A 177,977-nucleotide genomic window follows, 5' to 3' on the forward strand; every position below is an offset into this window, starting at 1 on the left:
TCGCAGCGGGCCCAGACGCGGCCCGACCGCAGGATCGTCATGCCGGCGTCCCGCAGGTGCGCGGGACGGCGACCGGGCCGGACACCCGAAGCACGGGGTGTCCGGGAGGCCAGCGAAGCCAGCAGCGGCGTGCGGACGTCGTCACCCGGCACCCGCGGCCACCACTCGAGACGGCCGAACAGCACCTCGCCGGTCGCCAGCAGCGACGCCCAGCGGTCGGTCTCGGTGCCGTCGACGATCAGGCCGAAGCCGTCGTCGGCGTCGCCCTGCCGCGGCGGGCGCAGCCGGTTGTCCACAATGGACGCGAGAGCGTCGGTCATCCGGAGCAGGACGTCCCACGTCGAGTCCGGCACCGGCGTGCCCGCCGCGTCGGCCTCCACCGCCGCCGCGAGGCCGAGTTCCAGCACCAGGCCGTGGTACTCGGACGCCAGTTCGGCGTTCAGTCCCGAGGGGAAGGTGTTGCGGGCGAGCTGGACGTCGAGCGAGCGCATCGCCTCGGTCCGCCAGCCCGCCGACTCCGGGTACCAGCCGAACGCGCAGGCCGCGGCGAGCAGCCCGGCGTCCTCGGCGATGACGTGGTTGTTGGCCGACGAGCCGTGGCTGCGCAGGGTGGCCAGCCAGTTCTGGTGGTGCCAGAGCTGGAGGTGGAAGTCCGGGTTGTCCTCGAACAGCTCGCCGACGCCGTCCCAGCCGTCGAGCAGGCGGCGCGTCCAGACCCAGGAGAGGAGCCGGATGCCCAGCTCGATGCCGCTGATCCAGTGCGGGCCGCGCAACGGCGGGTTCGCGGCCCACCACGAGCGCAGGTGGGCGGCCACGCGCTCGGCGTAGGCGGCGGAGCCGGTCAGGGCGTACGCCGCGGCCAGCACGGTCAGGTGCTGGTGACGCGACGGTTCCCAGATCTGCTTGATGTCACCGACGGTGTCTTCCGAGCGGTACGGCACGTCGAAGGCGTAGGGCGCCGAGGGTGCGCTGCGGCCGGTTTTCGGATCGACGAACCAGTCCGGGGCGACCAGGTCGTCCCGGACGACGCCGAAGTACTCGGCGCGGCCGGCCAGCAGCTCGTCGGCGGTGGCGAGCAGCCGCTTGACGGCCTCGCCGGAGACCTTGCCGAGCGCCCCGGCGGGCAGCACGGCGGTGAAGCGCGGGTGCGACGGCCAGTCGGGCGGGGTCGGCAGCGCAGTCCGCCACTGCCGCTGAACGACGGCGTGCCGAGCGCGACCGACGACCTCCGCCGGCCCCATCCGAGACAGCCGGCGCAGGTACCAGCCGGGACCCATCACGGCCGGGCACCTGCCTTCGGCAGCAGCACCGGCCGGCTCGCGGCGACGTGCCCCAGGCCGGGGCCTGTCCGCCGCAGCAGCCCGGGCTCGCTCGGCCATGCCGAGCGCGGCGGCCTCAGCCGGCTCGAGGCGAGGCTCGTCATGCCGGAGCGCCCGTCGTGGCCGGCAGCTCGATCCGGACCGGGGCCGCGTTCGCGGCGCTCGTCTGCGCCGCCAACGTCGCCAACGTCGTCGCCGCCAGCGACGACACCGAGATCGGCATCGGTCCGCCCGTCCGCACCGCCTCCAGGAACGCGTTCACCTCCGCGGCCTGGCCCTTGTCACGTCCCTTGGGAATCCGCGAGCTCGCCCACTTCTTGCGCGAGTACACCGATGCGCGCACGAAGTCGTCGAACTTCAGGACCTTGCCGTCCGCCGTCAGGTCGAGGGTTTCCTTCGGGAAGCCCGAGGAGCCCGTCTCCGCGTACGTGATAACCGCCGTCGAGCCGTCCCGGTAGCCCAGCGTCACCTGGAGGTCTCCCGTCGCGTACACCGAGATCGGGTCGGCGTCGAGGAGCCAGCTCACCGTGTCGATGAAGTGGCCGCCTTCGCCGGCGAAGCGGGAGCCTTCCGAAGCCGTCTGGTTGTACCAGCTGCCGTGGTCGAGGCGGCCCGCGTTGACCAGGTACCGCACGGTCGCCGGGCCGACGCGCGGGCCGAACTGGGCGCGGGCCTCGTGCAGCAGCGGGGCGAACCGGCGGTTGAAGCCGACCTGCAGCCGGTCGTTGCCCGACTCCTCGATCGCGTCCAGCACCTTCTGCAGTTCCGAAGCCGACAGCGCCAAGGGCTTCTCGACGAACACCGTCTTGCCCGCCAGCAGCGCCTGCCGGGTCAGCTCCGCGTGCGAGCTGTGCCGCGTCACGACGAACACCGCGTCGATCGACGAGTCGCCGAGGACGTCGTCGATGTCGGTCGACGCCGCGGCGAAGCCGAACTTGCGGCGCGCGTTCGCTCCCGACAACGCCGACGTCGTCGCGACGTGCTTCAGCTGCACGTCCGACCGCTCGACCAGGTGCGGCAGCAGCATCGACGACGCGTAGTTGCCCGCCCCGATGAAGCCCAACCGCACCGGCTGCCCCGCCGGCAAAGCAGCCACCGAAGACGACGCCACCTCGACCCGCGCCGACGTGACCACCGGCTCCGTCCGGGCGACCCCCTCCGGGTAGCGGAACAGCACCGCCACGGCCTTCAAAGCGCCCTCGTTCAACGACTTGTACGTCTCGACCGCGGAAGAGAAGTCCGACACGTGCGTGATCAGCGGCTCGACGTCCAGCCGGTCGCGCGCGATCAGGTCCAGCACGCACTCGAGGTTGCGGCGCTCGGTCCAGCGGACCTGGCCGATCGGGTAGTCCCGCCCCTCCAGCTCGTACGACGGGTCGTAGCGGCCCGGCCCGTACGACCGCGAGAACCGGACGTCCAGTTCCTTCTCGTAGTAGGCGTTCCACGGCAGGTCGAGCTTGCACTTGCCGATGTCGATGACCCGGCCGCGGTCGCGCGACAGCTTCGCGGCCAGCTCCACCGGGTCGTTCGTGTTGCCGCCCGCCGCGAGGTACGTCTGGTCGACGCCCGCGCCGTGGGTCAGCTCGTCCACGGCCGTGTCGACGATGCCGGACGCCGGGTGCGCGCAGGTCAGCGCGCCGAGGCTCTCGGCGAGCTTGCAGCGTTCCGGGTCGGGGTCGACGCCGACCACGCGCACGCCGGACGACGTCAGCAGCTGCACGACCAGCTGGCCGATCAGGCCGAGGCCGATGACCAGGGCGACGTCGCCGATCTGCGGCTCGCCGCGGCGGACGCCCTGCATGGCGATCGACCCGACGGTGCCGAACGCCGCGTGCCGCGGGTCGACGCCGGCGGGCACCGGCGAGTAGAGGTTCTTGGGCACCCAGTTCAGCTCGGCGTGCAGCGCGTGCTCGTTGCCCGCGCAGGCCACCAGGTCACCCACCGCGACGTCGGTGATGCCGTCGCCGACCTGCTCGACGATGCCGCACAGCGAGTAGCCGAGCGGGGTGTAGGAGTCCAGTTTGGACGTCACCTTGCGGTAGGTCGCCGAAAGGCCGTTCGTGGCGACGCTCTGCATCACCTTCGCCACCTGGTCCGGGCGGGCCTTCGCCTTGCCCACCAGGGACATGCTGGCCTCGGACACCTTCATCATCTCGGTGCCGGTCGAGATCAGCGAGTACACCGTCCGCACCAGCACGCCACCCGGCTTGCAGGCGGGCTCGGGGACCTCGAGGAGCGCCAGCTCGCCGCTCTTGTAGTTCTGGACTACCTGCTTCACTTCGCTCCCGCTCCAGACATCGCGTTCCGGTACCAATACTCGAGGGTCAAGACGTGCCAGAGGTGCTTGCCGCGGTCTTCCTGACCGGCGGCGTCCTCGGCGACCATGCGCTGCAACGCCTCGCGCTGCAGGAAACCCGATGAGACGAGCACGCCGTCGTTGACGACTTCGCGCACCAGCGGCGCCAGGTCGCGGCTCATCCAGGCCCGCAGCGGCGCGCTGAACAGGCCCTTCGGCCGGTGCACGATCTCGCCGGGCAGGATGTTCTCAGCGGCCTTCTTCAGTGCGACCTTGCCCGCGCGGCCGACGATCTTCTTGTTCCCGGGGATCTTGAACGCCGCCCGCACGACCTCGACGTCGACGAACGGCGTCCGCACCTCGGTGGACGCGGCCATCGTCGAGCGGTCGGTGTAGGTCAGGTTCAGCCCCGGCAGGAACAGCCGCGAATCGGCCAGGCACATCCGGTTGACGAAGTCGTCCAGCGCCTGGTCGTGGTAGGTGTCGGCGTGCTCGGTCAAAACCGAATCGACGTCAGCGGCCAAGTCCGGGTTCACCAGCGCGAGCAGCTCCGCGCGGTCGTACATCGTGTAGCTGCGCCGGAACGCCGTCTCCTCGGGCAGGCCCGCGAACGACAGGAACCGCTTGGCGAACCGCACCGACCGGTAGCCGCGCTTGGCCGACGCGACCGGCAAACGGTCCACAATGGACTCCACGGGACGCCGGACCGCGCCCGGCACCTTGTGGTAGCGCAACGCGATCAGGTTCGCGAGGTGCTTGCGGTAGCCGGCGAACAGCTCGTCGGCGCCCATCCCGGACAGCATCACCTTGACGCCTGCCTCGCGCGCGGCCGAGCAGATCAGGAACGAGTTGATCGCCGCCGGGTCGCCGATCGGCTCGTCGAGGTGGTAGGTCATCTTCGGCAGCAGGTCGAGCACCTGCGGCGCGATCTCGATCTCGTGCAGGTCGACGCCGAACTGCTCCGCCACGATCCGCGCATAGCGAAGGTCGTCCGGCATCGCCTCGAACTTCGCGTCCTCGGCGCGGAAACCGATGGTGTACGCCGAAATCCCGGGCCGCGACCGTGCGGCCAGCGCGGTCAGGTAGCTGGAGTCCAGGCCGCCCGAGAGGAACGTCGCCACCGGGACGTCCGAGATCAGGTGCTTGGCGGTCGACTCGGCGATCACGGCGTGCAGGTCGACCTCGCCGTCGAAGGCCGCACCCTCCTCGGCGACCTCCCGCAGCGACCAGAACCGGCCGCGGTCGACCCGGCCGTCCGGGCGGCAGCGCAGCCACGTCCCGGGCGGCAGCTTCTCCGCGCCCTGGTAGGCGCACCGGCTGTCGGGCACCCAGTAGTAGAGCAGCGACGCGATCAGCGCCGCGTTGTCGACCTGCAGCGACCCGCCGAGCTCGCCGGCGAGCGCCTTCAGCTCGGACGCGAACGCCACTCCGCCGCCCCGCTGGACGAAGAACAGCGGCTTGATGCCCAGCTGGTCGCGGACCAGGAACAGCTCGCCGGTGCCCTCCTCGAACAGGGCGAACGCGAACATCCCGCGCAGCTTGGGCAGGCAGTCGGTGCCCCAGCGCCGCCACGCCTGCAGCAGCACCTCGGTGTCGGACGTCCCACGGAACCGGATGCCCGCGGCGGAAAGCTCGGCCCGCAGCTCGGGGGCGTTGTACAGCTCGCCGTTGTAGCTCAGCGCGAGGCCGTCGAGGACCATCGGCTGCGCACCCGTCTCGGTCAGGTCGACGATCGAGAGCCGCCGGTGTCCCAAGTGGACGGAGCCGCCGCCGACCGGGTGGTCGTACCGGCCGGAGCCGTCCGGCCCGCGGTGGGCCAGCGTCTTGGTCAGCCGGTCGGTGAGCGGCCCGCCGTCCGGCCAGAGGTAGGTGCCTGCGATGCCGCACATCTCGAGTGGGTCCCCTTCATTAGCGGCGCGGGGTCAGGAGACCTCCGCGCTCTTTTCTGACTCGAGCTCGGCGTTCAACTCGCCTTTGTGCGTGGGTTCGCCGTGGTCGCGCTTGAACGGCGTCGGCCGCTTCGGCGGCTTGACCGGGGCGAACTTCTTCGTCGGCGCGTCCAGGTGGTCGACGCTGACCTTCCCCGGCTCCGGCAGCGGCGGGGCCGGCGGCTTGGCCGGCGCCGGCGGGACGACCGGCCGGACCGGCGCGATCCGCCGCGTCGGCGGCTCGACGACCGCGACGCGCTCGGCGATCCGGGCGGCCAGCTCGTCGATGCGGTCCTCGTGCTCGACGACCGAGACGCGGTGCACGGCCGGTGCCGACTTCGCGCGGCCGCGCAGGGCCGTGTGCAGGCCGTCCCACAGCGTGCCGTCGGACTTGTCGCGCGGGTCCGGGTCGACCAGCACCACGCCGACGATCGGGATCTGCTGGTCGGCGAGCTGCCGCGCCACCGTGTGCAGCCACAGCGTGTTCGCGTGCCCGGCCTTGACGACCAGCACGGTCTCCTTGCCGAGGTGCTCCAGGTCGGTCCACGCCGTGCCCGGCGACACCGTGCCGACGCCGACCCGGCGCTCGTCCGGCTCGGCGGCCGGGTCACCGGCGCCGACGACGGCGACCTCGCTCTTCGTCTCGGTGACGAGCTTGCGGACGTCTTCGTTCGGCAGGTCGTCGAGGATGCTCGCCTTGCCGTCGGTGCCCAGTTCCTCGGCGATGTCGAGGGCGAGCGCGGCGGCGACCTTCGGGGCGCCGAGCTCCAGCAGGGACACCTGGGGCTTGTCCTTCTTGATCGCGCGCACCAGCGTCGTGGCGACGCGCTTGCGTTCGGACACCGCGCGGGAGCGCCGCCACAGCCGCGCCGGGCCGCGTGGCTTCGACGGCAGCTGGGCGAGCACGGACGCGCCGAGGTGCGTGGAGATCTCGCGGCGCAGCACCGGCCGGTCGCGCGAGACCGCGCCGATGGCGGCGAACGCCAGCCCCATGGCCAGGCCGAGCGCGAAGCCGATGCCGGCGTTGGTCGCGGTGGTCTTGAGGAACGCCTTGGGCAGCGCGCGCGGCGCGTCGACGATCTGGGTGCCCGCGGCGACCTGCGGGCTGCCGATGCCGGCCTGCTGGGCGCGGGAGTCGAAGTCGGAGATCTGCGACGCGAGCGCCGCGCGGCGGCCGTAGAGGCCTTCGAGGGTGCTGGCGTTGGCGTTGCGGCCCTTGCCGGTCTCGTCGGCGATCTGCTGGTCGACCTTGGCCAGCTCGTCCTGCGCGTTCTTCCGCTGGTCGAGGATGGCCTTGGACTGCGCGGCCGCGGCGGCCTGGCTGCGCTGGACGTGGTCGGCGATGAACACCTCCGCCAGCGCCTGTGCCTGCGCCACGGCCTCTTCGGTGGTCTTGGCCTTGACGGTGATCTGCATGACGTTGTTCGTCAGGCCCAGCCCGGCGTAGTTCTTCATGAACTCTTCGGCGGGCTCGGTGCTGCCCAGCTTCTTCAGCGCGCCTTCGGCGATCTTCGTCGTGGAGAGCACGGCGACGTCGGTGCGCATCAGCGTGCCGCTGTCGGTCGGCGAGTCGTCCTGGTGGACGACGATCACCTTGGTGACCGCGGTCGGCGGCGCCGGCAGCACGACCGCCACCGCGGCGCCGGCGATCAGCCCGAGCAGGGCCGTGGCCAGCCACAGGCGCTTGCGACGGCGGATGGCGACGAACAGGCGCTGGAGATCGACCAGCGGGGCCGTTTCCGTGGAAGTGCTCACGCCGAACCTGCCAGGGCTTTCTCGGGGGCTTCCGCCGCGGGTTCGGGTGTGGCCGGGCCAGCCGGCCGGACAGGATGGGTGAGGACGGCGCCGACGACCTCCTGGCCGGCGTCGGCGCAGGCCTCGGCGAGCCGGACCAGCTCCCACGCGGTGCGGGAGCCGGCGCTGAGCACCACCAGGACACCGGAGCCGGGACCGGCGTCCGGGACCGTCGGCCGCCCCGCGGTGAACTCGAAGATCCGCAGCGGCACCGACAGCCGGTCGGCCAGCTCGGCGAGCTGGCCGGCGGCGAGCTTGCCGGTTTCGTCGTCGTCGGCCACCAGCAGCAGGACGTCGGCGGGGCCGGTGGCCAGCCGGGCCAGCACGCGGCGGTAGCGGATGTCGCGGTTGACCTCGTCGGCCGACGTCGCGATCGGCGGCAGCAGCCAGGGCCGGTCGCTGCCGAGCAGCCGCCGCACCTTGCCGAGGAGGCCGGTCGCCGGGAGGCGGTCGCCCTGCGGCGTGGTGACGTCGACGCCGGCGAGGATCGGCGAGCCGAGCGCCGAGGCGATCTCCGGCTCCCCGCGCAGCCGCCGGTCGGACCGGGCGGCGAACAGGTGGCCGATCACGCCGGCCAGGAAGAACAGCACCGCGCCGCCGGCGACCAGCTGCACCAGCGTCGGGGCGGCCGGCCCGGTCGGGCGCTCGGACGGCCCGAGCACGACGGTGTTGCCGATGCCGGTCGCGAGGTCGGCCTGGTTGAGGTCGTTGATGGCCTGCTCCAGCGACGTCCGCAGGCCTTCCAGCTGCGTGCGGACCTGGACGCTCTCGACGGTCAGGTCGCCGCCGACGCCCTTGGCGATGTCGCTGATCTTCTCGGTGGTCAGCTTGACCTGGTTGCGCAGCGACTCGCGCTGCTCCTGGGCCAGCTGCACCGAGGCGTCCGCGGAGTTGCTGGCCAGCTGCGTGGAGTACTTGACGAACTGCTGCGCGACCTGGTCGGCGAGCTGCTGGGCGTGCTCGGCGGTGTCGGCCGAGACGGTGATGGTCACGACGTTGCCGTTCGCGACGGACGTGGTGACCTGCTTCTTCAGGTCGGCACCGTCCGGGTGCCAGGCCAGCTGCGCGGCGGCGCGGTCGAGGACGACCGAGCTGGTCGCGACCTCGGCCTGCGTCAGCAGCTCGTCCGCCTGCCGCGGTCCCTGCAGCAGCACGCTCGACGACGTCTTGTAGCCGGGCGAGAGCAGCAGCGAAGCGCCCGCGCCCACCAGGGCTCCCAGGACGGCGAGGACGGCCAGCAGCCGCCATCGCCGTTTCAGAACCTGCCCGACCAGGGCCAGGCGCACCGTGTCGTCAGTCAACGGCGGTATCTCCATTCCTGAGCCGGGTACGCCGAACGGATCTGTAGTTGATCGGCCGGTTACCCGAACCGTCGTCGGACCGGGAACTTTGGTTACACGTCCGGTGACTTCTTGACCTAACGGCGATCAGGACTTCACAGCATGCTCATACGCGGCGAGGAGGTTCTTCGCCGAGTTCTCCCACGAGAGCGCCCCGGCGACCCTGGCCTGGCCGAGCTTGCCCATCCGGGCCCGCTCCTCCGGGTCGTCGAGCAGCTGGGCGACGAGCTTCGCGAACGCCGACTCGTCGTTCGCCGGGGCGTAGACCGCCGCGTCGCCGGCCGAGACGCGCGCCTCGCGCAGCTCGAACGAGACGATCGGCTTGCTCATCGCCATGTACTCCATGACCTTGTTCATCGTGGAGACGTCGTTGAGCGGGTTCAGCGGGTCCGGCGACAGGCAGACGTCGGCGGTGGACAGGTAGCGGACCAGGTCCTCGTCGGGGATCCGGCCGGTGAACTCGACCTGGTTGGCCAGCCCGAGCTTCGCCGAGAGGGCGACCATGTCGTCGAAGGCGTCGCCGGAGCCGACGAACACCGCGTGCCAGTCGGTGCGCCCGACCTCGTCCCGCAGCTTCGCGAGCGCGCGCAACGCGTAGTCGACGCCGTCCTGCGGGCCCATCACGCCGAGGTAGGCCAGCAGGTGCGGCTTGCCCTTCTTCAGCTCCGGCTCGGCCGGCACCTCGTGGAACCGCTCGACGACCGGGGCGCTGCGCACCACGAAGACGTCTTCGGGCTTCTTGCCGCCGCGGATCCGCGCGACCTCCTTGTAGCTCTCGTTCGTCGAGATGACGACGTCGGCGGCGCGGTAGGTGGCGCGTTCCAGCGCGCACACCCCGCGGTAGAGCAGGTCCTGCCCGCGGTCGAAGCGCGACAGGTACAGCTCCGGGCAGAGGTCGTGCTGATCGAAGACGAACCGCGCGCCCCGGCGCTTGAGCACCTTCGCGACCAGGTACAGCAGGTCCGGCGGGTTGCAGGCGTGCACGATGTCGACCGGGCCGACCTTGCGGGCCAGCCGCAGCGTGTGCCACAGCGCGCTGCCGTACTCCTGCAGGTAGCCGGCCGGCCCGCCGGTCGCCGCCTTCAGCGGGTAGCGGTGGATGTGGACGCCGTCGACGACGGCTTCGGCCTCGGTGTCGCGTTTCGTGCCCTGCGGGCAGATCACGTGGACTTCCCACCCGGCGTCGCGCAGGGTCGTGGACTCCTGCCAGACCCGCCGGTCGAAGGGGACGGACAGGTTTTCGACGAGGATGAGCGCTTTACCAGGCAAGGCCGGCGTATCCCTCTTCAAGGCGACGCTCGGCGGCGTCGGGCAGGCGGACGAGGTCGACGAGCACCCGGTCGCCGCCGTGCGGCAGCGCCGCCAGCACGTCCGGGTCCTTGGTGCCGACGAGCAGGACGTCGGCGTGGTCCATCACTTCTTCGACGGACGCGGCGAGCAGCTGGCCGAGGTGCGGCAGGCGCCCCTCGATGTACTCGCGGTTGGCGCCCATCAGCCGCGAGAGGCTGACGTTCGCGTCGTAGATCTTCAGGTCGTAACCCTTGCCGAGCAGCTTTTCGGCCAGCTCGACCAGCGGCGACTCGCGCAGGTCGTCGGTGCCCGGCTTGAAGGAGAGGCCGAACAGCCCGACCTTGCGCTTGCCGGTGCGCGCGACCAGGTCGAACGCGCGCTGCAGGTGGTCGGCGTTGGACGCGAGCACGTGCGACAGGATCGGCACGCTCACGTCGTTGCGGTGCGCGGCGTAGACCAGCCCGCGCAGGTCCTTCGGCAGGCACGAGCCGCCGAACGCGAACCCGGGCTTGAGGTAGGCCGGGCTGATGTTGAGCTTGGTGTCGGCGAGGAAGACGTCGATCACCTGGTGCGAGTCGAGCCCGAGCGCCCGGCAGATCGCGCCGAGCTCGTTCGCGAACCCGATCTTGAGGCCGTGGAAGGAGTTGTCGGCGTACTTCGTCATCTCCGCGACCGGGATCGGCACGCGGAACACCGGGCCGGGCAGCCCCTCGTACAGCCCGGCGACGGCGTCGCCGCTCGCGGTGTCGATCTCGCCGATCACGGTCTTCGGCGGGTCGAAGAAGTCGCGGACGCTGGTGCCCTCGCGCAGGAACTCGGGGTTCACCGCGACGCCGAAGTCGACGCCGGCCGTGCGGCCCGAGGACTTCTCCAGGATCGGGATCAGCAGGTCCAGGCAGGTGCCCGGCAGCATCGTGCTGCGGAAGACGACGGTGTGCCGCTCGGTCTTGTTCGCGATCGCTTCGCCGATCTCCTCGGCGACGCGCTCGAGGTAGACGGTCGAGAGGCTGCCGTTCGGCGCCGACGGCGTGCCGACGCAGACCAGCGAGATCTCGCTGTCGGCGACGGCTTCCGCGACGTCGGTCGTGGCTCTCAGCGCGCCGCTCGCGACGACTTCGGCGGTCAGCTCGCCGATCCGCTCCTCGACCACTGGCGCCTTGCCGGCGGTGATGAGGTCGATCTTGACCGGGTTGACGTCCACGCCGACCACCCGGTGTCCCTGCCCCGCCAGGCACGCGGCGGAGACACAGCCGACGTAACCGAGCCCGAAGACACTGATCTTCACGCCAAAACCTCCGCTATTCCGCGCGACCCTCAAGTTGGTCGGCGGCGCCCCCTGGATCGTTACCGGGAGGGCGGCGAACGGGGTAAAGAGTGAGGAGGCCGTTAGGCGTAACGGTTTTCGCGTAAAAATCGGGTCTCGAATTGCATCTTGCCGTGGGCGGGCAACGTGGTGCGAGCGGTTCGGGTCAGCGGGTCCCGAAAAGGCGTTTCCGTTCGGGTGTGTAGGTCCACCACGGTCGCGGTGGTGCGCCGTCGGCTTGGTCGACGGCCGACATGAACGTGTCGAGGACGCAGGGGTCGTGCCGGTGGCCGTCGATCTCGCAGAGCCGTTCGTACAGCTCGACGGCGTCTCGGCCGGCCAGCTGGGCGGGCTCGGTGATGCCGAGCCGGGCGAAGTCGCGGACCATCGCGGGTCCGATGTTGGCGAGTTCCATCAGTTCTTCGCTCATGGTTCCCAGCACAGCAGCCGGGGCCGATCCACGTCTTGAACGGATCGGCCCCGGCTCGCGCGCGGGTCAGTTGTTGTTGACGAACGTGGTGGCGAGGCTCTGGCCCTTGCTCACCGCGTTGGCGTGGTTCTCGATCGGGGAGACGGTCGAGTTCTTGAAGCAGATGTAGGTGACGCCGGAGTCGGTGCCGCCGTTGGACGGGTCGGGGTTGATGCCGAGGTCCTTCGCCGTCGCGTAGGAGGCTTCGCCGATGATCTGCGTCGGGCCGGTGTCGCCGATGACCGCGTACTCGACCTTGCCGTTGTAGATCACGGCGCAGGAGCCGCCGCCCTTCAGCTGGGACGAGCTGTACTTCCAGATGCTGCTCGAGCTCGGCACGACGATGTAGGGCAGCTTCGCGGCGTTGAGCGGCTTGCCGTCGGACTGGTGGAACGCCGTGTCGTCCTGGTAGCAGCAGTCGGTGTTCTCGTTGCACTGCGTGCTGCGCTGGCCGTCGCAGTCGATGTCCATGTCGGCCTTCCAGAAGACCGCGCCGTTCGCGTCGCAGACGGCGACCGTCTTGGCCGAGACGTCCTCGTCGGTCTTGTACTTGCCGTTGGAGATCTGCTTGCAGCTGTTCGTCTTCGCGAGCAGCTGCGCCGCGGTCGGGGCGGCCGCCGTGGTGGCGGGCGCGGCCGGGGCCGGTGCCTGCGCCGCGGACGCGAGGGCCGAGGGCAGGACGGCCGCGGCGAGCGCCATGGTCGCGAGCAGGATCAGTTTCCGCATTCGTGGTGCTCCCTTTAGTTAGGAAACTTTCCTTACGGCGGCGAGGCGACCAGGATGCACCCGAGCGGTGGTCTGGACAAGAGGGTCCAGTGCGGGAATTTCCCATCATGCGGCCGGTCTTGACGAAAACGCTGCTCACCGGCGCACCGCGGGGCTCACGCGATGTCCCGCTGTGCGACACACCTCGGAGTGGTTGGGGCGGTTCTAACCGCGCCAACCACTCACGACCGGCGGCGGAACAGGCGGGCCAGCCCGCGGCCGGCTTTGCGCTGCCCCGCGACGAGCACCTCGTCCAGCCACTCGCCGTCGACGTCGTGGCGCAGCTCGGTGCGCGCCCGCAGCCAGCCGTCGCGGCTCGCCGCGCCGCCGCCGCTCGTGTAGACGCGCGTCGCGCCCGCCTGCCGCAACCGCGTCAGCACGCGGCGGTCGTACGCGCCGAACGGCAGCGAGTAGCGCCGGACCGGGCGGCCGCACAGGTCGCCGAGGAGCTTCGGGGCCTCGGTCAGCTCGCGGCTCGCCTGGCGGTCGTCGAGGCGGCGCCAGTCGCGCGGCTCCCAGCCGTGCGAGCCGATCTCCATGCCGGCGCGGGCGAGCGCGCGCAGCCCGTCGCGGTCGAGGTAGCCGCGCTGGCCGAGCCGACCGGCGAGCGGGAAGAACTCCGCCGTCAGCCCGCGGTCGACGAGCCGCGGCAGGGCGATCTCGACGTCGGACTCGTTGCCGTCGTCGAAGGTGAGGTGGACGTCCGGGCTGTGCTGCACCGCTTCGAGCACCTGCTCGAACTGCTCGACCGTCACCCAGCGCTCGTCCTCGCCGGGGTCGAGCTGCCGGGCCGGCCTGCCGATCCCGTGCAGGGCGAGGTTCACCGCCACCACTTCCACCGCCTGCCACCGCGAGTAGTCGATTTGTTACTTCGATTAATCGCGGTGGCAAACGGGTGAGTTACAGGTTTTCGCCGGGTTCACCCTTTGCGGATTTCCAGCGTGCAGCACTTCGGGCCGCCGCCGGCTTTCCGCAGCTCAGAGATGTCGACGTAGACCGGCTCGTAGCCACGATCGGCGAGAAGTTCACCCAGTCGGGTGGCCTCGACGGGCAGGACGACGTTGCGGCCGTCGGAGACTCCGTTGAGGCCGAAGCACTCCGCGTCTTCACGCGTCGCGAGCACGGCGTCCGGGAACAGCCGCTCGAGCACGCGTCGCGAGCCGGCCGAGAACGCCTCGGGGTAGTAGACGATCTGCGCGCGGGTCGTGTCCGTCGCTTCGGCGAGCACGAACAGCGCCGTGTCGAGGTGGTAGTAGCGCGGGTCGACCAGGTGCAGCGAGACGACCGGGACGCCGAGGACCTCCTGGGCCTCGGCGTGCGCGGCCGGGTCGGTGCGGAAGCCGGCGCCGGCCAGCAGCAGGGCGCCGGTCCAGGCGAAGTCGCCCTCGGCCTCGTTGATCTTCTCGGGCATGGTGATGTCGCGGTAGCCGTGCTCGACGAACCAGCGGCGGAAGTGCTCGGCCTCGGCGGCCCGCTGCGGCGCGCGGAACCGCGAGCCGAGGACGCGGCCGTCGACGACCGTGCCGGAGTTCGCGGCGAAGACCATGTCGGGCAGGCCGGGCTGGGCGTCGATCTCCTCGACGGTGTGGCCGAGGCGGCGGTAGGTGTCGCGCAGCTCGGTCCACTGCGCCATGGCTTTGTCGACGCTGACCGGCTGGGTCGGGTCCATCCAGGGGTTGATCACGTAGTCCACCGCGAAGTGACGCGGGGGACACATGAGGTATCGACGGGTGGTCGGTACGCGCATCGCCTGCATGAGTGCAGGGTAAGTGGCGCCTAATATCGCAATCAATCGCTGTTCGCTGCGCGTATCTGTGCTATCTGTTGCGTGTGAACACCATCGACCAGCGAATCGTTTCGTGTCTCGTGGCGAACGCGCGATCAAGCTACGCGGAGATCGGCAAGGTGGTCGGCCTGTCCGCGCCGGCGGTGAAGCGGCGGGTCGACCGGCTGCTGGAGACGGGGATCCTGCGGGGCTTCACGGCGGTGGTCGACCCGGAGGCGCTGGGCTGGGGCACGGAGGCGTTCGTCGAGGTCACGTGCCAGGGCAACATCACGCCGGCCCGGATCCGGGCGCGGCTGGAGCCGCTGCCGGAGGTGGTGGCGGCGTACACGGTGTCGGGCGCGGCGGACGCGATCGTCCACCTCCGGGCGGCGGACATCCACCACCTGGAGACGGCGCTGGAGCGGCTGCGGGGGCTGGAGATCGTGGACCGGACGGTGTCGACGGTCGTGTTGTCGCGGCTGCTGGAACGCCCGCCTACGCCGGAGGGGTGACGCCTCCGGCCCCCGGGTTCCAGCTTATCGGCGGGGTGGGACAGTTCCGGCCCGCTGCGGGGTCGGTGCCGCCGGTTGTGCACACCCGCGGCTGGTTGTGGATCAACCGCGGGCCCGGGCCGCCGAAGTCGCGAAACCGTCGGCCCCCGCCGATACGCTGGCGACCGGGGGCCGGAGGCCGCCCTCAGCCCGCGAGAGCCCGCAGGACCAGCGGTGCCTCGTCGGGGTGCAGCCGCAGCTCGGTCCGGCCGCCCGCCGCGTGGAACGTCACCGACTGGCGGTCCACCGCCTGCATCGTCAGCTCCCCCGGCTCGAACGCCACCGGCTCGCCGCCGGGGGTCCGCCACGTCGCCGTTCCCTCGCCCACCGCGATCCAGCCGCGGCGCTCACGGCCCTCGGTCACCTCGTCGGAGCGCAGGACGCACGGGAACTCGACCCGCGCACCGCGGGCGAAGGCCGCCGCCCGCGCCCGGCGACGGCGGCTGCCGAACAGCTCCGACATGTCGATCATCGTCAGCAGGTTGCCGACCAGCACCACCAGCAGTTCCCCCATACCCCACTAATACCCTGCCCCGATGACCGACAGCATCGTCAGCGAGCACGCCGGCGGCATCGCGCTGCTGACCGTCGACGCCCCCGGCAGCCGCAACGCGCTCACCCTCGACCTCTCCGCCCAGCTCGCCGCCGCCGTCGAAGCCGCGGAACGGGACGAAACCGTCCACGCCGTCGTCGTCACCGGCACCCCGCCCGCCTTCTGCGCCGGCGCCGACCTCGCCGCGCTCGGCCGGGCCGACGAGACCGGCCTGCGCGCCATCTACGAGGGCTTCCTCGCCGTCGCCCGCTGCGGCCTCCCCACGATCGCCGCCGTCAACGGCGCCGCCGTCGGGGCCGGGCTCAACCTCGCGCTGGCCGCCGACGTCCGGCTGGCCGGGCCGCGCGCGAAGTTCGTCGCCCGGTTCCTCGAGCTCGGGCTGCACCCCGGCGGCGGGATGACGTGGATGACGCAGCGGCTGGCCGGTCCGCAGGTGGCCGCCGCCATGACCTTGTTCGGGCAGCCGCTCGACGCCGAGGCGGCCGTACGCGCCGGGCTCGCCCTGACGGTGGCCGAGGACGTCGTCGCCGCCGCGAAGGAGCTCGCCGCCCCCGCTGTCGCCGCGCCGCGCGAGGCGCTGCTCGCCACCAAGCGCAGCCTCCGGACGACCGCCTCGCTGGCCGCGCACGCCGACGCCGTCGACGTCGAGATCCAGCCGCAGCTCGCGTCGCTGGCCTCGCCGGAGTTCGCCGAACGGCTGGCCGCCATCCAGGCGCGGATCCGCTCCCACCCCTGATCCCAGCAGGTGGACCCCTGAGTCCGAGACCCGCGTCACAACGAAGACAGGGGTCTACCCGTTACCATCGGTTACACGTATTTGTCGGACCAGCACAGAAGAACCGTCAGCGCAGTATTGAGGTCGTTCGGGACCCCGGGACTCTAGGAACATCGTTGTCGAGCGCGAGCTAACCTCGTGGTAGGGCCTGGTGATCCGCGTGTCACGACACCGGGCAGGTGTCCGATGGCCGCAACGTCGGGAGAGAGGGAATCCCTGACCCATGAGCACGAGTGCGAACGGCAACGGCGCTGGTCACGGCTCGCTCGCCGCGACCAGGCCGACCGAGGTCAGCAAGCTGGACCGGGTCGTCATCCGGTTCGCCGGCGACTCGGGTGACGGCATGCAGCTGACCGGCGACCGCTTCACGTCCGAGGCCGCGGCGTTCGGCAACGACCTCTCGACGATGCCGAACTTCCCCGCCGAGATCCGCGCGCCACAGGGCACCATCCCCGGCGTCTCGAGCTTCCAGGTGCACTTCGCCGACTACGACATCCTCACCCCCGGCGACCGCCCGGACGTGCTGGTGGCGATGAACCCGGCCGCGCTCAAGGCGAATCTGGGCGACGTCCCGCAGGGTGGGACGATCATCCTGAACACCGACGACTTCATCAAGCGGAACCTGACCAAGGTCGGCTACGCGACCGACCCGCTCGACGACGACACGCTCGCGGCCTACCAGGTCCACCGGGTCGCCATGTCGACGCTGACCCAGGGCGCGCTCGCCGACACCGGCCTCGGCAAGAAGGACGCCGAGCGCTGCAAGAACATGTTCGCGCTCGGCCTGCTGTCCTGGATGTACCACCGGCCCACCGAGGGCACCGAGCAGTTCCTGCGCGAGAAGTTCGCGAAGAAGCCGGACATCGCCGAGGCGAACATCCTGGCCTTCCGGGCGGGCTGGAACTACGGCGAGACCACCGAGTCGTTCGCGACGACGTTCGAGGTCGCCCCGGCCAAGCTGGCCCAGGGCACCTACCGGCAGATCACCGGCAACACCGCGCTCGCCTACGGGATCGTGGCCGCCGGGCAGCGCTCCGGCCTGCAGATCCTGCTCGGCACGTACCCGATCACCCCGGCGTCGGACATCCTCCACGAGCTGTCCAAGCACAAGAACTTCGGCATCATCACCTTCCAGGCCGAGGACGAGATCGCCGGCATCGGCGCCGCGCTCGGCGCGTCCTACGGCGGCGCGCTCGGCGTCACCTCGACGTCCGGCCCGGGTGTCGCGCTGAAGTCCGAAGCCGTCGGCCTCGGCGTGATGGTCGAGCTGCCGCTGGTCGTCATCGACGTCCAGCGCGGCGGCCCGTCGACCGGCCTGCCGACCAAGACCGAGCAGGCCGACCTGCTGCAGGCGATGTTCGGCCGCAACGGCGAATCGCCGGTCCCGATCGTCGCGCCGCTGTCCCCCGCGGACTGCTTCGACGCGGCCGTCGAGGCCACCCGGATCGCGCTGAAGTACCGCACGCCGGTGCTGCTGCTGTCGGACGGCGCGATCGCCAACGGCTCCGAGCCGTGGCTGATCCCGGACGTCGAGACGCTGCCCGACCTGCGCGTCGACTTCGCGTCCGAGCCGAACGCCGAGAACGGCTCGGGCGAGTTCTGGCCGTACGTGCGCGACCCGGAGACGCTCGCCCGCGCGTGGGCGGTCCCGGGCACGGCCGGCCTGCAGCACCGCATCGGCGGCCTGGAGAAGGCCGACAAGACCGGGCACATCTCCTACGACCCGGACAACCACGACAAGATGGTCCGGCTGCGCCAGGCCAAGATCGACGGCATCGACGTCCCCGACCTGGTCGTCGACGATCCCTCCGGCGGCAAGGCCCGCGTGCTCGCGCTGGGCTGGGGCAGCTCCTTCGGCCCGATCGGCGCGGCCTGCCGGCGCGTGCGCAAGCTCGGGATGCCGATCGCGCAGGCGCACCTGCGGCACCTCAACCCGCTGCCCGCCAACCTCGGCGACATCCTCCGCAGCTACGACAAGGTCGTGGTGCCGGAGATGAACCTCGGCCAGCTCGCGCTGCTGCTGCGGGCGAAGTACCTGGTGGACGTCCACTCGCACACCAAGGTCGCGGGGCTGCCGTTCAAGGCCGAAGAGCTGCAGAACCTGTTCGCGGAGATCATCACCAGCGTTACTACGGAGGCGGCGAAGTGACCGCAATCGACATCGGGCTCCCCACCATCGGCGGCCTGGACCTTGTGCCCACCACCGACGAGCCGCAGAAGGCCAAGGACTACAAGTCCGACCAGGAAGTCCGCTGGTGCCCGGGCTGCGGCGACTACGTCGTGCTGAACGCGGTCCAGTCGTTCCTGCCGACGCTCGGCCTCAAGCGCGAGAACATCGTCTTCATCTCGGGCATCGGCTGCTCGTCGCGGTTCCCGTACTATCTCAACACCTACGGCATGCACTCGATCCACGGCCGCGCGCCGTCGATCGCGACCGGCCTGGCCACCACGCGCCCGGACCTGTCGGTGTGGGTCGTCACCGGTGACGGCGATGCGCTGTCCATCGGCGGCAACCACCTGATCCACGCGCTGCGCCGCAACGTGAACATCAAGATCCTGCTGTTCAACAACCGGATCTACGGCCTCACCAAGGGCCAGTACTCCCCGACGTCCGGCCAGGGCATGGTCACCAAGTCGACGCCGATGGGGTCGGTGGACACGCCGTTCAACCCGCTCTCGCTGGCGATCGGCGCCGAGGCGTCGTTCGTGGGCCGGGCGCTGGACTCCGACCGCAAGGGCCTGACCGAGGTCCTCGAAGCCGCGGCGAAGCACCGCGGGTCGGCGCTGGTGGAGATCTACCAGAACTGCCCGATCTTCAACGACGGCGCGTTCGACGTCCTCAAGGACGCCGACGAGGCCGCCACCCGGCTGATCCCGCTGCGCGCCGGCGAGCCGATCCGCTTCGGCCCGAACCAGGAGTTCGGCGTCAAGCGCGGCGACTGGGGCGGCCTGGACGTCGCGAAGGTCGCCGACATCGGCGAGGACAACGTGGTGGTGCACGACCCGTCGATCGCCGACACGTCGTACGCGTTCGCGTTGTCGCGCCTGGGCGACCAGAACCTCAACCACGTCCCGACGGGCATCCTCCGCCAGGTCGAGCGCCCGACGTACGACGACGGCGCCCGCGCCCAGGTCGAGCAGGCCCGCGCGGCCCGCACGCCGGACCTGCAGGCCCTGCTCCGCGGCAAGGACACCTGGACCGTCGCTTAGTTTTCGCCGTCCGAAGGCCGCCACGCTCCCCGCGTGGCGGCCTTCGCCGGTTCGGGGGCTTGCTTGATTGGGACACGTGTCCTAAGTTTTGGGTCATGCGACCTTTCGTGTTCTTCGACGTCCGGACGTCCGATGTGGACGGCACCAAGCGGTTCTTCGGCGACCTGCTGGGCTGGGAGTCCTCCGGCGCGCTGCTCACCGACGGCGGCGCGCCGTGGGGCGGCTTGACCGAGCTGGCGCCGGACGACGACCGCGCGCCGCAGTGGCTGCCCTACGCGCCGGTGTCCGATGTGGACGCCGCGGCCGCGAAAGCCGTGGCGCTGGGCGGAAAGGTCGTGCGGGAGCGCACCGACCTGCCGGTCGGCTCCCTGGTCGTCGTCACCGACCCCGGCGGCGCGGCGCTGGTGCTGTTCCAGGCCGCCTGAAGTCAGCTGAGCGGGCGGAACCCGACCCGCTCGGCGTCCTCGGCGGTCCGGAACCACACCTCGGCCACCATCTTCGGGAACTGCGCCGAGTCCTCGGTGCAGTACCGCAGCGCCGTCACGCTGGCCTTGACCTCGAACGCGTCGCTCGGGCGCCCGCCACCGGGCCGCGGCATCGCCGAGCCGGGGCCGAACGGGCCGGGCGGGACCGCGTCGCCGGCCACCTGGCGCGCGGGCGGCGGCTCGGGCGCCGCGACGGCCGCCTGGTTCGGCTGCACCGACGGCTCGAACAGCGAACCGCTGTGGGCGCCGGCCAGGTCGGTCTCGCGCCGCTCGACCGTGCGCATCGACGGCTGGATCGGCTGCGGCGCGTCGAACCCGCCGCGCAGCGCCTCGCGCGGCTGCCGCTTGGGCAGCACCTGCGTCGCTTCGGCGGGGGTCTCCGGCGGCACGTCCAGCTCACCGTTCGCCGCGTCGTCGCCGCCGAACGCGTACTGCGGCGTCTCCTCGGCTTCTTCGGGCGCTTCCACCGAGCCGAGGTAGCGCGTGCGCTCCACCGGCTCCTCGAACGCCGACCGCTCGGCGGGCGTGTCGTCGTCGAACCAGTCCGGCGCGGCCTGCTGCGGCTCTTCGGCCGGGGTCTGGAACAGCGACCCGGCGGCGGGCTCCGGGTCGAGCTGGTGCTCGAGCCGCGAGAGCGCCGGCGTTTCGAGCTCTTCCTCGGGCGTCAGGTACTCGGTCGCGGCGGCGCGGTACGGGTCTTCGGACTCCGGCTGCGCGACCGGGGACAGGATCTGCGTCTCCGGCGCCCGGTCTTCGCGTTCCGACGCCGGCCGGAAGGCCTCGTCGGGGTCGTGCGTCCCCAGCGGCACCTGGGAGTCGAGCTCGGCGAAGTCCGCGTCGATGTCGTCATGGACGTCGTCGCGGTTGAACGGCGCCGCGGCGACCAGCGTGCCGGGGTAGGAGGTCTCCTCCCGCGCCGGCACCGGCTCGGGCCGCGGCTCCGGCCGGCTGAACACCTCGGTGCCCGGCGTGGCCAGCCCGGCGGCGTTCGCGGGCGTGCGCGCGGCGTCGGCGTGCGCCTGCGCCAGCGAACTCTCCAGCTTGCGGACGCTCTTGCGGAGCGGCAGCACCAGCACCAGCCAGGTGAGCAGCACCCCGACGAAGAACGCCGCGAGACTCCACAGCCAAACCTGTCCGAAAATGGACATCTTTCTTCCTGCCCCTGTTTAGTGCGTGCGCGCGACCAGGTAGTCGGCGACCGACTCGCACGCGTCCCGGGCGGGTGACGCGGGCAACGCGGCTAGCTCGGCTCGCGCGCGCTGAGCGTAGTCGGAAAGGGTGACGCGTGCGCGTTCGAGTCCGCTACTGGCCCGCAGCAGCTCCAGCGCCTCCCGCACGAGCGCGTCGTCGGCGATCGGGCCGGACAGCAGCTCGATCAGCCGGGGGTCGGTCTCCGGGTCGGCCAGCGCGTACAGCATCGGCAGCGTCCGGACGCCTTCCCGCAGGTCGGTGCCCTGCGCCTTGCCGAGCTCGGCGGACGGCGAGGCGATGTCGATGATGTCGTCGGAGATCTGGAACGCGGTCCCGATGATGTCGCCGAAGCGGCGCAGCGCCTCGATGTGCTCCTCGGCGGCGCCGGACATCATGCCGCCGAAGCGGCCGGAGGTGGCGATCAGCGAGCCGGTCTTCTGGGCGATCACGGTGAGGTAGTGCGCGACGGCGTCGTCACCCGGCCCGGGGCCCACGGTCTCGCGCATCTGACCGGTGACCAGCTCGCCGAAGGTCTCGGCGATGATCCGCGCGGCGTCCGTGCCGAGGTCGGCGACCAGGCGCGAGGCGTGCGCGAAGAGGAAGTCGCCGGTGAGGATGGCGATGGTGTTGTCCCAGCGCGCGTTGACGCTCTCGGCGCCGCGGCGCATGTCGGCCTCGTCCATGACGTCGTCGTGGTAGAGCGTGGCGAGGTGCACCAGCTCGACCGCGGCGGCGGCGATCACGACGTGGTCGTCCTGCTTCGGGCCGAACTGCGCGGACAGCAGCGTGAAGAGCGGGCGAAAACGTTTGCCACCCGCCTCGACCAGGTGCAACGCGGCGTCGTTGACGGCCTGGACGTCGCTGCGGACGACCTCGCGCAGCAGCTTCTCGACGTCGGCCAGGCCGCCGGCGATGGCGCGCAGCAGGGACTCGTCGGCGATCTGCAGGCCAACCGACGCGCGCAGGTCCTCGAGGGCGCCACCCGGCGCAGCGGGGAGGGATCCCGCCCCGGGGGCTGGGGAAGGCACAGACACGTCGGCTCCGCTCTACTCGTGCACCGGTCGGGTTATGCCTTGAGCGTAGTGGCTACCCCGCGCGGTCGTTTACCCGCTGTCCAGCGGAAACGGTGATGAACACGACATTCACCGACGGGTGATTCCCGATGTCCGAAGGAGTGATCAGCGTTTTCGCGCGCAACGGACGTCTCCGGCGGGCGGATATTGCCCTCAGGGAGATCACTCAAGGAGGACCCGCAATGCGCAACACGATCGCTCGGCGAGCCGGGCTAGCCGGAACACTGCTGGTGGCGGGGCTGTGCGCCGGCGTGGCACCGGCGCAGGCCACCCCGCAACCGGGCGTGGCGAACATCGGCTCGGCATCGTTCACGAAGGCGGGCTCGACGATCACGGTGCCAACGCAGGGCCACTGTTCGGTGGACGGCCCGACGAGCGCAACGGCCCAGGTGGTGACGAAGACGGGCATCACGTTCGGCGGCGGGACGTCGTCCTGCACGACGACGGTGACGGACCCGAACACGGACGCCACGACGACGACGTCGACGGCAACGGGCAAGAACTTCGAGCTGTCGGCCCTGGTGAGCGCGGGCGGCCCGCGCGTCAAGCTGTCGACGTTCACGGTGAAGTGCGTGGCGACCCAGACGCAGACGAACGCGAACTGGAGTTATGGAGGGATGTCGGGCATCCCGAACCCGCCGAGCCCGGTGCCGGTGGGGTACGTGTCGCCGATCAAGAAGTCGAACGGGACGGTGCTGGCGAACGCGGTGTTCAACATCCAGAACCTCCCGGGCGACGGGAGCATCGGGCTGACGATGCTGCGGATCGACTTCCTGCCGGCGTCGGGGATCAGTGGGCAGGTGGTGTTGGGCCACACGTCCTGTTCACCGACGCCGTAGCGGGTTTCGGGGGCCGCGGCCGGGGAGTTCTTCCGAGAGGACGGCCGCGGCCCTCGTTCGGGTTTTCGGGGGTGGGAACCCTGGTAGTGTGCTGGCCGTCGGATACGCAGGGTGTTGGGGTTGAAGCACACTGCGAGCTAGGGGAGAGCTGATGACGACGACGGGGTTCAGTGGTGTCTGAGGTGTACGACCCACGGGGAACACGGCGGGCGCCGTTGCGACCGGTTACGCGTCCTGCGGGGTCTTATGGGGGTTCGGCGGGGGCCGCGGGTGCCGGTGGGGCGGGGTTCGAGTACGACGAGGCCACGCTCCGCGCCTTGATGCACGAATGGAACGACCTGGCAAACGAGTTCCGTAACGACCAGCGGCGGGCTCAAATACTCGCGCAAACGCAGGGCCCAGGACTCGAGTACGCGAGCGAAGGCAACGCCGACCGGATCCGGAACTCCGGCCGCGCCTTGCTGGATACACTGGAAAGCCGCGAGGACTACTGCCGGGCGATGGCCAGGAAGTTCGAGTCCGCCTTGGGCAAATACGCCACGGTAGAGGACGTCAACAGCACACAGATCAAGCAAACCGGGGGGACGCTTTGAGGCGCCGCACAATTACTTTGATCTGCGTGTCTCTGCTTGCCCTCGCTACGAGTTGCACAGGCAAGACGAACGGCTCGGCGTCACCGTCTCCCAATTCTTCGAGCCCGTCTGATTCGCAGCCTCCGTCCTCGGAACGCCTTCCCGGGCCGGGCGTGCCGGCGGTGGAGACCCCGCTGGACGTCAGTCGGTTCCAACAGTCCCCGTGCGACTCCTTGACCAGCGCGGAAAGCCAGGAACTGCTCGGCGCGGGCGTCATCGCCAAACCGGTCGTCGACGATCCGGCCGGACCTACCTGCAACTGGGACGTTCCGGCCGTTTCCCAAGCCGGAGTCGGCGTGACCTACTTCAAGAAGACGCAACTGGGCCTGACCGGGATTTACCAGTCCAAGGGCACCGTGTACCCCTTCTTCGAGCCGCTGGACTCGATTGACGGCTACCCCACGGTCGCGTTCGGCACGGTCGATGAACGGAACACCAAAGGCCGGTGCCTGCTGGCGCTGGGCACGAGCGATACGCAGCAGGTCGACATCGCGGTTTCCCTGTCCGAGGCCAACATCGGGAAAAAGGACCCCTGCTCAGCTGCACACGAAGTCGCGGCGAAAGTCTTGGCAAATCTCCGGAAGGTGAACTGATGGTCGCCGAAGGGCCGCTGACCGCAGCGCAGATCTACGAACAGATCACCGGCGGGAAGGGCATCCAGTCTCTTAGTGATGCCCAAGAGAGCGCCGACCAGCTGACCAGTCGGATGGTTGAACGGGCTCAGCGGATCAGTGCCCTCCGTGCCAAAACCCTGTCCGGGTGGCAAGGTGCTGCCGGGGAAGCCGCTGCTGATGCCACCCTTCCCCTTGTTCAAGCCGCCGCTGATGATGCTGTTCATCTCAAGACTGCTCAAACTGCTGTTGGCTCTCAAATGGATGCCTTTGGGACTGCCAAGAACTCCGTCAAGCCCGTTGCTCCTCGGCCTCCCGAGATCACCGCTGTCGACATTCTTCACGTCTTCAACGGGGAAGGCACTGGCTCCTACGCCACCAAGGTTGCCACCTGGCAGGCCGATAGCCAGGCCAATATCGAAGCCTTCAGCGCCTATCACTCCGCCAGCAGCACCAACGGCATTCAAATGCCCGCCCAATACGCGCAGCTCAGTGACTCCGGTGCGCCCGTCTCCATGACCACTCCCCGCGATGGGACGCAGAGCAAGACCACTGCGAACAAGACCGTCGGGCCTACCGATACTGGCGAGTGGGCCAGGAACCCGAAGCAACCGCAAGTTCCCTCGCAGCAAACCCGGCAGACTGTGCAACCCGGGCAGCAGACGGACCAAAACCAGACACAGAACCAATTTCACAACCAGAACCAGGTTCAGAACCATCTCCAGCAGCCTGGTACCGGCACCACTCACGCCAACAGCTACGTCCCCAAGCCCGTCATGCCTCCCGCCGCTCAGAGTGGGTACCAGTTCGGGCCCACCGGGCAGCCCTTTGGCGACAACTACTCCTTCGGGCCCGGCGCTGGTGGCTACACCGGTGGGTTCGGGCCCGGGACCGGCGGCTACGGGAGCAACACCGGGAGCGGGTACCGGCCAGGCATCGGAACAGGACCAGGGACAGGGACAGGACCAGGGACAGGGACGGGGACAGGCACACGCGGCCCAGGAGCCAACACCGGCGCCCGCCTCCCCGAGGAACGGTTCCCCACGAACAACCCGGCGCGCGGCGCCACCGGCCCCCGGGGCGCCAACGGCATGCCCATGGGCGCCCCCATGAACGGGCGCGGTGGCAAAGAAGAAGACCGCGAAAAGAAAAAGGCCCCCTACCTGCAAAACCCCGATCCCGACGAAACCTTCGGCGGTTTCATCGAAAAGCCGATGCCGCCGGTGATCGGTGAGAACCGGCCCAAGAAGTAACCGATGGCCGACCTCTCGCTCACCACCCTGCTCACCGCCATGCGCAACGCCGGCTGCGGTGATCCGCACCCCGTCCTCGCCGGCGGGCTCAGGTACGTCCCTCCCTCAGCCGAACAGCGCGTCAACCGCGAAGTCTTCGAAGAACTCAGCGAATACGGCTTCACCCAAGGCGACGGCCTCTCCCCCGAATTCGAAGACCTCCTGCACCTCATCGACCGTCCCGCACGACAGTTCTACGCCTACGCACGCGACCAAGCCGAGCAGATCGGCATTCTCACCGGCAGCACCGGGCGGACCACCGTGACCCTCGTCTGCCGGGGTGACCGCGTCACGCTCGAAACCCTCGACGCCCACCCCGCCGACGCCCTGGTCGCGAACCTGCCGCCGTACAAGGCAGCGAACATCAAGCCCTTCACCCTGGCGCAAAAGGACTTCCAGCAGCCCCAGGACGTGAGTGACATCTTCGACGACGCCCCCGCCCGGAGCCGGGAAGCCCAGGAACTCGACTCCTTCTTCCAGCAAGACCACAAAGGACTCGGGCAGCTCTACGCCGGCCACCACGCCGTCAGCTACCTCGACCTCGACGAAGGACGCGTCGGGATCGCCCTCGCGGACGGCTACATCAGCGTCGTGCCCGGGGAAAGCACCCAACTCAGCCACAAACTAAAGGCCGCCACCCCCTGATCGACAGAGAGTGGCGGCCAAAGCCCAAGGCCCCAAAGGGCCGGAAATCAAGAAGCGAAACCGCCCGCACCGGCCCAGCCCAACGCGAACGCCGGGACCAGGCCCAGCACCAACGTCACCGCTGTGCCGAGGAAGATCGCCGTTCCCGTGCCGAAGCCCGGGACCGACACCGACGGCCCGTCCGCCGCCGGCTCGGAGAAGTACATCAAGACGATCACCCGCAGGTAGAAGAACGCCGCCACCGCGCTGAACACCAACGCGACCACGACCAACGGCGCCATTCCGTCCGACAGCGCCGCCGAGAACACCACGAACTTCCCCACGAAACCGGACGTCAACGGAATCCCGGCCAAGGCCAACAGCAGGAACGTGAACACGCCGGCCACCAACGGCGACCGCTTGGCCAGCCCCGCCCACGCCGACAGGTGCGTTGCCTCACCAGAGGAATCGCGCACCAGGCTGATCACGCCGAACGCCGCCAGCGTCGTGAAGCCGTACGCCAGCAAGTAGAACAGCGTGCTGGACAGCCCATCGCGAGTCATCGCGATCGCCCCGACGAGCAGGAAGCCCGCGTGGGCGATCGACGAGTACGCCACCATGCGCTTGACGTCCGTCTGCGTGAGGCCCAGCACCGCGCCGATCACCATCGAAATGATCGCCACGCCCCAGAGCACTCCGCGCCACTCCCACGACGTCGACGAGAACGCCACCGACAGCACCCGCAGGATCCCGCCGAACGCCGCGACCTTCGTGCACGCCGCCATGAACGCCGTCACCGGGGTCGGGGCACCCTGGTAGACGTCCGGGGTCCACGTGTGGAACGGGCCGACCGAACCCTTGAACAGCAGGCCGACGACCAACAGGCCGAGGCCCGCGAACAGGAGCGTGTCCGAACGGTCCGAGCCCGCCGCCGCGGCCGCGATGTCCGCCAGCTTCACCGAGTTCGCGTAGCCGTACAGGAGCGCGAGTCCATAGAGGAAGAACGCCGAGGAGAACGCGCCCAGCAGGAAGTACTTGACCGCCGCTTCCTGGGACAACAACCGCCGCCGCCGCGCGAGGCCGCACATCAGGTACAGCGGCAGCGACAGCACTTCCAGCGCGATGAACATCGTCAGCAGGTCGTTCGCCGCGCAGAACGCCATCATGCCGCCGAGCGCGAACAGCGTCAGCGGGAACACCTCGGTCTGCATGACCGTCGCCGTCTGGGCGCGGTCCTGGACCGTGCCCGGGCGGATGCCGGCCTGCGCGACCAGCGCGCCGCCCGGCTCGACCACGCGGTCGGAGATCAGCAGCACCGCGCCGACCGCCAGCGCCAGCAGCGTGCCCCAGAGGAACAGCGCCGGCTTGTCGATCGAGATCGCGCCGCTGAACGTCTTGACGCCGCCCGCGGGTGCGCTGCCCGTCGCGTAGACGATCAGGCTGACGCCGGCCGCGACGATCGCCGCCAGGCTCAGCCCGACCTGGATGCCGAACCGCGAGCGCTTCGAAGCGAACGCCTCGACCAGCACGCTCACGCACGCCGCGCCGAAGACGATCAGCACCGGCAGCACGGCCGGGTAGTCGACCGACGGCACCGTGATCGGCGAAGGCGCCTGGGTCAGGAGGATGTCGAGCACTTTTACTTGCCTCCCTGGACCGCGGTCAGCGTCTGCTGCACCGTCGGGCTGACTGTGTCGAGCACCGGCTTCGGGTAGAAGCCGAGGACGAGGACCAGCACGACCAGCGGGGCGAGGATCGCGATCTCCTTGCCACCGAGGTCGCGGATGGCCTTCTTCGCGCCCAGCTCCGGCGCGAGCGCCGTACCCGGGCCCCCGCCGACGCCGATCAGGGCGTCACCGCGGACCGGGCCCTGCATGACGCGCTGGTAGAGCCACAGGACGTACGCCGCGGCCAGGACCATGCCCACCGTGGCGAGGATCGTGTACACCGGCTGGTCCACGAACGCCCCGATCAGCACCAGGAACTCGGAGACGAACGAGTTGGTGCCCGGCAGGGACAATGTGGACAGACCGGCGAGCAGGAACAGCCCGGCCAGCAACGGGGTCACCTTGGCCATGCCGCCGTAGTCGGAAATGCGGGACGACCCGCCGCGCGCGATCACCAGGCCGATCACCACGATCAGCATGCCGGTCGCGATGCTGTGGTTCAGCATGTACGTCGCCGAGCCGACCATCGCCTGCTCGTTGAACGCGAAGATGCCGAGCGAGATGAACCCGAAGTGCGCGATGGACACGTAGGCGATGAACCGCTTCATGTCCCGCTGCCCCGCGGCGAGGATCGATCCATAGAGGACACCGATCACCGAGAGCACCAGCACCAGCGGCGCCAGGGTCTTGCTCGCGTCCGGGAACATCGGCAGGCAGTAGCGCAGGAACCCGAACGTGCCGACCTTGTCCAGCACGCCGACCAGCAGGACGGCGACGCCGATCGGCGCCTCCCCCGCCGCGTCCGGCAGCCAGGTGTGGAACGGCACCAGCGGCGCCTTGATCGCGAACGCCAGGAAGAACCCGAGGAACAGCCAGATCTGCGTGTGCAGCGGCGCGTCGCGCACCACCGTCACCAGCGTGGCCCAGTCGAACGTGCCCTTGCCGAGCTTGTCCGACGCCAGCGAGTACGCCCCGATCGCCGACGCCAGCATGATCAGGCCGCCGAGGAACGAGTACAGGAAGAACTTCACCGCCGCGTACTGCCGGTTCGCGCCGCCATAGCCGCCGATCAGGAAGTACATCGGGATCAGCATGATCTCGAACAGCACGTAGAACAGGAAGACGTCGGTCGCGGCGAACACGCCGATCGTGAGCGCTTCCTGCAGCAGGATCAGCGAGAGGAACCCGCCCGCGCTGCGGCCCGGCGGCAGCTTGTCCAGCGTGCCGAGGCCGCCGACGACGATCGGCACCAGCAGCGCGATCACCGCGATCATGATCAGCGAGATGCCGTCGGTGCCGAACGCGATGTGCACGCCGAACGTCGGGATCCAGTCGAAGCTCGACGTCTGCTGCAGCCGCGCGCCGGACGGCGAGTAGCTCGCCCAGAACGGGATCACCAGCAGGAACTCGAGGATCGAGAACCCGAGCGCGGTCAGCACCGCGGCGCGGTCGTTCCCCTTGAGGAACGCCAGCACCAAGGAGCCGACGAGCGGCAGCAGGATGAGGATGAGCAACCAGGTCATCAGGAGAACCTCACCAGCAGGAGAGCCGCCAGAAGCAGGAACGTGCCGCCCAGCATCGACAGCGCGTACGACCGGACGAACCCGGTCTGCAGCCGCCGCAGCCGGCCGGAACCGCCGCCGAGCCCGGCGGCGAGGCCGTTGACCGCGCCGTCGACGCCGCGGTTGTCGACGTACACCAGCGCCCGCGAGAGCCAGGTGCCCGGGCGGGCGACCAGCGTCTCGTTGAGGGCGTTGCCGTAGAGGTCCTTGCGCGCGGCGCGGGTGACGAACGAGACCCGCTGCGGCTGCTCGACCGGGACGTCACGCCGGAAGATCAGGTACGCGATGACGACGCCGAGCAGCGACACCACCACGGTGATCACCGAGACCACCCAGGCGTCGAGCGCCAGGTGGTGCGACTCCTCGATCGCGCCGACCGACGGGGCCAGCCAGGTGCTGAACCGGTCGCCGATGGCGAAGAACGCACCGGCGCCGACCGAGCCGACCGCCAGGATCGCCATCGGGATCCACATGACCGGCTTGGCCTCGTGCGGGTGGAAGTCGTGGCCGTCGGCGCTCTTGAGGTCCTTCCAGCGTTCCTTGCCGAAGAACGTCATCATCATCAGGCGCGTCATGTAGAACGCGGTGAGCCCGGCGCCGAGCATGGCCGCCCCGCCCATCACCCAGCCGCGCCAGCCGCCCTGGCCGAGCGCCGCCTCGATGATCGCGTCCTTGGTGAAGAAGCCCGACAGCGGCGGGATGCCGATCAGGGCCAGGTAGCCGAGGGCGAACGTCCAGAAGGTGATCGGCAGCTGCTTGCGCAGCCCGCCGAACTTCCGCATGTCGACCTCGTCGTTCATGGCGTGCATGACCGACCCGGCGCCGAGGAACAGCCCGGCCTTGAAGAAGCCGTGCGCGACCAGGTGCATGATTCCCAGCGCGTACGCGACCGGCCCGAGGCCGACGGCGAGCATCATGTAGCCGATCTGGCTGACCGTGGAGTACGCGAGGACCTTCTTGATGTCGTCGTAGGCACAGCCGATGACGCACCCGAGCAGCAGGGTCACCGTGCCGACGAGCGTGACGATCAGCCTGCCGTCCTCGGTGGCGTTGAAGATGTCCTTCGAGCGGGCCACCAGGTAGACACCGGCGGTCACCATCGTTGCCGCGTGGATGAGGGCCGACACCGGGGTCGGGCCTTCCATCGCGTCCGGGAGCCACGCCTGCAGCGGGAACTGGCCGGACTTACCGCAGGCGCCCAGCAGGAGCAGGATCGCCATCGCGGTGATCGCCGCCGGCGAGAACTTGCCGTCGGCGACCGCCTGGAAGACCTGCGCGTAGCCGGTCGAGCCCGCGTACTTGAACATGATGAAGATCGCCAGCGCCAGCCCGACGTCACCGACGCGGTTCATCAGGAACGCCTTCTTCGCCGCGGTGGCGGCGGACGGGCGGCCCTGGTACCAGCCGATGAGCAGGTAGGACGCGAGACCGACGCCCTCCCAACCGAGGTAGAGCGTCACGAAGCTGTTGCCCAGCACCAGGACCAGCATCGAGGCGACGAAGAGGTTGAGGTACGCGAAGAAGCGGTACCGGCCCTCGTCGTCGGCCATGTAGCCGATCGAGTAGTAGTGGATCAGCATGCCGACGCCGGTGATGAGCAGCACGAACGTCAGCGACAGCGCGTCGATCCGCAGCCCGAAGTCCACCTGCAGCGCCCCGACCGGGATCCACGAGTAGACCTTGACGTCGGTCGCCGTGCTCGTGTTCGCGCTGAAGAACAGGATCAGCCCGTAGATGAAAGCCAGGGTGACGGTGGCACAGCCGAGCAGATGCCCCCACGCCTTGGCGCGCTTCCCCGCCAGCAAGAGGATCAGGGCGCCGAGGGCGGGGAGGGCCACCAGCAGCCACGATGATGCGGTCACTCGGTGTCTCCTAGTACTTCAGCAGGTTGGTGTCGTCGACCGAAGCCGAGCGCCGGGTGCGGAAGATGGCCATGATGATCGCCAGGCCGACCACGACCTCGGCGGCCGCGACGACCATGACGAAGAACGCCATGATCTGGCCGTCGAGCCCGCCGTTGATCCGGGCGAAGGTGACCAGCGACAGGTTCACGGCGTTGAGCATCAGCTCGATGCACATGAACACGACAATCGCGTTGCGCCGCACCAGCACGCCGACCGCGCCGAGCGCGAACAGCAGCGCCGACAGCAGCAGGTAGTACGTGGGGGTCATTCCTTCTCCCCTTCCGAAGCACCCTCCGAGCCGACCAGCGCGTGCGCGTCCGGGTGCGGGCCCTCGTCCGAGACGAGCTTGCGTTCCTTCGCCAGCTCGATCGCCGAGGTGGACTCGATGATCGCCGAGAGCGACTCCGGGGCGACCGAGCCGTCCGGCAGCAGCGCCGGCGTCGCCACCGAGTTGGCGGTGGCGAAGACACCCGGGCCGGGCAGCGGCGAGGGCCGGTCGTGCTCGCCGCGGAAGCGCTCGACGACCAGTTCCTTCTGCGTCTTCTTGCCGCCCTTGCCGTGCCGGTCAGTGAAGGCCAGCACCATCGCGCCGATGGCGGCGGTGATGAGCAGCGCCGACGTCAGCTCGAACGGGAAGAGGTAGTCGGTGAAGATCAGCTTGCCGAGCCCCTTGGGACCGCCGCCCGCCGACGTCGTCGAGTCGAGCGGCGTCGCCGGGGTGACGTTCTCCAGCGCCCGGTAGATGCCGGTGGCCAGCAGCGCGGCGAGCCCGATGCCGAGCACCGTCGCCGCGAGCCGCTGGCCGCGGAGGACTTCGACGACCGAGTCGGAGCTCTCCCGGCCGACCAGCATCAGCACGAACAGGAACAGCATCATGATCGCGCCGGTGTAGACGATGATCTGCGTGAAGCCCAGGAACGGCGCCGACTGGATCATGTACAGCGCGCCCAGGCTGAGCATCGTCAGGACCAGCCACAGCGCCGAGTGGACGGCGTTGCGGGAGAAGATCATGCCGAGCGCGCCGAGCAGCGAAAGCGGGCCGAGGATCCAGAACGCGACGGCCTCGCCGGTCGTCACGCCCGCGGCCGCCCCGGTCGGGGCCTGGGCCAGGAGTGCGGCGATCACTTGACGCCCTCCCCGCGAGCCAGCTCGGGGCCGTTCACGTAGTAGTCCTGCTCGTTGTCGCCGAGCCGCATCGGGTGCGGCGGCTGCTCCATGCCGGGCAGCAGCGGGGCGAGCAGGTCCTCCTTCGTGTAGATCAGCCGCTGGCGGTCGTCGTCGGCCAGCTCGTAGAAGTTGATCATCGTCAGCGACCGGGTCGGGCACGCCTCGATGCAGAGACCGCAGCCGATGCAGCGCAGGTAGTTGATCTGGTAGTCCGCGCCGTACCGCTCGCCTGGCGAGTACCGGGCCTCCTCGGTGTTGTCACCGCCCTCGACGAAGATCGCGTCCGCCGGGCACGCCCACGCGCACAGCTCGCAGCCGACGCACTTCTCGAGGCCGTCCGGGTGGCGGTTCAGCTGGTGGCGCCCGTGGTACCGCGGGGCGGCGGGCGCGCCGGCCTCGGGGTACTCCTCGGTGGCGACCTTCTTGAACATCATCCCGAAGGTGACGCCGAAGCCCTTGACGGGATCAAGAAACCCCATCTTGCGCTCCTTCCTTTGCGGTACCGACGGCCGTCGGCTTGCGGCGGGCCGCCTTCGCCTCGGCCTTGGCCAAAGCCTTCTGACGCGGGGTGGTCTGCGGGACCTTGAGGTCCAGCGGCGGCACCGGGAAGCCGCCGCCGGTCACCGGTACGGTTTCGCTCTCTTCTTCACGGCTCGCCGCGCGGACGTAGAAGAACAAGCCGACGACGATGAAGATGGCGACCGCGGCGATGACGATGGTCACGGGCTTCCAGACGATGACCTTCGCGAAGGTCACCATGATGATCCAGACGAGGTTCAGCGGGACCAGGACCTTCCAGCCCAGGCGCATGAACTGGTCGTAGCGCAGGCGGGGCAGCGTGCCGCGCAGCCAGATGAACCCGAAGAGCAGGATGAACATCTTCGCGAAGAACCACAGCACCGGCCACCAGCCGGTGTTGAGGACGTTGTTCCCGATCAGCGACAGCGGCCACGGGGCCATCCAGCCGCCGAGGAACAGCGTCGTCGCGAACGCCGAGACGATCACCATGTTGACGTACTCGGCGAGGAAGAACATCGCGAACTTCATCGAGCTGTACTCGGTGTGGAAGCCGCCGACCAGCTCCGACTCGGCCTCGGGGAGGTCGAACGGGGCGCGGTTGGTCTCGCCGACCATCGAGATCAGGTAGATCACGAAGCTCGGGACCAGGTAGAGGAACCACACCTTGTGCTGCGCGCCGACGATGTCGGCCAGGTTCAGCGACCCGGCCTGCAGGATCACCGCGACGATCGAGAGGCCCATCGCGATCTCGTAGGAGATCACCTGCGCCGCGCTGCGCATGCCGCCGAGCAGCGGGTACGGCGAGCCGGACGACCAGCCGGCGAGCACGATGCCGTAGACGCCGATCGAGGAGCAGGCCAGGATCACCAGCGCGCTGACCGGCAGGTCGAGCAGCTGCAGCACGGTCCGCTCGCCGAAGATCGACACGACCGGGCCGAACGGGATGGCCGACAGCGCGATCAGCGACGGCACCACGCACATGACCGGCGCGAGGAAGTACACCTTGCGGTCGGCCGTGTCCGGGATGATCTGTTCCTTGAACGGCAGCTTGATCGCGTCCGCCAGGGACTGCAGGTAGCCGCCCGGGCCGACCCGGTTGGGGCCGGGCCGGTTCTGCATCCGGCCGACCGCCTTGCGCTCCCAGACGATCAGGAAGATCGTCATGATCGGCCCGATCAGCAGGATGACCACGCACTTGAGCAGGATCAGCCACAGCGGGTCGTCCGCCAGCAGCGCCGCCCGGGTGGCCGCGTCGGGAACGCTCCCGACGGCGGCTTCGGTCAGCAGCGGGGTCATTGCCCACCTCCAGCGAGGTTCACGACGGCGCCGTGCCCGGCGCCGAGCGTCTTGAACACGGCGGAACCGTCGGAGTTGCCCGGCAGCCACACGACGCCGTCGGGCAGGTCCGCGATCTCCACCGGCAGCGTGATCGCGCCGCGTTCGGTGCTCACCTTGACGGTCGTGCCCAGGCCTTCCGCGGTCTTCGCGGACAGCCGCGCGACCGGCGTGCGCTGGGTGCCCTTGAGGTGCGGCTCGCCGTCCTGCAGGGACCCGTTGTCGATGAGCTGGCGCCAGGTCGACAGGACCGCCTGGCCCGCGCCCGGGGCCTTCGTGGCGCCGCCGGCTTCCGCCTCGACGGGACCCCAGCGCAGCGCCGAGGCCGGGCCGAGCTTCTCGAAGTCGCCGCGCGAAGCCGCGGGCGTCTGCGTGAAGAGGTCGGCGTCCATCTCGACGGCGAGGGTGTCGAGCACCCGGCAGTCCGGCAGGGCGCCGGTGCCTTCGAGCGTGACGTCGAACGGGCGGGTGCGGCCCTCCCAGTTGAGGTAGCTGCCCGCCTTCTCGTCGGACGCGGCCACCGGCAGCACGACGTCCGCGCGCTCGGTCACCGCGCTGTGGCGGAGTTCGAGGCTGACGACGAAGCCGGCGTTGTCCAGCGCGCGCAGCGCGAGGTCCGGGTCCGGCAGGTCGAACGGGTCGACGCCGCCGACGACCAGGCCGCCGAGCTCGCGGGCCGAAGCCGCCCGCAGGATGCCGGCGGTGTCGCGGCCCGGCGTGGCCGGGATCGGGACGCCCCAGGCGTTTTCGACGGCGACGCGGGCCGAGTCGTCGCCCACGCGGTGCCCGCCCGGCAGCAGCGTCGGCACGCAGCCGGCTTCCAGCGCGCCGCGGTCGCCCGCACGGCGCGGGATCCACGCGAGCCGGACGCCGGTGCGCTCCACCAGGTCGTGCAGCGCCGAGAACAGGCCGGGCACTCCGGCAGCGCGCTCGCCGACCAGGACGACCGCGCCTTCGCCGCGCAGGGCCTCGTCGAGGTCCGGTGCGTGCTTGGCGATGCCTTCGACGGCCGCGGCCTCCTGGCCGGGGACGCAGGCGAGCAGCTCGCCGAACGTCTTGCGCACCGACGACGTCGTCCACTGTCCCAAGTGGACGACCCGGGTGCGGTTCTTGCGGGCCGCCTTGCGCAGCCGCAGGAACACGATCGGGGCTTCGTCCTCGGGCTCGAACGCGACGCACAGGACCGTGCGGGCCCGCTCGATCTCGCGGAAGGTGACACCGGACTCCGGCGTCACGCCCACGACGTGCGAGGTGAGGAACGCGAGCTCCTCGGCCGAGTGCGGGCGGGCGCGGAAGTCGACGTCGTTGGTCTGCAGGGCGACGCGGGCGAACTTCGAGTACGCGTAGGCGTCCTCGACGGTCAGCCGGCCACCGGGCAGGACGCCGACGCCGCCGTTCGACCGGGCCGCGGTGAGGCCCTCGGCGGCGACGCGCAGCGCGTCGGTCCAGGACGCCTCTTCCAGCTCACCGGTCTCGGCGTTGCGGACCAGCGGACGGCGGATGCGGTCCTCGGCCGTCGTGTAGCGGAAGGCGAACCGGCCCTTGTCGCAGATCCACTCCTCGTTGACTTCCGGGTCGTCGCCGGCCAGCTTGCGCTGGACCTTGCCGCGCCGGAAGTCGGTGCGCTCGGCGCAGCCGGACGAGCAGTGCTCGCAGACGCTCGGCGAGGACACCAGGTCGAACGGCCGCGACCGGAAGCGGTACGCCGCGCTCGTCAGGGCCCCGACCGGGCAGATCTGGATGACGTTGCCGGAGAAGTAGCTCTGGAACGGCTGGCCGGACGTCGTCCGGGAAGCCAGGTCCAGGACGTCCGCCGTCTCCGCGGTGCCGATCTGCTGGTGCGCGCCGCGTTCGAGGAGCTCGATGAACGGGTCGCCGGCGATCTCGCGGGAGAACCGGGTGCAGCGCTGGCAGAGCACGCAGCGTTCGCGGTCGAGCAGCACCTGCGTGGAGATCGGCAGCGGCTTCGGGAACGTCCGCTTGGTGTCGACGAACCGCGACTCGGGACGGCCGTGCGCCATCGCCTGGTTCTGCAGCGGGCACTCGCCGCCCTTGTCGCAGATCGGGCAGTCCAGCGGGTGGTTGATGAGCAGCAGCTCCATCACGCCCTGCTGGGCCTTGTCCGCGACCGGCGACGTCAGCTGCGTCTTGACGACCATGCCGTCGGCGACGGTCATCGTGCAGGACGCCTGCGGCTTCGGCATCGGGCGGCCGCCCATTTCGACCTCGACCAGGCACTGGCGGCAGGCGCCGGCCGGGTCGAGGAGCGGGTGGTCGCAGAACCTCGGGATGACCGTGCCGAGGCGTTCGGCCGTGCGGATGAGCAGCTCGCCCTTGGGGGCGATGACCTCTTCGCCGTCGATGACCAGCTTGACGTGGCCCTCCGGGACCGGCGTCTCGGTGGTCTCTGGCTTGTCGGGCGCGATCGTCATGCCTGCGCTCCCACGAGTTCGGGCTTGGTCTGTTCGTGCCGGTTCGCTTCGCACAGCGCGAGGAACTCCTCGCGGAAGTACTTGATGCCGCTCTGGATCGGCGACACCGCGCCGTCACCGAGGGCGCAGAACGACCGGCCGAGGATGTTGTCGCAGACGTCGAGGAGGGTGTCGATGTCCTCCTCGGTACCGTGGCCCTCGACCATCCGCTCGAGGATCTGCGCCAGCCAGTACGTGCCTTCGCGGCACGGCGTGCACTTGCCGCAGGACTCGTGCTCGTAGAACTGGGTCCACTTCATCACGGCCCACGGCACCGACACGGTCTCGTTGAAGACCTGGACGGCGGTGGTGCCCAGCATCGACCCGGCTTCCGCCGCGCCTTCGAAGTCCAGCGGAACGTCGAGGTGCTCGGCGGTGAACATCGGGGTCGACGAGCCGCCCGGGGTCCAGAACTTGAGCGGGATGCCGTCCTTCATGCCGCCCGCCATGTCCAGCAGCTCGCGCAGGGTCGTCCCCAGCGGGCACTCGTACTGGCCGGGCTTCTCGACGTGGCCGGAGATCGAGTAGATCTTCGGGCCGGGCGACTTCTCGCGGCCCATCTCGCGGAACCAGCTCGACCCGCCGTTGACGATGAACGGCGCGCTCGCGATGGTCTCGACGTTGTTGACCGTGGTCGGCGCCGCGTAGAGACCGGCGGCCGCGGGGAACGGCGGCTTGAGCCGCGGCTGGCCACGACGTCCCTCGAGGGAGTCGAGCAGCGCCGTCTCCTCGCCGCAGATGTACGCACCCGCGCCCGCGTGGACGGTGATCTTGAGGTCGAAGCCCGAGCCCAGAATGTTCTCGCCCAGGTAGCCCGCCGCTTCGGCTTCGCGCACGGCCGCGTTGAGGCGGCGGATGCAGTGCAGGGCCTCGCCGCGGACGTAGATGAAGCAGTGGTTGGACCGCATCGCGTACGAGGCGATGATGCAGCCCTCGATGAGCGAGTGCGGGTCCGCCATCATCAGCGGGATGTCCTTGCACGTACCGGGTTCGCCCTCGTCGGCGTTGATCACCAGGTAATGCGGCTTGTCGAAGTTCGGCGGCATGAACGACCACTTGATGCCGGCCGGGAAGCCCGCGCCGCCGCGGCCGCGCAGGCCGGAGTCCTTGACCAGCTGGACGAGCTGCTCCGGCGTCCCGGCGAGTGCCTTGCGGACGGCGGTGTAGCCCTCGAGTGCCTCGTACGTCCCGATCTGCCAGGAGTTCGGGGACAGCCAGCGCTTCGTGAGGACGGGGGTAATGGGATCGGCCATTACTTCTTCTCCACTTCTGGCAACGGAACGTCCTGAGCCGCCGGGGCGACCCAGCCGCGCTCCTGCGCGAGCTTCGCGCCCCGCAGCGTCTCGACGGCCTGCGACGGGCCGTCGACGTCCCGGCGGTAGGCCGCCTCGTCCTCCGGGAAGAACCCGGCGAGCTGCAGTTCGGCGCCCTTGAAGTTCGTCAGCGGCGCACCGCGCGTCGGGGCCGGCTTCTTGCCCGCCTGCAGCGCGTCGACCAGCGCGACGGCCTTGTCCTCGGTCTGGTTGTCGAAGTACTCGTAGTTGACCTGGATGACCGGCGCGAGGTCGCAGGCCGCGAGGCACTCGGCGTGCTCGAGGGTGATCGAGCCCGGCTCGTTCGGCGTGCCCGCGGTTTCGTTGTGCCCCAGCGGTTCCGCTTCGGACCCGAGGTGCGTCTGGAGCCGCTTGTAGATCGCGTCGCCGCCCATGGCCGCGCACAGCGTGTTGGTGCAGACGCTCACGAGGTGCTCGCCGCACGGCTTGCGCTTGTACATCGTGTAGAACGTCGCGACCGCGCTGACCTCGGCGTCGGACAGGTCGAGCTGCTTCGCGCAGAACGCGATGCCCTCCTGGCTGACGTACCCCTGCACCGACTGCACGAGGTGCAGCATCGGCAGCAGCGCCGAGCGGGACATCGGGTAGCGCGCGATCAGCTCCTGCGCCTTGGCGTGGATGTCCGCGTCGAAGATGTCCTCGAGGGGCGTCTCGGTGATGATGCCGGCGGCCACTTCCGGGTCCGGCGCGATGGCGACGACGTCGGTGTCGGGCCCGGCCGCGGCGTGCGTCGTCGCGGAGTAGTTCGGGCCCGGCTCGGGAACTGCTGTGGTCATCGGTCCACTCCCCCCATGACGGGGTCGATCGAGGCGATCGCGGCGATCACGTCCGCGACCAGGCCGCCTTCGGCCATTGCGGGCATCGACTGCAGGTTCACGAAGCTCGGTTCGCGCACGTGGACCCGCAGCGGCCGGGTGCCGCCGTCGGAGACCAGGTGCGCGCCCAGCTCGCCGCGCGGTGACTCGACCGAGGTGTAGACCTGCCCGGCCGGCACCTTGAAGCCCTCGGTGACCAGCTTGAAGTGGTGGATCAGGGACTCCATCGACTGGCCCATGATCTTCTTGACGTGCTCGAGCGAGTTGCCCATGCCGTCGCTGCCGATGGACAGCTGCGCCGGCCACGCGATCTTCTTGTCCTCGACCATGACCGGGCCCGGCTCGAGCTTCTCGAGGCACTGCTCGATGATCTTGAGGCTCTCGTGCATCTCGTGGACGCGGATCAGGTAGCGCGACCAGCAGTCGGCGCCGTTGTCCACGGGCACGTCGAAGTCGAACTCGTCGTAGCAGGAGTACGGCTCGGTCTTGCGCAGGTCCCACGGGAGACCGGCCGACCGCAGCACCGGGCCGGTGACGCCGAGCGCGAGGCACGCGTCGACCGGCAGGTACCCGACGCCCTTGAGCCGGTTGCGCCAGATCGGCTGGCCGGTGAAGAGCTTGTCGTACAGCGGAAGGCGCTTCTTCATCGTCTTGATGAACTCGCTGACCTTCTCGTGGTAGTCGGCCGGCATGTCCTGCGCGAGGCCGCCGGGCCGGATGAACGCGTGGTTCATCCGCAGGCCGGTCAGGTGCTCCAGCAGGTGCAGGACCTCTTCGCGCTCGCGGAAGCCGAGCGTCATCGCGGTGGTGGCGCCCAGCTCCATACCGCCGGTGGCGATGTAGACCAGGTGCGAGCCGATGCGGTTGATCTCCAGCAGCATCACGCGCAGCAGCTGCGCGCGGCGCGGGGCCTCGATCTGCAGCAGCTTCTCGACGCCGAGGCAGTACGCCATCTCCGTCGACAGCGGGGCCAGGTAGTCCATGCGCGTCACGAACGTGACGCCCTGGGTCCAGGTCCGGTACTCGCAGTTCTTCTCGATGCCGGTGTGCAGGTAGCCGATGACCGACCGCAGCTGCGTGACGGTCTCGCCCTCCATCTCCAGCACGAGCCGGAGCACGCCGTGCGTCGACGGGTGCTGCGGGCCCATGTTGATGACCATGCGCTCGTCGTGCTGGGCGTCGGCGATGACGTCGTCCCAGTCGCCGCCGGAGACCGTGTAGACGCGGCCTTCGGTGGTGTCGCGGGAATCCGCGTAGCTGACGTCGTCGGTGCTGTCGCTGCCTTCGGCCGTGGTCGAGGTGCCCGTCGTGACGTCGGACAGGTTCTCGGTGCTCACGAGTACGACCTCCGCTGGTCCGGCGGCGGGATCTCCGCGCCCTTGTATTCGACCGGGATCCCGCCGAGCGGGTAGTCCTTGCGCTGGGGGTGGCCGTCCCAGTCGTCCGGCATGAGGATCCGGGTCAGCGCCGGGTGGCCGTCGAAGACGATGCCGAACATGTCCCAGGTCTCGCGCTCCTGCCAGTCGGCGGTCGGGTAGACCCCGACCAGCGACGGCACGTGCGCGTCCTCGACGTCGAGGGTGACCTCGAGGCGGATCCGGCGCCGGTAGGTCAGCGACGTGAAGTGGTAGACCGCGTGCAGCCGTTGCGGGACGTCGACGCCGTAGTCCACCCCGGACACCGAGGACAGCAGCTCGAAGCGGAGCCCGCCGTCGTCGCGCAGCGTCTTGGCGATCTCGACCAGCTTCTCGCGGTCGACGTAGAAGGTGATCTCGCCGCGGTCGACCGTGGTCTGCAGGATCGACTCGGCGGGGATCTTGCGCTCGGCCAGCGCCGCGTAGAACTCGTCGGCGAACTGGTCGAACCAGCCGCCGTACGGGCGCTCGGCCGGCGCGGGGCTGTAGGCCGGGAGCCGGACGCCGCCGTAGCCGGAGGTGTCGCCGGTGCCGGAGACACCGAACATGCCGCGGCGTTCGCGGCCGGTGACGACGGGTTCGGCCGCGCCCGGGCCCTTCGCCGTCAGGCCGGTTTCGGCGCGCTCGGCGCTCGACTGCTCTTCGCCGGGTTGGGGGTTCTCAGTCATCGCTCTACTTCTTCGCGTACTTGATCGACGACGCGACGAGCTCGGTGCGGGCCCCGCTGGCGGCGCGGATGGCGGCGCGGCGGGCGTTGATCGGCTCGTCCTGGATCTTGGCGTGCAGCTTGAGGATCGCGTCCAGCAGCATCTCCGGCCGCGGCGGGCAGCCGGGCAGGTACATGTCGACCGGCACGATGTGGTCGACGCCCTGGACCACGGCGTAGTTGTTGAACATGCCGCCGGAGGAGGCGCAGACGCCCATCGCGAGCACCCAGCGCGGCTCGGCCATCTGGTCGTAGATCTGGCGCAGGACCGGGGCCATCTTCTGCGTGACGCGCCCGGCGACGATCATCAGGTCGGCCTGCCGCGGCGTCGCGCTGAAGCGCTCCATGCCGAAGCGGGCGATGTCGTAGCGGGAACCGCCGACCGTCATCATCTCGATCGCGCAGCAGGCGAGGCCGAAGGTCGCGGGCCAGAGCGAGTTCTTGCGCGCCCAGTTGACGAGGCCTTCGAGGCTGGCCAGCAGGATGCCGTTGGGGAGTTTCTCTTCGAGGCCCATGGGTCTAGTTCCAATCCAGGCCGCCGCGCCGCCACACGTAGGCGTACGCGAAGCCGACCGTCGCGATGAACAGCAGGATCTCCACCAGGCCGAACGTGCCCAGCGCGTCCGCCTGCACGGCGAACGGGTAGAGGAAGACCATCTCGATGTCGAACAGGATGAACAGCATCGCGGTGATGTAGTACGCGACCGGCATCCGCCCGGCGCCGACGAGCGGCTGCGGCGACGGCTCGATGCCGCACTCGTAGGCGGAGAGCTTGGCCTTGTTGTACCGGCTGGGGCCGACGAGCGGCCCCAGCAGGACCGACAGCACGGCGAACGCCAGCGCCAGGACGAACAGGATCACGATGGGCAGGTAGGGCTTCAGGCTGGGGGCCTCTTGCGCCAGCTGCACCGTGTCGGTTCGGGTCAGCAACGTCAGCACGGGGTCTTCGCCATCCTTTCCGCGCCGATGCGGTTGTGCTTGTGGTGGGGAACCGCTTGGCCTCGTCGGCACCCTAAGGGACCTGGGTCACACCGCCGAGGGTCAGGGTCTCCTTACGGCCCGTGGCTGGACCGAACTCTGCTTGTGAAATAGTTCACAAGCCACTCGTCGCGGATGTGAAGGGATTCACAAAGCATGGGGGGAGTCTAGGACGCGACTCACACTCTTGTCCCTAGGGCCCCGTGTTATAAGGGTCGCCTAACTTTTCCCGCCATCGTTGTCACAGCCCGATGACGGCCCGCGCGCGACCTGCGCGAAGGCCGTTCAAGATCGCTTGACGGCCGGACATTTGGGACGTCGGCGTGTGAGCTATCCCACTGACCGCACGGCCAACTTGCTGGGCCACTCGTGTGTCCGCGCGCGTCAGCGCGGGCTCGGCGTCGCCTTGGCGAGGGCCGCGATCAGCCGGTCGACGCCGTCGCCGCCCTTGGCGTCGTAGCAGCCCGACAGGCCCTTGTAGACCAGCGGCAGCAGCTTGTTGATGCGCAGGCCGTACTTGGTGCACGCGTGCATGATCTTCGGCTTGCCGATGATCTTCGCGAAGACGTTGCCCAGCGCGTAGTAGCCGCCCATCAGCTCACCGACCGCGCGCGGGTACGCCTCCAGCGCCCGCTCCCGAGAAGGCCCTTCGCGGCGCGCGAGCGCTTGCACGACGACCTCCGCGGCGATCTGCGCGGACTCCATCGCCGCCGAGATGCCTTCGCCGTTGAACGGGCTGACCATGCCGCCCGCGTCGCCGAGCAGCAGCAGGCCGTCGCGGTAGTGCGGGGTGCGGTTGAAGCCCATCGGGAGGCCGGCGCCGCCGACCTTGCCGATCGCGTTCTCCTCGCGGTAGCCCCACTCCTCCGGCGTCCCGTCCAGCCACTGGCGCAGCAGCGCGCGGTAGTCGGTGTTCCGGAACGACGCCGACGTCGACAGCATGCCGAGGCCGACGTTCACCGTGCCGTCGCCGAGCGGGAACGCCCAGCCGTAGCCCGGCAGCAGCTTCGGGTTCCGCGGGTCGGAGCGGTCCCACAGCTCGAGGTGGCCCTCGATGAACGGGTCGTCGTGGCGCGGGCTCTTGTAGTACTGGCGCACCGCCACGCCCATCGGGCGCTTCTCGTTCTTCTGGATGCCGACGCTCAGCGCGAGCCGCGCGGAGACGCCGTCGCAGGCCAGGACCAGCGGCGCGCGGTAGTGCACCGGCGTCTTCTCCGGGCCGACCTTGGCCTCGACGCCGACCACGCGCCCGCTCGCGTTCGTGATCGCGCTGGTGACGGTGGTGCGCTCGTAGAGGCGCGCGCCCGCCTTCACCGCGAGCTTCGCGAGGAGGTCGTCGAAGTCGTGGCGGGTGCGGGAAACCCCGTACGGCGGGTAGCTGGTCAGGTCCGGCCAGTCGAGTTCGAGCGTCAGGTCGCCGGTGAGGATCCGCAGGCCGCGGCTGTGCACCCAGCCGGCTTCCTCGCTGGTGTCGATGCCCAGGTCGATCAGCTGCTTGACGCCACGTGGGGTCAGGCCGTCGCCGCAGACCTTCTCGCGGGGAAACTCGGTCTTCTCCAGCAGCAGGACGTCGACGCCCGCGCGGGCCAGGTAGGTGGCCACGGTGGACCCGGCGGGTCCGGCGCCGACGACGATGACTTCGGCGTCCTGGTCTGCGGTACGACGGCTCATGGCCGCGAGTTTATGCGGGCTTTCGCGCGCGGTGGATCGCCACGACGCCGAATGTGAGGTTCAACCACTCGACGTCGGTCCAGCCCGCACTCGCGATGATCTCGCCGAGCGTGCGCTGGTCGGGCCAGGTCAGCATGGATTCGGCCAGGTAGGAGTAGGCCTCGGGGTTCGACGACGTCCGCTTGCCGACCCACGTGAGCAGCCGCAGCATGAACCGCCGGTGGATGAACCGGATGGGCGCGAACGGCGGGGTCGAGACCTCGCAGATCACCAGCCGGCCGCCCGGCTTGACCACCCGGGCGATCTCGGTGAGCGCCGCCTTCGGGTCGACGAAGTTGCGCAGCGCGAGGGAGATCGTCACGGCGTCGAAGCTCTCGTCCGCGAACGGCAGGTTGAGCGCGTCGGCCGCAACCATCGGCACGTTCCGGTGCTTGCCGGCGCGGAGCATGCCGAACGAGAAGTCCGCGGCCAGGCACCAGGCGCCGCCGCGGGCGTACTCGACGGTGGAGACGCCGGTGCCGGCGGCGAGGTCCAGGACCTTCTCGCCGCGGCGGGCGTCGAGCACGCGGGCGGTGGTGGTGCGCCAGCGCCGGTCGAAGCCGAAGGTCATGAACGAGTTCGCCCGGTCGTACCCGGACGCGACGCCGTCGAACATCGCGGCGACTTCGTGCGGGTCCTTGTCCAGGCTTGCGCGTGACATGTCCTGAGGTTAGTCGCTGCCTCAGCGGAAGGTCGCCAGCATCCCGGCCACCGCCGCGGGCCAGGTGAACTCCTCGGCCCGCGCCCGGGCCGCTGCCCGCCGCGCGTCCTCCGGGCTCTCCAGGAGGTCGGTCACGGCCGTGGCGAACGCGGGCGCGTGGTCGTCCACCGCCGCACCACACCCGGGTTGCACGATCTCCCGCAGCGCCGATGAGGCCGACACCACCACCGGCGTCCCCGAAGCCAGGGCCTCCAGGGCGGCCAGCCCGAACGTCTCGTGCGGCCCCGGTGCCAGGGAGACGTCCGCGCTGGCCAGCAGCCTTGCGACGTCGCCGCGGCCCGACAGGAACCCCAGGAACGTCACCGGCAGCCCGCGCGCCCGGCGTTCCAGCGCCCGCCGCCGGGGTCCGTCACCCGCCACCACCAGCCGGACCTTCGCGCCGGCCTCCGTTAGCGAAGCGACGGTGTCCACGCTGCGCTCCACGTGCTTCTCCGGCGACAGCCGTCCACAGTGGACGAGCAGGGCGTCCGCGCCGGAGGCCAGGCCGGCGCGCCAGCCGGCGTCGCGCATGGCGGGCCGGAACGTCGCCAAGTCGACACCGAGCGGCACGCGGCGGACGTTCGGCGCGGCGATCCGGTCGAACTCCGCGCGCGCGAACGCCGTCGTGCAGACGACCGTGTCGTAGCTGGCCGCCATCCGCCGGTTGGCGACGTCGGCGACGCGGCGCGCCACCGGCTCGGGCAGCAGGAACTGCTCCAGCAGCCGGTCGAGGCGCTCGTGGGAGATGACCGTGCTCGGGACGCCGTGCCGCCGCGCCCAGCCGCCCATCCCCCGCAGCGTCAACCGGTCCGACACCTCCAGCCGGTCGGGTTCGAGCCGGCGCAGCACGGCGCGGACGCGGTGCGGGTCGACGGCCCGGTAGCCGCCGGTCCCCGGGATCTTCGGGGCGGGCAGCGAGAACCGGCGCACGCCGGTCGGCAGGACCTCGTCGGCGTAGCGGGTGCCGGGCACGACGAGCGTCACGGCGTGACCGCTCGCGACGTAGCCGGCGCCGAGGTGGTGCAGTGCCGTGCGCAGCCCGCCCGAGCGCGGCCCGTAGAAGTTCGCGAGCTGGACGATGTGCATGTCAGGCCGCGCGGGCGGCCCGGCCCCGCACGGCTTCGTAGTGCCCGAGCAGCTCGTGGCAGACGGCGGGCCAGGTGCGGCCCAGCACGACCTTGCGCGCCTTCTCGCCGAGCCTCGCGCGCAACGCGGCGTCGCGGAGGGCGTCGACCTTCTCGACGAGCGCCGGGCCGAAGCCCTCGCGGTCGGCGGGCAGCAGGTAGCCGGTCCGGCCGGGCAGGACGAGGTCCTTCGGGCCGCCGGCGGCCGGCGCGAGCACCGGCAGGCCGGACGCCATCGCCTCCTGCACCGCCTGGCAGAACGTCTCGTGCGGGCCGGTGTGGACGAAGACGTCGAAGCTCGCGTACGCCTTGGAGAGGTCTTCGCCGTACTTCGCGCCGAGGAAGGCGGCGCCGGGCAGCTGTTCTTTCAGGCTTTCGAGTTCCGGCCCGTCGCCGACGACGACCACGCGGATCCCCGGCACCCCGGCGAGCGCGGCCAGCCGGTCGACCTCCTTTTCCGGCGCCAGCCTGCCGACGAACCCGACGAGCAGTTCACCGTTCGGGGCCAGCTCGGCCCGCAGTGCCGCGTCGGCGTGGTCCGGGGAGAAGCGCTCGATGTCGACACCTCGCGCCCAGCGGTGCACGCGCGGGACGCCGTGCAGCTCGAGCTGTTCGACGGAGTCGCTGGACGGGGCGAGGGTCCGGTCGGCCCGCGAGTGCAGCCGCCGCACCCACCGCCAGGCGGCGCGCGCGGCGATACCGAAGCCGTACGCGGCGGCGAAGCCGGCGATGTCGGTCTGGTAGACGGCGATGGACGGGACGCGCAGCCGTCGCGCGGCGGCGAGCCCGCGTGCCCCGACCACGAAGGGCGAGGCCAGGTGCACGACGTCCGGGCCGAACGCGGCGAGCGCGGTGAGCACGGTGCGCGTGGGCAGGCCGATCGGCAGGGAGTTGACGCCGGGGACGTCGAGCGCGGGGATCCGCACGACGGGGGCGCCGCGGTAGGAGTCCGGGCCCGGTCCCGGGGCGATGATCAGCACGTCGTGGGCGCGTTCGCGCAGGTGCTCGACGACCCGCAGGACGGAGTTGGTCACGCCGTTCACCTGGGGCAGGAAACTTTCGGTGACTATGGCGACTCGCACGTCTTGGACGATCGCACCCGTTCCTGGCGCCCGTGTGACACGGCGGCCAACGCTGCCGGAACAGATCGGCTACGACATGTCATCTCAAGGTCGTGTCCCGGAAACCAGCGGGGCCCAGACTAAGCAGGCATGACCCTCTTGTCCTCCCGGCCGCCGCGGCCCGTCGAGCCCGGCTTGCTGTCGAGGGCGCTCGAAGTGGCCGGACGGCTGGCCAACGACGCCACCGACGTGATCACCGCGACCGCCGGCCGCGGCGCCCACCCGTCCACGCTGGATTCGCCGTTCGACTGGGTCACCGACACCGACCGCATCCTGGAGCGCCACACCAGGCGCGTCCTGACGGCGGAGTTCCCGGGCATCCCGGTGGTCGGCCACGAGTTCGGCGCGGACCACGGGGCGGACGTAGCGGAGTACCGCTGGGTGGTCGACTCGGTCGACGGAACGGCGAACTACGTTGCGGGCGTCCCGTGGTGCGCGTACAGCCTGGCGCTGGTGGACGCGGCGGGCCCGGTGGTGGGGGTGGTGGCGGACCCGTACCGAGCCCAGATCTACGCGGCCGCGCGCGGACGAGGGGCCCGCGCGAACGGCAAGCCGGTCCAGCTGCAGGACCGCTGCGTGACGGCGGGGGCGCTGGTGTGCACGGAGTTCGCGCGGCAGGGTCCGTGGCCGGGAATGGGCGGCTTCATCGAGCGAGCGGCGGCGGCGCACGCAGGAGTCCGGGTCCTGGGATCGGCGGCGTTGTCGATCGCGCAGGTGGCGCTGGGCCACGCGGCGGCGGCGGTGCTGCACAGCTACCACGAGTGGGACGTGGCGGGGTCGGTGGCGATGGCGATCGAGGCGGGCGCGGTGGTCCTGGACAAGCACGGCGAGGACACGGCGTTGCCGACGGACGGCCTGCTGGTGGCGGCCCCGGGAGTGGCGGACGAGGTACTGGGCTGGTGGCAGGAGACGGCCCACGCGGCCTAATCCGGTTGCGCGCCCGGTGACGATCGATTCATGCCCACCCTGCACACCGCACGCCTCACCCTCGTGCCCCTCGCGGACGAGCACCTCGAGCTGGAGTACGAGCTGGACTCCGACCCCGAGGTAATGCGCTACCTCACCGGCCGGGCGTCGACCCGAGCCGAGGTCGAGGAGGCCCACAAACGCCGGATGGACACCGCGCCCGGGTTCGGCTTCTGGATGGGGTTCGCCGGAGAGGACTTCATCGGCTGGTGGATCCTCCGCCCACCGCACGGCCCCGACCAGCCGAAGGTCGAGGGCGAAGCCGAGCTGGGCTACCGCCTGCTGCGCCGGCACTGGCGAAAGGGTTACGCGAAGGAAGGCTCACAGGAGCTGATCCGCTACGGCTTCGAAGAGCTGAAGCTGAACCGCATCTTCGCCCAGACAATGGCGGTCAACACCCCATCCCGAGCGACAATGACCTCGGCAGGCCTGACATTCGCGAGGGCATTCACATCGGCCGCGGAGTACGACGACCCGATCGAGGGCGCCGAGCAGGGCGAGGTCGAGTACGAGATAACCAGAAGCCACTGGCTGAAAGCGACGGGCTGAGCGAGAGCACGCGGGCTGCGCCTAGCCCTCCCCCGAACCTAGGTCAAACGACGGCCGGCTCGTCAACACGAGCCCGCTTGTCCACCCGCCGAATCCACCAGAGCAACGGCCCAGCCACCAGCCAGGTGAAGAACACAAAGCTCCCCAAGGGCAGCAAGGTCAACGTGGCGGACCGCCCGGCAACCCGAGCCAACTCGGGATCAGAAGCGTCGTACTCGATCCGAACAAGCTGCCCAGCAGCCAGCCCATCGGGATACAGCACCCCGTTCGCCGGACTGTGCACGATCCCATCCGGCGTCTCGAAGTGGATGATCGTCCGATCGAAAGCCACCGAATCAACGGTCGCATTGGCGGTACCGAGCTGAGCCTCGATAGCCCCATCGTTGCGAATCGCGGCGAACAGGAGACAAACACACATGACGGTGAGGAGCGAGGCGACGCCGAGGGCAGCCCACCACCCGACGCGCCTCACCCGCTCACCTCTAGTGCTCACGCCGCGAGCGTAGCGGTCGGACTCAGTGCGTGTGTTCCGCGGCGAGATTCCGGTGGTTCTCCTGGATCTGGTCGAACGACTTCGGCTTCACGGACGCTGCCCGCGCGGTGAAGGCCGCAGCACCGTTCGGCCCCACGGACGGCTTACCCGCCGTGTACAGCCACGTCTGGAACAGGTCGTGCAGCGGCTTCCCCGAGATCTTCTCCGCCAGCGCGATGAACTCCAGGATCCGCCCGTCCTTACCGCCCTTCTGCACCTGCCACGTCTGCAGGATCTTGAAGAACGCCTCGTCACCCACAGCGGTCCGCAGCGCCTGCAGGGCCAGCGCACCCCGGTCGTACACGGCGTTGTCGAACTGGTTGTCCGCGCCCGGGTCGGCCGGGACGAGCTTCCACAGGTCACCGTCGGCCGGGTTCGAGTCGTAGGTGTACTGGGCCAGCTCCGCGACCGTGCCCTCGCCCTCGTGCTCCGACCAGAGCCACTCGGCGTAGGACGCGAAGCCCTCGTTCAGCCAGATGTCGCTCCAGCGGCCGAGGGAGACGTTGTCGCCGAACCACTGGTGGGCGTTCTCGTGCGCGATCAGCGTCGTGTTCGAGCCCGCGCGGAAGTTCCGGGCACCGTAGGTCGGCCGGGTCTGGTTCTCCAGGGAGAACGTGATGCCGCTGGTCACGACCCCGCCCTCGGCCTCGAACGGGTACGGGCCGAACTGCGTCGCCAGGAACTCGTCGATCTCCGGCGTCCGCTCGACGCTGGCCTTCGCCGCGTACAGCGAGTCGCCGAGGTCGGCGCCGTACGCCGTGATGAACGGCTTGCCGTCCGGCGTCGTCGACTGGTTCAGCTCGTACTTGCCGACGATGAACGACGTCAGGTACGTGGCCTGCGGCTTCGTGCTCCGCCACTGCCAGCGGGTCCACCCCGCGCGGCTCTTCGTCGTGCGCACGAGCGAGCCGTTGGAGATGGCAACGTTGTCGTCCGGGGCTTCGATCGAGACGTCGTAGGTCGCCTTGTCGGTGGGGTGGTCGTTGGCCGGGAACCACCACGCCGAGCTCTGCGGCTCGTCGATGCCGAGCGCGCCGAAGGCACCCTTCTTCCAGGCGTTGATGCCGTCCACCGTCTCGGTCGACGGCGTGTCCGAGTACGCCACGACGACCGTCGCGGTCTGGCCCTTGAGCAGCGGCTGCGCCGGGGTGACGACGAGCTCGCCGTTGCCGGTCTGGTTCGCGAACTGCGCGGGGCGGTTGTTCACGCGCACGGTCGACGCCTTCAGCGCGAAGTCGAGGTCGAACCGCGAGAGGTCCTGCGTGGCGGTGAGCAGCAGCGTCGTCGTGCCCGCGAGGACGTCGGTCGCCGGCTGGTAGGTCAGGCGGATGTCGTAGTGGAGCACGTCCGTGCCGCCGTTGCCGGCGTTCGGGTAGTACGGGTCGCCGGCACCGGGTGCGCCGGGCGCGGGGGCCGCGGCGGCGGTGCCGGCGAGCAGCACCGAGACGACGCCGGCCGCGAGCGCACCGAAGCCGGTGCGCGTTCTTGCACGCATTCGAATCCCTCCAACGGGTGAGGTTCAGCGCGCTCGAACGTAGCCAGCCGGGCAGCACCCAGGTACCGGCGAAGGAAGGTTCTTACCTCCTGGGACCGGTCCCGGAAACCGCTTGACTCAGGCTGCGGACACGGCCGCCGAGACCGCCGCCCGCAACCGGCCGTGCAGGTCGCGGTGCCGCGACCGGTCGACCCGCACCTCCACGACCCGCAGCCCCGGCGCCGGCCGCAGGGCCGCGCGGAACTCGGTCAGCGTCTCCGCGACGACGTGCGGGACGCGGTAGCCGGCGCACAACGCGCCCAGGTCGGCGCCGTGCGGCGTGCCGAACACCCGCTCGAAGCTCGCCGCGTGCTCGGGTGCGCCCTGCTCCAGCAGGGAGAAGATGCCGCCGCCGTCGTCGTTGCACACGACGATCGTCAGGTCGGGGCGCTGCTCGGCCGGCCCGGTGAGCAGGCCCGACGCGTCGTGCAGGAACGTCAGGTCACCCAGCAGCGCGTACGACGGCCCGCGGTGGACGTACGCGGCGCCGATCGCCGTCGAGACCGTGCCGTCGATGCCCGCGACGCCGCGGTTGCGGTGCACCAGGACGTCCGGGCGCAACCGGCCGGCCAGCGCGACGTCGCGCGTCGGGTTGGACGAGCCGACGACCAGCAGTGAGTCCGCCGGCAGCGCGTCGACCAGCTCGGCCGCCAGCCGCAGCCCGGACGGCCACGGCTCGGCGGCCAGCACCGACGAAACGGCGTCGGACGCGGCGGCGTCGGCCCGGCGCCAGCTCGCCAGCCACTCCGGGTCGGCCGGCTTGGTCGGCTCGTCGAACCACTGCCCGACCTGCCGGACGTTGTGCGCCGGCGCCGGCCAGTCCGAGTCCGGGCGGACCAGCAGGACCTCGACCGACGGGTCCGAGATCACCTTCTGGATCTGCCGGAACACCGTCGGCCGGCCGAGGCAGAGCACCTGCTCCGGCTTGTGCTTCGCGATGAACTCCTCGACGCCCAGCAGCCACGCGCCGGACGAGATCGCCGTGCCGCCGGACAGGCCCAGCCCGCCGGTCTCCGACACCACCGGCCAGCCGTGCTGCTCGGCCCATTCGCTGGCCGCCTGGACGCCGGTGTCGCACGCGATGACCAGGCCGTGCCGCGCCGAGGGCACCACGAACGACGGCAGCGCGCCGAAGTCGGGCAGCTCGGTCCAGCGGGAGCCGTCGGGACGGCCGTCCAGGGACTCGTACCACTCGCCGTCGTCGTCGAGGTCCGGGACGAGCGGCTCGCGGAACGGGATGTTCAGGTGCACCGGGCCGCAGCGCCACTCGCCGTAGGCGGCGTTCCACGCGCGGCAGATCTGGCTGCGCCAGTACGAGTTCTGGCCGGCCCGCCGCTCGGCGACGGCCAGCTCGTCGAAGTAGCGGGCGGCGTCGCCGTAGAGCTGGTGCTGGTCGATGACCTGCGACGCCCCGGCCGCGCGAAGCTCGGGCGGCCGGTCGGCGGTCAGCACGATCAGCGGGACGCCCGCCCGGTCGGCCTCGAGGACGGCGGGGTGGAAGTTCGCGGCCGCGGTGCCGGACGTGCAGAGCACGGCCACCGGACGGCCGGTGCGGGCGGCGATGCCGAGCGCGAGGAACGCGGCCCCGCGCTCGTCGATGCGGACGTGCAGCTGGAGCTTCCCGGCCGCCGCCGCGTCATACAGCGCGATCGACAGCGGCGCGTTGCGGGAGCCCGGGCAGAGGACGACGTGCGAAACGGTGTTGCGGACGAGTTCGTCGACGATGACCCTGGCCTGCGCGGTGGAAGGGTTCACCGGCAGGCTCCAGGTGCGTCGAGATCGGATAAGTCCACGGGTCCTATTCTCCCAAACGTGGATGACGCCCGAGTTTCCGAGCTGTTCGACCCCGCCGCGTGGACCGAGGTCGAAGGTTTCGCCTTCACCGACATCACCTACCACCGCTCCGCTGAGAGCCGCGGCGGCAAACGCGTGGTGCGCATCGCGTTCGACCGCCCGGAGGTTCGCAACGCCTTCCGGCCGCACACCGTCGACGAGCTCTACCGGGCGCTGGACCACGCCCGGATGAGCGCCGACGTCGGCTGTGTCCTGCTCACCGGCAACGGCCCCTCGCCCAAGGACGGCGGGTGGGCGTTCTGCTCCGGTGGTGACCAGCGTATTCGCGGACGCTCCGGCTATCAGTACGCGAGCGGCGAGACCTCCGACACGGTGGACCCCGCGCGGGCCGGTCGCCTGCACATCCTCGAGGTCCAGCGGCTCATCCGGTTCCTGCCGAAACCGGTGATCGCGGTCGTGCCGGGCTGGGCCGCGGGCGGCGGGCACTCCCTGCACGTCGTGTGCGATCTCACCCTCGCCTCGGCCGAGCACGCGAAGTTCAAGCAGACCGACGCCGACGTCGGCTCGTTCGACGGCGGCTACGGCTCGGCGTACCTGGCGAAGATGGCCGGGCAGAAGTTCGCCCGCGAGATCTTCTTCCTCGGCCGCGAGTACTCCGCCGAGCAGATGCACCGGATGGGCGCGGTCAACGCGGTCGTCCCGCACGCCGACCTCGAAAAAGAGGCGCTGACCTGGGCGTGGGAGATCACCCGCAAGTCGCCGACGGCGCAGCGGATGCTCAAGTACGCGTTCAACCTCACCGACGACGGCCTGGTCGGCCAGCAGCTGTTCGCCGGCGAGACCACCCGCCTGGCGTACATGCAGGACGAAGCCGTCGAAGGCCGCGACGCGTTCCTGCAGAAGCGCGACCCCGACTTCAAGGACGTCCCCTATTACTACTGAGCTGCTCCCGGTCCACCTCGACGGTTCGCCTTCCGCGCTGACCGGGCTGAAGAACGCTCTCGCGGACGCGCTGGGCGGCGGCCCGGCGGTGCTGCCGTTCACCGACCCCGCGCTGCGGGACGCGATGGCCCCGGACGAGCCCGCCGAGCCGGACACGGCCGTGGTCATCGCCACTTCGGGCTCGACCGGCGCACCCAAGGGCGTGCTGCTCTCGGCCCGCGCGCTGATCGCGTCCGCCGAGGCCACGCACACCCGCCTCGGCGGTCCCGGCCACTGGCTCCTCGCGACGCCGGCGCACTACATCGGCGGCCTGCAGGTGCTGGTCCGGTCGCTGCTGGCCGAGATGCCTCCGGCGTTCCTGACCGGCACCGGCTTCCGGCCGGACGACTTCGCGGCCGCCGCGGCGACCTTGGAAGGCGGCCCGCGGTACACGGCGCTGGTGCCGACGCAGCTGGTCCGGCTGCTCGACGACGGCGGCGCGGGGCTGGCCGCGGCGAAGACGTTCGACGCGATCGTGGTCGGCGCGGCGGCGACGTCGGCGGCCCTGCGGGAGCGGGCGGCCGACGCGGGCGTGGCGATCGTGCCCGCGTACGGGATGAGCGAGACGGCGAGCGGCTGCGTCTACGACGGCGTCCCCCTCGACGGCGTCCGCGTCGACGTCGGCGGCGACCGGATCCGCATCGCCGGCGACGTCCTCGCCCACGGTTACCGGCGGCGGCCCGACCTGACGGCGGAGTCCTTCTCCGGCGGCTGGTTCACGACGTCCGACCGTGGGGTTCGGCACGACGACGGCCGCATCGAGGTCCTCGGCCGCGCCGACGACATGATCAACACCGGCGGCGTGAAGGTGTCCGCGAACGCGATCGAGCGGGTGCTGGGCGCCCGGCCGGGCGTGCGCGACGCGTGCGTCGTGGGCCTGCCGGACCCGGAGTGGGGTGAGGCCGTCGTGGCGCTGGTCGTCCCGGACGGTGAACCGCCCGAAGCGGACGAACTGCGTGCCGCGGTCCGGGCCGAACTGGGCGCGGCGGCGACGCCGAAACGCGTCGAATACGCCGCTGAGCTGCCCCTTCGCGGGCCGGGCAAGATCGACCGGGCGGCGGTGCGGACCCGACTTGGGTCGGGTTTGGGCGACTGAATGTCGCCACTTCGTTGACATGCACGGCGTGCACCCGCTTGGCTACGCACCATGACGCGCTGGATTCGCACCGCCTTGATCGGCACCGCCGTCGCCCTGGGGGTCCTCCTGCCCGCCGGTGCGGCCTTGGCCGACGGCCCCGGAGCCGACCCGAACAGCGGCCAGCTCACCTGGCAGCTGCCGACCTCGGACTGATCGCCGGTCGCTGATCGACATGGCGTTGAATGGCGCCATGGCGACAGTGAACGAGTGGATCGAGGGGGCCCGGCCGCGGACGCTGCCGAACGCGGTGGCGCCGGTGGTGGCGGGGGTCGGCGCGGCGATCGCCCTGGACGCGTTCTCGTGGTGGCGCTCGGTCTTGGCGCTGCTCGTCTCCCTCTCGCTGATCGTCGGCGTCAACTACGCCAACGACTACTCCGACGGCATCCGCGGCACCGACGAAAACCGCGTCGGCCCCCTGCGGCTGGTCGGTTCGGGCGTCGCCGCGCCGAAGGCCGTGCTGACCGCCGCGCTGGTCGCGCTCGGCCTGGCCGGGGTGCTCGGGCTCGTGCTGGTCGTCAGCAGCGGGCACTGGTGGCTGCTGGTCATGGGCGCGCTGTGCATCCTCGGCGCGTGGTTCTACACCGGCGGCAAGAAGCCGTACGGCTACTACGGTTTCGGCGAAATCGCGGTGTTCGTGTTCTTCGGGCTGGCCGGCGTGCTGGGCACGGTGTACGTCCAGGCGGGCCGGGTCAGCTGGGCCGGGCTGGCGTGCGCGGTCGCCGTCGGCAGCTTCTCGACGGCGGTGCTGACGGCCAACAACCTCCGCGACATCCCGACCGACATCGAGTCCGGCAAGCGCACCCTGGCGACCCGTCTCGGCGACGGCGGGACGCGTCGGCTGTACCTGGTGCTGGTGGCCGTGCCGTACGTGCTGAGCATCGTGCTCGGCATCTTCCAGCCACTGGTCTTGATCACGCTCGTGACCGCGCCGATGCTGCTGAAGTCGGTCCGGGCGGTCGGCGGCGGCCAGCAGGGCCGGGCGCTGATCCCGGCGTTGCGGGACACCGGCCTGGCGATGCTCGCCTGGGCCGTGCTCGCCGCCGTGGCGCTGAGCTTCTAGTCCTCCGGGACGAAGAACTTCCCGGTCGTCAGGAACTCCTCGAACAACGCCGTGTGCGGCGCCAGGTCCAGGCCCTGGGCCTCGATCCACTCGTCGTTGTAGTAGGTGTGCGCGTACCGCTCGCCGCCGTCGCACAGCAGCGTCACGACGCTGCCCGCCTGGCCGTCCTCGACCATCCGCGAAATCAGCCGGAACGCGCCGTAGAGGTTCGTGCCGGTCGAGCCGCCCGCCCAGTGCCCGGTGCGCTCGCGCAGCAGCCTGATCGCCGCCAAGGAGCCGGCGTCGGGGATCTGGAACATCTCGTCGATGACGCCCGGGACGAACGACGGCTCGCAGCGCGGGCGCCCGATGCCTTCGATGCGCGACGGCATCCCGGTCGCGTAGTCGAGCGCGCCGGTTTCCCAGGCCCCGTAGAACGACGAGTTCTCCGGATCGGCGACGCAGATCTTCGTCGTGTGGCGCTTGTAGCGGACGTACCGGCCGAACGTCGCGCTCGTGCCGCCCGTGCCCGCGCCGACCACGATCCACGTCGGGATCGGGTGGCGCTCCGAGCGCATCTGCGCGAACACCGACTCGGCGATGTTGTTGTTGCCGCGCCAGTCCGTCGCGCGCTCGGCGTAGGTGAACTGGTCGAGGTAGTGCCCGCCGCTCTCGGCCGCGAGCCGCTCGGCTTCGGGGTACATCGCCGGGGCTTCGTCGACGTAGTGGCACTCACCGCCGTAGAACTCGATGAGCGCGATCTTCTCCTTCGACGTCTTCCGCGGCACGACCGTGATGAAGCGCAGGCCGAGCATGCGCGCGAAGTAGGCCTCGGACACCGCCGTCGACCCGCTGGACGCCTCGACGAGCACGGTGTCCGGGCCGATCTGGCCGTTGACGAGCCCGTAGAGGAACAGCGAGCGGGCCAGCCGGTGCTTCAGCGAGCCGGTCGGGTGGACGGACTCGTCCTTGAGGTACAGGTCGATGCCCCACTCCGGGGGCAGCGGGAAGACGTGCAGGTGGGTGTCGGCGCTGCGGTTCGCGTCGGCCTCGATGATCCGGACGGCCTCGCGGACCCAGCTGCGGGCGTGCGGGCGGCTCATTCCGCTTGCCCCGGCGCGTCCCCACGCAGCTGCGCGCGGAGCTCGGCACGGGCCCGGGCGCGCTTCTCGTTGCGCTTCGCCAGGCCGGCCGTGACGCGGGTGTTCAGCGGGCGGAACAGCAGGAGGCCCAGCGGCAGCCCGACGACCAGGCCGACGACCAGCGCGACCAGCAGGGGCACGCCGACCAGGGTCAGCACCCAGGCGATCACCCCGACCAGCACGAACCGCGCCAGGAGGTACAGCGTCAGGTCACGGGGCAGGTTGGTCTCCACACTGACGCAGGCTACGCCCCGCCCGACCGGTCCTTCTGCAGGCCCGCGTTGTTCGGGCGGCCCTCGAAGCGCGTCGAGAGCACGACGGTCGTGTTCGTCCGCCCGACGCCGGGGATGCGCCGGAGCCGGCCGAGGGTCCGCTCCAGCTCGTCGACGGTCGGCACGCGCACCTTGACGACGAAGGCCTCGTCGCCCGCCACCGCGTAGCAGCTCTCGACCTCGTCGAGCTCGGCGAGCGCGTCGGCGACGTCGTCCTCCGTCGCGGTGTCGGTCGGGTGGATGCTGACGAGGGCGGTGACGCCGAGGCCGACCGAGTTCGGGTCGACGACCGCGTGGTAGCCGGTGATCACGCCGGCGGCTTCCAGCTTGCCCACCCGCTCGTGCACCGACGACGCGGAGAGCCCGACGGCCCGCCCGAGGTCGGCGTAAGTGGCCCGTCCGTTGATGCGCAACGCCGCGATGATCTTCCGGTCCAACTGATCCACGGGATCACTCTATGCGGTTGGACAATCCCCCATTGAGACCACGCCTCGCGGCCGATGACCCAGGCGAAGGACATCTCCGCACGTCATGTCACCACAGCAGTAGTTGCAGAACGTAAGCAAGCTGTCCGTTTTGACCTTTAAGGGCTCTTTACTCTTGGACAACCGTTCGAGTACCCGACGGGTGAAGTGCAACGATTGCCGTGTTGGCTACCCCGGCGCGACGGGCCAGAAGGGCCCGGATCGCCTCCGGTATAGCAGTGAGGTCGTTAAGGAGGCGGAAAATGACCGCGACGATGGGCGGACGCCTGCTCACCCCTGGCGAGGTGGCAGCACTGTTCCGGGTGGACCCCAAGACGGTCACCCGCTGGGCGACGGCGGGCCGCATCGGCTCGATCCGGACCCCGGGCGGGCACCGGCGGTTCCGGGAGTCCGAGGTGAACGAGCTCCTCGCGGAGCTGACCACGGACGCCAGCGAACCGGCCCGCAAGGTCTGAAGGAATTCCGGCGCGGGGCCGCGCCGGGCACGGGGACTTCCCCCGCCCGGCGCGGCCCTTCGTCGTTTCTTGGGACCACCCGGCCGGGCCGCCTGGATAAGGAACTCGCGCCCAACCGCCTCCGGGCGAAGCCCGGGAGCGCGCCAGTGGAGGGAGGCGGCGCCGCCCGGCAGGCGGGCCCTGGGTAAAGAACTCCCGCCGGCCTCCGGCCCCGCGCCCTGCGGCGGAAAGAACCCGCCCGACATTCGCCCAGCCGCCTCCGGGCCAGAGCGGCCCGCGGGCTTTCCGCGAACCATCCGCGCGCCGGAGCCGTATCCAGGTAAAGGGAAACCATCCCGTCCCCCGCGGGGCCGTTCGTGTTCCGGTCGTCACCCCGCTCGCCGCGGTTCGGGCCGAAACCCGGCCCGACGGGTTAACCTCGGGGGACCCACACGGAAGGATCCGGCATGCTCGCTCTGCTCGCGGCGGTCGGCGCGCTGGTCGTCGCCCTGCTCCTGTGGCGGTCGTTCGCCGGTCAGCGGATGGTCACTTCGCCGCCGCGCCGCGCTCCGATCGCTCCGGACGACGATCCCGACTTCCTGCGCCAGCTGGCCGAACAGCAGCGCAAGCGCCGGGACGAGGAGGGCTAGCGGTAACCCTGCGAAAGCGGGGTCGCGAAGCCGTCGGCCACCGTCGCCGCCAGGTCCAGCAGCGCCAGCCGCGTGTCGCCGGTCAGCCGGTCCAGCTCGATCTCCGCGCCCTCTTCCAGGTGCGGGTCGAACGGGATCTTGCAGACCGCGCGGACCTTCGCCCCGAAGTGGGCCGACAGCTTGTCCAGGTCGACCGAGCCACCCTTCGGGCGGACCGAGTTGATCACCGCCACCGAGCGCTTGACCAGCTCGCCGTAGCCGTGGGCCTCGAGCCAGTCGAGCGTCGCCGAGGCGCTGCGGGCGCCGTCGACCGAGCCGGACGACACCACGACCAGCGCGTCCGCGACGTCCAGCACGCCCTTCATCGCCGAGTGCATCAGGCCGGTGCCGCAGTCGGTGAGCACGATGTTGTAGAAGTGCTCGAGCAGGTTGACCGTGCGCCGGTAGTCCTCCTCGGAGAAGGCCTCGGAAACGGCCGGGTCCTGCTCGCTCGCGAGGATTTCCAGCCGGCTGGCGCCCTGGGACGTGTACGACCGGACGTCGCTGTAGCGCGTGATGCGGGCCGCGTCGCGCAGGAGGTGGCGGACCGTCGCCGTCGTCTCCAGCGGGAGCTTCTGCGACAGCGTGCCGCGGTCCGGGTTCGCGTCCACCGCCACCACGCGGTCGCCGCGCAGGGAGGCGAACGTCGCCCCGAGCGTCGTCGTCACCGTCGTCTTGCCGACGCCGCCCTTCAGCGACAGCATCGCGATCTTGTAGCAGCCGCGCAGGGGCTGGTTGACGCGCGCGATGAGGTCGCGGCGCTGGATGTCCGCCGGGCTCTCGCCGGGGTTGATCAGCTTGCCGGAGCCGACGTAGACGGCCTTGCGCCAGCCGGACTGCGGGGGCCGCTTGACCTGCTTGACCAGGTGCGCGGTCGCGAGGTCGTGGCCGTGGCCCTGCGGCGCCGCCGCGTGCCGGCCGCCCTGGGGCTGCGGGAGCCCGGTCGCCTGCTGCTGCGGTTGCTGCGGGTACTGGCCCGGCGCGTACTGCGGCTGCAGCGGCGGCAGGTTCTGGTCGTAGCCGTACTGGGCCGGCGGCACCTGGTGCGGCCCCGAGACGCCGGGGTTGACCTGGTGGGGCCCGGACACGGCCGGGTTGACCTGGTGCGGCCCCGAGACCGCGGGGTTCACCTGGTGGGGCCCGGACACGGCCGGGTTGACCTGGTGCGGCCCGGACACCGCCGGGTTGGGCGGCGGCGCGACGGCCTGCGTCGGCTGCGCGTCGAGCGCGGCCGGCGGCTCCGGATGCGGCTGCGAGTCCGTCCGGTCGTCGGCGAACAAGCTCGCCTCAGGCTGCTTTTCGGCCTGTTCGGGGTGGCCAGGAGCCGATTCTTCACTGGGTCCGGTCACCGGTGTAAACCTCCGCGCACTCCGCCCGACATCACGCCCCCTGATGAGGACGGTAGTCGGCGGACCCGCGGTCTGCTCAGCCCACCCCGGCGTACGAGTGCAAGCCCGCGGTGACGAGGTTCACGAAGAACAGGTTGAAGATCATCGCGGCGAACCCGACGATGTTGATCGCCGCGGCGCGCGCCCCGCGCCAGCCCGCGGTCGCCCGCGAGTGCAGGTAGGCCGCGTAGATGACCCACGCGATGAACGCGACGGTCTCCTTGGGGTCCCAGCCCCAGAACCGGCCCCACGCCGACTCGGCCCAGACCGCGCCGCACAGCACGCCGAAGGTGAAGACCGGGAAGGCGAAGATCGTCGTCCGGTAGGCGATCCGGTCGAGGACGTCGGCCGCGGGCAGCTTCGAGGCGAACCGGGCGAACTTCGTCCCGTCCTTCTCGTACGCGGAGCGGAACAGGTAGAGCACGCTCGCGACACCCGGCACGAGGAACACGCCGGAGCCGATGATCGCCGCCGAGACGTGGATGACGAGCCAGTACGACTGCAGCGCGGGCTGCACCGGCGCCGCGGTCGTGTAGAGCAGCGTCCCGTTGATGAACATCAGGATCACGACGGGCAGCAGCAGGAAGCCGGTGAGGTGCCGGACCGGGAACTTCCACATCACGACGATCCAGGTGACCACCGTGATGAAGGTGACCGCCATGCCGTACTCGTACATGTTGCCCCACGGCGCGCGGTGCACGGCGAGCCCGCGCAGCACGATCGCCGAGAGCTGCAGCAGCGCGCCGAGCACGAGCAGCGAGGCGCCCATCTTGCCGATCCGCTCGGGCCGCCCGGCCGTGCGCTGCGCGACCTGAACCTCCTCGATCGGCGGCCCGCCGGCGCCGACGAGCTCGCGCGCCCGGAGCTTCGCCCGCTCGGTGGCGAGCCTGCCCTTGGCGCCGAAACCCTGCTCGATCAGCGTCATCATCAGCGCGACGACGTAGATCGCCGCGGCGGTGGTGTACAGCCAGTCGCTGTAGGTCGACAGCGTCTCGTTGATCGGCATGCCTCAGCCCTTCTGACCACTGATCAGGCGTTCACTGATCTTGTGGAACTCTTCGCCGTACCCCGCCTGGTCGGTGCGGGCGAGTCCGGCGACCTCGATCACGGTACCCGGGTCGTCCTCGGTCCCCGGCTTCACCCGCACCCACAGCCGGCGGCGCTTGACCAGCAGGGACGCGCCGAGGCCGAGGAACATCGCGATGGCGAAGCCGAGCACGAACCCCTGCGTCGGGTCGTGGGAGACCTGCAGGGAGACCCAGTGGTTGACGCCGTCGAAGCGGATCTTCGTGCCGTCGTCGAGCTTGATCTCCTGGCCGACCTTGAGGTTCTCGCGGGCGATCTTCTTCAGCCTGCCGTCGTCCACCAGGGACTGGTCGATCTCGAACACCGACTGGCCGCGCCCGGCGTCCAGGCCGAGGTCGCCGCGCATGATGTCGACGGCGACGGCCGGGTCCTTGAGCTCCGGCGCCGACGACGTCAGGACGTTGCCGTGCAGGAACGACGTCGGGGCGAACAGGCCGGTGATGGCCAGCTGGCGGGTCCGCCGCTGGACCTCGTCGGTGATGCCCGGCTGGTCGAACTTCGTCGCGCCCTCGGCGAGCATCGTGGTCGGGTCGACCGTCCGCCACTGGGTGTTCTGGGTGCGCTTGGACCCGTCCGGGAAGGTCACCGTGAACTGCGGCGAGTAGCCCTGGCCCAGCAGGTAGACGCGGTCGCCCGCGGTCCGCAGCGGCGAGTTGACCTCGAGGCCGTACGGGCGCCAGGTGCCCGTGTCGAGGTCCTGGCCGGACTGGTACTGGATGTTCGCGTGGTAGTACTCCGGCTCGCCGGCCAGGGTGTACCGCACGGTGAAGTCGTTCACCTTCACACAGAACGGGTCGAGGTCGGTGCCGTCGACGCGCAGGCCCGCGTTGAAGGAGTCGTAGTTGTAGATGCCGGAGTTGCAGAACGAGCTGCCGTCGGCCTGGACGATGACCTGGCCCTCGTAGCCGTAGAGCTTGCCGAGCGCGAAGAACACGATCAGGCCCAGCATGCTGAAGTGGAAGAGCAGGTTGCCGGTCTCGCGCAGGAACCCGCGTTCGGCGGAGATCGTGCGGACGCCGTCGGCCTCTTCGCGCTCGACGCGGCGCCAGCCCGACAGTTGCTTGTGGACGGCCGCGATCTCGGCTCCGACGTCGGCCTTGCCGCGGCCGAGCCGGTAGTGCGGCATCCGGGCCAGGTTGCGCGGGGTCAGCACGGGCTTCGCGCGCATCGCCTTGACGTAGTCGAAGCTGCGCGGGGTCAGGCAGCCGACCAGCGAGACCATCAGCAGCAGGTAGATGGCCGAGAACCAGATGCTGGAGTAGACGTCGTAGAACTCGAGCTTGTCGAGCAGGGTGCCCCACCAGCCGTGGGCGGCGATGTACTCGTCGACCTTGGGGGCGTTGAGCTTCCGCTGCGGCAGGAGCGCGCCGGGCAGGGCGGCCAGTGCGAGCAGGAACAGCAGGACGAGCGCGGTGCGCATCGACGTCAGGCCGCGCCAGGTGTTGCGGAGGAAGGCGAAGGTCCGCTTCGCGGGCGTCGGGCCTTGCGGGGCCTTCGGGGGCGCTTCCGTGGTGGTCACAGCGGCAGCTCCAGGTTGCCGGCGAGTTCGTTGCGGAGCCAGCCCATCAGGTCTCCCCAGACGCCGGTGACCAGCAGGATGCCGACGATCATCAGCAGCACGCCGCCGAAGATCTGCACCTGCCGGCCGTGCCGGCGCACCCAGTCGGTGGCGCGCACGGCCCAGCGGGCGCCGAGCGCGATGAGCAGGAACGGCAGCCCGAGGCCGAGGCAGTAGACGGCGATCAGCAGGTACCCGCGTGCCTCGGCGCCGCCGGTGGCGCTGGCCAGCGTGGTGACGGCCGAGAGCGTCGGGCCGATGCAGGGCGTCCAGCCGAGGCCGAAGATGGCGCCGAGCACCGGGGCGCCCCAGATGCCGCCGCCGGGGACGCGGTGCGAGCGGACCTCGCGCTGCAGGCCGGGGATCCAGCCGAGGAAGACCAGCGCCATGGCGATGGTGAGGACGCCGCCGATGCGCTGGAGGAGGTCCTGGTTGAGGGTGAGCGTGTCGGCCAGCCAGACGAGGGTGCCGAGGGTGGCGACGAAGACGACGGTGAACCCGAGCACGAACAGCAGGGCGGCCCCGAGAACGGCCCACCGGCCCTTCTTGCGTTCCTCATCGGCGCTGACGGCGGGAGCATCGGCTCCGACGAGCGCGGCGAGGTACGCGAGGTACCCCGGCACGAGCGGCACGACGCAGGGCGAGGCGAAGGAGATGGCCCCGGCCAGCAGCGCGACACCCGCGGCGAGCAGCAGCGGTCCGGAGATCGCCAGCTCGGTCACGGAGTTCACCCCGTCGAGGGTAGGCAGTGAGGTCCTGGTGAGAACGCCGGGGCCGGTTCACAGGACCTCGGTCACAGCTGGTCGGGACCTTGGTCCCGGTGGTTCGGGCGACTTCGGCCGGCGCCTGCGGGGTGGCGCCCACCCCGACGCCCGATTGTGACTACGGACGGCAGCACCGCGTCAAGGCGGGAAAGCGTGCCTTGACCCGGCGCTGCCGTCCGTGTTCTGGCTTCGGATCGGGGTGCGGCGGGGTCTGGATGGGTGCCGGTCGGGCAGTCGGCTGCCGGTGAGACCGGCCGGCTCCCGCTTGCCGCGCCGGAGTTGTCCACAGCTCGCCGCGAATGTGGACAGCTCCGGCTCGGCGGCGGCTGTCGGCGGGGTTTGTCGCCCTCCGCCGATAGACTGGACAAGGGCACGCCCCCCAGGGAAGGGTGGGGTTCCGGCAAGGTATGTGTGCTGGTCAGGTGGGTATTCCGCGCAGGGCGAGGGCTCGAATGGGGTTGCGGGCGGTGTGGCGGAGTGCTTGGGCGGTGTTGGTGGCGCCGGTGTGGCGGTGTGCGCTGGTGGCGAGGTTGCGCAGGCTGGCCATGACACGGGGTGCGGTGCCGGTGCAGGCCCCGGGATTGGTCTTCGTTGTAAGTGACGTCACGGACCCGGTGAAGTTGTTCTCGATGCGCCAGTGGCCGCGGACGTACTGCCCGATCTGTGCAGGGTGGGCCCAGGGGCCGGTGAGGCTGGCCAGGCCGAGCACGGCGTAAGCGGAACGTTTCTGACTGGCGTGGTGGGTGCGGTAGCGCTCGATGAGGAACGCGTGCCCGGCGTGGGAAAAGCCGATGGCCGGATAGCCGAGAAAATCGCCCAGTTGCGCGAGCTGGATGGTGCGGCGCAGCGAGCGCCGGAATCGATCCGATCGAGTGCCGCACACCCCGCCGATCTCGTGGATCAGGGGCAGCAGCGTCGATGACCGGGGCCAGACGATCAAGCACGACAGGGATCAGGCACGACTGCGCAGCGGGCACGGCTCTCTCACACGATCATGGGACCTAGACAATCACATGAGCAACGAGCACCGTGCCCGCCCTACAACCAGACCAAACGACTTTGCCGGAACCCTGCCAGGGAAGGGCGGGGACCGCCGGCGTCAGGCTTCGGCCGCCAGCCGCTGCGTTACCGGCAACACGTCCTGGGCCAGCACCGGCCGCAGGAACACCGCCGCCACGCGGTGCTGTTTGTCCAGCACGATCGTCGACGGGATGATGTTGCGCGGGTAGCCGCTCAGCTTGAGCAGCACCCTCCCGTCCGGGTCGTAGATCGACGGGTACGTCAGCTTGCGGTCGCGGACGAAGTCCTGGGCCACCTCGCGCGCCGGGTCGCGGACGTCGATGCCCACCACCTGGACGCCCTGCTTGGCCACCGCCTCCATCTCCGGCACCTCCGTCCGGCACGGCCCGCACCACTGGCCCCACAGGTTGAGCACCACGACCTTGCCCGGGAAGTCCGCCAGCGACAGCTGCTTGCCCTCGTTCATCAGGTCCTCGCCCGCCAGCACCGGCGCGGTCTGGCGCTGGGCGAGGTCGTACGTGATGTCGACCTTGCCGCCCGGGGAGACGAAGCTGAAGCTGCTCCCCTGCACCACCGCGTCCTTGCCGCTGCTGCACCCGGCCAGAAACGACAGCGCGAGCAGGCCCACGAGCAGCCGTTTCATGCCCCGGTCACCTTCGGGTCCGTCGTTCCCGCCGGCTCGCTGTAGACGATCTCGCGAAGCTCGTCGCCGTCGAACACCAATGACGTCAGCGACGCCAGCGAGCACTGGCGGCGCCGCGGGTCGTGCCACAGGCGCTTGCCCTCGAGGAACCGCCGCAGCGTCCAGATCGGCAGCTGGTGCGAGACGCACAGAGCTTCGTGGCCGAGAGCCGCGGAGCGGGCCCGGTGCACCGCACCCAGCATCCGGTGCGCGATCTCGATGTAGGGCTCGCCCCACGACGGCTTGAACGGGTTCACCAGCTTCGGCCAGTGCTTGGGCTCGCGCAGGGCGCCGTCGCCGACCGCCACGTGCAGGCCCTCGAACTGGTTGCCCGCCTCGATCAGGCCCTCGTCGGTCGCGATGTCGAGGCGGTGCGCCGCGGCGATCGGGCCCGCCGTCTCCTGCGCCCGCTGCAGCGGCGACGCGACGACGTGCACGAGGTCGTGGCCGGCGACGGCCTCGGCGACCGTCAGCGCCTGCCGCTGCCCGCGCTCCGAAAGCCGGTAGCCCGGCAGGCGGCCGTAGAGGATCTTTTCGGGATTGTGGACTTCGCCGTGCCGGAGCAGGTGGACGACGGTGGTCACTTGACCGCCTCCGCCGCCGCGCGCGCTGCCGCCGGCAGGGCCGCTTCGATCACCGAGAACGCTTCGTCGTCCATCGCCGCGTTGACGAACCAAGCCTCGTACGCGCTGGGCGGCCCGTACACGCCCGCGTCGAGCAACGCGTGGAAGAACGCCGGGTACCGCCACGTCTCGGACGCCTGAGCGCCCGCGTAGTCGCGTACGGGCGCTTCGCCGAAGAACACGCTTACCAAGTTGCCCGCGTACTGGACGTTGTTCGCGACCCCCGCTTCGCTCAGCGAGCGGCGGAAGAGGTCGCCGAGCCGCTTCGCGTTGGCGTCGAGCGCCGCGTACACGGCGTGGTCGGCCGCGCGCAGCGTCGCGAGGCCCGTGGCCACCGCGACGGGGTTCCCGGACAGCGTCCCGGCCTGGTAGACCGGCCCGCCCGGGGCGAGCTTCGCCATCACGTCGGCGCGGCCGCCGAAGGCCGCGGCCGGCAGCCCGCCGGACATCACCTTGCCGAACGTGTAGAGGTCGCCGGCCACGCCTTCGAGGCCGAACCAGCCCGCGCTCGAGACGCGGAACCCGGTCATCACCTCGTCCATGATGAGCAGCGCGCCGTGCTCGTGGGCCAGGTCCCGCAGGCCGGCGTTGAAACCGTCCTCCGGCGCGATCGCCCCCATGTTCCCGGCCGCGGCTTCGGTGATCACCGCGGCGATCTCCCCCGGGTTGTCCACAAAGGACTTCCGGACGGCGTCGAGGTCGTTGTAGGGCAGCACCAGCGTGTCGGCGGCCTGGGCGCCGGTCACGCCCGGCGACGTCGGGAGCCCGAGGGTCGCGACGCCGGAGCCGGCCTGGGCGAGCAGCGCGTCGACGTGACCGTGGTAACACCCGGCGAACTTCACGATCTTCGACCGGCCGGTGAAGCCCCTGGCCAGCCGGATCGCGCTCATCGTCGCCTCGGTGCCCGAGTTGACCAGGCGCACCCGCTCGACGGGCTCGACGCGGTTGACGATCTCCTCGGCCAGCTCGACCTCGCCGATCGTCGGCGTGCCGAACGACAGCCCGGACGTCGCCGCCGCGCGCGCCGCCTCGACGACCGCCGGGTGCGCGTGGCCCAGGATCATCGGGCCCCAGGAGGACACCAGGTCGACGTAGCGGTTGCCGTCGGCGTCCCACAGGTGCGGGCCCTCGCCGCGGACCATGAACCGCGGGGTGCCGCCGACGGAGTTGAACGCCCGGACCGGCGAGTTCACCCCGCCCGGGATGGCCGCCTTCGCGCGGTCGAACCATGCCTTGGACTGCTCGGTTCCAGTGCTCACCGGTTCAGTCTCGCAAACCCGCCTAGGATGGCGGGCAGCCGCCCGGGAGGGAACAGCCGGTGACCGAACGCGCCCCGCAGCGCAACCCGTGGCTCATGCTGGGCGCCTTCCTGGGCGTCGTCGCCGTCGTGGCGGTGGTCGCCGCACTGGCCGCGACCTCGGCGAAGGACGTCTACGCGCGGCTCGAGCAGCCGTCGTGGGCCGCGCCGGCGTCCTGGTTCGGTCCGGTGTGGACGGTGCTGTACGTCACCATCGCGGTGGCCGGCTGGCTGTACTGGCGGACCGACGGCGAGACCCGCGGGTTCGCCGCCTACGGCATCGGCCTGCTGGCCAACCTCCTCTGGACGCCGCTGTTCTTCGAGGGCGGGGCGGCGAAGGCGGCGCTCGTCGACATCGTCGTGCTGGACGTCGTCGTGGTCGTCACGATCGTCCTGTTCGCCCGCCGGTCGAAGGCCGCCGCCGCGCTGCTGGTGCCCTACCTCGCCTGGATCCTCTACGCGACGGCGCTCACCGCCGCGATCGTCGCGCTCAACTAGCGCGCCGCCTGCTGGGTGATGGCCTGCGCGGTCACCGTGCCGTCCTCGCCCGCCTGGCCCTGCACGACGACCGTCGCGCCCGGTTTGAGGTCGGCCAGCTTGCCCTGCTGGGTGACGCCGACCGTGGTCGAGTCCGATGTGGACACCTTGACGTCGGTGCCCTGAGCGGTCTTGACGTAGACCGTGGTGCCGTCGACGCGGTCGACCGTGCCGGTGGTGCCGCGGCCGCCCGCGCCGCGGAAGCCGCCGCCCTGCTGGCCGGTGCCGCCCTGCTGACCGCCTTGAGCCGCACCGGTGGGGCGGGCCGGCGTCGAGGAGGACGACGAGCCGAACGCCGCGTGCGTCCAGGCGCCGCCGCCGAACGCGATCGCGAGGACGACGAGCCCGGCGAGCACCAGCGTCGTGCGGGAGAACGGCTTCGCGGCCCGCCGCATCTCGGCGTTGAGATCCCCTTCGACCGCCGGGCTGGCGACGATCTCCTCCGCGCTCGGCGGCGGGCTCGTGGTGGAAGACATGCGAAGACTCCTTATTCGTGACGCAGGGCGTCGATGGGCCTGAGCTTGGCGGCCCGGTTCGCCGGGAAGCTGCCGAAGAACAGCCCGATCAGGGCGGATACCGCGAACGCGAGCAGGATCGACGAGGGCACCACGACCGGTTTGATGCCGGAGATGGTGAACCGGCTGCCGATCAGCCCGATCGCGACGCCGAGCAGCCCGCCGAACAGGCTGAGCATGGTCGCTTCGGCGAGGAACTGGCCGAGGATGGCCGCCCGCGGGGCGCCGATGGCCTTGCGGATGCCGATTTCGCGGATCCGCTCGGTGACCGTGACGAGCATGATGTTCGTGACGCCGATCCCGCCGACCAGCAGCGAGATCGCCGCGACCGCCGCCAGCAGCACGGTGAACGTCTCGGTCGCCGACGTCCGGGTCGCGAGCAGCTGCTCGGAGTTCTGGATCTGGTAGTCGGCGGTGCCGCCGAGCCGGATGCCGTGGCGGGCGTTGAGAATGGCGGTGATCTCGGACTGGGCCAGCGACACGGAATCGGCGCTGGTGGCCTGGACGGCGATCTGGCTGAGGCTGCCGTAGCCGGCCAGGGAGTTCTGCACGGCCGAGATGGGCGCGATGGCGACGTCGTCGGCGTTCTGCAGGCCGGTGCTGCCCTTGGCCTGCAGCACCCCGATCACGGTGAACTGGATGCTGTTGAGCAGCACGTTCTTGCCGACCGGGTCGACGGTCCCGAAGATCGACTCCGCCGTCGTCGGGCCGAGCACGACGACCTTCCGCGCGGCCGTGACGTCTTCGGCGGTGAACAGCTGGCCCTGGGCCAGCTCGCGGTTGGTCGTCGTGAAGTACGCGGGCTCGGTGCCGGCGACGCTGGAGATGTCGTACGACGTCTGCCCGTAGGTCGCGGTCGCCGTCGTGTTGACCACCGGCGACGCGGCCTTGACGTCCGGCGCGCCGACGGGGTCGACGAGCGCGTGCGCGTCCTGGACGGTCAGCGGCCGCGCGGACGCGCCCTGTCCGCCGCCGCGCGCCGGGGAGACGTTGACGACGTTGGTGCCGAGGCCCTGGATGCTGGCCGCGATGGCCGCCGACGCGCCGTTGCCGACCGCGACGAGCAGGATCACCGCGGCGACGCCGATGGTGATGCCGAGCGTGGTGAGCGCCGAGCGCAGCTTGTTCGCGGTGAGCCCGCGGACGGCGAAGCGCAGGATTTCGAGGAAGTTCACGTGAGCGCTCCGGCCGCGCGGGTGATCTCGTCGGACACGATGAGGCCGTCGTCGACCCGCACCACGCGGCGCGCGTGCTCGGCGACCTCGTCTTCGTGCGTGATGACCACGATGGTGCGCCCGAGCCGGTTGAGCCGGTCGAACACGCCGAGGACGTCTTCGGTGCTGCGGCGGTCGAGGTTGCCGGTCGGCTCGTCGGCCAGCAGCATCGCCGGGCCGGTGACCAGGGCGCGGGCCACGGCGACGCGCTGGATCTGGCCGCCGGACAGCTCGCTCGGCAGGTGCTTGGCGCGGTCGGACAGGCCGACCATCTCCAGTGCCGCCAGCGCGCGCCGCCGCCGTTCCGACCGCTTCAGTCCACTGTAGACAAGCGGGAGTTCCACATTGGACAAGGCCGACGTCCGCGGCACCAGGTTGAACGACTGGAAGATGAACCCGATCTTCCGGTTGCGCAGCAACGCCAGTTGCCGTTCGTTCAGCTTGCCGACGCCGAAGCCGTCGAGCAGGTACTGGCCGGAGGTCGGGACGTCGAGGCAGCCGAGCATGTTCAGCAGCGTCGACTTGCCCGAGCCCGAGGCACCCATGATGGCGACGTACTCACCGGGCCACACGGCGAGGTCGACGCCGCGCAGCGCGTGCACCGCCGTCTCGCCGGCGCCGTAGGTCTTGCGCAGCCCGGAGACCGCGATCACCGGCTTCGCGCGCGCCGGGTTCACCCGCGGCCGCCGAAGCCGCCGCCGGCGCCCGTGCCGGTGCCGCGCTGGCCGCCGCCGGGGAAACCGCCGGTGCCGCCGCCCGGGAACCCGCCGGTGCCGCCGGTCCCGGTCCGGCCGGTGCCGGTGGTGCCGGTCGAGGCCCCGGTGAGCACGACGTTCTCGCCCTCGGTCAGCCCGGAGGTGATCTGCACGGTCGACTCGCCGCGGATGCCGACCTGCACCTGCCGCGGCACGTTCTGGCCGTTCTCCTGCACGGTGACGATGTTCGTGTTGCCGGCGGTGGTCACGGCCGCGGCCGGCACGCTCAGCGCGTTCTGCGCCTCCGCCACGGTGATCACGACGCTCGCCGACTGGCCGGGCCGCAACCCGTCCGGCGGGTCGGTCAGCGCCAGCTGCGCGCCGTAGGAGACCACACTGCCGCTGGTCGTCGGGGTCAGGTTGATGCTCGAAACGGTGGCCTGGATCGGCTTGTCCGGCAGCGCGTTGAGCGTGACGGTGGCCTTCTGGCCGGTCTTGACCTTGCTGACGTCGATCTCGGCGACGGAGGTGTTGACGACCAGGCCGGTCATGTTCGTGATGGTGATGAACCCGCTGCTGGAGCTGCTGCCGGACGAGGCCGCGGCGCTGTTCGACGAACCCTGCCCGCCCTGGCCGCTGCCGCTGCTGCTCGACGTCGACTGCGAGCTGCTCGCCGAGCCGCTGGAGGACTGCTGCCCGACGGTGCCGTTGATGGCGGTGACCGTGCCGGCGCCGGGCGCGTAGAGCGTGGTGTTGTCGAGCGCGGTCTGCGCGGTCTGGACGTCGAGCTGGGCCTGGTCGAGCTTCGCCTGCGCCGAGGTGACGTTGTTGGCCGCCGACTGCGTGCTGTTCTGGGAGTTCTGCCCGGTCGCCGGGGTGTCTTCGGCGTCCTCGGCGGAGTCCAGGCTGTCCTGCGCGACCGCCAGGTTCGCCTTCGCGACCTGAAGCTGCTTCGCCGCCTGCGTGCTGTCGATGGTGGCGAGCTTCTGGCCGGCGCTGACGACGTCGCCGACCTTCACGTCGATCGAGGTGACCTTGCCCGCCGTCGAGAAGTTCGCCGCGCCGGTGTAGCTGCTGGCGATGGTGCCGGCAGCGGAGATGGTCTCGGTGACCGTCGCGCGGCGCACCGGCGTGCTGCGCGTCTGCGCCTGCGCCGTGTTCGGTTCGGGGCTGAATGCCTGGTATATCCCGAAACCCGCCCCGGCCAGCAGTACGACCAGAGCACCGTTGATCACCCATGCCTTCGAGGCACGCACGCGCGTCATGCGGCAACCCTGCTGCCGCTGCTTAGCAATTGACTGTTCGTTCCCTGTGCGGGAGCTGTGTATCAGGCCTTCGGGGCGCGGTGCCGCGCACGCACGGCGAGCAGCAGCTGACGCACCGCGTCGACCAGCAGGATCGCCGCCACGGTACCGAGCCCGATGGCGGCGGCGAGCATCCCGCCGAAGTACCGGTGCGACTCGAGGACGGCGCCGTCGTCGGTCCGCGTGACAACGCTCGCGCGGCCGCCGTGCCAGAGGGCGTAGGCGGCCCAGCAGGCGGTCACGGCGAGCACGACTTCCACGACGGCGACGAGCGTCCGCCACGGCTTGTGCAGCCGCGCTTGCGGGCCGGGGTCTTCCGGCGGCCAGAGCTCGGCCCCGGTGGGCTGCGGAAGGTCGATCACGGGAGCGATTTTCTCATGCTTCCTTCGGCGTCGCCCGGACGAGCCGGTCCAGCGCGTCCTTCAACGCCTCGACGTCCTTCGCCCACGCCAGGACCACCGTGCCGTCCGCCAGCTCGACCGGGAGCGAGTCGTACTTGCGCGGCACCGCCCAGCCGCCGCCGAGCACCCGCGCCCCCACCGGCGCCCCGACGTCCGTCACCGAGGCCAGCTGGTCCGCCGGGACCTTCTCCCGGCCCTGGCGCAGCTGCTTCGTCGTCACTTCCAGCGAAAGGAACCGGCGGCGCGCGTACACCCACGGCACCGTGATCACGCACAGCCCGAACCCGACCATCAGCCAGCCCACCACGTGCACCGGACCGCCGGTGACCAGCTCCGCCAGCGCGCCGAGCAGCGCGAACACCGGGCCCCACCCGATGGCGGCCCAGCTCACGCCCGATTCGGCGTAGAGCCGGTCGCTCACGGCTTGCGGCCGGCCTTCGGGAAGTAGTCGCGCACCGACGGCAGGTACATCAGGACGAGCGCGATGACGAACAGCAGCGTCGCGATGACCGACGGCAGGTTGCTGAACAGGGCGAACTGGAACAGCACGCACGCGATCGCCAGCCACGTGAGCACCGTGCGCGCCGAGCGGGTGCCTTCGCGGGCCTTGTACGCGAACAACGCCATCAGCAGCGCGAACACCACCGCGCCGACGAACAGGACCCAGACCAGCGTGGTCGTGCCGCTCGCGATCGCCGCCGCGTCGAACTGGCGGCCCGCCTCGCGGTTCTGCTTGACCAGCTGGTCGATCAGCTGCTGCTTGAGAACCAGGGTGAGCACCTGGCCGCCGATCAGCACGAGACCGCCGGCGAGCCAGAACCAGAAGGACACCCGCACGGGCCCGGGCGGCGTCACCTGCGTCGCGACCTGGCCCGGCAGCACCGGGTCCGGCGAGCGGCCCAGTTTGCGCCGTTCGTCGTCGGTCAGACCCGTCAGGTCCTCTTTGTCGTCCACGGGGGGACTCTAATACGTCAGTCCAGCCAGGCAGCGGCCTCGGCGGCCCAGTACGTGAGGATCAGGTCGGCGCCCGCGCGGCGGATCGACGTCAGCACCTCGAGGACGGTCCGCTCCCGGTCCAGCCAGCCGTTCGCCGCGGCCGCCTCGACCATCGCGTACTCGCCCGAGATGTTGTACGCCGCCACCGGCACCGGGGAGATGTCCGCGGCCGCCTTGATGACGTCCAAATAGGACAGCGCCGGCTTGACCATCACCATGTCCGCGCCCTCGGCGAGGTCCAGCTCGATCTCGCGCAGCGCCTCGCGGCCGTTGCCCGGGTCCTGCTGGTAGGTCTTGCGGTCGCCCTTGAGCTGCGAGTCGACGGCCTCGCGGAAGGGGCCGTAGAACGCGCTGGCGTACTTCGCGGAGTAGGCGAGGATCGCCTTGTCGCGGTGGCCCGCCTCGTCGAGCGCGCGGCGGATGACACCGACCTGGCCGTCCATCATCCCGGACGGCCCGAGCACGTGCGCCCCGGCTTCGGCCTGCGCGACCGCCATCTCGGCGTAGACGCGCAGGGTGGCGTCGTTGTCGACCGCGCCGTCGGCGTCCAGGACGCCGCAGTGGCCGTGGTCGGTGAACTCGTCGAGGCAGGTGTCGGCCATCAGCACGGTGGCGTCGCCCAGCTCGTGGCTCAGGTCGCGCAGTGCGACGTTGAGGATGCCGTTCTCGTCGACGGCTCCGGAGCCCTCGGCGTCCCGCGTGGCCGGGACGCCGAACAGCATGAGCCCGCCGACACCGGCGTTGACCGCGTCGACGGCGGCCTTCCGCAGCGTGTCCCGGGTGTGCTGGACGACGCCCGGCATGCTCGCGATCGGCCGCGGCGCGTCGAGGCCCTCGGCGACGAACATCGGGAGGATCAGCTGGCGTGGCCGCAGCGTCGTCTCACCCACCAGCCTGCGCATGGCCGGGGTGGTGCGGAGCCTGCGGGGACGATGCTCGGGGAACACCCTTACCAAGTTACTCCCGCGCGCCCCGGCGGGGTTCCGCAAGGGTGCTTGACGCCGGTTCGCGCGGACGATTCGGTACGGGGGTGACCGAGTACGTCGAACGCCTGCCCGTGCCGCGGCTGGCGCCCTTCGTGCGGACGGTCTGGTTCCAGCGCACCGGCGACGAGCCGTACGTCCAGCGGCACCTGCCGACCGGTGGGGTCGAGCTGCACGTCCCCCTCGGCGGCCGCCCCCGGTTGCTGGGCCCGCTGACCGCGGCCCGGCTCGAGGTCATCCCAGCCCGCACGACCCTCGTCGGCGTCCGGTTCCACCCGGGTGCCGCGCCCCCGCTGCCGGTGCCCCTCGACGAGCTGGTCGACCAGCACGTCGACCTGGCCGACGACCGGTTGGCCGAAGCCGTCGCCGCGGCCGCGTCCCCGGAGCACGCCCTCGAGGTCCTTCAGGCCCGGTTGCCGGGGAAAGCCGTGGACCCGCTGGTGGCCGAAGCCGTGCGCCTGCTGATGCCGTGGCACCCGGTCGACATCGACACCCTGGCCGGGCACCTCGCGCTCTCCCCCAGCCAGCTGCGCCGCCGCTGCCTGCGCGCGGTGGGCGTCGCGCCGAAGGTCCTCCAGCGGACGCTGCGGTTCCAGGGCTTCCTCGCGCTGGCCCAGGCGGGCGCCGGTGGCCCGGCCGGGCTCGCCGCCGACGCCGGGTACGCCGACCAGGCCCACCTCGGCCGGGAGTGCCTCCGGCTGACCGGGCTCACCCCGCGGGAGCTGCTCGGCGGCAGTGTCGAGGAGTGCGCCTGCGGCCACGACCACTCGGCGTCCTACCTGCCGTTCCTGCGCGATTCGTTCAAGAACCGCCGGCTCGGCGTCCCTAGCCTGGCGCGATGATCCTCGTCACCGGCGGGCTCGGCATGATCGGCGCCCACACCGCCCGCGCCCTGCTGCACCTCGGCCACGAGGTGGTCGTCACCGCCCACCGGCGGGTCGAAGTCCCATCGTTCCTCGCCGGCCGGGTCACGGTCGAACAGCTCGACGTCACCGACCGCGACGCGTTCCTCGCGCTCGGCTCGCGCCACGACATCAGCGACATCGTCCACCTGGCCGGCAGCATCCCCGGCGACGACCCGGTGGACTTCTTCCGCACGGACCTGACGGGTCTGCTGAACGCCCTCGACGCGGCCCGGACGTGGGGCGTCCGCCGGTTCGCCGTCGCGAGCAGCCTCGGGGTGTACATCGGCCGTCCCGAGGTTCCGTGGACCGAAGACCTCGCGTTGCCGACAGCGTCTCTGCCGCACCTGATCATCGCCTACAAGAAGGCGGTCGAGCCGCTGGCGACGCACGCGCTCGCGGGCAGCGGCGTCCAGCCGGTCCTGCTGCGGATCGGCACGATCTGGGGTCCGCTGGTCGACCCGCGGTCACCGTTCTGCCCGATCCCATCGCTGGTCAACACGGGCACCTCGCACATGCAGGCCGACGACGGTGGCGACGTCTGCTACGCCCCCGACGCGGGCCGCGCGATCGCCCTGCTGACCACGGCTGCGACGTTGAACCACGAGGTCTACAACGTGTCGAGCGGCCGCCCGTTCACGTACGGCGAGTTCGCGTCGGCCCTGGGCGTAACCCTTCAGCCGGGCGGCGCGAACGGCCCGTACCTCGACATCTCGCGGCTCACGGAGGACACCGGCTTCAAGCCGGAGTTCGACGTCCCGGCTTCGGTGGCCGACTACCTGAAGTGGCGCGAGACCAACCCCCGCTGAAACGACCGAAGGCCGCCCCGACCGGGGCGGCCTTCGTCGTGAAGAACCTCAGGAGCGGCGGGCCCGCTTGGCCTTCCGCGGCGGCGGCAGCGCGCCCTCCGCCCGCAGCCGGGCAGCGTGCTCGGCCAGCGCGTCCACCAGGTGCGGCACGTCCGCCTTCTCCGGCTGGACGTCGACCCGCAGCCCGAACTCCACGGCGGTCTCCGCGGTCTTCGGGCCGATGCACGCGACCAGCGTGCGGGTGTGCGGCTTGCCGGCGATGCCGACCAGGTTCCGCACGGTCGAGGACGAGGTGAAGCAGACCGCGTCGAAGCCGCCGGTCTTGATCATCTCGCGGGTCTCGGCGGGCGGCGGCGCGGCCCGGACGGTCCGGTAGGCCGTCACGTCGTCGATCTCCCAGCCGCGGTCGCGCAGCCCGGCCGACAGCGTCTCGGTGGCGATGTCGGCCCGCGGCAGCAGCACGCGGTCGACCGGGTCGAGGACGTCGTCGTACGGCGGGAACTCGGCCAGCAGGCCTTCGGAGGACTGCTCGCCCGACGGGACCAGCTCCGGGATGATGCCGAACGAGCGCACCTTCGCCGCGGTCGATTCGCCGACGCAGGCGATCTTCACGCCGGAGAACGCGCGGGCGTCGAGCCCGAACTCCTCGAACTTCTCCCACACCGCGCGGACCGCGTTGGTGGAGGTGAAGACGATCCACTGGTAGCGGCCGTCGACCAGGCCCTTGACCGAGCGCTCCATCTGCGCCGGGCTGCGGGGCGGCTCGACCGAGATGGTCGGCACCTCGTGCGACGTGGCGCCGTGGCCGCGCAGGCGCTCGGCCATCTCGCCGGCCTGCTCCTTGGTGCGCGGCACCAGGACCTTCCAGCCGTACAGCGCGCGCGACTCCCACCACGACAGCTTCGAGCGCTGCCCGGCGGCCTGGCCGATCGTGACGATCAGCGGCCCGACGAGCTCGCCCGCGTCGTTGGCGACCTTCTCGAGCGTGGTGTCGAGGGTGCGCTGGGTGTTGATGGTGCCGTTCGCGGTGACCGCGACCGGGGTCGACGCCGGGACGCCGTTGCCGGTCAGCGCCGACGCGGCCTCGGCCAGGTGCGCCGACGACGCGTGCAGCACCAGCGGGCCCGGCGAGGCGGCCAGGGCGGCCCAGTCGACGTCGCCGCGGACGTCGACCTCGGTGTGCGTGCCGCCCAGCGCGACGCCCGCGTACGCCGGGACGGCCGCGCCCGGCGAGACGCCCGGGATGACGTCGAACACGGCGCTCGTGCGCGCGACCGCCTGCACCTCGGCCACCACGGCCGGGGTGGTCAGCGGGTCGCCCGCCACCAGGCGCAGCACCAGCCGGCCGGCCTTGGCCTCGGCGGTGAGGTCCTTGGCGACCTCGGCGGCCTCGCCGACGGCGGGCCGGACCTCGGCGCCCTCGGCGGCCATGGCCAGCACCGCCTGCGGGACGTCGGGGTCGGTCACCACGACCTCGGCCTTGGTCAGCAGCTCCTGGGCACGGACCGTGAGCAGGCCGGCGTCGCCGGGGCCGGAGCCCACGAACGCTACGCGCCCGGTGGTCTTTCGCGCGGGGGTCATCTGTGCGTTTCTCCTCTTGCGGCGGCCGTGCGGGATCGCACGGACGCAGGTCTCCTACACGTCTTTTCCGAAGCGCTCGCGAGAGCGCTACTGAGCGGGGCCGGAGAGGGCTCCGGCTCCGAGGTCCAGCAGCTCGGCGGCCAGGTCCTTGCCCAGCTGGGCGGCCTGGTCCTTGTCGGCGAGCGCGGAGGCCCGGACCATGTCCACCGCGCCGTTCTCGCCGTCGACCGCGGCGGTGCCGCGCAGCGAGATCCGTTCCACGACCTTGCCCTCGGCGTCGAGATCTTCGACGATCTCGGCGAGCGCGCCCACCGGCGCGCTGCACCCCGCCTCGAGCGCGGCCAGCAGGGCCCGCTCGGCCGTCACCGCGACCCGCGTGCCCTCGTCGTCCACTGTGGACGCGAGCAGCTGCTCGATGTCCACGTCCGCGGACCGGCACTCCACCGCCAGCGCGCCCTGGGCGGGCGCGGGCAGCATCTGGATCGGGTCGAGGGTCTCGGTGATCGCCTCGGCCAGTCCGACCCTGGCCAGTCCGGCACGCGCGAGCACCACGGCATCCAGCTCGCCGTCGGTCACCTTGCGCATGCGGGTGTCGATATTGCCGCGAATCGGCACGATTTCCAAACCGAGACCCAGCGCACGCAGCTGCGCGGTGCGCCGGGCGGCGCCGGTGCCGACCGTCGAACCCGGCGGCAGCTCGCCCAGGGTCAGCCCGTCGCGCGCGATCAACGCGTCCCGCGGGTCTTCGCGCGGCGGCACGGCGGCGAGCGTGATGCCCGGCTCCGGCGCGGTCGGCAGGTCCTTGTAGGAGTGGACGATGACGTCGACTTCGCCGCGCAGCAAGGCTTCCCGCAGCGCGGAGGTGAACACGCCGACGCCGATCGTCGCGATCGGCGCCATCGACTTGTCGCCGGGGGTGGTCACCGTGACGATCTCGACCTCGACGCCGGTGGCGCGCAGGGCGTCGGCGACGGTCCCGGTCTGGGTCAGCGCGAGCTTCGAACCGCGCGTACCCATGCGAATGACTCTGGTCACTGCTACTTCTTCTCTGGTGGGGGCTTCGGGCTCGCCACCGCGGCGGGTGCCTGCGGGTCGAGGCAGAACAGTTCTCGCAACGCGTTCGCGTAGTCGGTGTCGGCCGTCTCGGCGGCCAGCTGCTTGACGCGCACCGTCGGCGCGTGCAGCAGCTTGTCGACCACCCGGCGGACCGTGCGGCCGACCTCTTCGCGCACCGCGCCGTCCAGTTCGGGCAGGCGGTTGTCCAGCCGGAGCAGTTCGGCGTCGACGACCTCGGCCGCGCGGCGGCGCAAGGCCGTCACCGTCGGGGTCACTTCGGCGCTGCGCTGCCCGGCGAGGTAGTCGCGGACCTCGTCGAGGACGATCCCGGTCGCCTTGGCCGTCTGGCGCTCGGTGGTCGGGGTGCCGGCTTCGCGCATCCGGCGCTGGATCGTGGCCAGGTCGACGACCCGGACGTCGGCCAGCTCGCCGACCGCGGGGTCGACGTCGCGGGGCAGGCCCAGGTCGCAGACGACCAGAGCGCGGCCACCGCGCGGCAGCACGTGCTCCGGGCCGAAGACGGCGTCCTGCGCGCCGGTGCAGCAGATCACGACGTCGGCGTCGCGCACCGCGTCGGCGACCCCGGACAGCGGGACCGCGCGGGCCGGCACGCCCTGCTCGGTGACGTTCGCGGCGAGCCGGCGGGCCCGGGCGTCGGTGCGGTTGGCCACGGTGATCTCGCCGATCCCGGCCTTGCGCAGCTGCGACGCGCTCAGCGCGCCCATCGAGCCGGCGCCGACGATGACGGCGTGCTTGCCGGTGACGTCGCCGGCCGCGGCGAGCGCTTCGGACACGACCGACGCGCCGAGCTGGTCGAGCCCGGTCTCGGTGTGCACGCGCTTGCCGACGCGCAGCGTGGTCTGGATCAGCTCGTGCAGCGTGCGGCCGACGGTGCCGGCCTCGCGCGCGGTGGCGTAGGCGGACCGGATCTGGCCGAGGATCTGCGTCTCGCCGACGACCATCGAGTCGAGGCCCGAGGTGACCGAGAAGAGGTGCTCGACCGCGGCGCCGGCGTAGTGGACGTACAGGCTGTCGTAGAGCTCGGCGGTTTCCATCCCGGCCTGGCGGGACAGTACGCGGGTGACGTCGTCGAGGCCGCCGTGGAAGGTCTCGACGACCGCGTAGACCTCGATCCGGTTGCACGTCGAGACGAGCATGACCTCACTGACGTGGTCGGCCTGCTGCAGCTCGTCGAGCACCTTGCCGATCTCGGGCGCGGGGATCGCGACGCGCTCGAGCGTGCTCAGCTCCGCACTGCGATGCGAGAGACCGACCGCCAACACGCTCATGAGCGCACCACCATTTCCCGTCCGCCGTCCGGACCCGAACCGTTCCGGCCGCCCTTCCCATTGTCGGACGGCAGGCCCGCACCCGGTAATCCGGAATTGCCCTGATTGCCGGCGGCGTCGTCCGCGCGGCGGGCCACATGGAACGAGAGTATCTGCAGCTCCACGGCCAAATCCACTTTGCGGACCTCGATGTGAGCAGGAACCTGCAACACGACCGGGGCGAAGTTGAGGATGCACTGGACACCGCCCGCGACCAGGCGGTCACACACCGACTGCGCGGCGGTCGGCGGGGTGGCGATCACGCCGATGGAGATGCCGCGTTCGGCGCAGATCCGCGGGATGTCGTCCATGTGCGACACCGGGAGGCCGCCGACGGGCACGCCGATCAGGTCCGGGTCCAGGTCGAACAGGGCCTCGACCGGGAAGCCGCGCCCCGGGAAGCCGCCGTAGTTGGCCAGGGCGTGCCCCAGGTTGCCGATCCCGACCACGGCGACCTTGTGCTGGCGGGTCAGGCCCAGGATCCGCTCGATCTGGCTGACCAGGACGCTGACCTCGTAGCCGACGCCGCGGGTGCCGTACGAACCGAGGTAGGAGAGGTCCTTGCGCAGTTTCGCGGAATTGACGCCGGCCGCCTGCGAAAGCTCTTCGCTCGAAACGGTCGTCGCGCCCTGTTCCGACATTCCGGACAGCACGCGGAGGTAGACGGCGAGGCGGGCGACGGCGGCTTCCGGGATCGACTTCGCCCGGACGGCCTCGGGGGCATCCCCGTTGCGCTCGGCCGGGACCGCCGGCATTTCCGCGGTGGGGGCGTTGTCGGCGTCCGGCGTGGCCGGGCGGCGGGACCGTCGTGGCGGCCGGCCGGCGGAGTCCGCTCCGTCGCGCCTCCCCCGCTGTGTCACCACGCCGTCGTCTCCTGCCCGCTGTGCACCCGGCGGCCATCGCCACGGCCGTTCCGAACTGTGTCTTGACCCAAGGCGCGAGGTCCGGTTCGATGCGGACCGCCCGGGGGCGATGGCCCTACGGTAGACCACTTGTGAACGCGCGCACAAAGTCACTGGTCGGAGGCGGTTCCCGGCGGCCGGCGCGACCCACGCGATCATGACACCGCGTCAGAATCCTTGCCGGGCAAGGCACTTCGGGCGGTCAGCTCGCGTCGAGGCTCACCGAGTGCCAGCCGGTTGCGCCGTCCGGGACCGGGTCCGCGCGGTTCTCCGTCTGCGTGTAGCCGTCCTGGTCGGTCGCCCGGACGAACGCCTGGTGCGTCCCCCTCGGCACGTCCAGCTCGATCCACCACATGCGCCAGGTGTCCTTGCTCACCTCGGCCGACAGCACCGCCGGCTGCCACGCGCCCTGGTCCAGCCGGACCTCGACCTTCGCGATGCCGGTGTGCTGGGCCCACGCCGTGCCGGCCAGCCGGACCTTGCCCGCGCTCACCTTCGCGAAGCCGGTCGGGGTGTCGATCCGGGACTCCGTCTTGATCGGGGCCTGCTCGGCCCAGCCGCGGCTGAGCCAGTACGCCTGCCGGTCGTCCCACTTCGCGAACTCCAGCGACTGCACCCACTTCGTCGCGGACACGTACCCGTACAGGCCCGGGATCACGATCCGCGCCGGGAAGCCGTGCTCGATCGGCAGCGGCTCGCCGTTCATGCCGATCGCCAGCATCGCGCCGCGCCGCGGGTCGAGCGCGACGTTCGCCGGGGTGCCGCACGTCCAGCCGTCGACGCTGGTGGCGAACATCTGCTCGGCGCTCGCGTGCACGCCCGCCTCGTCGAGCAGGTCCACGAGGTCGACGCCGAGCCAGGTGGCGTTCGAGATCAGCGGGCCGCCGACCTCGTTGGACACGCACGTCAGCGTGACCCGCCGCTCGACCAGCGGCCGGTTGCGGATGTCGGCGTAGGAGAAGGTCACCTCGCGGTCGACCATCCCGTGGATCTTCAGGCTCCAGTCCTCGGTGCGGATCTGCGGGACGACCAGCGCGGTGTCGATGCGGTAGAAGTCGCCGTTCGGCGTGATGAACGGCGGGGAGCCGAGCTTCGCGAAGTCGGCGTCGGCCGGCAGCGGCGGCGCGGTCCGCGCGGGGACGAGCGGCCCGACGGCGGCCCGTGAGTCCTCGGCGTTCTTGCTGGTCCCGGCGACCTGCCCGACGATGGCGGCGACGCCCGAACCGGCCACGACGCCGACGCCGGCCCGGAGGAACTTCCGGCGGTCGAAGCCCCGGTCGTGGCCGACGTCCGGCGGCAGCGCGAGCCGGTGCAGCCAGGTGAACACCGCGAGCCCGGCGGCGAGCGCGGCGACCGGCGCGAGCAGCGAGACCTGCCCGAGGTCGCTGCGCGCGTAGACGGCCGCGACGCCGGCGACCCCGAGCACGAAGACGAGGACCTGCCCGGCGCGGGGCGTCCGGCGCGAGAGCTGCCCGGCCAGCAGCGCGAACAGCACGAGCACCACGGCCAGCCCGATCTTGAGGACCGGCTTGTCCCAGGTGCCCAGCGTGCGCTCGGCCCACTTCACGATCGGAGTCGGGCTGTGGTCGATGACGTAGTTGGCGACCGCGATGAACGGCGAAGCGGTGTAGCCGACGAAGCCGGCGACGAGGTGCCCGACGCCGAGGGCGGCCGCCAGCGCGAGCAGCCCGATGAGGGTGGCGACGGGCAGCGAAAGCCGCCGGGGCGCTTCGGGCGGCGCTTCCTGCAGAGTGCTCACGCCTCCATCTTCGGAGCGCGGGCCCGGAAAGGCTGCCCGTAACGGCTTACGAGCGTGTTACGGCTCAGGCGAGGGCCTTCCGCAGCCGGTCCTCCTCCACGCGCCAGTAGCCGTGCTCGGCGCCGTCCACCAGGATCACCGGGACGCGGTCGCCGTACTCCGCGCGCCACTCCGGATCGGTGTCGACGTCCTCCGCGCGCCAGGACACCCCCAGCTCACCGCAGATCCGCGCGACCTCGGCCTCCGCGACCTCGCAGAGGTGGCAGCCGTCCCGGCCCATGACCGTCACTTCGTGCGCCATGCCGTCCTTCCTACCGCAGCCGGATCCGGCGCAGCTTGCCGGTCGCCGAGTGCGGCAGCGACTCGGCGAACTCGACCGCGTGCGGCACCTTGTACCCCGCGAGGTGGGCCGCGCAGTGGTCGACGACCTGCTGTTCCGACAGCGACGCCCCGGCCACCGGCACCACGAACGCCTTCACCGCTTCGCCGCTGCGCTCGTCGACGACCCCGACGACCGCCGCCTCGGCCACCTCCGGCAGCTGCCCGATGACCTCCTCGACCTCGCGCGGGAAGACGTTGAAGCCGTTGACGATGATCAGGTCGTTGGCCCGGTCGACCAGGTGCAGGTCGCCGTCGGTGTCGAGGTAGCCGACGTCGCCGGTGCGGAACCAGCCGTCGGCGTCGGGCCCGTGGTCACCGTCCGGCCAGTAGCCGGAGAACAGGTTGGCGCCGCGGATCGACACCAGGCCGGTCTCGCCCTCGGCCTCGAAGACGTCGTCGACGTCGTCCGGGTCGAGGGGCACGGCCTGGTCGGTGCCGTCGCTGTCGACCAGCCGCAGCTCGACCCCGGGCAGCGGCCGCCCGACCGAACCGGGCTTCGGGTAGCCGGTGACCAGCGTGGACGTCACCACCGGCGCGCACTCGGTGAGCCCGTAGCCCTCGAAGACGTCCAGGCCGGTGGCCTCGCGGATCGCGCCGAGCACCTTCGGGTGCAGCGGCGCGGCACCCGAGGTCATCCGCCGGACGGTGGTCAGCTTCGCGCGCAGCTCGTCCGTGCCGAGCGCGGCGAACTCCGTGTACATCGTCGGGACGCCGGTGATCGTCGTGACGCCGTGCTCGGCGCAGTCGTCCAGCGTGCGCTGCGCCTCGAACCGCTCGGACAGGATCGCGGTCGCGCCGGCTTCGACCGCGTGCAGCAGGCCGGGGCCGAGGCCGTAGACGTGGAAGAGCGGGATGGTGATCAGCACGCGGTCGTCGTGCGCCAGCGCGCCCTCGACGCCGCCGATCTGCGCCAGGTTCGCCAGCAGCGCGCGGTGCGACAGCATCACGCCGCGCGGCGGGCCGGTGGTGCCCGAGGTGTAGGAGACGACGGCGATGTCCTCGCCGGCCCGGCCGGCATCGACGGATTCGACTGCTCCATCCGGGTCGGATTCCGGCGTGAGACCGGTCACGCCGTCCGGCAGCGCCTCTTCGGCGTCGCGCGTGATGACAACCTTGGCACCGCTGTGCTCGAGGAGCTTCTCGAGCTCGGGTCCCGGCGCCTGCGGCGACAGCGGCACGACGATCGCGCCGGCGCGCAGCGCGCCGAAGAAGGCGACCACGAAGTCCACCGACGTCGGCAGCCGCAGCGCGACCCGGTCGCCGGGCTCCACGCCGGCGTCCGCGAGCCGCCCGGCCTGCGCCCGCACGGCGGCCTCGACCTGGCGATAGGTCAGGCCGCGTCCGGTGCCGGTCTCCTGGACGGCCGGGTGGTCCGGCCACGTCGCCGCGGCCCGTGTGAGCAGCCCGCCGACCCCCTGCTGCGTCCCCTCTGGAGCACTCACGCGCGATCCACCTCTCCTCGCCCGGCCCAAACCGTTGCAAGTCTGTCATTCGGAGCGACGTCATGGGTGCTGACCGCGAGCGTCGCGTCTGCACAACCCCGGAGCCACTACCTACTTCGCGGTAACTACACGTATGCTGCACTGCGTCGTGGGGGTGGTGGTGATCACCACCACGACCGGAGAGAGGGAGTCGCCGTGACGAACTTGCTTGCCCACGAGGTCGTGGGGCACGCGAGCCGGCAGGCCCCTGCTCGCCGGTGTTCCGGGGGTACCGTGGCCCGCTGGGCCAGCTTCGCCGCCGGAGGTGCCGCCCGATGACCGTGCCGACCGCCGTGAGCCGCGGGCCCGTCTTCATGTTCGCCGAGCGCGTCTTCGGGCGCTCGGCGTCCGTGCCGGTGAGCAGGCAGGCGGCCGACGACGAGCGCGCCGAGGCGGCCAAGGCCGAGGCCTGGGACCTGGTGCGTGCCGCGCAGGACGGCGACACGTCCGCGTTCGGCCGGCTCTACGACCGCTACGTCGACGTCGTCTACCGGTACGTGCTGTTCCGCCTCGGCGACCGCGACCTGGCCGAGGACGTCACCAGCGAGACGTTTCTGCGCGCGCTGCGCCGGATCACGTCGGTGAGCTACCAGGGCCGTGACGTCGGCGCCTGGTTCGTCACCATCGCCCGCAACCTCGTGCTCGACCACGTGAAGTCGAGCCGGTTCCGCCTCGAGGTCGTCACCGACGAGGTGACCGAGCCGGGCTCGGCGCCGTTCAGCGTCGGCGCGAGCGTCCAGGCGGGTCCCGAGCAGGAGGCGATCAGCCGCGCGACCCGCACCGAGCTGCTGCGCTGCGTCGCCGAACTGGGCGACGACCAGCGGGAATGCATCATCCTGCGGTTCCTGCAGGGGCTTTCGGTGGCGGAGACGGCCGAGATCATGAACCGCAACGAGGGCGCGATCAAGGCGCTCCAGCACCGCGCGGTACGCCGTTTGGCACAACTTCTGCCCACGGGATTGCGCTGATCCCGCGAACTTTTCTGCCCGTCGACCGAAACCGGTAACCCTGACGGCTTCTTAATCGTTACTCCTGCCAGACCGGTGTCAGGACCGGTTGTGGCCCGAGATGGAGCAGCGCAGTGAGGTTTGCGCGTGAGCGAGCCGAGATCGACCGGTTCGCGCGTGCCCTGGAGCCGTCCCCGGTACGCCGGGACGGCGAGTTCGCCGACGAGCTGGCTCTCGTCGGCGCCCTGCGCGAGCTCGGCGCGGCCGGGGCGCCGGACCTGGAGACCCGGCAGCGGATCCGCGCGGAGATCGCGGGCCGCCTGGAGTCGGCGGCGGTCACCCCGCGTCGGAGGTGGCGGCCGCGGACCGCCGACCTGGTGGCCGCCGCGCTCTTCCTCTTCCTCGTCCTCTCCGGGTTGACGCTGATCCTGTCCCGCAACGCGCTTCCGGGCGACCCGCTCTACGGCGTCAAGCGCGCCGGGGAGTCGACGGCGCTGGGCCTGACCTTCGGCGACGAGGCCAAGGCCCGCAAGCACCTGGAGTTCGCGACCAACCGCGTCACCGAGATGGGCGAGCTGGCTTCGGAAGGCGCGAGCGAAGCCGACTACCGGACGGCCTACGACGACTTCGCGGCCGACCTCAAGGCCGGCGTCGCCCAGATGGCGACCGTGGCGACCAGCGACGGCGGCGGCGCGCAGGCGCTGTCCGACGTCCGGCTGTGGGCCCGCAACCAGGCGGCGCGGCTCGCGGCGCTCCCGGCCGCCTCGGCCCCGGTGTTCGACGACGTCCGCAACCTGCTCGGCAAGGTCCAGGAGCGCACGAGCGGGCTGGCGGCGCGGATGAACTGCTACCAGATCACCACCGGGACGTCCGACGACCTCGGCCTGATCCCGGCGACCGGCGAGTGCACGCAGCGGCCGGTGCCGTCGTCCGGCGGCGAGCCGACGTCCGCGGCGCCGCAGTCGTCGACCGAGAGCACCGCCCCGGTCCCGACGGGCACGCAGCTGCCGCCGTCGAACGCGGCGTCGACGCCGGGCCTGCCCGCGCCGACCGGCGGGGTCACCCCGCCGCCGGTGTACGGCCAGGTGCCGACGACCACGCCGCGACTGCCGGTGACCTCGACCACGCAGCCGCCGCCGCTGGTTTCGATCCCGCCGCTGCTGCCGGGTCTGCCGCCGATCGTGATCGGCTGAGGTCCGGGCCACACCTGCGACGGCGCGGTGGGCGGCTCGCTACGCTGTGCGAAGGGACCCGGGACGTGGCCGGACGTGGGCAGACGTGGAGGCGGTGTGCGTGTCAGCTTGGCGTGGCAGGGATAAGAGTCAGGAGCTGGAACGGCTCGCCACGCTCGCGGGCGAGGCGTCGGCCGAGGCCGCCCACGCCCTTTCCGAGCCCCCCGCGCCGCCCGCCCCACCGGACCTGACGGCGGCCGCGTTCTTCGACGTCGACAACACGATGATGATGGGCGCGTCGATCTTCTACTTCGCCCGCGGGCTCGCGGCGCGCAAGTTCTTCACGTCGTCGGACCTGGCCGGATTCGTCTGGGGCCAGATCAAGTTCCGCCTCGGCGGCCGCGAGAACAAGGAAGACATCAAGACCCACCGCGAGCGCGCACTGTCCTTTGTGGCCGGACGCACGGTGGCCGAGCTGACGTCGATCAGCGAAGAGATCTACGACGAGCTGATGGCGGACAAGATCTGGTCCGGCACGCGGGCGCTGGCCCAGATGCACCTGGACGCGGGCCAGCGCGTGTGGCTGGTGACGGCGACCCCGATCGAGCTGGCGGCGATCATCTCGCGCCGGCTGGGCCTGACGGGCGCGCTGGGCACGGTGGCCGAAACCCGCGACGGTGTGTACACGGGCCGCCTGGTGGGCGACCTGCTGCACGGCCGGGCGAAGGCCCACGCGGTCCGGGCGCTGGCGTCCCGCGAGGGGCTGAACCTCAAGCGCTGCACGGCGTATTCGGACTCGGCCAACGACATCCCCATGCTGTCGGCGGTGGGCACGGCGGTGGCGGTCAACCCGGACGGCGGCCTGCGCGACGTCGCGAGGGCGCGCGGCTGGGAGATCCGCGACTTCCGCACGGGCCGGAAGGCGGCGAAGATCGGCGTGCCGTCGGTCCTGGGCGCCGGGGCACTGGCGGGTGCGGTGGCGGCGGGCATGGCGTACCGCCGCCGCTGAGGCGTCCGCCGTCAGCCGCGGAAGACCGACTTCCGCTGCGAAAGCCGCTGGTACAGCGTCTGCTGGATCGACTCCCGCACCTGGTCGGTCAGCTGGAACACCAGCATCGGGTCCTCGACCGCCTCCGGGCCGTAGGAATCCGTCGCGATCGGCGCCCCGAACTCGATGCTCCACTTCGTCGGCAGCGGGATCGCGCCCAGCAGGCCGAGCATCGGGAAGAACGGCGTCACCGGGAAGTACGGCAGCCCGAGCATCCGCGCCAGGACCTTGATGTCGCCCAGTTTCGGGTAGATCTCCTCCGCGCCGATCACCGACACCGGGATGATCGGGACGCCCGCGCGCAGGGCCGCCTGCACGAACCCGCCGCGGCCGAAGCGCTGCAGCTTGTACCGGGACGAGAACGGCTTCCCGATCCCCTTGAACCCCTCGGGCCACACGCCGACCAGCTCGCCGCCGCGCAGCAGGCGTTCGGCGTCGGCGTTGCAGGCCAGCGTCTGGCCGGACTTGCGGGCGAACGACCCCACCAGCGGCACCTGGAACACCAGGTCCGCGCCGAGGCCGCGCAGGTGCCGGCCGCCCGTTTCGTCGTGGACGGCGACCGCCGTCATCAGCGAGTCGAGCGGGATCGTGCCGGAGTGGTTGGACACCAGGAGCGCGCCGCCTTCGAGGGGCAGGTTCTCGACGCCGAACGTGTCGACGCGGAACCACTTCTTGTACAGCGCGCGCAGCGGCGGCAGGAACACCGCGTCGGTCAGCTCGGCGTCGAAGCCGAACTCGTCGACCGTGTAGTCGCCGGTCAGCCGGTCGCGGAGGAAGCCGAGCGCCGACCGCGCGGCGGCCGAAAGCGGCTCCTCCGGAGTCTCCTTCCCGGCACCGGGGAAGGCGACGACCGGCGCGTCCACCCGCGCGGTTTCGTCCCGGCGGCCGCCCGGCTGGGTTTCCGGCTTCTCCCGGCCCGGCCCGTGCAGCGGGATGACCTGCGCCTCGGCACCGCCCACCGTCTCCGCCTCGCTTTCGAAGTCGTCCAAGTCGTGCGGTTTGGTCATCGGCTCTGGCCCGTCGCCGCGGCGACGAGCACCTTGCCGGCCAGACCCGCCAGCTTGGAGCCGTCGAGCACCGGCCTCAAGCCGCGTCCGGCGATGTAGTCGTCGAACGTCTCACGCGTCGTCCACCGCGGGGTGTAGCCGAACTCGTCCTTCAGCTTGGTGATGTCGACGACCCGGCCGAAGTTCAGCAGCCGGACCTGGTCGGCGGAAAAGTCCACGACGCGGGCGCCGCGCAGGACCTTGCCGACCGACGGCACCACGCTCCGCGGCATCGGCAGCTCGACCCGGCCCGCTCGCCGGATCGCCTGCGAGAGGGTGAGTACCCCCTCCGAACCGACGTTAAAGACGCCGGGTTTGTCTTCGAGGGTCGCGCGTTCCAGCACGGCCAGCGCGTCCGAAGAGTGCAGCAGCTGGATCCGGGCGTCGAAACCGAAAACGGTCGGCACCACCGGCAGTGCGAAGTATCGCGAAAGGACGGTGTCGGTCTCGGGACCGATGATGTTGGCGAAGCGGAACAGCGTCGTGGTGATGTCGGGTCGGCGCCGCACCAGGCCGCGCACGTATCCCTCCATCTCGACGGCGTCCTTCGCGTACCCGCTGGACGACGTCGGGATCAGCTCGGAGTCCTCGGTGAACACCGCCTGCGACCGGGCGCTGGCCCCGTAGACCGCCGCCGTCGACTTGACCACCAGCTTCTTGACCAGCGGCGAGCGCTGGCACGCGGCCAGCAGCCGCATGGTGCCGATGACGTTGACTTCCTTGATCGCGGTGCGGCGCCCCGGCCCGGCGGGGTGCGCGGTGCAGGACGCGTGCACCACGGTGTCCACTTCGGCCGTGCTGATCACCTTGGCGATCAGCGGGTTCCGGATGTCCGCGCGGACGAACTCGGCGTGGCCCATGCGCTGCAGCACCGTCTTGTCCGGCGCCACCGTGTCGACACCGATGACCCGCTCGAAGTCGGGGTTGTTGCCCAGCCGGGCGAGCAGTTTCCCGCCCAGCTCCCCGGCGACCCCGGTGACGAGCACGATGTTCGACGGCATGCGACTCCCTGCGGCGTAGGGCGTGGTGGGGGTGGACGATCACCCGAAGTGCGCGGGCCTGCACTCACTGGAAGCATCGCGCGGACGCCCTTGAGATGTTACCGCTCTTCAGTGGTAGCTCCGGGGTGTCTTACGTGCTATTAACCGCCATTCCCCCGGAAAGCGACGAAGGCCTCACTCGAACGGGGGGAACCGGCCCACCACATGGACGTGGCCCGCCCAGAGACTGGACGGGCCACGGCTATGCACGGCAGGGACTTACTTGCCGGCCTTACGACGCTGCACTCGCGTGCGGCGCAGCAGCTTGCGGTGCTTCTTCTTCGACATGCGCTTGCGGCGCTTCTTGATCACAGAGCCCATGGGCGCTCCTTAGGTCGTCGTCGGTCACGCTGCCCGGCGCAGCGTCCAACGGGTGGAGCGCACAGGCACGAGCGGTTTTCCAGGTTACCCGTCACCCGGGGCGGGCCGGTCAGCGGGCACGTCGTAACACGGCGTGCCGCTGGCCGGGGCGTGGATCAGCCCACGTCGTAGTACGCGCCCTGGAGGTACTCGTGCACTGCTTTTTCCGGCACCCGGAAGGACTTCCCGACCCTGACGGCGGGCAGCTCACCCGAGTGCACGAGACGGTAGACGGTCATCTTGGAGACCCGCATCAGCGTGGCCACCTCGGCGACCGTCAGGAACTGGACCTGCCCGACAGCCGGCAGATCCTCCTTCTTGTTCGGCGACATGTTTACCGCGTCCTTCGACACGTGTCGCGCCACGAGGCTTCCCCACCTGTGGTATCGACACGCACGTGCTCTATCGAGAGTAGCGGGACTGGTGGGACTAATGCGACGCCTGTCACCGAGATGGGCTCCTACCTGCGCTAACGCACGGCCACCCGCGCGTGCAAGACCGCCGGAATCGCCCATTACGGCGAATCCGGGCGCGCGGTACCCGGTTCGAGAGGCAGCCGCAGGGCCCGGACGGTGAACGAGACGGCGTGGTACCACCCGCAGACGAGCAGCAGGTCGAGGACGCCGTCCTGACCGACGGCGTGCTCGAGGTCCGCCCAGGTGCCGTCCGCGAGGTCGTAGGTGGCGTGGAGTTCGTCGACGGCTTTCAGCACCGCGCGGTCGGCCGCGTCCCAGCACTCGTCGGCCGGATCGCCGCCGGCGAGCGAGCGAACCTGCGCGGCGTCGAGACCGGCCTTCTCGGCGAAGGTCGCGATGTGCACGCCCCACTCGTAGCCGGCGCCGCACAGCGCGGTCGTGCGGTCGATGACCAGTTCACGCTGCCGGACGGTCAGTGCCGACTGCCGCGAGAAGTAGTACCGCCCCCAGCTCGCGACACCGCTGGCCAGCTCCGGCCGCCGGGCCCAGACGCGGAAGAGCGCGATCGGCGGCCCGAGCCGGTCGAGCGCTTCGGCCGTCCCGGCGTCGAACGGCGGCTCGAGGGGCGCGATCCGCGGTTGCTTCGATTTCAGAGGCATACCCGGCACGCTAACATCGACGCTTCGGAAAGGAAAGCAATGACGACGCCTCTACCCGGTCACCCGGTCCGCGGTTCGACGACGGGCCGCCCGGTCATGGCGCTGCTCGACCTGCTCGGCAGGCGGTGGACGCTGCGGATCCTCTGGGAACTGCGCGACGACGAGTCGTTGACGTTCCGCGCGCTCCAGCAGCGCTGCGACGGGGTGTCGTCCAGCGTCCTGGCCACGCGGCTACGCGAACTCGGCGAGGCGGACCTGGTCGGCCACGCCGAGGGCTACACCCTCACCGACCAGGGCCGGTCGTTGTTCGAGACCCTCGTCCAGCTCGACGCGTGGGCGGCGGACTGGCGGCCGCGTCAGCCTTCGTGAGCCTTGCCCAGCTCGACCGACCGGTCCTTCGCGGCCTCGATGGCGGCCAGCATGGCCGCGCGGACGCCGTGCTTCTCCAGCTCGCGGATGGCGTTGATGGTCGTCCCGGCGGGTGACGTCACGGCCTCGCGCAGCAGCACGGGGTGCTCTTCGGACTCGGCGAGCATCTTCGCCGCCCCGACGGCCGACTGGATGATCAGCTGCCCGGCGAGCGCGCGCGGCAGTCCGAGCAGGATGCCGGCGTCGATCATGGCCTCGACCAGGTAGAAGAAGTACGCCGGCCCGGAGCCGGAGAGGGCCGTGACGGCGTCCTGCTGCGCCTCGGGCACCTCGACGACCTTGCCGACGTGCGACAGCAGATCGCGCACGACGGCGAGGTGCTCGGCGGTGGCGTGCCGCCCGGCGGAGATGGCGCTCATGGCCTCGTTGACGAGCATCGGGGTGTTCGGCATGACCCGCACGACGGGGACGCCCTCGGCCAGCCGCCGCTCGTAGAGCGAGGTGGGCAGGCCGGCGCACAGCGAGACGACGAGCGAGTTCGGCCCGAGCAGCGGCGCGAGTTCGTCGAGCACGGGCTCGATGTCCTGCGGCTTCACGGCGACGACGAGGACATCGGCCCGCTTGGCGGCGTCCTGGACCTCGACGCCGCGGATGCCGTAGCGCGCGGTGAGCTCTTCGACGCGCGCCGGGTACCGCTCGGTGAACAGGAGGTCGCCAGGCTCGTGACCGCCGTGCAGCAGCCCCGAGAGCAACGCCTCGCCGATCTTTCCCGCACCCAGCACCGCGATGACCGTCATGGCGTAAAGCGTGCCAAACGCGCCTCAGGCGCCCGGTGCCGGGGCGAGCCCCAACTGCCGGGCCTGGCACACCAGCCGTCCCTGGGAGTCCACCACCGTCGCGTCCGAGTCGAACCACGACTCGTGCACCGACCTCGACTCCACCACCACCCGCAACCACCCCGGGGCCGGCCGGGTGCGCAGCAGCGCCGTCAGCTGGACCGTCGGGGCCCAGCCGATGCGGCCCAGGTTCATCACCACCGGCGGGTTCACGTCGGACGCCAGCAGCGTGAAGTACGGATCCACCAGCCCGTGCCGGGGCCGCACCCACAACCTCATCCGCGGTGGCTCGCCCGTGCGCCCGGCCAGGTACCCCGCCGTCGCCGGGTCCAGGCGGACCTCGCACCCCTTGGCCAGGTTGAACGGCCCCTCGGTGCTCTCGGCCATGGCCAAAGCTCCCGGAGAAGGCTCGGCGGGCATCGACGGCACGTCCGTCCACTCCGGGCGGCGCATCGGCAGCCGGCCGGTCGTCACGCGCGCCTCGACGCAGCTGCGGCCGCGCTGCTCCAACCGCACCTCGACGACCGTCGCGCGGCGGCCGACCTTGCGGACGTCCGTGCGCAACAGCACCGGGCCGAGCGCGGGCGCGTGCAGGAACTCCGCGCTGACCACCAGCGGCTCCGCGTGCGGCTCACCCCGCTCGTGCAACGCGGAGATCGCCGCGCGGGCCAGCAGGGCCAGCAGGAAACCCCCGTGCGGGTGCGAGCCGATGGCCCATTCCGCACGCAGCACCGCGGTGAAGGTGCCGTCCCCCAGCGACCGCGCCGCACTCGCCGTGTCGAAGGACCCGGCGGTGCCGTCCGTTCCGCTCACGAACGCGCCGTGCCAATGGGTAAATCCGGGCAGGTGACGAGCAGCGAGCGCGACGGGTTCACAGTCCGAACTTTACGTGTTCGACCCGGGTAAATGGACCCGGGAGTAGTCGTGTCCGCGCAATTACTGCCCGAGGTGGAATCGCGCGAACAGCAATGCCTCCGCCAGATCACGGACCCGCTGGGCGCCGGTGACGGCGTGCCGGGTGTTGATCTCCAGCACGATCTGGCCGCCGAAACCGCTGCTGACCAGCTTTTCCAGCAGTTCGGCGCAGGGCTGGCCACCGCGGCCGGGCACCAGGTGTTCGTCCTTCGGGACGCCGGTGCCGTCCGCCAGATGGACGTGCGAGAGGCCTTCTCCCATCCGCTGCGCCAGCGCGAGGGCGTCCATCCGGGCTGCCGCTGTGTGGGACAGGTCCAGCGTGTAGTGCCGGAAACCGACGTCCGTCGGGTCGATCGACGGCCGGAACGCGGAGACGCGCGAATTCTTCGAACCGCCCGGCGGGCGCACCTTGAACATGTTCTCGACGGCGATTTCGATCCCGCTGGACTCTTCCAGCTCGTCGACGAGATCACCGAAGGCGTCGCCGTAGCGCCGCTGCCACCGGAACGGCGGGTGCACGACGACGGTCCGCGCGCCGAGCTCCTGCGCCGCCTCGACCGACATCCGCAGCCGCACGACCGGGTCGGGCGACCAGATCCGCTGCGTGATCAGCAGCGACGGCGAGTGGATCGACAGCACGGGCACCCCGGTCCGGCGCGACCACCGGCGCAGGGCGCTGACGTCCTGGCTGACCGCGTCGGCCCACACCATGACCTCGACGCCGTCGTACCCGAGTTCGGCGGCGAGCTCGAAGGCCGTCCCGGCCTTGAGGGGCCACACGGACGCCGTGCTGAGCCCGACGGGGACCGGCTGCTCGTCTGTCACGCGCGCCATCCTGCCTCGTCACCGAGGGTGGGGAGCAGGAAGGGGACGCGGATCTCACCGCGTTCCCCGCGCGTCAGCGGCCGACGAGCAGCAACGCCGCCGGCGACACCGTCACGACCAGGCCGACCAGCACCGCCAGCACCGTCGTCTGCAGGTCCTCGGCGCGGCGGATCTTCCGCACGATCCAGACCAGCGCGACGACCACCAGCAACGCCGCCACCAGAGCGGCCGCGGGGATGTTCACCCACAGCCAGTTGAAGCCCAGCCACACGGCCGCGCCGCCGACGACACCCAGCGCCAGCTGGCCGGCCAGCGCCAGCCACGCCTTGCCCGGCGAGGCCACGGGCTCCGGCTCCGCGACCGGCTCGGGCACGTCGTCGTACTCGTCGTCCTCGTAGCCGTCGGCCTGCTCGTAGCCGTAGTCGTCCTGCTCGAAGTCCGGGCCGCCGTCCGGGTAGCCGTCGGCGAACTCGCGTTCGTACGGCGCCAGGTCGTCCGGGATCGGGGCCCGCGACGCGCGGTCGCCGGGCGCGAACGGCATCGGCGGCGGGTACGCGCCGGTGGGCGGCCCCGCGTCGTAGGCGGCCTGGTAGCCGCTGCTCTCCGGCGCGAAGCCGTCGGGCTCGAAGTCGTCCTCGGGGTAGCCGTCGTCCGGGGTCTCGCTGGGCACCACCGGCATGACGCCGATCTCGGTGTCCTCCAGCTGCTCCTTCTGCCGGCGCTTGCGCCAGTTCGCGAGGCCACCGGGCGTCGCCGGCTCGTCCGGCTTCGCCGGCGGGGCCGGGGGCGGCGGCTGCTCGTGCGCGACCGCGTCGAACTGCTCGGTGTAGGCCTCCTGCTGCGGCTGCGGGCGGCGGGCCGGACCGCGGCGCGGGCGCCCGGGCGCGGCCGGCGGCGTCGCGAACTTCCCGCTGGCCATCGGGGGCGGCGGCGGGACGTCGATGTCGGCGTCCGGCGTGCCGTTGAGGCCGTCGAGCCGGGCCGACAGCGGCCCGCTGGGCGGCGGGGTCGGGAGCTGCTGCGACGGCTGCGGCGGCGGGACCGGCAGCTGCTGCGAGGGCGGCGCGGGACGGCGCCGGACCGGCGGGACGGCGCGGGTCTCCTCGGCCGCCGGTGGCGTCGGCAGCTGCTGGGACGGCTGCGGGGGCGGGACGGGCAGCTGCTGCGACGGCTGCGGGGGCGGCGGCTGCCGCCGCGGCGCGCGCGGCGGCACGGGCAGCTGCGCCGACTCCTGCGGGCGCGAGAACTGCCCGGACTCCTGCGGCGGCCGGGTGAACTGGGTCGGCTCCTGCTGCGGCGGGCGCGCGTACTGGCCGGACTCGGCGCCGCCGGGGGCGGGCCGGGCCGGCGGGGGCGGGACCGGCCGCGGCAGCGGCTGCGAGTCCTGCGGGACCGCGCGGGGCGCGGGCGGCGGCGGGGAGGGCGGTTCGGCGCGCCGGCGCCCGGTGGGCCGGTTCGGCGGGGGCGGCGTGCCCTCCGAGGCGACGCGGTCGATGATCGCCTGCGGGCCGGTGTCGCTCACGCCGGGACGGCGGTGCGAGCCGGTCGCGCCCGGGGTCTCCGGGGTGGCGGGCTCGTCGTCGTCATCGGCCGCACGCCGTCGGCGACGGCGACCGCCGTCGACCTGGGCACCGTGCTGGGCGAGCAGCTCGGCCACGGTCTTCTGCGGCTGGTCGCCTCCGGTCTGGTCCGTCATACCTGGTCGTCCCCTGCGCGCTCTGGGTTCTCGGCACTCGGCGAAGCGGTACCTGACGGCACGCCGGCGGCGTCGCGCGCGCTGTACGCCGACCTCTGCATGTCCGTCACCTCTCCACCGTGCCCGTTTTCCGTCCGGGAAGTCCAGCCGCGTGCTTTCACCGGTCCTCCTGTGCGCCGAAGCGCCCCACGAGGGCGGCTCCAGTCTCATCCGCGCCGTTCGAATGGTCCAGCCGCCGCAGGATGACACCCTCTCGCAGAGCCCACGGGCAGATCTCGAGTTCGGCCAAACCGAGCGCCCGCATCGTGGCCTGCGCGACGAGCGCGCCCGCGACCAGCTGGTGCGACCGGCTCGGGCTGACGCCCTCGAGCTGGGCCAGATCGGCCGACGTCATCCGCGAGATGAAGGCCAGGAGCTGGCGCAACGCGGTGTCCGTGAGCGTACGTCGCACGCGCGGGCCCGCGGCCGAGGGGGCGGCGCCGGTCAGCCGGGCGAGCGACCGGAACGTCTTCGACGTGGCGACGACGCGGTCGGGTTCACCCCATTTGGTGACCTTGCGGGTGAGGTCCGTGAGCTGGTCGTCCAGCCACGCCGAAGTCGCGACGAGCTCGGAGCGCGTCGGCGGGTCGTGCTTGAAGCGGGTGCGCGTGGTGCGGCCGGCGCCCAGCGGCAGCGATTCGGCCAGGACGGGTTCTTCGTCGCGGCCCATCGCGATCTCCAGCGAGCCGCCGCCGATGTCGAGCACCAGCAGCTGGCCGGCGGACCAGCCGTACCACCGCCGGACGGCGAGGAACGTGAGCCGGGCTTCGTCGGTGCCGGAGAGGACCTGCAGGTCGACGCCGGTCTTGTCGGCGACGCGGGCCAGCACCTTGGCGGAGTTCTTCGCTTCGCGGACGGCGGAGGTGGCGAACGCCATCACCTCTTCGCAGCCGAGCCGCGCGGCGGCGTCCTTCGCGGATTCGACCGCGGTGACGAGGTCGTCGGCGCCGGCCTTGCTGAGTTCGCCTGCCGGGGTGAGCTGCTCGGCCAGCCGCAGCACGGACTTCTCGGAATGCATCGGCGTCGGGTGGGCGCCACGGTGGGCGTCGACCACGAGCAGGTGGACGGTGTTGGAACCGACGTCGAGTACCCCTAGGCGCACGGGAGTCCAGGGTACCGGCCCCAGCGCCAGGTCTCGAACTTGTAACCGAAAACACTCGGTGCGGTACCGCCCCGGCGCGCCTCCACGCCGGGAGCGGTATCGCCCAAAGAGGACTTACGTCTCGAACTTGTAGCCCAGGCCGCGGACCGTCACCAGGTGCCGCGGCGAGCCCGGGTCCGGTTCGATCTTCGAGCGGAGCCGCTTCACGTGGACGTCGAGCGTCTTCGTGTCGCCGACGTAGTCCGCGCCCCACACCCGGTCGATCAGCTGACCGCGGGTCAGCACCCGGCCGACGTTGCGCAGCAGGTACTCCAGCAGGTCGAACTCCTTGAGCGGCAGCGACACCTCGGCGCCGTCCACCGTCACGACGTGCCGCTCGACGTCCATCCGGACCGGGCCCGCCGACAGCACCAGCGGGGCCAGCTCGCCGTCCGTGCCCGGCTCGCCGCCCCGGCGCAGCACCGCCCGGACCCGCGCGATCAGCTCACGCGCGGAGTACGGCTTCGTCACGTAGTCGTCCGCGCCCAGCTCGAGGCCGACGACTTTGTCGATCTCGCTGTCGCGCGCCGTCACCATGATCACCGGCACGGCCGAGCGCTGGCGCAGCTGCTTGCAGACGTCGGTGCCGCTCATCCCGGGCAGCATCAGGTCGAGCAGCACGATGTCGGCGCCGTTGCGGTCGAACTCCTCCAGCGCGGCCTGGCCCGTCCCGGCGACGGCCGCGGTGAACCCTTCCTTGCGCAGCAGGAAGGCGAGGGGGTCGGCGAACGACTCCTCGTCCTCGACGATGAGAACCCTGGTCACAGGTTTCCTCCATGATCTGGGCTGTCCTGCCCGGTAACCACGAGCCTCGGGGTGCGCTCGGGGGTCTTCTCCTGCCGCGGTGCCGGCGAGGTCTTGGCCGCCCGCGCCGGCTCGGGGGCCGGTTCGGGGCGGACGTGCGCGGGGATGCGCAGGGTGAACGTCGAGCCGGTGCCCGGCCGGCTCCACAGCCCGACCGAGCCGCCGTGGTTGGCCGCGACGTGCTTGACGATCGCCAGGCCGAGCCCGGTGCCGCCGGTGGCGCGCGAGCGGGCCTTGTCGGCGCGGTAGAAGCGCTCGAACACGCGCTGCTGCTCCTCCTCGGCGATGCCGATCCCGCGGTCGGTGACGGCGATCTCGACCATCCCGTCGGCGAGCCGCCGGGAGATCGACACCGGGCTGCCGGCCGGCGAGTACGCGACGGCGTTCTCCAGCAGGTTCGACAGCGCGGTGACCAGCAGCGTCCGGTCGCCCTCGATGAGCAGGCCGCTGGGAGTGTCGGTGGTGATCCGGATGTCGGCCGACTCGGCCGAGAGCGTGGTCCGGCCGAGCGCCTCGCGGACGACGGCGTCGACCTCGACGACGTTGAGGTCCGGCAGCCGCTCGGCGCCCTGCAGGCGGGACAGCGCGATCAGCTCGGTGACGAGCTGGCCCAGGCGCGTGGACTCGCGGAGGATCTTGCCGCCGAAGCGGCGGACCTCTTCGACGTCCTCGGCGGCGTCGAGCACGGCCTCGGTGAGCAGCGCGATCGCGCCGACCGGGGTCTTCAGTTCGTGGCTGACGTTGGCGACGAAGTCGCGGCGCACGGCCTCCAGCCGGATGGCCTCGGAGTGGTCGACGGCCTCGACGACGGTGAAGCCGTCGCCGAGCGGCCGGACCTGGCCGAGCACCGCCTCCGGCTGGCGGCCGCGCGCTTCGAGCGGCGAGAGATCGATTTCCACGGGTTCGTCGGTTTCGACGACCTGTTCGGCGGCCTTGCGGGCGCGCGGGTCGGCCTGGTTGACCTTCACCAGGCCCAGCTCGTACGCGCGCGGGTTGTGCAGCAGCATGTCGCCGAACTTGTTGAGGACGACGACGCCGTTGTTCGAGGAGCGGACCAGCCGTTCGAGGAGCTCCGCGACGGTCGGGCCCGGCGGCCGGGCCTCTTCGCGGCGGGTTCGAGCCCGCGCGAGGAGGTAGCCGACCACCGCACCGGCCACCAGTGCCCCGATGGCCAGTGCGAGGGAAACAGGCGTGGTCACAGGCCGATCGTAAGCTGAGAAGTGGCCCTTCGGCCTAGCGTTGTCCGCCTTGTCGTGAGCACCGCGACACCTGGCGAGGACATGTTCGCCGGTGCTTCAGCCGGCGTTCACCCGATCGATTCCGCGGCGAGACATTCCGGGTGAATCACCCGGCGGTGTCGAGGGTCTTCAGGTCGTCGTCGGTCAGCCGCAGGGCGGCCGCGGCGACGTTCTGCTCGAGGTGCGCGACGTCGCCGGTGCCCGGGATGGCGAGCACGTGCGGTCCTTGGTGGAGGGTCCACGCGAGCCGCACCTGCGCCGGGGTGGCGTCGTGCCGGCGCGCGACTTCGGCGACGCGCGCGTCCTCGCCCTGCCCGCTGGCGACGGCGAAGAACGGCACGAAGGCGATGCCGCGTTCGGCGCACATCCGGACGATCTCGTCGTCCTCGCGGCGCGCGGTGAGGCCGTACTGGTTCTGCACGCAGACGACCGGCGCGATCGCGAGGGCCTCGGTGAGGTGCTCCGGCCCGATGTTGGAGATGCCCAGCTCGCGGATCAGGCCCTCCTCCCGCAGCTCGGCGAGGGCGCCGAAGCCGTCGGCGAGCGAGCCCTCGCCGCGGTCGAGGGCCTGGCCGATCCGGTAGTTGACGACGTCGAGGTGGTCGAGGCCCAGCTCGCGCAGGTTCTGCTCGACCTGGGCGCGCAGCTGCTCCGGCCGGGCGGTGTAGAAGTTGCCCTCGTAGTCGCGGCCGGGGCCGACCTTGGTGGTGATCGTCAGGTCGTCGTAGGGGGCCAGCGCGGTGTTGATCAGCTCGTTCGCCGAGCGCGGGCCGGCGAAGTAGAACGCGGCGGTGTCGATGTGGTTGACGCCGAGTTCGACGGCCCGGCGCAGTACGGCGATCGACGTCTCGCGGGCGCGGATGCCACCGTCCGAAGTGGACATCAGGCGCATCGCGCCGAAGCCGAGCCGGTTCACTTCGAAGGAGCCGAGCTGCCAGGTGCCCGCCGCGGCGGCGGGGAGGGTGGTGTTCGTGGTCATGGCTCCAGCCTTCCGACCTGGCCCGGAAGCCGCCGGGTTTGGCATTTAGCTGCCAAACTGGAATACGTGGAGAGAGTCAGTGACGTCGTCGTGGTGCGCGGCGAAGCCGAGCTGTTCGAGCGCACGGCCCACCTGTTCGCGACCGCGACCGAGATTTCGTGCGCGGCCCGCGACCTGCACACCTGGTCGGTGGCGCACCCGAGCGCGCCGGACCGCGAGCAGGCCGTGCGCACGACGTCCGTGCGCAAGATGTACCTGCCCGGCGTCCTGTTCGATCCGGCGCTGGCCGAGCACCTGCGGTTCATGGCCACGCACGGCGCGCGCATCCGGATCACCGAGCGCGAGGTCAACGAGACGATCCTGCTGGACCGGCGGATCGCGATCGTGGCGGGCGACCACGTCGGCGGGGTCCGCAGCTACACCGTCGTCAGCAGCCCGGAGCTGGTCCAGGGCATCCAGTCGCTGTTCGAGGCGGCCTGGGCGGGCGGCACCGACCTCGAGTCCTACCAGGCCCGGTTCACCGAGCTGGGCGCGCGGGAGATCCTCGAGCAGCTGGCGTCCGGCTGCAAGGACGAGACGGCGGCCCGCGCGCTCGGCGTCGGCCTGCGCACCTACCGGCGGCGGGTGGCGGAGCTGATGGAGGTCCTCGGCGCGTCGTCCCGGTTCCAGGCCGGGGCGCGGGCGCGCGAGGCCGGGCTCCTGTGAGGCGAGCGCTGCTGGCGCTGGTCCTGACGACCTCGGCGTGCACGTCGGCGGTCTCCGGCACAGCCACGCCGCTCACCGGCAACCTCGCGCTCGTCAACGGCCCCGGCACGGCCACCGCGCTCGACGCGGTGAAGACGGCCGTGGAGGCGGTGTTCAGCTACGACTCGGCGAACCCGGCGGCGTTCGACCAGGCCGTCGCGGCGAACGTCACCGGGACGGCGAAGGACCAGCTCACGAAGCTGTTCGACACGATCCGGAAGACCCCGCAGCCGGTCCGCCTGGTCACGCGGGTGCGGCAGGCGGCGGCGCTGGAGTTCACCGGCGACCGGGTCCGCGAACTGGCCGTGCTCGAGCAGGACAGCGGCGCCACGAAGGGGCTGGCGACGGTCGCGCTCGCCGCGGTCCGGGAAAGCGGGCGGTGGCGGCTCTCCGACATCGCGGTGAACCCGGCGCAGCCGTTGCCGGCGCCGCGGCCGGACGACGGCAGCCTCGCGGGCGGCCGCGATGCGGCGGTGGCGGGGGCCCGCACGATCGCGGGCGGCCTCTTCACGACCGACAGCGCGGACCCGGACGGCTCGTACGCGCGGGCGGAAGCGGTCATCGCCGACCCGCTGCTGAGCGACTACCGCGCGAAGAAGGCGAGCTACGTCGAGGCGATCCGCAAGAGCGGCACCAAGGTGGCGCTGGGCCCGGACCCGATGGCCGGCGTCGTCGCGCTGACCGGCGGCCGGGCGGTGGTGCTGTTCTTCACGACGCTGCAGGTGACCGACGGGACGGGCAAGACCACCGGCAAGCCCTTCACGGTCGAGTTCGACGTCGTCCGCGAAGGGGCGAGCTGGAAGGCCACCGCCGTCCGGCCGGTCACCGCGTCGTGAGTCAGCGGCCCTGGTTGGCGACCGCGGCGGCGGCTTCCTTGGCGGCCTCGGGGTCGAGGTACTCGCCACCGGCCTTGACCGGCTTCAGGTCGGCCGTCAGGTCGTAGCGCAGCGGGATGCCGGTCGGGATGTTGAGGCCGGCGATGTCGGCGTCGGAGATCCCGTCGAGGTGCTTGACGAGCGCGCGCAGCGAGTTCCCGTGCGCGGCGACGAGCACGGTCTTGCCCGCCCGCAGGTCCGGCACGATCTCGGACTCCCAGTACGGCAGCAGCCGCGCGACGACGTCCTTGAGGCACTCGGTCAACGGCGCGTTGTCGCCGAGGTTCGCGTAGCGGGCGTCGCCGGCCTGGCTCCACTCGTCCTTCGGGTCGATCTCCGGCGGCGGGGTGTCGTACGAGCGGCGCCAGAGCATGAACTGCTCCTCGCCGAACTCGTCGAGGGTCTGCTTCTTGTTCTTGCCCTGCAGCGCGCCGTAGTGGCGCTCGTTGAGGCGCCAGTCGCGCTTCACCGGGATCCAGTGCCGGTCGGCGGCGTCCAGCGCGATGTTCGCGGTGGAGATCGCGCGGCGCAGCAGCGAGGTGTGCACGACGTCCGGCAGCAGCCCGGCGTCGGCCAGCAGCTGCCCGCCCTGGCGGGCTTCGCCTTCGCCCTGCTCCGACAGCGGCACGTCCACCCAGCCGGTGAACAGGTTTTCCGCGTTCCACGTGCTCTGCCCGTGCCGCAGCAGCACCAACGTCCCGAGTTCAGCCATGGGTCCCAGCCTGCCATGACGGACCACGGCGCTCACTGGTGACCTCGTGTCCTACACAGAGTGTGTTACCACGGAGTAACACCTCACCCTTCGACAAGTCCGAGCGCCAACAACGCGCAAAATCCGCGCGTCAAACTGCACACCGTTATCGCGGCAACTGAAGTTCACTCGAACGGACTAGTGGGTAGTCTTGTGATTACAGGTCGAGATCTGACAGGTTTGCTTACGTCCCGAGCGGCCGGATTCCACGCACTCCCCGGCCGGTTTCGGGCTTCGACCGCGGCTCGTCTCCCCCCTGCCGAGCCGCGGCCCGCCGGCCCCGTTGGCATCCCCCTCGTCACCGGGTCCTGATCGGCGGGAACTTCAGCGGGGCGGCTCGAGATCGCGACTCCCCCCTCCCTCGAGCCGTCCCGCCTGTTCCGCTCAGCCCTCGCTCGGCTCCGGCCGCGCCACCCGGCGGCGCCGGTTCAGCCGCCAGCCGACCCACGCCAGCGGTCCCACGATCAGCAGGAACGGCGCGATCGCCCCCAGCACCGTCAACAACCCACCCCCAAAGGTCAAGAACGCATCCCAGCCCCCAGCCAGCCCGCCAAGAAACCCACTCCGGTCCTCTGACGGCGGAGCCGGAGCGGCAACACTCCGGATGCTCATCGAAACGGTCGCCATCGCGACACTCCCGGCGAGCGAGTTCCGCTGCTGCTCCAACGACTCCAAAGCGGACTCACGGCTGGTCAGCTCGCTCTCGATCGACGTGATGTCCGACACCGAAGTCGCCTGCGAAAGCAACGCTCGAATCCGCTCGACGGACTTGCGCTGCGTGGTCAACCGCGCCTCGACGTCGACGACCTGCTCGGTCACGTCCTGCGTGTTCAGCTCCCGCTTGACCAACGAAGAACCCAAATGCGACAGCTGGTCCAACACCGGATCCAGCCGCTCCGCCGGAACCGCCAGCGACAGCGTCGCCGAGTCGTCACCGGTGCTCTCCTGCCCGGTGTACCCACCCGCCCCCTGCGCGATCCCCCGAGCCTGCGCGACGACGTCGACGACCTTGACGGCGGTCAGTTCCAACCGGGCGCTGCGCGAAAGCTTCCGGTCGGTCGCCCCGGGCTGCGGCGCCGCGACCTTCGACTCGGCCTTGCCCCCGGTCCCCTGCTGCGGCGCCGCGGGGACCTTCGCCACCCCACCGGCACTGTCCGCCGTGGACGATGCCCCGTTGCCCGCCGCCGAGCACCCGGCCACCGCGAACACCACCGCCGCGCCCGCGAGCGCCGCTCTCCATCGAGTCCGCATCCTGCGTCTCCCTCCAGTTCGACTGGCGGTGAGACGGATGTCCGGTTCAGGGCCGTTGCACGGCCCGGGTCACGACTCGGTCAAGCCCGGCTCGTGCGGCTTCTCGGGCGCCACCAGGTGCTTGAACGCCTGCAGGTTCGCCAGTGACTCGCCGCGGGAGACGCGCCAGTCCCATTCGCGCTTGATCGATGTCGCGAAGCCGATCTCCAGCAGCGTGTTGAAGTCGCCGTCGGCGGCTTCGAGGACCTGGCCGAGCACCTTGTCCAGCTCGTCGGCGGACATCGTCTCCTTGCCGAACCGGCCGACCAGGTAGATGTCGCCGAGACTGTCCACTGTGTAGTGGACGCCGTAGAGCTTCGCGTTGCGCTGCAACAGGAACCGGTAAACGTCCTCATGGGACTCATCGGGACGGCGGCAGACGAACGCCTCCACCGAAAACGCGTGGTCGCCGTCGACGAGCCACGCGTTGGTCTGCAGCTTCTTCGTGCCGGGCAGCGTGACGAAGTACTTGCCGGGACCGCGTTTGTCGTACTTGAGCTCCGCGGAGTCCAAAGTAGACTGGATCAGCTGGTCCAAGCTCACACCGCCACCTCCGCGCGCAGTTCCAGCGCCTGCCGGAACGCGCTGGTGGCCTGAGCATAGATGTCCAGCAGCGCGTCCGTCGTGCGGCGCCAGGAGAACCGCCGCGCGTGCACGACGGCGTTCGCGCCCAGCTCGGCGCGCCGGTCCGGGCGCAGGGCGACGGCGGCGAGCGCGTCCGCCCACTCCTCGGCGCCGTGGCCGGGCACCAGCAGGCCGGACACGCCGTGCGGCACCGCCACCGGCAGCCCGCCGACCTCGGCGGCGACCACCGGTGTCCCGCAGGCCTGCGCCTCCAGCGCGACCAGGCCGAACGACTCGTTGTAGCTCGGCACGGCGACGACGTCGGCGGCGCGGAAGACGCGGGCGAGCGCTTCCCCCGGCTGCGGCGGCAGGAACCGCACCTGCCGCTCGATGCCGAGCGAACCGGCCAGCTCGCGCAGCGCCTGCGGCTGCTCCAGCCCGGTGCCCGACGGCCCGCCGACGACCAGCACGACCAGCCGCGGGGCCAGCTCGGGGCGCCGGCGCAGCAGGGCCGCGGCGGCGTGCAGCAGGACGTCCGGCGCCTTCAGCGGCTGGATCCGGCCGGCGAACGCCAGCACGACGTCGTCGCCGGCCAGGCCGAGGGAAGCACGCGCGGCCGCCTTCGAGCCCGGCGTGAAGCGGTCGAGGTCGACGCCCGGCGGCACGGCGTGCACCGCGTCCGGCTCGGCGTCGTAGAGGTCGATGAGCTGCCGCGCCTCGACGGCGGTGTTGGCGACCAGCCGGTCGGCCTCGGCGACGACCTGCTCCTCGCCGATCACGCGCAGCCGCGGCTCCGGCTTGTCGCCTTCGGCGAGCGCGGCGTTCTTGACCTTCGCCAGCGTGTGCGCGGTGTGCACGAGCGGCACCGACCAGCGGTCGCGGGCGAGCCAGCCGACCTGGCCCGACAGCCAGTAGTGCGAGTGGATGAGGTCGTAGTACCCGGGCTCGTGGAACGCCTCGGTGCGCAGGACGCCGGAGGTGAACGCGCACAGCTGGGCGGGCAGCTCGTCGCGGCCCAGCGGCTCGAACGGCCCGGCCTGGACGTGCCGGACGGTCACGCCCGGCGCCAGCTCGGCCACCGGTGGCTGGTCCGACGCCGTCGCGCGGGTGAAGACCTCGACCTCGACGCCGCGGCGGGCCATCTCGGTCGCCGTCTGGCTGATGTACACGTTCATGCCGCCGGCGTCGCCGGTGCCCGGCTGCTCCAGCGGCGAAGTGTGCACGGACAGCACGGCGATCCGGCGTGGGGCGGCATCGAACCCCCGGATGGAGCTGGTCACCTGGTCACGTCTCCTGCGTCAGCATTCCTCGGCGAACTGCCGCAGTACCGCGTCGAACTCGTCCGCGGACTCGGCGAAGGGCGCATGCCCCCCGTCAAGGAACCAACGCCCGACGGCGCCCGGAATCTTCCCGAGGGCGTGCTCGGCCGTCGAGGGCTCGATCACGCGGTCGGCCGTCCCGTGCGCGACCAGGGTGGGCTTGTCCAGCCTGACCAGCACGTCTTCGCTGCCGATGTCCCGGCGGAACAACGCCGAACGGACCGCTGGCGGCACGCTCAAGGAGGCGCCGAGGAGGGCTTGCGCCTGCGCGCCGGGCACCGGCCGGGTCACCATCCCGCGGCTGAACTCGGTCAGGGCGGGGACCGCGATGTCCGGATCGTCCGAAAGCATCGCGCGCATGTGCTCGCGCATCAGCGGGCCGACACGCCCGCCCGGCCGGTCGCGGCCGATCTCGGTGATGGCGCCGACGAGCACGGCGCCCCGCAGCCGTGCGGTTCCGTGCACCCGGATGTGGTCGGTGAGCACGAGCCCGCCGTACGACCAGGCGACGACGATCGCGCCCGGGCCGGCGAAGTCGAGCACCGCGGCGAGGTCGTCGGCCCAGGCCACCGGGTCGTCGTAGCCCGACGCCGGGACGTCGGAGGCGCCGTGGCCGCGCAGGTCCATCGCGACCAGCCGGAACCGCTCGGTCAGCGCGGGGTCGGCGAGCTGGGCGGCCCAGCAGCCCGCGGACTGCGCCCAGCCGTGCACGAACACGATCGGCCTGCTGTTCCCGTCCCCTTCGACCCGCAGGCCGAGCCGGACCCCGCCGTGCCCGACGACTTCGGTGCGCACGGCTTACTTCGCTCCCAGCGACTTCCAGGCCGACCAGCTGTAGTTCCAGTCCTTGACGTCCGAGGCCATCGGCGGGCCGAGCTTCGAGCCGGTGATCTCGACCGGGTCGCCGACCAGCGCGGAGTCGAAGTAGTCCTTGGCGTCGGCCTCGAGGAGGTTGACGCAGCCGTGGGAGTTGTTGTTCTTCCCGATGTTGGCCGCGTTGTCCTGGTTCTCGTGGATGTACTCGCCGTGGTTGGAGAACCGGCAGGCCCACTTCTTGTTGACGTTCGTGTAGCCGTAGCGGGCGTTGTCGAAGACCGCCGTCGGCTCCTTGCTCATGATCATGTAGGTGCCGTTGGGGGTGTTGCGGTCGACCTCGGCGTCCAGGCCGTTCGCGCACGGGTAGCTCTTGTACTGCGCGCCGCCCCGGTAGACGACCATCTGGTGGTCCGGGGTGTTGACCTTGACCACCTGGTTGCGGCCGATCTTGAACTTCGTCGTGACGTCGGCCTTGCCGTACGCGCCGCCGCCGAGCTCGACGCCGTAGAGCTTCGCCTCGACGCTCACGGTGATGTTCTGCGGCCAGTACTCCTTCGGCCGGTAGTCGACCTGGCTGTCGGACAGCCAGCCCCAGGCGCCTTCGATCTCCTTGTCCGTCTTCACGGTCAGTGCCTTCTCGACGGCCGCGCGGTCCTTGACCGGCGACGCGAACTTGACGCTGATCGGCATCGCGACCCCGACCGTCTGGTTGTCGGACGGGTTGAGCGTGGCGCGGATCTGCTTGGCCGGGCTGACCGTGGTGAACGTGCCGGTGAGCTCGACCGGCTTGCCGTCGCTGCCGGTGGCCTTGGCCGCGTAGGTGTAGGTCTTGCCGTAGCCGAGCGGCTCGGAGCTGGTCCAGGTGAGCCCGTCGGGCGAGGTGTCGCCCTTGACGGCCTTGCCGCCGTCGGCGGTGACCTTGCACTCGGTGAGCTTGCCGTCGGCGACCTTGACGGTGACCGGCTTGAGGACCGAGGCGTCCTTGGCGTTGACGGCGGGCTCGGCCGTGATCTTCGCCACGGGCTGCGCGCCACCGCCGTCGGCACCGGCCGCGCCGGTGGGCAGCGCGGTGCCGTCGTTCGTGCTCGAACACGCCGCGGCGACCAGGGCGGCCCCCGCCGCCAGAGCGGCCTTGAAGACCGTGCGCCGTTCGATCACCGAAACCTCCTGGATTTTCCCCCGCCGACCCGCGGGGCACACGCCCATAGCGCTGGTGACCCGCTTGACGTTACCGCCCGAAAGGTGAAGACCATCCGATCAGGTGGCACGTCTTTGTCGACAAAGACGTCTCATACACGTCCAGGTTGCCCGAATCGGCTCAAATGACGCAGTTGATCAAGAGCGGTTCCGGGTGCAGCCGGACGCCGAACCGGGCGAAAACGCCGTCGCGGACCTCGCGGGCCAGCGCCAGCAGGTCGTCGGTCGTGGCGTCGCCGCGGTTGGTGAGGGCGAGGGTGTGCTTCGTCGACAGCGAGACGCGGTTCCCCGGCCCGGGGTAACCCTTGGCGAAGCCCGCGCGCTCGATGAGCCAGGCCGCCGACAGCTTGACGCCGCCCTCGGCGGGGTACTGCGGCGCGTCGGCCCCGACGGCCTCCGCGATCCGCTGGAGCACGGCCTCCGCCTCGGCCGACGGGACGATCGGGTTGGTGAAGAACGAGCCCGCGCTCCACGTGTCGTGGTCGTCCGGGTCGAGCACCATGCCCTTGCCGCGACGCAGCTTCAGCACGGCTTCGCGCGCTTCGGCCGCCGGGACGCGGGCGCCGATCTCGACGCCGAGCGTGCGCGCCAGCTCCGCGTAGCGGATGGGTGCGGAGAGGCCGTCTTCGCGGATCTCGAAGCGGACCGAGAGGACGACGCCGGTGTCGGTGCCCTTCAGGACGCTGGTGCGGTAGGCGAAGCCGAGGTCGTCGGCCTTGAGCGTGCGCACTTCGCGCGTCCGCCGGTCGTACAGCTCCAGCGAGACGATCGACTCGGCGACTTCGCAGCCGTACGCGCCGACGTTCTGGATCGGCGTCGCGCCGACGCTGCCCGGAATGCCGGAGAGGCATTCGAGCCCGCCCAGGCCCGCTTCGACCAGGCCGGCGACGAACGCGTCCCAGTTCTGGCCGGCTTCGACGTCCACGACGTTCCCGTCGCGCCGCCAGCCGGTGTTCGCGACCTCGACGAGCGTGCCGTCGAACCCCGCGTCCGCGACCACCAGGTTGGAGCCGCCGCCGAGCAGCAGCACCGGTTCGCCCGCGGCGTCGGCCTCGCGGACCGCCGCGACGAGGTCTTCGCTGGTCACGGCGCTGACGAACCGGCGGGCGGGCCCGCCGAGGCGCAGCGTCGTGTACGCGGAGAGCTTCGGGAGGGCGGGAGTACGGGCGGTGTTCACGCGTCTGACGGTACTGTCCGGCTCATGGGATCCCGGATCGAGCACCGCGCTGAGTTCGCCGCCGACGTCCCCGCGACGTACGCGGCGGTCGCCGGCGAAGCCGCCTTGCGCGCGCGGCTCGAGCAGCTCGGCGGGCATGGCGCGGCACTGCTGTCGTACGAGGAGTCCGGCACGAACCTGCGGTACGAGCTGCGGCAGGGGATCAGCGCGGACAAGCTGCCCTCGGCGGTGCGGACCCTGCACAAGGGCGACCTGGTGGTGACCCGCACGCAGACCTGGCGGGTGAGCAACGACGGCACCGGACGGCAGGGCAACGCGACGGTCGAGGTCGGCGGCGTCCCGGGCGAGATCGCCGCGCGGACGGCGCTGCTGGCCAACGACGGCAGGACGGTGCTGCGGATCAGCGGCGAGGTGACGGTCCGGATCCCGCTGTTCGGCGGGAAGCTGGAGAGCGTGATCGCCGAGCAGGTCACGAAGCTGCTGGAGCGCGAAGCCGAATTCACCGCGAAGTGGCTGGCCGAGGTCGCCTGAGTCCGGTCGGCGCGCCGACCCGCGGCACGACCAACCCGAACCGCCTCCGCCGGGTCGACCGGTGGATCACGTACTTCCCCGCGACGACCCGGCTGCTGCGCGCGGCGGAGTCGCCGCTGGTCGTCGACCTCGGGTACGGCGCTTCCCCGGTGACGACGGTCGAGCTGGCGCGGTGGCTGCGCCGGGTCCGGCCGGACGTCCGGGTCCTCGGTCTGGAGCTGGATCCCGCACGGGTGGCTTCTGCTCGACCGGCCGCGTCGCCGCCGTCCTTGGACTTTCGCCGTGGCGGCTTCGAGCTGGCCGGGACGCGGCCGGTGCTGGTGCGGGCGTTCAACGTGCTGCGCCAGTACGCGGAGGACGAGGTCCCGGGCGCGTGGGCGCTGGTGCTGGACTCGATGGCCCCGGGCGGCCTGCTGGTCGAGGGCACGTGCGACGAGATCGGCCGGCTGTCGACGTGGGTGCTGGTGTCGTCCGCCGGCCCGGTGTCCCTGACGTTGTCGATGCGGCTGGCGGGGCTGGAGAAGCCGTCGACGGTGGCCGAGCGGCTGCCGAAGGCGCTGATCCACCGGAACGTCCCGGGCGAGCGGATCCACGCTTTCCTGTCCGCGCTCGACACGTGCTGGGCGACGGCGGCGCCGCACCAGGCGTTCGGCGTCCGGTCGAGGTGGCTGGAGACGGTCCGGCTGCTGGCCGCCCGCGGCTGGCCGGTGCCGGACCCCCGGATCCGGCCGGGCGAGCTGTCGGTCCCGTGGTCCGCGGTCGCTCCCGCCTGAACGTTCACCGGGCCACCCCCGCTGCGTCACCCCGAAGTGACCTGCGGTGATCACCATTGAGCCGTGGAACTCCTGGGGCACGTCACCGAGCTGCTGCGCGGCGCGCTCGGCTCGCCGTGGCTGTGGGTGCTCGTCTTCGCCGTCTCCGGGTTGGACGCGCTGCTGCCGTTCATGCCCAGCGAGACGACCGTCGTCACCGTCGCCGTGCTGCTCGGGCCGAACCCGGCGGACCTCGCCCTGCTCGCCGCCGTCGCGGCCGGGGGCGCGTGGGCGGGCGACTGCCTCGGGTACGCCGTCGGCCGGCTCGCCGGGCCGCGGGCGATCGCGCGGCTGCAGCGCGGGGCCGACGGGCACCGGCGCTACGAATGGGCCCGCGACCAGGTGCGGCGCAACGGCGGCCTGCTGATCGTCGCCGCGCGGTACCTGCCCGGCGGGCGCGTGGCCAGTGCCCTGGCCAACGGCAGCCTCGGCTACCCGCTGCGCCGGTTCGTCCCGCTCGACCTGGCCGGCGCGGCGATCTGGGCGGTGTACAGCGTGCTGATCGGCCTGGCCGGCGGCGCCGCCTTCGCGGACGAGCCGGGGAAGGGCCTGCTGCTGTCGTTCAGCCTCGGCCTCGGCCTGGTCTTCGCCATCGAAGCGGGAAGACGGCTACGGTCGGCGCATGCTCGAAGCGATCGACGTCCACGCGGACGCGCTGAAGCGGGCGGCGCTGACGGCGGGCCCGGCGGCCCCGGTGCCGAACTGTCCGAAGTGGACTGTCCATGACCTGGTGACGCACATCGCTTCCGTGCACTGCGCCGCGGTCGGCCTGGTCCTGGACCGGCCGTTGACACCGGCGCCGCCACCGGAGTGGGAAGACGTGCTCGGGTGGTGGGACGGGCAGCGCCTCGCCCTGCGCGAAGCCCTGGTGCGAAACCCGGGATCGCCATGGACCGGCCGGCTGGCCCACGCCACGGCGATCCACCGCCTCGACGCCGAATCCGCCCTCGCCCGGCCCGTGCCGGCGCGCCTGTCCCCCGAGTTCGCCCCGGGGACCGGCGAAATGGTTTGCGCCGTCGCACTGCCGGGTTCGGCCGGGTGCGGCAGCGGGGACCGGCTCCCGGCCGGCTGACCAGCGCGGGGGAGAATGCCGTCGTGACCGCTCCCGAACGCCGCTACGTCATCACCTTCGGCTGCCCCGACCGCACCGGCATCATCGCCCGGATCTCCGGGTTCCTCGCCGAGCACGGCGGCTGGATCGTCGAAGCGGCCTACCACACCGACCCCGACACCGGCTGGTTCTTCACCCGCCAGGTCGTCCGGGCCGACTCGCTGCCGTTCGACGCCGACGGGCTGCGCACCCGGTTCGCCGAGGTGGCCGCGGACCTCTCCGCGGAGTCGAACTGGCAGGTCAGCGACACCGGCGAGCGGCGCCGCGCGGTCGTGCTGGTGTCGAAGGCCGGACACTGCCTGTACGACCTGCTCGGCCGCGTCGCGTCCGGCGAGCTGGACGTCGACATCGCGGCGGTGATCGGCAACCACGAGTCCCTCGCGGACATCACCCGCGCGCACGGCATCCCGTTCCACCACGTGCCGTTCCCGGCCGGTGGGAAAGAGGAAGCGTTCGAGCAGGTCCGCAAGCTGGTCGACGAGCACGACCCGCACGCGGTGGTGCTGGCCCGGTTCATGCAGATCCTCCCGGCCGACCTGTGCCGCGAGTGGGCCGGCCGGGCGATCAACATCCACCACAGCTTCCTGCCGTCGTTCATCGGCGCGAAGCCGTACCACCAGGCCCACACACGCGGGGTGAAGCTGGTCGGCGCGACCTGCCACTACGTGACGGCGGACCTCGACGCGGGCCCGATCATCGAGCAGGACGTCATCCGCGTCGACCACGGCGACTCGGTCGAGGACATGGTCCGCAAGGGCCGCGACATCGAGAAGGTGACGCTGGCGCGCGGCCTGCGCTGGCACCTGGAGAACCGGGTGCTGGTGCACGGCAACCGCACCGTGGTGTTCTGACGCGGTTGCCGTGCTCCTCGTCAGGCCCCGATGGTCGACGCGTCGATGACGAACCGGTAGCGGACGTCGGAGTTCTCGACGCGCTCGTAGGCCTCGTTGACCTTGTCGGCGGAGATCGTCTCGATCTCCGCGCCGATGCCGTGCTTCGCGCAGAAGTCCAGCATCTCCTGGGTTTCGGCGATGCCGCCGATCATCGAGCCGGCGAGCACCTTGTTGCCGCCCAGCAGCGAGAACGCGTTGTAGGACAGCGGCTCGCCCGGCGCGCCGACGTTCACCATCGCGCCGCCGACCCGCAGCAGGCCGAGGTAGGCGTCCACCGGCAGCTTGGCCGACACGGTGTTGAGGATGATGTCGAACTTGCCCTTCAGGACGTCGAACGTCGACTCGTCGCTGGTCGCGTAGTACTCGGAAGCGCCCAGCTTGAGCCCGTCCTCCTGCTTCTTGAGGCTCTGGCTCAGCACGGTCACCTCGGCGCCCATCGCGGCGGCGATCTTGACGGCCATGTGGCCGAGCCCGCCGAGGCCGATCACGGCGACCTTCTTGCCGGGGCCGGCGCCCCAGTGGTGCAGCGGCGAGTAGGTGGTGATGCCCGCGCACAGCAGCGGCGCGGCGACGTCGAGGTCGATGCCCTCCGGGATGCGGCAGACGAAGGCGTCCTTCACGACGATCTGGTTGCTGTAGCCGCCGTAGGTGTTCTCGCCGTCGAAGCCGACGCCGTTGTACGTCTGGACGTTGCCCTTGACGCAGAACTGCTCGGTGCCGGCCAGGCAGTACTCGCACTCGCCGCAGGAGTCGACCATGCAGCCGACGCCGACGCGGTCGCCGACCCGGTACTTCGTGACGTCCGACCCGACCGCGGCGACGACGCCGGCGATCTCGTGGCCCGGCACCATCGGGAAGATCGCCTGGCCCCAGTCCTCCTTGGCTTGGTGGATGTCGCTGTGGCAGATACCGGCGTAGGCGATGTCGATCAGCACGTCGTCCGGACGCAGGTCACGGCGCTCGATCGTGGTCCGCGCCAACGGCGCGCCGGGCGCCGGAGCGGCGATGGCGTGCGTGGTGGTGCTCATGGAACCCTCCAACTTCAAGTACCGTTGCCTCGTAAGAGGCCTCTTACATGGTCTACGTAAGAGGGCTCTTACATATTTCGGACGAGAGATGTGATCCAGGTCATGGGCGGCAAGTACCACCACGGCGACCTCCGCGGCGAGCTCGTGCGCGTGTCACTGGACCTGATCGCGGAGCACGGCCTCGCCGGCTTCTCGGTCGCCGAGGTCGCGCGGCGCGCGAAGGTCAGCCCCGGCGCGCCCTACCGGCACTTCCCCACCCGGGAGAGCCTGCTGGCCGAGGTCGCGGCGAACATCGCCTGCCAGCTCGCCGAGCGCGTCGCCGAGGCGGCGGGCGAGCACGAAGACCCGGTGGACGCGCTGGCCGCGGCGGCGGGCGCGTACACGCGGTACCTGATCGAGCGCCGGGCCGGGATGAACGTCATCTACGCCGAAGGCCTGCACGGCCCGGAGCACCTCGTGCTGCACGAGCAGACCCGGCGGCTGACCGACGAGTTCCTGCTGCGCTGCCTGGCGGTCGCACCGGACCCGGCGACGGCGCTGGAGCTGATGGAGCAGCTGTTCACCCAGGCTCACGGCTACGGCACGTTCCAGCTCGACGGCGTCTTCGTGAAGCACGGCTACTCGGTCGACCTGGTGGTGAAGAAGTCGTCGGAGGCCGCGCGGATCGCGATCGCGGGCCGGACTGTCGGTGGTGCGCGCTAGCTTGGGCGCATGGGGATCATCGACTCACGAACGGACGAAGAAGGTCATCGACCGGATCGACGAGCACGCGCGTGTTGATCGAGCATTCGCCGTTCGTGCCGCCGGCGACGGCACCGCCGGACGGCCACTGCGAGACCGGCCGGGCAACAAGCTGATCGACAGCTTCCGCAACATCGTCGACAACCCGCACGCGGGCCTGTTGTTCCTTGTGCCGGGGATGAACGAGACGCTGCGGGTCAACGGCCGCGCGACGCTGGTGTCGGACGCGTCGTTCTTCGACTCGCTGGTGGTCAAGGGGAAGCGGCCGAAGCTGGCGGTGGTCGTCGAGGTCGAAGAGCTGTACATGCACTGCGCGAAGGCGTTCCTGCGGTCATCGCTGTGGGACCCGGCGACCTGGCCGGACCGCTCGACCCTGCCAAGCCTGGGCACGATCCCGCGCGACCAGATGGCACTGCCGATCTCGGCGGACGAGCTGGACGCGGACCTCACCGAGCGGGCGCTGACCCAGCAGTACTGATCCCGGCGACGACGTCGAGCAGGCCGGGGAACTTCGCGTCGAACTCGTCCCGGCGCAGGCGGACGAACGTGCCGTTCCCCGCGTCGCGCTGGCGGACCAGGCCGGCCTCGCGCAGGACCCGCCAGTGGTGCGTGCGGGTCGACTTCGCGATCGGCAGGGGGAACGACGAGCACGCCCGCTCGGCGCCGTCGCCCGCCATGAGGTCGACCACCACCGCGCGGCGGTGCGGGTCGGCGAGGGCGGACAGCACCGTGCCGAGGTCGACGTCGGCCATCTCCGGGATGGGCAGTTCACCGGGCATGCTGGACATGGTACGGCAGCTGTCGTACCTTCGACGAGGTACGAGCACCTTCGAACCTCCGGAGTCCCGCATGCTGTGCGTCTTCGACGTCAACGAGACCCTGCTCGACCTCGCTCCGATGGACGCCCTGGTCGGCGGGCCCGAGCTGCGGCGCGAGTGGTTCGGGCTGGCCATCCACACGGTCCTGACCGTGACCGCCACCGGCGGCTACCAGGACTTCGCGGGCATCGCGGGGGCGGCCGCCGTCGAGGTCGCGGCGAGACACGGCCGCGAAGTCGACCTCGCCGAGATCGGTGAAGGGCTGCGGAACCTGCCCGCCCACCCGGACGTCGAGCCGGGCTTGGCGAAGCTGCGCGAGAAGGGCCACACCCTGGTCGCCCTGACGAACTCGCCGCTCGCCACCGCCGAGGCGCAGCTGCGGAACTCCGGCCTGGCCACGCTGCTCGACCGGATCTTCTCGGCCGAGCAGGTCGGCAGGCTCAAGCCGGCGCCGGAGCCGTACCACCAGGTCCTGGCCGCCTACCCCGGCGAGCGGGCCGTGATGGTCGCGGCGCACGACTGGGACATCGCGGGCGCCCAGGCGGCGGGCCTGGAGACGGCGCTGGTCACCCGTCCCGGCGTCCACCCGCTGCCCGGATCGCCCGCACCCACGTACACCGCGTCGACCCTCCCGGAGCTGGCCGGACTGCTCTAGTCGGCGATGCGGACCAGCATCTTGCCGGTGTTGGCCCCGGAAAGCAGGCCGAGGAAGGCGTCCGGCGCGTTGCGGATGCCGTCGACGAACGTCTCCGAGTACTTGATCTGCCCGGACGTGACCAGCGGCGCGACCTCGCTGACGAACTGCTGCTGCAGGCCCCAGTGGTCGAGCACCAGCAGGCCCCGCATGGTGAACCGCTTGGCGATGATCTGCGACAGGTTGCGCGGCGCCGGCGTCGCTTCGGTGGCGTTGTACTGCGAGATCATGCCGCAGACGGCGATCCGGCCGTGCAGGTTGATCGCGTCGATCGCGGCTTCGAGGTGCTCGCCGCCGACGTTGTCGAAGTAGACGTCGATGCCCTCCGGCGCCGCTTCGTGCAGCTGCGCGGCGACCGGGCCGTCCTTGTAGTTGAAGGCGGCGTCGAAGCCGAGGTCGTCGATCAGGTGCCGGACCTTCTCCGCCGAACCCGCCGAGCCGATGACGCGCTTGGCGCCCTTCAGCTTCGCGAGCTGCCCGACGAGCGAGCCGACCGCGCCGGCCGCGCCCGAGACGAACACCGTGTCGCCCGGCTTGAACTCGGCCGACTCCAGCAGGCCCGCGTACGCGGTCAGGCCCGGCATGCCGAGCACGCCCAGGTACGTCGACAGCGGCGCGGCGGACGCGTCGACCTTGACGAACCGCTTGTCGTCGAGGACGGCGTGGGTGCGCCAGCCGGCCTGGTGCAGCACGTGGTCACCCGGCTTTACACCGTCCACATGGGACTCGACGACCTCGCCGACCGCCCCGCCGGACATGACCTCGCCGACCTCGAACGGCGGCGCGTAGGACTTCACGTCCCGCATGCGGCCGCGCATGGCCGGGTCGACGCTCATGATCAGGTTGCGCACCAGGATCTGGCCCTCGCCCGCGGCGGGGATCTCGGTGTCCACGATCTCGAAGTTGTCGTGGGTCGGGACGCCGTGCGGGCGGGAAGCGAGCCGGATCTCGGTCGCCTGGGTGGGTGCGTTCACCGTCGAACTCCTCAAGTCGGTCGAAGCGGGGCAGGCGCCCCGGATTCCTTCCGAGTCAACCAGCTAACCGGGGCGCACATTCCGATTGTGACTGGTCACACGATCTCGGCGAGCTTCCCGAGCACGCCGTCGTAGATCTTCTTCAGGCCGCCGGGCGCGAACGTCTTCTCGAAGAAGCCGCCGATACCTCCGGCACCGTCCCACGAAGTCTCGATCCGCACGACACTGCGCTCACCCGCTTCGGTGACCGTCCAGGTGGTGACCATGCTGGAGTTCGCGTCGGTCTCGACGAGCGTGCCCGGCCTCGGCTCGGTGACGGTCGCGGCCACGTCACGCACCCGCTTGGACGTCGCCTGCAGCTTCCAGCTCGCCTTGGTCCCGGCGCCGACACCGCCCTCGGTCACCTGGTAGTCGCGGTAGTGCTCGGTGAGCAGCTTCGGGCGCGTTTCGGCGTAGTCGGCGACGAGCGCGCGCACCTTGTCGGCCGGGGCGTCGATGGTGCGCTCCGCGGTGGCCGTGACCTTTCCCATTTCACTCCTTTGCCCAGGGTACCGATCGTGACCACAGTAGGCTGACCCCATGAGTGCCACCCCGGACGCCGCCCGCCGGCGGCGCGCCACCGTGGCGCTCAAGGAGTCGCTGCGCGAGCTGCGCAACCAGCTCTCCCTGCTCAACCACCAGGTCAGCGCCCACCTGGCGCTCAAGGACGTCGACCTGGACTGCCTCGAGCTGATCGCCCGCCACGGCCCGCTGAGCCCGAGCGCGCTGGCCCGCCGGGCGGGCCTGCACCCGGCGACCGTGACCGGCATCCTCGACCGCCTGCAGAAGGGCGGCTGGATCGTCCGCGAACGCGACCCGGAGGCGGCCGACCGGCGCGCGGTGGCGGTCCGCGCGGTCCGCGGCCGCAACGGCGAGCTGTTCCGGCTCTATGCGGGGATGAACACCGCGATGGACGAGCTGTGCGCCGACTACAGCGAAGAGGAACTGGCGTTGATCGCCGGGTTCCTGCGGCGCGCGACGTCGGCCGGTCACACGGCGACGGGTGATCTGGCCAACGGCTGACCAGCGGTTTTTGTGCTGTACTTCACCGCATGTGGCAGTCAGGCGACGCGTACGAGGCCTACATCGGACGGTGGAGCCGCCGGATCGCGGAGACGTTCGTCCGGCAGCTCGACGTCCCGGCGAGCCGGCGCTGGCTCGACGTCGGCTGCGGCACGGGCGCGCTGACCTCGGCGGTCCTGACGGCGGCCGACCCGGCGGAGGTGGCGGGCGTCGACCCGTCGGAGGGCTTCCTGAAGACCGCCCGCGCTTCGGTGCCGGACCCGCGGGTGTCGTTCGAGGTCGCCGACGCGCGGTCCCTGCCGTTCCCCGACGACCGGTTCGACGTGACGGTGTCCGGGCTGGTGCTGAACTTCGTCCCGGATCCGGCCGCCGCGGCGGCGGAGATCGCCCGCGTGACCGTCCCAGGTGGACTCGCCGCGGCGTACCTGTGGGACCTCGCGGAGGGGATGGAGCTGATCCGGCACTTCTGGGACGCCGCGGCGGAGCTGGACCCGGCGGCCGCGGACCGGCACGAAGGCCGCCAGTTCCCGCTGTGCCGCCCGGAGCCGTTCGGTCGCTTGTGGACGGAGGCGGGTTTCGCGGCGGTGTCGGTGGGCGAGATCAAGATCCCGACGGTGTTCCGGGATTTCGACGACTACTGGCAGCCGTTCCTCGGCGCGCAAGGTCCCGGTCCGGCGTACCTCGCCACCCTTCCCGAGGCACGCCGGGACCAAATCCGTGAACTCCTGCGCAGCCGCCTGCCGACGAACCCGGACGGCTCGATCCCGCTTTCGGCGCGCGCCTGGGTCGTCCGCGGTACTGCTTAGAGACCGGCCTGCGCCAGCCAGTCCTTGGCGACGTCGGCCGCCTTCTCGCCCTCGGAGTCGACGCGCTTGTTCAGGTCGCGCATCACGTCCGTCGTCAGCTTCGCGCTCACGGCGTTCACCGCGTTCGCGAAGTCGGCGCCGCGCTCGTCGAGCACCTTCTTGTTCACCGCGGGCACGACGTTCTCCGTCGGCACGATGTTCAGGTCGTCCTTGAGCACCGTGTAGTTCGAGTCGCCGGTCAGCGGGCTGACCGAGTCGACCGGGATCACCGTGACGGCGCCGGACTTCAGCTGCTCGACCCGCGGACCGGCCTCCTGGATCGTCTGGAAGGTCGCGTTCGTGAGCTTGTAGACGTCCTTGAAGCCCAGGAAGCACGGCAGCCGCTTCTCGCACTCCGGCGGGCCCGCCATGACGACCTTGTCCAGCTTCTTCAGGTCGCTGATCGACGCGATGCCCTTTTCCTTGGCCAGGTCGGACTTGATGATGTAGGTGTTCTTGTCCTCGGCCGCGGCGAAGTTCAGCAGCGCGACGCCGCTCGGCTCGAACAGCTTGGCCAGCTGCTCGTGCTCCTCCTGCGCGGTCTTGCCCGCCTCCTTGCCGAAGCCGGTGGTGATCGCCGCGCCCTGGTACTCGGGGATGAACTGCAGCTCACCGGACTTCAGCGACGGGTAGATCAGCTCCCGCGACCCGAGGTTCAGCTTCCGCGTCACCGGGTAGCCCTTGGCCTCCAGGGCCTGGGCGTAGATCTCGGCGAGGATCTGGCTGTCGGTGAAGTTGAAGGACGCGACGACGATCGGCGCCCCGCCCTTGCTCTGCGCGGCGGGCTTGTCACCGCTGTCGCTGCCACCACCACAGGCGGCCAAGCCGAGCGTCGCCGCGACGGCCACCGCCACCACGGACGCGTTCCGGAACCAGCGCACGAATCCCCACTCCTTCGTCACTCGAACAGACGAAAGGACCCTAGCCCCGCCGACCGACAAGCGCCCACATAATGGGAGAAATGCACTCGAATTCCCAGAATTCGGAATGAGCCGCCGCCAATCGAGGTAGGGTCGCCAGGTGCACGTGACCCCGCTGGCCGCCGACAGTGGCAATGCCGGGCCCCCGATCTTCCAGTGGAAGTGGGTGGACCGCAACGCGGACGACATCGTCCAGCGCCTCGGCGAACACATCTCGCTGACCGCCGCCGCGCTCGGTGTCGGGCTGGTCGTCTCGATCGCGCTCGCGGTGGTTTCGCTGCGGTACCGCTGGTCGTACGGCTTCGTCCTGAGCGCGGCCGGCGCGTTGTACGTGATCCCGAGCCTGGGCGCGTTCGCCGTGCTGGTGCCGTTCTTCGGGCTGACGTTCCTCACCGCGATGATCCCGCTCGCGACGTACACGCTGCTGATCCTGGTCCGCAACATCGTCACGGGCGTCGACCAGGTGCCGAACGAAGTACGCGAAGCCGCCGTCGGCATGGGGTACACGCGCGGCAGGCTGCTCTGGCAGATCGAGCTGCCGCTCGCGCTGCCGGTGGTGATCGCCGGCCTGCGCGTCGCCGCGGTGACGACGATCGGCCTGGTCACGGTGACGTCGATGCTCGGCCTCGGCGGCCTGGGCTACTTCATCCGCGCGGGCATCCAGACGGCGACGCCCAACCCGACGGAGATCATCGTCGGCGTGGTGCTGTCGGTGGCGCTGGCGGTGGTCGTGGATCTGGTGCTGTGGCTCAGCGAGCGGCTGCTGGCGCCGTGGGCGCGGAAGGTGCGGACGCGATGAGCTTCCTCGACCAGCTGAACGCGTGGCTCGCGGACCCGAACCGCTGGAGCTGGACGGACAAGGCGGGCATCCCGTACCGGACGCTGGAGCACCTCCGGTTTTCGCTGCTGGCGCTGGTGATCGCGGCGGTGCTGACGATCCCGGCGGCGCTGTGGCTCGCCCATTACCGCCGGGGCGCGTTCCTCGCGAGCAGCGCGGTGAACATCGGCCGCGCGATCCCGAGCTTCGGGCTGATCATCCTGTTCTGGTTCCTGGCCAGCCGCTGGGAGTTCGACACGACGTTCTGGCCGTTGCTGCTGGCCCTGGTGGCCTTGGCGATGCCGCCGCTGTTCACGAACACGTACGCGGGCGTGGTGTCCCTGGAGCAGGAGACGGTCGACGCCGCCCGCGGGACGGGCTACCGCGAGTGGCAGATCATGCTCCGGCTCGAGCTGCCGCTGGCGTCCCCGGTGATCCTGGCCGGCGCGCGGGTGTCGTTCCTCCAGCTGATCGCGACGGTGGCGATCGGCGCGATCGTCAACGACGGCGGTGGTCTCGGCCGCTACATCGTCGACGGCTTCGCGCTCGGCGCGTCGGGCTACGGCGAGATCTTCGCGGGCGGTCTGGCCGCGGTGATCCTGGCGCTGCTTTGCGACGGCGCCTTCGCGCTCATCACCCGTTTGGCCACACCCCGAGGTCTGGCCCTGCAGAACGCCCGGCGCGAGTCGTAGGAATCTCACCCTGCGCAGTCGCGCCTTACGATCCGTGCATGGATCGGCCGAAGCCCAACGCCCGCAAGCGCCTGCTCGCGAACAAGCTCAGACGGCTGCGTGAGGACGCCGGCCTGACTCAGGTCGAGGCCGGCGAGCCCATGCGGTTCAACAAGAACAAGATGAGCCGCATCGAGCTGGGGCATTTGCCGGACTACAACGGCTTTTTGGCGCTGCTCGACCGTTACGGCGTGATCGTGTCGGACTACGACGACTGGGTCCGGCAGTACGACCGTGCCTGGGAGAAGGGCTGGTGGCACGCCTACGGCCTCGACGATCGCGGCTACGTCGCTTTGGAGGCTGACGCCGACGAAGTTCGCACGTACCAGCTCGGCTTCGTGCCCGGACTGCTGCAGACCGAAGCGGGGATGCGCGCCACGTTCGCTGGCGCGCGGGACCCGTTGTCCGGCCGCCGGCTGGAAAACGAGATCGCGGTGCGCCTGCGCCGCCAGACCCGGCTCACCGACGACGAGCCGCTCACGCTCCACGCCATCATCGACGAGTCCGTGCTCCGGCGCCCCGACCTGCTCCCGGACGAGCAGTCCGCGCAGCTGGAGCACATCATCGAATGCGCGCAGCTGCCCAACGTCACGGTGCAGGTCGTGCCGCTCAACCACGGCAGCCACTCCGGCCGGAATGGCAGCTTCACGATCCTCAGCTACCCGCGCCTGCGGGAGCCGGACATCGCCTACATCGAGCACGGTTTCGGGTCGCTCCAGTTCGAGAAAGCCAAGGAAGTCAACGCTGCTAGGCTGGCTTTCCGCCACCTCGCCGATCTCGCGTACGACGAGCCGGACTCCCTTCGGCTGATCCGGCAGGTGATCGCCGAGATCTGACTGGAGCCGACCGTGTCCGAACTGCGCTGGCGAAAGAGCAGCTACAGCAGCGGCGATGGGCAGCAGGGCGATTGTGTCGAGGTTGCCTTCACGCCCGGCGAGGTTGTGGTGCGGGACTCGAAGGCGCCGACGTCCGGCACGCTGACCGTGTCCGCCGAAACTTGGCGCCACATCGGTGAAGTCGCCCGCTAGAACGCCCCGAGCAGGATCAGCACGCCGAGCGCGATCAGCACGACGGGCAGCACGACGTGCCCCCACTGCGCGAGCACCCGCGCGACCGAGGGCCGCGTCGCGAGGAACCGCCCGGCGAGGCACCACCCGGCCACGCCCACCACGAAGACCGCGGTGTAGCCGACCAGCCCGCCGGGTCCGGTCGCGGCGAAGGCGGGCACGTAGACACCGATGTTGTCCCCGCCGTTGGCGAAGCACACGGCGGGGATCCCGAGCACTCCGGTGGCCGGCGCGGGCTCGCCGTCGTCGCGGCGCCAGGCCTGCCAGGCCGCGCGGATCCCGAGCAGGATGGGCAGCACGCCGAGCCACCGGACGGCACCATCGGGCAGCAACCCGGCCCCGAGCGCCCCGGCAACCGAGACGGCCAGGATCGCCCCGAACCCGAGAAACTGCCCGGCGACGACCGTCAGTGCGCCGGCCTGCCCGAAGAAGACGGCGAGCAGCACCAGGTCATCGACGTTCGTCACGGCGAACATCGCCGCGGCCTGCCCGATCAACCCGAGGCTCATGCGCGGGCGAGGCTGTCGAGGTCCGTCACCGCGAGCACCGCCACGGCCCTGCCCCAAGGCTCACGCGCCGGCAAGTCTGCCCTCGCGGCAAGCGGCGATCAACCGCTCGACCTCGGGCCCCAGGGGCCGGTCCTCCTCGACCGGCGGCACCACCGACCGCACCCACTCGTAAGCCGCGCTCAACCCCGGTACCCCGTCGGACGCCAGGTACCGCGCCTGCGACCCCGTGACCAGCTCGCACGCCGTGATCGCGAACAGGTGCGTCGCGGCCGCCCGCAGCTGCTCCCCCGCGGCCCACGCGAACGCCTGCACGTCCTCCTGCCCCGCCGAGGTGTCGATCGAACCGAGCGTCGCCGGCGCCGCGAGCCGCCGCAGCGAGCCGCCGCAGCGCGTGCAGCTCGCCGACCGCCCGCTTGTGCAGCGGCACCAGCCCCGCCCGCGGGCCGGGATCCGCCGTGAGCTGCGGCGGGAGCCCGCTGAAGCGCTCGTCGAGCAGGCGGTGCGTCCGCTGGACCGAGATCTCGCCGAGGTGGACCAGCGCCGCCGTCACCGCGTCCATGCGCAGCCCGAGGTCGACCGCGTGGTACGCCGTCCCCGGGAGGAACTCCCCCTCGACGAACGACGGCGAGTCCCCCGGCATCGTCTGCCAGCGCTCGACCGTCTCGTGCAGTTCGGTGTTCGCGCGGGAAGCGTGCGCGAGCGCCCGCGGCGCGACCCGGACGGACAGCGGCGCCTGCACGACTCCGGCTCGCACCGGACCCGCGCCCACCATCCCGGTCAGGGCCTCCAGCAGCCGCCGCAGGTGGTCGTCGCCGCCCGCCATGACCGGGGAGAACACCTCGCGCGGCGCCCCGAGGACGTCGATCGCCATCGCTTCGGTGAGCGTCTGCAGCTGGATGAGCTGCCGCGCCTCGGCCCACCCGCGTCGCGCGTGCACCACGGCCAGCGGAGAACCCTGAAGCAGCGAAGCACCTTCCTTGGGCCCCAGCACATACGGCTCGGCACCTCGGCGAGCGAGTGCGTCGGCCGCGGGGGTCTCGACGCCGTCTTCGAGGACCGTGCCGATGCCGAGGAACGTCTGGAAGGCGTGGGACAGCGGGATGATCTCGCCCGAGCTGCCGAGCCCGCCGCGCGGCACGGCGGGCGTGAACCCGTCGTTGAGGCGGTCCACCAGGAACTGCACCAGTTCGGCGCTGACTCCCGACCACGGCTGCAGGAAGTCGCGCAGCCGCACCAGGAGCAGCGCGCGGACGTCCTCGGGCGGGAGCCACGGCGGGCCGCCGACCGCGCGGCCGATCAGCAGGTTGCGCTGGTGTTCCGCCTGCTGCCGGGCGTCGAGGGCGACACCCGCGAGGCGGCCCATGCCGGTGTTGACGCCGTAGACGGGCTTTTCGCGGTTTTCGAGCGCCGCCAAGAGTGCGTTCCGGCGCTGCCGCAGGGCTTCTACCAGCGGTTTGGCCAGAACCAACCGTTCACCGTCGGCGAACTCGCTTCCGTCGGTGATCATCGGTACGGCAGCATGGTGCCGACGCCGGAAGCCTCGGCACGGGCCAGGATCATGTTCGCCACCGCGACGTCCGTTGTGGACAGTCCGCGGTGCCAGAACAGGATCCGCTCGGCGTCGTGCTCGCGGCCCGGCTTCTTCCCGGCCACGACGTCGCCGATCTCGGCGTGGACCCCGTCCGCGGTGAGCAGGCCGGCGTTGAGCTGCGGGCGCAGGGCGCCGAACCGCGGGTTGCCGGACCGCGATTCGCGCCAGTCGTCGACGACGACCTTGTCGATGTCGTCGAGCAGGGTGAGCTCCAGTGCGCTGATCGTGCCGTAGGGCACCAGGAAGGTGCCCGGCCGGAGGAACTCGCGGCGCACCAGCGCCTCGGGTTCGACCAGCCGGGAGGCCTCGACCTGGATGTCCGCGCCGTCCAGGGTCTCCTCGGCCGTGGCGCAGACGCGGACGTCCTTGCCGAGCCGTTCCGAGAGCCGGCGGCCGAAGTCCTCGCGGGATTCCGGGCGCTTGCTGGTCACGCGGATTTCGGCGAAGTCGAACAGCGAGTCGAGGAGGACGACGTTCCACCACGCGGTGCCGCGAGCGCCGATGTGGCCGAGCACCCGGGAGTCCGGGCGGGCGAGGTACTTCGCGCCGACGGCGGTCATCGCGCCGGTGCGGGCCTCGGTGATCATCGTGCCGTCGACGATCGCCCGCGGCATGCCCGTGTCCGGGTCCAGCAGCAGGATCAACGCCATTTCCGAAGGGAGGCCCCGTTCGAAGTTGCCCACGAAGTCACCGACGACCTTCACGCCGCTGACCTGCTTCGCGGACAGGTGGCCGCGGAGGATGTTGAAGTGGCCCTTGCCGCCGTTGTCCGGCACGAGGTGCGTACGCGGCTCGAAGACGACCTGACCGCGGCCGTGGTCGCCGAGGACGTCCTCGACCGCGCCGACGATGTCGGCTTCGGTGACGCCGAGCGAGTCGATGTCGGCACCGGTGAGGTACCGGAGCCAGACGGACGTCACTTGGCGAGGTCCTCGATGACCTCGGCGCCGGGGAGCGCGGCCAGCGCGGTGCCGGAGATCAGCAGCTTGCTGCCGCGGATCCCGCTGCCGATGACGAGCTCGGGCGCGTCGGCGACCGCCTTGTCGATCAGGATCGGCCAGTCGGCGGGCAGGCCGACGGGCGTGATGCCGCCGTACTCCATGCCGGTCAGGGAGACGGCTTCGTCCATCGGCGCGAAGGACGCCTTGCGGACGTCGAGGCGGCGCTTGATCACGCCGTTGACGTCGGCGCGGGTGGTCGCGAGCACGAGCGCGGCCGCGAAGCGCACTTCGCCCGCGCGCTTGCCGGCGACGACGACGCAGTTGGCGGACGCCTCCAGCGGCGAGCCGTAGGCCTCGCAGAAGGCGGCGGTGTCGGCCAGCGACGGGTCGATCTCCGCGACGCCGACGGCATCCGGATCGCCGAGCGCGGCCAGCGCCTTGGCGACGGGCTCGGCGAGCAGGTCAGTACGCGTGGGGGCGGGAACGACGGTGAGGCTCCCGGCGATGGTCCAGGTCACCCGGCCAGCCTAGCTACCAGCTGGAGCCGCCGCGCTGGACCTCGATCAGCTTCGGCCGGACGTCCACTATGTAGACCAGAGCCGCGGCCATCGCGGGCACGTAGAAGATCATCCCCGGGCCCATCACGGGGAACAGGACCATGGCGAGCGTCGCGCCACCGGTGATGAGCATCCACACGGGCTTGGTCTTGCGGTCGGCGGCGGAATAGGCGTCGGCACGCTGAAGCAGCGCGTGCACGAAGGCGAAGAGCCCGACCAGCGCGCTGCCCCAGTGGATGACTTCGAGGATCCAGTAGGCAACCAGCACAGCGACAGCTTACGGCAAACCGCCCGAACGACCCCGGCCCCGCCACCGGGGTCCGGTGGCGGGGCCGAAGGGTTCACGGCGTCTTTACTTGTCGGTCTTCGGCGCGGCCGGCTTCTTCGCGGCGGCGCTGGTGGTCGTGCGCCGGGCCGGGGCGGCCGTCTTCGGGGCCGTCTTGTTGGCGACCTTGCGGCTGGCGGAGCGGGTCTCGTGGGCGACGTCGTCACCCAGCTCCTCGATGGCGTCGGCGGCCTCGCCGGCGACCTCGGTCACCTTGCGGGCGGTCTTCTCGCCGGCCGAACGGGTGCGCTTGGTCACCTTGCCCAGCACGCCGTCGACGCGCTCACGGACCTCGGCGGTGACGCCCTCGACCTGGCCCTGCGCGGTGGTCAGGGCCTCCTCGAGCTGCTCGATGGCCTTCTTGACCTGCGGCTGCGCGGCGATCTTGTCCCACGCCTGCTCGCCCGACTCGGCCAGCTTGTTGTACAGCTTGAGCGCGGCCTCGGTGTACTCGTCGATGACCTTGCGCAGCTCGGCCGGGTCCAGCTTCTCGCGCAGGCTCTCGACGTCGGTCGGCAGCTCCTGCAGGTTCTTGCGGGCGACCTCGCCGCTCTTCGTCACGTTCTCCTTGGCCTTCGCCACGGCGTCGGTCACGGCGTGGGTGGCCAGGTTGCCGGCGCCGAGCGCGGCGAGCAGCGGGGTGCGGACCTGGTCGAAGGCGGTGGTGACGGCCTTCTTGACGTCTTCGGTGGTCTTGGGGGTGGTCATGCTGACTCCTTGGTGTCTGCGGCTGGAGCGGTGTCTGTGGTGTCGGCGGTGGGAACGGACCCGGCGGCCGGCCGTGCCGCGGCGTTCTCCCGGCGGAAGGACTCGTAGACGTCGAGCAGGACCTGCTTCTGCCGTTCGGTCAGCTCGGCGTCGGCGCGGATCGCGTCGCCCACCGGGCCGCCCGTCGGCAGGTCGAGGATCCCGGCCTGCACGTACAGCGCTTCCGCCGAAATGCGCAGGCCCTTGGCGATCTGCTGCAGGATCTCCGCGCTGGGCTTGCGCACCCCGCGCTCGATCTGGCTCAGGTACGGGTTGGACACGCCGGCGAGCTTCGACAGCTGGCGCAACGAGATCTTCGCGGTGTTGCGCTGCTGGCGGATGTACTCGCCGATGTCGGAAGCGATGTCCGCGACCTTCTCCATGGGACTGCCGGATCCGGGCTGGGTCCCACCGGTTTCTGCCATCCGGTCACCTCCTCGCGACACCTTCGACGGTACGCGCGAGTGCTAGCTATTGCAAGCACTCTGCTTGCAACCATCGGGTGTGACGCTCACCGCTACCGTGAGAGGCATGACGCGCTCGGCCCGGCTGCGGCGGCGGCTCGTCGAGCACCTGCTCGACGAGGACGTCCTGCACGCTCCCGAATGGATCGCCGCCTTCCGCGCGGTGCCGCGCCACGTCTTCCTGCCGCGTTTCTTCGCGCCGGCGGGCGGGCTGTGGGCGGCGGTCGACCGGGACGACCCGGGCTGGCTGGAGACCGTCTACTCGCGCGAGGTGCTGGTCACGCAGCTGGACGACGACCCGGGCCGCTGGGAGCTCGCCCGGCGCACCGGCCCGGTCGCGGGCACGCCGACGAGCTCGTCGAGCATGCCGTCGATCATGGCGATCATGCTGGAGGAGCTGCGGGTCCGCAACGGGCAGCGGGTACTCGAGATCGGCACCGGCACCGGCTACAACGCGGCCCTGCTGAGCCACCGCTGCGGCGCCGGCCAGGTGTCCACAGTGGACATCGACCCGGTGATCGTCGGCGAGGCGCGCGAGCGGCTGGCGCAAGCGGGCTACCGGCCGGCGTGCGCGGTGGGCGACGGCGCGCTCGGTTTCCCGGCGGGCACCGTGTTCGACCGGGTGCTGTGCACCGCGTCGGTGTCGTCGGTCCCGCTCGCGTGGCTGCAGCAGACGGTGCCGGGCGGGCTGATCGTGACGACGCTGAACCGGCCGATCGGCGCCGGGCTGATCCGGCTCGTCGCGGGTGAGGACGGCACCGCGCAGGGGCACGTCCTCGCACGCGACGGCCGTTTCATGCCGCTTCGCGCGCATCGGCTGCCGGAAGCGGACCGGCTGCCGATGCCGTCGCGGGACGACTGGGAGCAGACGCGGCTGCCGATGTCGACGGTGCTCCAGCCGCGCAAGCAGTTCGAGTTCTTCGCCGGGCTGGCACTGCCGGGGGTCCGGGCGGTGCGCGACGCGGACGACAGCGTCTCGCTGGTGCACCCGGACGGCTCGTGGGTCCGCCACCGCAAGCGCGGCGGCGCGGACGAGGTCGCGCAGGGCGGCCCGCGAGCGCTGTGGGAGATCGCGGAGTCGGCGTTCGTCGACTGGTGCGAGCTGGGCAAGCCGGAACGCGACCGCTTCGGCGTGACGGTCACCGCGGAGCGCCAGGAGTTCTGGCTCGACGCACCGGACGGCCGCACCTGGCCGCTCGGCTAGGGCAACCGGTCGCGGATCCACTTCTCGACGTGGTCGGCCGTCGCCTCCGTCGAGGCGTCCGTGGTGTCGAAGAGCTCGACGCCCAGCTCCGGCGCCGACTCCCGGAGCCAGTCGGTGAACTCGAGCATCTCCTCGATCCGCGGCTCGTCCCACTCGCGCCACGCCGGGCGGGCCCGCAAGCGCGCCCGCAGCGACTCCGCCGACCCGACCAGCGCCAGGTAGTGGATCTCGCTGAAGAACGCCCGCTCCGGCAGCGGCTCGAACTCCGGGGGCGCGACCGTGCCGCACAGCACGACCGGGCGGCCGTTCTGGTGCAGCATCGCCGCCATCCGCAGCCACACCGAGCGGAACGCGCCGACCTCGTCGCGCAGCGCGCCGATCCAGAGGACGTCCTGGTCCAGCACGACGACGTCACCGCCGAGCCGCTCCGCCAGCAGCGGCCCCATCGTCGACTTGCCGGCTCCGCTCGGGCCGGTCAGCGCGAACAGCGGGAGCTTCCGGAACGGCCACTCGTGGCCGCACCGGCGGCACGTGAGCACCGCGCCCGCGACGATCGGGCGGTCGCCCAGATCGCCGCAGGCGGGGCAGATCCGCAGGTCGAGACCCATCTCAGTCGAAGAGGTTCTCGAGGAAGCCGCGCTTGCGGTGGCCACCGTGCCCGTACGGCCTCGGAGAGTCCGAGTACCCGCGATGCGGCCGCGGCGAGTCCGCGTACCCGCCGCGGTACGCCTTGGGCGAATCCGGGTAGCCGCCGCGGTAGGGGCGCGGCGAGTCGGCGTGGCCGCGGTAGGGCGGCGGCTGGTGGCCGTAGAAGGAGCTTTCCGCACCGGCGATCGCTTCGAGCTCACCGCGGTCCAGGAAGATCCCGCGACAGCCTTCGCACTGCTCGATGTGGACGCCGTTCTTGTCCACGGTCCGCATCTGGTTCTGACACTTCGGACAAATCACACATGCGAGCCTACGCACAAATCGGTCAGCAGGCGCACAGGCAGAAGGGGTGGCCCACCGGATCGGCGTAGACGCGGAAGGTCTTCGGAGCGTCGTCCAGCAGTTTCGCGCCCAGGCCGAGCACGCGCTCGTGCGCCGCTTCCAGGTCCGTGACGTTCAGGTCCAGGTGCAGCTGCTGCGGGTTCTCCGCGGACGGCCACGACGGCGGCCGGTAGTCGGGCACCCGCTGGAACGCGATCCCCGCGCCGCCGGCCGGGTTGGCCAGCGTGACCCAGTGGCCGTCCTCGGCGACTTCGGGCGCGTCCCACTCCAGCACGGCCCGGTAGAACTCGGCCAGCGCCAGCGGGTCCGGGCAGTCGAGGGCCACCACACCCAGCGTCGGTACCGCACTCATCGTCGCTCCCTTCGATCGTGAGTAACCAGCTAGTGGAGTATGTCGGTTAGCGCACGCGGGGGCAACCACCGGTCGCCGTACACTGGTTCGGTGCACACCGACGCATCCCTCGTCGTGGAGTTCCTCAACACGGTCAACGTCGAAGAGGGCACTGACCTGCTCGAGGATCCCGGGCAGTGGCGGGAGTGGGCGGCCGGGCGGGCACTGACGGCCAACCCGGCCGCCGAAGCGCGAGCGGCACGGGACGCGCTGCGCGCCGCGATCGGCGACCCCCGGCTGCCCGGCGGCAGCCTGGACGTGGGCACGCGGATTTCTCTCACGGACGCCGGCCCGGCCCTGGTGGCGGACGACGTGGTGGGCGCGGTGTTCGCGGCCTGCGCCCGGCTGGTCGTGCGCGGCGACTGGATCCGGCTGAAGATCTGCCCGGCCGACACGTGCCTGTGGGCGTTCTACGACGAGTCCCGCAACCGGTCGCGGACATGGTGCTCGATGCGGGTGTGCGGCAACCGCGAGAAGGCGCGCGGCTGGCGAGCGCGGGCGGCGGAGACCGCGGCGGGCTGACGGCTCATCCGAGCGGCGGACCCTCGATCGGCTGTGGACAACTCGGCCACAACCCCCCACATATCCACGCCCCGGACCGCCCAACCCCCACACGTTGTGGACAGCGATTAGGCCATCACCGTGAAAACCTGTGGATAACCCCGGGGATAACTCAGCTTCCTGTGGACAACTGGTTTGAAGCTCCCCCAGCTGTGGTATACGCCTCGGCTCGTCAGAACAGCAGCTCCGCCACGGCGTAGATGACCAACCCGGCGAGCGCACCGACGACCGTGCCGTTGATGCGGATGAACTGCAGGTCGCGCCCAACCTGGAGCTCGATCTTCCGCGACGTCTCCTCGGCGTCCCAGCGCTCGACCGTGTCCGTGATGATCGTCGTGATCTCGCGCGAGTAGTTCTTCACCAGGTACGCCGCCGCGCCCTCGACCCAGCCGTCGGCCTTCGACCGCAGCTGGTCGTCCGAAACCAGCCGCGAACCCAGCGACACCAAGCCCAGGCGCACCCGGCGGCGCAGCTCGCTCGACGGGTCCTCGGCCGCCGTCAGGAGCATCTCCTTCGCCGTGCTCCACGCCGAGCCGATCAGGCGCTGGACCTCCTCGTGGTGCACGATCTGGCCCTTCACCTGCTCGGCGCGGGCCATCACGTCCGGGTCGGTCTGCAGGTCCTGGGCGAACTCGCCGAGGAACTTGTCCAGCGCCAGCCGCATCGGGTGGTTGACGTCCGTCTTCACCGCCCACGCGAACGACAGCACCTCGCCGTAGACCTTGTCCGCCAGCATCTCGTCGACGAACTTCGGCGACCAGCTCGGCGCCCGGTCGGACACCACGCGCAGCATCGTCGTGTGGTTGTCGCGGACCCACTCGTACGCGCGGTCGCACATCAGGTCGACGAGCTTGTGGTGCGCGCCGTCGGCGAAGACGCCCTGGAGGATCTTGCCCAGCGGGGGGCCCCACGGCTTGTCGATGATCCGCCGCGCGACCGCCTGTTCCATGATCGCCTGGATGTCGTCGTCGCGGAGCACCTTCACGGCGGCGCGGACCATCGTGGCCAGCTCGGACGTCACGCGCTCGGCGTTCTCCTCCTGGGCCAGCCAGCCGCCGAGCCGCCGCGCGATCTCGACGCGCTTGAGCTTGTCGCGGACGACCTCCTCGGACAGGAAGTTCGACCCGACGAAGTCGCCGAGGCTGGTGCCCAGCGCGTCCTTCTTGTTCGGGATGATCGCCGTGTGCGGGATCTTCAGCCCGAGCGGGTGCCGGAACAGCGCCGTGACGGCGAACCAGTCGGCCAGCGCGCCGACCATGCCCGCTTCGGCCGCGGCGCGCACGTAGCCGACCCAGCCCGGCCAGCCGGCCGACTGCGCCCAGCTGGTCAGCAGGAACACCAGCGTCGCGCCGAGCAGGAACGACAGCGCGACCAGCTTCATCTTGCGCAGCGCGCGCCGCTTTTCCGCTTCGCCGGCGGCGCCGCCCGGCGGGTCGGCGGGCGTCACCTTCGCGGGGGTCAGTTGCTCCACATCACCATTGTCCGTGAGGATGCTTGATCGTGCGCGAACCTGCTCTCGTCCCCCGCCTCCGGCCGTTCACCTCGACCATCTTCGCCGAGATGACCGCGCTGGCCGTCAAGCACGACGCCGTCAACCTCGGCCAGGGCTTCCCGGACACCGACGGCCCGGCCGGCATGCTCGAAGCGGCCAAGAACGCGCTGTTCGGCGGGGCGAACCAGTACCCGCCGGGGCCGGGGCGGCCGGAGCTGCGGGCCGCGATCGCGCGGCACCGGCTGCGCTACGGCACGGAGTACGACCCGGACACGGAGATCCTCGTCACCGCGGGCGCGACCGAGGCCATCACCGCGACGCTGATCGCGCTGACCGAGCCCGGCGACGAGGTCATCGTCATCGAGCCGTACTACGACTCCTACGCCGCCGCGGTCGCGATGGCGGGCGCCGAGCGGCGGGTCGTCGGGCTCGTCGAAGGCCCGGACGGCCGGTTCGGGCTCGACGTCGAGGGCCTGCGCGCCGCCGTCACGCCGCGGACCAGGGCGATCCTGGTCAACTCCCCGCACAACCCGACCGGGACCGTGTTCACCCGCGCCGAGCTGGAGGCGCTCGCCACGCTGTGCGTCGAGCACGACCTGATCGCGATCTGCGACGAGGTCTACGAGCACCTGGTGTTCGACGACTCGGAGCACATCCCGCTGGTCACGCTGCCCGGGATGCGGCCGCGAACGGTGAGCATCTCCAGCGCCGGGAAGACGTTCAACTGCACCGGCTGGAAGATCGGCTGGGTCTGCTCGACGCCGGAGCTGGTCGCGGCGGTGAAGGCGGCGAAGCAGTTCATCACCTTCGTGTCGGGCGGGCCGCTGCAGCCGGCCGTCGCGCACGCGCTCGACCACGAGCTGGCCTGGGTCGACGGCCTGCGCGCGTCGCTGCAGGAGAAGCGCGACCGGCTTTCGGCCGGGCTCGCCGACGCCGGGTTCACGGTGCGGCCGACGGCGGGCACGTACTTCGTCTGCGTCGACGTGCGGCCGCTCGGCTTCACCGACGCCGCCGACCTGGCGTGGGAGCTGCCCGGCCGGGTCGGGGTCGCCGCGGTGCCCGTCAAGGTGTTCACCGATCACCCGGACGAGTGGAAACACCTGCTGCGTTTCGCGTTCTGCAAGCGCAACGACGTCATCGACGAGGGCATCACCCGATTGCGCAAACTGGTCTGACGACCGCGGTCCGGCTCGGTGGCGGCCTTTCGCGACGCCGAGCCGGTCTCGCCGGGGAGTCGTCGCGACCGGCCGTCACGCTCCGGAGCGGCGGTCGTACAGCTCCACGGTCGGTTGGTCACCGACCGCACGCGGAACGGGTGGCCCCCGTCCCACTCCGCGGACCGATTTCCGGCACCCGGCCAAAAACTCCTTCACGAACACTGAAAGCCACCGAACCGGCACACCTCGCGACGGGCACCGGCGAAACATCAGGTCAGCGCGCGAATGTGCAACTTGCAGGAATCGTCCGAATGGCCGCAGAGAAACCCCCGAACGGCACTGAGAGTGATCAACTCGTCGGCCGCAGTTGCCTTGCCGGGCCAGGCCGTTCCGCCCGGTGGGCTGGATCGAACGCGGGAGAGATGAAAGACTCCCGAGCGGTGCTAGAAAGAGTGCAGCCCCGGGGGACCTGCGACCTGGCCGGAGAAAGACCCCAGCAACAACGGACTCGAGCGCACAGCGCTGGAGCCACAGGCGCGGACGGTGGTGGTGGCGGTGAGCAGCACGGCGAACGCACGCCGCAGCGCTCCCGCGCAGCCTGCGCTCACAGCGGGTGAGGTGGGGTCGAGGGCCGGCTGGCTCGCCCAAGCTGGCACCCGCCGGGCGGAAGGCCCGCTTTCCGCAGGTCAGGGCCACCGCGCCGCCGAGTCGGTTCCCACCCTTCGCGCGCGCGGGCGCGCGCCGCGCCCTTGGGCCGCCGCGCTCCAGCGGCCCGCCGCCAAGATCCTCGTCGCCGGAGGCCTGACGCTCGCCGGCTGGCTGCTCACCGGAGCGCTTTCCGGCAGCACCGCGGCCGCCGCCGAAACCGCCGGCTGCCCGCACGCCGCCGTCGCGTCCACTGTGGAGCACGGCGGCCTGCTGCACGGCCACCACCGCAAGAGCCACCGCGAAACCTCCGACTGCGCGCAGCAGCCCGCCGGCACGGCGAAAACCGACCCGGCCGAAGCCGACGCGACGAAGTCCGACGCAACCAAGACCGACGCAACAAAGTCCGACGCGACCGAGACCGACCCGAGCGACGCGACCAAGACCGGCGCGACCGACGAGCCGACGGCCGGCACCACGAAGACCGAGGCGGAGTCCACCCCGGAGCAGTCCACGAAGGACACCCAGCCGACCGAAGAGCCCGCGACCAAGGCGACCTCGTCGGGCGGCCTGCTCACCAACCTCGTCGGCACCGTCACCACGGCGACCGAACCGGCCACGAGGACCACCACCACCGCCGACAGCGGCCTGCTCGGCGGGCTCGTCGGCGGCGTCGTCAACGTGGTCGGCGGCACCCTGAACACGGTCACCACCACCCTCACCGGAACGCTGAACACCGTCGGCACCCTCACGAACACGCTGTCCCACACCGTTCTCGCGCCGCTCACCCAGCCGCCCGCGAACAACCCGGACGCCCCCGTCCTGCTCCCCCTCGACGACGTCCTGAACCCGATCCTCGGCGGCAGCTCGAACTCCGGCGGTGTCACGGTCACCGTGCCCGTCGGCTCCACCGGCACCGCCACCCAGCCGGCCACCACCGCCGCCGTCGAGACCGTGCCCGCCGAAACCACGGCGACGACCCAGCAGCAGACCTCCCGGGTCGCCGTCGTGCACCTCGTCGAGCGGCAGAACACGCTGTCCGCCCAGGCGGAGCAGCCGCGCGATTCCGGTGTCCACGCCCGCAACGGGGGCGGCGACAGCACCCCGGGCCTGCCCGGTGGCACCAGCGCCCCGAGCGCACCGGCCCCGACCGCGGCGCCCGGCCACGACGGCCCCGGCGGCGCGCGCCACGCGTTCGCCGTCCACACCGACGACGTCACCACCACCCAGCTGAAGCTCATCGGCGCCAGCCGCGACCACGACGTCGACGGCGCGGGCAGGGAAGCCGCCCTGCCCACCACGTCCCCCGACTGACGCCGAACCGGGCAGCCGGGGACACCTGCGTCCAAAACAAGATCATCAGGACGCATCCGCACGCCGTTGCGGCGTGACGTTTCCCCTGCTCCAGTACGAAATTCGTGACTCTTTCACGTCTCGTGACGCTCAACCGCGTCCGACGTACCCCAGGGGCTGAAAGCCATGCGAAACCACCGTCTTTCCGACCGGCCGACCGCGCCCGGCCGGGTCGGATCCCGGTCCCGGCGCCGCGCTGCCCCCGCGGCGCCGGGACCCACACCGGGCGTGCTCCGGGAGTCCTCGCTCACCGCGCCGAGCGAAGACTCGTCAAGCGGAGAGCACGTCTGAGCCGCCGGCTTCCCGGCACGTCGCGGGGCTGTGCCGGGAAGCCGCGGCACCTACGAGCGGGGTCACGTCCGCGAGTGGGGGTGTGAAACACGAACCGGTGCGCTGGATGCACATGAACGCCGCCCATCCCTGGGAGCAGGCTCGCATCCAGCGCACCGGTTCGTTTTATGCGATGGGCGCGTCCAGCGACGCCGGCGTGCCGCGGACCGACGCCTCCGCCGCGCTCAGCCGGCGGACCGCTTCCTCGATCCGGTCCGGCGGCAGCGAGAACGGCAGCCGGATCCAGCGCTCCAACCCGCCGTGGACGCCGAAGCGGGAGCCCGGCGCGACCTGGACGCCGTGGCTCGCCGCCGCCACCGCCAGGCGGGAGCTCACCGGCTCCGGCATCCGGCACCACAGCGACAGCCCGCCCTTCGGCAGCGTGAACGTCCAGTCCGGCAGGTACCGGTGCACCGCGCCGGCCAGCGCGTCGCGATAGCCGCGCAGCTCCGCGCGCCGGCGGCCCAGCGCGGCGTCGTCGTCCAGCAGCTCGCCGAGCACGATCTGCTCGAACACCGGTGAGCCCAGGTCGACGGCGTAGCGCGCCGAAACCAGACGGCCGAGCAGGTCCTCCGACGCCCGGATCCAGCCGAGCCGCAGCCCGCCCCAGTGCGTTTTCGACGCCGAGCCGACGCAGATCGCCAGGTCGCCGGCGAACGCGGCAAGCGGCGGCGGCCCGGCCAGTGGGTCGCCTTCGAGATCCAGCTCGACGAGCGTCTCGTCCACCACGACCGGGGTCCGGGCGCGGGCCAGCACGGTGCCGAGCCGGGCGCGGCCTTCGGCGTCCAGGCGCAGGCCGGTCGGGTTCTGGAAGTCGACGACGAGGTAGGCGAACCGCGGCGCCGCCTGGCGCAGGGCCGCGTCGACGCCCGCGATGTCCCAGCCGCGGCCCCCGCCCGGGTCGAGCGCGACCGGCACGGGGATGGCGTGCGCGGCCCGGATCGCCTCCAGGGCGTTCGGGTACGTCGGCTGCTCGACCAGCACGCGGTCGCCGGGGCCGGCGAGCATGCGCAGGACCAGCACGAACGCGTGGTGCGCGCCGTTGGTGACCATGACCTGCGCGGGCGTCGTCGGCAGCCCGCGTTCGGTGTAGCGCCGCGCGATCTTCTCGCGCAGGCTCAGCAGGCCGCGTTCCTGGTAGCCGTGGTCGCCCAGGTGGTCGGCGAGCCGGACGCGGGCCGCGTCGACGGCCGCGGCCGTGCCCGGGATGGCGGGCGAGGACGCGTGGGTGAAGTCGATCGAACCGTCGCCCACCGGGGCGAGCGGCCCGCGGCGGCGACGCCCGGGCGCGGCGATCCACGAACCCGCGCCGCGGCGGCTCGCGACGAACCCGCTCTCCCGCAACCGGTCCAGCGCCGCGCCGATCAGCGTCCGGCTGACGCCGAGCGCGTCGGCCAGCTCGCGCTCGGCGGGCAGCCGGGTGCCGAGCGGGAGCTGGCCGTCCAGCACCTGCAGCTCGATGGCCGCGGCCAGGTCGGCCGCCCCCTGCCGGGAGCCCTGCCGCCACGATCCCAGCATGACGGCCAATCGCGGGCCGGAGATGCGTCCACCCAGTGGGACTGCGGCTTCCATAAGGCCAATATCCTGGAATTGGCTATGGTTTACAAGGCCACCTGCGACGGATAGTGCCGGTGTGGCTCAGATCGACCTCCGGCCCGTCCGGATCTCCCGCGACCCCGTCCGCCGCAGCGTCCAGCTGTTCGGCGGCCTCGCCCTCTACGGCACCAGCGTCGCCCTCGTCACCCGCGCCGGCCTCGGCCTCGAGCCGTGGAGCGTGCTGGCCGAGGGCGTCATGAAGCACACCGGCCTTACTTTCGGCACGGTCACCGGCCTGATCTCGGTGGTCGTGCTGCTGCTGTGGATCCCGCTGCGCCAGCGGCCCGGGATCGGCACCATCGCGAACGTCGTGGTCATCTCGGTGGTGGTCGACGTCGTGCGGGCGTTCCTCCCCGACCAGCACGACCTGGGGTGGCAGATCGCGCTCCTGGCCGGCGGGGTCGCGCTCAACGGCGTCGCGACGGCCACCTACGTCGGCGCCCGGCTGGGCCCGGGTCCCCGCGACGGCCTGATGACCGGGCTCGCCGGGCGCACCGGCTGGTCGGTCCGGCTGGTGCGCACCGGCATCGAGGTCACCGTGGTCGCCGCCGGCTTCCTGCTCGGCGGGACCGTCGGCGTCGGCACCGTGCTCTACGCCCTCGCCATCGGCCCGCTCACCCAGGCACTGCTGCCGCTGACGACCTGGCGCGACCGCTAGCCGGCCTTGCGCTGCTGGACGGCCCGGCGCAGCGTCGGGTAATCGGCGCCGCGCCGGGCGAGGACGTCGTCGGTGCCGCGCTGCTGGGCCAGCGCGAGCAGGATGTGCTCCTGCCCGAGGTGCTTGTCCCCCAGCCGGACGGCCTCCTTGAGGCTCAGCTCCAGGGTCTTCTTCGACTCGGTGGTGAACGGGACGTGCCCGCGCTTGGCCGGGCCCAGCCGGCCGGCGAGCGCACCTTCGCCGTGGGTCCGCTCGACGCTCTGCACGATCTGCTCGACGTCGATGCCGAACTCGGTGAGCGCTTCGGCGTCGGCGTCGCTGACCCCGCCCCGCCGTCTCGTCCGCTCGAGTTCGGCGGCCAGGTCGTCGGTGGCGACGCCCAACTCGGTGAGCAGCGGCAGCCCGGTCTTGAGCAACCCGGCCAGCAGATCCACCGTCCCGACCTCCACCGAGCCGGACCGCCGCGCCGTCATCTGCGCTTCGACGACCGTGAGCCGCGCGTCCGCCGTGAACCTCTCGAACATCAGTGCCTCCCGTACTTCTTGTGCACGGCCTGCCGGCTGACCCCCAGCTCGGCGGCGATCTCCTGCCACGACCAGCCGTCGACCCGCGCACTGCGGACCTGCACGGCCTCCAGTTGTTCCACCAGCCGCCGGAGCGCGGCGACCGCACGCAGTCCCACCCGGGGATCGCGGTCGCCGGCCCGGGCGGCCAGGTCCGTCGCTTCCGTCATGCCTGTCAACCTACGTTGACACCGACGACTTGTCAACCTGAGTTGACAGTCGCGTCAGCGCGAAGGTCCCGGAGGCTCGACGTACAGTCGGGTGATGCCCGAGATCGTGATCGCCGAACGGGCCGGGGTGGGCGCCGACGGCCACCCGCGCCCCACCGAAGACCACGTCGTCGTCCTGGACAACGCCGTGCTCGTCCTCGACGGCGCCACCTCCTCGGACCCCTCGCAGCCCCCGGGCGGCTGGTACGCCGAACGCCTGGCCCGGCGCCTGGCCGACGACCTCCGCGCCGCCCCCGAAGCCGACCTCACCGACACCCTCACCAGTGCGATCGCCGCCGTGACCACGGAAAACGCCCTGCGCCCGCAGCAATCGCCGTCGAGCACGGTCGCCGCCGTGCGGTGGCTCGACGACCGCGTCGACGCGCTCGTGCTCGCCGACAGCCCCGTCGTCGGCTTCGGTGGCTTCGGCGTCGACGTCGTCTCCGACGACCGGCTCGCGCGGCTGCGGCGGCGCGGCATGCTGCAGACCGGCGCCGACGTCCGGCGAAGACGCAATGCCCACGACGGCTTCTGGGTCGCCGAAGCCGACCCGGGCGCCGCCGCCCACGCCGTGCGCCGCAGCTGGCCACGAAACGACGTCGAGGCCGTCCTGCTCGCCAGCGACGGTGTCTCCATCGGCGTCGACCAGTACGAACTCTTCGACTGGCGCGAAGTTCTCGCGATCACCCGCGCCGACGGGCCGGACGCCGTGCTCGACGCGGTCCGCACCGCGGAAAAGCAGGATCCGGACGGTGCGCGCTGGCCGCGCCCGAAGCGCCACGACGACCAGGCCCTGGTGCTGGTCGACTTCGTCTCCGGGGGAATTCAGGGTCTTCCCTGATCACGGCCGTCCCGGTTCTCCGAGAACCTGGAGAGCATGGGGACCGAACAGGGGAAGCGCACGAGACCGTGGCGGCTGGTGGCGCTGGGCGCGATCGGCTGGGGGCTGTTCACGGCGGTGGTGCTGCACGTCATCAGCTCGCGCAACCCGGTGTACGACACGCTGTCGAGCTACACCGTGACCGACCGGGGCGACGGCATGCTCGCCGCGAGCGTGTTGTCGCTGGCCGTCGGCTCGCTGGCGGTGCTCGGCGCGCTGCACGCGGCGGGGGTGCCGCTGTCGCGGACGACCCGGCTGCTGCTCGCGCTGTGGTCGCTCGGGCTGGCCGCGGCCGCGGTGTTCCCGGCGAGCTACCCGGAGGCACCCGACCCGGTGAGCGGCGAAATCCACCTCTACGCGTGCCTGGTCGCGTTCCTCAGCCTGCCCGGCGCCGCGATCTCGCTGCTGGAATCGCTGCGGGGCCGCCCCGAACGCGCCGCCGTCGTGACGGCGATCCGGTTGAGCGCGGCCGCGTTCGGGCTGTTCGCGGTGAGCTTCGTGTTCGTGCGGCTGAGCGAGGCCGGGGTCGAGCCGTTCCGGGAGATCTCCGACGCGTTCCCGATCGGCGTCATGCAGCGGCTGCTGCTGCTCGCCGACGTCGTGCTGCTCTGCACGCTGCTGCGGGTCGCGACCCGGCTGGAGTCAGCCTTCGACGGCCACCGCGAATTCGGGCGCGTAGCCGTACAGGCCGGGCATGCCGCCGGTGTGCAGGAACACCACGTGGTCGTCCGGGGCGAAGTGGCCGGCCCATTCGACCAGCGCGGCGGCCACCTTCCCGGTGTAAACGGGATCGAGCACGACCCCCTCGGTGCGGCCGAACAGCCGTAGCGCGTCCCAGACGGCGTCGGTCGGGATGCCGTAGCCGGGGCCGAGCGTGGAATCGCCCATGCGCGTGTGCGTGAACGGCGGCGGTTCGACCCCGAGGAGCTTGGCCGCGCCCGCGACGAGGTCGTGCAGGTTCTCGGTGGCCTCGTCGAGCGGGTGGCTGACGCAGGCGATGCCGACACCGAGGCCGCCGAGGAGCCCGGCCGCCAGTGTCACCCCGGCCGCGGTCCCGCCGCTGGCGTGCGGGACGACGAGGTGGGCGCGCTCGATGCCGCGTTCCTCGAGCTGTTTGGCGAGTTCGTAGGTGGCGCGGACGTACCCGAGCGCGCCGAGGTCGTTGGAGCCGCCGACCGGAACGGTGAAGGCCGTCCGGCCTTCGGCGGCGGCTTCGGCGATCAGGCGGTCGTACGTGCGGCCGGTTTCGTCGCCGTCCGCGCAGATGTGGACGGTCGCGCCGAAGAGCTTGTCGAGCGGCAGGTTGCCGCCGCGTTCGTAGGCTTCGCCGTCGCGCGGCACCTTCGCGGTGAGGACCAGTTCGCAGCGCAGGCCGAGCTTCGCGCATGCGGCTGCGGTCTGGCGGCCGTGGTTGGTCTGGAGCGCGCCGAAGGTGATGACGGTGTCGGCGCCGGCCGCCTTGGCCGCGCCGAGGTGGTATTCGAGCTTGCGGAGCTTGTTGCCGCCGGCACCGAGCGGGTGTACGTCGTCACGCTTGAGCCAGAGGTTGCGCAGGCCGAGCGCTTCGCCGAGCCGGGGCGCCTCGTGCAGCGGCGTCGGCCAGCCGCCCAGGTCGACACGGGGGATCGCGGCGAGTGCGGCGTCGGGGAAGCCGGCGAAGTCGAACGTCATGGGCCCAGTCTGCCGCAAGGGTGGCCGAAGACCGGCGGTATCCGGTAACGTTCGTTCGAACGAACGAGAGCGCCCGGGAGGTGCCATGACCGCCACGAGCCTGGACTTCACCGGCCTCGCCGCGCAGGCCGAGCAACTCGCCGCCGGCGAAGTCACCTCCGCCGAGCTGACCGCGACCGCGCTCGGGCGCGCGCACGCGAGCCAGCCCACGCTCAACGCCTTCAAGCACCTGCGTGACGACGCCGCGCTCGCCGAAGCGGCCGACGCGGACGAGCGGCTGCGGGCCGGCGAGCGGAAACCCCTGCTCGGCGTGCCCGTCGCGATCAAGGACGACGTCGACCTCACCGGCCTGCCCACGTCGTTCGGCTGCGCCGGCGAGTTCCCGTGCGCCACCGCCGACGCGCCCGCCGTCGCGCTGCTGCGGGCGGCCGGAGCGATCATCATCGGCAAGACGAACACCCCCGAGCTGGGCCAGTGGCCGTTCACCGAGGGCCCGGCCTTCGGCGTGACGCGCAACCCGTGGCGCCCCGGCCACACCCCCGGGGGTTCTTCGGGCGGGAGCGCGGCCGCGGTGGCGTCGGGGGCCATCGCGGCCGCGCTCGGTTCCGACGGCGCCGGCTCGATCCGCATCCCGGCCGCGTGGACCGGGCTCGTCGGCATCAAGACCCAGCGCGGCCGGATCCCGACCGAAAGCGAGCTGTTCCACGGCCTGACCGTGCTCGGCCCGCTCGCCCGGACCGTCGAGGACGCGGCCCTGCTGCTGGACGTCGTCGCGGACACCGGGAGCACGTTCCGGACCGCCGCGGCGCGCGAACCGGGCCGGTTGCGGATCGGGCTGTCGACGCGGATCCCGTTCACCGCCACCAAGACCCGGCTCGACCCGGTCGTCGAAGCTTCCGTGCGCCGGCTCGCCGAGTCGTTCGCCGGGCTGGGCCACGAGATCGTCGAGGTCGAGCCGGACTACGGGCTGATCGGCCTGACGTTCCTGCCGCGCTCGCTCACCGGCGTCCGCGACTGGGCGCTGCGGGTGCCCGACCGCGCCGGCCTCGACCCGCGCACGCGCAGCAACGCCGGTCACGGCCGGCTCCTCGCCGGGCCCGCGCTGCGGCTCGCCCGCGCGCTGGAGCCGGGACTGCACCGGCGGATCGGCTCGGTGTTCGGCCGCGTCGACGTCCTGCTGACCCCGACCACCGCGACCCCGCCACCGCCGATCGGCACGTTCGACGGGCTGTCCGGCTGGGAGACCGACCAGGCCATGATCGCCGCCTGCCCGTACGCTTGGCCGTGGAACGTGCTGGGCTGGCCGGGGGTCAACGTCCCGGCCGGGCTCACGGCCGACGGGCTGCCGCTCGGGGCCCAGCTGCTCGGCCCGTCGCACGCCGAGGAGCGGCTGGTTTCGCTCGCCGCGCAACTGGAAGAGGTCGAACGGTGGCCGGAGCGGCATCCCGAGACAAGCTGGTAAGCACCCGGGACGCCATCCTGCGCGCGGCACTGGCGGTCGTCGGCGAGCACGGTGTCGGCGGTCTGACGAACCGCCGGATCGTCGCCGCCGCGGGCGTTTCGCTCGGCACGTTGACCTACCACTTCCCCAGCCAGACGGCGTTGCTGCGCGAAGCGATGCTGCTGTTCGTCGAGGAGGAGACGGCGAAGCTCGGCGCGATCGTCGACGGCTACCGCTCGGAGGGGCTCAGCGTCGAGCAGGCGGCGTCGGTGGTCGAGCACGTGATCGCGCAGCTGCCCTTCGGCGCCGACGAGCTGGGCGCGCACGAGCTGTACCTGCAGTCCGCCCGCGATCCTGAACTGCACGAAGCTTCTTCGCGATGCTTCGCGGCTTATGACGAACTGGCCGTGACGATCCTGTCGGCCCTCGGCGTCCCGGACCCGGGCCGGCTCGCGGGCCCGGTGGTCGCGCTGATCGCGGGGCTGCAGCTGCGGCGCCTGGCGACGGGCGAGACGGACACGCCGGTGGCCGAGCCGCTGATGATGCTGATCCGCGGGGCTTGATGGCCCCGCCGATCGTCCGCGGCACGGCGGCGTGGAAGTACTTCGGCGACTTCCGCGACGCGCTGCTGGCGGGGCAGGTGCTGGTGCTGCAGGTGGCGCACCCGGTGGTCGCGGCGGGGGTGCGGGACCATTCGGACTACACGTCGGACCCGTGGACGCGGTTGATGCGGACGGGAGCGTCGTTGTCGATCTACGTGTACGGCGGCGCTTCGGGTGCGCGGGTGGAGGCTTCGCGCTTGCGTTCGCTGCACCGGTCCTTCACGGGCGTCTCGGACGGACGCCGGTACAGCGCGTTGGATCCGCTGGCTTACGCGTGGGTGCATGCGACACTGGTGATGGTTCCCGTTGACGCGCAACGGTTCTTCGGACGACCACTGTCCACTTCGGATCTTGAGGAGTACTACGCGCAGATGTGCGACGTCGGGCGGATGCTCGGCGTGCGGGAGCGGGACCTGCCGCCGGACTGGGCGGCTTTCGAGCGGTACTACGACTCGATGGTGGCCGGGTTTTCGCGGAATCCGACGATCGAGCAGCTCTTCGAGACGATCCGGACGGTCGAGAAGCCGATGCGGTGGCTGCCGGACTCGTGGTGGCAGTGGCACGGCCGGATCCAGATGTTCCTGATTCGGGCGACTTTGCCGCCTTCGCTCCGCACCGACCTTGGTCTACAGTGGACTTCCAGGGACGAGCGGCGGTTCAGGCGGTTCGCTTCTGCCGTGCGGCTCGTTGCCACGCCGATCCCGGCGGGCTTGCGGACGGCGCACATGCGGTGGATCGGCAAGCTGAACGTGTGGTTGCGCGCGCACCCGAAGGTGTACGAGCGCTTGGTCGGCGGCAACGGCCCCGGCTCATTGCCGCTCAGGCCTCGCGGCCGCTGAGGCGCGCGTAGTGGGCTCGGGCCTTGGCCCGGTTGCCGCAGCGGGACATCGAGCACCACTGGCGGTTCCGGCGCGGGGACGCGTCGCAGAACCGGATCCCGCAGTCGTCCGCCGCGCAGACCCGGACCTCGGCGTCGCTCGTCGCCAGGTCGATCGCGTCCGCCGCCAGGGCCGCGAACGCCGCCGCCACCGGGTCCTTCGGGGCCGGGACCTCGCGGCGGAGCCGGCCGTCCAGCAGGATCAGCCGCGGTGGTGGTGCCGGGGCCGACGCCGCCGCGTTGTTCACCAGCTCGACGTCCATCTTGTCCGGCACCTCGGGCGGCAGCAGGACCCGGTCGATCGCCTCGCGCAGGGCCTTCGCCGCCAGCACGTTCCCGGCCGTCACCGGGACCGGTCCCGTCGTGAAGCCCGCCAGCGAAAGCCACTCCGCCAGCGCGTCCGGTCCCGTCAGCAGCTCCACGCCGTCCGTGTACCGCGCGCGCAGCGTGTTGACCAGGTCGAGGCACGGCCGTCCGCCGTCGAAAGCCCACTCCATGCGCTCATTCTAACCGTTGCCGACAGTTAGAACGTCGGCTACCGTCTAACCCTATGAACCGGTTAGAAAGCACGGCCACGGTCAACGGACTCCGGATGCACTACCAGCGGGCCGGCGAGGGCCCGCCGCTGTTCCTCCTCCACGGCTGGCCGCAGACGTCGCACTGCTGGCGCGAGGTCTTCGCGCCGCTCGCCGAAACGCACACCGTCATCGCTCCCGACCTGCGTGGGTACGGCCGCACCGACAAGCCCCGGACCGGCTACGACAAGCGCACGATGGCCGCCGACGTCGCCGCGCTCGCCGAACACCTGGGCTTCGACCGAGTCGCCGTCGTCGGGCACGACCGCGGCGGCCGCGTCGCCCACCGCTGGGCGCTGGACCGCCCCGACCAGGTCGACCGCGTCGCCGTCCTGGACATCGCCCCGACCCGCGCGATGTGGCAGCGCCTCGACACCGGCACCGCGAAGGCCTACTGGCACTGGCTCTTCCACCTCCAGCCCGACCTGCCGGAGCTGCTCGCCGGCCGGGACATCGCCGCCTACCTCGGCTACTTCTTCGAACGCTGGACCTACCAGCGCCACGCCCTCGACGCCGAAGCCCAAGCCGAGTACGTCCGCGCCTTCTCCCAGCCCGGCGCCCTGCGGGCCGGCTTCGACGACTACCGCGCCTCCTTCCCGGACGACGCCGAGCTCGACGACGCCGACTTCGAAGCCGGAAAGCGCGTCACCCAGCCACTTCTCGCCCTGTGGGGCGCGAACGGCCTGCTCGGCACCCTGCCGACGCTCGAGATCTGGCGGGAGTACGCCGACGACGTCACCGGCGAAGCCCTCGCCGAGTGCGGTCACTTCCTGCCCGAGGAACAGCCCGCAGAAGTGGTCGCCCACCTGCGGAAATTCCTCGGTCCCTGAGACCCCCGGGGGCGCCGGTCCCCCGCGCTGGGGACCGGAGTTCCCTCCCCGCCGTGACGCCCGCCACCCGCCGCCGTCGCTAGGTTCGGACCCACGATGGGGACCAAACCGAAATTCGCGTTGCTGGTGCTGCTGGCCGTGCTGGGGATCGCGGCCGGCGGCGGGACCGCGCACGCCGACGGCGCACCGTCCGGCAGCGACGTCCAGGTCGCGCAGACGCTCGGCGCGCGCGAGCTGACCGTGATCATCCGCCGGGTCGACGTCACGCCGTCGCCGCTGCGGGTCGACGTCGTGACGCACCAGGGTTCGCCGCCCGGAACGCTGCACCTCGCGATCGCGGCCGACGGCGTGACGAGCGCCCGCACCGACGTCGTGCTCGGTGCGCAACCGGGTGTCTACGCGGGAAATCTCCAAGTCGACAAGCCGGGGCCGTGGGAACTGCGGCTGAGCGACGGCACCGGCCCGGCCGCGACGATCCCGTTCATCGTGCCCGCCCGGGTCGTCCCGCCGTGGGAGAAGGCGACCTACGGCGGGTTCGTCGCCGCGGGCGTGTTCCTGCTGCTGGCGCTGATCGTCGGGGTCCGGGCGAAGCGGACGGCGTACGCACTCGTGCCGGCGGGTGGCGCGGTCGCCGCGATCGCCGTCGCGGTCACCGGCGCGCTGCTGTCGGCGAGCACTCCCCCGCCGCCCGCGCCCGGCAGCCAGCTCGACCCGACGTACGACAACGTCACCGATCCCTACGCCAACGCACAGTTGTCCACAGTGGACTACTCGCGGCCGCCGGTGAACCTCGCGGCACACGCCGAACCCGGCGGCCTGAAGCTGACCCTCACCGACGGCGCCACCGGCCGTCCGGTCGACGACCTGCTGATCCACGACAACGCGCTCGTGCACCTCGTGCTGATCTCGCCGTCCGGCCGGATGAGCCACCTGCACCCGGTGCGCGTCGGCCCCGGCGACTACCGCGTCCGCGTGGCCGATCCGGAAGCCGGCACGTACGCGGTCGCGGCCGAGCTGGTGCGGCGCGGCGGCGGGGTCCAGCTCGTCCGGTCCACTGTGGACTTCGCCGGTACCGCCGCGCCCGCGCCCGAACCACCCGGCGCCGGACCGCGGACCGTCGACGGCACCGCGGTCGACCTCACCGTCACGCCCGGCACGCCGACCACCATCACCGCGCGCTTCAAGACCCAGGACCTCCAACCGTGGCTCGGGATGCTCGGCCACCTCATCGTCGCCGGGCCGATCACCGGGCCGGTCGGGGAAAGCGCCGCGAAGGCACCGACGTGGGCGCACGTCCACGCCATGATCCCGCCGGTCGCGGGACAGCTGGACCGCCCGGACGAGACCGTCGCCGCGTACGGCCCGGACGTCAGCTTCACCTACACCTTCGCCGCGCCCGGCCGGTACCGGATCTGGCTGCAGGCCGAACGCGGCTACCGCGTGCTCACGATCCCCGCCGTGGTGGACGTCCCGACGACAGGAGCCGGCCGATGAGACGCCCGACGTTGCTGATCGCCGTGGTCGCGCTGGTCGTCGTGGCCGGTGCCACCTGGTTGCTCTGGCCGGGCGGCAGCGCGAAAGCCTCGACGCAGCAAGCGGTTTCCGGGCCGTACACCGTGCAGTTCTCCGCCGACGAGCCGCGCATCGGCGGCAATACGTTCGGGGTGGCCGTCACCGGGCCCACGCCGGAAGCAGTCACGGTCGCACCGGTCATGGCGCAGATGGGGCACGCGTTCCCGGCGGTGCCCGCCGCCGCGGAGGGACCCGGCCGGTTCCGGGCCACCGGCGTCGGGCTGCCGATGTCCGGGCAGTGGGAGATCACCGTGTCGCTGCGCGGCCCCGGCGGGCCCGCCCAAGTCGTTTTTCCGTTGCTCGTCAAGTAGAAAGGTTCGGGGGAATGGATCTCACCGCATCCGGCGTGCGCACCACGCCGGTGGCGAAACAGGCGCGAACGGGGTTGCTGCCGGCGAACGTCGTCCTCGGCGGGTCACTGCTGTCGCTGGTCGGGCTGACCTGGGACATCCAGTGGCACAGCGACGTCGGCCCGGACACGTTCTTCACGCTGCCGCACCTGTTCCTGTACGCGGGCAGCGCGGTCGTCGGCCTGGCCAGCCTCGCCGTCGTGCTGCTGACGACGGCGGCGCGGCGCGCGGGCCGTCCGGTCGACCCGAGGGTCGGCGGCCGCGTGGTCAACGTGTTCGGCCGGACGTTCGCGGCGCCGCTGGGCTACCTGGTTTCGGGCGTCGGCGCGGCGACGTTCCTGCTGTACGGCCTGTGGGACCAGTGGTGGCACGGGCTCTACGGCTTCGACGCGGTCATCGACTCGCCGCCGCACATCGGCCTGCTGCTGTCGATCACGGTGTCGCTGATCGGCACGACCGCGGTGTTCGCGGCAGCGCGCGAGCACCGCTGGGGACGGCTCGGCACGCTGGCGTCGCTGACCGTGCTGCTCACCTTCGGGCCGGTGCTGGCGCTGGGCCTGCAGCAGGTGCCGGACGACTACGCCGACGCCGTCTCGATCGGCTGCTCGATGATGGCGGTGCTGCTGGTCGCGGTCGGCGCGGGGTTCCTGCGGCGGCCCGGGGGCGCGGCCGGCACCGCGGCGCTGGTGCTGGCCGTCCAGGGGATCTTCTGGTGGTTCTCGCCGTGGGCGGCGAAGGCGTACGCGGACCTGGTCGACCTGCCGTTGCGGGACGCGATTTCCGGCGTGCCGGAGATGCCGTCGCTGACGCCGCTCGCGCTCCTGCCGGTGGCCGCGCTGATGGAGCTGGGGTACCTGGCCGGGCGGCGCCGGGGGTGGCGCGTGGGCCGCGTGTCCGTGGTCGTCGGCGGGGTCGCCGGGCTGCTGATCGGGCTGAGCCTGCCGGTCCAGCGCACCCTGCTCTACACCGGCGCGCACCTGCCGCCGGCCTGGTACCTGACGACCACGGCCGTGCTGTCCGGCCTGTTCGGGCTGCTCGGCGGGTTCGCCGGGTGGCGGTTCGGCGGGATGCTGTGCCTGCTGGCGCCCGCCGAGAAGGGGGAAACCGCTGATGCGTAAGACACTTATGGCCCTGGCCGCCGTCGCCGGACTGCTGTTCGCGACCGCGGCGCCGGCGAACGCCTACGAGCCGGTCAACATCGTGCACACCGAGCACGTGCAGGCCGGGCCGTACGGGCTGACGGTCGGGTTCAGCACCTGGCCGCTGAAGGCCATGCAGTCACTGGACTTCACGTTCATCCCCGACGGCGGGATCGAGGACAAGTCCGGCACGCTCATGATGCTCGGCCCGGAAGGCGCGCAGCGGCGGGCGCAGCCGCTCGTGCGGCACCCGCGCAAGCGGGACGTCTGGGGGCTGGACGTCCGCTCGTTGCCGCGGCCGGGCGAGTGGACGTTCCGCTTCACCCTCAACGGCCCGGCGGGGTCCGGCACCGGCGAGCTGCGCGCGCTTCCGGTGCTCGAACAGCCGGGGCCGCCGATGGGCTTGAGCTGGGCGATCAGCACGCTGCCGTTGATCGGGCTCGTGGTGCTCGTCGTCGTGGCCTGGCGCCGGACGCGAAGCCGGCTGCGCGGGGGCGAACTCCCGGCAACCGGGTGAGATTCCGCTCACATCGAGCACTCGGGCGTATCCGCGCCGTCGCGACGGCCTCCTTCACCGTGAGAACGGGAAAGGGGGCCGTCGCCATCTTCGGGCACAGGCGGGTGACCATGATCACCCGCGCAGGGGAGGGTTCAGGCGGGCAGGTCGAACTGCCCGGCCTTCACGGCGACCAGGAACGCTTCCCACTCGGCGGTGTCGAACACGAACACGGGGCTGGTGGCGAGCTTGGTGTCGCGGACGCCGATGAGGCCTTCGCGACCGAGGTTGACCTCGACGCAGCTGCCGCCGTTGGGCTCGCTGGCGAAGGACTTTTCCCAGGCCGCCTCTTCGAACAGGGACACGGCCGTGTTCGGATCGTAATCCGCGAACGACGGATAATCCGCCATGGGTCGTACCTCCGAGGATCGATGGGGGGCGCGGCCGCGACCTGGTCGAACGTACCCGCGTCCGGCTACTCAGTGTCTCAATGGAGTACGCCGCACGGCCAAGCGGGTGATCAACTAGGTCCGGTCTCGACATGAAGATTATTCCAGGAGTAGGATTAATCGCATCGGCCGGGGCGCTGGTGTCGGTGAATGACTGCCTGCATGCGGCGGGCGGTCTCCGAACGCGGACCACTGGCCGACGACCGACAACCCACCACCGCAGGACCTCATGGGGGAGGATCAGCGTGATCGTCGAGGACAGCGCGCCACCGGGCGCGGGCCACGCCCGCCGACCGGTTGCCGCCCGTGGCACGAACGAGCTGGTCCGAAGCCGATGCCGGGAAGCGCTTTCCCCGGCGCTGCCACCGCGACGAGAGCAGGGGGTGTGACCGATGGCCGTCCGAATGAACTCGCTGTTCCGCCGCGAAGAAGAGCACCGTGGCCGCCGGGGGATCGGGAACGAACTGCGTAACCGCTTCGGGTTCAGCCTGATCCAGGCACCGCTGCGCAAGACGACGACCTGGGCGACGGACCAGGACCTCCCGGTGCAGCGCTACTCCGACGGGGTCCGGACCACCCGCCCGCTGGAGACCGCGATCGACCTGACGCCGCTGCTGCGCGGCCGGATCGGGTCGCGGGCCTGAACGCCCGGACTGCCGTACCACCACAGCAGAGCCCCGGTTCCCTGCTGGGACCGGGGCTCTTGCCGTTGCGGGGCTACGGTTTCCGCAGGAACAACCGGCCCTGGCGGTAGGGCCGCTCCCCCTCGACGTGCTCGCGGTACAGCCGGCCCACCTCCGCGAGCCCCGCCTCGGCGGCGATCGAAGCCAGTGCGTCCAGCGGCCACACGTACGCCGTCGTGACCTTGTGGTCGAACTCCGCCACCGGGCCGTCGCCGGACTCGAAGAACCCCAACAGAACGTGACCGCCGGGCGCCAACGTCCGGGTGAATTCGGCGAAATACCTCGGCACCTCCGCCGGCGGCGTGTGGATCACCGAGTACCACGACAGGATCCCCGCGAGCGACGCGTCCGGCACGTCCAGTGCCGCCATCGACCCCACCTCGAAGCGCAGGTCCGGAGAAGCCGCGCGCGCCAGCGAAATCATCGCCGTCGACACGTCGACGCCGAACGCGTCGACGCCCAGGGACCGCAGGTGCGCCGTCAGGTGACCCGGCCCGCAACCGAGGTCCGCGACCGGGCCGCGGCCGCGCACGTAGTCGGCGAACGCCGTCCACGCGGCGCGGTCGAGCGGGTCGCCGTCCCAGATGTCGCGGACGAACTCGGCGTACTGGTCGGCGACCGCGTCGTAGGCTGCCGTCACGGCTTGCGGCCGAGGCCGCAGATGTGGCCGACGAACGCCGGGTCGTTCGCGAGCTTCTTCGTCGCCTTGGACTCCATCTCCTCCGGGTGCCACTCCGGCAGGTACACGATGCCCGGCTCGACGAGCTCCAGGCCGTCGAAGAACGTCGTGAACTCCTCGCGCGACCGCAGGTGCAGCGGCGTGCTCGACTTGTTGTACTGCGCCATGATCGACTCGCGGCTCTCGGAGTCGGCCATGTTCTCGAGGCCGTCGCTCGTCAGGTGCGAGGACAGGAAGTACGAGCCGGACGGCAGCAGCGACAGGTACTTCTGGATGGTCTGGGCCACCGGCTCGTCTTCGCCGAGGAAGTACAGGACGCCGACCATGATCAGGCCGATCGGGCGGTTCGGGTCGAGGACGCCGGTGTCGAGCGCGCGCTTCCAGATGTCGGCCGGGTCGCGCAGGTCGCCCTGCAGCACCGCGTGCCGGTCGGCGACGCCCTCCTTCTCCAGCAGGATCTGCGAGTGCGCCACCGCGACCGGCTCGTTGTCGACGTACACGCACCGCGCGTTCGGGTTGACCGCCGCGGCGACTTCGTGGACGTTGCCGACCGTCGGCACGCCGGATCCGAGGTCGAGGAACTGGTCGATGCCGTTGCGGGCCAGGTACCGGACGCCGCGGCCGAGGAAGTCGCGGCCGACGCGGGCCACGGTCTTGATCATCGGGAACGTCTTGACCGCCTGCTCGCCGAACTGCCGGTCGATGGCCCAGTTGGCGTCGCCGCCGAGGAACCAGTCGTAGATGCGGGCCGCGTTCGGCCGCTCGAGGTCGACGCCTTCGGGGGCCTCGGGATCCTGCGTGGTCATGTCCATCCTCCAGGCTTGCGGCCGACACCGCCGACCACGCTCGCGAGGGGGACCGTGGCGGCGCCGGGCTCGGGACGCCACTCTCCCACAGGCACGATTCCCGGCTCGACCACCTCGAAGTTACCGAAGAACGCGGCGATCTCGTCGAGCGTCCGGGAAACCGCGGGCGAGCTCGACCGCTCGGACAGCTTCACGAGCTTCCGGATCTGCTCCAGCTCCTCGCCTTCGACGCCGGACTCGGTCGCGTGCGAAAGGACGTACGCCGACCCGGGCGCCAGCAGCGTCCGGTAGTCGCGGATGGCTTCGCGGACGCCGGTGACGTCCGGCAGGAAGTGCAGCACGGCGACGCTGAGCAGGCAGATCGGCCGGTCCGGGTCGAGGACGCCGGTGGCCAGCGCGGCGTCCCACACCTCTTCGGCGTCGCGCAGGTCGGCGTACAGGACGGCGTGGCGCTCCGGGTCGCCTTCCTCGTCGAGCAGGATCCGGCCGTGCGCGACGGCCACCGGCTCGTTGTCGACGTAGACGCAGCGGCTGTCGTCGGCGTACTCGTCGGCCACCTCGTGGACGTTGCCGGCGGTCGGGATGCCGGAGCCGAGGTCGAGGAACTGCGTGATGCCCTCGGAAAGGCAGTAGCGCACGGCCCGGCCGAGGAAGTCGCGGTTGGCGCGCGCCAGGGTCTTCGCCAGCGGGAACGCTTCCACGGCCAGCTCGCCGTACTGCCGGTCGATCGCCCAGTTCGCGGTGCCGCCGAGTGCCCAGTCGTAGATCCTCGCCACGTTCGGCCGCTCGAGGTCGACGGCGTCGGGGAGGAAGTCGGGGTCCACGATGTCCCCTTCGGGCGAAACTTCCGGTGGATTCCAGCGCAACAGACAGACTCTACCGAAAGTTGTTCACCGGCCGGGATACCTCAGACGACCGTTCGCCCTATTGGAGCTGCTGCATCTGGGCGCGGTAACCCTCCGCGAGCTCCTTGAGGAACTGCCGGGTTTCCTGCCGCTCCAGCGCCGCTCCACGCAGCCGGTCCCACGAGTCGACGAAGATGTTGAAGTCCTTGACGTCGTCGAGGTACAGCCCGCCCGCGGAGTGCTCGATGTAGACGAAGTCCCGGGTGCGGTCCGGGAACCGCATGATCGTGAAGTCGTTGGGCACCGCCGCCAGCCGCGCCCCGAACGGCAGCACGTGCACGTAGACCCGCGGGTGCTTCTCGAGCGAGAGCAGGTGCTCGACCTGGTCGAGCATCACCGCGGGCGCGTACCCGCCCGGTGCCCGGCGCAGCGCGCCTTCGCTGATGATGAAGCGGTAGTAGGGCGGCTGCTGCTGCTCGAACACGGCCTTGCGGTCGAGGCGGTTGCGCACCAGCGACGTCACGTCCGTCGCGCCGGCCTCGGTGAACTGCTTGAGCATGTAGTGCTCGGACTGCAACGGGCCCGGGATGCGCTCGCCGTGCCAGGTGAGGATCTCCGCGGCCGCGGGTTCCAGGTCGGTGAAGGTGCGGAACCAGTGCGGCACCACCGAGCGGTAGCCGGACCAGTGGCCGCGCTGCCCGGCGGCGGCCCGCGCCAGGTTCATCAGCGTGTCGGCCTCTTCGCCGTTGATCCCGAACGCGTTCAGCATCGATCGCACATCCCCGAGCTTCACCCCGACGGCACCGGACTCGATCTTGTTGACCTTGCCCTGGGTGCAGCCGAGGACCTCGGCGACCTGCTGCTGTGTCATCCGCGCCGCGGTGCGGGCATGCCGGAGCTCGTTGCCGAGCTGCTTCCGGCGCGAGGTGACGGTGCTGGCCATCGCCCTGCTCTCCCGGACCACTACCAAGCGACGACGGCCACCGGCCGCCGTCGCACGCGAACTATCGAACCCACCCAGGTTAGTGCTTCACCTTGCGGATCTCGATGATGACACCGCGCAGCGTTCCAGGAAACGGCGCAGAATGCCAGTCACCTGCGCAATCACTCGCCTGGACCAGCGAAATTCCGAATTATTCGGCCAACCGGCGGAGCCCCTTCTCGGGCATAGTGACCCCGTGACCGATCGTTCACCCTCCGCCGCCGCCGTCACCCGGCTGGCCGACCAGGTCCACGGCTACGTCCAGCCGGACGGCTCCTGGTACATCAACAACTGCGGTGTCGTCGACGCCGGCGACCACACCGTCCTCATCGACACGTGCTCGACCGAGCGCCGCACGCGCGCGCTGCTCGCCGCGGTCGAGGCCGCCACCGGCAGCCCGGTGACGACGCTGGTGAACACCCACCACCACGGCGACCACACCAACGGCAACTACCTGGTCGAGGGTGCGACGGTGATCGGCCACCGCAAGACGCGGGAGCTGATGGCCGCCGAGGGCATCCAGACGTACGAGGGCGTCTTCGTCGGCAACGACTGGGGCGAGCTGCGGTCGCGGCCGCCGGAGGTCGTGTTCGACGACCGGCTGACCGTGCACGCCGGCGACGTCACGCTCGAGCTGATCCACCCCGGCCACGCGGCCCACACGACCAACGACGTCCTGGTCTGGCTGCCGGAGCAGCGCGTGCTCTACGCCGGTGACCTGGTGTTCCACGGCGGCAGCCCGTTCGCGCTGATGGGCTCGGTGGCCGGCTGGCGCAAGGGTCTCGACGTCATCCGGGAGCTGTCGCCGGAGGTGATCCTGCCCGGTCACGGTGGCCCCTGCGGGCTGGACGTGGTGGACACCGTGGACGCGTACCTGGCGTTCGTCCAGCGGACGGCCGAGCGCGGGAAGGCCGCCGGGCTGTCGCCGCTGGAGGTGGCGAAGGAGACCGACCTCGGGGAGTTCTCGACGCTGTCCGAGCAGGAGCGGCTGCCGGGCAACCTGCACCGGGCGTACGCCGAGCTGGACGGCGCCGAATGGGGCGCCCGGATCGACCTGGTCGCGGCGATCACCGACATGCTCGCGTTCAACAAGGGCCCGATCCGCTGCTTCTCCTGAACTAGGTGAGCTGCTCCGCCGTGGCCTCCCATGAGGCGTCGATCGGACTACTGTCTGAATCGAGAGAGACTTCGAGAGGATTCGGATGAGCAAGAAGGCGAGCATCGGGGTCACCGGCCTGGCGGTCATGGGCCGCAACCTGGCCCGCAACCTGGCCCGGCACGGGCACACGGTGGCCCTGCACAACCGGTCCGAGGAGCGGACCCGCGCGCTGGTGGAGCAGTTCGGCGACGAGGGCGACTTCATCCCGGCGTACTCCGCGCAGGCGTTCGTCGACGCGCTGGAGCGACCGCGGCAGGTCGTGATCATGGTCAAGGCGGGCGCCCCGACGGACGCCGTCATCGAGGAGTTCGCGCCGCTGCTCGAAGAGGGCGACGTCATCATCGACGCCGGCAACGCGCACTTCGCCGACACGCGCCGCCGCGAGAAGGCGCTGCGCGAGCGTGGGCTGCACTTCGTCGGCAGCGGCGTCTCGGGCGGCGAGGAAGGCGCGCTGCACGGGCCGAGCATCATGCCCGGCGGTTCGAAGGAGTCGTACGAGTCGCTCGGTCCGCTGTTCGAGGACATCTCGGCGAAGGTCGACGGCGAGCCGTGCTGCACGCACATCGGCGCGGACGGCGCCGGCCACTTCGTCAAGATGGTGCACAACGGCATCGAGTACGCCGACATGCAGCTGATCGCGGAGTCGTTCGACCTGCTGCGGCACGCGGGCGGCTACTCCCCCGCCGAGATCGCCGACGTGTTCCGCACGTGGAACACCGGGCGGCTCGACTCCTACCTGATCGAGATCACGGCCGAGGTGCTGGCGCACGTCGACCAGGCGTCCGGCAAGCCGTTCGTCGACATCGTCGAGGACGCCGCCGAGCAGAAGGGCACCGGCCGCTGGACCGTGCAGATCGGGCTCGACCTCGGGGTCCCGATCTCGGGCATCGCCGAAGCCGTCTTCGCACGTTCGCTGTCCGGCTCGAAGCCGCTGCGCGCGGCGGCCCGAGGGCTGGGCGGTCCGTCGGCGTCGCCGCTGTCGGGCTCGGCGCTGGACCGCTTCGCCGACGACGTCGAGCAGGCGCTGTACGCGTCGAAGGTCGTCGCGTACGCGCAGGGCTTCAACCAGATCCAGGCCGGCGCGACCGAGTACGGCTGGGACATCGACCTGGGCAAGGTCGCCTCGATCTGGCGCGGCGGCTGCATCATCCGCGCGAAGTTCCTGAACGACATCACCTCGGCCTACGCCGAGGAGCCCGCGCTGCCGACGCTGCTGACGTCGGGCGGCTTCCGCAAGGCGGTCGAGGACGCGCAGGACTCGTGGCGCTCGGTGATCTCGACAGCGGTCAAGCTCGGCATCCCGACGCCGGGCTTCTCGACGGCGCTGGCGTACTACGACGGCCTGCGCGCGGACCGCCTGCCGGCCGCGCTGGTCCAGGGCCAGCGCGACTTCTTCGGCGCGCACACGTACCGCCGCGTCGACCGCGAAGGCTCGTTCCACACGGCCTGGGCCGCCGACGGCCGCCCGGAGTCCGACGCCTGACGAAGCGCCGCTCTGACCGGGTAGACCCCCTGGTCCTGCCCGGTCAGAGCAGCGTCACCAGCAGCAGCGCGAGCAGCGCGGCCGCCACCAGGAGTCTCACTGCCCCCGGGCGGCGAGGATTTCCGCCAGCACCTCCAGGATCTTCGCCTCGGCCTTGTCCTTCTCGACGCCGAGGCCGTCGAGCACCTCGAAGCCGGTGCCCTCGCGCTGTTCCAGCAGCGCCAGGAGCATGTGCTCGGTGCCGATGTAGTTGTGCCCGAGCCGCAGGCCCTCGCGCATGGTGAGTTCGAGGGTCTTCTTGGCGGCCCCGGAGAACGGCACCACGTTCGGCACCGGGTCGACCGGCTCCGGCAACCGCGCTTCGGCGGCTTCGCGGACGGCTTCCAGCGAAACGCCCTGGGCCAGGATCGCCCCGGCCGCCAGCGCGGCGGGCTCGGTCAGCAGGCCCAGCACGATGTGCACGGTGTCGATCTCCGGGCTGGCGTGGTCTACGGCCGCCTTCTGGGCCTCCACGACGACGTGCCGCGCCCGGTCGGTGTAGCGGCCGTAGACGCGCTCGATGGCGCCGCTCGGGTCGCCGCCCGGATCGACCTTGGGCACGAACCGCTTCTGCGCGGCCTGCTTGGTCACGCCCATGCTGGCGCCGATGTCGGTCCAGGACGCCCCGGACCGCCGGGCCTGGTCCACGAAGTGACCGATCAGGTGGTCGGCCACTTCGCCGAGGTGCTGGCCCACGTAGACGGCGTCGGTCAGCTGGGCGAGGGCGTCCTTTTCGTTGTTGCTCTTGATCGCGCTGATGAGGTCGTCGAGCTTGATGTTGGTCGGAAGGGTCATGCCGTCAACTGTAGGTTGACGCTCAGCACGCGTCAACCGCCGGTTGACGATCTCAGGCGAACGGCAGCCCGACGTAGTTCTCGGCCAGGCTGGCCGCCGCCGCGCGCGACGACGTCGTGTAGCGCAATTGCGACAGCTGCAGCTGCCGGGCGAAGCCGTCGGCGTGCGGGTCGGTGTGCAGCATCGTCGTCATGAACCAGGAGAAGTGCTCGGCCCGCCACACCCGGCGCAAGCACGTGTCCGAATAGGCCGCGGCCAGGGATTCGTCCCCGCGCAGCAACGCTTCGAGGGCCCGCGACAGCACCCGGACGTCGGCGATCGCCAGGTTCATGCCCTTCGCGCCGGTCGGCGGGACGATGTGCGCCGCGTCGCCCGCGAGGAACAGGCGGCCGTGGCGCAGCGGTTCCGCGACGAAGCTGCGCATCGGCGTGATGCCCTTGTCGAGGATCGGGCCTTCCCGGAGCGTGAAGCCGCCTTCGACCTCCAGGCGGGCCGTCAGCTCGGCCCAGATCCGGTCGTCGGACCAGGCGTCGAGGGATTCGGCGGGGTCGACCTGCAGGTACAGCCGCGTGATCTCCGGGGTCCGCATGCTGTGCAGGGCGAACCCGCGCTCGTGGTGGACGTAGATCAGTTCGTGGTGCGACGGCGGCGTCCGCGCCAGGATTCCCAGCCAGGCGAACGGGTATTCGCGCTCGTACACCGTCAGGTGGTCCGAAATGGACGGACGACAGACGCCGTGGAAGCCGTCGCAGCCCGCCACGGCGTCGCATTCGATGGTCTGCGGCACGCCTTCGGAGTCCCGGTAGCGCACGACCGGCCGCTCGGTGTCCACATCGGACAGAGCGACGTCGGAAACCTCGTAGGAGATCGGCCGGCCGCGTGCCTCGTGGGCGTCGATCAGGTCCTTGACGATCTCCTGCTGCCCGTACACGGTGATGCGCCGGCCGGTCAGCTCGGTCAGCGCGATCCGGTGGTCGGCGCGGTCGAACCGCAGCGACAGGCCCTCGTGCGGCATGCCCTCCGCGGCCAGCCGGTCGCCGAGCCCCAGCGACGTCAGCAGTTCGACGGTCGGCTGTTCGCACACGCCGGCGCGCACGCGCTGCCGGACGTACTCGCGGTCGCGGGCTTCCAGGACCACGCAGTCGATCCCGGCTTCGTGCAGGAGGAAGGACAGCAGCAGCCCGGCCGGGCCGGCGCCGATGACCGCGACCTGGGTGCGCATCACGCCACTCGCGTCTTCAGGTGCGCCTTCAGGTCGAACGCGCTCGCTTCGAGGTCCGCGTACGCGGGCTTCGGCTCGGCGGTGAACAGCCGCCGCGCGGCGATGTGGTCGGCCGGCCGGTTCACCGACTCGACGGCGATGAGGACGTCGTCGCGGAAGGACAGCACCGAGAACTTGCCCGCGGCCCGGTCGCCCGCGACGACCGTCTTGTCGGCGCCGGAGAGGATGCCGGCGATCTGCAGCTTCGCGCCCGACTGGTCGGTCCAGAACCACGGCAGGCTCGCGTACGGCTCGGGCGCGCCGGTGATCGCCGCGGCCACGCAGCGGGCCTGGTCGACGGCGTTCTGCACGGACTCCAGCCGGGTCGCCGCGCCCGCGTGCACGCACGGGAAGTTGGCGCAGTCGCCGATCGCGAAGATCTTCGGGTCCTCGGTGCGCAGGTGGGCGTCGACGACGACGCCGTTGGCCACGGGAAGGCCGGCTTCCCCGGCGAGCGTCGTCTCCGGCACGACGCCGACGGCGACCACGACCAGGTCGGCGGGCAGCCGGCTGCCGTCGGAGAGCTCGACCTCGCGCACTCGCGAGTCGCCGTGCAGCGCCGAGACGCCCTGGCCGAGCAGCACCGTGTGGCCGGCTTCGCGGTGCAGCGCGGCGAAGTAGGCGGAGATCTCCGGCGTCGCGACGCGGTTGAGCAGCCGGTCCTGCGCCTCGACGATAGTCACCGGGCGGCCGGCGTGCGAGGCGAACTCCAGCCCGATGAATCCGCCGCCGACCACGACGACGTTTTCGGCCGCGAGCAGGGACTCCCGGAGCCGGTCGGCGTCGTCGCGGGTGCGCAGGGTCAGCACGCCCGGCAGGTCCGCGCCGGGCACGGGCAGCGTCCGGTTGCGCGCGCCGGTGGCGAGGACGAGGTGGTCGTAGGCCAGTTCGGTGCCGTCTTCGAGACGGACTCGCGAGGCCGCGCGATCGATCGCGGCGACCCGGCCGGCGACCAGCTCGATGTCCTTCTCGGCGAAGAAGTCCTCGCCGCGCAGGTGCAGCTGCTCCAGCCCGGCGGTTCCGGCCAGGTAGGCCTTCGACAGCGGCGGCCGCTGGTACGGCACGCCCGGCTCGTCCCCGATCAGCACGACCCGGCCGGCGAAGCCGCGGTCCCGCAGCGACGCGACGGCCTGGAACCCGCTCTGCCCCGCCCCGACGACGAGGACCGTGTTCTCTGCACCCATGCCTGCCATCCGATCACACGAGCCTCAAGCCGTCGAGGAGTTGCCCGAGGACCGCAGGGCCCGCGGCGCCCCGAGCACCCGCGAGATGCCGCGCGCCGCGGCGCGGACGGCCGGGACCAGCGTCCGCGGGTCCGTCCCCTCGGCCGGGACGACCACGGAGATCGCCGCGACGACCTCGTCCGTGGCGTCGTGGACCGGGGCCGCCACGGACAGGGAGACCAGTTCGATCTGGCCGTCGCTGATCGCGTAGCCGTCGCGGCGGACGTCGGCCAGGACGCGCCGCAGCTGCCCGGCCGAGGTGACCGTCTTCGGCGTGAACGCCTTCAACGCCCCGGCCAGGACCTCTTCCTGTGCCTCGGCCGGGGCGTGTGCGAGCAGCACCTGGCCGACGCCGGTGGCGTGCGCGGGCAGCCGGCCGCCGACGCGGGTCAGGACGTTGACCGCGCCGCGGCCGGAGATGCGCTCGACGTAGACGACCTCCGGCCCGTCGAGGACCGCGAGCTGCACGTTCTGGTGTGTGGCCTCGTAGAGGTCCTCGAGGAACGGCATCGCGCTCTCCCGCAGCTCGGCGCCGTGCGGGGCGAGCGACGCGACTTCCCACAGCCAGAGCCCGACGCGGTAGCCGCCCGCCTCGTCGCGGACGAGCGCGCCGCGCCGGGTCAGTTCGCCGGCGATCCGGTGGGTCGTCGACAGGGGCAGCCCGGCGCGGCGGCCGAGTTCGGACAGCGTGAGCCGCGGCCGGTCGGCCGTGAACGCGCCCAGCAGGTCGAGGACGCGGTCCACGACCGACGGCGGCCGCTTCGCGCTGTGTCTCACAGGTCTTCGTCGTCGCCCGGCAGCAGCGGCCGCATGAACGTCCGGCGGTACCGGACCACGCAGCCGCTCTCCTCGCGGATCTTGTCGGCCTCGATGAAGTCCGGGTCGACGCCGAACAGCGTCCGGTAGCGCTCGTACGCGGCGAGGCTCTCGAAGCTGAACAGCGCGCGGGCTTCGTCGCTCGCGCCCTCCGACGGCAGGAAGTAGCCGTGGTGGATGCCGCCTTCGCGCTGCACCAGCCGCATCCAGGCGGCGGCGAAGCGTTCGAAGTCGGGCAGCTTCGCGGGGTCGATGACGTAGTCGACGACGCAGGTGATCACTTGCCGCCCCAGACCCGGTCGGCCGTGGCCACGATCAGCTCCAGCTTCCGGAGCTGGTCGTCCGCGGTGAGGTCGTTGCCCTCCTCGGTCGAGGAGAACCCGCACTGCGGCGACAGGCAGAGCTGGTCGATGTCCACGTACCGCGACGCCTCTTCGATCCGCCGCACCAGGACGTCCGGGTCCTCCAGCTCGGGCCGCTTGGTCGTGACCAGGCCGAGGACGACCTTCTTGTCCTTGGGCACGAACCGCAGCGGTTCGAAGCCGCCGGAGCGTTCGTCGTCGAACTCCAGGAAGAACCCGTCGACGGCCAGGTCGCCGAACAGCGCCTCGGCGACGAATTCGTAGCTGCCGGAAGCGACCCACGACGAGCGGAAGTTGCCGCGGCACAGGTGGGTCGTGACCGCCAGCCCCTCGGGGCGGCCCTCCAGCGCCGCGTTCAGCGTCGCGATGTTGCGCAGGTGCTGGCGGTCCGGGTCGCCGCCCATCCGCGCGACGAGCTCCCGCTGCGCCGGGTCGTTGAGGTAGGCGAGGCTGGTGTCGTCGAGCTGCAGGTACCGGCAGCCGAGGCCGGCCATCGCGGCGATCTGCGCCCGGTAGGCCGCGCTGAGGTCGGTGTAGAACTCCTCGAGGTCCGGGTAGACGCTCTCGCTGACCGCCGCCCGGCCGCCGCGGTAGTAGACCATGCTCGGCGACGGGATGGTCAGCTTCGGCGTCACGCCGGGGTCCACATGGGACTTGAGGAACTCGAAGTGCTCGGCGAAGATCGGCTCGTCCAGCCGGACCTTGCCGTCGACCTGCAGGCCGGGCGGGCTGAACTCGAGGTCGCCCGCCAGGTTGTGGAACTTGACGTGCAGCCGCTCGTCGCTCTTCGAGATCCCGCCGAGCGCGTAGATGAAGTCCATGTGCCAGGAGGCACGCCGGAATTCGCCGTCGGTGGCCGAGCTCAGCCCGGCCGCCTTCTGCATCTTGATGACGTCGCGGATCGCGTCGTCCTCGACCGCGCGGAGCTGCTCCACGCCGATCTCGCCGCTTTCGCGCCGCCGCCGCGCGTCACGCAGTACCGGGGGCCGCAGGAGGCTCCCGACGTGATCGGCGCGAAACGGCGGGCCCACCTGGGAAATACCGCCCGAAGTCATGCACCGATGGTCACACATCCGGGACCGTTCCGCCGCCCCCCGAAACAAGATCATGACGTCCGGGTCTTGCCACCGTCACGCGCGACGCGTTGGCTGTCCCCCGGTGAAAGGGGCCTGTGCATGACGAAACACCCGGTCGACGAAGTCCTGCCCGCCGGGCGGCTGGCGCTGCTCGGGCTGCAGCACATGTCGATCATGTACGCCGGTTCGGTCGCGGTTCCGCTGATCGTCGGCAGCGCGCTGAAGCTGGACCCGGCGACGATCGGGCTGCTGGTGAACGCCGACCTGCTGGTGGCGGGCATCGCGACGCTGATCCAGTCCGTCGGCATCGGCAAGCTGCTGGGCATCCGGCTGCCGGTGGTGGCGGGTGCGACGTTCAGCGTCGTGAACCCGATGATCCTGATCGCGTCCCAGTACGGCCTGCCGGCGGTCTACGGCGCGATGCTGGCGTCCGGCGTGTTCGGGCTGCTGATCGCCAAGCCGTTCGCGAAGCTGATCCGGTTCTTCCCGCCGCTGGTCACCGGGACGCTGTTGCTCGTCATCGGCGTCTCGCTGCTCGGCCCGGGCGCGGGGCTGATCGCGGGCAACGATCCCACCGCATCCGACTACGCCGCCCTGTCGCACATCCTGCTCGCGTTCGGCGTGCTGGCGCTGCTGATCCTGTTCACGCGGGTGCTGCGCGGGTTCGCCAACCAGATCGGGCCGCTGCTGGCGCTGGCGATCGGGCTGGTGGTCGCGATCCCGATGGGGCTGGTGCACTGGGACGGCCTGGGCGCGGCGAGCTGGTTCGGGCTCGCGTCGCCGTTCCACTTCGGGGCGCCGACGTTCCCGGTCGCCGCGGTGCTCTCGATGTGCGTGGTCATGCTGGTGACATTCACCGAGTCGACCGCCGACATGATCGCCGTCGGCGAGATCACCGGGCGGCCGCCGACGGACTCCGACCTCGCGCGCGGCCTGGCCACCGACGGCTTCTCGGCCGTGCTCGGCGGCGTCATGAACTCCTTCCCCGACACGGCGTTCGCGCAGAACGTCGGGCTGGTGCGGATGACCGGCGTGCGCAGCCGCTGGGTGGTCGCGGTGACCGGCGGGATCCTGGTGCTGATGGGCCTGGTGCCGAAGATCGGCGCGTTCATCGCGGCGATCCCGCAGCCGGTGGTCGGCGGGGTCGCGGTCGTGATGTTCGCGATGGTCGCCGCGGTGGGCGCGCAGAACCTGCGCAAGGTCGAGTTTTCCGGCAACCACAACACGTTCATCGTCGCGGTCGCCCTCGGCGTCGGCCTGCTGCCGGCGTTCGCGCCGAAGATCTTCCAGCACTTCCCCGCGTGGCTGCAGACGATCTGCGGCAGCTCGATCACGGTGGCGGCGGTGCTGGCGTTCGCGTTGAACCTGCTGTTCAACCACCTCGGCCGGCGTTCGGAGCCGGATCTGCTCGAAGCGCCGTGAGCAGCCGTTCGACGAGCTTGCCGCCGGTGCCCGGTTCGACCGGGCGCCGGAACAGCACGCGCAGGTAGAGCGGGGCGAGGACGAAGTCGAGGATGTCGTCGACCGTCGGCACGTCCTCGCCGCGCGCCGCGGCCCTGTCGAGCGTCGCCTGCAGGTCTTCACCGCGGGCCCTGAGGTATTCGATCGGCTGCTTGTCCGGGGCCAGGGTGGCGACGAGCGCGCGCAGCAGGATCTGGCCGCGCGGGTCGCACATCGCGCGTTCGACCCCTTCGGCCCAGCCGAGCAGATCGCCGCGCAGTGTGCCGGTGTCCGGGATCGGCGACGTCGCGCGCAGACGCGTCACGGCGGCGTCGAGCAGCAGCTGCTCGCGGCTGCCCCAGCGCCGGTAGACGCTCGTCGGGTTCACGCCCGCCCGCTCGGCGATCTTCGGGATGGCCGCGTTGATCTCCCCGATGGCGAGCAGTTCGACGACGGCGTCGTGCACCGCGTCACGGACGCGGGCACTGCGGCCGCCGGGTCGGGTCATGGGTACACCTTAAAGCAAACTCGCTTGCTTTTGCAGCTCGGCTTTGGCTATCGTTAAGGCAAATGGATTGGCTTTAAGGAGACTTCGATGGCCCGCAAGATGACCCGCGACGAACGTGAAGAGTTCCTCGCCCGGCCGCAGGTCGGCGTGCTCAGCGTCGCCGCCGAGCCCGGCCGGGCCCCGCTGACCACACCGATCTGGTACCGCTACGAGCCGGGCGGTGATGTCGTGGTGATGACGTCACCGGGCTCGCGCAAGAACCGGCTGATCGAGGCGGCCGGCCGGTTCGCGCTGTGCGTCCAGCAGCAGGACGGCATGTACAAGTACGTGTCGGTCGAGGGTCCGGTGGTGAAGACGTGGCCGATGACCAAGGCCGAGCGGCACGAGATGGCGGCCCGCTACCTGCCCCCGGGCGTCAGCGAGGCCTACACCGACGCGATGGACGGCGCCCACGGGAACAACATCGCGATCGTGATGCGCCCGGAGCGCTGGAACACGTCGGACTTCAGCGACGTCGCGGAGCAGCTGTCCTGATCACCAGCAGATGATCAGGATGCACGACGGCTTCGGCTTCGGCGTCGTCGTGTGGGGCGGCGGCACCTGGCCGCCGGAAGGGGGTGTCGTGGTGATGACCGGGCTGGACGGGTCGCCGCCGGTGGTCGGCGGGGTGGTCGTCGTCGTGGCGGGATCCGTGCTGCTCTCGGTGCTCGGGTCGCGGCCCGGCACCTCGGTGACGGTCTCGCGGGGCACCCCGGAGCCGGGGACGACGTCGCCGCCGCCCGTGCCGCCCTCGGGCGGGGAGTCCGTGGCCTGGTCGGCGCCACCGAGGCCGGTGGTGCGCTGGGGGAAGGGGATGACCTGGATCTGGTCGACGGGGGACGCGTCCTGCGTGCCCTTGCCGCCGAGGCCGACCAGCACCGCCGCGGCGCCGCAGCCGATGACGACGGCGAGCATCACCGCGAGCACCCGCCACCGCGACTGCCCCGGTCCTGAACGCTCGCCCCAGCCCTCGCGCACGAGCAGCTCGGCGACCGATACCTCGTCGTTCACCCCGACAGACCTTCCCGAGAGGCCTTTCGGCCGACATCGTGGCCGTATTTTTACCGCACAAGACCCCCGAACGGGTGAGATTCTGGCAAAAACTCGTCACGTAACGAAAACCTTGACTGTGGGTGACATTCCACAGCGGATTCACAGCTGCGGTTCGGCATGCTCCCAGCATGACCGGCGAAGCTCAGACCATGCTGCTGAAAGCCGATCGGCCGGTCCCCCGGATCGCCGTACCGCGCCGCAGCCTGCCGAAGCTCGTCCCGGGCCCGAAGTCGACCCCGTTCACCTTCGGCTACCTCGTCGTCCTGCTCGGCACGACGCTGCTGCTGAAGTTCGCCGACCCGCAGCTGACCGCCCACCTGCTCCAGCTGTCCAGCACCGACGCCCACAACCTGTGGCGGCGGCCGTTGACCTCGCTGCTGACCAGCGCCCTGTGGCTGTCCGACGAGGGCTGGCTCGCCTACGTCGTGATCTTCGCGATCGCCGTCGCGCCGCTGGAACGCCGGTTCGGCGCCCGCCGCACGGCGATCGTGTTCTTCTCCGGCCACGTGCTGGCCACGCTTGTCACCGAGTTGCCGGTGATGGCCCTGATCAGCGCCCACGTGCTGCCGAACTCGGCGGGGCACTGGCTCGACATCGGGGTCAGCTACGGCTTCTTCACCACGGCCGGCGCGCTCGTCTTCCTGCTGCGCGGCCGCGCGCGGCCGGTCGCGCTGGCCGTCATGGAGGCGTTCATCGCGGTGATCTGGCTGAGCGACGACCCGCTGACGCTCGACTCGGTCGTCACGCTGCTCGGCCACGCGTTCGCCGCGCACTTCGGCCTGGCGTTCTGGGGGCCGCGCCTGCGTGGCGCTTCCGCAGGCCGGGCCGGGATTCCGGCGGGTAGGCAGGCGCCGGAGTCGGTGGTGTAATCGACCGAGCCACACGCCGACTGCCGGGGGGACGGACGCTCATGCAGGCAGACTCCCTCGCCGAACTGGTCGAGCTGAGTCCGGACGCGATCTGCGTCCACGAGAACGGCGTCCTCGTCTACGCCAACCGCGCCGCCCTCGAGACGTTCGCCGCGCGCTCGGCCGAGGAGGTCGTCGGCCGCCGGTTCACCGACTTCGTCGCCGAGGAGTCGCGGGCGGCGCTGCTGGCGAAGCTGGCGCGGCTGACCGAACCGGGGCAGGCGAGCGAGCCGGTCGAAGCGCTGATGTCGCGGCTGGACGGGAGCAAGTTCGCCGTGGAGACGGTGTCGGTGCGCCTCGGCGGCCGGCCCGCCTACCAGGTCGTCATGCGGGACATCACGGCGAAGAAGGCGGCCGCGGACGCCCTGCGCTACCAGGCCGCGCTGGTGTCGCACGTCAGCGACGCGCTGATCGCGACCACCGGCGAAGGGGTCGTGACCAGCTGGAACCCGGCCGCGGAGGCGGTGTACGGCTGGACCGCGGCCGAGGCCGTCGGGCGGCGGGCGAGCGAGCTGGTCGGCGCGCCGCTGGACCTGTGCGGCAGCGGGGTCACCGAGGCGGTGCACCGGCGGCGGGACGGCGCGCCCCTGGCGGTCCGCGTTTCGGCGGCCGAGATGAACGACGGGTACGTGCTGGTCTGCGCGGACGAAACCGCGCGGCGGCGGGCCGAGCAGAACTACCGCACGGTCGTCGCGTCGCTCGACGAAGGCGTGCTGGTCATGGGGGCCGGCGGGCTGATCGAGGCCGCGAACCCGGCCGCGTGCCGGATCATCGGCGTCGCCGAAGCCGACCTGATCGGCGTCCCGTGCCACACGCTGGTGCTGTTCACCGAGTCCGGGCACTGGATCCCGCCGGACGAGACGCCGTCGGTGCAGACGCGGCGGACCGGCGTCACGCACAACGGCCTGGTGGTCCGGTTGCGGCGGCCCGACGGCCGTGACGTCTGGGTGTCGCTGACCTCGCGGCTGCTCAACCCCGACGACCCGGCGGCGCTGGCGGTGGTGACGTCGTTCACCGACATCACCGAGACCCGCGCGATCAGCGCGCAGCTCGCGCACGACGCCACCCACGACCCGCTCACCCGGCTGGGCAACCGGACGCTGGTGCTCGACCGGCTCGCCGCCGACCGGCGCGGCGCGGTCACCGTGCTGTTCCTCGACCTGGACAAGTTCAAGGTCATCAACGACTCGCTCGGGCACTCGGTCGGCGACCAGGTGCTGCGGATCGTCGGCGAGCGCCTGCGCCGCTGCTCCGGACGCGAAGACCTGGTCGGGCGGCTCGGCGGCGACGAGTTCGTCGTCGTCACCGGTGAGGTCACCGAGCCCGGCGAGGTGCGGGCGCTGGCCGAGCACCTGCGGGCCGCGCTGGCCGAGCCGATCGGCGTGCTCGGCAGGCAGCTGCACCTCGACGCGAGCATCGGCGTCGTGCTCGTCGGGGCCGCGGACCGCCGCAGCGCCGAAGACCTGCTGCGCGACGCGGACGTCGCGATGTACCAGGCGAAAACGCTCGGGCGCGGCCGGCACCACTTCTTCGACGTCGGCCTGCGCGAGCGGATGCAGCGACGGCTGCGGATGGAACAGGACCTGCGCGACGCGGTGCACGACGGCCAGCTCTGGCCCGCGTACCAGCCGGTCGTCGACCTGCGGAGCGGGGAGATGGTCGCGGTCGAGGCGCTGCTGCGCTGGACCCACCCCCGCCACGGCGCGATCTCGCCCGCGGAGTTCATCCCGCTGGCCGAGGAGAGCGACCTGATCAACGTGATCGGCAAGGAGATGCTCCGCGCGACCACGCGCGAGCTGGCCGCGCGGCGGGCCGGGCAGGGCTTGGACCTGACGTTGAAGGTCAACTTGTCGACGCGCCAGCTCGACGACCCGCACCTGGTGCCCGCGGTGCGGGACGCGCTGGCGCAGACCGGGCTGCCGGCCGCCGCGCTGTGCCTGGAGGTCACCGAAAGCGCGTTGATGCGCGACCAGGAGGCGGCCGCGGAAGTGCTGGCGTCCCTGCGGTCGCTGGGGGTGCTGCTCGCGATCGACGACTTCGGCACCGGCTATTCGTCGCTCGCGCAGCTGCGGCGGCTGACGCTGGACACGCTGAAGATCGACCGGTCGTTCATCACCGGGATCGCCGAGTCGCGGGACGCCGAGGCGATCGTCACGAGCATCATCGCGATGGCGCACGCGGTCGACCTGACGGTGATCGCCGAGGGCGTCGAGTCGGCGGAGCAGGTGGATCTGTTGCGCGAGTTGGGGTGCGACCAGGCGCAGGGCTACCACCTCGGCCGCCCGGTGGCGGCGGCCGAGCTGTTCGGTCAGTAGATCTTCAGGAGCCGGTCCAGTTCGTCCGGCGTCAGCTCGATGCCGAAGTCCTTGAGGGTGGCGTCGAGTTGCTCGGGGCCGATCGTGGTGGTTTCCGTGGTGCCGTCGGGTTTTTCGACGGTGAGTTCGCGGCCGAGCAGTTTCCGGCTGACGCCCGGTTCGAGCGTCATGATCACCAGCCGGCCGGTGAACGGCGACTTCGGGTGCGTCGAGGTGTAGTGGTGGTAGACCTCGTAGTCGATGGGGTGCATGCCGTCGAGCCGGAAGTCGAGCAGGTCTTCGTCGCCCTTCTTGAGCGTCCACCAGCCGTTGTGTTCGACGAGCCGGTGCGGCCAGCCGGCCTGGTCGGTTTCCTGGCCGTCGACGAGCGGCATCGGGGCGAGGATGCCGGCACCGAAGCCGACGTCGGCGTGGAAGCGCCGGCCGTCGGCCTCGGCGACGAGCGTCATGTGGGTGTAGGGCCCGGGCCGCCGCGGCTGGACGCGCGCGGCGAGCCGGTGGACCGGGTAGCCGAGCTGTTCGAGGACGGCGGCGAAGAGGCCGCTCTGCTCGTAGCAGTAGCCGCCCCGCCGCCGTCCGACGAGCTTCGCGTGCACGACGTCGAGCGAAATCCCTTGGTGCTGCCCGAGAACGACGTCGACGTTCTCGAAGGGAATGGTCTGGACGTGGGCGCGCATGAGGTCTGCCAGCGCCTCCGCGGACGGTTCGCGGGCGGGCTGCCCGATTCGCGTCAGGTAGGCGTCCAGGTCGACGGCGTCGGTGCCCCACTCGGTGGTCATGGGTCCAGCGTGCACCCTCGACCTTGATCGAGGTCAAGCCTCGTGGACGATCTTCCGCACCTCGACGGCGGTGTACCGGGCATCGGGGATGAGGGCGGCCAGCTCGACGGCGCGCGCCTCGGTCTCGACGTCGACGATGTAGTACCCGCAGAGGAAGGCTTCGGCCTCGATGAAGGCACCGTCGCGGACATCGGCGGCGCCGTCCTTGACGCGCACGGTCCTGGTCTCGGCCGGTTCGGCGAGCGCCTTGGTCCCGGCCATTTCGCCGGTGTCGGTGATGAGCTTGATGAAGTCGCCGTGTCCTTCGTAGACGCCGTTCTTCTGCTCGTCGGTGAGGGTGGCCCAGAGGGTCGGGTTCATGTGGAGCGTGAGGAGGAATTTCATGCCCGGTGGTCGGAGCCTGTCCCGGCGTCCGGACACGGCTGGTTCGATATCACTCGTTCGGCGTAGCGACGAGGAGAAACCGCTGGTCGTCGATGGGCTTGCCCCAGAACGCGGGATCGTCGAGCATCCGCAGTTCGGTCGCGCACCCCGTCGCTTCGACGAGTTCGCGGCAGCGGCCGGGTCCGATCCCGGCGCCGGTGAACCAAAGGCCTTCGACGAGGATCAGGCGTCCGCCGGGCTTCAGCAGCTTCACCCAGTTCTCCAGCGCGGCGCCGGGGTCGGGCATGGCCCAGAGGACGTGCCTGGCGAGAACGACGTCATAGGTTTCACCGGTGGGCGGATCGGCGGCGTCGCCAAGGCGGAAGTCGACGGCACCCCGGGCTTTTTCCCTTGCGACGTCGAGCATCGCGGGCGAGGAGTCGATGCCGCGGACGTCGTGGCCGGCCTCGGCGAGAAGAAGGGAGAGGCTCCCGGTCCCGCACCCGAGGTCGACCACCTTCGCGGCTGCGGGAACCAGGGGGAGGAGGAGATCGGCCCAAGCCCGGCGGACGGAGGGGTCCTTGAGGCCGTGGTCGGGCTGCTCGTCGAAGGACGCGGCTTCGGCGTCCCAGGGATTCGTCGTCACGGTGGAATACTCCCGCGGTGGCAAAGCTTCCCGACGACACACCCTTCCCGTTTCGCGGCCGGGTCGTCTGGCTGACCGCCGAGCAAGGCGGTCGCAAGACCGGACCGCCGCGCGCCGACGACTACGTCGCGAACGCGTACGTCCCGCCCCAGACGGCGCACTCCGGCCTCGCGTCCTTCGCACTTCACGGCTTCGTGCCGGAAGCGCTCGTCTCGCCGGCCGCGGGGTGCTGGCCGATCGTCGACAACTCCGGCCTGTACCGGATCCAGGAGGGCACGGTCGTGGTGATCACCGAAGGCCCGCGGCCGGTCGGGTACTTCCACGTCGAGGAGGTGCACTGAGGTGGCCTACGTCAGGTTCCAGAGCACCGAGCCCGACCCCGACGGGCGGCACCCCGGCTTCTTCGGGCTGATCAACAACCTCAGTCGGGCCGGCAGGCTGACCCCGGCCCAGGAGGAGTTCCGCCGGGCAAACCACGCCTGGTACGAAGCGCACTACACGAACCCGTCCGAGGTGGACCCGACCGTCTACGACCCCTCGGTCAACCCGGGTGCGACCGCCTGGTTCAAGGAGTCCGCGGAAGCGCTCGTCGCCCGGGCGGACGGTTACCTCGAAGTCCTCGCCGCCCACGGCGTCGGCTGCACCAAGCTGGTGGCGCAGGAGGCGCCGGGCCGGATCGTCTACGAAGACGCCGACCAGATCGTCGTCGTGCCGCACCGAAGCTGAGTCCACGTACGAAAAAACCGCCCCGAGCCTTCGGGGCGGTTTTCGTTGCGGTGGCCAGGGCCGGGGTCGAACCGGCGACCTTCCGCTTTTCAGGCGGACGCTCGTACCAACTGAGCTACCTGGCCGGGAACGCCGGCGAGGAGCCGAACGATCTTGCGACCCTGACGGGACTCGAACCCGCGACCTTCGCCGTGACAGGGCGACGCGCTAACCAACTGCGCCACAGGGCCTTGCGTTTACTACTGTACTGCGTACTCCCAACGGGATTCGAACCCGCGTTGCCGCCTTGAAAGGGCGGAGTCCTAGGCCGCTGGACGATGGGAGCCCGGCCGGTTTCGGGTGACCGACCGACCGCGCTCTCAGGTCCCCCCGGGAGCGATTACAAGCATAGGGCACGCCGCCACCGCTTTGCAGCGGGGGTTCCTTAAGCCCCCGGCGTCGCCGCGACCTGCGCAAACAGCTCCGCCAGCCGCCGATCGAGCTCCGCTTGCTCCGGCTCGGTCAGCGCCGACTCGATCAGCTCGCCGATCCGATCGTCGGTGAGGGACTCGGCGCGGTGCCAGCGGTCGCGCAGATCCGGCTTGCGTTCGGCCGCCGCCACGAGCTCGTCGGCGGCCTCCGCCGGCCACGCCGTGCGCAGGAGCCGCTCGCGGCCGCCCTCCGGGTCGGCGATCACCGCCTCCGGCACCGTCACGCCGACCGCCCGCAGCGCCGCGAAGTGCAGTCCGCCGCGCAGTTCGCGGAAGAGCATCAGCGCGAACCCGAGCCGCTCGACGTCCCCCGCCGGACGCTCGGCGTTCCGCCAGCCGGCGAACAGCGCCAGCCCGCTGGCGTCCGCGGCGTCGGCGACGCGGAACAGCAGCTCCGCCAGACGCCCGGGCTCCGATACGGCCGAAAGGTTGACGCGCGACCACCGAGCCGATGACTCCGCGTAGGCGCGGACGGCCGAAGGCGCGTCCAGGGCCGCCATCGCGGGCGGCAGGACGAACTCGAACAGCCAGTGCGGGAAGATCCCGAACAGCTCCGCGGCGACCTTCGGCGGGACGTCCCCGAGCACGGCCGAACGCCCCCGCAGGTACAGCGAGCGCGGTGGCAACCCCACTTCTGCCTCGACGGCCGCCAGCTCCGGCGACGTCATGAACTTGCCGCCCAGCACCTGCACGACCGGCCGGATCCGGTTGGCCAGCCCCGCCGCGCCTTCGACCGTCGTCATGTCCGTCCCCTTTCGACCCAGCAAACGTAACACTGTTACGAAACCTGCGTCAAGGAAGCTCGGCAACCTCGGGAATCACTCACCGGAAACGGCGACAACCAGCAGGAACATCACCGGACAGGCCCGGCGGAACACCGCCAGGCCCCCGGCCTCAGCGCTGAACGGGCGCCTGCCCGTCCTCGTCCAGGTTCAACCCCAGCATCTCCAGCAGCTGCGCACAGTCCTCGACCCCCAGCGCACCATTCGCCACGGCCAGCCGAGCCCGCCGGACCTGATCGTCCGACACCCGCTGCGCATCCGCGGCACCACTCCGCTGAGCCGGCAACCCCCCGGCGAACGGAGCACTCCCCCCATCGGCACCTTCGTACCGAAGGAGGAACTGCCGCACTTCAACAGACCCGCTCATAGCCCCTCCACACGGCTCACAACAGCTTGGCCGCGAGGCTAACCAGCGCCGGCCGCCACACACAGCCCCCCGGAGAGTGAACCTGAGGCCACGCTCCGCTCAACGCAGCGCAATCGGCACACCGGAAGAAGCCCACCACCCGAACGACGGTCACCTGCGCCGGAAGTGACACCCCACGCGGAAATTTCCCGCTCTCCACTCGCCCGGGAAGGGAACTCGTGCAACAATCGAAGTGCTGACACACCCCCGGTCAGCGCCTGTGGAGATCCCCTCCGACCCCCGCGTTCCTCCCCCTGGCGCGGGGGTCCTCCATTTCTCGGGCCTGCTCGGGCTTCGCCCTTCGCCTGCCCGATTCATTCCGGCGTGCCGACCCGGGGGGCCGAGCCCCCCGGACCCCCACGGTGCGTCTCTCACGGCTCTTCGGGGTGGCTGGCTTCTCGCCTCGGGCGCTGTGCGCCCTGGCGATCTTCCTCCCTTTGCGCTCGCTCCCTTGCCTCTGCTGCCGCTCCTCGTCCCTCGCCTCGCGCTCCTCTTCCTGCCTTGCTTTCGCCCCGGCCTCTTCATCCCTCGCTCCTCGCTGCCCCCCTTGCCCCTCGCCTGCCTCTCGTTGCCTTGCCGCCCCATGCCTGCCGCCGTCGTCGCTGTCGCTCAGGCGCTCCCGGCGCCCAGTCAGCCCCGTCGCAGCGTTCGCCTCCCATCCACCGCTGCAACCCGGCCGCTCGTCGCTCCGGGCCCCGTCGCCACTTCCGCCTTGCGCCCCGGCTCCCCCAGCTCCGTCACCTGCGACAACCTCGGCCTTGAGCCGTGATCGACTCGGTGCGTTAGGCCTCTGTTGCTCTGTGCGTCGGCCCTCTAGTCCATTCGGGTCGCCGCTGGGCTGATTGGGGCGACCGCTTGGCGTGTTGTGGCTCACAGTGGTTTGTGTGGCGAGACCTAACCGTTATCGTGGCTGGCGTGCCTCTTCCCTCCCTTGGCCGCTTGAGCAGCCGGACGAACCTCAAAGCCGCGTCCTCCGGACGCCATCGTGGTGCCGCGAAGCCTGCGGATGATGGCGTTGTCGAGGACAAGGAACTCACCTCCTACCTCGCCGCACTCGCGCCAGATGCCGACAACGAGAGCACCGGCTCCGGCAAGCGCTTCGGCGAGGCGCAGGTCATCCAGCTCCGGATGAGCCTCATCGCCAACCAGCAGCTGAAGGACATCGCCGCCGAGCGGGAGATCTCGCCCCAGGCGCTCGCCCAGGAATGGATCCTCGAGCGGCTCAACTGGGAGGGCCAGGCCTCCTCGCTGCAGGACCAGCGGCAGCAGCACGCCGGCGACCTCACCGACCTCACCGACGAGTTCCACTTCCCCGCCGACGCCTTCGACGCGCCGGCCCTCGGACGTCGCTGAGCCCGAGAAACCACGAACACGAGAAAGGGCCCCCGGCGATCGGATCGCCGGGGGCCCTTCGCTCAGGCCTTTAAAACGCAGAGGGCCTGTTGATCAGATCGCGCGGACCTTCTGGGCCTGCGGACCCTTCTGACCCTGGCCGACCTCGAACTCCACCCGCTGGTTCTCCTCGAGGGTGCGGAAGCCGCGGCCCTCGATCTCCGAGTAGTGAACGAACACGTCGCCTTCGCCGCCGTCCTGCGCGATGAAGCCGAAGCCCTTCTCCGCGTTGAACCACTTCACAGTGCCTTGCGCCACCGCTGTACTCCTCGTTACACAGATCCGCTTCGAATGCCACCGAAGCGGCACCCCGACCGTCCCGGGCGGTTCCAACGAGTCGAGTCAAGAGCGGGTCGGCTCCATGGCTCGCGTCAGAAGTTCCGCGAGTGTGAAGCCACTAACACGCAAAACGACGGCCTGAGAGCAGACTACCGGGATCTGGCCAAAGTTGAACCCCGTGATCGAGGCGAAAACCGCCTGTCCGGGCCAAGGTCACCGGAACGTCGTAGGGCTCCCACCGCGTTCTGTCGGACCCACCGGATAGTCTTGCGCAGCACAGCGACACCGTGATCACCGGATACGGCTCGGAGTCGCCCGTGCCCCCTCAGTGAAAGCATTCGCGGACTATTGTGACCTTCGTCACGCCGATGTTGCTCAACGTCGCCGGTCCACGGGACGTCTCGATGAGGGGAAGCACCAAAGGGGCAAAGGGGAATGGGTGTGACGGTGAGGACTTCCACGCGGCGCCGGGGCGCTGCAGTGGCACTGGGCTTGGTCGCGGTACTCACGCTGGGGGCGTGCAGCAGCGAACCGACCGTGTCGGCGAGCGGGACTTCGGGCGGGGGCCCGACCCAGTCGCCGGCGCCCACCGCGCAGCCGGCGAAGCTGACGGTGACGCCGGCGGGCGGCGCCCAGGACGTGCCGCCGGGCGAACCGGTCGGCGTGCAGGTCGCCGACGGGACGATCGTCTCGGTCACGCTGACCAACCCGGACGGCAAGCAGGTCCAGGGCCAGACGTCGGCGGACAAGAAGAGCTGGACCACCACCGAGCAGCTCGGCTACGGCAAGACCTACACGTGGTCGGGCCAGGTCAGCGGCTCCGACGGCAAGAACGTGCCGATCAGCGGCGCGTTCACCACGGTGAAGCCGAAGCGGCAGATGTCGGCCAGCCTGAACGTCGGCGACGGGCAGACGTACGGCATCGCGATGCCGATCGCGCTGACCTTCCCGAGCCGCGTCACCGACAAGGCGTCGGTCGAGAAGGCGCTGTCGGTCGAGACCACGCCGAAGACCGAGGGCTCGTGGGGCTGGATGAACGGCGACACCTCGGTGCACTGGCGGCCCAAGGAGTACTACAAGCCGGGCACCACGGTGAAGGTCAACGCCAAGATCTACGGCGTTAAGCTCGGTGACGGCGTGTACGGCAAGCAGGACGTGTCGGCCAGCTTCACCATCGGCCGCTCGCAGATCGTCAAGGGCAACACCCAGCAGCACACGATGCAGGTGATCCGCGACGGCCAGCAGATCGCCGACTACCCGGTGAGCTACGGCCTCGACTCCGACCCGGGCCGCGTCACCCACAGCGGCGTGCACGTGGTGATGGGCAAGCAGGCGACGTACGCGATGAGCAACCCGAAGTACCACTACGAGAACGTCGTGGTGCCGTGGGCGGTCCGGATCTCCAACAACGGCGAGTTCATCCACGGCCTGGCGGCGTCGGTCTGGGCGCAGGGCAAGAAGAACGTCTCGCACGGCTGCCTGAACCTGTCGCCGGCGCGGGCGAAGGAGTACTACGACGGCGTGCTCACCGGTGACCCGGTGGAGATCACCGGCAGCACGCAGACGCTGACCGCGAAGGACGGCGACTACAGCGACTGGACGTACGACTGGGCCAGCTGGCAGAAGCTGTCCGCGCTCGCGGGCTGAGACCACTGAGGAACACCGAGCGGCCGGGAAGTCCATCGCGACTTCCCGGCCGTTCGCGTTTTCCCCGGAACCCGATGCAACCCCGGCGATCACCCGCCGCATGACTAGGGGCAGAGGCGCGACGATCCCGGTCGCGCCCGCGAGAATGAGGAGCTGTCTTGCGTATCCGCATCGCCCTGACCCTCGGCGCGCTCGTGCTCGCCGGTGGCGCCCTTTCCGGTGGCATCGCCCTGGCGGACCAGGCGCAGCCGGCGCCGCCGACCACCGCCCGGCCGACCGAGGCGCCGTCCGCGGTCCCGACGGCCACCCGCGCTCCCCAGCCGCCGTCCGCCGCGCCCGCGCCGCGGGAGACGACCCGGCCGGCCCGCACCGGACCGGCTCCGCGCGTCCCCCGTGCCGTGCCCGCCGGCCCGACCGGTGACCTGCACCTGCCGGCCATCGGGGTGACCCGGTAGCCAGGTGATCTCCCGTTCCCGTCCGTCGACCGGGCCGGGCTCGCCGTGGGACGGCGAGTTCGCCCGGTACTTCGGCGAGCGCGGGCACAGCCTGCGGTCCACCGCCTTCCTGCTCTGCGGGGATTGGCACCAGGCGGAGGACCTCACGCAGGCCGCGCTGCTGAAGCTCTACCTGGCCTGGCCGAGGCTGTCGCGCCACGACGCCTTGGACGCCTACGCCCGCAAGGTCGTGCTGCGCACGTTCCTCGCCGAGCACCGGCGCAGCAGGTGGAAGCGGGAGCGCCTCACCGACACCCCGCCGGAACTCCCGGTGGAACCGGCCGCCGGAGACCGGGACGAACTGGTCCGGCAGGCCCTGGCCGTACTGGCCCCCAAGCAGCGCGCTGTGCTGGTGCTGCGGTACTTCGAGGACCTGAGCGTCGAGGAGACGGCGAAGGCGCTCGGCTGCAGCACCGGCACGGTGAAGAGCCAGGCCTCCCGCGGCCTGGCGACGCTGCGCAACCGGCTCGGCCCGCACTACGGTGCGCTGACGTTCAGCGCGACCACGGAGGGGAGGTGACGAAGATGGAGCCCGAAGACGACGTCCGCGCGTTCCTGACCGGCGCGGCCGGCGGCACGCAGCCGCCGATGCGCCTCGAAGCCGCCGACGTGATCGAACGCGGCGGCCGGGTCCGGCGACGACGCAAGCGCTTCGCCGTGGCGGGCACCTCGGCGGCGACGGCGGTCGTCCTGGCGGTGGCCGGTTTCCTGGCCGGGCACCGCGCCGGCCCGCCGGCACCGGTGGAACCCGCCGGGCCGGGGCTGTCCACGATCGGCACCAGCTCCCCCGCGGCGACGCCGTCCCCGGAGGTCGCGCCGGCGACGTCGGTCGCGCCGCCGGCGGCCGAGCCGAGCCGCACGCCGTCGCGTGCCACGCGGGCCCCGCAGCCGCCGTCGGCGGGCCGGTCGTCGCCGCGGTCCGTGCCGGTGACCAGCCGGCCGTCCTCGGGGCCGAGCGAACCGGATACGCCGCCGGCGACCACGTCCCGCTGACGTTTTCGCAGCTCAGGGCCTGTGCCGCAGATCACCGCCGCGATGTGGGTTTCTGACGAAATACCCGTCCGGGTCGGGGCGATATGCCCTGTGGTGTTCCGATCGGACACCGCAGGAACTGCTCAGCCGGTCGCTTCGCCGCCGGCCCGAGACCCCGAGGAGGAAGCACATGGTGCTCGCCGCACTGATCGTCGAAACCGGAATCGCTGTCGTGGCTGCGGGTGCGCTCGCCGCTTGGTCCCGCAAGCGCTTCACTCCTCGCAGCGAAGCGAACTGACCCACGGCGCACGGGTGCCCCGTCCGGTGATCCGGACGGGGCACCCGGCTATCCGGCGCACCGCTCAGCGCTGAGCGGCCGCGGAGGCCAGCTTTCCGCCGGTGCCTTCGGTGTCGATCTGTTCCATCGGCACCTGCGACGTCTCCGGGATCTTGATGATCGGGATGATCGCGATCAGCGCCGCCGCCATCAGGTAGTACGCCGGCCAGTCCTCGTTGCCGGTGCTCTTGATCAGCGCCGTCACGATGACCCCGCACGTGCCGCCGAACAGCGACGTCGAGACGTTGTAGCCGATCGCGAACGAGCCGTAGCGCACCCGCGTCGGGAACATCGCCGGGAACGTCGAGCCGATCACGGCCAGCATGAAGACCAGCAGGATCGCCACGACCAGGAACCCGACGAACAGCCACAGGATGCTGCCGGACTGCATCAGCTTCAGGCACGGCCAGCTCAGCACGAGGAACCCGATGGCCGCGGTGAGCAGCAGCGGTTTCCGCCCGATCCGGTCGGACAGCGCGCCGAGCGGGATGATGATCGCCATCTGGATGACTTCGACCGCGATGATGATCAACGTCGAGGTGTTGTCGTTGATCTTCAGCGTGTCGGTGAAGTACGTCGGCATCGTGGTCAGCAGCAGGTAGTCCGCGACGTTCAGCAGCAGCACGATGCCGATCAGGTTGAGGATCATCCGCCAGTTGCGGACGAAGATCTCCTTGAGCGGCGCCTTCTTCGGCGCTTCGCCCGCGGCTTCCATCCGGCGGAACTCGGGGGTGTCCTCGAGCTTGTTCCGCAGGTAGAGCCCGATCAGGCCGAGCGGCAGGGCGACGAAGAAGGGGATCCGCCAGCCCCAGGCGTCGACCTGGTCGGCCGTCAGGGACAGCGTCACCGACAGCACCACGAGGTTGCCGAGCACGTACCCGGCGAGCGTGCCGAGCTCGAGGAAGCTGCCGAAGAAGCCACGGCGTTTCGTCGGCGAGTACTCGGCGATGAACGTCGCCGCTCCGCCGTACTCACCACCGGTGGAGAAGCCCTGGATGATCCGCAGCAGCAGGATCGCGATCGGCGCCGCGATGCCCATGCTGTAGCCGCCGGCGTACGTCGGCAGGACGCCGACCAGGAACGTGCAACCGGACATCAGCAGGATCGTGATGGCGAGGACGCGCTTGCGGCCGATCTTGTCGCCGAGCGGCCCGAAGAACGCCCCGCCGAACGGCCGCACGATGAACCCGACCGCGAGCAGCGCGAGCGACTTCAGGACGGCGTTGCCTTCGCCGGGGAAGAAGAGCGTCCCGATGCTGGTGGCGATCGCTCCCGAGGTGAAGACGCCGTAGTCGTACCACTCGGTGGCGTTGCCCATCGCGGACGCCCACACGGCGCGCTTGACGGTTCTCTCGTCCACTGACGGTTTGCCCGTCGTTGCTGCTGGTTCACTCATGCCGGCGACGACCTCCTCCGTGCAGTGCCCATTGGGCCGTTCGAGCTCATCAACCCAGTCTTGACCGGCTCTCCGGGGTCGGCAGCCTGAGCCGCGATTCTTCTACGGTGGGGAACTTTCCGGCTACTGAGAGATATGCGTTTCCTGCTCACGCTGCGGGTCGCGCGCGGCGCGCCGCTACCGGCGAGTTAACGTCAGCGCATGAGTCGTGTTTCTCAACCCTGGCCGCCGGTGCCGGTGGAGCCGGCGGTCCCGCACCCGAAGGCGCCGGCGCCGGGTACCGAGCTCGGCGTGCACTTCAGCGAGTGCTTCGGCTGCGGCGACGAGGCCGACGCGGGCCTGCACCTGCGGTCGGCGGTCGGCGAGGGCCAGGTGATCCACTCGCGGTTCACCGTGACCGCGGCGCACCAGGGCGCGCCCGGGCTGGCCCACGGCGGGTTGCTGGCCTGCGCGTTCGACGAGGCGCTCGGCTCGACGGTCGGCAACCTGATGCGCCGGCCGGCGGTCACGGGCAAGCTCGAGACGGACTTCCGCCGCCCGGTCCCGGTCGGCTCGACGCTGTTCATCGAGGCGCGGCTGGACGGCATCGCGGGCCGCAAGATCTACGTGAGCGCGGACGGCCGCCTGGACGCCGAGGACGGCCCGATCGCGGTGAGCGCGCGGGCGCTGTTCATCGTGGTCGGGTTCGAGCACTTCAGCACGCACGGCGACCCGGAGGCGCTGGAGAAGCTGGCGGCGCAGCACGAGAAGAACCAGCAGCGGCAGCGCGAGGAACGCGACTGGGAGATCAACCCCTAGGTGTAGTGCCCTGTGAGGTTGGGGACGCGGCTGGCGGGTGGTTTGCCGCCGAGTGCGGTGTGGCCGCGGTGGTAATTGTAGGTGTGCAACCACCCC

The 177,977-nt window shown here is 71.1% G+C and carries 191 protein-coding genes, 3 tRNA genes and 2 pseudogenes (1 of these 196 only partly in view); 71 read left to right on the top strand and 125 right to left on the bottom strand.

Translation table 11 applies throughout. From position 1 onward, the window contains the following. The 11 genes from AB0J40_RS32620 to ddaH form a co-directional block, all read right to left on the bottom strand. Positions 1–1,277, bottom strand: partial view of an alginate lyase family protein gene (locus AB0J40_RS32620; RefSeq protein WP_364460683.1) — the 5' portion only. 667 nt of this gene lie to the left of the window's left edge; 1,277 of the gene's 1,944 nt are visible here — the first part of the coding sequence; it begins with the start codon at positions 1,275–1,277; the stop codon falls past the left edge of the window. A 142-nt stretch (positions 1,278–1,419) separates the two neighbouring features. Next, positions 1,420–3,597: a bi-domain-containing oxidoreductase gene (locus tag AB0J40_RS32625; RefSeq protein WP_364460686.1), complete on the bottom strand. Its 2,178-nt coding sequence runs from the start codon at positions 3,595–3,597 to the stop codon at positions 1,420–1,422. Continuing rightward, the gene (gene asnB, locus AB0J40_RS32630; protein ID WP_364460689.1) at positions 3,594–5,504 is read right to left on the bottom strand and encodes an asparagine synthase (glutamine-hydrolyzing); all 1,911 of its coding nucleotides are present in this window, start codon (positions 5,502–5,504) and stop codon (positions 3,594–3,596) included. Before asnB ends, AB0J40_RS32625 begins: the two co-directional genes overlap by 4 nt. A gap of 33 nt (positions 5,505–5,537) precedes the next feature. Continuing rightward, a complete protein-coding gene (locus AB0J40_RS32635; protein WP_364460692.1) occupies positions 5,538–7,298 on the bottom strand; it encodes a Wzz/FepE/Etk N-terminal domain-containing protein in 1,761 nt (586 codons plus the stop codon). Next, positions 7,295–8,653, bottom strand: coding sequence for an exopolysaccharide biosynthesis protein (locus AB0J40_RS32640; protein WP_364460695.1), 1,359 nt, complete (start codon positions 8,651–8,653; stop codon positions 7,295–7,297). The genes AB0J40_RS32635 and AB0J40_RS32640 overlap by 4 nt, the downstream gene beginning before the upstream one ends. A 111-nt stretch (positions 8,654–8,764) precedes the next feature. Next, on the bottom strand, positions 8,765–9,946 hold the full coding sequence (locus tag AB0J40_RS32645; protein WP_364460697.1) for a glycosyltransferase family 4 protein: 1,182 nt from the start codon (positions 9,944–9,946) through the stop codon (positions 8,765–8,767). After that, positions 9,936–11,252 (bottom strand): nucleotide sugar dehydrogenase, encoded by a 1,317-nt coding sequence (locus AB0J40_RS32650; RefSeq protein WP_364460700.1) that lies wholly within the window; start codon positions 11,250–11,252, stop codon positions 9,936–9,938. The genes AB0J40_RS32645 and AB0J40_RS32650 overlap by 11 nt, the downstream gene beginning before the upstream one ends. A 184-nt stretch (positions 11,253–11,436) precedes the next feature. Beyond that, the gene (locus AB0J40_RS32655) at positions 11,437–11,700 is read right to left on the bottom strand and encodes a helix-hairpin-helix domain-containing protein (RefSeq protein WP_364460703.1); all 264 of its coding nucleotides are present in this window, start codon (positions 11,698–11,700) and stop codon (positions 11,437–11,439) included. A 66-nt stretch (positions 11,701–11,766) separates the two neighbouring features. Further along, the gene (locus AB0J40_RS32660) at positions 11,767–12,465 is read right to left on the bottom strand and encodes a glycoside hydrolase family 75 protein (protein WP_364460706.1); all 699 of its coding nucleotides are present in this window, start codon (positions 12,463–12,465) and stop codon (positions 11,767–11,769) included. 221 nt (positions 12,466–12,686) lie between these two features. After that, positions 12,687–13,343, bottom strand: coding sequence for a polysaccharide deacetylase family protein (locus tag AB0J40_RS32665; protein WP_364460709.1), 657 nt, complete (start codon positions 13,341–13,343; stop codon positions 12,687–12,689). Positions 13,344–13,423: 80 nt separating this feature from the next. Continuing rightward, complete coding sequence (ddaH, locus tag AB0J40_RS32670; protein WP_364460712.1) at positions 13,424–14,260, bottom strand: dimethylargininase; 837 nt, start codon at positions 14,258–14,260, stop codon at positions 13,424–13,426. 74 nt (positions 14,261–14,334) lie between these two features. Between ddaH and AB0J40_RS32675 the strand changes: the two genes are divergently transcribed. After that, the gene (locus tag AB0J40_RS32675) at positions 14,335–14,781 is read left to right on the top strand and encodes an Lrp/AsnC family transcriptional regulator (RefSeq protein ID WP_086676042.1); all 447 of its coding nucleotides are present in this window, start codon (positions 14,335–14,337) and stop codon (positions 14,779–14,781) included. 184 nt (positions 14,782–14,965) lie between these two features. Here AB0J40_RS32675 and AB0J40_RS32680 read toward each other — a convergent pair whose 3' ends face one another. Beyond that, on the bottom strand, positions 14,966–15,334 hold the full coding sequence (locus tag AB0J40_RS32680; protein ID WP_364460715.1) for a hypothetical protein: 369 nt from the start codon (positions 15,332–15,334) through the stop codon (positions 14,966–14,968). A 22-nt stretch (positions 15,335–15,356) separates the two neighbouring features. On the opposite strand from AB0J40_RS32680, the gene AB0J40_RS32685 reads away from it, so the two are divergent. The 4 genes from AB0J40_RS32685 (at position 15,357) to AB0J40_RS32700 (ending at position 19,783) form a co-directional block, all read left to right on the top strand. Next, positions 15,357–16,109 (top strand): enoyl-CoA hydratase, encoded by a 753-nt coding sequence (locus AB0J40_RS32685; RefSeq protein ID WP_364460718.1) that lies wholly within the window; start codon positions 15,357–15,359, stop codon positions 16,107–16,109. 262 nt (positions 16,110–16,371) lie between these two features. Continuing rightward, positions 16,372–18,297, top strand: a complete 1,926-nt coding sequence (locus AB0J40_RS32690) for a 2-oxoacid:acceptor oxidoreductase subunit alpha (RefSeq protein ID WP_364460721.1) — start codon at positions 16,372–16,374, stop codon at positions 18,295–18,297. Further along, a complete protein-coding gene (locus tag AB0J40_RS32695) occupies positions 18,294–19,358 on the top strand; it encodes a 2-oxoacid:ferredoxin oxidoreductase subunit beta (RefSeq protein ID WP_364460724.1) in 1,065 nt (354 codons plus the stop codon). The genes AB0J40_RS32690 and AB0J40_RS32695 overlap by 4 nt, the downstream gene beginning before the upstream one ends. Positions 19,359–19,453: 95 nt before the next feature. Beyond that, entirely contained in the window at positions 19,454–19,783 is a 330-nt protein-coding gene (locus AB0J40_RS32700; RefSeq protein ID WP_364460727.1) for a VOC family protein, read from the top strand. A gap of 2 nt (positions 19,784–19,785) precedes the next feature. On the opposite strand, the gene AB0J40_RS32705 is transcribed toward AB0J40_RS32700, so the two are convergent. Then, positions 19,786–20,991 carry a hypothetical protein gene (locus AB0J40_RS32705; protein ID WP_364460730.1) on the bottom strand — a complete coding sequence of 402 codons (1,206 nt, stop codon included), beginning with the start codon at positions 20,989–20,991 and terminating at the stop codon, positions 19,786–19,788. A gap of 18 nt (positions 20,992–21,009) precedes the next feature. After that, positions 21,010–22,062: a polyprenyl synthetase family protein gene (locus tag AB0J40_RS32710; protein WP_364461177.1), complete on the bottom strand. Its 1,053-nt coding sequence runs from the start codon at positions 22,060–22,062 to the stop codon at positions 21,010–21,012. 227 nt (positions 22,063–22,289) lie between these two features. Between AB0J40_RS32710 and AB0J40_RS32715 the strand changes: the two genes are divergently transcribed. The 5 genes from AB0J40_RS32715 to AB0J40_RS32735 all read left to right on the top strand — a co-directional run bounded on the left by AB0J40_RS32715 (position 22,290) and on the right by AB0J40_RS32735 (position 26,126). Further along, entirely contained in the window at positions 22,290–22,946 is a 657-nt protein-coding gene (locus tag AB0J40_RS32715; protein ID WP_364460733.1) for a hypothetical protein, read from the top strand. Between the two features lie 317 nt (positions 22,947–23,263). Next, complete coding sequence (locus AB0J40_RS32720; RefSeq protein ID WP_364460736.1) at positions 23,264–23,539, top strand: hypothetical protein; 276 nt, start codon at positions 23,264–23,266, stop codon at positions 23,537–23,539. A gap of 26 nt (positions 23,540–23,565) precedes the next feature. Beyond that, positions 23,566–24,171: a DUF3558 domain-containing protein gene (locus tag AB0J40_RS32725; protein WP_364460739.1), complete on the top strand. Its 606-nt coding sequence runs from the start codon at positions 23,566–23,568 to the stop codon at positions 24,169–24,171. Beyond that, a complete protein-coding gene (locus AB0J40_RS32730; protein WP_364460742.1) occupies positions 24,171–25,442 on the top strand; it encodes a hypothetical protein in 1,272 nt (423 codons plus the stop codon). The genes AB0J40_RS32725 and AB0J40_RS32730 overlap by 1 nt, the downstream gene beginning before the upstream one ends. Before the next feature lie 3 nt (positions 25,443–25,445). Beyond that, positions 25,446–26,126: an ESX secretion-associated protein EspG gene (locus AB0J40_RS32735; protein WP_364460744.1), complete on the top strand. Its 681-nt coding sequence runs from the start codon at positions 25,446–25,448 to the stop codon at positions 26,124–26,126. A gap of 47 nt (positions 26,127–26,173) precedes the next feature. On the opposite strand, the gene nuoN is transcribed toward AB0J40_RS32735, so the two are convergent. From nuoN to AB0J40_RS32825, 18 genes are all read right to left on the bottom strand, one after another. Continuing rightward, positions 26,174–27,742, bottom strand: coding sequence for an NADH-quinone oxidoreductase subunit NuoN (gene nuoN / locus AB0J40_RS32740; protein ID WP_364460747.1), 1,569 nt, complete (start codon positions 27,740–27,742; stop codon positions 26,174–26,176). A gap of 2 nt (positions 27,743–27,744) precedes the next feature. Next, on the bottom strand, positions 27,745–29,295 hold the full coding sequence (locus AB0J40_RS32745; protein ID WP_364460750.1) for an NADH-quinone oxidoreductase subunit M: 1,551 nt from the start codon (positions 29,293–29,295) through the stop codon (positions 27,745–27,747). Further along, positions 29,295–31,196 carry an NADH-quinone oxidoreductase subunit L gene (gene nuoL, locus AB0J40_RS32750; protein WP_364460753.1) on the bottom strand — a complete coding sequence of 634 codons (1,902 nt, stop codon included), beginning with the start codon at positions 31,194–31,196 and terminating at the stop codon, positions 29,295–29,297. Before nuoL ends, AB0J40_RS32745 begins: the two co-directional genes overlap by 1 nt. Positions 31,197–31,206: 10 nt before the next feature. After that, on the bottom strand, positions 31,207–31,506 hold the full coding sequence (gene nuoK, locus AB0J40_RS32755) for an NADH-quinone oxidoreductase subunit NuoK (protein WP_003081840.1): 300 nt from the start codon (positions 31,504–31,506) through the stop codon (positions 31,207–31,209). Next, positions 31,503–32,363, bottom strand: coding sequence for an NADH-quinone oxidoreductase subunit J (locus AB0J40_RS32760; protein WP_364460756.1), 861 nt, complete (start codon positions 32,361–32,363; stop codon positions 31,503–31,505). The genes nuoK and AB0J40_RS32760 overlap by 4 nt, the downstream gene beginning before the upstream one ends. Then, a complete protein-coding gene (gene nuoI, locus AB0J40_RS32765; RefSeq protein ID WP_364460759.1) occupies positions 32,360–32,884 on the bottom strand; it encodes an NADH-quinone oxidoreductase subunit NuoI in 525 nt (174 codons plus the stop codon). Before nuoI ends, AB0J40_RS32760 begins: the two co-directional genes overlap by 4 nt. Continuing rightward, positions 32,871–34,220 carry an NADH-quinone oxidoreductase subunit NuoH gene (gene nuoH, locus AB0J40_RS32770; protein ID WP_364460762.1) on the bottom strand — a complete coding sequence of 450 codons (1,350 nt, stop codon included), beginning with the start codon at positions 34,218–34,220 and terminating at the stop codon, positions 32,871–32,873. The genes nuoI and nuoH overlap by 14 nt, the downstream gene beginning before the upstream one ends. Then, positions 34,217–36,691: an NADH-quinone oxidoreductase subunit G gene (locus AB0J40_RS32775; protein ID WP_364460765.1), complete on the bottom strand. Its 2,475-nt coding sequence runs from the start codon at positions 36,689–36,691 to the stop codon at positions 34,217–34,219. The genes nuoH and AB0J40_RS32775 overlap by 4 nt, the downstream gene beginning before the upstream one ends. Further along, complete coding sequence (nuoF, locus tag AB0J40_RS32780; protein ID WP_364460768.1) at positions 36,688–37,983, bottom strand: NADH-quinone oxidoreductase subunit NuoF; 1,296 nt, start codon at positions 37,981–37,983, stop codon at positions 36,688–36,690. Before nuoF ends, AB0J40_RS32775 begins: the two co-directional genes overlap by 4 nt. After that, a complete protein-coding gene (nuoE, locus tag AB0J40_RS32785) occupies positions 37,983–38,840 on the bottom strand; it encodes an NADH-quinone oxidoreductase subunit NuoE (protein WP_364460771.1) in 858 nt (285 codons plus the stop codon). The genes nuoF and nuoE overlap by 1 nt, the downstream gene beginning before the upstream one ends. Beyond that, on the bottom strand, positions 38,837–40,216 hold the full coding sequence (locus tag AB0J40_RS32790; RefSeq protein ID WP_364460774.1) for an NADH-quinone oxidoreductase subunit D: 1,380 nt from the start codon (positions 40,214–40,216) through the stop codon (positions 38,837–38,839). Before AB0J40_RS32790 ends, nuoE begins: the two co-directional genes overlap by 4 nt. Beyond that, positions 40,213–40,962: an NADH-quinone oxidoreductase subunit C gene (locus AB0J40_RS32795; protein WP_364460777.1), complete on the bottom strand. Its 750-nt coding sequence runs from the start codon at positions 40,960–40,962 to the stop codon at positions 40,213–40,215. Before AB0J40_RS32795 ends, AB0J40_RS32790 begins: the two co-directional genes overlap by 4 nt. 4 nt (positions 40,963–40,966) lie before the next feature. Then, on the bottom strand, positions 40,967–41,515 hold the full coding sequence (locus AB0J40_RS32800) for an NADH-quinone oxidoreductase subunit B (protein WP_086678877.1): 549 nt from the start codon (positions 41,513–41,515) through the stop codon (positions 40,967–40,969). Positions 41,516–41,519: 4 nt separating this feature from the next. Then, positions 41,520–41,939 carry an NADH-quinone oxidoreductase subunit A gene (locus AB0J40_RS32805; protein WP_364460780.1) on the bottom strand — a complete coding sequence of 140 codons (420 nt, stop codon included), beginning with the start codon at positions 41,937–41,939 and terminating at the stop codon, positions 41,520–41,522. A gap of 423 nt (positions 41,940–42,362) precedes the next feature. After that, positions 42,363–43,649, bottom strand: coding sequence for a geranylgeranyl reductase family protein (locus tag AB0J40_RS32810; protein WP_364460783.1), 1,287 nt, complete (start codon positions 43,647–43,649; stop codon positions 42,363–42,365). Between the two features lie 10 nt (positions 43,650–43,659). Then, positions 43,660–44,349: a demethylmenaquinone methyltransferase gene (locus tag AB0J40_RS32815; RefSeq protein ID WP_364460786.1), complete on the bottom strand. Its 690-nt coding sequence runs from the start codon at positions 44,347–44,349 to the stop codon at positions 43,660–43,662. Between the two features lie 21 nt (positions 44,350–44,370). Beyond that, positions 44,371–45,474, bottom strand: a complete 1,104-nt coding sequence (locus AB0J40_RS32820; RefSeq protein WP_364460789.1) for a glycosyltransferase family 1 protein — start codon at positions 45,472–45,474, stop codon at positions 44,371–44,373. Between the two features lies 1 nt (position 45,475). After that, positions 45,476–46,546, bottom strand: coding sequence for a glycosyltransferase family 1 protein (locus tag AB0J40_RS32825; RefSeq protein ID WP_364460792.1), 1,071 nt, complete (start codon positions 46,544–46,546; stop codon positions 45,476–45,478). A gap of 177 nt (positions 46,547–46,723) precedes the next feature. On the opposite strand from AB0J40_RS32825, the gene AB0J40_RS32830 reads away from it, so the two are divergent. Together AB0J40_RS32830 and AB0J40_RS32835 are read left to right on the top strand one after the other, a co-directional pair. Then, positions 46,724–47,560, top strand: a complete 837-nt coding sequence (locus AB0J40_RS32830; RefSeq protein ID WP_364460794.1) for an inositol monophosphatase — start codon at positions 46,724–46,726, stop codon at positions 47,558–47,560. Positions 47,561–47,590: 30 nt separating this feature from the next. After that, entirely contained in the window at positions 47,591–48,148 is a 558-nt protein-coding gene (locus AB0J40_RS32835) for a GNAT family N-acetyltransferase (protein ID WP_364460797.1), read from the top strand. 43 nt (positions 48,149–48,191) lie between these two features. Here AB0J40_RS32835 and AB0J40_RS32840 read toward each other — a convergent pair whose 3' ends face one another. From AB0J40_RS32840 to menD, 3 genes are all read right to left on the bottom strand, one after another. Beyond that, a complete protein-coding gene (locus AB0J40_RS32840) occupies positions 48,192–48,641 on the bottom strand; it encodes a DUF3592 domain-containing protein (protein WP_364460800.1) in 450 nt (149 codons plus the stop codon). A 22-nt stretch (positions 48,642–48,663) separates the two neighbouring features. Beyond that, positions 48,664–50,175 (bottom strand): M1 family metallopeptidase, encoded by a 1,512-nt coding sequence (locus tag AB0J40_RS32845; RefSeq protein ID WP_364460802.1) that lies wholly within the window; start codon positions 50,173–50,175, stop codon positions 48,664–48,666. Between the two features lie 117 nt (positions 50,176–50,292). Continuing rightward, positions 50,293–51,969 (bottom strand): 2-succinyl-5-enolpyruvyl-6-hydroxy-3-cyclohexene-1-carboxylic-acid synthase, encoded by a 1,677-nt coding sequence (gene menD / locus AB0J40_RS32850; RefSeq protein WP_364460805.1) that lies wholly within the window; start codon positions 51,967–51,969, stop codon positions 50,293–50,295. 57 nt (positions 51,970–52,026) lie between these two features. Here menD and AB0J40_RS32855 point away from each other — a divergent pair, with 57 nt between their 5' ends. Genes AB0J40_RS32855 through AB0J40_RS32870 form a run of 4 tightly spaced genes read left to right on the top strand, consistent with a single transcriptional unit; the run spans position 52,027 to position 55,187 of the window. Next, positions 52,027–52,950, top strand: coding sequence for a 1,4-dihydroxy-2-naphthoyl-CoA synthase (locus tag AB0J40_RS32855; RefSeq protein WP_364460808.1), 924 nt, complete (start codon positions 52,027–52,029; stop codon positions 52,948–52,950). Between the two features lies 1 nt (position 52,951). Further along, positions 52,952–54,085: an o-succinylbenzoate--CoA ligase gene (menE, locus tag AB0J40_RS32860; protein WP_364461180.1), complete on the top strand. Its 1,134-nt coding sequence runs from the start codon at positions 52,952–52,954 to the stop codon at positions 54,083–54,085. Between the two features lie 51 nt (positions 54,086–54,136). After that, the gene (locus AB0J40_RS32865; RefSeq protein WP_364460811.1) at positions 54,137–54,280 is read left to right on the top strand and encodes a hypothetical protein; all 144 of its coding nucleotides are present in this window, start codon (positions 54,137–54,139) and stop codon (positions 54,278–54,280) included. A gap of 37 nt (positions 54,281–54,317) precedes the next feature. Continuing rightward, positions 54,318–55,187: a 1,4-dihydroxy-2-naphthoate polyprenyltransferase gene (locus AB0J40_RS32870; RefSeq protein ID WP_364460814.1), complete on the top strand. Its 870-nt coding sequence runs from the start codon at positions 54,318–54,320 to the stop codon at positions 55,185–55,187. Here AB0J40_RS32870 and AB0J40_RS32875 read toward each other — a convergent pair. From AB0J40_RS32875 to AB0J40_RS32885, 3 genes are read right to left on the bottom strand one after another with little or no spacing between them, the layout of a single operon-like run. Continuing rightward, on the bottom strand, positions 55,184–56,269 hold the full coding sequence (locus AB0J40_RS32875) for a PLP-dependent cysteine synthase family protein (RefSeq protein WP_364460817.1): 1,086 nt from the start codon (positions 56,267–56,269) through the stop codon (positions 55,184–55,186). The genes AB0J40_RS32870 and AB0J40_RS32875 overlap by 4 nt on opposite strands. After that, positions 56,266–56,541 carry a DUF4229 domain-containing protein gene (locus tag AB0J40_RS32880; RefSeq protein WP_364460820.1) on the bottom strand — a complete coding sequence of 92 codons (276 nt, stop codon included), beginning with the start codon at positions 56,539–56,541 and terminating at the stop codon, positions 56,266–56,268. The genes AB0J40_RS32875 and AB0J40_RS32880 overlap by 4 nt, the downstream gene beginning before the upstream one ends. An 11-nt stretch (positions 56,542–56,552) precedes the next feature. Then, positions 56,553–57,026, bottom strand: coding sequence for an Lrp/AsnC family transcriptional regulator (locus tag AB0J40_RS32885; protein WP_360263461.1), 474 nt, complete (start codon positions 57,024–57,026; stop codon positions 56,553–56,555). A gap of 281 nt (positions 57,027–57,307) precedes the next feature. Here AB0J40_RS32885 and AB0J40_RS32890 point away from each other — a divergent pair, with 281 nt between their 5' ends. Both AB0J40_RS32890 and AB0J40_RS32895 read left to right on the top strand, forming a co-directional pair. Further along, the gene (locus tag AB0J40_RS32890) at positions 57,308–57,520 is read left to right on the top strand and encodes a BldC family transcriptional regulator (protein WP_033291096.1); all 213 of its coding nucleotides are present in this window, start codon (positions 57,308–57,310) and stop codon (positions 57,518–57,520) included. A gap of 446 nt (positions 57,521–57,966) precedes the next feature. Then, positions 57,967–58,149, top strand: coding sequence for a hypothetical protein (locus tag AB0J40_RS32895; protein WP_086677865.1), 183 nt, complete (start codon positions 57,967–57,969; stop codon positions 58,147–58,149). Here the strand turns inward: AB0J40_RS32895 and AB0J40_RS32900 are convergent. From AB0J40_RS32900 to hemL, 8 genes are all read right to left on the bottom strand, one after another. After that, positions 58,146–59,537 carry an AAA family ATPase gene (locus AB0J40_RS32900; RefSeq protein WP_364460824.1) on the bottom strand — a complete coding sequence of 464 codons (1,392 nt, stop codon included), beginning with the start codon at positions 59,535–59,537 and terminating at the stop codon, positions 58,146–58,148. The genes AB0J40_RS32895 and AB0J40_RS32900 overlap by 4 nt on opposite strands. A 76-nt stretch (positions 59,538–59,613) precedes the next feature. Then, positions 59,614–60,582, bottom strand: coding sequence for a c-type cytochrome biogenesis protein CcsB (gene ccsB, locus AB0J40_RS32905; RefSeq protein WP_364460827.1), 969 nt, complete (start codon positions 60,580–60,582; stop codon positions 59,614–59,616). 3 nt (positions 60,583–60,585) lie between these two features. Continuing rightward, positions 60,586–62,181, bottom strand: a complete 1,596-nt coding sequence (locus AB0J40_RS32910; RefSeq protein ID WP_364460830.1) for a cytochrome c biogenesis protein ResB — start codon at positions 62,179–62,181, stop codon at positions 60,586–60,588. Beyond that, positions 62,178–62,951 (bottom strand): cytochrome c biogenesis CcdA family protein, encoded by a 774-nt coding sequence (locus AB0J40_RS32915; RefSeq protein ID WP_364460833.1) that lies wholly within the window; start codon positions 62,949–62,951, stop codon positions 62,178–62,180. The genes AB0J40_RS32910 and AB0J40_RS32915 overlap by 4 nt, the downstream gene beginning before the upstream one ends. Positions 62,952–63,402: 451 nt before the next feature. Further along, entirely contained in the window at positions 63,403–63,924 is a 522-nt protein-coding gene (locus AB0J40_RS32920) for a hypothetical protein (protein ID WP_364460836.1), read from the bottom strand. Between the two features lie 159 nt (positions 63,925–64,083). After that, the gene (locus AB0J40_RS32925; RefSeq protein WP_364460839.1) at positions 64,084–64,647 is read right to left on the bottom strand and encodes a TlpA disulfide reductase family protein; all 564 of its coding nucleotides are present in this window, start codon (positions 64,645–64,647) and stop codon (positions 64,084–64,086) included. Beyond that, on the bottom strand, positions 64,644–65,270 hold the full coding sequence (locus AB0J40_RS32930; protein ID WP_364460842.1) for a histidine phosphatase family protein: 627 nt from the start codon (positions 65,268–65,270) through the stop codon (positions 64,644–64,646). Before AB0J40_RS32930 ends, AB0J40_RS32925 begins: the two co-directional genes overlap by 4 nt. After that, entirely contained in the window at positions 65,267–66,568 is a 1,302-nt protein-coding gene (hemL, locus tag AB0J40_RS32935; protein WP_364460845.1) for a glutamate-1-semialdehyde 2,1-aminomutase, read from the bottom strand. Before hemL ends, AB0J40_RS32930 begins: the two co-directional genes overlap by 4 nt. Positions 66,569–66,627: 59 nt before the next feature. Between hemL and AB0J40_RS32940 the strand changes: the two genes are divergently transcribed. After that, entirely contained in the window at positions 66,628–67,104 is a 477-nt protein-coding gene (locus AB0J40_RS32940; protein ID WP_364460848.1) for a TspO/MBR family protein, read from the top strand. Here AB0J40_RS32940 and AB0J40_RS32945 read toward each other — a convergent pair. From AB0J40_RS32945 to hemB, 8 genes are all read right to left on the bottom strand, one after another. After that, entirely contained in the window at positions 67,101–67,619 is a 519-nt protein-coding gene (locus AB0J40_RS32945) for a hypothetical protein (protein ID WP_364460851.1), read from the bottom strand. The genes AB0J40_RS32940 and AB0J40_RS32945 overlap by 4 nt on opposite strands. 11 nt (positions 67,620–67,630) lie before the next feature. Beyond that, a complete protein-coding gene (locus AB0J40_RS32950) occupies positions 67,631–68,833 on the bottom strand; it encodes an ABC transporter permease (RefSeq protein ID WP_364460853.1) in 1,203 nt (400 codons plus the stop codon). Further along, a complete protein-coding gene (locus tag AB0J40_RS32955) occupies positions 68,830–69,549 on the bottom strand; it encodes an ABC transporter ATP-binding protein (RefSeq protein WP_364460856.1) in 720 nt (239 codons plus the stop codon). Before AB0J40_RS32955 ends, AB0J40_RS32950 begins: the two co-directional genes overlap by 4 nt. Next, positions 69,546–70,832, bottom strand: coding sequence for an HlyD family efflux transporter periplasmic adaptor subunit (locus AB0J40_RS32960; RefSeq protein WP_364460859.1), 1,287 nt, complete (start codon positions 70,830–70,832; stop codon positions 69,546–69,548). The genes AB0J40_RS32955 and AB0J40_RS32960 overlap by 4 nt, the downstream gene beginning before the upstream one ends. Before the next feature lie 62 nt (positions 70,833–70,894). Continuing rightward, positions 70,895–71,233, bottom strand: coding sequence for a hypothetical protein (locus AB0J40_RS32965; RefSeq protein ID WP_364460862.1), 339 nt, complete (start codon positions 71,231–71,233; stop codon positions 70,895–70,897). A gap of 13 nt (positions 71,234–71,246) precedes the next feature. Beyond that, entirely contained in the window at positions 71,247–71,693 is a 447-nt protein-coding gene (locus AB0J40_RS32970) for a hypothetical protein (RefSeq protein WP_364460864.1), read from the bottom strand. Continuing rightward, positions 71,690–72,226 (bottom strand): hypothetical protein, encoded by a 537-nt coding sequence (locus AB0J40_RS32975; RefSeq protein WP_364460867.1) that lies wholly within the window; start codon positions 72,224–72,226, stop codon positions 71,690–71,692. The genes AB0J40_RS32970 and AB0J40_RS32975 overlap by 4 nt, the downstream gene beginning before the upstream one ends. A gap of 17 nt (positions 72,227–72,243) precedes the next feature. Further along, a complete protein-coding gene (gene hemB, locus AB0J40_RS32980; RefSeq protein ID WP_364460870.1) occupies positions 72,244–73,215 on the bottom strand; it encodes a porphobilinogen synthase in 972 nt (323 codons plus the stop codon). An 83-nt stretch (positions 73,216–73,298) separates the two neighbouring features. Here hemB and AB0J40_RS32985 point away from each other — a divergent pair, with 83 nt between their 5' ends. Both AB0J40_RS32985 and AB0J40_RS32990 read left to right on the top strand, forming a co-directional pair. After that, positions 73,299–74,093, top strand: a complete 795-nt coding sequence (locus AB0J40_RS32985) for an AraC family transcriptional regulator (protein ID WP_364460873.1) — start codon at positions 73,299–73,301, stop codon at positions 74,091–74,093. Next, a complete protein-coding gene (locus AB0J40_RS32990; protein ID WP_364460875.1) occupies positions 74,090–74,962 on the top strand; it encodes an NAD(P)-dependent oxidoreductase in 873 nt (290 codons plus the stop codon). The genes AB0J40_RS32985 and AB0J40_RS32990 overlap by 4 nt, the downstream gene beginning before the upstream one ends. Positions 74,963–75,010: 48 nt before the next feature. Here the strand turns inward: AB0J40_RS32990 and AB0J40_RS32995 are convergent, their stop codons facing one another. The 7 genes from AB0J40_RS32995 to AB0J40_RS33025 form a co-directional block, all read right to left on the bottom strand. Next, entirely contained in the window at positions 75,011–76,543 is a 1,533-nt protein-coding gene (locus tag AB0J40_RS32995) for a bifunctional uroporphyrinogen-III C-methyltransferase/uroporphyrinogen-III synthase (protein ID WP_364460878.1), read from the bottom strand. Between the two features lie 87 nt (positions 76,544–76,630). Further along, a complete protein-coding gene (hemC, locus tag AB0J40_RS33000; protein ID WP_364460881.1) occupies positions 76,631–77,560 on the bottom strand; it encodes a hydroxymethylbilane synthase in 930 nt (309 codons plus the stop codon). 20 nt (positions 77,561–77,580) lie between these two features. After that, positions 77,581–78,888: a glutamyl-tRNA reductase gene (locus AB0J40_RS33005; protein WP_364460884.1), complete on the bottom strand. Its 1,308-nt coding sequence runs from the start codon at positions 78,886–78,888 to the stop codon at positions 77,581–77,583. Continuing rightward, the gene (locus tag AB0J40_RS33010) at positions 78,885–79,790 is read right to left on the bottom strand and encodes a redox-sensing transcriptional repressor Rex (protein ID WP_364460887.1); all 906 of its coding nucleotides are present in this window, start codon (positions 79,788–79,790) and stop codon (positions 78,885–78,887) included. The genes AB0J40_RS33005 and AB0J40_RS33010 overlap by 4 nt, the downstream gene beginning before the upstream one ends. A gap of 241 nt (positions 79,791–80,031) precedes the next feature. Further along, the gene (locus AB0J40_RS33015; protein ID WP_364460890.1) at positions 80,032–81,588 is read right to left on the bottom strand and encodes a molybdopterin-dependent oxidoreductase; all 1,557 of its coding nucleotides are present in this window, start codon (positions 81,586–81,588) and stop codon (positions 80,032–80,034) included. Positions 81,589–81,652: 64 nt separating this feature from the next. Further along, positions 81,653–81,889: a glutaredoxin family protein gene (locus AB0J40_RS33020; RefSeq protein WP_364460893.1), complete on the bottom strand. Its 237-nt coding sequence runs from the start codon at positions 81,887–81,889 to the stop codon at positions 81,653–81,655. A gap of 10 nt (positions 81,890–81,899) precedes the next feature. Beyond that, positions 81,900–83,411, bottom strand: coding sequence for a long-chain fatty acid--CoA ligase (locus AB0J40_RS33025; RefSeq protein ID WP_364460896.1), 1,512 nt, complete (start codon positions 83,409–83,411; stop codon positions 81,900–81,902). A 314-nt stretch (positions 83,412–83,725) separates the two neighbouring features. Between AB0J40_RS33025 and AB0J40_RS33030 the strand changes: the two genes are divergently transcribed. The 3 genes from AB0J40_RS33030 to AB0J40_RS33040 all read left to right on the top strand — a co-directional run bounded on the left by AB0J40_RS33030 (position 83,726) and on the right by AB0J40_RS33040 (position 86,578). After that, the gene (locus tag AB0J40_RS33030; RefSeq protein WP_364460899.1) at positions 83,726–84,418 is read left to right on the top strand and encodes a sigma-70 family RNA polymerase sigma factor; all 693 of its coding nucleotides are present in this window, start codon (positions 83,726–83,728) and stop codon (positions 84,416–84,418) included. Positions 84,419–84,531: 113 nt separating this feature from the next. Continuing rightward, a complete protein-coding gene (locus AB0J40_RS33035) occupies positions 84,532–85,590 on the top strand; it encodes a DUF5667 domain-containing protein (RefSeq protein WP_364460902.1) in 1,059 nt (352 codons plus the stop codon). 100 nt (positions 85,591–85,690) lie between these two features. After that, positions 85,691–86,578 (top strand): HAD-IB family hydrolase, encoded by an 888-nt coding sequence (locus AB0J40_RS33040; protein ID WP_225439945.1) that lies wholly within the window; start codon positions 85,691–85,693, stop codon positions 86,576–86,578. 11 nt (positions 86,579–86,589) lie between these two features. On the opposite strand, the gene AB0J40_RS33045 is transcribed toward AB0J40_RS33040, so the two are convergent. The 5 genes from AB0J40_RS33045 to AB0J40_RS33065 form a co-directional block, all read right to left on the bottom strand. Next, positions 86,590–87,624, bottom strand: a complete 1,035-nt coding sequence (locus tag AB0J40_RS33045) for a lysophospholipid acyltransferase family protein (protein ID WP_364460905.1) — start codon at positions 87,622–87,624, stop codon at positions 86,590–86,592. Further along, on the bottom strand, positions 87,621–88,664 hold the full coding sequence (locus AB0J40_RS33050) for an NAD-dependent epimerase/dehydratase family protein (protein ID WP_364460908.1): 1,044 nt from the start codon (positions 88,662–88,664) through the stop codon (positions 87,621–87,623). Before AB0J40_RS33050 ends, AB0J40_RS33045 begins: the two co-directional genes overlap by 4 nt. A gap of 258 nt (positions 88,665–88,922) precedes the next feature. Continuing rightward, complete coding sequence (locus AB0J40_RS33055; protein WP_007030867.1) at positions 88,923–89,024, bottom strand: AURKAIP1/COX24 domain-containing protein; 102 nt, start codon at positions 89,022–89,024, stop codon at positions 88,923–88,925. 155 nt (positions 89,025–89,179) lie between these two features. Beyond that, a complete protein-coding gene (locus tag AB0J40_RS33060; protein ID WP_013222402.1) occupies positions 89,180–89,395 on the bottom strand; it encodes a helix-turn-helix domain-containing protein in 216 nt (71 codons plus the stop codon). A 182-nt stretch (positions 89,396–89,577) separates the two neighbouring features. Further along, entirely contained in the window at positions 89,578–90,138 is a 561-nt protein-coding gene (locus AB0J40_RS33065) for a carboxymuconolactone decarboxylase family protein (protein ID WP_364460912.1), read from the bottom strand. A gap of 39 nt (positions 90,139–90,177) precedes the next feature. Here AB0J40_RS33065 and AB0J40_RS33070 point away from each other — a divergent pair, with 39 nt between their 5' ends. Further along, on the top strand, positions 90,178–90,507 hold the full coding sequence (locus AB0J40_RS33070) for a helix-turn-helix domain-containing protein (protein ID WP_364460915.1): 330 nt from the start codon (positions 90,178–90,180) through the stop codon (positions 90,505–90,507). Here the strand turns inward: AB0J40_RS33070 and proC are convergent. The 8 genes from proC to AB0J40_RS33110 form a co-directional block, all read right to left on the bottom strand. Next, entirely contained in the window at positions 90,495–91,304 is an 810-nt protein-coding gene (gene proC / locus AB0J40_RS33075) for a pyrroline-5-carboxylate reductase (RefSeq protein WP_364460918.1), read from the bottom strand. The genes AB0J40_RS33070 and proC overlap by 13 nt on opposite strands. 24 nt (positions 91,305–91,328) lie before the next feature. Then, positions 91,329–92,156 (bottom strand): thioesterase family protein, encoded by an 828-nt coding sequence (locus AB0J40_RS33080; RefSeq protein ID WP_364460920.1) that lies wholly within the window; start codon positions 92,154–92,156, stop codon positions 91,329–91,331. Between the two features lie 123 nt (positions 92,157–92,279). Next, a complete protein-coding gene (locus tag AB0J40_RS33085) occupies positions 92,280–93,092 on the bottom strand; it encodes a sugar phosphate isomerase/epimerase family protein (RefSeq protein ID WP_364460923.1) in 813 nt (270 codons plus the stop codon). A 64-nt stretch (positions 93,093–93,156) separates the two neighbouring features. Continuing rightward, positions 93,157–94,779, bottom strand: a complete 1,623-nt coding sequence (locus AB0J40_RS33090; protein WP_364460926.1) for a hypothetical protein — start codon at positions 94,777–94,779, stop codon at positions 93,157–93,159. A 157-nt stretch (positions 94,780–94,936) separates the two neighbouring features. Continuing rightward, positions 94,937–95,920 carry a Ppx/GppA phosphatase family protein gene (locus AB0J40_RS33095; protein ID WP_364460929.1) on the bottom strand — a complete coding sequence of 328 codons (984 nt, stop codon included), beginning with the start codon at positions 95,918–95,920 and terminating at the stop codon, positions 94,937–94,939. Positions 95,921–96,034: 114 nt separating this feature from the next. Next, positions 96,035–96,724: a response regulator transcription factor gene (locus AB0J40_RS33100; protein WP_086680214.1), complete on the bottom strand. Its 690-nt coding sequence runs from the start codon at positions 96,722–96,724 to the stop codon at positions 96,035–96,037. After that, positions 96,721–97,962 (bottom strand): ATP-binding protein, encoded by a 1,242-nt coding sequence (locus tag AB0J40_RS33105; protein WP_364460931.1) that lies wholly within the window; start codon positions 97,960–97,962, stop codon positions 96,721–96,723. Before AB0J40_RS33105 ends, AB0J40_RS33100 begins: the two co-directional genes overlap by 4 nt. A gap of 145 nt (positions 97,963–98,107) precedes the next feature. Continuing rightward, positions 98,108–98,980: an oxidoreductase gene (locus tag AB0J40_RS33110; RefSeq protein WP_364460934.1), complete on the bottom strand. Its 873-nt coding sequence runs from the start codon at positions 98,978–98,980 to the stop codon at positions 98,108–98,110. A gap of 66 nt (positions 98,981–99,046) precedes the next feature. Between AB0J40_RS33110 and AB0J40_RS33115 the strand changes: the two genes are divergently transcribed. Both AB0J40_RS33115 and AB0J40_RS33120 read left to right on the top strand, forming a co-directional pair. Next, positions 99,047–99,685, top strand: a complete 639-nt coding sequence (locus AB0J40_RS33115; protein WP_364460937.1) for a DNA-binding response regulator — start codon at positions 99,047–99,049, stop codon at positions 99,683–99,685. Then, positions 99,682–100,560, top strand: a complete 879-nt coding sequence (locus AB0J40_RS33120; protein ID WP_364460939.1) for a hypothetical protein — start codon at positions 99,682–99,684, stop codon at positions 100,558–100,560. Before AB0J40_RS33115 ends, AB0J40_RS33120 begins: the two co-directional genes overlap by 4 nt. Position 100,561: 1 nt before the next feature. On the opposite strand, the gene AB0J40_RS33125 is transcribed toward AB0J40_RS33120, so the two are convergent. The 7 genes from AB0J40_RS33125 to AB0J40_RS33155 form a co-directional block, all read right to left on the bottom strand. After that, a complete protein-coding gene (locus tag AB0J40_RS33125; RefSeq protein ID WP_364460942.1) occupies positions 100,562–101,311 on the bottom strand; it encodes a phosphoglyceromutase in 750 nt (249 codons plus the stop codon). Between the two features lie 423 nt (positions 101,312–101,734). Then, the gene (locus AB0J40_RS33130) at positions 101,735–102,601 is read right to left on the bottom strand and encodes a DUF4349 domain-containing protein (protein WP_364460945.1); all 867 of its coding nucleotides are present in this window, start codon (positions 102,599–102,601) and stop codon (positions 101,735–101,737) included. A gap of 69 nt (positions 102,602–102,670) precedes the next feature. Beyond that, the gene (locus tag AB0J40_RS33135; protein ID WP_364460947.1) at positions 102,671–103,183 is read right to left on the bottom strand and encodes a YbjN domain-containing protein; all 513 of its coding nucleotides are present in this window, start codon (positions 103,181–103,183) and stop codon (positions 102,671–102,673) included. Next, a complete protein-coding gene (gene mshA / locus AB0J40_RS33140; protein ID WP_364460950.1) occupies positions 103,180–104,484 on the bottom strand; it encodes a D-inositol-3-phosphate glycosyltransferase in 1,305 nt (434 codons plus the stop codon). The genes AB0J40_RS33135 and mshA overlap by 4 nt, the downstream gene beginning before the upstream one ends. Before the next feature lie 18 nt (positions 104,485–104,502). Then, the gene (locus tag AB0J40_RS33145; protein ID WP_364460953.1) at positions 104,503–105,318 is read right to left on the bottom strand and encodes an alpha/beta hydrolase; all 816 of its coding nucleotides are present in this window, start codon (positions 105,316–105,318) and stop codon (positions 104,503–104,505) included. Between the two features lie 3 nt (positions 105,319–105,321). After that, positions 105,322–106,497, bottom strand: coding sequence for an Ig-like domain-containing protein (locus AB0J40_RS33150; protein ID WP_364460955.1), 1,176 nt, complete (start codon positions 106,495–106,497; stop codon positions 105,322–105,324). A gap of 160 nt (positions 106,498–106,657) precedes the next feature. Continuing rightward, positions 106,658–107,713 (bottom strand): UDP-N-acetylmuramate dehydrogenase, encoded by a 1,056-nt coding sequence (locus AB0J40_RS33155; RefSeq protein WP_364460958.1) that lies wholly within the window; start codon positions 107,711–107,713, stop codon positions 106,658–106,660. 24 nt (positions 107,714–107,737) lie between these two features. Here AB0J40_RS33155 and AB0J40_RS33160 point away from each other — a divergent pair, with 24 nt between their 5' ends. The 5 genes from AB0J40_RS33160 (at position 107,738) to purU (ending at position 111,018) form a co-directional block, all read left to right on the top strand. Further along, positions 107,738–108,244, top strand: a complete 507-nt coding sequence (locus AB0J40_RS33160) for a DUF2505 domain-containing protein (protein WP_364460960.1) — start codon at positions 107,738–107,740, stop codon at positions 108,242–108,244. After that, on the top strand, positions 108,223–109,017 hold the full coding sequence (locus tag AB0J40_RS33165; protein WP_364460963.1) for a class I SAM-dependent methyltransferase: 795 nt from the start codon (positions 108,223–108,225) through the stop codon (positions 109,015–109,017). Before AB0J40_RS33160 ends, AB0J40_RS33165 begins: the two co-directional genes overlap by 22 nt. Positions 109,018–109,080: 63 nt before the next feature. Then, positions 109,081–109,782 (top strand): VTT domain-containing protein, encoded by a 702-nt coding sequence (locus AB0J40_RS33170; RefSeq protein WP_364460966.1) that lies wholly within the window; start codon positions 109,081–109,083, stop codon positions 109,780–109,782. Further along, positions 109,679–110,128: a maleylpyruvate isomerase N-terminal domain-containing protein gene (locus AB0J40_RS33175; RefSeq protein WP_364460968.1), complete on the top strand. Its 450-nt coding sequence runs from the start codon at positions 109,679–109,681 to the stop codon at positions 110,126–110,128. The genes AB0J40_RS33170 and AB0J40_RS33175 overlap by 104 nt, the downstream gene beginning before the upstream one ends. Before the next feature lie 23 nt (positions 110,129–110,151). Continuing rightward, complete coding sequence (gene purU / locus AB0J40_RS33180; RefSeq protein WP_364460970.1) at positions 110,152–111,018, top strand: formyltetrahydrofolate deformylase; 867 nt, start codon at positions 110,152–110,154, stop codon at positions 111,016–111,018. 20 nt (positions 111,019–111,038) lie between these two features. Here the strand turns inward: purU and AB0J40_RS33185 are convergent, their stop codons facing one another. Beyond that, entirely contained in the window at positions 111,039–112,088 is a 1,050-nt protein-coding gene (locus AB0J40_RS33185) for an NAD(P)-dependent alcohol dehydrogenase (protein ID WP_364460973.1), read from the bottom strand. Between the two features lie 90 nt (positions 112,089–112,178). Between AB0J40_RS33185 and AB0J40_RS33190 the strand changes: the two genes are divergently transcribed. Together AB0J40_RS33190 and AB0J40_RS33195 are read left to right on the top strand one after the other, a co-directional pair. Continuing rightward, on the top strand, positions 112,179–112,790 hold the full coding sequence (locus tag AB0J40_RS33190) for a TetR/AcrR family transcriptional regulator (protein WP_364460976.1): 612 nt from the start codon (positions 112,179–112,181) through the stop codon (positions 112,788–112,790). Next, on the top strand, positions 112,780–113,307 hold the full coding sequence (locus tag AB0J40_RS33195; RefSeq protein ID WP_364460978.1) for a pyridoxamine 5'-phosphate oxidase family protein: 528 nt from the start codon (positions 112,780–112,782) through the stop codon (positions 113,305–113,307). The genes AB0J40_RS33190 and AB0J40_RS33195 overlap by 11 nt, the downstream gene beginning before the upstream one ends. Here AB0J40_RS33195 and AB0J40_RS33200 read toward each other — a convergent pair. Beyond that, complete coding sequence (locus AB0J40_RS33200) at positions 113,276–113,608, bottom strand: helix-turn-helix transcriptional regulator (RefSeq protein ID WP_364460980.1); 333 nt, start codon at positions 113,606–113,608, stop codon at positions 113,276–113,278. The genes AB0J40_RS33195 and AB0J40_RS33200 overlap by 32 nt on opposite strands. Positions 113,609–113,678: 70 nt before the next feature. Here AB0J40_RS33200 and AB0J40_RS33205 point away from each other — a divergent pair, with 70 nt between their 5' ends. Beyond that, positions 113,679–114,302, top strand: a complete 624-nt coding sequence (locus AB0J40_RS33205) for a haloacid dehalogenase type II (protein WP_364460982.1) — start codon at positions 113,679–113,681, stop codon at positions 114,300–114,302. Here the strand turns inward: AB0J40_RS33205 and AB0J40_RS33210 are convergent. Together AB0J40_RS33210 and AB0J40_RS33215 are read right to left on the bottom strand one after the other, a co-directional pair. Continuing rightward, positions 114,299–115,315 (bottom strand): NADP-dependent oxidoreductase, encoded by a 1,017-nt coding sequence (locus AB0J40_RS33210; protein WP_364460985.1) that lies wholly within the window; start codon positions 115,313–115,315, stop codon positions 114,299–114,301. The two genes, AB0J40_RS33205 and AB0J40_RS33210, sit on opposite strands and share 4 nt — an antisense overlap. A 95-nt stretch (positions 115,316–115,410) precedes the next feature. After that, positions 115,411–115,845 (bottom strand): SRPBCC family protein, encoded by a 435-nt coding sequence (locus tag AB0J40_RS33215; RefSeq protein ID WP_364460988.1) that lies wholly within the window; start codon positions 115,843–115,845, stop codon positions 115,411–115,413. 49 nt (positions 115,846–115,894) lie between these two features. On the opposite strand from AB0J40_RS33215, the gene AB0J40_RS33220 reads away from it, so the two are divergent. Continuing rightward, the gene (locus tag AB0J40_RS33220) at positions 115,895–116,377 is read left to right on the top strand and encodes a MarR family transcriptional regulator (RefSeq protein WP_364460990.1); all 483 of its coding nucleotides are present in this window, start codon (positions 115,895–115,897) and stop codon (positions 116,375–116,377) included. A gap of 29 nt (positions 116,378–116,406) precedes the next feature. Next, entirely contained in the window at positions 116,407–117,183 is a 777-nt protein-coding gene (locus AB0J40_RS33225) for a class I SAM-dependent methyltransferase (protein ID WP_364460993.1), read from the top strand. Here AB0J40_RS33225 and AB0J40_RS33230 read toward each other — a convergent pair. Further along, a complete protein-coding gene (locus AB0J40_RS33230) occupies positions 117,180–118,103 on the bottom strand; it encodes an ABC transporter substrate-binding protein (RefSeq protein WP_364460996.1) in 924 nt (307 codons plus the stop codon). The two genes, AB0J40_RS33225 and AB0J40_RS33230, sit on opposite strands and share 4 nt — an antisense overlap. A gap of 145 nt (positions 118,104–118,248) precedes the next feature. Here AB0J40_RS33230 and AB0J40_RS33235 point away from each other — a divergent pair, with 145 nt between their 5' ends. From AB0J40_RS33235 to AB0J40_RS33250, 4 genes are read left to right on the top strand one after another with little or no spacing between them, the layout of a single operon-like run. After that, positions 118,249–118,941, top strand: a complete 693-nt coding sequence (locus AB0J40_RS33235) for an ABC transporter permease (protein ID WP_364461183.1) — start codon at positions 118,249–118,251, stop codon at positions 118,939–118,941. After that, complete coding sequence (locus AB0J40_RS33240) at positions 118,938–119,651, top strand: ABC transporter permease (RefSeq protein WP_364460999.1); 714 nt, start codon at positions 118,938–118,940, stop codon at positions 119,649–119,651. The genes AB0J40_RS33235 and AB0J40_RS33240 overlap by 4 nt, the downstream gene beginning before the upstream one ends. 38 nt (positions 119,652–119,689) lie before the next feature. Further along, entirely contained in the window at positions 119,690–120,526 is an 837-nt protein-coding gene (locus tag AB0J40_RS33245; RefSeq protein WP_364461001.1) for a helix-turn-helix transcriptional regulator, read from the top strand. 12 nt (positions 120,527–120,538) lie between these two features. Then, complete coding sequence (locus tag AB0J40_RS33250; protein WP_364461003.1) at positions 120,539–120,718, top strand: DUF397 domain-containing protein; 180 nt, start codon at positions 120,539–120,541, stop codon at positions 120,716–120,718. On the opposite strand, the gene AB0J40_RS33255 is transcribed toward AB0J40_RS33250, so the two are convergent. From AB0J40_RS33255 to AB0J40_RS33285, 7 genes and pseudogenes are all read right to left on the bottom strand, one after another. Beyond that, positions 120,715–121,266, bottom strand: coding sequence for a cadmium resistance transporter (locus AB0J40_RS33255; RefSeq protein WP_364461006.1), 552 nt, complete (start codon positions 121,264–121,266; stop codon positions 120,715–120,717). The genes AB0J40_RS33250 and AB0J40_RS33255 overlap by 4 nt on opposite strands. 60 nt (positions 121,267–121,326) lie before the next feature. Continuing rightward, a pseudogene (locus tag AB0J40_RS33260) lies at positions 121,327–122,773 on the bottom strand (aromatic amino acid lyase). Next, positions 122,770–123,777: an ornithine cyclodeaminase family protein gene (locus tag AB0J40_RS33265; RefSeq protein WP_364461009.1), complete on the bottom strand. Its 1,008-nt coding sequence runs from the start codon at positions 123,775–123,777 to the stop codon at positions 122,770–122,772. The pseudogene AB0J40_RS33260 and the gene AB0J40_RS33265 overlap by 4 nt, the downstream one beginning before the upstream one ends. Beyond that, on the bottom strand, positions 123,774–124,316 hold the full coding sequence (locus AB0J40_RS33270) for a YbaK/EbsC family protein (protein ID WP_364461012.1): 543 nt from the start codon (positions 124,314–124,316) through the stop codon (positions 123,774–123,776). The genes AB0J40_RS33265 and AB0J40_RS33270 overlap by 4 nt, the downstream gene beginning before the upstream one ends. 13 nt (positions 124,317–124,329) lie before the next feature. Then, positions 124,330–124,623 (bottom strand): DUF2516 family protein, encoded by a 294-nt coding sequence (locus tag AB0J40_RS33275; RefSeq protein ID WP_364461015.1) that lies wholly within the window; start codon positions 124,621–124,623, stop codon positions 124,330–124,332. An 84-nt stretch (positions 124,624–124,707) separates the two neighbouring features. Further along, positions 124,708–125,388 (bottom strand): hypothetical protein, encoded by a 681-nt coding sequence (locus AB0J40_RS33280; RefSeq protein WP_364461018.1) that lies wholly within the window; start codon positions 125,386–125,388, stop codon positions 124,708–124,710. After that, positions 125,385–125,852: a helix-turn-helix transcriptional regulator gene (locus tag AB0J40_RS33285; protein WP_364461021.1), complete on the bottom strand. Its 468-nt coding sequence runs from the start codon at positions 125,850–125,852 to the stop codon at positions 125,385–125,387. The genes AB0J40_RS33280 and AB0J40_RS33285 overlap by 4 nt, the downstream gene beginning before the upstream one ends. Positions 125,853–125,958: 106 nt before the next feature. On the opposite strand from AB0J40_RS33285, the gene AB0J40_RS33290 reads away from it, so the two are divergent. Beyond that, positions 125,959–127,095 (top strand): methyltransferase domain-containing protein, encoded by a 1,137-nt coding sequence (locus AB0J40_RS33290; RefSeq protein WP_364461024.1) that lies wholly within the window; start codon positions 125,959–125,961, stop codon positions 127,093–127,095. Here AB0J40_RS33290 and AB0J40_RS33295 read toward each other — a convergent pair. From AB0J40_RS33295 to AB0J40_RS33305, 3 genes are read right to left on the bottom strand one after another with little or no spacing between them, the layout of a single operon-like run. Then, positions 127,092–127,703 carry a nucleoside kinase gene (locus tag AB0J40_RS33295; RefSeq protein WP_364461027.1) on the bottom strand — a complete coding sequence of 204 codons (612 nt, stop codon included), beginning with the start codon at positions 127,701–127,703 and terminating at the stop codon, positions 127,092–127,094. The two genes, AB0J40_RS33290 and AB0J40_RS33295, sit on opposite strands and share 4 nt — an antisense overlap. A 1-nt stretch (position 127,704) precedes the next feature. Further along, positions 127,705–128,061: a zf-TFIIB domain-containing protein gene (locus AB0J40_RS33300; protein WP_364461029.1), complete on the bottom strand. Its 357-nt coding sequence runs from the start codon at positions 128,059–128,061 to the stop codon at positions 127,705–127,707. Between the two features lie 7 nt (positions 128,062–128,068). After that, the gene (locus AB0J40_RS33305) at positions 128,069–128,437 is read right to left on the bottom strand and encodes a VOC family protein (protein WP_364461032.1); all 369 of its coding nucleotides are present in this window, start codon (positions 128,435–128,437) and stop codon (positions 128,069–128,071) included. 90 nt (positions 128,438–128,527) lie between these two features. On the opposite strand from AB0J40_RS33305, the gene AB0J40_RS33310 reads away from it, so the two are divergent. Next, positions 128,528–128,998 carry a CGNR zinc finger domain-containing protein gene (locus AB0J40_RS33310; RefSeq protein WP_364461034.1) on the top strand — a complete coding sequence of 157 codons (471 nt, stop codon included), beginning with the start codon at positions 128,528–128,530 and terminating at the stop codon, positions 128,996–128,998. A gap of 211 nt (positions 128,999–129,209) precedes the next feature. Here AB0J40_RS33310 and AB0J40_RS33315 read toward each other — a convergent pair whose 3' ends face one another. Continuing rightward, complete coding sequence (locus tag AB0J40_RS33315) at positions 129,210–130,508, bottom strand: DUF445 family protein (RefSeq protein ID WP_364461037.1); 1,299 nt, start codon at positions 130,506–130,508, stop codon at positions 129,210–129,212. Positions 130,509–130,537: 29 nt separating this feature from the next. Between AB0J40_RS33315 and AB0J40_RS33320 the strand changes: the two genes are divergently transcribed. Both AB0J40_RS33320 and AB0J40_RS33325 read left to right on the top strand, forming a co-directional pair. Beyond that, entirely contained in the window at positions 130,538–131,704 is a 1,167-nt protein-coding gene (locus AB0J40_RS33320; RefSeq protein ID WP_364461040.1) for a pyridoxal phosphate-dependent aminotransferase, read from the top strand. Positions 131,705–132,304: 600 nt separating this feature from the next. Then, the gene (locus AB0J40_RS33325) at positions 132,305–133,645 is read left to right on the top strand and encodes a hypothetical protein (RefSeq protein ID WP_364461043.1); all 1,341 of its coding nucleotides are present in this window, start codon (positions 132,305–132,307) and stop codon (positions 133,643–133,645) included. Positions 133,646–134,140: 495 nt separating this feature from the next. Here AB0J40_RS33325 and AB0J40_RS33330 read toward each other — a convergent pair whose 3' ends face one another. Then, positions 134,141–135,586, bottom strand: a complete 1,446-nt coding sequence (locus tag AB0J40_RS33330) for a PLP-dependent aminotransferase family protein (RefSeq protein WP_364461046.1) — start codon at positions 135,584–135,586, stop codon at positions 134,141–134,143. A gap of 61 nt (positions 135,587–135,647) precedes the next feature. Between AB0J40_RS33330 and AB0J40_RS33335 the strand changes: the two genes are divergently transcribed. Further along, positions 135,648–136,268 (top strand): hypothetical protein, encoded by a 621-nt coding sequence (locus AB0J40_RS33335; RefSeq protein WP_364461049.1) that lies wholly within the window; start codon positions 135,648–135,650, stop codon positions 136,266–136,268. On the opposite strand, the gene AB0J40_RS33340 is transcribed toward AB0J40_RS33335, so the two are convergent. Then, positions 136,265–136,792, bottom strand: a complete 528-nt coding sequence (locus AB0J40_RS33340; RefSeq protein WP_364461052.1) for a Clp protease N-terminal domain-containing protein — start codon at positions 136,790–136,792, stop codon at positions 136,265–136,267. The two genes, AB0J40_RS33335 and AB0J40_RS33340, sit on opposite strands and share 4 nt — an antisense overlap. Then, complete coding sequence (locus tag AB0J40_RS33345) at positions 136,792–137,001, bottom strand: sigma factor-like helix-turn-helix DNA-binding protein (RefSeq protein ID WP_329052797.1); 210 nt, start codon at positions 136,999–137,001, stop codon at positions 136,792–136,794. Before AB0J40_RS33345 ends, AB0J40_RS33340 begins: the two co-directional genes overlap by 1 nt. 94 nt (positions 137,002–137,095) lie before the next feature. Between AB0J40_RS33345 and AB0J40_RS33350 the strand changes: the two genes are divergently transcribed. Both AB0J40_RS33350 and AB0J40_RS33355 read left to right on the top strand, forming a co-directional pair. Continuing rightward, complete coding sequence (locus AB0J40_RS33350) at positions 137,096–137,881, top strand: protein phosphatase 2C domain-containing protein (protein ID WP_364461056.1); 786 nt, start codon at positions 137,096–137,098, stop codon at positions 137,879–137,881. Positions 137,882–137,917: 36 nt separating this feature from the next. After that, positions 137,918–138,478 (top strand): annotated as a pseudogene (locus tag AB0J40_RS33355) (DUF998 domain-containing protein); the annotation flags it as partial. An 84-nt stretch (positions 138,479–138,562) separates the two neighbouring features. Here the strand turns inward: AB0J40_RS33355 and AB0J40_RS33360 are convergent. Then, positions 138,563–139,591 carry a D-cysteine desulfhydrase family protein gene (locus tag AB0J40_RS33360; protein WP_364461058.1) on the bottom strand — a complete coding sequence of 343 codons (1,029 nt, stop codon included), beginning with the start codon at positions 139,589–139,591 and terminating at the stop codon, positions 138,563–138,565. 85 nt (positions 139,592–139,676) lie between these two features. Between AB0J40_RS33360 and AB0J40_RS33365 the strand changes: the two genes are divergently transcribed. The 3 genes from AB0J40_RS33365 to AB0J40_RS33375 are packed head-to-tail and all read left to right on the top strand — an operon-like array spanning position 139,677 to position 142,473. Continuing rightward, a complete protein-coding gene (locus tag AB0J40_RS33365; RefSeq protein ID WP_364461061.1) occupies positions 139,677–141,053 on the top strand; it encodes an amidase in 1,377 nt (458 codons plus the stop codon). Continuing rightward, on the top strand, positions 141,020–141,595 hold the full coding sequence (locus tag AB0J40_RS33370; RefSeq protein WP_364461063.1) for a TetR family transcriptional regulator: 576 nt from the start codon (positions 141,020–141,022) through the stop codon (positions 141,593–141,595). Before AB0J40_RS33365 ends, AB0J40_RS33370 begins: the two co-directional genes overlap by 34 nt. Continuing rightward, positions 141,595–142,473 carry an oxygenase MpaB family protein gene (locus AB0J40_RS33375; RefSeq protein ID WP_364461066.1) on the top strand — a complete coding sequence of 293 codons (879 nt, stop codon included), beginning with the start codon at positions 141,595–141,597 and terminating at the stop codon, positions 142,471–142,473. The genes AB0J40_RS33370 and AB0J40_RS33375 overlap by 1 nt, the downstream gene beginning before the upstream one ends. On the opposite strand, the gene AB0J40_RS33380 is transcribed toward AB0J40_RS33375, so the two are convergent. Next, positions 142,454–143,008 carry a CGNR zinc finger domain-containing protein gene (locus AB0J40_RS33380; protein ID WP_364461069.1) on the bottom strand — a complete coding sequence of 185 codons (555 nt, stop codon included), beginning with the start codon at positions 143,006–143,008 and terminating at the stop codon, positions 142,454–142,456. The genes AB0J40_RS33375 and AB0J40_RS33380 overlap by 20 nt on opposite strands. 53 nt (positions 143,009–143,061) lie before the next feature. Here AB0J40_RS33380 and AB0J40_RS33385 point away from each other — a divergent pair, with 53 nt between their 5' ends. The 5 genes from AB0J40_RS33385 (at position 143,062) to AB0J40_RS33405 (ending at position 147,494) form a co-directional block, all read left to right on the top strand. Further along, positions 143,062–143,916, top strand: a complete 855-nt coding sequence (locus AB0J40_RS33385) for an alpha/beta hydrolase (RefSeq protein ID WP_364461072.1) — start codon at positions 143,062–143,064, stop codon at positions 143,914–143,916. Between the two features lie 96 nt (positions 143,917–144,012). Beyond that, positions 144,013–145,410 (top strand): hypothetical protein, encoded by a 1,398-nt coding sequence (locus AB0J40_RS33390; RefSeq protein WP_364461075.1) that lies wholly within the window; start codon positions 144,013–144,015, stop codon positions 145,408–145,410. After that, positions 145,407–145,799 carry a FixH family protein gene (locus AB0J40_RS33395; RefSeq protein ID WP_364461078.1) on the top strand — a complete coding sequence of 131 codons (393 nt, stop codon included), beginning with the start codon at positions 145,407–145,409 and terminating at the stop codon, positions 145,797–145,799. The genes AB0J40_RS33390 and AB0J40_RS33395 overlap by 4 nt, the downstream gene beginning before the upstream one ends. A gap of 14 nt (positions 145,800–145,813) precedes the next feature. Beyond that, on the top strand, positions 145,814–146,956 hold the full coding sequence (locus tag AB0J40_RS33400) for a hypothetical protein (RefSeq protein WP_364461080.1): 1,143 nt from the start codon (positions 145,814–145,816) through the stop codon (positions 146,954–146,956). Continuing rightward, a complete protein-coding gene (locus AB0J40_RS33405; protein ID WP_364461081.1) occupies positions 146,949–147,494 on the top strand; it encodes a hypothetical protein in 546 nt (181 codons plus the stop codon). The genes AB0J40_RS33400 and AB0J40_RS33405 overlap by 8 nt, the downstream gene beginning before the upstream one ends. 134 nt (positions 147,495–147,628) lie before the next feature. Here AB0J40_RS33405 and AB0J40_RS33410 read toward each other — a convergent pair whose 3' ends face one another. After that, positions 147,629–147,883 carry a DUF397 domain-containing protein gene (locus tag AB0J40_RS33410; protein WP_364461084.1) on the bottom strand — a complete coding sequence of 85 codons (255 nt, stop codon included), beginning with the start codon at positions 147,881–147,883 and terminating at the stop codon, positions 147,629–147,631. A gap of 431 nt (positions 147,884–148,314) precedes the next feature. Between AB0J40_RS33410 and AB0J40_RS33415 the strand changes: the two genes are divergently transcribed. After that, positions 148,315–148,566, top strand: coding sequence for a hypothetical protein (locus AB0J40_RS33415; protein WP_364461087.1), 252 nt, complete (start codon positions 148,315–148,317; stop codon positions 148,564–148,566). 73 nt (positions 148,567–148,639) lie between these two features. On the opposite strand, the gene AB0J40_RS33420 is transcribed toward AB0J40_RS33415, so the two are convergent. The 4 genes from AB0J40_RS33420 to AB0J40_RS33435 form a co-directional block, all read right to left on the bottom strand. Continuing rightward, entirely contained in the window at positions 148,640–149,245 is a 606-nt protein-coding gene (locus AB0J40_RS33420; protein WP_364461090.1) for a class I SAM-dependent methyltransferase, read from the bottom strand. After that, on the bottom strand, positions 149,242–150,090 hold the full coding sequence (locus AB0J40_RS33425; protein ID WP_364461093.1) for an SAM-dependent methyltransferase: 849 nt from the start codon (positions 150,088–150,090) through the stop codon (positions 149,242–149,244). The genes AB0J40_RS33420 and AB0J40_RS33425 overlap by 4 nt, the downstream gene beginning before the upstream one ends. After that, positions 150,087–150,914 (bottom strand): SAM-dependent methyltransferase, encoded by an 828-nt coding sequence (locus tag AB0J40_RS33430; protein WP_364461096.1) that lies wholly within the window; start codon positions 150,912–150,914, stop codon positions 150,087–150,089. The genes AB0J40_RS33425 and AB0J40_RS33430 overlap by 4 nt, the downstream gene beginning before the upstream one ends. Before the next feature lie 100 nt (positions 150,915–151,014). Further along, complete coding sequence (locus tag AB0J40_RS33435) at positions 151,015–151,878, bottom strand: helix-turn-helix transcriptional regulator (protein WP_013222333.1); 864 nt, start codon at positions 151,876–151,878, stop codon at positions 151,015–151,017. A 235-nt stretch (positions 151,879–152,113) separates the two neighbouring features. Between AB0J40_RS33435 and AB0J40_RS33440 the strand changes: the two genes are divergently transcribed. Both AB0J40_RS33440 and gndA read left to right on the top strand, forming a co-directional pair. Beyond that, on the top strand, positions 152,114–153,034 hold the full coding sequence (locus AB0J40_RS33440; protein ID WP_364461099.1) for an MBL fold metallo-hydrolase: 921 nt from the start codon (positions 152,114–152,116) through the stop codon (positions 153,032–153,034). 85 nt (positions 153,035–153,119) lie between these two features. After that, complete coding sequence (gene gndA / locus AB0J40_RS33445; RefSeq protein ID WP_364461101.1) at positions 153,120–154,559, top strand: NADP-dependent phosphogluconate dehydrogenase; 1,440 nt, start codon at positions 153,120–153,122, stop codon at positions 154,557–154,559. A 96-nt stretch (positions 154,560–154,655) separates the two neighbouring features. Here gndA and AB0J40_RS33450 read toward each other — a convergent pair whose 3' ends face one another. The 6 genes from AB0J40_RS33450 to AB0J40_RS33475 are packed head-to-tail and all read right to left on the bottom strand — an operon-like array spanning position 154,656 to position 160,110. Then, complete coding sequence (locus AB0J40_RS33450) at positions 154,656–155,393, bottom strand: Clp protease N-terminal domain-containing protein (protein ID WP_364461104.1); 738 nt, start codon at positions 155,391–155,393, stop codon at positions 154,656–154,658. A 52-nt stretch (positions 155,394–155,445) separates the two neighbouring features. Then, the gene (locus AB0J40_RS33455; protein ID WP_364461106.1) at positions 155,446–156,618 is read right to left on the bottom strand and encodes a 4-hydroxybenzoate 3-monooxygenase; all 1,173 of its coding nucleotides are present in this window, start codon (positions 156,616–156,618) and stop codon (positions 155,446–155,448) included. Beyond that, positions 156,615–157,838, bottom strand: a complete 1,224-nt coding sequence (locus tag AB0J40_RS33460; protein ID WP_364461109.1) for an FAD-dependent oxidoreductase — start codon at positions 157,836–157,838, stop codon at positions 156,615–156,617. Before AB0J40_RS33460 ends, AB0J40_RS33455 begins: the two co-directional genes overlap by 4 nt. Before the next feature lie 24 nt (positions 157,839–157,862). Then, positions 157,863–158,654 (bottom strand): IclR family transcriptional regulator, encoded by a 792-nt coding sequence (locus tag AB0J40_RS33465; RefSeq protein WP_364461112.1) that lies wholly within the window; start codon positions 158,652–158,654, stop codon positions 157,863–157,865. Beyond that, entirely contained in the window at positions 158,651–158,974 is a 324-nt protein-coding gene (locus AB0J40_RS33470) for an NIPSNAP family protein (protein ID WP_364461115.1), read from the bottom strand. Before AB0J40_RS33470 ends, AB0J40_RS33465 begins: the two co-directional genes overlap by 4 nt. After that, on the bottom strand, positions 158,971–160,110 hold the full coding sequence (locus AB0J40_RS33475; RefSeq protein ID WP_364461118.1) for a 5-methyltetrahydropteroyltriglutamate--homocysteine S-methyltransferase: 1,140 nt from the start codon (positions 160,108–160,110) through the stop codon (positions 158,971–158,973). Before AB0J40_RS33475 ends, AB0J40_RS33470 begins: the two co-directional genes overlap by 4 nt. Before the next feature lie 120 nt (positions 160,111–160,230). Between AB0J40_RS33475 and AB0J40_RS33480 the strand changes: the two genes are divergently transcribed. Next, positions 160,231–161,553 carry a nucleobase:cation symporter-2 family protein gene (locus AB0J40_RS33480; RefSeq protein ID WP_364461121.1) on the top strand — a complete coding sequence of 441 codons (1,323 nt, stop codon included), beginning with the start codon at positions 160,231–160,233 and terminating at the stop codon, positions 161,551–161,553. Here the strand turns inward: AB0J40_RS33480 and AB0J40_RS33485 are convergent. Then, positions 161,504–162,079 (bottom strand): TetR/AcrR family transcriptional regulator, encoded by a 576-nt coding sequence (locus AB0J40_RS33485; protein WP_364461124.1) that lies wholly within the window; start codon positions 162,077–162,079, stop codon positions 161,504–161,506. The two genes, AB0J40_RS33480 and AB0J40_RS33485, sit on opposite strands and share 50 nt — an antisense overlap. 87 nt (positions 162,080–162,166) lie before the next feature. Between AB0J40_RS33485 and AB0J40_RS33490 the strand changes: the two genes are divergently transcribed. Further along, the gene (locus AB0J40_RS33490; RefSeq protein WP_364461127.1) at positions 162,167–162,613 is read left to right on the top strand and encodes a pyridoxamine 5'-phosphate oxidase family protein; all 447 of its coding nucleotides are present in this window, start codon (positions 162,167–162,169) and stop codon (positions 162,611–162,613) included. On the opposite strand, the gene AB0J40_RS33495 is transcribed toward AB0J40_RS33490, so the two are convergent. Continuing rightward, positions 162,614–163,129 (bottom strand): hypothetical protein, encoded by a 516-nt coding sequence (locus AB0J40_RS33495; protein ID WP_364461130.1) that lies wholly within the window; start codon positions 163,127–163,129, stop codon positions 162,614–162,616. A gap of 170 nt (positions 163,130–163,299) precedes the next feature. Between AB0J40_RS33495 and AB0J40_RS33500 the strand changes: the two genes are divergently transcribed. Together AB0J40_RS33500 and AB0J40_RS33505 are read left to right on the top strand one after the other, a co-directional pair. Further along, a complete protein-coding gene (locus AB0J40_RS33500) occupies positions 163,300–164,040 on the top strand; it encodes a rhomboid-like protein (protein ID WP_364461133.1) in 741 nt (246 codons plus the stop codon). A 41-nt stretch (positions 164,041–164,081) separates the two neighbouring features. Continuing rightward, entirely contained in the window at positions 164,082–166,394 is a 2,313-nt protein-coding gene (locus tag AB0J40_RS33505) for an EAL domain-containing protein (protein WP_364461136.1), read from the top strand. Here the strand turns inward: AB0J40_RS33505 and AB0J40_RS33510 are convergent. Genes AB0J40_RS33510 through AB0J40_RS33520 form a run of 3 tightly spaced genes read right to left on the bottom strand, consistent with a single transcriptional unit; the run spans position 166,388 to position 168,182 of the window. Next, on the bottom strand, positions 166,388–167,173 hold the full coding sequence (locus AB0J40_RS33510) for an arylamine N-acetyltransferase (RefSeq protein ID WP_364461139.1): 786 nt from the start codon (positions 167,171–167,173) through the stop codon (positions 166,388–166,390). The genes AB0J40_RS33505 and AB0J40_RS33510 overlap by 7 nt on opposite strands. A gap of 33 nt (positions 167,174–167,206) precedes the next feature. Then, positions 167,207–167,557, bottom strand: a complete 351-nt coding sequence (locus AB0J40_RS33515) for a YciI family protein (RefSeq protein ID WP_364461142.1) — start codon at positions 167,555–167,557, stop codon at positions 167,207–167,209. Positions 167,558–167,606: 49 nt separating this feature from the next. Further along, positions 167,607–168,182, bottom strand: coding sequence for a class I SAM-dependent methyltransferase (locus AB0J40_RS33520; RefSeq protein ID WP_364461145.1), 576 nt, complete (start codon positions 168,180–168,182; stop codon positions 167,607–167,609). A gap of 17 nt (positions 168,183–168,199) precedes the next feature. Here AB0J40_RS33520 and AB0J40_RS33525 point away from each other — a divergent pair, with 17 nt between their 5' ends. Both AB0J40_RS33525 and AB0J40_RS33530 read left to right on the top strand, forming a co-directional pair. Next, a complete protein-coding gene (locus tag AB0J40_RS33525) occupies positions 168,200–168,523 on the top strand; it encodes a hypothetical protein (RefSeq protein WP_364461148.1) in 324 nt (107 codons plus the stop codon). A gap of 1 nt (position 168,524) precedes the next feature. Further along, positions 168,525–168,908, top strand: coding sequence for a hypothetical protein (locus AB0J40_RS33530; RefSeq protein WP_364461151.1), 384 nt, complete (start codon positions 168,525–168,527; stop codon positions 168,906–168,908). A 51-nt stretch (positions 168,909–168,959) separates the two neighbouring features. On the opposite strand, the gene AB0J40_RS33535 is transcribed toward AB0J40_RS33530, so the two are convergent. From AB0J40_RS33535 to AB0J40_RS33555, 5 genes are all read right to left on the bottom strand, one after another. Then, positions 168,960–169,033: transfer RNA gene (locus tag AB0J40_RS33535), tRNA-Phe, on the bottom strand. A 31-nt stretch (positions 169,034–169,064) separates the two neighbouring features. Beyond that, a tRNA-Asp gene (locus AB0J40_RS33540) sits at positions 169,065–169,138 on the bottom strand. Positions 169,139–169,160: 22 nt separating this feature from the next. Next, a tRNA-Glu gene (locus AB0J40_RS33545) sits at positions 169,161–169,233 on the bottom strand. Positions 169,234–169,332: 99 nt separating this feature from the next. Continuing rightward, positions 169,333–170,121, bottom strand: a complete 789-nt coding sequence (locus AB0J40_RS33550) for a hypothetical protein (protein ID WP_364461154.1) — start codon at positions 170,119–170,121, stop codon at positions 169,333–169,335. Between the two features lie 151 nt (positions 170,122–170,272). Further along, on the bottom strand, positions 170,273–170,527 hold the full coding sequence (locus AB0J40_RS33555) for a hypothetical protein (protein ID WP_364461157.1): 255 nt from the start codon (positions 170,525–170,527) through the stop codon (positions 170,273–170,275). Positions 170,528–171,481: 954 nt separating this feature from the next. Here AB0J40_RS33555 and AB0J40_RS33560 point away from each other — a divergent pair. Next, on the top strand, positions 171,482–171,919 hold the full coding sequence (locus AB0J40_RS33560; protein WP_364461160.1) for a hypothetical protein: 438 nt from the start codon (positions 171,482–171,484) through the stop codon (positions 171,917–171,919). 93 nt (positions 171,920–172,012) lie between these two features. Here AB0J40_RS33560 and AB0J40_RS33565 read toward each other — a convergent pair whose 3' ends face one another. Then, positions 172,013–172,216, bottom strand: a complete 204-nt coding sequence (locus AB0J40_RS33565; RefSeq protein ID WP_003097368.1) for a cold-shock protein — start codon at positions 172,214–172,216, stop codon at positions 172,013–172,015. A 456-nt stretch (positions 172,217–172,672) separates the two neighbouring features. On the opposite strand from AB0J40_RS33565, the gene AB0J40_RS33570 reads away from it, so the two are divergent. From AB0J40_RS33570 to AB0J40_RS33585, 4 genes are all read left to right on the top strand, one after another. Further along, complete coding sequence (locus tag AB0J40_RS33570) at positions 172,673–173,884, top strand: Ig-like domain-containing protein (RefSeq protein WP_364461162.1); 1,212 nt, start codon at positions 172,673–172,675, stop codon at positions 173,882–173,884. 158 nt (positions 173,885–174,042) lie between these two features. Then, positions 174,043–174,339 carry a hypothetical protein gene (locus AB0J40_RS33575; protein ID WP_364461165.1) on the top strand — a complete coding sequence of 99 codons (297 nt, stop codon included), beginning with the start codon at positions 174,043–174,045 and terminating at the stop codon, positions 174,337–174,339. Positions 174,340–174,343: 4 nt separating this feature from the next. Then, on the top strand, positions 174,344–174,898 hold the full coding sequence (locus AB0J40_RS33580) for a SigE family RNA polymerase sigma factor (RefSeq protein ID WP_364461168.1): 555 nt from the start codon (positions 174,344–174,346) through the stop codon (positions 174,896–174,898). 5 nt (positions 174,899–174,903) lie between these two features. Further along, positions 174,904–175,371, top strand: a complete 468-nt coding sequence (locus tag AB0J40_RS33585; RefSeq protein ID WP_364461186.1) for a hypothetical protein — start codon at positions 174,904–174,906, stop codon at positions 175,369–175,371. 341 nt (positions 175,372–175,712) lie between these two features. Here the strand turns inward: AB0J40_RS33585 and AB0J40_RS33590 are convergent, their stop codons facing one another. Beyond that, entirely contained in the window at positions 175,713–177,047 is a 1,335-nt protein-coding gene (locus AB0J40_RS33590) for an MFS transporter (protein ID WP_364461171.1), read from the bottom strand. 237 nt (positions 177,048–177,284) lie between these two features. Here AB0J40_RS33590 and AB0J40_RS33595 point away from each other — a divergent pair, with 237 nt between their 5' ends. Then, positions 177,285–177,881, top strand: a complete 597-nt coding sequence (locus AB0J40_RS33595) for a PaaI family thioesterase (RefSeq protein WP_364461174.1) — start codon at positions 177,285–177,287, stop codon at positions 177,879–177,881. Positions 177,882–177,977 lie beyond the last annotated feature (96 nt).

The organism is Amycolatopsis sp. NPDC049691, from assembly GCF_040675005.1.
Lineage (GTDB): Bacteria > Actinomycetota > Actinomycetes > Mycobacteriales > Pseudonocardiaceae > Amycolatopsis.

Excerpts from the sequence above, each read along its gene's own strand:
- asnB (WP_364460689.1), bottom strand. The coding sequence starts at position 5,504 with ATGTGCGGCATCGCAGGCACCTACCTCTGGCCGGACGGCGGGCCGCTC.
- AB0J40_RS32640 (WP_364460695.1), bottom strand. The coding sequence starts at position 8,653 with ATGGAGATACCGCCGTTGACTGACGACACGGTGCGCCTGGCCCTGGTC.
- AB0J40_RS32655 (WP_364460703.1), bottom strand. The coding sequence starts at position 11,700 with ATGAGCGAAGAACTGATGGAACTCGCCAACATCGGACCCGCGATGGTC.
- AB0J40_RS32660 (WP_364460706.1), bottom strand. The coding sequence starts at position 12,465 with ATGCGGAAACTGATCCTGCTCGCGACCATGGCGCTCGCCGCGGCCGTC.
- ddaH (WP_364460712.1), bottom strand. The coding sequence starts at position 14,260 with ATGCAGGCGATGCGCGTACCGACCACCCGTCGATACCTCATGTGTCCC.
- AB0J40_RS32680 (WP_364460715.1), bottom strand. The coding sequence starts at position 15,334 with ATGGGGGAACTGCTGGTGGTGCTGGTCGGCAACCTGCTGACGATGATC.
- AB0J40_RS32685 (WP_364460718.1), top strand. The coding sequence starts at position 15,357 with ATGACCGACAGCATCGTCAGCGAGCACGCCGGCGGCATCGCGCTGCTG.
- AB0J40_RS32690 (WP_364460721.1), top strand. The coding sequence starts at position 16,372 with ATGAGCACGAGTGCGAACGGCAACGGCGCTGGTCACGGCTCGCTCGCC.
- AB0J40_RS32700 (WP_364460727.1), top strand. The coding sequence starts at position 19,454 with ATGCGACCTTTCGTGTTCTTCGACGTCCGGACGTCCGATGTGGACGGC.
- AB0J40_RS32705 (WP_364460730.1), bottom strand. The coding sequence starts at position 20,991 with ATGTCCATTTTCGGACAGGTTTGGCTGTGGAGTCTCGCGGCGTTCTTC.
- AB0J40_RS32715 (WP_364460733.1), top strand. The coding sequence starts at position 22,290 with ATGCGCAACACGATCGCTCGGCGAGCCGGGCTAGCCGGAACACTGCTG.
- AB0J40_RS32730 (WP_364460742.1), top strand. The coding sequence starts at position 24,171 with ATGGTCGCCGAAGGGCCGCTGACCGCAGCGCAGATCTACGAACAGATC.
- AB0J40_RS32735 (WP_364460744.1), top strand. The coding sequence starts at position 25,446 with ATGGCCGACCTCTCGCTCACCACCCTGCTCACCGCCATGCGCAACGCC.
- AB0J40_RS32745 (WP_364460750.1), bottom strand. The coding sequence starts at position 29,295 with ATGACCTGGTTGCTCATCCTCATCCTGCTGCCGCTCGTCGGCTCCTTG.
- nuoK (WP_003081840.1), bottom strand. The coding sequence starts at position 31,506 with ATGACCCCCACGTACTACCTGCTGCTGTCGGCGCTGCTGTTCGCGCTC.
- nuoI (WP_364460759.1), bottom strand. The coding sequence starts at position 32,884 with ATGGGGTTTCTTGATCCCGTCAAGGGCTTCGGCGTCACCTTCGGGATG.
- nuoH (WP_364460762.1), bottom strand. The coding sequence starts at position 34,220 with ATGACCCCGCTGCTGACCGAAGCCGCCGTCGGGAGCGTTCCCGACGCG.
- AB0J40_RS32775 (WP_364460765.1), bottom strand. The coding sequence starts at position 36,691 with ATGACGATCGCGCCCGACAAGCCAGAGACCACCGAGACGCCGGTCCCG.
- nuoF (WP_364460768.1), bottom strand. The coding sequence starts at position 37,983 with ATGGCCGATCCCATTACCCCCGTCCTCACGAAGCGCTGGCTGTCCCCG.
- nuoE (WP_364460771.1), bottom strand. The coding sequence starts at position 38,840 with ATGACCACAGCAGTTCCCGAGCCGGGCCCGAACTACTCCGCGACGACG.
- AB0J40_RS32795 (WP_364460777.1), bottom strand. The coding sequence starts at position 40,962 with ATGACTGAGAACCCCCAACCCGGCGAAGAGCAGTCGAGCGCCGAGCGC.
- AB0J40_RS32800 (WP_086678877.1), bottom strand. The coding sequence starts at position 41,515 with ATGGGCCTCGAAGAGAAACTCCCCAACGGCATCCTGCTGGCCAGCCTC.
- AB0J40_RS32810 (WP_364460783.1), bottom strand. The coding sequence starts at position 43,649 with ATGAGCCGTCGTACCGCAGACCAGGACGCCGAAGTCATCGTCGTCGGC.
- AB0J40_RS32815 (WP_364460786.1), bottom strand. The coding sequence starts at position 44,349 with ATGTCACGCGCAAGCCTGGACAAGGACCCGCACGAAGTCGCCGCGATG.
- AB0J40_RS32820 (WP_364460789.1), bottom strand. The coding sequence starts at position 45,474 with ATGCACATCGTCCAGCTCGCGAACTTCTACGGGCCGCGCTCGGGCGGG.
- AB0J40_RS32830 (WP_364460794.1), top strand. The coding sequence starts at position 46,724 with ATGACCCTCTTGTCCTCCCGGCCGCCGCGGCCCGTCGAGCCCGGCTTG.
- AB0J40_RS32835 (WP_364460797.1), top strand. The coding sequence starts at position 47,591 with ATGCCCACCCTGCACACCGCACGCCTCACCCTCGTGCCCCTCGCGGAC.
- AB0J40_RS32845 (WP_364460802.1), bottom strand. The coding sequence starts at position 50,175 with ATGCGTGCAAGAACGCGCACCGGCTTCGGTGCGCTCGCGGCCGGCGTC.
- AB0J40_RS32865 (WP_364460811.1), top strand. The coding sequence starts at position 54,137 with ATGACGCGCTGGATTCGCACCGCCTTGATCGGCACCGCCGTCGCCCTG.
- AB0J40_RS32870 (WP_364460814.1), top strand. The coding sequence starts at position 54,318 with ATGGCGACAGTGAACGAGTGGATCGAGGGGGCCCGGCCGCGGACGCTG.
- AB0J40_RS32875 (WP_364460817.1), bottom strand. The coding sequence starts at position 56,269 with ATGAGCCGCCCGCACGCCCGCAGCTGGGTCCGCGAGGCCGTCCGGATC.
- AB0J40_RS32890 (WP_033291096.1), top strand. The coding sequence starts at position 57,308 with ATGACCGCGACGATGGGCGGACGCCTGCTCACCCCTGGCGAGGTGGCA.
- AB0J40_RS32895 (WP_086677865.1), top strand. The coding sequence starts at position 57,967 with ATGCTCGCTCTGCTCGCGGCGGTCGGCGCGCTGGTCGTCGCCCTGCTC.
- ccsB (WP_364460827.1), bottom strand. The coding sequence starts at position 60,582 with ATGCCGATCAACGAGACGCTGTCGACCTACAGCGACTGGCTGTACACC.
- AB0J40_RS32925 (WP_364460839.1), bottom strand. The coding sequence starts at position 64,647 with ATGAAACGGCTGCTCGTGGGCCTGCTCGCGCTGTCGTTTCTGGCCGGG.
- AB0J40_RS32945 (WP_364460851.1), bottom strand. The coding sequence starts at position 67,619 with ATGTCTTCCACCACGAGCCCGCCGCCGAGCGCGGAGGAGATCGTCGCC.
- AB0J40_RS32960 (WP_364460859.1), bottom strand. The coding sequence starts at position 70,832 with ATGACGCGCGTGCGTGCCTCGAAGGCATGGGTGATCAACGGTGCTCTG.
- AB0J40_RS32990 (WP_364460875.1), top strand. The coding sequence starts at position 74,090 with ATGATCCTCGTCACCGGCGGGCTCGGCATGATCGGCGCCCACACCGCC.
- AB0J40_RS32995 (WP_364460878.1), bottom strand. The coding sequence starts at position 76,543 with ATGACCCCCGCGCGAAAGACCACCGGGCGCGTAGCGTTCGTGGGCTCC.
- hemC (WP_364460881.1), bottom strand. The coding sequence starts at position 77,560 with ATGGGTACGCGCGGTTCGAAGCTCGCGCTGACCCAGACCGGGACCGTC.
- AB0J40_RS33005 (WP_364460884.1), bottom strand. The coding sequence starts at position 78,888 with ATGAGCGTGTTGGCGGTCGGTCTCTCGCATCGCAGTGCGGAGCTGAGC.
- AB0J40_RS33020 (WP_364460893.1), bottom strand. The coding sequence starts at position 81,889 with ATGGCGCACGAAGTGACGGTCATGGGCCGGGACGGCTGCCACCTCTGC.
- AB0J40_RS33030 (WP_364460899.1), top strand. The coding sequence starts at position 83,726 with ATGACCGTGCCGACCGCCGTGAGCCGCGGGCCCGTCTTCATGTTCGCC.
- AB0J40_RS33045 (WP_364460905.1), bottom strand. The coding sequence starts at position 87,624 with ATGACCAAACCGCACGACTTGGACGACTTCGAAAGCGAGGCGGAGACG.
- AB0J40_RS33050 (WP_364460908.1), bottom strand. The coding sequence starts at position 88,664 with ATGCCGTCGAACATCGTGCTCGTCACCGGGGTCGCCGGGGAGCTGGGC.
- AB0J40_RS33055 (WP_007030867.1), bottom strand. The coding sequence starts at position 89,024 with ATGGGCTCTGTGATCAAGAAGCGCCGCAAGCGCATGTCGAAGAAGAAG.
- AB0J40_RS33060 (WP_013222402.1), bottom strand. The coding sequence starts at position 89,395 with ATGTCGCCGAACAAGAAGGAGGATCTGCCGGCTGTCGGGCAGGTCCAG.
- AB0J40_RS33065 (WP_364460912.1), bottom strand. The coding sequence starts at position 90,138 with ATGCCTCTGAAATCGAAGCAACCGCGGATCGCGCCCCTCGAGCCGCCG.
- AB0J40_RS33070 (WP_364460915.1), top strand. The coding sequence starts at position 90,178 with ATGACGACGCCTCTACCCGGTCACCCGGTCCGCGGTTCGACGACGGGC.
- proC (WP_364460918.1), bottom strand. The coding sequence starts at position 91,304 with ATGACGGTCATCGCGGTGCTGGGTGCGGGAAAGATCGGCGAGGCGTTG.
- AB0J40_RS33085 (WP_364460923.1), bottom strand. The coding sequence starts at position 93,092 with ATGGCGCGCGTGACAGACGAGCAGCCGGTCCCCGTCGGGCTCAGCACG.
- AB0J40_RS33090 (WP_364460926.1), bottom strand. The coding sequence starts at position 94,779 with ATGACGGACCAGACCGGAGGCGACCAGCCGCAGAAGACCGTGGCCGAG.
- AB0J40_RS33110 (WP_364460934.1), bottom strand. The coding sequence starts at position 98,980 with ATGACCACGAACACCACCCTCCCCGCCGCCGCGGCGGGCACCTGGCAG.
- AB0J40_RS33125 (WP_364460942.1), bottom strand. The coding sequence starts at position 101,311 with ATGGCTGAACTCGGGACGTTGGTGCTGCTGCGGCACGGGCAGAGCACG.
- AB0J40_RS33130 (WP_364460945.1), bottom strand. The coding sequence starts at position 102,601 with ATGCGGACTCGATGGAGAGCGGCGCTCGCGGGCGCGGCGGTGGTGTTC.
- AB0J40_RS33160 (WP_364460960.1), top strand. The coding sequence starts at position 107,738 with ATGGGATCCCGGATCGAGCACCGCGCTGAGTTCGCCGCCGACGTCCCC.
- AB0J40_RS33175 (WP_364460968.1), top strand. The coding sequence starts at position 109,679 with ATGCTCGAAGCGATCGACGTCCACGCGGACGCGCTGAAGCGGGCGGCG.
- AB0J40_RS33185 (WP_364460973.1), bottom strand. The coding sequence starts at position 112,088 with ATGAGCACCACCACGCACGCCATCGCCGCTCCGGCGCCCGGCGCGCCG.
- AB0J40_RS33200 (WP_364460980.1), bottom strand. The coding sequence starts at position 113,608 with ATGCCCGGTGAACTGCCCATCCCGGAGATGGCCGACGTCGACCTCGGC.
- AB0J40_RS33205 (WP_364460982.1), top strand. The coding sequence starts at position 113,679 with ATGCTGTGCGTCTTCGACGTCAACGAGACCCTGCTCGACCTCGCTCCG.
- AB0J40_RS33215 (WP_364460988.1), bottom strand. The coding sequence starts at position 115,845 with ATGGGAAAGGTCACGGCCACCGCGGAGCGCACCATCGACGCCCCGGCC.
- AB0J40_RS33220 (WP_364460990.1), top strand. The coding sequence starts at position 115,895 with ATGAGTGCCACCCCGGACGCCGCCCGCCGGCGGCGCGCCACCGTGGCG.
- AB0J40_RS33225 (WP_364460993.1), top strand. The coding sequence starts at position 116,407 with ATGTGGCAGTCAGGCGACGCGTACGAGGCCTACATCGGACGGTGGAGC.
- AB0J40_RS33240 (WP_364460999.1), top strand. The coding sequence starts at position 118,938 with ATGAGCTTCCTCGACCAGCTGAACGCGTGGCTCGCGGACCCGAACCGC.
- AB0J40_RS33245 (WP_364461001.1), top strand. The coding sequence starts at position 119,690 with ATGGATCGGCCGAAGCCCAACGCCCGCAAGCGCCTGCTCGCGAACAAG.
- AB0J40_RS33255 (WP_364461006.1), bottom strand. The coding sequence starts at position 121,266 with ATGAGCCTCGGGTTGATCGGGCAGGCCGCGGCGATGTTCGCCGTGACG.
- AB0J40_RS33280 (WP_364461018.1), bottom strand. The coding sequence starts at position 125,388 with ATGACCACCCCCAAGACCACCGAAGACGTCAAGAAGGCCGTCACCACC.
- AB0J40_RS33285 (WP_364461021.1), bottom strand. The coding sequence starts at position 125,852 with ATGGCAGAAACCGGTGGGACCCAGCCCGGATCCGGCAGTCCCATGGAG.
- AB0J40_RS33290 (WP_364461024.1), top strand. The coding sequence starts at position 125,959 with ATGACGCGCTCGGCCCGGCTGCGGCGGCGGCTCGTCGAGCACCTGCTC.
- AB0J40_RS33295 (WP_364461027.1), bottom strand. The coding sequence starts at position 127,703 with ATGGGTCTCGACCTGCGGATCTGCCCCGCCTGCGGCGATCTGGGCGAC.
- AB0J40_RS33305 (WP_364461032.1), bottom strand. The coding sequence starts at position 128,437 with ATGAGTGCGGTACCGACGCTGGGTGTGGTGGCCCTCGACTGCCCGGAC.
- AB0J40_RS33330 (WP_364461046.1), bottom strand. The coding sequence starts at position 135,586 with ATGGAAGCCGCAGTCCCACTGGGTGGACGCATCTCCGGCCCGCGATTG.
- AB0J40_RS33340 (WP_364461052.1), bottom strand. The coding sequence starts at position 136,792 with ATGTTCGAGAGGTTCACGGCGGACGCGCGGCTCACGGTCGTCGAAGCG.
- AB0J40_RS33345 (WP_329052797.1), bottom strand. The coding sequence starts at position 137,001 with ATGACGGAAGCGACGGACCTGGCCGCCCGGGCCGGCGACCGCGATCCC.
- AB0J40_RS33350 (WP_364461056.1), top strand. The coding sequence starts at position 137,096 with ATGCCCGAGATCGTGATCGCCGAACGGGCCGGGGTGGGCGCCGACGGC.
- AB0J40_RS33360 (WP_364461058.1), bottom strand. The coding sequence starts at position 139,591 with ATGACGTTCGACTTCGCCGGCTTCCCCGACGCCGCACTCGCCGCGATC.
- AB0J40_RS33365 (WP_364461061.1), top strand. The coding sequence starts at position 139,677 with ATGACCGCCACGAGCCTGGACTTCACCGGCCTCGCCGCGCAGGCCGAG.
- AB0J40_RS33375 (WP_364461066.1), top strand. The coding sequence starts at position 141,595 with ATGGCCCCGCCGATCGTCCGCGGCACGGCGGCGTGGAAGTACTTCGGC.
- AB0J40_RS33380 (WP_364461069.1), bottom strand. The coding sequence starts at position 143,008 with ATGGAGTGGGCTTTCGACGGCGGACGGCCGTGCCTCGACCTGGTCAAC.
- AB0J40_RS33385 (WP_364461072.1), top strand. The coding sequence starts at position 143,062 with ATGAACCGGTTAGAAAGCACGGCCACGGTCAACGGACTCCGGATGCAC.
- AB0J40_RS33390 (WP_364461075.1), top strand. The coding sequence starts at position 144,013 with ATGGGGACCAAACCGAAATTCGCGTTGCTGGTGCTGCTGGCCGTGCTG.
- AB0J40_RS33395 (WP_364461078.1), top strand. The coding sequence starts at position 145,407 with ATGAGACGCCCGACGTTGCTGATCGCCGTGGTCGCGCTGGTCGTCGTG.
- AB0J40_RS33400 (WP_364461080.1), top strand. The coding sequence starts at position 145,814 with ATGGATCTCACCGCATCCGGCGTGCGCACCACGCCGGTGGCGAAACAG.
- AB0J40_RS33405 (WP_364461081.1), top strand. The coding sequence starts at position 146,949 with ATGCGTAAGACACTTATGGCCCTGGCCGCCGTCGCCGGACTGCTGTTC.
- AB0J40_RS33410 (WP_364461084.1), bottom strand. The coding sequence starts at position 147,883 with ATGGCGGATTATCCGTCGTTCGCGGATTACGATCCGAACACGGCCGTG.
- AB0J40_RS33415 (WP_364461087.1), top strand. The coding sequence starts at position 148,315 with ATGGCCGTCCGAATGAACTCGCTGTTCCGCCGCGAAGAAGAGCACCGT.
- AB0J40_RS33425 (WP_364461093.1), bottom strand. The coding sequence starts at position 150,090 with ATGACCACGCAGGATCCCGAGGCCCCCGAAGGCGTCGACCTCGAGCGG.
- AB0J40_RS33435 (WP_013222333.1), bottom strand. The coding sequence starts at position 151,878 with ATGGCCAGCACCGTCACCTCGCGCCGGAAGCAGCTCGGCAACGAGCTC.
- gndA (WP_364461101.1), top strand. The coding sequence starts at position 153,120 with ATGAGCAAGAAGGCGAGCATCGGGGTCACCGGCCTGGCGGTCATGGGC.
- AB0J40_RS33450 (WP_364461104.1), bottom strand. The coding sequence starts at position 155,393 with ATGACCCTTCCGACCAACATCAAGCTCGACGACCTCATCAGCGCGATC.
- AB0J40_RS33460 (WP_364461109.1), bottom strand. The coding sequence starts at position 157,838 with ATGGGTGCAGAGAACACGGTCCTCGTCGTCGGGGCGGGGCAGAGCGGG.
- AB0J40_RS33475 (WP_364461118.1), bottom strand. The coding sequence starts at position 160,110 with ATGACTTCGGGCGGTATTTCCCAGGTGGGCCCGCCGTTTCGCGCCGAT.
- AB0J40_RS33480 (WP_364461121.1), top strand. The coding sequence starts at position 160,231 with ATGACGAAACACCCGGTCGACGAAGTCCTGCCCGCCGGGCGGCTGGCG.
- AB0J40_RS33485 (WP_364461124.1), bottom strand. The coding sequence starts at position 162,079 with ATGACCCGACCCGGCGGCCGCAGTGCCCGCGTCCGTGACGCGGTGCAC.
- AB0J40_RS33490 (WP_364461127.1), top strand. The coding sequence starts at position 162,167 with ATGGCCCGCAAGATGACCCGCGACGAACGTGAAGAGTTCCTCGCCCGG.
- AB0J40_RS33500 (WP_364461133.1), top strand. The coding sequence starts at position 163,300 with ATGACCGGCGAAGCTCAGACCATGCTGCTGAAAGCCGATCGGCCGGTC.
- AB0J40_RS33505 (WP_364461136.1), top strand. The coding sequence starts at position 164,082 with ATGCAGGCAGACTCCCTCGCCGAACTGGTCGAGCTGAGTCCGGACGCG.
- AB0J40_RS33510 (WP_364461139.1), bottom strand. The coding sequence starts at position 167,173 with ATGACCACCGAGTGGGGCACCGACGCCGTCGACCTGGACGCCTACCTG.
- AB0J40_RS33515 (WP_364461142.1), bottom strand. The coding sequence starts at position 167,557 with ATGAAATTCCTCCTCACGCTCCACATGAACCCGACCCTCTGGGCCACC.
- AB0J40_RS33550 (WP_364461154.1), bottom strand. The coding sequence starts at position 170,121 with ATGACGACGGTCGAAGGCGCGGCGGGGCTGGCCAACCGGATCCGGCCG.
- AB0J40_RS33555 (WP_364461157.1), bottom strand. The coding sequence starts at position 170,527 with ATGAGCGGGTCTGTTGAAGTGCGGCAGTTCCTCCTTCGGTACGAAGGT.
- AB0J40_RS33570 (WP_364461162.1), top strand. The coding sequence starts at position 172,673 with ATGGGTGTGACGGTGAGGACTTCCACGCGGCGCCGGGGCGCTGCAGTG.
- AB0J40_RS33585 (WP_364461186.1), top strand. The coding sequence starts at position 174,904 with ATGGAGCCCGAAGACGACGTCCGCGCGTTCCTGACCGGCGCGGCCGGC.
- AB0J40_RS33595 (WP_364461174.1), top strand. The coding sequence starts at position 177,285 with ATGAGTCGTGTTTCTCAACCCTGGCCGCCGGTGCCGGTGGAGCCGGCG.